This window comes from Bacillus sp. RHFS10 (assembly GCF_016757475.1).
In the GTDB taxonomy this organism is placed as follows: domain Bacteria; phylum Bacillota; class Bacilli; order Bacillales; family Bacillaceae; genus Bacillus; species Bacillus subtilis_G.
The window spans coordinates 1-230686 of sequence record NZ_JAESPO010000001.1 but is presented as its reverse complement, the minus strand read 5'-3'; the positions used below and the strand labels follow the sequence as shown (position 1 = coordinate 230686).

The following is a 230686-nucleotide window of genomic DNA, read 5'->3' as shown; positions in this document are numbered from 1 at the left end:
ACTTTTTTTTCGTTTGTCCGTAATAACGTTCAATATCATCACGTCTGACCTTCATTTCCTGCGCGGTTCTCTCGTGAAGACGGGCTGTTTCTCTAAATAAATAATCATGTTTCTGATCCCGTTCTTCCTCCTGGTCAAATTGAAGCCAAGGCATTAAATAATAGGAATCTCCTGATTGTAAGCCGGCTGAGAAAAACTCTCCGCTATTTGTTCTGTAAACGGGTACAAATGAACGAAAACCTTTTTCCTCTATCGCCACCATGTGATCTGTAAACTGTTTGCCGCAAACCGATTTCAATTTTTTCAGGGCAAATACGCCGTAGTCTGTATACACTTTCCACACAAGAGGACTGACAGGCTCAATAAATTGAGCAGTCAGTCCGTACTCCTGAAGAACCGATTGGGTATCTTCCATTCCATTCACCACATTTTCCGATCGCTTACGGCTTACGCATGGCTGTTGTTATATTGCGGAATATAGAGGATCTGTCCTGCTTTCAATTCATCGTCCAAGGCTAATGAATTCATTCTGATCAGCTGCTGGGAAGTAATTTCATACCGTTCGCATAAACGTTCGATCGTATCTTCCTGCTGAACAATGCATATTTTCATTCTCGAAAACTCATCCTCTTCTCTCGTAAAGAGTTTTGTTAAATAAAGAGAATTATCACTTTCCTTTGTTTGAGGTTCCTTTGTTTTAGCAGCAGGAGCAACTTTAGGAACATCATCCGCTTCCTTCCTTTCTGTCTCAGAGGTCTCAGGCAGCTGGAAGGAATGAAAAGGTGTTTCTTTCTCAGGCTCTTCAGCCGGAGGTGTTTTTCTCACTTCAATTTCAAAGCTTTCTTCCTCTTGTTCTTCCTTTTCCAGCAGTTTTGGCGCTGAATAAAAAGAATCTTCCTCTTCTTGTTCGGACAGGAAGGTACGGTATACTGGTGTAAGCTCTTCTCGAGGTGTCTCCTCCGAGCTGGCTTTTTGATTGAAATGAAGGTGTAAAACGGATTCGTCATTCTCCACATATGCAGCTGACGCTGGTTCCTTTGTTCTGCTTTCTTCTATGGACAGAACGGTCTCAGACACAGCCTCCGGAGCTTTTTCCGTTTCTTGACGAAGTGCAGGTTCAGTGTACTCCGCTTGATCTGCTTTTTCCGTTTCTTGACGAAGTGCGGGCTCAGCATGCTCCGCTTGGTCTGCTTTTTCCGTTTCTTGACGAAGTGCGGGCTCAGCGTGCTCCGCTTGGTCTGCTTCTTCCGGTTCTTGACGAAGTGCAGACTCGTCGTGCTCCGCTTGATCTGCTTTTTCCGTTTCTTGACGAAGTTCAGGTTCAGTGTACTCCGGTTGGTCTGCTTCTTCCGGTTCTTGACGAAGTGCGGGCTCAGCGTACTCCGCTTGATCTGCTTCTTCCGGTTCTTGACGAAGTGCGGGCTCAGCGTACTCCGCTTGATCTGCTTCTTCCGGTTCTTGACGGAGTGCGGGCTCAGCGTGCTCCGGTTGGTCTGCTTCTTCCGGTTCTTGACGGAGTGCGGGCTCAGCGTGCTCCGGTTGGTCTGCTATTTCATTTTGAGCCTCTTGACGCAACGCATATTCAAGAATAGGAGCCACTGGTGTTTCTGCTTTTTCCTCAGCAATCACAGTCTCTTTATGTTGCTCAGCTTGCAAAGCCGGTGATTCTTCCGCTCCAGAATTTTCACGAAGCTGAGCCTCCGCTGGAGAGACCGCTTCTTCACGAACATCTGCTATTGCAGCTGCTGGCTCTGGCGTTTCTTTTTTGGCATTAACACTCTCTTGAACCTCTTTTCCCGATGCATCAGATTCTGGCTCAGCTTCTTCTGTTTCCAATTCCGCACGAGTCGCTGCTTCCGGCACTGCAAGCTCTGGATCGTCTTTCCCTTTCACAACTTCTCGCGCCTCTGGTTCTAAAGCAACTGATTCCGTCGGTGCAGATTCTGCTTTTTCTGTTTCCAGCTCTTCACGGAGCCCCGCTTTCGAGACAAAAAGTTCTGGCGGTTCGGCTAGCGGTTCATCCTTTACAACTGCTTCCCCTGTCGGAGGTGCATCCGTTTCTAATACACTTTGAATCGGCGGTTCAGAAAGCTCTTCCTCCCTGAATGCCGCAGGAGCTTCATATAGAGGAATCTCCGGCTCTTTATCTGCCGTATCATCCAAAAGCCCTTCGATCGCTAAATCAGCCTGAATCGTTAAAATGCGCGAATCCGTTAATTGATAGTCAAATGCGTCAATAAAGACGAAGACATCCTGTAAATGGCTCACTTTATTTTTAGGAATGGTAATATCCACAGGAAAACAGTGAGTCAGTTCCGCGCTCCCATCCTCTCTCTTTCTGACTTCTTCAACAAACCGCTTATCGGTATAAAACTCTTCGGTATGTTTGTTTTGATCTATGTTGTACTCACCTGTAAGTTCAAGCGATCCTCTGATTGATACATAATCATTGACTTCCTGAACCCTAATGTCAGGATCTAATGAAATAGAAAGCAGTTCAGAAACTTCCTGTCCTTTTTGGAAATAGATCGATTCTTCTACAGAAAATTGCAATCGATGATTTTGCGGCAAGTTCATATCCTCCTTTCATCTAATCCTTAAAATTAGATGTCACTAAAGGTGTATGTATGAACTGGGGGAAATATGAGTGGGCGAGCACAGAAAAAAACCGGTACAAGGATGTCCTTGATACCGATTTTCACTCTTATCCGCGGCTGATCTCAGCGAATACTTTCTCAGCTGCCTCGATTGTTTTTTCAATATCTTCACCAGTATGGGCCGTTGAGAGGAAAAGACCTTCAAATTGTGAAGGCGGAAGAAATACACCTGCATTTGCCATCCCTTTATAATAGTTAGCAAACAGCTTCAAATCAGATGATTTGGCTGTTTCATAATTGATAACAGGTTCGTTTGTAAAGAAGAAACCGATCATTGAACCTGCGCGGTTAAAGGTATGCGGAATGCCATGAGCCTCGGCGGCTTTAGAAATGCCTTCTTCCAGCCTGTCGCCTTTTTTGATGAAATTCTTGTAGGATTCAGGTGTCAGCTGCTTCAATGTTTCTAAGCCAGCCGTCATCGCAAGCGGGTTGCCTGACAATGTGCCGGCCTGATAAATCGGACCGCTCGGAGCGATCTGCTCCATGATTTCAGCCTTGCCGCCATAAGCGCCGACAGGAAGCCCGCCCCCGATCACTTTTCCTAAACAAGTCAGATCAGGCGTTACCCCAAAATAACCTTGAGCACAGTTATAATCAACCCGGAAGCCTGTCATCACTTCATCAAAAATCAGCAGGGAACCATATTCCTCAGTGATATCACGCAGACCCTGCAGGAAACCTTCTTGCGGCGGAACAACTCCCATATTTCCGGCAACCGGCTCAACGATAACACCTGCAATGTCTTCACCGAATTGCTGGAAAGCAAGCTTTACACTTTCTAAATCATTGTACGGGACAGTAACGGTGTTTTTCGCAATGCCTTCAGGCACACCAGGGCTGTCAGGCAGACCGAGAGTGGCCACTCCTGAACCCGCTTTAATCAAGAGGGAATCGCCGTGTCCGTGGTAGCAGCCCTCAAATTTCACAATCTTGTTGCGGCCCGTATAGCCTCTTGCCAAACGGAGAGCGCTCATTGTGGCCTCCGTTCCGGAGCTGACCATTCGCACAATTTCTACAGATGGCACACGATCAATAACGAGCTTTGCCAGTTCATTTTCAACTTCAGTCGGAGCACCGAAGCTTGTCCCGTATTCAGCCACTTTTTTGAGGCTCTCTACGACGCGGTCATTTGTATGGCCTAAAATTAAAGGCCCCCATGACAAAACGTAATCAATATATTCATTTCCGTCAATATCGAAGATTTTTGAGCCTTTTCCGCGCTCCATAAAAATCGGGTCCATGTCTACCGATTTAAATGCGCGAACAGGACTGTTCACACCGCCCGGCATGAGTTTTTGCGCTTCTTTAAAAGCCGCTTTAGATTTTTCATAGCTTCTCATCTGCCTCAACTCCTGTCAACTGAATAAAATTACTCCGCAAGCCATTTCGCTGCGTCTTTCGCATGATACGTAATAATCAGATCGGCGCCTGCACGCTTCATGCTTGTTAAAATTTCTAACACAATTTCTTTTTCTTTGATCCAGCCGTGCTGCGCTGCAGCCTTCACCATTGAATACTCTCCGCTTACATTATAAGCGACGAGCGGCAAAGTAAATTCATTTTTCACATCACGCATGATATCCATATATGAAAGCGAAGGTTTGACAATCAAAAAGTCCGCGCCTTCCTCGACATCTGATTGTGCTTCGCGAAGGGCTTCCATACGATTGGCAGGATCCATCTGATATGTTTTGCGGTCTCCAAATTGCGGCGTGCTGTTTGCTGCATCACGGAACGGGCCGTAAAACTCACTTGAATATTTCACGGCGTAAGACATAATCGGAATATTGACAAACCCTTCTTTATCAAGCGCTTCTCTGATAACCGTAACAAATCCGTCCATCATGTTTGACGGCGCAATGATATCCGCACCTGCTTTCGCTTGACTGACAGCTGTCTGCGCCAAAAGTTCCAGCGATTCATCATTGAGGATGACCCCGTCTTTGACAAGTCCGCAATGGCCGTGATCTGTATATTCACATAAGCATGTATCAGCGACAACAACCATCTCAGGGAAGTGTTTTTTAATTTCTGTGATGGCTTCTTGGACGATGCCGTGATCATGGTACGCTTGTGTACCGCAATCATCTTTTTCTTCTGGGATGCCGAACACGATAACAGATTGGATGCCCAGTTTGACCAGCTCTGCCACTTCATCCTTCAATACATCCAATGATACATGGTAAACATCAGGCATTGACGGAACAGCTTTTTCACCTTCGAGCCCTTCAACGACAAAAATCGGATAAATAAAATCGGATGGATGCAAGCGTGTTTCCTTTACCATCTCTCTCATTGCTTTTGAAGACCGCAGGCGGCGGTGCCTGTTAAATGATTGACTCATATTCTCTCTTCCTCTCTTGACATGCTGCACATTAACTCAAGCATGCCATCTATTGTAAATGTATCAGGCGTATGCGATGTGATGCCGTACGTCATCAGGGCGTCCCTTGTTAAAGGTCCGATGCTGATACAGGCCGTCCTGTTCATCTGCCACTTTTTCAATTCTTCTTTTAAGACATGCATAAACGTATGTACGGTTGATGAACTCGTAAAAGTCACATAATCAAATGAGTATTGACTCGCAGCCTCTTTCAGTGCCTTGATGCCTTCTTCATCCGGAATCGTTTCGTAGACAACCCATTCCTTCACTTCAAAACCAAGCGGGATAAGCTCTTTTTTCACCACATCACGTGACAAATTACCTTTAATCACAGTAATCCGTTCCTCGGGTTCAGCGTGCTGCTTAAGGGTCTCTGCCAATTGTTCAGCGATATAATCCTTAGGCATCACATCAACCGATACGTTATGCGTTTCCAACCGGCGGGCCGTTTTTTCACCGACTGCCGCAATTTTTTTATGCGCAGGAAGAATAAGCTGATTTTCCTTTAGGTAAGAAAAAAAGAAGTCCGCTCCGTTCACGCTTGTAAAAACAAGCCAGCCAGGCGCGGCAAGATCCTCTTTCACCTGTTTCGCAACATCGTTTGGCAAAGCGCGGCGAAACGTAATTAAAGAGGTCAAAACCGCTTTTCCGCCAAGTGCCTCCACTTTTTGCTGAAACGATTTTGCCTGCGCCTTATTCCGGGTGACTAGCACTGTTTTTCCCTTCAGCGGAAAATCATTTTTCATCCTCATCAAGCTCCTGTTTTACACGATCAATTAATTCTTTGGCTCCTTTGGCAGCCATAAGAGCGGCACAGCGTTTTCCGACTTCTTCCGGATCGTTTCCTGTAACGGTTTCTTTATAAATGATTTTGCCGTCCGGAGAAGCAACAAGACCTGTCAATTCAATTTCATCCTGCTCGTTTAAGACGGAGTAGCCTGCGATCGGAACCTGGCAGCCGCCCTCCAACGCGTTTAAATAAGCACGTTCCGCCAACACAGTCCGTTTTGTATATTCATCTGTAAACTGTGAAAACAATGCCAATAGTTCGTCATCCGTTTCTCGGCACTCAATCGCCAGTGCCCCCTGGCCCACTGCAGGCAAGCAGCGTCCAGGCTCGAGGAATTCGGTTACAACATCTTGCTTCCAGCCCATTCTGGAAAGTCCGGCAGCGGCTAATATAATCGCATCATAATCCTCAGTTTCCAGCTTTTGAAGTCTCGTATCTATATTACCTCTAATCCATTTAATTGTAATGTCAGGACGCTCAATCAAAAGCTGCGCGCTTCTTCTTAAACTGCTCGTGCCGATGACAGCGCCTTCCTTCATTTCTGAAAGCTTTACGCGATTCTTTGAAATAAGGGCATCACGAGGGTCTTCTCGTTCAGGAATACAGCCGATCACAAGGCCTTCAGGCAAAACAGCAGGCATGTCCTTCATGCTGTGTACCGCCATATCAATCTCTTCGTTTAAAAGCGCTTGTTCAATCTCTTTGACAAACAGCCCTTTTCCGCCCACTTTTGATAGTGTAACATCGACGATTCGGTCGCCCTTTGTCACAATTTCTTTAATTTCAAAAGCAAATGAAGGATTGATTTCCTTCAGTTTTTGAATGACCCATTTGGTTTGAGTCATAGCGAGTTTGCTCCGTCTGGAACCTACTTTAATCGTTCTCATATTTTTCTTTCCTCCCGAATCTGCTTGGGACATCATTTAACTGAACCAATGGAATTGCGACAGGCTTCCAAGCAGGAAATAATTGATCATCAGCACAAGAAAACAAGCCGTATTCCACAGTGCAGCGACCTTTCCTTGCAGCTCTTTAATCAGCCTGATATAAAGATAATAGCTGTACAGCAGCAGGACGACAAACGAACCAAGTACTTTGGCGTCGAACCAATACAGCGTTTCTAGTGAGACATACGCCCAAATGACGCCGAGAATCAAACTCAGCAACAGCATCGGGACCCCGATGACATTCAGAACATACGCCATATAATCAAGCTTAGACAAATCTTCTATTCTCAACAGCCATTTCCCCCATTTTTTCTTTTTCAGCAGACGATATTGAAACAGATATAACACTGAAAAAACGAACGAAAGGGAAAAAGCGCCGTATGAAAGAATCGCCATTGTAATATGAATCACCAATAGCTCGGATACAAGCTGCCCGGAAAAAGCGGCTGACTGCTGCTCTGTCGGTGAAAATGTGTGAATGGCGATCATAGAAAATCCTATTACATTTGTGAAAAACACAATAAAGTCAACTCGTAAAAGCTTTGTCAGTACAAGTGACAGCGTGACAAGAACCCAGGCATAAAAATAAAGCGCCTCCGTCACATTTAATACCGGAAACCGCCCCGTCACCCACATAAAGTAGGCCAAATACACAGTTTGCAGAGTCCAGACAATAGAAAGCAACCAGAAGGCCATTTTTCCAGCCTTCCGGTTGTGTTGAAGAAAATCTATAAAATAAAAGAGTACACTTAATGCGTAAATGACGATTGTCCCCTCATTAAGTCTTGCCATTGCAGTATCAATCATTCAGCTTTCACTCACTTACAAGTGGGGCAAAGCCCGCTTTTGATTCAGCCTTTTTAAAAGAATGGACCTTTTGGCTGCTTTCAACAGTATTCAGCATTTGACGGCCCGCAGCTTCCTCAATGTCAAAAATCTGCATAAACAAGGCCAGCTTTTCTTCAGAATCAGCATCTGCCGCAAGCTCTTTCACCTTTAAGATCGGATCTCGGAGCATTTGGTTAATGATACTTTTGGTATGTTTGTTCAACAGTTTTTTCTCTCTCGTACTCAAGTGAGGCAGCTTCCGCTCGATGCTGTCCATCGTTTCTGACTGGATGGCAAGCGCCTTTTCGCGCAATGCGGAAATAACCGGAACGACACCAAGTGTATTCAGCCATTGTTTAAACTCTACAATGGTTTCTTCAATTAACAGTTCAACTTTTTCAGCGGTTTCTCTGCGCTCTTTCATGTTCGCCTCTACAATGCCTTCCAGATCGTCGATATCATAAAGGAAAACACCTTCTAGATCATTCAGCGCCGGATCAAGATCTCTAGGAACGGCAATGTCCACCATAAACAGCGGACGCCCCTTACGAAACTTATTCGCATTTTCCATCATCTCTTTGGACACGACAAAATCACTTGCACCGGTTGAACTGATTAAAATATCGGCCTCCGCCAGCGCGCTTTCAAGCTGATTTAAGCTTCTCGCCTCACCAGAGAAACGGTCTGCAAGCTCCTTTGCTTTCAAGTACGTTCGGTTAATGACAGTTACCTTGCCAATTCCCTGTCCGTGCAAGTTTTCCGCAGCAAGCTCGCCCATTTTTCCTGCACCAAGAATCAATATGTGCCTGCTTGAAAGGTTTCCGAAGATTTTTTTCGCAAGCTCAACGGCCGCATAGCTAACAGACACTGCATTAGAGCCAATGTCTGTTTCGGCGTGAGTCCGTTTACCCACTGTAACCGCCTGCTTAAACAACTCATTAAAAATCGTGCCGATCGTTTTTTCTTGCTGAGCTGTTTTAAAGCTGTCGCGCACCTGGCCGAGAATTTGCGTTTCACCGATAACCATAGAATCCAATCCGCAGACTACACGGAACAAATGCTCAACAGCCGCATCGCTTTCGTAAAACCTTAAAAACGGTGAAAGGTCTTCTTTGCTTAATTGAAACCAGTCAGCTAAAAACTTCTTTATATAATAACGGCCGGTATGGAGCTGGTCGACGACCGCATAAATTTCAGTGCGGTTGCAGGTTGAGACAATGATGTTTTCAAGAATGCTTTTCTCCGCTTTCAGCTGCACCATCGCTTCTGCCAGCTCTTCCTGCTGAAAGCTTACTTTTTCACGTATCTCAATAGGGGCGGATTTATAATCTACTCCCACAACAAGTATATGCATAGCTTAATTACACCCCCAACACCCAATCTTTATTTATAATCATTCTAACATAGAATTCATTATTTATAATAATTATAACATAGTTTCTTTCGCAAAATGTGAACAGATTTTAAAATTCTTATGCTATATTAGAAAAAGCTTCACGTGCAATAAGCATTCCTATTGACAATACCAAAAACAGCAGAAATTTACTACACATCAGCTCTAAAAATAAGAAGGTGATATGCATGAAACAAAAATCAATTTTATTCCCTTGTCTGCTGCTTGCCGCTTCTGTATATGCATGGCTTGAAAGCGGCCAAGCCGAACTGTTTTCAGGGCAGGATCAATGGCCTGTTCTCCTCATGCTGTTAGGCGCAGCCTTTATATATCAAGGAAAAAAAGAAGCCGTTACACCCCATTTTTTTATCGGTTTGCTTCTTTTGGGGATCGGTTTGCACTTTTTCGCCAAGCCGAAATGGGTATGGTGGCCGGATGATTTTGAAATGCTTCTATTTATGATCGGCTTCTCGCTCTTCGTTTCAGCCGTTCAGAAAAAAGAATATGTATATGAAGCTGTATCAATGATTTGTTTTTCCCTGTTTTTGTACTTTTTCAAACACATTATGGCGTGGCTTGAGTCTGCGCATATTCCGACAGCGCTTCTGAAAGAGTATTGGCCGTTTGTCTTTATTGGAATCAGTTTATTGTTATTATTGATAAAACGAAAAAAATCTATGCGATAAAACAAAAAACCGGCAGAGAAAACTCTCTACCGGTTTATCATTTTTTTGATCGCTCCCCAAGCCTCGTCTTTCCCCTTTTTCGTTTCTGAGGAGTAGAGAATCAGCTCATCTTCGGGATCAATATTTAATGTCTGGCGGACAACTTTTGCGTGTTTGTCCCATTTTCCTTTCGGAATCTTATCCGCCTTTGTAGCGATAATAATAACAGGGATGCCATAATACTTTAAGAATTCATACATCTGCACATCATCATTAGACGGCGCATGCCGCAAATCAACGATCTGCACCACTGCTTTCAATTCCTCGCGTGACGTAATATAAGTTTCAATCATTCTGCCCCAAGCTTCACGCTCAGACTTTGACACTTTGGCAAAACCGTAACCCGGTACATCCACAAAATGCAAAACATCATTGATAATATAAAAATTCAACGTTTGTGTTTTTCCCGGTTTTGATGATGTTCTCGCAAGATTTTTGCGATTGATTAACGAATTGATAAATGACGATTTTCCCACGTTCGATCTTCCGGCCAGTGCAATTTCCGGAAGTCCCCCTCCAGGGTACTGTTCCGGCTTAACCGCACTGATCACGATTTCTGACTTTGTGACTTTCATTTCTTCTCTCCTACTAAGGCATGTTCCAAAACTTCGTCTAAGTGGGACGCCAATATAAATGTCAGGCCCTCTCTGACGCTTTCCGGAATATCCTCTATATCTTTTTCATTCTCTTTAGGCGCAATAATGGTCGTTAATCCCGCTCTATGCGCGCCGAGCGCTTTTTCCTTTAATCCGCCGATTGGAAGCACGCGTCCGCGAAGCGTGATTTCCCCAGTCATGCCGACTTCACGTGAAACTGCCCGTCCAGTTAAAGCAGAAACAAGAGCTGTCGCCATCGTAATCCCGGCTGACGGACCATCTTTAGGCACCGCACCCTCAGGTACATGTATATGAATATCATACTTCTCATGAAAGTCAGGTTCAATGCCAAGTTCTTCTGTTTTTGAACGCACATAGCTGAATGCAGCCTGAGCTGACTCTCTCATGACATCTCCGAGCTTTCCTGTCAGGATCAATTTCCCTTTACCCGGAGAGAGCGATACTTCAATCGACAGCGTATCTCCGCCGACGGTTGTATAAGCAAGCCCTGTAACTACACCTATTTGATCTTCTGTTTCAGCTTGTCCATATCTGAAAATGCGCTTTCCGATAAAGTCCTGAAGGTTCTTCTCAGTAACCGTAATCCGTTTTCGCTCTTCAGCAACAATGGTTCTTGCGGCCTTACGGCAAATCGCGGCAAGCTGGCGTTCAAGGCTTCTCACACCCGCTTCTCTCGTATAGTAGCGGATGATATCGAGAATCGCCTGATCACGTAGCTGCAGGTTGCTTTTCTTAAGCCCGTGTTCCTTGATCTGCTTCGGAAGCAGGTGGTCTTTCACGATTTCGAGTTTTTCTACTTCTGTGTAACCTGCAATATTAATAATTTCCATTCTGTCTCTGAGCGGACCCGGAATCGTCGCCAAATTGTTTGCCGTTGCGATAAACAGCACTTTTGATAAATCAAAGGTTTCTTCAATATAGTGATCACTGAAGGTGCTGTTTTGCTCTGGATCAAGCACTTCAAGCATAGCAGATGACGGGTCGCCTCTGAAATCAGATGACATTTTGTCAATCTCGTCTAATAAGAAGACCGGATTCAGCTTGCCTGCTTTTTTCATTCCTTGAATAATGCGTCCAGGCATTGCTCCGACATAAGTTCGTCTGTGTCCGCGGATCTCTGATTCGTCACGCACTCCGCCGAGTGAAACTCTGACAAATTTCCGCTCCAAGCTTTTTGCAATGGATTTCGCTAAGGACGTTTTCCCGACACCTGGAGGTCCTGCCAAGCAGAGAATCGGGCCTTTTAGGGATTTTGTCAGCTTCTGGACAGCCAAATATTCTAAGATACGCTCTTTCACTTTTTCTAGTCCGTGATGCTCTTCGTCCAAGAGGCGCCCTGCCTCTTTCAGATCAAGCTTATCATCTGTCTCATCCGTCCACGGGAGAGCGATCAGCCAGTCGATATAATTGCGGATCACAGAGCTTTCCGCGGAACTTGACGGAATTTTTTCGTATCTGTTCAATTCCTTTAGCGCGGTTTCCTTCACATGGTCAGGCATGCCAGCTTCTTCGATTTTTTCCGTCAGCGTTTGTACTTCGCCTGTTTTGCCTTCTTTATCGCCAAGCTCTTTTTGGATTGCTTTCATTTGCTCACGCAAGTAGTATTCCTTTTGCGTACGCTCCATCGAACGTTTAACGCGCTGGCCGATTTTTTTCTCGATCTCCAGCACTTCTTTTTCATTATTAATAAAATCAATAACCTTGTTCAGTCTGTCTTTGACGTCAGACGTTTCTAAAATATCCTGCTTATCCTTTAGTTTAAGGGGCAGGTGAGAAGCAACGATGTCTGCCATTCTCCCTGGCTCTTCGATATCTGTAACCGCGGCGTATGTTTCGGCAGAGATTTTTTTAGAAATTTTTATGTACTGATCAAAGTGGTCTAACAAAGTCCGCATCAATGCTTCGTCTTCTGTATCTTTTGATTCATCTTCATGAATCAGCTGAATGTCGACCGACGTGTAATCCTCATACTCATTGTATTTGACGATTTGAGCGCGTTTGAGGCCCTCAACCAACACACGAATCGTACCGTTCGGAAGCTTCAGCATTTGCTTAATTTTTGTATAGGTGCCGACAGTGAAAATCTCGTCTTCACCCGGTTCGTCTATCGAAATATCCTGCTGAGTGGCTAAAAATATCATATGATCATGCATCATTGCCTGTTCAAGGGCTTGAACCGACTTGTCACGTCCTACATCTAAGTGTAAAACCATCGTCGGGTACACTAATAAACCTCTTAAAGGGAGGAGCGGGATGCTGCGTTTTAATTCTTCTGCCATATGACTGACACCTCCGTGACTTTAGTATGAACCATTATAATACAACTTTTTCATCCTTGTACAATAAACGGCATGATTCTATTTTCTATAATACAGTCTCCTCGTAGTATACCCTTTCTTTCCGATATGAAAAAGGAAAAGATGTCCTTCATAGAAAAAACCCTATTTTAAAAATAGGGTCAGACGGATTCTTTATTGATTTGCATATTAAACGGTTTTTGTTCTGTTGGCGGATTCACTAAAATTTCATCAAGCACTTCCTGGAACGTCTTCACTGCAATAATTGTGATTCCGTCAATCTGCTTTAGGATCGTCTGCTGATTTTCATACGGGATGATCACTTTTTTCGCACCGGATTGCTTAGCTGCTTTTATTTTCGGAATCACGCCCCCAATGGGTTTTACAAGACCATTCAGGCTGATTTCGCCCGTCATGGCAACAGTATTGTCAATTGGGATTTTGTGAATCGCCGAGAAAATTCCCGCTGCCATGGCGATGCCTGCCGACGGCCCGTCAATCGGAATCCCTCCTGGGAAATTAACGTGTATATCATAATCAGACGGCTTCATTCCCATTGTCCGGAGGACGGTTAACACGTTTTCAACCGACCCCTTTGCCATGCTTTTTCGCCGGATTGATTTTGATTGGCTGCCGATACTCTCTTCTTCAGCTATTCCTGTGATATTAATGGATCCTTTGTCCTGAGCCGGGCTTACACTCACTTCGATTTCCAGCAGCGATCCGCTATTAGGTCCGTATACTGCAAGCCCATTTACGATGCCGACTTGCGGTTCAGCGCCGATTTTCTGTTCGTGCTTCGGAATAAGCTGGCTGGAATGAATGACCCATTCAATATCCTCAATCGTAATGTCTTTCCGATTCTCCGTTACCGCCATTCCCGCCGCGATTTGAATCATGTTAACGGCTTCCCGCCCGTTTCGCGTAAAGCTGGTCAGCAGATCCAAACCTTCAGCAGAAATGTTTTTTTCAATTTTATCCGCTGCCGTTTTGGCAACTGTTTTCAATTCATCCTTTTCAAGCTCACGGAAAAATACCTCTAAACAGCGGGATCGGATAGCTGGCGGAATTTCGTTCGGCATTCTTGTCGTTGCGCCAATCAGGCGAAAATCAGCCGGCAGCCCATTTTGAAAAATGTCGTGAATATGATTCGGGATTTGTGTGTTTTCCTCGCTGTAATACGCGCTGTCTAAAAAGACTTTTCTGTCCTCAAGCACCTTCAGCATTTTATTCATTTGAATAGGATGCAACTCACCTATTTCATCAATAAACAGCACACCGCCATGGGCATGGGTAACAGCACCCTGCTTCGGCTGCGGAATTCCCGCCTGTCCCATCGCTCCTGCCCCTTGGTATATGGGATCATGGACAGAGCCGATGAGCGGATCGGCAATTCCTCTTTCATCAAAACGAGCTGTTGTCGCATCGAGTTCCACAAATACAGCCTGCTCTTTAAACGGCGATTGTTTATGTTTTTTCGCTTCTTCTAACACAAGCCGTGCAGCAGCTGTTTTTCCGACGCCCGGAGGCCCATAGACAATGACATGCTGAGGATTGGGCCCGCACAAAGCGGCCTTTAATGCTTTAATGCCGTCTTCCTGCCCAACGATATCTTGAAAGCTTTTGGGGCGGACCTTTTCAGATAATGGCTCGGACAAGCTGATGGCACGCATTTTCCGAAGCTGCTCCATTTCCTTCTTCGATTCCTTATCTATCGTGACCTTTTGTGTCCTTTGATTTTTAAGCAAATTCCAAAAATACAAACCGATGATGATCCCAAAAAACAGCTGAATAAATAACGCGATCCCTGTCCAACTCATGATGGTCCCTCCTGAAAAACAATTTATGTATCCAATTCATTCCTCTGAATGCTAGTATCTCCCACAGAAGACGGGAATAAACGTTTTTCCGGAAGAGTTTGCACGACAAAAAACCTCCTGAATGTCACCACTCAGGAGGTTTGTGCTTATCTTTATGCAGATGTTTTATCTTGGCTTACCTCAGTGCCGTCTTTTAATAAGAGGCGGGGAAGCTCTCCGTGTGTCACAGTTGCCCCGGTAATCACACATTTTTCAATGTCATCACGAGAAGGCAGATCAAACATCACATCAAGCATGATGCCCTCAATGATAGAACGGAGTCCGCGCGCTCCAGTCTTACGTTCAATTGCTTTTTTAGCAATTTCAGAAAGCGCTCCTTCTTCAAACTCAAGCTCAACATTGTCAAGCTCAAGCATTTTCTTGAATTGCTTAACAAGAGCATTTTTCGGTTTTGTTAAAATCGCAACCAATGCTTCTTCGTCAAGCTTTTCAAGGCTCGCAATAACCGGAAGACGTCCGATAAATTCAGGAATTAACCCGAAGCGGAGCAAGTCTTCAGGAAGCACTTTTGAAAGAAGATCTTCTTTCTCAAGATCAGCAGCTTTATTGTCCCCACCGAATCCAATCACTTTTTGACCTAAACGGCGTTTGATGATTTGCTCGATACCATCGAAAGCACCGCCGCAAATGAACAAAATGTTTGTTGTGTCAATTTGAATGAATTCTTGATGAGGGTGCTTACGTCCTCCTTGAGGCGGCACGCTTGCCACTGTACCCTCAAGAATTTTAAGCAATGCCTGCTGTACTCCTTCACCTGACACGTCACGTGTAATAGACGGGTTTTCTGATTTTCTTGCCACTTTATCGATTTCATCAATATAAATAATGCCCTTTTCGGCTTTTTCTACATCATAATCAGCAGCTTGGATGAGCTTCAAGAGAATATTCTCTACATCTTCACCCACATATCCAGCTTCAGTCAAAGACGTAGCGTCCGCAATCGCAAACGGCACATTTAAAATGCGGGCCAATGTTTGCGCCAGAAGGGTTTTACCGCTTCCTGTAGGACCGATTAATGAAATATTACTTTTTGAAAGCTCAACATCATCAACTTTACTGTTGGAGTTAATGCGCTTATAGTGGTTATACACAGCAACAGCGAGTGATTTCTTCGCTTGATCCTGTCCGATGACATATTCATTCAGAATTTCGCGAATTTCCTGAGGCTTCGGTACGTCTTTAAATTCTACTTCTTCTTCAGTTCCGAGTTCTTCCTCCACAATTTCAGTGCAGAGTTCGATACATTCGTCACATATATATACACCAGGTCCGGCTACAAGCTTACGAACCTGATCTTGTGTTTTTCCACAAAACGAGCATTTTAATTGTCCTTTTTCCTCGTTAAATTTAAACATTCTTTCACCCCTTAATCTTGTCTCACTTTTTCTTTTACCGGCAGAGCAAAAGAAAATGATTCTTGAAACGAACGAGTATGTATTGCATTTTACCATACTTTCCAAAAAGACGGTAACAATGTGTTTCTGACTTGCACATTCTATATGTATGACAAAAAACAGCCCTGCATTAACTATCTTGCCCCAAGAAAAAGAGATATATCATAATTGTACAAAACAAGGCACGAATGATTCGCGCCCTGTTTTATTATTACTATTATTATGCACCATATTAACGGTTTTCTACAAGAAAATCAATTGCTTTGCGAACTTTTAAATCTTCTTTCATCGCGTCAGTAGAACCGATGGCTTGTTTAATATTTTCAACAGGCATGTTGTATGCTTCAGCCATTTTAGAAAGCTCAGCATCAACTTCCTCATCTGATACTTCAAGGTTTTCCGCTTTCGCAATCCCCTCAAGAGTCAGGTTAGATTTAACGCGTTTTTCAGCATCTTCTTTCATTTGCTCTTTTAACGCAGCTTCATCTTGGCCAGAGAATTGAGTGTAAAGCTCAAGGTTCATGCCTTGCATTTGCAGACGCTGTTCAAATTCCTTCAGCATGCGGTCAAGCTCAGTGTCGACCATTGCTTGCGGTACATCGATTTCAGCATTCTCAGAAGCTTTCAGAACAAGCTCTTCACGCAATTTAGCGTCAGCTTCGTTTTCTTTCGCTTCTTCTAAACGTTTCTTTGTTTTTTCAGTTAATTCAGCAAGTGTTTCCACTTCTTCATCGATATCTTTTGCGAATTCATCGTCAAGCTCAGGAAGCTCTTTCGCTTTGATTTCGTGAATTTTCACTTTGAACACAGCTGGTTTGCCAGCAAGCTCTTCAGCGTGATACTCTTCAGGGAATGTCACTTCAACATCCTTCTCAGCGCCTGCTTCAAGGCCGACTACCTGCTCTTCGAAGCCAGGGATGAATGAACCAGAACCTACTTCAAGAGAGTAGTTTTCTGCTTTTCCACCTTCGAACGCTTCGCCGTCAACGAAACCTTCGAAATCAAGAACAACTGTGTTTCCTTCTTCAACAGCGCCTTCTTCTTTTACAACAAGCTCCGCTTGACGCTCTTGAAGCGCTTTTAGTTCATTTTGAACATCTTCATCAGTTACAGTTGCATCGTCTTTTTCAACGCCTAAGCCTTTGTATTCGCCAAGCTTCACTTCAGGTTTCACTGTTACTTTCGCTGTGAAGATTAAGCTTTCGCCTTTTTCGATTTTTTCAACATCGATTTCAGGACGGTCTACAGGCTCGATTCCAGCTTCTTCAACCGCTTTAGGGTATTCTACAGGAAGAAGAATATCCAAAGCATCTTGGTAAAGAGCTTCTACGCCAAAGCGCTGTTCGAATAATCCGCGAGGAATTTTTCCTTTACGGAATCCAGGAATTGAAACTTGTTTTACTACTTTTTTAAATGCATCATCAAGTGCTGTTTTAAACGTTTCAGCATCAACTTCAACCGTTAAAACGCCTTCGTTGCCTTCTTGTTTTTCCCATTTTACAGACATGTGTTTCCCTCCAAAAATCTATTCAGGTTGTGTCGGTCTTCCATTCTAAAGCAATCATTCGGCTTCGTCCAACAAAAACAAAGCTGCCAAAGATCAGAATCATTATGTATAGATGTTAATAATGAACTCAAAGCCTGTCCAACCGTATTTCTTATAACCCGTTATACACAAATACAACCATTATATTATAACATAACACATACCGCTTTCAACTATATGGCGCGATTTACAAATAAGAAATTTCTTCAATATCTTTTATCATCGTGCACGCTTCATCGAGTTCTCTGTCGGTAAACTCATACATCATATGAAGTTCTTCTCTTTCAATTTCAATCCCATGCATCTCGTAACCGACTTTATGCAGGGCAGCCGCCCAAAGGTCTGCCGAAAGCAATTTCGGCTGGAACGGATATAAAACATATAAATGTCTTCTCCACAGTTCTTCAACTGCCGCATATAAGGTTGGATTTTCATTTCCAAGTGTCTCATCCAGCACCCGAAGAACACGGTGTAAAATCGGTGCGGCATCAGGCGGGACAATCTCAGACGGTTCAATTGTCAGCGACTCGCCAAATTTAGTAATGTGCACGGGTTTGCTATACTCATGCTCAGCCAACAGCATGACGATCATCGTTTTGATATTCGGGTGAGCTGAGGGGTCTTGAAGGATTGTTTTGAGCAGACCTGTATACTTCGCTACATTCCGGTCTTTTAAAGAATGAATTAAATTCATTTGCTCCTCAGGGCTTGCCAGCACTTTCTCCGTGTCAATTGTATCCTCATATTCCTCGGCCCAAGCCTCGTCTTCACGTTCCGGATCGGTCATTTTACGGCTGAAATCAAGCAGCTTATAAAATTGTTCGGCACTTTCCGCAGGCAGCTGGTTTTCTTCCAAAACAGCTTCAATCGTGCTTTTGACTTCTTCGTATTTTTTGAGCTGAATTAAGATGGTCATGTACACCTGTAAAACCGTAAAATAATGGCCGTAACCTTCTTTTAGCATCTTCTCGCATACGCTTTCTGCCTCTTCCAATTCGCCCAGCTCTAAAAAGCAGATGGCCATCCCTAAGTGAAGATCGGATTCAGTATCATCATATTTCATCGCTTCTGAAAACAGATCAAGCGCTTCTTGATACTTTTTTTCCTTCAGTGATGACATCCCTTTTTCCACAAGACGGTCTTTCAGATGAGGAAAAGGAATAATTTTTGCGTTTTTCTTGTCATGCGTCATACCTATATTCCTTTCAGGCATTTATTTTGTTCAAGTGTATCAACACCTGCGAACAAAAACAAGGAATGAAAGGTTTCGCCAGGCTAAAAAAGCCGCCGGACAAATGCCGGCAGCTTTTTCAGGCTTGAAGCCAAGAGCTTCTTTGTGATTCAAACTGCTTGATTTCATCTTCCAGCAAAAGCGTTAATGAAATTTCATCATAGCCGTTGATGAGCATCTCTTTCCAATGCGGATCAACTTCGAATGAAATTTGATTGCCTTCACTATCACGAATAAGCTGATTTTCAAGGTCAACAGTCATTTGCAATGACTGGTTTTCATACTGACCGACAAGCGTTCTCCAATTGTCATATGGCATACGAATCGGCAGCATACCGTTTTTAAAGCAGTTCTGGTGGAAAATATCAGCAAATGACGGCGCGATAATGATTTTAAACCCATAGTCATCAAGCGCCCATGGAGCGTGTTCACGTGATGAACCGCACCCGAAGTTTTCTCCTGCTATTAAAATGGAAGCCCCTTGATAAGCAGGCTGGTTTAATTCAAATTCAGGGTTCGGTTCACCTTTCGCATCATATCTCCAATCAAAGAATGCAAATCGGCCGTAGCCTGTTCTTTCAATTCTCTTCAAAAATTGCTTAGGAATAATCTGGTCTGTGTCAACATTGATTCGATTTAATACGGCCGCTTTCCCCGTATGTGTTTTCAAAGGTTCCATCTCGCGCACTCCTTACACAACTGTTTTTTCCTGATAAAACTTTCTGACATCAACGAAGTGTCCGTGAATGGCAGCCATCGCAGCCATTGCCGGGCTGACGAGATGTGTTCTTGCACCTTTTCCTTGTCTGCCCTCGAAGTTGCGGTTAGAGGTTGACGCACAGCGCTCTCCCTCAGGAACAACGTCATTATTCATGCTTAAACACATACTGCAGCCTGACTCTCTCCATTCAAATCCAGCTTCCAAGAAAATCTGGTCAAGCCCTTCTTTTTCAGCCTGAAGCTTTACGCTTTGAGATCCGGGAACAACGATGGCTCTTACGCTGTCAGCTACCTTCTTCCCTTTGATCATATCAGCAGCCTGGCGAAGGTCAGTCATGCGGGAATTTGTGCAGGAACCGATAAATACGTGATCCACTTTGATGTCTTCAATATTCTGATGGGGGGTCAGCCCCATATATTCATAAGCACGAATCGCTTCTTTTTTGTCATCTTCTGCGGAAAAGCTTTCCGGCGCAGGAACTTCAGAATCGACAGGAAGAACCATTCCCGGGTTGATGCCCCATGTCACCATAGGAGAAATTTCGTTGCCGTCAAAGACGATAGATTTATCGTAAACAGCGCCAGAATCTGTGCGCAGCGCCTTCCATTCCTCTACGGCCTTGTCAAATTCTTCGCCTTTTGGCGTGTATTTGCGGTTTTGGCAATATTCGAATGTCACTTCGTCAGGTGCAATCAACCCTGCTCTTGCCCCTGCTTCAATTGACATGTTACACACGGTCATTCGTTCATCCATCGTCATATTTCTGAATACTTCCCCAGTGTATTCAATGACGTAGCCAGTGCCGAATTTCACCCCGTATTTACCAATGACAGCAAGAATGACATCCTTTGCCGTTACCCCTTTTTGAAGCGTTCCGTCTACGCGCACTTCAAGTGTTTTCGGACGCTGCTGCCAAAGTGTCTGTGTGGAAAGGACATGCTCAACTTCACTTGTCCCGATCCCGAATGCAAGGGCGCCGAATGCGCCATGGGTTGATGTATGGCTGTCGCCGCATACGATCGTTTTCCCCGGAAGCGTTAAGCCCAGTTCAGGACCGACGACATGGACAATCCCTTGATCCACACTGTGAAGATCGGCAAGGCGCACGCCAAATTCTTCACAGTTTCGTTCAAGCGCCGTCACTTGGCGTTTCGCCACTTCATCCTTTATCTCAAAACGATTGACGGTCGGAATGTTGTGGTCCATTGTCGCAAATGTGTTTTCGGGTCTTCTGACCTTTCTTCCCTTTTGTCTCAACCCTTCAAATGCCTGAGGAGACGTCACCTCATGAATAAGATGCAAATCAATATAGAGAAGATCAGGTTTCCCCTCACCATGTTTGACAATATGCTGATCCCAAATCTTTTCGATGATTGTTCGAGGCATCATCTTTTATTTCCTCCCTCTACCTATGAACTAAGACCGCTTAACGTAAGCTGTCACACATTAGAAATTGTATTTTCACTCATAATTAATGTCTTAACTTCCTTTGTAATGGCCTGAGTGCTGCTGAACTCTTCGCCTCGTGCCAAGTCTCTTGTTCTTTTTCCGGAAGCCAAGACTTTATTAACCGCATCTTCTACAGCTTTCGCTTCCTCTTCAAGCCCGAAAGATGTCCTCAAAAGCATTGCCGCTGACAATATGGCCGCGAACGGATTTGCCATCCCTTTACCGGCTATGTCAGGCGCGGAACCATGAACAGGCTCAAACAGATGAAGACCTGAACTTGACAGGCTGGCTGACGGGAGCATTCCGAGTGAGCCTGTAAGCATGGACGCTTCATCGCTTAAAATATCGCCGAACATGTTTTCAGTCACCACGACATCAAATTGATTCGGTGCATAAATCAGCTGCATGGCCGCGTTATCCACAAGCATGTGCTCCAGCTTCACATCAGGAAAGTCTTTTGCAACGTCCTCTGCCACTTCACGCCACAGCCTGCTTGATTCAAGAACGTTCGCTTTATCAACAGAGGTCACTTTGCCTTTTCTGGCCGCCGCCATTTTAAAGCCCTCTCTGATCACGCGCTCAATTTCCGTCCGCTTATAAAACAGTGTGTCTACAGCTTCCTGCTCACCTTCAGTGTTTACATAGCGTTTGCTCGGCTGGCCGAAATACAAGCCGCCTGTCAGCTCACGGACGATAACGAAATCAACGTTATCAATATATTCTTTTTTCAAAGGTGAAGCGTCAGAAAGGCTTTCGAACACCTTCACAGGCCGCAAATTCGCAAACAAATCTAGCTGTTTTCTGATGCTGAGCAGCCCTTTTTCCGGTCTCAGCTCCGAAGGATTTTGATCCCATTTCGGTCCGCCCACAGCGCCAAGCAATATAGCGTCCGCATTTTTACAAGCCGAAACGGTTTCCTCCGGGAGGGGGTTGTTATGTTCATCAATCGCCGCCCCTCCGATCAGGCCATATTCAAATTCAAAATCATGTTTAAAGCGTTCGGCAACACTTTTCAGTACGTCTGTCGCTGATTCTAATACCTCAGGGCCGATCCCGTCTCCGGGCAATAGAGCAATACGTTTCTTCAAGTTAACCGTTCTCCTTTCTTTTATGACCCGACAGCTGTATGGTTTTTAAGTCCGCTCATATTCGACTGGAAAACCAATTGACGGTTGACTGCGTTCAAATAGGCTTTCGCTGAAGCTTCTAATACGTCTTGCGCTATGCCCCGCCCTGCTGATTCTTTTCCGTTCAATAAAACTCTTACATACACCTGGGCAAATGCGTCTTCGCCTTTTCGATTGGACTGAATGCGGTAGTCCAAGAGCTCCACGTCTTTATCGATGCAGCGCTCAAGCGTGTTGTAGATCGCTTCCACGCTTCCTGCTCCAGTTGCCGCTTCCTGAATAAGCTCTGCGTTTTCTTGATTTTTCAAAGAAAGTGTAGCCGTAGGCACCTGGCTTGTTCCGTAATGCACTTGTAAGGAAAGAAATTCATACCCAATCTTGCGGTCTGTTACTTTTTCTTCTAAAATAAGAGAAACAAGATCCTCATCAGTGATTTCTTTTTTCTTCTCAGTCAACTCTTTGAACATCGCAAAGAATTTATTAATCTCTTCACTATCAAATTGGAATCCTAAAGCAGTCAGCCGGTCTTTAAATGCGTGGCGTCCGGAATGTTTACCCAGGACAAGCGCATCAGCTGTTACACCGACAAGCTCCGGTGAAATAATTTCATAAGTCGATTTTTCTTTTAAGAAGCCGTCCTGATGGATGCCTGATTCATGAGCAAATGCATTATCGCCCACAACCGCTTTATTGCGCGGAACAGCCATACCTGTCAGCTTGCTTACTAAATCGCTTGTTCGCTTAATCTCGTTCAATGTAATGCCTGTTTCAACTTGATAGAAATCTTTTCTGACATGGAGGGCAACGGCAATCTCCTCTAATGCCGCGTTTCCGGCTCTTTCACCGATCCCATTCACAGCGCATTCGATTTGATCAGCGCCATTTTCAATCGCAGCAAGAGAGTTTGCGACTGCCATCCCCAAATCATCATGACAGTGGGCTGAAAGCTTTGCTTGATGAATGTTCGAAACGTTTTCCTTCATATATTTAAAGATATTTCCGTATTCCGCTGGAGCCAGGTAGCCAACCGTATCTGGAAGATTGATAACACTGGCGCCTGCGTCAATGACTTTCTCGACGATTTCCGCTAAAAACGGCAGTTCAGTCCGGCAGGCATCTTCAGCTGACCATTGCACAACCGGAAAACGCTCTTTTGCGTATTTCACCATTTCAACCGCTCTTTCGATGACTTGCTCACGAGTCATTTTCAGCTTGTGTTTCAAGTGAATGTCCGATGTGGCGATAAATACGTGAACTCTCGGGTAAGCACCGTCCTTTAACGCTTCCCAAGCAGCATCAATATCACCTTTTACACAACGGGCAAGACCAGTCACTGAACAATTTTTAATGGTTCTTGCAATTTCCTGAACAGCTAAAAAGTCACCTCGGGACGAAGCGGGAAACCCCGCTTCAATGATATCTGCCCCGAGTCTTTCGAGCTGCTTTGCTATGGCAAGTTTCTCCTGTGTATTTAAGTTCACGCCAGGGGACTGTTCACCATCACGAAGCGTCGTGTCGAAAAAATTAATTTTGCGCAACGGAGACCACCGCTTCCTTCTTCTTGCCTTGTTTCACAAACGGCATCATTTCACGAAGCTTTCTTCCCACCACTTCAATTTGATGTTCGTTTTCGCTCGCATTGATCGCGTTGAAACGAGGACGGTTTACTTGGTTTTCGACGATCCACTCTTTTGCGAATGTCCCGTTTTGGATATCTTTTAATACTTCTTTCATAGATTCTTTTACTTTAGCGTCCACAACGCGCGGCCCTGATACGAAATCTCCCCACTGTGCTGTGTCAGAGATTGAATATCTCATGCCTTCAAGTCCTTCTTCGTACATAAGGTCTACGATTAATTTCAACTCGTGCAGACACTCGAAGTACGCAAGTTCAGGCTGGTAACCTGCTTCAGTTAATGTTTCAAATCCAGCTTTTACAAGCGCGCTTAATCCTCCGCAAAGAACTGCTTGCTCACCGAACAAATCTGTTTCTGTTTCTTCTTTAAATGTCGTTTCCAAAACGCCCGCTCTAGCGCCGCCGATTCCTTTTGCATACGCAAGGGCTTTGTCTCTTGCTTCTCCAGTCACATCTTGGTAAATCGCGAACAATGCCGGCACGCCAGCTCCTTGCTCATATGTTCTTCTTACCAAGTGTCCCGGACCTTTAGGCGCTACCAAGAATACATCTACATCCGCAGGAGGAACAATTTGATGGAAATGAACGTTAAATCCGTGAGCGAACACCAATGATTTTCCAGCTGTCAATTCATCTTTGATTTCAGCTTCGTATACTTTTTGCTGCTGTTCATCCGGAAGCAGAACCATGATGATTTCAGCTTGGGCTGCCGCTTCTTTTACTGAAAATACTTTATGTCCGTCTTCTTGAGCTTGCGTGAAAGATTTCCCTTGTCTAACACCGACGATCACGTCAACTCCGCTTTCTTTAAGGTTCAGGGCATGCGCGTGACCCTGCGAACCGTACCCGATAACCGCTACTGTTCTCCCACTCAATACGTTTTCTTTGATATCACCGTTATAATATACTTTTACCATTTCAATCTCTCCCTTGTTATGTTTTATACAATAGATATTGTTTTATTGGATGACGCCTTCTGCTGGGTTCCCCTCGCAAAAGCCGTTGTACCTGTTCTCGCGATTTCTTTAATGCCATAAGGTTTTAACAATTCAATAAGCGCTTCAATTTTGTTAGATTCGCCTGTCACCTGAACAACGATGCTGTCTCTGCTGACATCAACGACAGAGGCTCTGAACGGTTCTATAATTCCATTAATCTCTGATCTCGTTGACGGTGCGGAAACGACCTTGATTAAGGCCAGCTCCCTCTGGACAATCGATTGATTCGTGATGTCTGTGACTTTCAGGACATCAATCTGTTTGTTGAGCTGTTTTGTCAGCTGTTCAACATCATTTTCTCCTTCTACGTGAACGACAAAGGTGATTCTGGAAACGCCGGTTGTTTCTGTGTGGCCAACTGTAATACTTTCAATGTTGTAATGTCTTTTTGTAAATAGACCGGTGATCCGGTTTAATACGCCGGAACGATTCACCACAGTCAAAGTGATAATTCTTTTCAAGGTTTCACCCCCACCATTTCATGCAGCCCTTTCCCCGGAGCCACCATCGGGAATACTTTTTCTTCTCTGGCAACCCGCACGTCAATGACAACCGGCTCTTTTGATCTTAATGCCTCTTCCAGCTTTTCTTTCGCTTCCGCATCCGATGAAATTCTGATGCCTTTAATGCCGTATGCTTCTGACAATTTGACGAAGTCAGGCTGAGAAGCAAATTTAGATTCTGAATAGCGTTCTTCATAGAAAATTTCCTGCCACTGTCTGACCATTCCGAGACAAGCGTTATTTAAAATGATGACTTTGACCGGAAGATTCAATTCGCGAATGACATCGAGTTCTTGGAGCGTCATTTGAAAACCGCCGTCCCCGAGAACCGCCACTACAGTAGCATCTTTATCCGCCAGCTGTGCGCCAATCGCTGCCGGAAGGCCGAATCCCATCGTTCCAAGTCCGCCTGATGTGACCCATTTATCTGCTTTTTGGAACGGATAGAATTGCGCTGACCACATTTGATGCTGGCCGACATCCGTTGCGACTATAGCCTCGCCATTTGTAAATTGATGAATATATTCAATTAATTTCTGTGGTTTAAAGCCTTCTTCTTCATTATCTACATACCAGAGCGGGTACTCTTCTTTCCATTCGGCGAGCTGTTTTTTCCATTCGCCTGAATCGCTTTGTCTGCCGTCTTGTTTGATCAGCTCCTGCAGGACAATTTTGCTGTCTCCGACTACAGGAATCTGTGTTTTCATGATTTTTCCGATTTCAGCCGGATCAATATCGATGTGGGCAATCTTTGCGTTTTTTGCAAAGTGCTTCAGGTTTCCTGTGACGCGGTCATCAAAACGGGCACCGATACTGATTAAAAGATCACAATCATGAAGGGCCATATTGGCTGTATACGTTCCGTGCATTCCCGCCATCCCCAAGAAAAGCGGGTGATCAGCCGGGAAGCCTCCGAGCCCCAAAAGGGTGTGTGCCACTGGGATTTGCTGCTGTTCTGCATAATTTTTTAATTCTTCTGACGCTTTTCCGTGCAGTACGCCCGCCCCCGCCAGGATCACCGGTTTCTTTGCGCCGCTTACGGCTTCCACAAGCTTGCGGACCTGCAAATAATTCGGCTCGATAGTCGGCTGGTATCCCGGGAGATTCATCTCATGATCATAGCTGAATTCTCCTTCAATTGTTGCTACATCTTTCGGAATATCAATCAATACAGGTCCGGGTCTTCCAGTTGTTGCAATATGGAACGCTTCTTTAATGATACGCGGCAGATCTTCCGGCTGGCGAACCTGATAGCTGTGTTTTGTCACCGGCATGGTAATTCCTAAAATGTCCGCTTCCTGAAATGCATCACTCCCGATAACGGATGTGGCTACCTGCCCTGTAAAGACGACTAATGGCAATGAATCAATCATGGCATCCGCCAGGCCTGTAACAAGGTTTGTCGCTCCCGGGCCTGACGTGGCAATGACGACACCCGGTTTTCCGGAGACTCTTGCGTATCCTTCCGCTGCATGGATCGCACCTTGTTCGTGACGGGGAAGGATATGTACCAACCCTGAATTGTAAAGCTTATCGTAGATCGGAAGCACAGCCCCGCCCGGATAACCGAATATCATGTCTACTTTCTCTTTTTTCAATGATTCAATCAGCATTAATGCTCCGCTCATCGTCTGTGTACATTTGGCAGACGCCGAATCCACCTGTACATTAGTCCCCATTTTAGTTCCTCCTTTTGGATTTTCATCCTCTAAAGATCAATCGTTTTATTAGTTTGATAGCTGACTATTCAATAAAAAGAGCCTTTCCACCCACAATCAGCCGCGCAGTGATGCGATAGCTAAAAGGGGCGAAAAGGCTCTTCTTTCCGCGGTACCACCCTTGTTTACGGCCTATTGAATCAGCCGTCTCATGGATATTTCTATCCGCTTTAATAACGAGTGAATCAAGTTCACCCGGCCAAGTCCTACTATGGTTTCAGACTGGCACTCTGAGGCGAGTTCACCTTGTAAAGCTTTGCCGGTTCTCAGCTAACCCGGTTCTCTGTGGAAAGCTTTATCAAGGCTACTTATCCTCATCTGCGCTTTTCATATTCAGTCTCCGAAACAGCTTTTCAGCTGTTCAAGAAGGTCGTTTGTTTTTTCATTTTTCAGCATCACATTGCGATCATTTTCGCTTGTGAAGCTTGCGTTTATCTTTTGTTGAACTCATATTACGCCGCTTTGGACGCAGTGTCAACAGCATTTTTTAAAATTATTAGACAATTTTGATTAATCAATCTATATTGTATACGCTTTCATTATTGGCGCATAAGGAATTGTAACTATTAAAAGTTTTTATAATTTTTTTATTAATCTAATAAGAATACAACAGAATTTTTCAATCTGATAGAAAACTGTCATAAAATATGACGCGCTATCGTTTTTGATGGAATATATGTATGAAAGATCGGATAGGCACTTCCATTATTCCTCCGGCATACATTGGTGGTATCTTGTAAAGAAAAGGTGATACGATGAATAAATCATTAGCTGACATGCAAGGGTTCCCAGCGGGCTTTCCCACCTTTCCGCAGCCATATTATCCGACAGCTCCTTCCTTTTATCAGCAAAACGATCAGCCTTTTGGAGGCTATGGATACGGACAGCCGTACAGTCAGGCGTACAGCCCGATAAGCACCCCCTCTGCCATGTACTCCTCATTCCCATACGCATCCGGATTTTATGGGCAGCCATTTGCAGGCGCAGGCTATAGCGGCCACGGGGTAGGTTTCAGTATCCCGGCGACGCACGCCGGCGGATTCAGCAGAGCACCTGGCGCTCACGGAGGGTTTCGATATTAAAGCCGAATATTGTTTTCGGCCTTTTTTTTGCCTTGAAACGCCTTTCACAAATCAAATCATTCCAAAAATGATTCATACCGGCAGATTTTCTGTCTTTCTATTTGGAAAAAAGACGGAATATGATTATGATGAAATGAAATATGTTCTGATAACCTGCAAGTTTTTGAGGAGGAATAGAATTGCTTATAAAAATAGATAATGTAACTGGACACGAAGTGATCTCATTTGTGAATGAGCATTTACATAGCATGACGCTCATGTCCCCGCCAGAAAGCATCCATGCCTTAGATGCAGAAAGGCTGAGAGGGCCTGAAATGACATTTTGGAGCGCATGGGAGGGCAATGAACTAGCCGGCTGCGGAGCGCTTAAAGAACTGGACAGCCGGCATGGAGAAATCAAATCAATGCGCACGTCTGCATCCCATTTAAGAAAAGGGGTTGCCAAACAAATTCTCCAACACATCCTAGAAAAGGCTAGAGAGCGGGGTTATGAGAGGGTAAGCTTAGAAACAGGTTCAATGGCTTCATTTAAGCCGGCAAGAAAATTGTATGAAAGCTTCGGCTTTCAGTACTGTGAACCGTTTGCCGACTATGTTGAAGATCCGAACAGTGTGTTTATGACGAAGAAGCTGTGAACATTTTTTGGGATAGATAAGTGCAGAGGTAATCCCTGTTATTTCTTTTGCATCAATTCCCTGTTAAAATTCAATAGAGCAGAAAAAAACCAGAACAAAATCGGTTATTGCTTTATCATACAAAAAACCATCCAGCACTGGATGGTTTTTTGTATGAGTTATTTATATTTATTCACTTCATACATCAAAATGTTTTTAAACACAACATAATCCTTTTTACTTTCAAAAGGCCCTTTGTTATTGTCATGCTCATCTATTTCATAAAAGCCTGGTCCCTCTCCCGCATCACGCTGCTTATACCATTTGAGGAATCCGTTTACTTCTTTCATGGACAGCTGATACTCTTTTTGCAAACCATTTACCATGGTGATAACTAGGAGAGCGTCTCCGTCTTCTGTTGCTGAATGATCCTCAGAAGGGGTTGTTGATCCTTTATCTTTATCTCCCGGGGTTTCCTCCGCATCAGAAGGTATGTTTAAATCCTTTAATGAAATTGACATAACTGATTTAAAATTAGAGGATGCATTCCCAGTAAAACTGGATGTTTCCTCTCTTCCACCGATTACGTAAAGAGTATCATCGATAATGGCAGAAGAATGAGCCATTCTATATGGAGCTTTAGGATTAGTTACTCCTATAACCGATTGACTTTTAGGATCATACACCCTAATTCGAGTTACACCTCCTGTCATCAGTATTTTTCCTTTATAAACAAGTGCAGAATAATATCCTGCTCTGAATCCCTTACCATTTTTTGTCCAGCTATCATTTTCTGGATCATAGACATAAACAATTCGACCAATGTATTGCGTTCCGCCAAGGATATATAATTTATTATCGATTACTGCTGTAATACCCGCATAGATTTCATCATTTAACTTTTGTTTTTTCTCCCATTTCTTCGTTTCGAGATCATAACTGTAAGTCGTTGCATATTTTGTATTTTCATAGGCTACAACGTAAATTTTCTTTCCAATAGCTTCTGCATAAATTCTATAAGCTGGAACTTTTTTTTCAAAGGGGAGATCATCCGATTTTTCCCACGTATCTTTTTTTGGATCATATACTTCTACTGTCTTTACAACCCCATCGTTTGACATTCCACCCATGACATAAATTTTACCGTCAACTGTAACAGTCGCAGCTCCTCCTCTCTCTGTTGGCATGTCGGCTTTTTTTGTCCATTCATTCGTTTTAGGATCATAGACAAACGTTTGGTTCCCATAAGTACCTTGTTTTTGCATCCCGCCACCAATCACGTATATCTTTCCATCTACTACGCTGCTGCTTGCGCCCACACGCGCCTCAGGCAAATCTGCTCTTTCTTTCCATTTAACTGTTTCCGCGCTAACTGTTTGAAGCGATTGAAACAGCGTAATAACGAATAAGAAAAAAACAATGAACCATTTTTTCAAAAGAAAACACTCCCTTTATTTAATTGTTTCACATAACAAATATCGGCACAGCTTTGATTTTTTTCATATTATTTCCGGAATATTCATTTTTCAGGAAATTCATATAATAACAGGTTTGTTACTGAAAAACTTCGGATGCTTTCAATTTTGTTTATTTCAAAGATCAGCGGGAATTAAAAACGACATGAACGATAAAATGCAAAATTGATAAAGGAGGAGATTAATATGAAAAGCATAGTTGGTGTATACGAAACGCCGCAGGAAACCATTGCAGCGATTGAAGGCTTAATAACAAAAGGTTTTGATTCTGACGATATTTCGGTTGTGACAAGCCGGCGAGATACAGATTATCTTGAGTCACGGACAGGAACAGAAGTCAATCAAGCCGTCGGTGCACATGAGGATGAATCCGAATCATTTTTTGATAAGCTGAAAGATTATTTTACAATGGATGATACTGCCGCACACAGCAAGACATTATCAGATTTGGATATTACGACTGGCGAAATAGAAAATTATCAAGAGGATCTGGATGAAGGAAAACTCCTTGTGGCTGTTGATACAGATGCAGAAGTCAATCCACCTATTGATAACGGCAATGCTCTTTCAGGCGGCTTTTCAAGCACAAACGACATGGCGGATTATACAACGAAAGAAGAAAAAACAATGCCGCTGAGGGAAGAACAACTGAAAGTCGATAAGGAAGACGTTCAAACTGGAGAAGTAGAGATTGGAAAAGAAGTGAAAACAGAACAAAGAGATATGGACATCCCGGTGAGACGCGATGAAATTTATGTTGAACGCCGCCCAGTGGATGAAAATACAGCGGACGCTTCTCCCGTCAATGATTCGGAAGAGATCAGAGTACCAATCGTTGAGGAGAAACTGGAAGTGACTAAAAAACCGGTTGTCACTGATGAAGTGGTTGTCGGAAAACGGACTGTCGAAGAGAATGAGCATATTTCCGACACCGTGAAAAAAGAAGAGCCTCGTCTCAATAAAGAAGGAAAAGTTGACGGCTTGGATGATGATACGTTAAATCACAAATAAAAGATCATAAACCAACAACAAAAAACCTCAAATCCTTAAAGGATTTGAGGTTTTTCTTTTGGTACGTCCCAGGAGAGATTCGAACTCCCGACCGACGGCTTAGAAGGCCGTTGCTCTATCCAGCTGAGCTACTGGGACACGTTTTGTGTTTTCGTTTTTCGCTTTAACTATCAGCGACAAGATTTATTATATATGGGATGCAACAATAAGTCAACGGTTTTTTAGAATTTTTTTCATGAGGAAGAAAAATTTCTTCCTCATGACATTTTCATAGTGTGACACGGTTTTGCAGATCGTCAATTTCATGACCTGCTTGGTCGTAAAAACGCACTGTTGCGGCGTCATTTTCTAAAGTCAGTATAGCATAGCTTTCTGTCCTGCGCACCCTTGGAAGGCGGATGCTGCCTGGATTAATCATTAGTTTTCCGCGCAGCACTTCGCTTCCCGCGATGTGCGAATGCCCGAAACAGATCATATCCGCTCCGAGCTCCTCTGCACGATAGTATACGTTTAACAAGGTCTGTTTTATACCGTGAAGGTGGCCGTGTGTGACCAGTATTTTTTTTGAACCGGCATTCAGAAGAAGCTCGTTCTTAAAATCGCCTGTAAAATCGCAATTTCCTTTTACAACCTTATAAGGATCCAATGCCGGATGCCCGGTTTCGAGTTCAGAGTCTCCGCAATGAATCATGAGATCAACTTCCGCTTCATGCCGTTTCGCGATGGTTTGGAGTTCTTCTTCAAGCCCATGGCTGTCACTGATAATCAGCACGTTCATGTACAAGCTTCCTCCTTATGCCTCTAAAAGCTTCGACAGCTTTTTAAGCGCGTCAGCCCTGTGGCTGATTTTATTTTTTTCATCACTTGTCAGTTCGGCCATTGTCTGATCTTTATCTTTTACGATAAAGATCGGGTCATAGCCAAAACCGTATTCTCCTCTCGGCTCTTCAGCGATATACCCCTCAACATGGCCTTCGACTGTTTTTGTTTCCTCACCAGGGATGCTCACAGCCAGCGCGCATCGAAAACGGCCGGTACGCTGTTCTTTTTCGATTCCTTTCAGCTCGTTAAGAACTTTATCGATATTTGCCTGATCGTCTTTCTGTTCCCCTGCATAGCGGGCGGAATAAACGCCGGGTCGGCCCCCAAGATTATCGATGGACAGACCCGAGTCGTCCGCAATCACCATTTTGTTCACTGCTTTGGCAACAGCTTCTGCTTTGAGAATAGCATTTTCTTCAAACGTATGGCCTGTTTCTTCGATTTCTTCTGTGTATCCGATTTCAGCTAACGATTTGACATCATAGCCTTTTGGCTCAAGGATTTCTTTAAATTCCTTCACTTTTCCCGGATTATGTGTCGCAATAATTGCTTCTTTCATGATGTTCAAGCCTTTCTGTACTTATTTCAGTTCTGGCAGAGAATCACCCAGCACTTCTTTTTGCTTGTCAATCAGTTCATGAATGCCTTTTTCCGCAAGACCGAGAAGACCGTTCAGATCATCCCGTGAAAAAGTCGCCTCTTCCCCGGTTCCCTGCAGCTCCACAAAGCGGCCGCCGCCTGTCATAATGACATTCATATCAACTTCAGCGGAAGAATCTTCTTCATAATTTAAATCTAACAAAATTCCCTGTTCCTTATCAATTCCGACAGAAATCGCAGCAAGAAAATCAGTAATCGGATTTGCCTTGATCGTTCCCGCTTTGAGCAGCTTGCCAATCGCAATTGCCATGGCTAGAAATGCTCCTGTAATAGAAGCAGTTCTTGTTCCGCCATCAGCCTGAATGACATCGCAGTCAATCCAAATCGTACGTTCACCGAGCCTGTCTAAATCTACGACTGCCCGAAGCGCGCGGCCGATCAGGCGCTGGATCTCCATTGTTCTGCCGGTAACTTTCCCCTTAGAAGACTCTCTGATTGTTCTTTGGTTTGTTGCCCGCGGCAGCATGCTGTATTCAGCTGTAATCCAGCCTTTTCCCCCGCCCCGCAAAAACGGCGGCACGCGATCCTCAACAGACGCGTTGCAGATTACTTTTGTATTTCCCGCTGTTATTAGAACAGAACCTTCCGGATGGCTGATAAAATCCAAATCAAATGTGATTGGACGCAGCTCATCATGTTGTCTTCCGTCATGTCTCATGTTTTACCTCCGATTGTATGTACATAAACCATTTTTGTTCCGGAATTGAATAAAGAAAGAGGCAGCCGGAACGCTAACCTCTTTCTTTCTAGTATATCAAAAATTTCAATTTAAAAACTACCCGTATTCACTTGAGATGGTCTGGAGACCGGTTCAGTGAGCTTTTCGCCTTTTTCATTTACAAGCTCTGATTTCCCGTTTACTTTGACGGAAACGCTTTTTACATTCGGCTGCTCCGTTAACGTCAGCACAATGCTGTTCAGCACTTCTGAAGAAATCATTTTTGTCTTTTCATCAGCGCTGCCGAATATGGATTGATTGAAATCTAACGTCACGCGTCCGTCTTTGATTTTCGGCTTACTGACCAGCTTTACGTCATCACTGAAATCTGTTAACAGCCCGCTCACTTTGCTTGGGCCTTTAGCCAATTCGTTGATCGCTGCAGAAATATCATCTTTTTCAGTATTGTCGATCCGTTTCGTCACAGGCACATAGTACTCACTGTCTTCGTTTTCCGCCAAATAATAAACGGTGAGCGGATATGTTGCGGTAAGATCATTTACGCCCGATGTTTCCATATTAATCCCGTCTTTACGGCTTAAATCATCTGAGATCGGCGTGCCCCCTACAGGCATCTCCTTCAATTCATGGCCGTTTATTCTCAGCTTCACTTTATCTATCGAACTGAATTGCGTAAGCGTCCACGTCACGGATTGAACAATTTTCTGTTCGTCTTCTTTCTTATAATTTTTAAATTCATTAGAGAAGTCGGCGATTGCAGTTCCATCTTTTTTGATGTCAACGTTAACGGTTGTGTCAGCCGGCAATACGGCTCTGAAGCCATTCGGAAGAATTTCTGACACAGGTCCGCCCTGAACGAGGTATTCAAGCGCCTGCTTGGCCGTGCCTTCACTTTTTGGAAGAGGCAGCGTTTGCGCAACGACATACCCGTTTTTATCAATGAGATAAAGCTCCCTCATGATTGTAGATGCGGCTTGATCCGCTTTGGCGGTATCGTTTTTTTCACTTTCTGTTTTTTCGGCTGCTGTTGTATTTGAATCGGCCCCCGCTTCATCGTTCACGTATGTAACGTCTTGAGGCGGATCAATTTCCTCGCCTGCCTTATCAGATTGAAACAAACCGCATCCGGATAAAAGCAGGGCAGAGGTGAGACAAGTGGCACCAATGACTGCAGGTCCTTTTTTCAGCATACTTTTCCCTCCTAAGGCTGTTTGTACTATTATGTATACGAGCCCTTATCAGGAAATAGACCGAAGAATTCCGGCAAAACAGAAAAAACCCGCAACATAACGTTGCGGGGCAAAGCTATTTTCTAATCGGTTCTTGCAGTGAAGTGCATTCCACATGGCCCACCTCATGGCCAAACCAGTCATTTGCGATTTTCGCAAACTGATCACGTGCTCCTGTTGTTAGGAACTGATGATCCCGAACAATCGGAGACTGGTTCAGCAGCCCTTTATATGAGAGAATCGTGCTGACTTCCCTTGCTGTTTCATCGCCGGACGAAATAATGTTTACGTGCTCTCCCATATATCTCTGAATGGATTCTTTTAAAATAGGATAGTGGGTGCAGCCTAAAATCAGTGAATCAATCGATGTGTCTTTTAACGGATACAGGGATGTTTTGACAATCTCGTCTGCTGTCTTGTCAAGAAACTTTCCGCTTTCTACAAAAGGCACAAGCAGCGGGCAGGCAAGGTTCTCAACCTTCAGGTCAGAATTTAATGCCAAAAGCGCCTCTTCGTACGCATTGCTCTTAATTGTATTCTCTGTGCCGATGACTCCGATATGCTGATTTTCCGTCACTTTTATCGCTGCTCTCGCACCCGGCTGGATCACTCCGACCACTGGTATACCGACGCTTCGCTGGATGTCTTCCAATGCGATCGCTGTTGCTGTGTTGCAGGCGATCACGAGCATTTTAATGTGGTGGTTTTCGAGTAAATAATTCGTCAGCTCCCACGTATATTGAAGCACTTCTTCTTCAGGACGCGGCCCGTATGGACACCGTTTCGTATCCCCGACGTAGATAATATTTTCTTTTGGTAGCTGTCTCATGATTTCCTTTGCAACGGTTAAACCGCCAACCCCGGAATCAATGACTCCTATTGGTTGCCCCAACAAAATCGCCTCATTTTCTCTTCATTTCATGCTGCAGTTTCATCAATGATTTTTCGAAGATGGCTATTTCTTCATCTGTAAACGTTTCGAACATATCACGCAGATATTCCTGCCTTTTTGTAATGACCTCTTGAATAATCCGTTCTCCTTCAGGCAGAAGATGTATCCGGACCACACGTCTGTCCGCCGGGTCCTTGACCCGCTCGACAAGCTCATTTTTTTGCATGCGGTCGATTAAATCCGTTGTCGTGCTGCATGCCAGATACATTTTGCCCGATAGTTCGCCGATTGTCATATCTCCTAGTTCATAAAGCCATTGCAGGCCGACAAATTGCGGCGGCGTAATTGCATATTGGTTAAGGATTTCTCGTCCTTTTTGCTTAATGATCGCGGCAATGTGGCGGAGTGACTTTTCAATATCCGCAACATGCTCCAAAGGTTTTGATGTCATTTGTCCATCCCTCACTCAAGGATCTCTTACGCACAAAAGCGTTCCGTGTCTATTTTCCTTCTTTTTTGAAGAAAATGCAAGACTCGCGCGAGAGAATTAGAGGACTTTAGGCAAACAACATCAAATAGAAAAATTTGTTGCTCTATACCTTGCCATCCAAGTTCTGCATAGCATTCCAAATATGGTTTCAAACGTTCCAAACAAACAGCAATAACCGGCTCCTTCCTGAAAAGAAGGAATACCGGCAAGGATTAAAGCTCTAGCTCACCCATTCTAAGAAGCTCAACAACGGCTTGCGAACGCCCTTTCACACCCAATTTCTGCATGGCATTTGAAATATGGTTTCGAACGGTTTTCTCACTGATAAATAGCTCGCTTGCAATCTCCTTTGTTGTCTTATCTTGAACGAGCAATTCGAACACTTCTCTTTCTCTTTTCGTTAGCAGCGGCTTCGATTGAAATTCTTTCTCCTTCAAGTATTGTAACCCTCCTTGCTAAGGTGAGAGCGAATCAGAAACGAATGGGTTTTGATATAGTCAAGATATCTTATGTAAGAAGGGCACAGGAGGTGACGTTTACAAGAGAATTAGTTTATGGTGTATGGAGCAGCGTTTCTTTCTCCTCATCCGTCCAGCTGACAGTCTTGCCGCTTTCCTTTGAAACTTGGACCATCACAACTGCTCCGGTGAAGCAGGGCTCGCCTTCCCGATTTTCTCCGAGATAATGCAAGGTAAGGGATGAGCTGCCGACGGCGCTTGTTTTCACATAGATACGCAGCTCTTCATAAGGCATGACTTGGCGCAGATAATCGCATTGCTGGCTTGCCACGACCGTCATAGTCTGTTTGTTTTGATTCATCATATTCAGCTTTTTAAAATAAGAAATCCGCGCCTCCTCAAAGTATATAAAAGGCGTTACATTATTCATATGTCCAAACATGTCCGTCTCGGAAAATCGCACGGATACTTCATTAAAAAAAGAAAAGGACACCTTCCATTGTTGAAACGGCATATCAATATAAGCGGGAAGCTTCATCTTTACTCATCTCCTTATTAAAAAAACCTCTCCCATGCGGAAGAGGTTTTTTCTTCTTATACTCTGTCGCTTCCGAAGAAATTGCGGAACGCTTGTAAGTTTGTATCTCTATTTAAGGCTGCAATCGAAGTGGTGAGCGGGATGCCTTTCGGGCAAGATTGAACGCAGTTTTGCGAGTTGCCGCAATCTCCAAGGCCGCCTTCATCCATCAGTGCGTCTAACCGCTCAGATTTATTCATGGCGCCTGTCGGATGTGCGTTAAACAGGCGGACTTGAGACATCGGTGCCGGCCCCATGAACTTCGATTTGCTGTTCACATTCGGGCAGGCTTCGAGGCAGACGCCGCACGTCATGCATTTTGATAATTCATATGCCCATTGACGGCGTTTTTCCGGCATTCTCGGCCCCGGTCCCAAATCGTGCGTACCGTCAATCGGTATCCACGCTTTTACTTTTTTCAATGAATCAAACATTCTGCTCCGGTCAACCTGCAAATCACGCACGACCGGGAACGTTTTCATTGGTTTTAAGCGGATCGGCTGTTCAAGCTGGTCGATAAGCGCCGTACAAGACTGGCGTGGCTTTCCGTTTATGACCATTGAACATGCGCCGCACACTTCTTCAAGACAGTTCATGTCCCATGTAACAGGGGTTGTCTTTTCACCTTTAACGTTAACCGGATTCCTGCGTATTTCCATCAGAGCGGAAATGACGTTTAGGTTCGGGCGGTATGGAACCTCAAATTCTTCATCGTAAGGCGTGCTGTCGGTTGTATCTTGCCGTGTGATAATAAATCGTATCGTTTTTTGTTCACTCATGATTATTTCGCCACCTTCTTCTTCGAGTAATCCCGTTTCCGAGGCGTTATCAGTGATACATCGACATCCTGATACTCAAATTCTGGCGCTTCATACGGGCTTACATGTTTAGCCATTGTTGTTTTGAGCCATTCATCATCATTACGTTCAGGATAATCCGGTTTATAATGGGCGCCCCTGCTTTCATTGCGGTTGTAAGCGCCAAGGGTAACCACCCTCGCAAGCTGAAGCATGTTCGAGAACTGGCGTGTGAACATCGCCCCCTGATTGCTCCATTTTGTCGTATCATTGATGTTAATCTTTTTAAACCGCTCCATTAATTCCTGAATTTTGTCATCCGTTTTCAAAAGCTTATCGTTATGGCGGACAACCGTTACGTTTGCCGTCATCCACTCACCGAGTTCTTTGTGAAGGACATAGGCATTTTCGGTTCCGTCCATGCTCATAATGTCAGCCCATTTTTCTTCTTCTTTTTTGACGTGAGCGTCGAATAAAGAGGAAGACATGTCTTCTGCTGAAGATTCTAAGCCGTTTACATATTTCACGGCATTCGGTCCGGCCACCATTCCCCCGTATATCGCGGAGAGCAGGGAGTTCGCTCCCAAGCGGTTGCCGCCGTGCATAGAGTAATCACATTCCCCAGCCGCAAACAGTCCCGGGATGTTTGTCATTTGATTGTAATCCACCCATAAACCGCCCATTGAGTAATGAACCGCCGGGAAGATTTTCATTGGAAGCTTCCGCGGGTCATCTCCCATGAACTTCTCATAAATTTCAATGATGCCGCCGAGCTTAATGTCAAGCTCTTTGGGATCTTTATGGGACAGATCAAGATACACCATGTTTTCACCATTAATGCCGAGCTTCTGGTTGACACACACATCAAATATTTCGCGTGTCGCTATATCACGCGGCACCAAGTTTCCGTAAGCTGGGTATTTTTCTTCCAGGAAATACCACGGTTTCCCGTCTTTATATGTCCACACGCGTCCGCCTTCACCGCGCGCCGATTCACTCATCAGTCTTAGTTTGTCATCGCCCGGTATGGCTGTCGGGTGAATTTGAATGAATTCTCCGTTTGCATAATACGCTCCCTGCTGATAAACGATCGACGCAGCAGATCCTGTATTAATCATGGAGTTGGTCGATTTTCCAAAAATGATCCCCGGTCCGCCCGTCGCCATGATGACAGCGTCTGAACGGAAGGATTCAATTTGCATGTTTGTCAGGTTTTGCGCAACAATTCCGCGGCAGGTTCTGTCATCATCCAATACAGCGCCAAGGAATTCCCAGCCTTCGTATTTTGTAACCAGACCCGCAACTTCGTATCTGCGCACTTGCTCGTCCAGTGCGTAAAGCAGCTGCTGTCCCGTTGTCGCACCCGCATAAGCTGTTCTGTGGTGCTGTGTACCCCCGAATCGGCGGAAATCCAGCAGGCCCTCAGGCGTCCGGTTAAACATGACGCCCATCCGGTCTAATAAGTGGATGATAGAAGGCGCTGCGTCACACATCGCTTTGACCGGCGGCTGGTTCGCAAGAAAATCTCCCCCGTATACAGTGTCATCAAAATGCTCCCACGGAGAGTCGCCTTCCCCTTTTGTGTTGACCGCTCCGTTTATGCCGCCTTGCGCGCAAACCGAATGAGAACGTTTGACAGGAACGATGGAAAAAAGCTTAACCGCCATTCCTGATTCCGCTGCTTTAATTGTCGCCATGAGGCCGGCAAGACCCCCGCCGACTACGATAATGCTTGATTGACTCATGATAGCCCCTCTCCCTCTAGTAATCTAGTACTCTTATACAAATGCGAAAATCGCTTTTAAGCCTACGTATGACAGTGCAACAAAAATAATCAGCGTAACGTATGTCGAAATTCTTTGAGAACGAGGCGTTACCGTAATGCCCCATGTAACAGCGAAAGACCATAAACCGTTCGAGAAGTGGAAAATTGTTGATAAAACACCGACAATGTAGAAGCCAAGCATAGCCGGAGAGCTCAAAATATTCGCCATCATGTCGAAATTGACCTCAGCGCCCATTTGTGCTGCAATACGGGTTTCCCACACATGCCAACTGACGAAAATGAGGGTGATGATACCGGTTACACGCTGCAGGACGAAGAGCCAATTTCTCATATAGCTGTATTGACCTGCGTTATTTTTTGCAGTAAACGCTATGTACACACCATAAACTGCATGATAAATTAATGGTAAGAAGATAATAAAAATTTCCAATGCATACCTGAAAGGCAGACTATCCATAAAATGAGCAGCACTATTGAATGCTTCAGCGCCCCTTGCGGCAAACTGGTTGACGACTAAATGCTGAATGAGAAAGATGCCGACCGGTATGACGCCAAGCAAGGAATGCAATCTTCGAAAATAAAACTCTCTGTTCCCAGACATTACTTTACCCCCTGTTTGATAAGTGCGAAATGTGCTAAATCTCTTCCCCCACTTCTTTCAATTGTAAGCACTTTATTAAGATTTATTGACAATTTCATTTTACTCCTCCCTCAAAAGGGCGTCAAGAAAACGCGTACATAAATTACAATTTTCCGAATTAATTAGTTGATTTAAAAATTTTATTTTATCAATATATATTTCTCCCTTAATTTTTCATAAGAATTACAGGATCATTCTGTAATCCTCCCCCCTCTTTGGGCTATAATATACGAAGGAGAGAGGGGAGACAGCTATGAAGTCTAAATTTGAAGGATCTATTGACAATCTAAAAGAAATTGAAATGAACGCCTATGCCTACGAACTAATACGAGAGATCGTTCTCCCAGATATGCTTGGCCAAGATTACTCTTCCATGATGTATTGGGCAGGGAAACATCTCGCCCGTAAGTTTCCTCTTGAATCATGGGAGGAATTTCCGGCCTTCTTTGAAGAAGCGGGCTGGGGAACCCTCACTAACACAAGCGCTAAAAAACAGGAGCTTGAATTTGAACTTGAAGGGCCGATCATTTCCAACCGCCTTAAACATCAGAAAGAACCATGCTTTCAGCTTGAAGCTGGTTTTATCGCTGAACAAATTCAATTGATGAATGACCAGATTGCCGAATCATATGAACAAGTGAAAAAGAGAGCCGATAAAGTGGTTCTGACTGTGAAATGGGATATGAAAGACCCTGTGTAATCAAAAAGGCGGTGACTGCATAGTCCCGCCTTTTTTGATTACACAGCTGAAGGGTGTTTTGAAAGCTCAAATGCATCGTGCAGCGCTTCGACCGCTTTCACCATGTCATTTTCGCTTACGACTGTTGACACTTTGATTTCAGATGTGCTAACCATCTTGATTAAAATGTTTTTTTCCGCCAGTACAGCAAACATTTCAGCCGCTACACCAGGATTTGATACCATACCTGATCCGACAATGGATACTTTAGCCAGCTTGCTTTCTGTCTCGATTTTCTCAAATTCCAGCGCGCCTTTGTACTCTTCAAGCACCTCAACAGTCTGGTCCGCGTCTTCAGATTTAACAGAGAAGGAAATCCCGGCATCATGGTCTCCCGCCTGCGTTTGGATAATGATATCCACGTTAATATTTCTTTTGGCAAGCGTTGTAAAAATGGTAGACAAAGTGGTTAGGCCGCTTGTCAGCCCGTAGATTGTTACCCTTGTGATTTGATCTTCGAACGCAATGCCTCTGACAATTAAATTCTGCTCCATGGATGATTCCTCCTCAATTAATGTCCCCGCTTCTGTTTCTGTACTTGAACGCACTTCTAACGGCAATTGGTAATTTTTCGCGAATTCAACAGCTCTCGGATGAAGAACGCCGGCGCCTAAATTGGCAAGCTCAAGCATTTCATCGTATGAGATTCCGGCAAGCTTTCTCGCTGATTTCACATACCGCGGATCGGTTGTAAACACGCCGGGCACGTCGGTGTATATGTCACATTTATCCGCTTTTAATGCGGCAGCCAAAGCGACCGCTGTTGTGTCTGAACCGCCCCGGCCCAATGTCGTGATTTCACAATCCTCCGTCATGCCTTGGAATCCCGCGACAATCACAACCTTTCCTTGCTCAAGCTGGCTTGCTAAAACTGTAGTGTCGATATCTGTAATTCTGGCGTTTCCGTGTACGGATTCCGTGCGGATTCCCGCCTGCCAGCCAGTATAGGACACCGCGTCATAGCCTTTTTCCTGCAGCGCCATTGAAAGCAGGGAAATCGTGACCTGTTCGCCTGTCGCCAGCAGCATATCCATTTCGCGTTTGCTCGGCTGATCGGTGATGTCTTTTGCAAGGCTGACCAATGCGTCAGTCGATTTCCCCATAGCTGAAACGACTACGACGACTTGATGGCCTTTCTGTTTTTCCGCGATGACGCGGTTTGCCGCATTATTAATTTTTTCGACTGAGCCGACGGAAGTACCTCCGAATTTTTGTACGATTAGACCCATGAATGACCACCCTTTACATTTTGGTTCGTGCGGGTGAGGAGAAAGAGCGCTTTGTCCACAATAAAAAAAGCAATGAGAGGAATTTGCTCTCATTGCTTATCAATTAATCATCATGAATGATTATGAACAACGAGATAGCCCTCCAAGAAAATGATTTCTTGACAGCCTTACATTTATTCAATGCACGGCCAGCAAATAACACCGATGGGATTTTATTTGCTTCGGCGACCTCCCCTTTCAGCCTTTTTCACGGAATCCATCTTTCTCCAAAGGCTTACTCTTGAAGTTCGCACCTCTATCTTCACCATATAACACGATCTAACTATGAAATTAGTTCACATTTTATCAGATCTTTTTTAAAAGGACAACATTATTTTTGCAATTTGTCGTAAAGGAGCTGAGCCGCCGCTGCGGGAACACCCGCTTTTTTGAGGTCCTCAAGGCTTGCTTCCTTCATTTTTTTAACAGAACCGAAATGCTTTAACAGCATTTTCTTTCTTTTCTCTCCGATACCCGGAATGTCGTCCAATACGGATTGAAACGCGCTTTTACCGCGGATTTGCCTGTGAAAGCTGATCGCGAACCGGTGCACCTCGTCCTGGATGCGCTGCAGAAGATAAAATTCCTGGCTGTTTCGTTCCAGATACACCGCCTCCAGCGGATCCCCGATGAGTAAATTTGAGGTTCTGTGTTTTTCGTCTTTCGCTAAACCGGCAATGGGAATATCCAGACCGAGTTCATTTTCAATGACATCCCTTGCAGCGTTGATCTGCCCTTTTCCTCCGTCAATGATGATCAGATCAGGCAGCGGCAGGTTTTCACGAAGCACTCTTGAATAACGCCTTCTGACGACCTCTCTCATTGAGCCGTAATCATCCGGGCCTGTAACGGTTTTGATTTTATATTTGCGGTATTCCCTTTTGTTCGGTTTGCCGTCGATAAACACGATCATCGCGGAAACCGGGTTTGTCCCCTGTATGTTTGAGTTATCAAACGCTTCGATTCTGTGAGGCGTATAAATATTCAAGGCTTCACCGAGCTTCTGCACAGCCCCGATTGAGCGCTCCTCATCCCGTTCGATTAAGGAGAATTTTTCTTTCAGCGCGATTTTCGCATTTTTATGGGCCAGCATGAGCAGTTCTTTTTTTGGGCCTTTTTTCGGCTGGTGGACGTTTGTTTCCAGCAGCTGCTCAATCATGGATTGATCTACGCTGTCCGGAACTAAAATTTCCTTTGGAAGGAAGTGGTTGTTTTTTGAATAGAACTGCCCGATGAACGTAAGGAACTCTTCATCAGCTTCCTGATAGAGCGGGAACATGCTGACATCGCGTTCAATGAGCTTTCCTTGCCGGATGAAAAAGACCTGTACGCACATCCAGCCCTTATCATATGCGTAAGCGAATACGTCACGGTCGACTAAATCGTTCATCGTCATTTTTTGTTTTTCCATTGTTGAGTCAATATGGGCCATTTGGTCGCGAAGCTCTTTTGCCCTTTCAAACTCAAGATTCTCCGCAGCCTCATGCATTTTCTCTTCAAGCTCTTTTTTGACATCATTATAGCCGCCCTTTAAGAATCGGGTAATGCTTTCAACCAGCTCTCTGTTCGTCTCTTCGGAAATATCCTTTACGCAAGGAGCGAGACATTGGCCCAGATGATAGTAAAGGCACACTCTGTCCGGCAGTTTGGAGCATTTTCTGAGAGGATACAGACGGTCGAGCAGTTTTTTTGTTTCCCTTGCTGCTTGCACATTCGGGTACGGCCCAAAATAGCGCCCTTTGTCTTTTTTGACATTGCGGGTGACAACCAGCCTTGGATGGCGTTCGTGGGTGAGTTTTATAAAAGGGTAGGTTTTATCGTCTTTCAGCATGACATTGTATTTCGGATCATGCTTTTTGATCAAATTCATTTCTAAAATAAGCGCTTCGAGATTAGAGGACGTCACGATATATTCAAAATCCTCGATTTCCGTCACAAGCCTTTGTGTTTTCGCATCGTGAGAACCGGTGAAGTAGGAGCGCACTCTGTTTTTCAGCACTTTCGCTTTTCCTACGTAGATCACAGTCTGCTGTCGGTCCTTCATCAGATAACATCCGGGCTGATCAGGAAGGAGGGCGAGTTTTTCTTTCAGTTGTTTGTTCATATGTTACCCTTCCTTATATTTAGTCCTTTGTTTCCAGTTTAACACGAACGTTTGTTTTTCTCTATGATTCACAATTGACGAATAAAAAAAGCGATCCCTCAATCGGAATCGCTCTGGCATGTAAGCAGCCGTAAATTAAAGATGTTTGTTTACAAGCTCTTGAAGCGCTTCTTTCGGTTTGAAGCCGACAGAAGTTTCAACAACTTCTCCGTCTTTTAACACAAGAAGTGTCGGGATGCTCATAACGCCGTATTTTCCGGCTGTTTCTTGGTTTTCATCCACATCGATTTTTACGATTTTCAGTTTGTCTCCCATTTCTTGATCCAGTTCTTCAAGAACAGGCGCAATCATTTTACAAGGTCCGCACCAAGGAGCCCAGAAGTCAGCCAGTACGACGCCTTCGCTTGTTTCAGCTGGGAAAGATTGATCAGTTGCTTTTACGATAGCCATTATTGAATTCCTCCAATTGTGAATGATGATTTTTAGTATAGCATCTCCCATTCGTTCACGCTATTTTAATGCTTACAAATTATTTTTTCCTGAGCACAATCGGTTTACTCATTTTTATCTGGATTGAATGGGATATGTCACTTTTATTAAAACACGAATCTGATAATTGCCCCGATCACTACAATAGCCCCGATGATCATTAGAATTGTACGAAGCATAAGCTAACATCTCCTCTTCACTGTCATGTACTTTACCATGCCCTCCCGGAGCTGTTTTAAAACCTGAAAAAGAGCGCCGGCATGAAGCTCCGGCGCTCTCGCGCGATTAAGAATCCGCACGCAGCGTGAGTAAGACGACCGACATGGGCGGCAGTTTTACTTTCAGTTTGTTTTTGTTGAGGGTATATCGGCTGAAAGATTCCGGTTTGACGTGATGAGGATCGTCAAACGTGTTATGCGCATTCATTTTTTCTGCCGTGAGAATGAATCCGGAATGGTCCGCAGTCTTGTTAAGACCTCTCAGCTCAATTTCGGCCTCCGCTTTGTTTTGATGGTCGATGTTGCAAATCGTGATATTGATATCACCTTCCGCATGTTTCGTTGCTGAAATACTGATTTGCGGCAGCGTTTCCCCCTTCCATTCATAGGCAGCGGAGGTTGTTTCAGTGTCTAAAAGAGAAGCATTCTGGTGTACCTTAAACATATCAAATACATGGTACGTCGGTGTCAAAAGCATCCGCTCTCCCTCAGTCAAAATCATCGCTTGAAGAACGTTTACCGTTTGGGCGATGTTGGTCATTTGCACCCTGCGGCAATGCTGATGGAAAATGTGGAAATGAGAAGCCGCGACCAGTGCATCACGAATGGTGTTTTGCTGATAAAGGAATCCAGGGTTCGTGCCTGGCTCAGGATCAAACCACGTGCCCCATTCGTCAATAATCAGCCCGACCCGCTGCTCCGGGTCGTACCGGTCCATAATCGTACCGTGTTTTTGAATCAATTCATCGATGTATTTGGCTTTTTTCATCGTAATGAACCATTCATCCTCCGTGAATTCTGTCGCTGATCCTTTGCCCTTCCAGAAATCACCCGGAATCGTGTAATAATGAAGGCTCAATCCGTCCATCAGGCCGGCGGCTTTTTTCATGAGCACGTCCGTCCAATTAAAGTCATCTACATTTGCACCGCCTGCAATTTTATAGATTTCATTGCCGCTGTAATTGCGGACATAGGTTTGAAAACGCCGGTACAGATCAGCATAGTATTCAGGGTGCATGTTTCCGCCGCAACCCCAGTTTTCATTGCCCACACCGAAATATTTCAGCTTCCAGGGCTCCTCTCTTCCATTTTGTATTCTCCAGTCTGACATCGGCGTGCCTGCATCAAACGTCATATACTCGATCCATTCCGCCATTTCCTGAACGGTTCCGCTTCCGACATTTCCGCAAATATAAGGCTCGCATTCAAGCAGCTCGCAAAGCATCATAAATTCATGCGTTCCGAATTCATTTGATTCAACTGTTCCGCCCCAGTGCGTGTTAAGCATCGTCTTTCGGTCACCGACACCGTTTGCCCAATGGTATTCGTCCGCAAAACACCCGCCCGGCCATCTGAGGACGGGAATGTGAAGCTGCTTGAGCGCTTCCAGCACATCCTTTCGTATTCCGTTTATATTGGGAATGCTTGAGTCCGATCCGACCCAAATCCCCTCATAAATCCCTCTTCCTAAATGCTCCGCAAAATGACCGTATATATTTTTGTTAATGGTTCCTTTTACAATATCTGTCTGGATCACTGCTTGATGTTTAGACATGCCTGATCATTCCTTTCATACGAATATGAAAAGCACCACAGTCAAATATGTGATCTGTCTTTTGTCTGAGGAGTCAGCATGAATGTAAGCGCTTTTAAAGTAACCATATTATATATGTTCGTACATGTCAACGATATTTTTCGTTATATATTTATTTGTACGTATGTATTTAAACATATAAAAAACCCCGAACTTCAGCAGTCCGGGGTTTCCTTTACGAGTGAATATTTAATTGTTTGAATTCCTCAGTTAATAATGGAACCACTTCAAATAAATCGCCTATGATGCCATAATCCGCTATTTTAAAAATATCGGCTTCAGGATCTTTATTGATGGCGACAATGACCTTGCTGTTTGACATGCCGGCTAAATGCTGGATGGCGCCGGAAATGCCGCAGGCGATGTACAAATCCGGGGTGACGACTTTCCCGGTCTGCCCGATCTGGAGAGCGTAATCGCAATAGTCAGCGTCGCACGCCCCGCGAGAAGCTCCGACTGCGGCTCCCAGCACCTCGGCAAGCTCCTGCAGCGGCTGAAATCCTTCCTTGCTTTTGACTCCGCGGCCGCCCGCAACGATAATTTTGGCTTCGGAGAGATCAACGCCGTCCGCTGTTTTTTTCACGATCTCTTGGATAACGGTGCGGAGGTCAGTAAGAGAAACATCAACGCTTTCAATACTCCCCGACCTGCCGGCGTCTATTTCTGAAGCTTGAATGTTATTGGGACGAATCGTTGCAAAAATCATGGGATCGGTTGAAATCACACGTTCAAATGCTTTTCCCGAGTAAATCGGCCTTGTGAATACGACATTTTCTCCGGTAACGCTTACATCTGTAGCATCAGAAATTAAGCTTGTTTGCAGCCGGGCCGCAAGTTTTGGTGAGAGATCCTTGCCCATTGCCGTGTGCCCGCATATGACCGAATCGGGCTTTTCTTGGTCAATAATGACCCTCATGACCTGGCTGTATCCGTCTGCCGTATAGGCTTTCAGCTTCGGATCCTCGGCTGTGAGAACTTTATCTGCTCCGTAATGGATAAGCTCCTGTGCAATGTTTTGTACATTTTCTCCGATGAGAACACCGATGACTTCTCCATCGCCTGAAATGGTTCTTCCTGCAGCTAATGCTTCAAAGGTGACATTCCGCAATTCTCCATCGCGAATTTCTCCGAGTACGATCACTTTTTTTCCCATTCTAACATCCCCCTGTTTCTTTGAATGTCCAAGCTTTATATGACTTTAGCTTCGCTGCGGAGCAATGAGACGAGCTCTTTTGCCTGTTCGGCAGGATCACCTTGGAGAAGCTTCCCGGCTTCTTTTTTCGGCGGCAGAAAACGTTCAATGGTTTTCATTTTTGGTTCGGCATCCTCTTCGTCAAGATCAAGATCATCAAGCTCTAGCTCTTCAAGTGGTTTTTTCTTGGCCTTCATAATGCCCGGAAGCGATGGGTAACGCGGTTCGTTTAAACCCTGCTGAGCTGTGACAAGCAATGGAAGTGTGGTTTTGATTTTCTCAACATCCCCTTCGACGTCCCTTTCTGCTTCTGCATCAGTGCCATTGATTTCGAGTTTGGTGATCGTAGTGATGCACGGAATATCCAGCAGCTCGGCAAGCCGAGGCGCGACTTGTCCTGATCCTCCGTCAATGGCAACATTTCCGCCGAGAATTAAATCAAAATCTTGATCCTTCATATAGTGGTATAAAACTTGAGAAATGGAATATTGGTCGGGTTCTTCAAGATCATCTTCTATGTTGATTAAAACGGCTTGGTCACATCCCATGGCAAGCGCCGTACGCAATTCCTTTTCCGCTTCTTCACCGCCGACAGTGACGGCAGTGATCGTGCCGCCGTGCTTTTCCTTCAGCTGGATGGCTTCTTCTATCGCGTACTCGTCGTATGGATTAATGATCCATTCCGCTCCGTCATCCTGAATCTTTCCTGCTTCAATGACGATTTTTTCTTCTGTGTCAAACGTCCGTTTCATCAGTACAAATAGATTCATGATCATATCCCCTTTTATTCGCCTTTGAACTGAGGCTTTCTTTTTTCGAGAAATGCCTGGATGCCTTCTTTGGCGTCCTCTGACTCAAATGCTTCTCCAAACCGCTTTGCTTCAAGCTTTAAGCTGCCATCATAGGAATAAACCTTGTTTGAATAAAGAAGCTCAAGCAGAGATGCCAGCGTTTGCGGGCTTTTTTGCGCAAACTTAGCGGCAAGCGCATTTGCTTTTTCAAGCACTTCTGCTTCATCCTTTGCTCCAATTGAAACAAGTCCGAGATCAAGCGCTTCTTTTCCGGATATCGGTTCTCCTGATCCAATGAGCTCTAATGCTTTGGCTATACCTATATATCTCGGAAGACGCTGTGTTCCCGCAAAACCCGGAATGATACCGAGGTTAAGTTCCGGGAGCCCCAGCTTGGCATCTTCTGCGGCGATTCTGATATGACACGCCATCGCAAGCTCAAGACCGCCGCCAAGTGCAGCACCGTGAATCGCTGCGATAATCGGTTTAGAGAAGCCTTCAATTCTTTCCATCAGCTGCTGGCCGCGCTCAGCCAGCTCTGAGGAATCCTCATTGCCTTTTAGCGATGTAAATTCTTTAATATCAGCGCCCGCTGAGAAAAATCTTCCCTCACCGTGAATGATAATGCTTCGTACGCCTGCATCTGTCTCACATTGATCTAGACAGGAGGAGAGCTCTTCTAAAATTCGGCTGGAAAGCGCATTTGCCGGCGGATTGTGAATCGTCAAAACTGCCACAAATTGATCAACTGCCAGTGATATTGCATTCATAGGACAGAACTCCTTTACTTATTGTGAATTCCGGACACCAACAATTCTAAAACGCTGTCTGATAAGGCAGCTATATCGTACTTTTGGTCATTCATAACCCAAGTTGTCACGGTTTCGTCAATCGTTCCAAAAATCATCTGCCGGGCGAGGCGGACATCGAGGCCGTCTTTTAATTCGCCTGATTGTATGCCTTCCGTCAAAATGCCCTCTAAAATAGTTAAGTAGCCCTTTAATATTTCATTGATCTTCTGGCGCAGCTCCAAGTTGGACTGGCGGAGCTCAAGCTGAGTGACAATCGCGAGATTATGGTCATCCGCCAAAAGGGAAAAATGCTTTGAAATCACAAGCGCTAATTTCTCTTTGGCTGTCTCCTTGTCTTTTATGTCCTCTTCCATCCGCTCAATAAATTGGCCCATTTTTTCTTTAAAAAGAGAAATTAAAATGTCTTCTTTGTTTTTGAAATAGAGATAGATGGTGCCGTCCGCTACTCCGGCTTGTTTGGCGATTTTGGATACCTGTGACTGGTGGTAGCCGTTTTCCGCAATGACTTCTACTGCTGCATCAATAATCTGCATATACTTTGGCCGTTTTTGCTTCAAAGTTCATCGTTCCTTCCTATTGAAATGAATGACTATTCATTCATAATTTCATGATAAGGAGGATTTTCGACTTTGTCAAGTTTATTCATAGGTGTTCTCTTTTTCTTATGTCATGAGTTATTGATATGATGATTTTCGGCATCTTCTTCAAGTAAACGCCTTCTTAAAATTTTTCCTACCGCCGTTTTTGGCAGCTCTTTTCTGAATTCATAGGCTTTCGGCACCTTGTAGGGAGCGAGGCGGGATCTGGCAAAAGCGTCCAGTTCTTCTGCATCGGCTTTTGCGTCTTTCTTCAACACGACAAATGCTTTTACTGTTTCCCCTCTGTAGGAATCCGGCACACCTGCAACGACAATTTCCCGGATGGCTTCATGTTCATAAAGCGCTTCTTCTACTTCACGCGGGTAAATATTATAGCCGCCGGCGATGATGATGTCCTTCTTCCTGTCGGCAATATAGAAAAAGCCCTCTTCATCCATATAGCCCATGTCTCCGGTGAACAGCCAGCCATCTCTCAGTACAGCGGCGGTTTCCTCCGGTTTGTTCCAATATCCTTTCATCACTTGCGGCCCTTTAACAATGATTTCTCCATGCTCATACGGAGCGGCAAACCCATCCGTCTCTTCAGAATAGATCGCGGCGTCCGTACTCGGCCAAGGACAGCCGATACTGCCGGGCTTGTTCTTCCCCCAGATAAAATTGGCGTGCGTCACAGGGGATGCCTCAGACAAACCATAGCCTTCCACAAGCTTTCCGTCAGTCACCTTTTCAAATTTCTGCTTTACCTCAACAGGGAGTGCGGCTGATCCGCTAAGACAGCTTTTAATGGATGACAGATCATATTGCTGTAATTCGGGGTGATGCAAAAGGCCAATGTAAATCGTCGGTGCGCCTGGAAAGAGCGTCGGTTTTTGTTTGTCGATGGTTTTAAGCGTTTCGAGCGGGTCGAACTTAGGAAGAAGAATCATTTCGAAGCCTTGCTTCATCGAATAATTCATCACTGCCGTCAGTCCGTAAACGTGAAAAAACGGTACGATGGCAAGCACTTTTTCAGCACCTTCCTTTACATCGTACATCCAAGCCGCGCACATTTCGGTATTGGCCAAGATATTCCGGTGCGTGAGCATGACCCCTTTTGGAGCCCCCGTTGTTCCTCCGGTATACTGGAGAACAGCAATATCATGCTCAGGCTCGATCTTTGGGATTGTCAGGAGCTCCATTTTTTCCTGTTTCACGCTGGAGGCGAACGTGTGAATGTGATCTTTTTTGTCAAAATCAATTTGTACTTTTTGTTTTTGCGTCAGTGGATAAAGAATATTTTTCGGAAAAGGCAAATAGTCTTTTATGCTGGTTACTAAAATCTGATCCACTATTGATAACGTTTTCATTTTTATCGCCTTCGGAAAAAGCAAATCTAAGGTGATGATCACGCTTGCCTCAGCATCTCTCAGCTGGTATTCAAGCTCGCGCTCGGTATAGAGCGGGTTCGTCTGGACCACGATACCGCCGGCAAACAAGACGCCATAATAAGAAATGACTGATTGCGGGCAATTGGGCAGCATGACAGCCACTCTGTCTCCTTTTTGCAGGCCATTGGACTGTAAAAAAGCTGCGAGTTTAAGCGCATCCGTCAGAATGTCATGAAAGGTGAGTTTTTTTCCATAAAAAGATACGGCGGTTTTGTCAGGGAATCGTGCGGCGGAGTCTGTCAGGATGGATTGCAGGGTTTGGTTCGGCAACGGAAGCTCATGCGGGATATTGTCAGGATACTCGGCAAGCCACGGCTTTTGAGACTGCATAAAACCTCCCCTTTCGGTTTTAGAGTTCCACCCTATCATTATAGCAGATGGACGGCAAAAAAAAGAAAAAGAAAGGTAAATCTTTCTTTTTCTCATGATACGAACAGGTATATAAGACCGATTAACAAAAAGATTCCCGCCGCGGCGAGCAGTACCTTTGCAAGCTTTTCCATCGATTCTCCGTCCCCTTATATTCCGGCTGCCACCACAAATGAAAGCCCGACAGAAATGACAAATGAAATAAAACCGACAGCCCGGTTATCATTTTCAATTTCTTTATCAATTTTAAACCGCGGAGTCAAAAACTCAAAAATAAAGTAGCTGAGCAGAAGCATAACAAACCCGTACACGCCCCAGCCGATCATTTGCAGCAGAGAATTGTGCTGGGAGATGGAATGCTGAAATACGTTTGCGATCCCCAAAATTTTCCCGCCGGTCGCCATTGCCACCGCAAGATTTCCTTTTTGAATCTCTTCCCAGTTTTTATAAGCCGTCACCAGTTCAAACACAGTCAAAAAGAGGACGAGGCAGAGAACCGCGACACTGTAATACGCCGCGATTTCCACAAGCTCGTTTTCCCAAAAATCACTCATGGCCATACTCCCTTTTATTTTAGTTCAACAACCGTAACGCCTGATCCTCCCTCACCTGCTTCACCGAAACGGGAGCTTTTGACGCTGCGGTGGTTTTTCAGAAGATCCTGCACGCCTTTTCTCAAAGCGCCGGTTCCTTTTCCGTGGATAATTGACACTCTTGGATATCCGGCTAACACTGCATCATCCAAGTATTTTTCAACACGGCTAAGGGCATTTTCATAGCGTTCACCCCGAAGATCAAGTTCAAGCGATACGTGGTAATCCTTCCCCTTGACCGCCGTAATGATTTTTTCTTTTTTTGGTTCCGGAGCTGATTTGATAAACTCCAAATCTTTTTCTTTTACTTTCATTTTTAATATGCCGATTTGAACATTCCATTCATTGCCGCCGGTTTTTTCGAGCAGTGTTCCTTTTTGCCCGAAGGTGAGGACTTTCACCTCATCACCAGGCTTGAAATCACGTTTTTGCGGTTTCGGTTTTTCTGGTTTTTTGGACTTTTCAAAAGTAGGAACTGCGTCTTCTAACCTTTTCTTCGCGTTGATCAGCTCGTGATCCTTGAAGGATTTGTGTTCTTCTTTGATTGAGCGCAATTCATGAATAATGTCTTCGGCTTCTTCCGTTGCAGCTTTTACTTTTTCAGCCGCTTGCTGTTCAGCCTCCTCGAGCATTTTGTCTTTTTTGCTGTTGAGCTCGATGATTTGCTGCTGGAGCTCTTTGTGCAGCTTTTCTGCTTCTTTTCTGATTGATTCTGTCTCAGATAGCTCTTCTTCCGCGCGTTTTTTGCTATGTTCGAGCGACGCAATCATCGTATCGACTTCGTTATGCTCGGCTGTCATTTCTGACTTCGCCTGCCCGATAATATGAGCTGGAAGTCCAAGGCGTTTTGAAATTTCGAAGGCGTTGCTTCGTCCCGGCACACCAATTAAAAGTTTATAAGTCGGTGATAGCGTTTCGATGTCAAATTCGACGCTGGCGTTCATGACGCCTTCTCTGTTATAGCCGTATGCCTTCAATTCCGGATAATGCGTCGTGGCTAACACTCTAGCATTGGTGCGATGCACGTCATCCAGTATGCTCATGGCGAGGGCCGCCCCTTCTTGAGGGTCTGTCCCTGCGCCCAGTTCATCGAAGAGCACCAGGCTGTTTTCATTGACCTGCTCTAAAATGCCGACAATGTTCACCATATGGGATGAGAACGTACTTAAGCTTTGCTCAATCGATTGTTCATCGCCGATATCAGCGAACACATGCTCAAATACCGCGGCTTCTGACCCCTCATCTGCCGGAATATGAAGACCGGATTGCGCCATCAAGGTTAATAGCCCTAACGTTTTGAGGGTTACTGTCTTACCCCCGGTGTTTGGCCCTGTAATGACAATAGTTGAAAAATCACCGCCAAGCTCGATGTCATTGGCAACAACCTGATCAGGCGGAAGCAATGGGTGGCGGGCTTTTTTCAAACGGACAAAGCCGCTGTCGTTCATGATCGGTTTTGTCGCTTTGACCGCTTTTGAGTATCTTGCTTTTGCAAAGATAAAATCAAGCGTCTGCAGCACTTGCAAATCTTGAAAGAGTTCTTCTGTATGCTCTGCCGTTTGCTCTGTCAGCACGCGTAAGATCCGTTCAATTTCTTGCTTTTCTTTCACTTTCGCCTGCTGAAGCGAGTTGTTCATATCTACAATCGCCTGCGGTTCAATGAACAACGTCGCGCCTGAGGAAGAGGTGTCGTGCACGATTCCTCCGTAGCTCGATCTGTACTCTTGTTTGACCGGAATAACAAAACGGTCATTCCGGATCGTAACGATCGTATCGGACAGCATTTTTGAAGCGGAAGAGGAGCGCAGCATTGACTCTAATCGGTCTCTGATTCTCGATTCGAGTGTTCTGAGCTGTGTCCGGATTCCTCTTAATGTTTCTGACGCATGATCAAGCACTTCTCCGTGATCATCGATGCAGGAATTAATGTCCCGCTCTAAATCCGACAGCGTAATAAGCTGTTCAGCATGCTGATGAATCAGCGGGATGTCGACGCCATCTTCAGCCATTTGGCTGATAAAATGTTTCATTTGTTTAACTGCGTAAAGCAAGCCTGAGATTTCAGTGAATTCTGAGGGACTGAGTACGCTGCCGATTTCCGCCCGTCTTAACGCTCCTCTGATATCAACAAGGCCGCCAAATGGCGCCCGGCCTCTCAGCCGGATAATGGCAGAAGCTTCATCTACTTCATCCAGCTGTTTTTTGATTTCGTCTATAGAAGCAGAAGGCTTAAGCTGGAGAAGCATTTCTTTTCCGAGCGATGATGCGGCGTGCTCAATAACCTGTTCTTTCACTTTATGAAATTCAAGTGATGATAATACTTTTTGCTGCACGATTGTGTGAGCCTCCTTACTTAATCGTTGCGCTTCAGGAATGCCTCTACGTCTTCAAGCGACCGGGTATTCAGAACGTTTTTCGTTTCCGTCCATCCTTTGCGCGCGGCAGTAACGCCGGTTTTCATATCGTCTAACATCTCACTATTATGGGCATCGGTATTAATCACCAATGTAACCCCTTGTTCGTTTGCTTTGATTAAATGCTCTGTGCGCAGATCGAGGCGCGCAGGGTTGGCGTTAAGCTCAAGCGCCGTATTTGTTTTCTTCGCTAGCTCAATCAGCTTGTCAATATCGATTTCGTAACCGGCCCGTCTGCCGATCAGGCGTCCGGTCGGATGTGCGATAATGTCAACATGCTTGTTGGCAAGTGCCGTCTCAAGGCGTTTCATAATGACGTGTTCCGGCTGATTAAAGCTGGAATGAATCGATGCAATGACAATATCCATTTCCGCCAGTACGTCGTCATCATAATCGAGTGTACCGTCAGGCAGGATATCCATCTCGACACCCTTCAAGATCCGGAAGTTCTCGAATTCCGCATTCAGCGCGTCAATTTCTTTTGCCTGCTGCTTGAGCCTTTCTGCAGTCAGTCCGTTGGCGACCTTTAAATATTGCGAGTGATCGGTGATCGCCATGTATTGATAGCCTTTTTTCATGCATGCTTCAGCCATCTCTCTGATCGAAAACGCGCCATCGCTCCACGTTGAGTGCATGTGGAGATCTCCTTTGATTTGCTCGGGCTCTATCAGTTCAATGCTGTCGCTGTAGGTTTCCACTTCTTGCCCGCTTTCACGGAGCTCCGGCGGAATCAGCGGCAGGCCAAAATGCGCATAAAATTCACGTTCACTAGGAAATGTTTTAATGGCTCCGGTTTCAACTGTCTCGACGCCGTATTCACTGATCCGCTCGCCTCGTTCTTTCGCGATCTGGCGCATCTTAATATTGTGATCCTTTGATCCCGTAAAATGATGGAGTGTTGTCGGAAACTGCTCTTCCGTCACAAGGCGGAAATCGACGCTTGTCTCATATTCAAAAGAAAGGATGACAGATACCTTCGTATCTCCGCTCGCAATGACGCTTTTGATGTTTGGCAGTGCAAGAAGCTGCTCCCTTATTTCAGCCGGATGATCTGTGGCAATAATATAATCCAGATCCTTCACCGTTTCCCGGGCTCTGCGGAGACTTCCGGCACGAGAAAACTTGATGATATCTGTAAATTGACCAAGATGCTCTTCAATATCCCGGGCAATCCGAAGGGCGTAGCCGATCGGGAACCGTTCTGGCTGTTTTCCGGCTTCACCGAGCGCCTGTAATATTTTTTCTTCTGATTTTTTGCCAAAGCCCGCAAGGCCTTGTACTTTTTGCTGTTCACAGGCTTCCTTCAGAGATTCTGCATCATGTACGCCGAGCTCCTTATACAGCTTTGCGATTTTTTTGCCGCCGAGCCCCGGCAGTTTCAATAAAGGCACGAGCCCTTCCGGCACTTCTTTCTGCAGCGATTCGAGCGTGCTTGACTTTCCTTCATCTATATACTCTTTAATGACGCTGTACGTACCTTTTCCGATGCCGGACAGCGACATCATATCGTCCATTTCTGATAAACTGCGGTCGTCCTGTTCCAGGGCTGCCGCAGCTTTTCGGAAGGCAGATATTTTAAACGGATTGTCCCCTTTGAGTTCCATGTAGACTGCAATGGTTTCAAGCAGCCTGATAATATCTTTTTTATGCATAAAATAACCCCCAGACGTTCACATATGTTTCCATCATACTCGAAAAAAACTTCTCCGGACAAGAGAAGTTTTTTATGCCCCGTACTGTGTCCACAGCTCTTGCAGGAGCCCTGACAAATACGGTGTATGGTTAATGATCACATTTGCGAGAGACGATTGCCCCATCATTTGCTGTAAAGCATCTACCGGAAGCACGGATGCGACATACAGCAGCACAAATGTAAATAAATAGACTTCTAGAAAACCGAGAACGGCGCCCAGCACCTGGTTAATTTGTTTGATCACCGGAATGCCGGCGACAATACTCAGAAATGACCCGAGGGTTCTCAGTAAGATTTTAGCGATGATAAATAAAACAATAAACGCAATCGCATTATAGTAGGCCGCTTCTAAATTTCCCGTAAAAAAAGAAAGTGCCGGCTGTCCCGCTGAGAAGTCGGGTGCAGGAATCCACTTTAAATGCGGCGCCACATTTTTATAGAATAAAGCCGCAAAGGCGATCGATAAAATAAAGCTCGTCAGGCGGATAAACTGAAGAATAAAACCGCGTTTTAACCCCAGTAAAGTCCCCATCAGGAGCAAGATTAAGATGATGATATCCAGCATAGTTGTTCAATCCTTTTCTTTAAGCTGACGCTCCAGTTCCTCATATTTCTCTTGTAATTTGACATAATCGTGCACCACATTTACCGCTGTCAGCACTGCAAGTTTATTTATATCAAGGTATGGATTTTGTTTATTGATTTCTCTCATTTTATCATCAACAATTCCGGCGACATACCTCATATGGGCTTTGCTTTCTTCACCGATCATCGTGAAGTGCTGGCCGTAAATGTCAACGGTTGTTTTTGTTTTTTTGCCGTCAGACAACGTTTCTCCTCCATTCCGTGAGAATCCTAGTACTTATCATAACACGTTTATTAAATGAATGGAAAGACGAGCCTCCCGCTGTTATGATACACTGGTAGATACAGCGAAAAGTGTAAAAAAAGGAGATTATTACGTGTCCCATTCTGTGATAAAAGTATCGTTGTCTGCGATTAATCAAATGAAAATGACGTACAGCGGTTCGCTTACTGCCTCTGTTCCGCAGGGAGCCGTTTTTCAGGCGAAACCGCCAGGCTGTACCATTACAGCATATCAATCCGGCAAGGTCTTGTTTCAAGGCAAAAACGCAGCGGCAGAATCCGCGCGCTGGGGAACAGCGGAGCCGCAGGAAAAGAAGAAAACGGCCAAAAAGCCGCCCGATCCCCGTTATGCCCCTCCGGCAAATATCGCCGGGATGTCTGTTATCGGCTCTGACGAGGTGGGAACCGGAGATTACTTTGGCCCGATGACGGTTGTTTGCGCGTACATTGACAAAACAATGCTCCCTTTAATGAAGGAACTCGGTGTTAAGGATTCAAAAGACTTAAAGGATCCGCAAATCATTGAGATCGCCCGAAATCTAATCAAAACCATTCCGTACAGCCTGCTGGTGTTAAAGAATGAAAAGTACAACAGCATGCAGGAAAAAGGTATGAGCCAAGGGAAAATGAAAGCTTTGCTGCACAATCAAGCCATCACCCATTTGTTAAGAAAAATGGACGGGGTAAAGCCTGAAGCCATTTTGATTGACCAATTTGCTGAGCCCGGTGTCTACTTCAATCATTTAAAGGGCAGAGACATTGTGAAGGAGCGGACCTATTTCAGCACGAAAGCTGAAGGCATTCACTTGTCAGTTGCAGCCGCTTCCATCATTGCGAGATATTCGTTTTTAATGGAAATGGATAAACTGTCACGCGAGGCAGGAATGACACTTCCAAAAGGGGCCGGTCCGCATGTCGATGAAGCGGCTGCCAAGCTGATCCTTAAAAAAGGGGGCTCCGCTCTCAGAACCTTTACAAAATTCCATTTTGCCAATACACAGAAAGCGCAGCGCCTTGCTGATAAAAAACGTTCATAGAAAAAAGCTTGCAGAGAAATCTGCAAGCTTTTTATTAGCCTCTCAAAACAGCCTGATACGTGTCTTCCAACGCTTTCAGCACTTTGCTGTGCGCTTTTGTCACTTCTTCTTCTGTCAGCGTTTGTTCAGGATTTACATACTGGAGTGAGAAAGCGACTGACTTTTTCCCTTCCTCCATATGCTCGCCTTCGTATACATCAAAGACGGATACGTCTTTCAGAAGCTTGCCGCCAGCCTCTTTAATGACGCTCTCGAGCTGGCCGCTTGTGACGGATTTTTCTGTGACAAGCGCGATATCACGTGTCACAGACGGATATTTTGGAATCGCTGTGTAGATAAGCGGCGCTGTTTCCGCTGTAAGCAGCGCATGTAGATCAAGCTCAAAGACGTATGTCTCTTTGATATCCAGTTCTTTTTCCAATGAAGGATGGACTTGGCCGATGAAGCCGATAAGAGAACCATTCAATAGAATGTTCGCTGTTCTGCCGGGGTGCAGCTGTTTGCGTTCAGATTGAACAAATTCAATGCAGTCAAGGACCTTCAGTTTGTCTAACAGTCCTTCCACAATTCCTTTGACGACGAAGAAATCAACCGGTTTTTTCTCGCCTTGCCACAGATGCTTGCGCCATAATCCGGTAACAGCTCCCGCTACGCGTTCTGTTTCAACAGGTTTTGTGTCCTCTTCTTTTGTCAGGAAAACGGAGCCGACTTCGTACAGCGCTACTGAGTCAGTCTGTCTCGCCAAGTTATAAGAAACAGAGTCAAGCAGATTCGGAACAAGGCTGTGTCTGAGAATGCTTCTTTCTTCGCTCATCGGAAGCGCAAGCACAGTGTTCAATGATTTTTCAATCGCAAACGCTGCCGCTTTCTTCTCATTTGTCAGTGAGTAAGTGATGGCTTGTGATAAGCCCGCGCCTTCAAGGAAACGTCTGACTTTACGGCGTTTTACTTGATATGGCGTTAACCCGCCTGTTGTTCCCTCTGTCTCAGGAAGCGCAGAAGGAATGTTATCGTAGCCGTACAGTCTTGCCGCTTCTTCTATTAAATCCTCTTCGATTTTAATGTCGCCGCGACGTGATGGAACTGTCACAACGAGAAGTTCATTCGCTTCACCGACAGTAAAGCCCAGACGGTTGTAAATGCTGATCAGTTCTTCTTTGCTGATTGTCATGCCGAGAACGCTGCTCACTTTGTCGGCTGATATGTGAATGTTATTTGCTTCGATTGTCAGATGATCTTCCTCAACCGTTCCAGCAAGCACTTCACCGCCGGCATATAAATGGATCAGCTGTGCAGCCCGTTCTGCCGCAAGACGTACGCGCGCCGGATCAATGCCTTTTTCAAACCTTACGCTTGATTCACTTCTCAATCCAAGGTCTTTGGAAGCCTTGCGAACCGTCTGCCCGTTGAAGTACGCAGCCTCAAGCAAAATCGTTTTTGTATCTTCCTGAACCTCTGACTTTGCTCCTCCCATCACACCGGCAACGGCCTGCGCTTTCGTTCCGTTTGTAATGACAAGTTGATCAGCAGACATCTTACGTTCTTGATCATCAAGGGTTACGATTGTTTCATTTTCAGCTGCTTTTCTTACTACGACTTCTTTGGACCCGAATTTGTCATAATCAAACGCGTGAAGCGGCTGGCCGTATTCAAGCAGGACAAAGTTTGTGATGTCAACGACGTTGTTGTGCGGGCGAATGCCTGCGTTCATCAGCTTCGTCTGCATCCAAAGCGGTGACGGAGCAATCGTGACGTTTTTAATGATTTTTGCAGTGTACAGCGGGTTCACTTCTTGATCTTCGACTTTGACAGCGATGTAATCAGACGCTTGTTCTGAAGCAGCCGGATAATCCGTTTGCGGAAGTTTTACCTCTGTGTCTAAAATTGCCGCAACCTCGTAAGCAACACCAAGCATGTTCATTGCATCCGCGCGGTTTGGCGTTAAACCAAGCTCAAGAATCGCATCATCAAGCTGTAACGCCGCTAAGGCATCGCTTCCTGTTTGTGCGTCATTCGGGAATACGAAAATGCCTTCCGCATACTCCTGTGCCACAAGTTTGCTTTCAATACCAAGCTCCTGCAAAGAACAGATCATGCCGTTAGATTCTTCACCGCGAAGCTTTGCTTTTTTGATTTTGAAATTGCCCGGCAGCATCGCTCCGACTGTTGCAACTGCGACTTTTTGTCCTTTATCCACATTCGGCGCGCCGCAAATGATCTGTACAGGTGCTTCCGCTCCGATATCCACAAGGCACTTATTCAGCTTATCAGCATTCGGATGCTGCTCGCGCTCCAGCACATGGCCGATGACAACGCCTTTGACGCCTTCTCCTTTGTATTCAATTCCTTCAACCTCAATACCTGCTCTTGTAATTTTCTCAGCAAGAACAGCCGGGTCCATACCTTTTATATCAACATAATCCTCTAACCATTTATAAGAAACAAACATCCTAGCATCCTCCTCTTACGCCTGTTTAAACTGCGAAATAAATCTGACATCGTTTGTATAGAAGTGGCGGATATCATCAATGCCGTATTTCAGCATCGCGATGCGCTCAACCCCCATTCCGAATGCGAAGCCCTGATATTCCTTCGGATCAAAGCCAGCCATGCTCAGCACGTTCGGGTGAACCATGCCGGCGCCGAGGATTTCGATCCAGCCTGTTCCTTTACAGACTGAGCAGCCGTTTCCTCCGCATTTAAAGCATGTCACGTCCACTTCTACTGAAGGCTCAGTAAATGGGAAGAAGCTTGGGCGAAGTCTGATTTCGCGGTCTTGCCCGAACATTTTTTTCGCAACGAGTTCAAGCGTTCCTTTTAAATCACTCATGCTGATGTTTTTGTCAACGACAAGCCCTTCAATTTGCATAAATTGGTGGGAGTGTGTCGCATCATCATTATCACGGCGGTAAACTTTACCCGGGCAAATGATTTTAACGGGCCCTTTGCCTTCATGCTTTTCCATCGTCCGTGTTTGAACGGGAGACGTTTGCGTTCTCATCAGCATTTCCTCTGTGATGTAAAAACTGTCCTGCATATCGCGCGCAGGGTGTTCTTTCGGCAGGTTGAGCGATTCGAAGTTGTAATAATCTGTTTCAACTTCAGGTCCTTCCTCGACTGTGTAGCCCATACCGATAAATAAATCTTCAATTTCTTCAATGACAATAGTGAGCGGATGGCGGCCGCCGACTGCGACAGGGTTGCCCGGCAGCGTGACGTCGATTGTCTGTCCTGCGAGCTTCTGCTTCATTTCCTCTTCTTCAAGCTTCTCGTTTTTGACAGCAATCGCATTGGCGATACGCTCTCTTACTTCGTTCGCGAGCGCGCCCATTTTCGGACGTTCCTCAGCAGAAAGTTTGCCCATTCCGCGCAGCACTTCTGTGATCGGCCCTTTTTTTCCGAGATATTGCACCCGAATATCATTGACAACCTTTAATGAGCTTGTCGCTTCTACTTGTTCTAAAGCTTCTTGTTCCAGCTGTTTCAGCTTTTCTTCCATTTTGCATCCTCCTTTTATGTAAACAAACCGTCATATGTCTTTGGAAAACAAAAAAACCCGCCCCTTATACAAGGGACGAGTTGTGGCCGCGGTACCACCCTTATTTCAGACAGACTGATGCTGTCGTCAGCTTCATTGACATAACGGAATCAGATTCCGGTTCACCTTTACGCGCAGTGTACGCGGTCCCGGCGACAACTCAAGAGGTGAAGCCCATTTCCGGCTGCGTTTAAAAATGCTCTCAGTCAGCGGCATTTTCTCCCTGGAAAGCAGTTGATCAGAAATTGAGGTCCTCTGTCACGGTTTTTCAAATATTATGTTCTATTATAGATAAATCCATCGCTTGGCGCAACACTATCCTCGCAAGTGGTACACAAGGATGGCAGCCGCAATCGCAACGTTCAGTGATTCAGCTTGTCCATAAAGCGGCACGTACAGGTTCAAATCCGTTTTTTCCAGCAGGGCGGCATCGACCCCTGCTCCTTCATTTCCTACAAGAAGCGCGAAGGATTCAGACTGATGTATTTCCCGGTAAGGCGCCCCGTTTTGCAGCGCCGTGCCGTACACTTTTACGCCCTTTACCTTCAACTCATCCACGTATGTATGCAGATTTCTTCTTATAACAGGAATATGAAAATGAGACCCTTGCGCGGATCGAAGCGTTTTTCCGTTAAATGCGTCAGCCGTGCCGTCACCAAGCACAACCGCATCTAAACCGGCCGCATCAGCCGTCCGAATCATTGTTCCGAGGTTTCCCGGATCTTGAACAGCATCAATCAGCAGCACACGCTGAGGCAACGCCAGTTTTTCTTCAGGCATATGGCACACAGCGGCAATCTGCTGCGGCGTTTCTGTTTCAGTAACAGCTGCAAACGCATCTTCACTCAGCACATAACACTGGATGCTCATATCAAGAGCTGACGGAATTTTCGTTTCATCCTTTACAAGAATTTCTTTCACCGTGCCCTCGCTCTTCAGCGCCTCTTCAACAAGATGTTCTCCCTCTATGAGGAATGTATTCGTTTTTGTTCGTTCTTTTTTCGTGTGAAGCTTTTTCCAATCCTTCACTTTTTGGTTTTTTGCCGATTCTATTTGTTTCACTGTCTGTGTGGCTCTCCTTTTTTTAACATGATGTTATTATATCGCAAGAACAGCACATAATAAACCAGGTGCAGGGTTAGAATATGCGTATTACATTTTAGGAAAAGGAGCGTTTCACATGGATCTTAATTTGCGTCATGCCGTCATTGCCAATGTTACCGGCAATAATCAGGATCAGCTTGAGCATACAATTGTGGATGCGATTCAAAGCGGTGAAGAAAAAATGCTTCCGGGGCTCGGCGTTTTATTCGAAGTCATTTGGCAGCATGCATCCGAAAGTGAGAAAAACGAAATGCTAAAAACGCTTGAAGGCGGATTAAAACCCGCCGAATAAGAGATGAAACCGGGTGACAGCGCCCGGTTTTTTTCTTATATAATAAAAACATGATGAGGGGGATCGCCATGTTTTTACAGCCGTTATTAGCGAAAAAAATTATTGCCGAAGTCAAGAAAATGTATGAACGTGAAGTCATTATTGTGAATACAGACGGACTCATTATGGCTAGCACAAATGATGAGCGTGTGGGACGATTTCATGAAGGAGCGCTCATCTGCGCAAAAGAGAAACGGAATGTCATTATTACAGTAGAAGATGAAAAAAAATTAAAAGGAGTAAAGGCAGGCCTGAATCTTCCTGTATTTTCCGACCGGGATGTAATCGCCGTCTTCGGGCTTACAGGTGAGCCTGCTGAGATTCAGCCTTACGGGGAGCTGCTTCGAAAAATGACAGAGCTGTTCATTAAGGAATCGCGGCATTTAGAGCAATCCCAGTGGCGGGAGAGAATGCTGGAGTCCTTTACGGTCGATTGGCTGCAATTAAAAGAGTGGTCTCCCGGTTTTCTTGAGAAAGCCCAGCTTCTCGGTGTTGATCTTTCCTCCCGGCGCCAAATGATTCTCATTCAAGGATATGAGTGGTCATCTTATGACATTGAGCAAATGGCACATATCTGGAAATCCGCGTACTCTTCTGACTTGTTCATCAGGTGGGGAAATGAACGGATTCTGATTAATCACGAAGTGCAAAAGCATGAACAAAGGGATCAGCTTTTGCGGCAGCTCCTTCACATTTGTTCATTTGTTCATACTGCAAACAGCTGTGTTGCAGCTGGCGCCGGAAGGGCTGTCGCAAGCTCCAGCCTGACAGACTCCTACGCGCAGGCTGAAAAAGCGCTGGCTGTCAGCCTTAAGCGAAAAACGCCCATCTTCGAAGAGGATCTGAAGCTTGATATGTGCCTGACTGAGATCAGCCCGGGCACCCGAAATGAATTTCCGCAAAGAGTATTCCGGGAGGCGCTTCAGCATCACGAGCTTATGAATACGATACGGACTTTCTTTCATCACGATTTGTCTTTGAAACAAACCGCTGAAGACATGCATATTCACATCAATACATTGCGTTATCGCCTGTCTAAGGCTGAACAGCTGACGGGTTTGCGTTTTGACTGCACAGAGGATATCGTCACGATATATGTTGCACTCTATTTTTTAGATCAAGATATAAAATAGAGAGTGTTTCAGTTTCATTTTTTGTATGTTTCTCCATAGAAAACGTTGCTTTTTTTCTTTTACAATAGATTGAAAGCGTTTTGACAGGGGGATGGGTGAAATGATCACCAAAGATGTAAAAGAACAGCTGGTCCAAATCGTCGGCAAGGAAAACTATGATGACTCGAATGCCGGCCGTCTCGTCTATTCGTATGATGCGACGCCGCAGTTTCAGTCTATGCCTGATGCCGTGATTGCTCCGAGGAGCACAAATGAAGTATCACGAATTTTAATGATTTGCAACGATCATCGAGTGCCGATCGTTCCAAGAGGATCAGGAACAAACCTATGCGGCGGCACGTGCCCGACTGAAGGCGGACTTGTTCTTCTCTTTAAGCATATGAACCGGATTCTTGAGATTGATGAAGAAAATTTGACCGCCACAGTCCAGCCGGGCGTCATTACATTAGATATGACCCGCGCGGTTGAAAGCAAAGGTTTGTTTTATCCGCCTGATCCGAGTTCTATGAAAATATCAACAATGGGCGGAAACATCAATGAAAATTCCGGCGGGCTCCGCGGATTAAAATACGGCGTCACCCGCGACTATGTCATTGGACTGGAGGCGGTGCTCGCAAACGGAGACATCATCCGCACCGGCGGAAAGCTCGCAAAGGATGTGGCCGGATACGATCTCACACGTCTTTTTGTCGGTTCAGAAGGAACACTTGGCATTGTGACAGAGGCAATCGTCAAACTCGTTCCAAAGCCGGAAACGAAGAAGACGCTGCTTGCCCTTTATGAAAATATCGATGCCGCTGCTCAAACGGTATCAGATATCATTGCCGCAAAAATCATACCCGCCACGCTTGAATTTCTTGACCAGCCCACACTTTTAGTCATTGAGGATTATGCTAAAATCGGACTTCCGACAAATGCAAAGGCGGTTCTGTTAATTGAGCAAGACGGACCGCTTGAAACCGTTGCACGGGATATGGAAAAGATTGAGGCGATCTGCAAAAAAGGCGACGCTGTTTCCGTTCAGACCGCCCAAACCGAGGAGGAAGCATTTGCCCTGACTGAAGCCCGGCGTTCTGCACTTTCTGCCCTTGCCCGCCTCAAGCCGACGACGATTTTAGAGGACGCGACCGTTCCTCGCTCAGAAATCGCCAATATGGTAAAAGCCATTAATGATATTGCCGCTAAATATGGGCTTTCTATTTGCACCTTCGGCCACGCGGGAGATGGAAACCTTCACCCGACATGTACGACTGACATAAGAAATGAGGATGAGATGGAGCGTGTCGAACAGGCTTTTGCCGAGATTTTTGAGAAAGCGATTGAACTTGGCGGCACGATAACCGGAGAGCACGGGGTCGGGGCCATGAAAGCGCCTTACTTGGAGATGAAGCTGAAAAAAGAGGGCATTGCCGCGATGAAAGCGATGAAAGCGGCATTTGATCCCCGGAACATATTAAATCCGGGCAAAGTGTTCGCGAAAGACTGCAGAAAACGTGTGGTGACGAAAAGATGACAACAGAAAAAGAAATGAACCAGATCCAAGATGAATTCAAAGAGCGCATGGATGAAGGCGAGCTTTTGAATTGTATGCGCTGCGGCTTCTGTCTTCCTTCTTGCCCGACCTATATCGAATCGGGATTTCAGGAAACTCACTCTCCGCGCGGGCGCATCGCCTTAATGAAAGCCGTAGCCGACGGTATGATTGAACCCGATGAAGATGTCGAGCGTTCGCTGTCACTTTGCCTAGGCTGTCGCGCCTGTGAACCTGTATGCCCGTCAGGCGTGAAATACGGACAGCTGCTTGAGGAAGCCAGAGATATTATCCACCAAAATAAAAAACACTCGCTCGGCGCTCGTGTCTTGCGAAAAGCCGCTTTTCAGGAGCTGTTTCCGCATCAAAACCGCATGCGCTCAGCTGTCAGCCTTATCGGTTTGTATCAGCGGTCTGGACTGCAAACCGCTGTTCGCAAAACCGGTATGCTTCGCGTCCTGCCTGAGCATTTGCGGACGATGGAAGCCGTTCTTCCTGATATTCCTAAAAACAAAGAAATGAAGCATCGGCCGCGTTTGCTGCCGTCAATTGGCCCCATGAAAAAACGGGTCGCCTTTTTTTCGGGCTGCTTAATGGATACCATGTTTTTACCGACCAACAATGCCACACTGAAGCTGCTGCAGCTGGCGGGCTGCGACATTGTCATCCCGCCTGACCAGGCTTGCTGCGGCGCGCTGCATGGGCACAGCGGGGAAAAAAACGCGGGGAAAGAGCTCGCGAAACAAAATATCGCTGCCTTCGAAGCGTTAGACGTCGAAGCTGTCATTACAAACGCAGGGGGATGCGGAGCCTTTCTCACTGAATATGATCATTTGCTGAAGGATGACCCCGAGTGGTCGGAGCGATCCGCTGCATTTGTTCAGAAACTAAAAGATTTTTCGTCCGTTTTGGTTGAACTCGATTTTCATCAAATGGACTTAGCGCTCGAGATGCCGCAGGTCATTACCTATCAAGATTCATGCCATCTAAGAAATGTGATGCATACGTCGCTTGAGCCACGCCAACTTCTTCAAAGCATCAAGGGGACCGAATTCAGAGAAATGGATAAAGCGGATAGCTGCTGCGGATCAGCGGGAATTTATAACATCGTGGAAGCTGAGATGTCTATGAAAATACTGGACAGTAAAATGGCTGCCGTCAAAGCGAGCGAAGCAATCGTCATTGTGACAGCAAATCCCGGCTGCCTGCTGCAGATGAAGCTGGGCATTGAACGTGAAGGACTAAACGGTAAAGTCAAAGCCGTTCACCTGGCTGATTTGCTGCTGGAAGCGACTGGACACCAAACATCATAAGAAAGCCCAAAACAGAAATTGTTTTGGGCTTTTGTGCATTATTCTATCGGACTGCAAATTTCAATATAATGTCCATCCGGGTCGGAGATATAGGCAACCGTCTGCCCCCATGGCTTCACTTTCGGCTCCCCAATAATTGTGACCCCCTGTTCTCTTACCCTTTTGATAACCGCTTCTACGTTTTCAGTGACAAAACCAATTTCAAATGTGTTCGAAGCAGATGTATCTGGAATGTCTAGCGGCGTGATTTCTCTGGCGCTTTCTCGCGTATTAAGCGCCAATATCGCAGAGCCTGTTTCAAATTCGATATACGTGCCGTGTTCAGCACGAATCGGCAGTCCTAAAATATCCTGATAAAAATGAATAGCCCGCTTGCTGTCCGATACGTATAGAATAAGATATTTCATTGATAATTTCATTGCCAATCCTCCTCAACATTTCATTAGTCCTTCTATCCCGGTATAGATGCTTCCATCCTTAAGCTTGGATCTCTCCACATCTGCGCCCATTTTTTCACAGCCGCCACGATAATGATGAAGCCTAACAGCAGCATGATGATCGATAGTACGCCATTCAATACACTGTATCCTGCTGCTTCAGGATTGAGATACACATTGCGCACCATCCAATAGCCCGCATAATTGACAGTGACATATAAATAGGCAAGCGGGATAAGGCAGGTCAGAATGTAACGGCGTTTATCGGCGATTTTCAGCACGATGGTCCCTCCAATAATCAGCCCCACTGAAGCCATCAGCTGATTGGACACGCCAAACAGCGCCCAAATGGAACCGATATCCCCTGAATACAGCAGATAGCCCCACATCAGGCAGGCGAGCGCGCTGGCAAATACAGATCCCGGAATCCAGTCTGTTTTCTTCAGCGGTTTATACACCTCTCCGAAGAAATCCTGAATCAGATAACGGGCAACACGTGTGCCGGCGTCAATCGCTGTTAAAATAAATACGGCTTCAAACATAATGACAAATTGGAAAAAGTATGAGGCCAAATGGCTGAAAAACGGCATTCCGGTAAAAATATAAGTCATTCCCACCGCAAGCGTAACGGCTCCCCCTGTTCTTCCTTCTAAGTCCAAACCGATTTCCCTGCTCAATTCAGGCAAATGGACGACATTCATGCCGAGCGTACGGAAAACCTCAGGCGTGCTGTTAATCGCAAAGTAATCAGCAGGCTGCAAGGCGGTCGCTGCAATCAGCGCCATAATGCCGACAAGACACTCGACAAGCATTGCGCCAAACGCAACCGGCTTCATATCACTCCATTTATTCAGCATTTTCGGGGTCGTACCTGAACCGACAAAGGCGTGAAATCCCGAGATCGCACCGCAGGCGATAGTAATTGAAATGAACGGCCAGACGGGTCCTGCCAGCACCGGCCCGCCCCCTTTTACGAATTCTGTAAACGCAGGAAACGGGATGGACGGATTGACGACAAATACCCCGGCAATCAAAGCGATAAACACACCGATTTTCATAAAGCTGCTTAAATAATCACGCGGTGCGAGAAGGAGCCAAACGGGAAGCGCCGCTGCAAAAAACGCATAAATAGGAAGTGCAATTGCAAGCGTTTTCGTTTCTAGCGATAAAAAGTCACCGAGCGCAGTAGTCTGCACCCATGGGCCGATAAAGACTCCCGCCATTAAAAAGAGAAAACCGATCGTTGACGCAAGCTTTAAATTTCCCGTTTTCTTATAAAATAAGCCCACGCCCATCGCAATCGGAATTGTAATTCCTACCGCAAATGTGCCCCACGGATTGCGTTCAAGCGCGTGCAGCACAACCATCGACAGCCCCGCCATCGTAATCGTGATAATAAAAAGCATAGACAGTCCCGTGCAAAATCCGGCAACAGGGCCAAGCTCATCCTTCGCCACTTCTGACAGCGACTTTCCATTTTTGCGCATTGATGCAAACAGCACAACAAGATCATGGACGGCTCCCCCTATTACCGCCCCGATTAACAGCCATAATAACCCCGGCAAATAGCCGAACTGCGCCGCCAAAATCGGTCCGACCAGCGGCCCGGCCGCTGCGATCGCTGCAAAATGGTGGCCAAAAGAGACCCATTTATTTGTAGGCACATAATCTTTTCCATCCTCAAGCGCGTGAGCAGGCGTCGGCTTGTCATCATTCACTTTGAGAACCTTCACCATCATAAATGTTCCGTATAAACGATAGGCAATAGCCAAAATGCACATTGACGCTATCACAATTGTAACCGCATTCATTTTCTCTCATCCCCTTTGCTGTTTTTCATAAATATATCATAATTTCATGGTGATAAGCGGTCATTTTTTCCTATACAGAAAAGCCGGCTGGAATTGGCCGGCTCGTCGCAGTTAGTTTAGTTCAATGTCTCCAGAGGTTGTGCGAATGTTTAAATGATTAGAGGTTTCGTTATCACCTATATATCCTGTAATGCGCTTCTCTGATTTTTCTTGATACATAATTTGATCTAGGTTGACTGACGTCTCACCTGAGTCAGTCTGACAATCCATTGCTAAGGTTGCAGGTTCTTTCTGATATTCTACGGACACACTTCCGCTCGTTGTGACGATGTCAACTTCTTTGTTCTGACTCTCCTGTAGAAGGTCAATATCTCCGGAGGTTGTCTTATAATTCACCTTTCCAGCTGTTGTGCGGCTGCTTTCTATTAATCCACTTGTTGTCTTTACCACACCTTGGCCGAATGAATTTTGGTTTTCTTGAATATCTCCGCTCGTTGTTTTTAGCGTCAACTCGTTTTCGATGCGTGCATGCTTCAGCTCAATATTTCCTGATGTAGAGTCAACAGCAGTTTGATCCGCGTGCACATTTTCAATGAGAATATCCCCAGAGGTTGTCGTTACCGTTAACTCACCATACTTCTTTTCAGGAATAATAATTGTGATTTTCATATCCTTTTCGCTGTCCCACGCTATAAAAGAGATGATATTCTCGCGTGCTATTTGATTGATTTTTAATGACTTGCCATCTTGGCTCACATCGAACAGCTTTTTGCTTTTATCACTGACTTTCCCTTCAGCCGCTACCTGAATATCATCCGTTTGCCCAATTTTGACCTCTGCATTCATCGAGCTCGTTGTTACCTCAATTTTTTTAATATCTGTGGCAGAATATGTTTCAGCAGCTGTCACCTCGTCTCTTGTAAAATCAGAAGCAGCTGCAGTGATGACAGCTCCGATGACCCCGACTGCAAATACTGCGATTAATCCTATTATGATTTTTTTCATGTCCGCGCCCCCGTCACCAGCTTTAGATTATATTTGATATATCGTAAACCCATGCCATACAGCAGCTTTCCTAAATGCGACAGCCCTATACAAGATAGCAGCCCCAGACTGCCAAACACGAGTGATAAAAAGAACTCCAGCATCATGTGCGTATTCGTTTGAAACATCAACATGCCGATAAAAATGATCGGTGACACAGAAAGTGCAAGCGCCGCCCCGCATAACCCCACGTACACTCCTAAAATGCCAATAGCCGGTCCCAGAACGAAAATCATATTTAAGAAGCTTATCGCTGCTGCTGAACATGCCATGTGAAAAAGATTCTTTTTAGGGCGTTGCTCTGCTGGAGCAGTTTCCGTGACATCTTGCATCAATTCCTTTGCAATTTGTTTTGGAGAACCGAGTTCCCTGATGATGTCCGCTTCCAGCCGCCTTCTTTCATCCCTTCGGTCATATGTTCTTCAAAATCAAATAAGATCTCATTCCGCTCTTCTTCTGAAAGCGGCATTAACGCTTTACTTAACTCCTGCAAAAACAGTTCTTGATTCATTGTTCTCCTCCCCTTGCCACGTCGATGATTTGATTGACAGATGCTGTGAACTGATCCCATTCTGCCAGCAGCAGTTTCATTCGCATGGAACCAAGCTTTGACATCGTATAGTATTTTCTGGCAGGACCTTCGGAAGACGGCGCCATATATGTTTCTAAATACTCTTCTTTCGTCAGTCTTCTTAGAAGAGGATATAAGGTGCCTTCAGCAATCGCCATGTGCCTGGAAATGTTTTGAGAAAGCTCATATCCGTATTGGTCTTTTTCAGATATGAATACAAGCACACATAGCTCTAATGCTCCCTTTTTGAATTGAGCATTCATCATAAAATCCTCCCCGAAGCTCGTTAATTTTGTTTATATTTTCCACCATTTATGCATATAGTAACATTCACTACTGAACATTACAAGGTACTGAATCATATCTACCTCCAAAAAAAAGAAAAACCGGAGAGCGATCTCCGGCTAATGTTTCACTTTATGACTGTTTTTTCAAGCGGATCACATTCCAGGAAAGCGGCGTGAAATGCGCGGTTAAGCCGTTTTCGCTGACAGATGATGTTCCGTTGGAATGCGGGACGACATTTTTTCTGTTTTGCTGGTTTGTCGCTTTGATATCCTGATGCTCGAGTACAATGTGCTCTGCGATTTGGAAGGATTCAAAGCCTCTGAGCGAAATCTCCGTCTCCATCTGATCTTCAGCTTTGTTTACCGCAAAAATCGTGAGTGTTTCTTCCTCTTCGGCATACACAACAGCGGCATCAACATATGGCACATCAGTAAAATCTGAGCAGTCGTACTTCGGAGAAGAAATAAGCGGCTTCAGTGATACGCCTCTTCCGTAAACAGAAGCATGCATGTATGGATAGAAGATTGGCTGTCTCCATGCTTCCCCGCCTTTTTCCGTCATAATCGGCGCGATGACATTTACAAGCTGTGCAAGGCACGCGATTTTCACACGGTCTGCGTGCTGCAGCATCGTAATAAGCAGAGAGCCGACCAATAAAGCATCTTCAAAATTATAAATATCCTCTAAAATCGGACGCGCAGTAATCCAAGGCTCGACTTTTTTATCCGCCTCATTTGAGTGATACCAGACGTTCCATTCATCCAGAGAGAGATTGATTGTTTTCTTGCTGCGGGTTTTTGCTTTTACATAGTCACAGGTTGCAGCGACAGATTTAATAAAATGATCAAGATCCATGGAACGGGCCAAGTAGTTTGGCAGATTGTTATCCCGGTTTCCGTAATACGTATGGAGAGAGATATAGTCGACATGCTCGTACGTATGCTCCAGCACCTTCGCTTCCCAATCGATAAAGGTCGGCATGCCGCTGTTTGAACTGCCGCAGGCAACAAGTTCAATTGTTGGATCAACCCACTTCATGACCTTTGCAGTCTCTGCGGCAAGCCGTCCGTATTCGTCAGCTGTTTTATGGCCGATCTGCCACGGGCCATCCATTTCGTTTCCTAAGCACCATGTCTTGATGCCGTACGGCTGTTCATAGCCATGCGATCTTCTTAAATCACTCCAGTAAGAGCCTTTCGGGTGGTTACAGTATTCAACGAGATTGCGGGCGGCATCTATGCCTCTTGTGCCAAGGTTGACGGCCATGTTGACCTCAGTGTTCATCTTTTTTGCCCAAGATAAAAATTCATTTGTTCCCACTTCATTCGTTTCTGTCGTTTGCCATGCCAAGTCAAGCCGTCTCGGGCGGTTTTCGACAGGTCCGACACCGTCCTCCCAGTTATATCCGGATAAAAAGTTTCCGCCCGGATAGCGGATAAGCGGAACCTGCAATTCTTTGATCAGCGACTGGACATCCTTTCTAAACCCGTCTTTATCTGCTTCAGGGTGGTCAGGCTCATATATGCCTTCATATACCGCTCGCCCCATATGTTCGATAAACGAGCCGTAAATCCGCTTGTCTACTTCACCGATTTTATATTCTTTGTCTACAATCATTCGCGCTTTTTTCATCACACGTTTCCTCCTCTATTAACCTTTGACTCCTCCTACCGTCAGGCCGGAGATAAAGTATTTTTGGAAAAATAAGAAAATGATAATAACTGGCAAAATTGCAAATACTGAGCCGGATATGAGCATGTCATAGTTGTTTCCGTAAGGGCTCAGCAAGCTGGACAGCCCAATTGGAAGCGTAAACATTTCTTTCGAACGAAGCACAATCAACGGCCATAAGAAGTTGTTCCAGCTGTTTAAGGACTGGAGGATAATCATCGCGCCGAAAGCCGGTTTCATCAGCGGCGCCATAATCCGGAAAAAGATCCCGAATTCCGTACAGCCGTCCATCCTTGCAGAGTCCAGCAGATCTTTTGGAAGACCGAGGGCATACTGCCTGAAAAAGAAAACAGCTACCGGCGAAACGATGAATGGCAGGATGACACCCGTATACGAATCGATCAAGTGCAATCCGACGGTCAGCTTAAACAACGGAAGCATCATTACTTCAAGCGGAACCATCATAATAATCAGCACAAGAACAAAGATGATATTCCTGCCCTTAAACTCGTAAACCGCAAGTCCGTACCCAATCATCGATGAAAAAAACAGAGTGAGCACGGTCGTGAAAACCCCAAGCACAAGACTGTTAAAAAACCATTTAAAATAAATGCTGCCGCCATTAAACAGAAATGTGTAGTTATCTAAACTCATCACTTTTGGATCAATATCAACATTCAGCCCTACACGCAAAAGCTCAGATGACGGCTTTAATGATCCTAAAAGCAAACAGAAAATCGGAAAAATATACAATAGGCTCAGCATGATAAAAAACAGGGTAAGCGCGATTTTGTAAACGCTGTACTGAGGACTGTGCCGCAACATTTATCCCTCCCCCTTAAACGAGCCTGACAGCTTTAACGAAATCAGGCTGACAACAAGTATCACAATCAAAAGCACAATGCCGATGGCCGCTCCGTATCCCATTTCGTTGTAGGCAAGCCCTTGCTGGTACAAATATCCGACAAGCGTCAAGCCGATATTACCCGGGGAATTATTTTGCCAAAGGACGTAGCTTTCCTCAAACATCCTGAATCCGCCGATGATACTGATGGTTAGCACATAAACCGTTACAGGCTTGAGAAACGGCAGCGTAATGTGCCGGAATTTTTTCATCGTATTCGCGCCGTCAATATCGGCGGCTTCGTACAGCTCTTTCGGCACATTTTGCAAACCGGCCAAAAAGTAAAGGATGTTGATTCCCATCCATCTCCACGAAGCAAGCAGCACCATTAAAAACATGCCGGTATGTTCATTGTTCATCCAGTTCTGAGGTGAAAAGCCGAGTTTGAGTAAGATGGAATTGGCCAGCGACGTTTCCATTTCCCCGAAGATCAGCCGAAAAATGATCCCCGCCACAATGGTGGAAGTCAATGCCGGAATGAATAGTGCTGATTTGAATATATTTCTGAATTTGACCAGCTTTGAATTCAGGAATATGGCCAGCAGCAATGGGACTGGAATCAGCACAATCAGTGTCCAAAAGGTGTATTCCAGTGTATTCCAAAGGGCAGTATAGAACGTCGGATTGTTTAGTGCAGTGTAATTCGACAATCCGACAAACGTCACCTCTCCCGGCAATATTCTTTGAAAGCTCATGATGAAGACGCTAATGATGGGGTATAAAAAAAATACGAGAAAGGATAAAACGAATGGCGCTGTAAACAGATAGGGCGCCGCTTTTTTCGAATAAAATAGATCTCGCCAGCCTGATTGTTTCGCAGCTGAGGGAACGGGATGAACCGTTCCCGTTTTCACAGGTTTCATGAGAACCTCCCCGCTTTCACTTTTTGAATGGGATTCTATTTCTGTTTCAGTTCACCTGCCGCTCTGTCCAAGGCTTGCTTAGGCGTTTTTTGCTGAGATTTAAGTGCGTCGAACAATACGCTTCTGTTGACAAGGTCTGAAGCCTTGGCAAAATCCTCGTGTAAATAAATCGGATTGATTTCGTCCTTGATATCGAGCAGCATAGAAAAAATGCCTGTTCCATTTTGGAAGTAATCCGTGTATTTGTTTTTCTCCTTCAATTCCTGAGAGCTCCAGACATCCCAGCGAAGCGGGTCAAACCCGAGTACGCTCCAAAGCTTTTTGTTTCCTTCTTTAGAGCCCTTCGCAAAGGCCAAAAACTCTTTTGCTAACTCAACATGCTTAGATTGCTTCGGCACAACAGTTGCCGTACCGCCCAAACCTGCCGAACGGTCGCCCCCCTCTTTCCACGCCGGAAGCGGCCGGATGGCAATCTTCCCTTTCAGATCAGGCATATAATCTATGAATCTTCCCATATACCAAATCGGCATCAGAACCGACGCTGCTCCGCCTTGGTTCATAAAGCCGTAATATTCTTCACTGTGATGCCCGCCGCCCGGTGCGGCAATCATCGTTTTATCATTAATCATGTCCTTTAAAAATTGAATTGTTTTTACATTGGTGTCATTATTAAGGATCAGCTTGCCGTTTTTATCAAAATAACCTGATTTTTGCTGTGAAATCATGGATAAGAACGTTGCGGAATCATTGGTTTCCACCGTCCCCATCGGCCTTCCGGTTACTTTGCGCACTTTCTGCCCGGCTTTATGGTAATCATCCCATGTTTTGATATCATCAGGATTGACGCCGGCTTTTTTCATCACATCCATGTTATAAAACATCACTGTCGTTCCTACATGCGTATCCAGCCCGTAAAGCTTGCCGTTTTTGCTGTACAAGGTAAGCCGCGCCTCAACGAATTTATCGCGGTCCTTTTCAATCAGCGGAGTCAGGTCGGCAAGCGGTATATCAGAGCCCTTTAAAAAGTTTGAAAAACGGGCCAATTCGACATCGGCAATATCAGGGACGCCTTCTCCCGCAATTAAGGAGATAGACAAATTATCGTGCATTTGCCCATATGGATAAACGACCGTATTCAGTTTAATTTTGCGGTCAGGATATTTTTTGTTCCATTCCTTCACCATTTCCACATAAAACTGCTCATGAAGTCCATTAAATGTCCAAAAGGTCAGTTCGGTTTCACCCGATTTCCCGGATGATCTTTCTGCTGAACACCCAGCAATGAATAATGTCAGCAGCATCATGAGCACAAGAAAACAGGCAGTCATTTTTTTCATTTGCGTTACCCCTTCCATTCGAGGTGCGGGCTATTCATATAGACCATGATTGATCAGCGTTTTGTTTTCATTGATGATTCTTAATCCGGTGCAGCGGTCTCTTAATGTGTGCGCGTGTCTGAAGGCATTCTTGACGGAATCCTGCCCGACACCGATTTCGTCAAAAAACGCAGGGCCTCCTGCTGATCTCAGCCAATCGGCCAGCACTTCTCCTTCCGGGAGCGTTTCATAAGCCGATTGAATGGCTTGCCGCCGGCGCGGAGAAAATTCGTTCAGTCCGTCATCCTGGGCGAGCTTTCTGTATGTGTCAGTTAATAACACAGCGGCACAACCCACCTTTGCCCCATGGAGAATTTGAGGCCGGTTTTTCTTCATTAATTCCATCTCAATCCAATGGGAAATATGATGCTCTCCGCCTGATGCCGGACGGGAATGATCTAAAGCCAGCATGACAAGACCTGATACAATTAAAGATTCCATTAAAACCAGTATGCCTGTTTCCGTTTTCATCGCAATGTCTTCTGTGTGTGCGATACAGGCTTCCAGCGCCTCCTGAACGATCTTAGCCCCCGTTGGAGAATAAGGCTCGCCGGCAAGGTGGCGGGATATTTCCCAATCAGCTAAAGACGTGATTTTCCCGAGCATGTCGCCAAATCCAGCCGCAACCATTGACTGGGGTGCCGCTTTTAATAGATCCAGATCAGCGAACAGCGCGGATGGAGCCTTCGTTTGGATGGTTGTTTTCGTTCCGTATAAAATAAGCGGCGCCCCGGCTGACGTAAATCCGTCTACAGATGAAGCAGTCGGATAGGAAATAAACGACAAATCCCTCTGAAACGCTGCGAAGCGCACGATATCATGAATCGTGCCCGAACCGACCGCGATCATAACATCCGTTGTTTTTTCCGTATGGATCAGCGCATGAATGAGCGATCGTTCATCAGCCGTCACATCTCCGGCTTCATTTCCCGGAATGATCAGGCACTCAGCCTGAAACCCTTCTTGATGCAGGCGGTTTTCCAAATCAATTCCCGCAATGCGATGTGTATTCGAGTCGCAGACAAGGACAATCTGTTTGTTGTTTTTTCTTTTTACATAATCCAATAGCGAATCAGCTGCTTGTTTGCCGATAACAATTTCTTCAACTTCTATAGGAAAAACCTTTTCTCCGGCGAGTTCAAAAGCTTGCTCAACGTCAGCTGCGATACGATTCATAACAGAATCCCCTCCTCAGCCAATTTGGTTATATCCTTAATGGATTCCAGCACATAATCCGGCGTGTACAAACGCTGCTCACCCGGTTTCGCAGAACCAGTAAGCACTAAGGCGCTTTTCATGCCATAAAGCTTTCCCATCGCAATGTCAGATTCAATACTGTCTCCGATAATCAGGCATTCATGTGCGGACAGCCCCATTGCTGTACAGGCAGCCTCCGCCATCAGCCATGACGGCTTTCCGACAACAAGCTCTGTTTTTGCTTGAGCGGAAGCCTCTATCGCTCCGATCATACCGGCCACATCGATCGCATTGCCGTCTTCATTCGGAAAGGAGCGGTCTTTGTTCGTAGCCATGATACGAGCGCCGCCGGCGGCAGCTTGAAAGGCCAGATTTAAATCTTCGTACGTGAGTGTTTCATGAAGGGAGATCACCAGCCAATCCGCTTCCTTCGGTTCGTTCGCGTGCTCTACACCGGCCAGTCTCAGCTCGTCTGCCAAGCCTTGTTCTCCAAGCACCCACACTTTTGAAAAACGATAATGTTTCTTCAGAAAATCTGCTGTGACGCTTGACGACAGAACAATGTCGTTTACATCAGCTTCAATCCCCGCGCCGAGAAGTTTTTTTCTGCACATGGCACGGGAGATATTCCCCCGATTGCTCAAAAAGACGATTTTCTTCCCCATTCCCCGAAGCGTACTGATCGCTTCCCTTGCCCCTTCAATCAATTCATTTCCTCTGAATACAGTACCGTCCAAGTCAATCAGAATGCCGGCCGGTGACACAGCGGAATCATGACTGGCCATAATACGCGTTTGCTCCGTGTTTTCGATAAAAATGCTTTTCGTGAAGGACTGTATTGATTGGGTTTACATCCTTGTTCAGCATAACGGAGTGATAGGCCATTTCCGCAACTGTTTCTAATACAACTGCGTTATGGATGGCATTTAAAGCGTCCGTGCCCCAGCAGAACGGTCCGTGGTTATTCACGAGTACACCCGGCACCTGTTCGTAGTTATGGTGCTGAAAGGTTTCAGCTATGACTTTTCCTGTATTCAGTTCGTAGTCATGAATGATTTCTTCATCGTACATTTCTCTTGTACATGGAATCGCACTGTCAAAATAATCAGCATGTGTCGTGCCTAAAGGCGGTATGTCTCTGCCCGATTGCGCCCAGCTTGTCGCCCATTGAGAATGGGTATGGACAATTCCCCCGATGTTCGGAAAGGCTTTGTACAAATAAACATGAGTAGGTGTATCTGAAGAAGGCTTGAGCGAGCCTTCGACGACCTCTCCTTCAAGGTTCAAAACAACCAAGTCATCAGCTGTCAGGTCGCTGTATTCGACTCCGCTAGGTTTGATGACAATTCTTTCTTTCTCACGGTCAATGCCGCTGACATTTCCCCACGTAAAGGTTACCAGCTGATGCTCTTGAAGCTTCAGGTTGGCTGCCAGCACTTCTTTTTTTAATGTTTCAAGCATGCTCCATCACCCTTTATGAATTCTTTTTGGCGGCAGATGAAAATTGAAGATTTTTGATTGTTTTCAGACGCTTCATCACATGATTTTCTTTTCCGAAGTAGTGAACCAGTTCTTTATATTCAGCGTACAATTTTTCATACACCGCGGCGTTTTCGGCGTTTGGCGTATAAGATATATCTTTCAGTTTCCCCATGTGCGCCGCTGCCTCTTTGATGTCATTGTATCCGCCGTTTTCTTTACCTGCGGCAAGCGCGCCGAAAATGGCAGATCCTAGGGCTGGCGCTTGCGGGGAACCAGAGATTTTAATGTCCATATTTGTCACATCCGCATAAACCTGCATGACAAACGGGTTTTTCTCAGCAATTCCGCCGGCTGCGTACAGCTCCTCAATCGGAACCCCGCTTTCTTTGAACGTTTCGATAATCATCCGGGTTCCGTAAGCTGTCGCTTCAACTAAAGCTCTATACATCTCTTCAGGCTTTGTCAGCAGCGTCATGCCAAGCAGCATTCCTGTTAAATCAGCATCAACAAGGGTTGAACGGTTTCCATTCCACCAATCCAAAGCAAGCAATCCGCTTTCACCCGGCGCTTGAAGGTTTGCTTTTTCACTCAGCAGCTCATGAATGCCAATGTTTTTTTCCTCTGCTTCCTTTTGATACGCTTGCGGGACACATGTCTTCACAAACCAGTCAAAATGATCGCCGACACAGGACTGCCCGGCTTCATAGCCCGCGTAGCCCGGAAGAATTCCGTTGTCCACAACACCGCACATACCGGGCACGATATGTACGTCTTCGCCTAGAAGTACATGGCACGTCGAGGTTCCCATAATCATCAGCATTTTCCCTGGCTCTGTGATGCCGACCGCTGGTACGGAAACATGAGCGTCCACATTGGCAACCGCGACAGCTGTCCCTGGAAGAAGGCCTGTCAGCTGTGCCATTTTTTCAGTCAGTCCACCGGCTCTTTCCCCTACTGAGTGAATAGAACCTGCTAATTTGTCCTTTGTAATCGTTTTCATTAAAGGGTTTAATTTGTTAAAGAAATCATCCGACGGATAGCCCGCTTTTTCACTCCAAATCGCTTTATATCCTGCTGTACAATTACTTCGCTTGAGCGAGCCGCACAGCTGGTACACGATCCAGTCTGCAGCCTCGATGATCCGGTCAGCCGCTTCATAAATGTGAGGCGCTTCTTCAGCAATCTGCATGACCTTCGGAATCATCCATTCTGATGAAATTTTTCCTCCGTACCGCTGTAAAAAAGCTTCTCCTTCTTCTTCCGCGATTTGATTGAGCCGATCAGCATGTTTTTGAGCCGCATGATGCTTCCAGAGCTTCACATAGCTGTGCGGCTCCTCTTCATATTCCGGCAGCATGCATAACGGCTGTCCTGTACTGTCAACAGGCAGGATCGTACATGCCGTAAAATCAATGCCGATCCCGATAATGTCTTTCGGCTCAACACCCGTCTGTTCGAGTAAAGACGGAATGGTTGTTTCCAAGACTTCGAGGTAATCAGCCGGATCCTGCAGCGCCCAATCCCGCGGCAGCTTATGACCCGTTTTTGGAAGGACAGTATCGATGACAGCATGTCTGTATTCTTTTACAGCAGCCGCCAGTTCCTCCCCTGTTTCGACATGAACGAGCACCGCTCTTCCTGATAAAGTTCCAAAATCAACTCCTATAGTGTAAGCCAAGTGGCATCCCCCTTCCTACTTTTGAAGCCGGTAAAGCGCCTCGTTCCATTTTAATTCGTGTTTCAGCTTGTGAATTGTCGTATCACGGGAAATGAGAACACTTTCGATTCCCGCCATTTCTGCCCAATCGAGCATTTGCTCCACTGTCAGTTCATAAGACAAGCAGGTATGGTGTGCGCCGCCGGCTAAAATCCATGCCTCCGCCGCTGTTTTCAATGATGGCTCCGGCTTCCAGAGAACACGGGCCACTGGCAGATGCGGCATATCTTTTTCAATTTCTTGTCCGTTAACTTCATTCAAAACAAGGCGGAAACGCCCGCCGATATCAACAAGGCTTGCTTGAATAGCTGAACCGCTGATGCCGTTAAATACAAAACGTGCAGGGTCCTCTTTTCCCCCGATAGAAAGCGGATGAACCTCAATTTTCGGTTGATCCAAAGCGACAGTCGGACACACTTCAAGCATATGCGAACCTAGAATCATTTCATTTCCCGGTTCAAAATGGTACGTATAATCTTCCATGAAGGACGTTCTTTTTCCTTCAGCCATGATTTTCATCATTCGTACAAGGGCCGCCGTCTTCCAATCTCCCTCACCGGCGAATCCGTAGCCCTTCTCCATCAGGCGCTGTACGGCAAGCCCCGGCAGCTGTTTCATTCCGTGCAGCACTTCAAACGATGTCGTAAACGCCGTGTATCCGCCTTGTTCAAGAAAAGCGGTTAATCCAAGTTCAATTTTCGCCTGTTCTTTAATGGACGCTACCTTTGCTTCGTCACGTTTTGTTTCCTCGCTGATCACATAGAGCCTGTCATACTCCGCATAGAGCGTGTCAACCTCGTCGTCGGTGATGCGGTTCATCACCTCTACAAGGTCTCCGATGCCATACCCGTCAACCTGCCAGCCAAATTGAATATGCGCCCCCACCTTGTCTCCGTCCGTTACCGCGACGTGACGCATGTTATCTCCGAATCTGGCAACCTTAATATGTCTGCTTTCATTTAATGCAGCCGCTGTATCCATCCACTGGGAAATCTCTTTCTTCACTTCTTCATCATCCCAGTACCCTGCAACGACTTTCCGGCTCAGACCCATTCGCGAGTTGATGTAACCGTACTCACGATCGCCATGTGCGGATTGGTTGCTGTTCATAAAATCCATGTCAATCGTACCCCAAGGGATATCGCGATTATATTGAGTATGCAAATGCATAAGCGGTTTTTGATAAGTAGAAAGACCTTCTATCCACATTTTTGCGGGAGAAAATGTATGCATCCATGTAATGATGCCGGCGCATGTCTCACTGTACTCCGCTTCTCTTAACAGCTGTCTGATGGTTTCCGATGAAGTGACGACAGGCTTGTGAGTGATTTTATATCTGGAAGAAACCCCGCTGAGCCCCTCGCAAATGCTTTTCGCATGCTGATCCACCAGTTCCAGTGTCTCTTCCCCGTATAGATGCTGGCTTCCTGTTACAAACCAGAATTCATAATCCTTTGTCTGAAGCATGTAATCTGCCCCTTTCTTCCTATAGTAAAACGCTTTCAATTACCCAAACAGATACGGACTAATAACAAAAAATAAACTATTAACAATTAATTTGTACGAACAACTTCATTATATTAGTAGGTTTATTTACTGTCAATCATTTTTGTATTCTTTTACAAAAAGAAATGATTGGTTACTAGGTTTTTAGGTGAAAAAATACGTTCTTAAAACTATGATTTTTCTGTCAATTCACCTTCCGATTCCGCTTTCCATTAGAAAAAGCCCTGATGTATCAGGGCTAAACAAAGAGAATAAGATGTGAACGATTGGCTTTATCTTAATAAGACGGCCAGCCTGAGCTCCAATTCAAATCATTGATTAACATCTTTGGTATGCCGTTGTCTTTTGCATCATAAGCATGACGCACAAGTATGTTTCCGTTTACGATATCCTGTCCGCCCGGCCCTTTCCACTGTTCATTGCCGGAATCAAGAATCGTACCTCCTCCGTCCATCATGCTTTTACCGTTTCTGTCTACATAAGGACCTGTAATATTTTTCGATCTGCCGTAAGCAATTTTGTACGTACTATTTATCCCTTGACAGCATTTATCGAATGACACCATTAAATAGTAGTAGCCATTATGGTATGTTAATGTAGGGGCTTCCAGAGCGCCGCCGTTATTTGGTCTGGCCGCTATTGAATATAATGAACCGGTTGGTTTCATCGTATCTTTGTTTAATTTCGTTAATTTAATTCCGCCCCAAAATGATCCGAATGCAAGCCAAGGGTTTCCATCTTTGTCAATCGTTAATTCAGGATCAATGGCATTATAATTATTTGCAGTTGTTGTCCGAGTAACTAGCCCTTCATCCTTCCAGCTGCCCGAACTGAGATTAGTTGCTGAAGCAAGCCCAATTAAAGAGGTATTGCTTCCAAACGAAGAAACCGAATAGTAAAGCCAGTACTTTCCGTTGTAGTATGTCACATCCGGAGCCCATTGGTTTCGTTCGAAATTAGGCACATATTGGCGCCACCACGATAAAGGACTGGTGAAAATTGATTTTTGAACTCTCCATACCCCGTTGCTGTCCGCTTTCAGTACACGAAGTCCGTTTTCCTCTGCAAGCCCTGTCCCGAAGGCATACCAAGTATTTCCTTCCTTTGCCATCGTCGGATCATGCAGAAGCTCGTTCGATGCTCCCCAAAAAGCGGCTGATGCTGGCAAAGCGGACAACATCACAGCACCAGCTGTTAAAGCTGCGCAAGAAAAACGCAATAAATTTGAAAACGCTTTCTTTTTCATATTCATTAAATCCTCCTTTTTTTGAGATATAGAAAACTTGCTTATCAACCAGACTAGCACATATTTTCTATATATATCCTTATTGTAGAGTTACTTATTGAATTTGTACAGACAAATAAATAGAATCCGCCTTTTATAGCGGATTCAAATCATTTTTATTCATATGTGATTTGGTCAACTGTCTTTCGGTCTAATTTCTTAATCACTTCTGTAATTAATTTGACCGCATTTTCATAATCGTCACGATGCAGCATAGCCGCGTGTGTATGAATGTAGCGGGTTGCAATGGTAATGGACAGCGCGGGAACACCATTTGCCGTCAAATGGATGGCTCCCGAATCAGTTCCGCCGCCGGCAATGGCATCAAATTGGTACGGAATGCCCGCTTCCTCCGCCGTAGCGACAACGACATCTCGCAAACCTTTGTGAGAAACCATGGATGCATCGTACACGATAATCTGGGGTCCTTCACCCATTTTACTTTGCGCTTCTTTCTCAGAAATCCCAGGCGTGTCTCCTGCTATCCCTACATCAACACCAAACGCAATATCAGGCTGAATGGTGTATGCTGCTGTTTTCGCTCCTCTTAGGCCGACTTCCTCCTGCACAGTTCCCACGCCATACACAATGTTTGGATGATCTGTGTTTTGTAAATTTCTTAACACATCAATGGCAATCGCACAGCCGATGCGGTTGTCCCACGCCTTCGCCAAGAGGAATTTTTCATTGTTCATGACTGTAAATTCAAAATGAGGAACGATCATATCTCCCGGAAGCACACCCCATTCCAAGGCTTCTTCTCGGCTTGAAGCTCCAATATCAATAAACATCTCTTTTATTTCCACTGATTTTTTTCTCGCTTCAGGAGATAAAATATGAGGCGGCTTTGAGCCAATAACCCCTGTGATTTCCCCTTTTTTCGTCACGATGGTTACACGCTGGGCCAGCATCACCTGAGCCCACCAGCCGCCAACGGTTTGAAAACGGATAAAGCCTTTATCAGTGATTTGCGTCACCATAAAACCGACTTCGTCCAAATGCCCGGCAATCATAATTTTCGGGCCGTTTTCCGCACCTGTTTTTTTGGCGATTAAACTGCCCAGACGATCTGTTGTCACTTCATCAGCAAATGGTTCTATGTATGATTTCATCACTTGCCTTACTTCTCTTTCATTGCCCGGTATGCCTTTTGCATCTGTTAAATCTTTCAGCATGGTCAATGTTTCATCTAATTTTGCCATGTTCCATAACCTCCTTCATCAGTCCTGCATTCTTATTATACAAAACCTGACGCTAACCATACGACTATTTCACTTGAAAATCGGGTATATGTTTTTAGAACTTTTCTTTAAAAAAAGTGAAACCTTTTTCTGTGCTCTTCGTATTACATCAGATCATCACAATAAGGGAGGTGCCTTCACACAATGTTTGTCATGGTTCTAAGGATTATATTACTTGCACTTTTTGCTTATTGTATTTATGCCGCGGTCAAATATGTCGCCAGTCCAAAGAGAAGGCTCAAACTGGCCCAATCAAAAGAACATTTTTATATTATTGATGAACAGAACAATGCCCGTAAGAACTTTCAACTGACGTATAAAGGCGTGCTTTTTGAAGGAGAAAAGCATATTCCTTCCAAAGATCATCCGCTGTTTATCCATACCATTTTTGTCTGGACAGAATCTCCTCAGAAGCTGAAGCATTTGTCTGCAAAAGATTTTGAGAACATTGAAGAAAAAGTGCTGGAACGCTATCCGAATTGTAAGATTGACTGGGACCAGCCCATTAAACTCGCCAAAAAAGCAGAAGAGCGCTAAAACGCTTTTCTGCTTTTTATAAATCAAACGGACTGTAATAAATGCCGATCAAGACCGCTTCAATCAACAAAAGGAGCGGCACTCCATACTTAAAAGAGGCGTGCTTCGTTTTATGTCTGAAGGTTTGCATGCCAAGCCAGACACCGAGCGCTCCAAACACGATCGCTATCAGCCACAGCCGGTCTTCAGAAATTCTCCATTTGTGCTGCTGCGCTTTTCGTTTGTCAGCCCCCATCACCCAAAAACCGCACAGATTCATCAGCACCAAATAAACAGCAATAACCATGTTGCCCCCATCCTTTATATAAAAAAGCCGCTCTGCTGGAGAGCGGCTCTATATGATTACTTGTTTAATTGAGATTTAGCAGTATCAGCAAGCTGATTGAATGCAGTAAGATCGTTTACAGCAAGATCAGCAAGCATTTTACGGTTTACTTCGATACCAGAAAGCTTAAGACCGTGCATTAAACGGCTGTAAGAAAGACCGTTCATGCGGGCAGCTGCGTTAATACGAGTGATCCAAAGTTTACGGAAATCACGTTTTTTCTGACGACGGTCACGGAAAGCATAGTTTCCAGATTTCATGACCTGCTGGTTAGCTACTTTGTATAATGTATGTTTTGAACCGAAATAACCTTTTGCTAATTTAAGAACCTTTTTACGACGCTTACGTGTAACAGTTCCGCCTTTTACTCTTGGCATTAAATTTCCCTCCTAATTGTTCCTTGTCCGATTACTTGATGTTAGCAAGCATTTGTTTGATGCGTTTGAAGTCTCCTGCACTTACAACAGCACTCTTGCGAAGCTTACGCTTTTGCTTTTGAGATTTGTTGGCGAATAAGTGACTTGTGTACGCGTGAGAACGTTTCAACTTCCCAGAACCTGTCTTTTTAAAACGTTTAGCAGATCCGCGGTGAGTTTTCATTTTTGGCATGGGATTTCCTCCTTATTGCTTTTCGTTTTTCGGCGCGAGCATTAAGAACATGCTGCGGCCGTCCATTTTTGGTTTTGTTTCGACAGTCGCAACCTCAGCACATGCTTCAGAAAAACGGTCTAATACACGCTGGCCGATTTCTTTATGAGTGATTGCGCGTCCTTTAAATCGGATAGAAGCTTTCACTTTATCGCCTTTTTCAAGGAATTTAATCGCATTGCGCAATTTCGTGTTAAAGTCATGCTCATCGATTGTCGGACTTAACCGAACTTCTTTTAAGTTAATGATTTTTTGATTTTTGCGTGCTTCTTTTTCCTTTTTCTGCTGCTCAAATCGGAACTTACCGTAGTCCATGATTCGGCAGACAGGCGGTTTTGCATTCGCTGCAACTAACACAAGGTCAAGATTTGCGCGGCCGGCGATTTCAAGTGCTTCCTGACGGGACTTGATTCCAAGCTGGTCGCCATTTTGTCCGATTAGACGGACCTCACGTGCACGGATACCCTCATTAACCAATTGATCTTTGCTAATAATGAGCCACCTCCATAGTTTCTTCGAATTGATTCACAACTCATTTTGACTGCATTCTGCAGGCAAACAAAAAGTGCGGGCATTATAAAACACCCACACTACGAACATCTGTATCAATAAAAATGTACGGTCAACCTGCCAACTACATGCATGTGTCAATCAGGTGAGAAGCGGGTGCTTCTGCTTGTGATTTATATTCAATTCAATAACTATTCTACACAATGCCGGATCTTTAGTCAAGGATGACTTCTCCGGAACAACTTTCTCATTGTAACATGGGTTTTCTATGAGTGCAAGAAAGAAAAAGAAAATCTTTGCATTCTCATCCAGAATGTAAAGTGTCCGAACAGTCAGCTACACATCAAGTGTTTTGCTGAATAACATCGATTCAGCCAGCGAATACTCCATGGCCGATCCCCCGAAATGCTGAAAATAGCTGATTTGCTGTACCGCATCCAGCCGCTGACACCCCCGCCATGAATAAAGACCTTGAGCCGAGGGTGGTGCACACCTGATTCTGTTAGATGAAGAACCAATAGTCTCCCCCATCCTTCTCCTTATTTCGCAATTTACCACGCAACCACTGACAGGAAAAAATGTAAAACAAAGTTAATCCCTAACCGATATAAGAAGCAGAAGGGAGTCTGACGTATGAACAAACTGATACAGCTTGCTTTATTTTTCACATTGATATTGACCGGTTGCTCGAATAGCAAAAGCACACCTTCCGAACCAAAAGCTGAAACTGTTAAAACAGCCGCAACATTTCATCAAAAGGAACTGGAGAAAGAGCTGAAAAAACTAAAACCCGTTTCAACGAAAATAAAGTTTGAAAATCCGCTCGCTGCTGAATTAGGAAAGCTGAAAGCAAAAGAAGAAGCAGAGAAACAAAGACAAATCGCCGCCGCAAAACAACGAGAAAAAGAGCGAGAGGCGAAACGAAAGAAACAGCAGGAGGAAGAAGCGGAGAGACAGCGATTGGCAGAAGCTGAAAGACAAGCTGAACTTGAAAGACAGCGGCAGGCAGCAATCCAAAAAGAGCAGGAAGCAAATGCTGAAAAAAAGCGGCACTCGCAGGCACAACGACAGCAGACCGAGGCACCCTCATCTAATAGACAACATTCACCGTCATCCTCGAACCAGACAGATGGTACCGTTCAACAGCCGGCTTCAGAGCTTCCTGATGACGACGGCTATGGTTATGAAGAACGAAAAAAGTGGCATGATGACCAAGTCGAATGGGGCATTAAACAAGGATATATCGATCCCGAAGACGCACCATAAAATAGACAAAGCCAAGGCTATCAGCCTTGGCTTATCCTCCGATCAGCTGCACGAACACAGGGATGACCAGAACCGTTACAACTCCTACTACGACAACAGCAATACTTGCCATCGCCGCTTCGACCTCTCCCATCTCGATCCCGACAGCTACACCGAGTGCATGCCCGGACGTTCCGAGAGCCAACCCTTTAGAGATGGGATTCTTTACTTTAAACACCTTCAAGAACAACGCTCCGAGCGCATATACAATGACAGCGTTAAAGATAACCGCAAAAGCTGTGATGTTGCTAATGCCTCCGATGTCTTTTGATAAAGGAAGCGCAATTGCCGTTGTAGCCGCCTGCGGAAGCATGCTTTTCATCACTGACGCATCGAGGTGAATGCCTTTTGCGAGCAAATAAACAATCGTGACAGAGCAAATAGAGCCAACGATAATAGAGGACATGATTTGCCACCAGTATTTTTTCAGCTTATCTCTTTGTTTGTACAAAGGAATGGCAAAAGCGATCGTCGCCGGTTCAAGAAAAAACTTAATGATTTCTCCCCCGTTATTATAGTCCGCGTAGGAAAAACCGCCGATTTTTAAAAATGCGATCCCAAGCACCATGGCAACAAACAAAGGAGTGAAAAGGAAGAAGCCTTTCGTTTTCTTAAATAAAAAAGTGCCGATGCCGAATGCAGCCAGTGATACGACAATGCCGAAATAAGGACTCATTGTGCTTTCCATCTGTTGAACCTCCTGTTTCCTTAATGGTGAACGAGTTCGTTATTGTTCTGCGGGCTTTGCACTGTTTTTGTTTTCATGTCCGCTGCGGATTTGCGTTTTCCGCTTAGCGAAAGAATCAGCTGTGAAAACAATCCTGTAGCCCCCAGCAATATAATCGTTGCGAGCAGAATGACAAGAACAATTTGCAGGCCGTATTGCTGCATCACACCAAGCGAATTCATAACAGATATACCTGACGGGACAAATAAAAATCCGATCAGAGAGGTTAAAGACGTTCCGAGCGTTTCTACTTGTTCCAGTTTAATCACTTTTAAACATAATAGGAGAAATAATAAGACCAATCCTACAACCGATGCCGGGATAGGAATTGGGACAATAGCGGCAATCATATTTGAAACCAGCATAATGACGGCAAAAATAAATGCTTGTGTTAAAAACCCGTACACTTTTTTAGCACTCATTTTCTTCACCTCTTTCTCTTTGGTACTCCCATTATAAATAAGAATCCTCTGTTATGAAGCGCTTACAAGATAACATGCCGAATAGCGGGACTGAGTTGCAGAATGAAATGGCTGAAATGCAAAAAGCCGCCCATCAAATATGGAGCAGCTTTTTCAATTCCTTCGCATATGTCCGGCTGACCGGTATTTTCGAACCGTCTTTCATGATCAGATTATATGTAGAATTAAACCATGGCTGAATTTCTTTAATATATTCGGTATTGACGACAAAGCTCCGATGGACGCGGATAAAATCAGCATCAGGCAGCTTTTTCTCAATGACAACGAGCGTATCGCTGACTGTATGAGTATTTTCGAAGGTTTTTACATTGACGTGGCCATCTTCCGTTCCGGCATAGACAATATCCTTCGTATCTACGATCACAATTGATTCTCCGACAGATAGCGCCAGTTTGTGCTGGCCGGCATGGCTGCTCTGATCTGTTTCAACAATATCCCGATTGACTTTTTTATATTTTTTTAACGTTTGCTGAATTCTTTCCTCATCGAAAGGCTTGGTTAAATAATCTAAAGCGTCCACCTCAAACGCTTTGAGCGCATATTGGTCATACGCCGTCGCAAACACAACAGCAGGAGGATGCTTCATTTTCTTCAATCGCTTAGCGATATCAAAACCGTTTTCTCCCGATAAATCAACGTCTAAAAACAGCAAGTCAGGTTTTTGATCCATCATTTGGTCAAAAGCAGATTCGATATTTTCCGCTTCATTGATTTCCATTTCCTCATTGGTCCGCTTGAGCAAGTAAGCCAATTCATCCCTCGCCAGCATCTCATCATCAACTATTAACACCCTGAGCATGTTTTTCTCCCTCTTTCATTGTTGCGTTGGGACTTGAAAGGACACCTCTGTCCCTTTTTGAACCTCACTCCTGATATTCAGCGCGGCCTGCTGTCCGAATAAACCGATCAGCCGCTGATTCAGGTTATAAAGCGCTGTACCCGTACCCTCCTTAGACGGAAACGGTTTCTTTCCGAGTTCCGGCAGGACGTCCGGCGGAATTCCCCGTCCGTTATCCGTCACCTTCATATAGACGGAAGTATCATCAGATAAGACACAAACCGTAACTTTGCACATGTCTTGTTTTTTCGGAAATGCGTGCCGAAGCGCATTCTCCACAAGCACCTGTAAAACAAACGGAGGGATTTCAATCTGCTCCAGTTTGCTGTCGATATTGAGCTCAATCTTATATTTCCCGGGAAAACGCGCCTGTTCTAATGACAAATAGGCGTGAAGGTGGTTCAGCTCCTTTGAGAGCGGAATCAGCAGCTGTCTCGCTCCTTGAAGGTTTGAACGAAAATAAACACTGAGCTGCAATAAGAGCTTACGGGTTTTTTCAACATCCGTGCGGGATAACGCAGAAATCGTGTTGATCGCGTTAAATAAAAAATGCGGATTCACCTGCGCCTGAAGCGCTTTGATTTCAGCATCTTTGAGAAGCTTGCTTTGCAGCTCTGCTTCCCCAAGCTCCAGCTGTGTCGAAAACAGCATGGCCAGCCCCTCAGCAAGCTCTTCCTCTACCTGACTCAGGCCTGCCGGGCTTTTAAAGTACATTTTTAAGGTGCCGATTGTATTGCCGTTTGATGTCAGCGGCAGGACAATCGCCGCGTGCAAGGGACATTCAGCATGCGTGCATTCAATCTCTTCCTGAGTAACCGCCTTCATGATTTCTCCTGTTTTGATCACCTTTTTGGACAGGCCGGTGATCAAGCTTTTTGATGGAATGTGATGATCTATTCCCGCGCCGACATGCGCAAGGATCTTCTCATTATCAGTGAGAGAAACAGCATCTGTTCCGGTCAGCTTATGGATAATAGCCGCCACACTTTTACAGGAGCTTTCATTTAATCCTTGGCGAAAAAACGGAAGCGTCTGGTCAGCAATCGTCAGCACTCTGTGCGTTTCAAGCGCCCTTGCCTGCTCTTCTTTGCGAATGATCACTTGGATAATGGACAGGAAAATAAAACTGCCTGTTCCATTGATGAGTATCATCGGAATCCCGATTATGCTGACAAGTTCCCAAGCGTCACTGAACGGCTTCGCCATCAGCAAAATAATCACCATCTGCAGTGACTCCATACCGATTCCCACAAGAGCGGCGATTCGAGGTGTCGGCATTCGGTAGCGCTTCGTAAAATACCGTCCGATCAAACCTGCTAGAACACCTGCTAAAACCGATGATACCGCACAGCTTATGGCCGTGCTGCCGCCGAGCGAAAAACGGTGAAGGCCCGCCAGTACACCGATTCCCGCCCCTACAAGCGGACCTCCGAGAAGGCCTCCGATTTCCACGCCCAAAATACGGGTATTCGCGATAGAGCCCGACGGATCTATCGCAAACACCCAGTCATTGTTTACAATCATATTTTTTTGAATTTCGATGCCTGTATAATTGCTGATGATGCTGAAGAGAGAAAAAATAGAGATTAAAACCGCTTTTCCTTTATAGCCGTCCTGATTTTGCAAAGCTTGTCTGAAAAGCTTCGTATGGGCGAGAATAAACCCCAAAATCACAATAATCCCTACCCTTTCAAGCATCATAATCATTAAATGAATCATGCGTGTCACCTATTCTTTCCGTTTTCATTCTAGCATGTTTTCAGTCAATGAGCTTCACGGCTGACTGTTTTTTTAAAATCATCTGAAAACATATTTCACAAGGCTTTTATCTATTGTAAAATAAAACATGAGCCTTTTGGCTGAAAGATTTGAATCTGAAGCAGAGGAGAAGATCATGAAAGCCGTATTTTTTGATTTAGACGATACACTACTTTGGGATGAAAAAAGTGTCAGAACAACATTTGCAGAAACTTGTTTACAGGCGGAAAAAAAATATGGCCTTGACCCGCAGGCATTTGAAGAAGCTGTTCGCGAAGCGGCGAGAGAATTGTACATGTCATATGAGACGTATCCATATACAGTGATGATCGGCATTAATCCGTTTGAAGGACTGTGGTCCAATTTCTCAGAACCGATCAGTGAAGGCTTTCAGAAGCTGAACAAGATTGTGCCGGAGTACAGAAGAAACGCTTGGACAAACGGACTGAAAGCGCTTGGCATTGATGATCCCGCATATGGCGAATACTTGGGAGAGTTTTTCGCAGCAGAGCGCAGAAAACGCCCATTTGTATATGATGAAACATTTGAAGTGCTCGATCAATTAAAAGGCAAGTATGAACTGCTGCTTTTGACAAACGGCGATCCGAGCCTGCAAAAAGAGAAGCTCGCCGGCGTTCCAGAACTCGCCCCTTATTTCAATGAAATCGTCATCTCGGGCGCTTTTGGCAAAGGGAAACCGGATGTTTCCATTTTTGAACATTGCCTTGAGCTGATGAATATTGAAAAAGACGATGCGATCATGGTCGGCGATAATTTGAACACTGATATTTTAGGCGCCTCAAGAGCCGGAATCAAAACCGTTTGGATCAACCGGACGGATAAGAAAAACGAAACGGGCGTGGCACCTGATTACATCATCAGCAGCCTTCATGATTTGTTTCCTATAATAGAGAAATAAAAAAAAGCATGATCTCTTCAACGAGATCATGCTTTTTTAGCTTATTTTTTCGCTTCAGCTACTGCTTTTTTCACAAAATCATCAAGCGAAATGGTTTCAGAGTTCTGCTCTCCGTACTTACGGACGTTTACCGCTCCGTTTTCTGCTTCTTGATCACCGACCACAAGCATGTACGGGATTTTTTGCATTTGCGCTTCACGGATTTTGTAGCCGATTTTTTCATCACGGCTGTCGACTTCTACACGCAGGCCTTCACGCTGCAGGCGTTCCTGCACTTTTTTCGCGTAGTCTAAATGCACAGCAGGAGAAACCGGGATGACTTGGAATTGAACCGGTGCAAGCCATGTTGGCAGCGCGCCTTTGTGTTCTTCAATTAAGAAGGCAACAAAGCGTTCCATTGTTGAGACGACACCTCTGTGAATCACAACCGGACGGTGCTGCTTGCCGTCTTCACCGATATAAGTCAGATCGAAACGTTCAGGTAATAAGAAATCAAGCTGAACCGTAGACAATGTTTCTTCTTTGCCGATCGCTGTTTTTACCTGAACATCAAGTTTAGGGCCATAGAATGCCGCTTCACCTTCTGCTTCGTAATAGTCATGGCCGATTTCATCCATTGCCTCTTTCAGCATGGATTGCGCCTTGTTCCACATTTCATCGTCATCAAAATATTTCTCCGTGTCTTCAGGATCACGGTAAGACAGACGGAATGTGTAATCACTTAAGCCAAAGTCTTCATATACGTCCTGAATTAAACGGACTGTACGGATAAACTCGTCCTTAATTTGATCCGGGCGCACAAAGATATGTGCATCGTTTAATGTCATGCCGCGCACGCGCTGAAGGCCTGACAGGGCACCTGACATTTCATAACGGTGCATCGTTCCCAGCTCCGCAATCCGAATCGGAAGTTCACGGTAGCTGTGAATGTCTTGTTTGTAAATCATCATATGGTGCGGACAGTTCATTGGACGTAGCACAAGTGTTTCGTTGTCCATTTCCATCGGCGGGAACATGCCTTCCTGATAATGCTCCCAGTGCCCTGATGTTTCATACAGTTCTTTGCTTCCAAGCACTGGTGTGTATACGTGCTCATAGCCGAGACTGATTTCTTTATCGACAATGTAGCGCTCGATGACGCGGCGGATTGTCGCCCCTTTTGGCAGCCAAAGCGGCAGGCCTTGTCCGACTTTTTGAGAATTCGCAAACAGCTTTAACTCTTTGCCGAGCTTTCTGTGGTCACGCTCTTTCGCTTCTTCAAGCATGCGAAGATGCTCTTCCAGATCAGCTTTTTTGAAGAAAGCTGTGCCGTATACGCGCTGAAGCATTTGGTTATTGCTGTCACCGCGCCAGTATGCGCCTGCAAGGCTTAACAGTTTAAACTCTTTGATTTTTCCTGTTGAAGGAACGTGTACGCCGCGGCACAGGTCAAAGAATTCACCTTGCTCATAGATCGAAACGGTTTCTCCTTCCGGAATCGCATCTAATAGTTCAAGCTTCAGGTCATCGCCGATTTCAGCAAAACGTGCTTTCGCTTCTTCGCGGCTGACCTCTTTTCGAACGATCGGGAGGTTCGCATTAACGATTTTTTTCATTTCTTTTTCAATTTTCGGCAGATCCTCCGGCGTAATCGCTTCTTCCATTTCTACATCGTAGTAAAAACCGTTTTCGATGACCGGACCGACACCGAATTTGACATCTTTGTAAATGCGTTTAATCGCTTGAGCCAGCAAGTGAGCCGTACTGTGGCGCATTATTTGAAGGCCTTCTTCGGAACCTTCTGTAATGATTTCCACTTTACCGTCTTCATTGATCGGCATTTTCAAATCAATTTCTTCTCCGTTCAGTTTTCCGGCTAATGATTTCTTCTTTAATCCCGGACTGATGGATGCCGCGATATCCTCTGTTGTTGTTCCTTTCGCAAACTCCTTGACTGCTCCATCAGGAAATGTGATTTTTACCATATCTGACATCTATGTCACTCCTTTTTTTGCATATAAAAACCCCGCCCCCTATGAAAGGGACGAGGTTGAATAAACGGAATCGTGGTTCCACCCTTTTTTCCGCAAAGCCAATATTCCGGCACTTGCGGCTCTAATCTCTGTAACGGGAGTTCCCGTCAGCCATTACTGCTCCTTATCAAGGAGGGGTTCACAGCTGAAGTTCAAAGGCGGTAAAGCGAATGGTCCTTAGCTAGGAAGCTTGCAGCCGGGGCTTCCCTCTCTTTGAGCCGGTATCATTCCTTCATGTCCTTATCAATACGTGTGTCTTTCTTAATCTCCTATGTATTATAAATTGTTCATTCCAAAAAATCAACACGATCGCATTTCCTTTTTTCCAAACCGACAGCCCTATATATACAGGCTGCCGGCCCTTATCCTTCTGAGTGCTCTACCGGTATTTCTGCGTCTGAAAAAGCATGCAGCGGAAGCATTTCCAGTCGCTCTTGAAATACGTTTTGAATGGTCCTTGCCATCATATGCTCGGGCTGGTCGGTATAAAGCACCACTTCATCAGGCGCGATGGAGATCAGCGGCGCGAGCAAATGAGAATCAATGTACATAGGATGATCCCGGACAAATCGCCTGTCTATGTATTTCATTTTTTCCCGTTCCTGCACATAACGCAGCTCCCAAATTGTAAATGAACCGTCATGGACAATATGCACCTTTTTGATTCGCGGCTGTTTGGCCATTACATATTCTCTGAGTGTTTGAATAAAGTTTTGATATTCCTGTTCCATTTTATATTCATCTATCGCCGCTTCCGTAATGTCTCTCAGCTGCTTGTAGTATTGTCCGAGCCGGAAGGTCTGAAAGGAACGAATGGAAAATAAGCCTTCCTCTAAACGAATCGTTTGGAGTTCATCCAAAATTGATTGTTTCCGCGAAAGCTTTAGCGGCTCAAACGGAAGATCGTCCGCTTCTCCTTCAATAATACTATGGGCAAGCTGAAGGATTTGCTGCTGTTCATCCTGGTCCGTGAAGCAGTATGTTTCCTCAATCAATGACAGCATATGTTCGTCTTCTTTGCACTCTAAAAAAAACTTGACCAGAATCGGCTCCATAAAACGCTGAATAGAGATAGCCGGCTTAGCTTTTTCAATCCCGATTTTTCGTATGCCTTCCCGGACAATGATATAGTTCCGATCGTCCGAATGCTGAATGAGATGTAAAAAAGCGGCTGCATCATGGTCATCTTCAAAGATTATTTCAAGCATGTTTGTCCCCCCTTACGGCATCTGTTACAAGTATATGGGGGATGTTTTTAAAATAGACGTAAAGGTCATTGGCAAATGTTAATTTGATTCTTGGAACAAGTTTTGCATTTTCTTTCTGAAGATAAACGGCAGCGAAATAAACACGCTATACAAAGCGATCACCATAAAGAAAGCGGGCAGATTTCCAGTTGAAAAGCTCGCTCCCAGCACATTCAGCGCGATGGTCCCGGGAATGATTCCCGCGGCCGTTGCCGCAAAATACGGCAGCGCTTTGACATTGGAAAGGCCTGCCGCATAGCTGATGAAATCAAAATTGATCGGCATGATTCTTAAAAGAAAGATATAAAAAAATCCGTTATCCTCCATCTGCTTCTGAATGGCTTCAAGCTTTTCGTAATGGCCGTTCTTTTTCGCCGCAAACAAACCTGCGGCAAAAAACGAAACAGCTGAAGCGCACATTGAACCGAATAACGTGTAAAGCGTGCCGAGAAGCGGGCCAAATGCGAGTCCTCCCGCTAGAGAAACAACAGATACGGGAAATAAAATAAGAGGCCTGACGATGGATATCCCGATAAACATCACCGGTGCAAAGGCCCCGAACGACAATACCCATATCCTGATCTCTTTCGGCGATAAATTCAAATACGTTTTATTTCCCCAAAAGATTATTCCTGCACCTGCAAGCACTGCCAGCCATTTAACAGCTGTTTTTCGTTTCATACCCTCAGTTCCTTCCCCTTTGAACCGCAGCAGTTACGGATGTCGGCGGTTTTCTCCGTCCAGGCGGATTGGAGCAGCCAAATATAAAATTCGCTCCATAAGTCTTGCCGCTTTTACTTCTTCCTTTTCTCCCCTTTGCGAATACGTAAAATGATGCTTCAGCTCGTCAGGTGAGAAATTAGACGAAAAGAAAGTCGGCAGCTGCTGGGACATTCTGTGCTGGAGCACTGTTCCGATGACTTCATCCCTAACCCAGCTCGTCATTGATTCCGCTCCGATGTCATCAAGCATCAATACGGGTGTTGATTTGACCATATTGAGCTTCTCTTCCAATGACTTGTCTTGCAGCGAATTCTTAAGCTCTCTCACAAATTCGGGCACATAGACGATCATCGAGGAATACTCTTTTTCCGCCAGCTCATTGGCAATCGCAGCGAGCATAAACGTTTTTCCTACCCCGAATTTCCCGTGTAAATACAGCCCTTTCCCTTTTCCCGTCTCATTATAGCTTTTCAGAAAATCCGTCACATGCTGGAACATCGCGAGCCTGCTCGGGTCACTGATATCAACTTGCTGGAAAGTCGCTCCCAAAAGATCCTGCTGGATATACATGCTTTTCATAAGGGACTTCTGTTTTTTCTGCTTATCGAGTTTCCGTTTAACCGGACATTCATAATACTCAATATCAATAGATTGGCCATTGACAACAAGCTTCGGATGGTAGCCCTCCAATAAATTGTTGCAATCTTTATCTTCCGAACAATAGGAGCATTTCTTGCTTTGGCCGATATATTCATAAAGCTTGTTTAAGCTCTTTTCGATCATTTTTTGATCAATCACTTCTTCGTTTTCCTTCAAAAATGCCTGAACATCTTGATCCTTCATGACTTTTTCCTTCATTTGTTCAAGACGTTTTTGGAAATCCGGCCTGCCGGTTACGCCCTGCAGGGAACGGCCGATTGGTTCCATCTATTCCTTCACCCCGCATCTCTGTCTTTAATAGGCAGAGTATTTTTTCAGTTTTTTCATTTCTTCCATCATCTTTTTCTTCTGTTCTTCCAAGTCCTGCGGATGCAGCTTCCCCTGCCCGGATTCTGACTCGGAGGCTGTCTCTTTTTCTCCCATCCAGTCAGGAAGTTTTTCTTCGCGAATCACTTTTTGGTTTCGTTTCGAAGGCTGATTTGCTTTCCCTTCAGCCCATTCAAGGTATTGGCGGTTTTCTTCTATCGCGAGCTTCATCGCTTCTCTGACCGTTTTTACCTTTTTGCGCGCCCAATGCGAGGCGATCTTTTGGATATAATTTTTCGACAGCTTCATGTCGGTTTTCAGCATGACATAATAAATTAACACATTTGTAACGCCTGGCTCGAGCTTCTGTTCAAACATAATTTCTTCTATGATTTTCAGATCAGCTTTTGACGGCTCTGTTCCGTCGGCAATGTCCTGCAGAAGCTTCTTCGGAGAAATCGTCTCCAGCAATGCGATCAGCTTTCCGTCCAGCGAATCCTCTTTCGCCGGTTTTTCGCCTTCTCGCAGATGCACCGGCTGTGTTTTTTCCACGACGTCTGGCAGCTGTCCGTTTCTTTCGATTTGATACCAGTCGCTGGCCGCTTTTCTTAAAGCCTCCGACGTAATAACGTCACGCTCATCAATTGCACTCATCACGACATTTTGCATCTGCAAAGGGTCTATACCGTACAGATAAGAAAGCTTTTTGATTGTGTCCCGCACCTGCTGGGTCATCGCTTTTCTCGGAATCATCGTCTCAGAAAGTCCCGCTAATAACAAATCAAAATCAAACACATCCTCTGTTATGGTGTAGGACGGAGCCTGTCCGACAGAAGTATATTCTGTGCCCTCCGCAAGTCTCACCGTTTCCTCCATATCAGATGTAAGCTTCCATTCACTCGGCTGCAGCGATTCAAACGCATGATTAAACGGCCGCGTAATGTCCTTCGCATCCTCTGAAATGGCCGGATGCGTGAAAAATTGTTTTAATTGCTGGTATTTTGTTTTTCCGACTCTATTGTACAGAAAAACATTCAGCATCCCGTCTTCAAAAAACTGATTTGGCCTGAGCGGCGGAAGGAGTTCATATATAAAGAGGCGCTCCTGCCGCTCGGATTCTTTCATATATACTTTTAGCAATCCGATGCCCTCGAGCTTCCCTTGTTCCTGATGGATCGTTTTTAAATTAGACTGTGTCATCCCCATCAGCTGTCTATGTGTGGACTCGCCGCCCCACAGACGGTTTTGTTCCAGCTCTCCCCACAATGTCATATAAAGTGAGAATGCAACAGGGCCGATTAAGGGCTGGTACAGTTGTGTGATTATTTGTCTGTCTATATCCTGAAGCATCGATCTGCTTTTGACCGCATACGGATCTACAGGCAGTACATCTTTCCAATAGTCAGCCATACATTCTCAAACCTTCCGAATTTGTTTCTACCTTTCATTTTACACCGTTTCTAATATCTATCAAATGCCAATTTTGCACATGAGAAAAGAGCTAGAAGAATCCTCTTAGCTCTTTTAACGCTCTTTCTTTATTAAGTCTTTTAATTCGTCGATAAAGACGTTTATATCTTTAAACTGCCGATAGACAGACGCGAACCGCACATATGCGACTTCATCAATCTTAGCCAGCCGATCCATGACCATTTCTCCGACGAATTCGCTTTTCACCTCAGAGCAGCCTTGATTGCGAAGTTCTTTTTCAATATCAAAGCACATGTCTTCAAGCGTTTTGAGTGGAACGGGTCTTTTTTCGCATGCTTTTATGAGGCCGCGCAGCATTTTTTCTCTGCTGAATTCCTCCCGCACGCCTTCTTTTTTCACGACGATGAGCGGGGTTTCCTCCACTTTTTCAAAGGTGGTAAACCGGTAATGGCAGCATTCGCACTCGCGTCTTCGGCGAATGGATTTCCCATCATCCACAGGCCGTGAATCAAGGACCCGCGTTCCGTTATGCTGGCATGAAGGACATTTCAATAAAATCAGCTCCCAACTATTTCGTTCCCTGGAATGTATTTTCGGCAGCCTCCGCCTTTTAAAAATAAATGTGACAGCCATCTGTCAGGAGAGCCGTTGTGAGTAAAGCTGTATCTACAGCATCAGGTGGTTTGTGAAAATCTCTTTCTATTTTACAAAAAAAATGAAAAAAGAAAAAGCTGACCGCCCTTGTTTGTTTATAAAAATAAAAGGAGCATAAGCTAAAAAGCGCATAACGGCTTTCTAGCTTCAGCTCCCTTTGTGTTCGTGTTTACTTTATAGTACTTTCGCTTGCGCCTGTTTAATTTGCACAGGCCCCATTCCTCTCGGTATTTCAATGTTTTCTCTTGTATCAGCATGTAATGCCTCTGCGATATAGTCAGCAGCGACATTAGGATCTAAGTCTCCACAAGTATAAACATCAATGCTCGCATATCCGTGCTCAGGAAAACTGTGAATAGTTAAGTGTGATTCAGAAATAATCACAACTCCGCTTACGCCTTGCGGTGCAAATTTGTGAAATGCAACCTCGCGCACCTCAGCACCTGATTTTAGAGCAGCATTTACAAACGTTTTTTCAATAAAATCCATGTCATTCAGCTTATCAAAATCGCATCCCCATAGCTCGGAGATAACGTGACGCCCCATTGTTTCCATAGTCATGGACCCCCCTTAACAAGAATTAAAAAGTGAAATTCCAACAACTGGGTCGGCCATTTACCACGGGGGAAAGTTAGTCCGGAGAGGTCCTAACCCTTTAAGTAATTCCGAAACAGTCTCAAGCAAGAAGTTCACGAAAAATAGTATACTGTGTTTAAGTCTAATTTGCAAGGTGCGTTTTTTTAGAAATATGCTGTTAAGGGTTTTTTCTTCAAAATATGTCCACGACCTTATTTTATACAGCAGACGGATGTTTCATTCGTGCCGCTACATGGCGGATCAGATCAACGACTCTGCACGAGTAGCCCCATTCGTTGTCATACCATGCGAGCACCTTTACTTTACTGCCTTCCATTACCATTGTTGTCAGCCCGTCAATGACCGCAGAATGCGGATTCGTATTATAATCAGTCGAGACGAGCGGTTCATCTGAATAATCAAGCACGCCGTACATCGAAGTTTTGGCAGCCCGTTTAAATGCCTCGTTTACCTCTTCAGCCGTCACATCCATTTTCAGATCGACAACGAGATCAACCAATGAGACATTCGGAACCGGGACACGCAAGGCGAGGCCGTGAAGCTTTCCTTTCAGATGCGGCAGCACAAGCGAAAGCGCCTTTGCCGCTCCTGTTGTCGTCGGAATGATGGATTCACCGCATGCCCGCGCCCGTCGCAAATCTTTGTGCGGATTATCAATATTTTTCTGGTCATTCGTATACGCGTGAACTGTAGTCATCAGCCCGCTCTCAATGCCAAACTCTTCATCCAGCACTTTTACAACAGGCGCAAGGCAGTTTGTCGTGCATGACGCATTTGAAATAATGACATGGCGGTCAGCGTCGAATTGGTCCTCATTTACTCCCATCACAATGGTAACGTCTTCATTTTTTCCCGGAGCAGTCAAAATGACTTTTTTTGCGCCCGCTTCTATATGGCCCATCGCTTTATCTTTTGAATTAAACTTCCCTGTTGCTTCGACGACTATGTCAATATCATATTCCCGCCAAGGCAGCTGTTTTGGATCACGGCTGTTTAACAAAAGCACTTTCTTTCCATTTACAATCAGGCTGTCTTCACCGGCCACAACCTCTTTGTCGTACCTGCCGTGATTTGTGTCATACTTTATTAAATGAGCCAGCGTTTCTGCGGAATAGCTGGCGTTTATGGCCACTACTTGAATTTGATCGTCTAACATCGCTTTTCTAAAAACCATTCTTCCGATTCTTCCAAACCCGTTTATCGCTACTTTTACCTTCATGTTGGACACCCCTTATCAATTATGCCATCCTAATTTGTTGTTATCTGAAATTAGTATAACACATTAAAACGAATTCGCCAGTACATCTTGATAAAAATCAACGATTATAACGCTAATTTATGATGCATGATATCTTTTCTTGCACACAATTTCAGTCCTAAGAATCAAAAAGCAGCCAGCGCTCCGCACTGACTGCCATTATTTTTTATGATTCCTGTTTTAACTTATCATTGAGCACACTTTCTTCTAACACTGAAAATGTATCCCCCGTACACTTTGTTAATATGATTCGCTCCCCAAGCACACAGCATGTCTAAAATCCCTTCTAAGCTGCGGCGGTATTCGCCGAGCTCACACTCCACTTTGGGAGGAACCTGATTGTACACGATCCGGTTAATGACACCGTCCGCTTCCAGCTCACGCAGCTGCTGCGCCAGATGGCATAAAATGACGCATTTCTATTTCCCGCCGATTACTTCAAGAGTCGCTTCAACAGAAATGTTATATTTTTTCTTCTCCTTACAGGCACCAAAAAGTGACTATAGCACTTTAAAGTACTTACTTTTCTTTCTTGGTGATATCTTTCATAATCACATTTGCCGGCTGATTTGAATCTGCTCTTTTTTATTTATACGGCACATCACACAAAGGAGGAATATGAGATGAATGCTTGGTCACATTTAATGCAGGGACATCTGCTTGACCACTCTGTACTGGCAGGCATCGCTCAAACATCCATTTTGCGCTGGGATCTGCAGCATGGCATCATTACGATTCCTAAATCAACGAAAGAACATCGTATGAAAGAAAATGCCAGCGTATTTGACTTTGAATTAACACAGGATGACATGAATCGCATCGATGCGCTGAATGAAAACCTGCGCGTCGGTCCTGATCCGGACAACTTTGATTTTTAATCACAAAAAACACCGTTCATATTGAACGGTGTTTTGCATTATGCCCAGCTGCTGATGGTGTCATCAAGCTGCTGCTTAGTCTCTTCGAGCGTGCCGCTGTTATCGATGACTTGATCTGCTCTTGCTGTTTTTTCCTCTAATGGCATTTGAGCGCGGATTCGGCTGACCGCTTCTTCCTTCGTCAGCTGGTTGCGATTCATCAGACGCTCAAGCTGAAGCTCTTTTGTGACACTAACCACAATAATTTTATCAACTAAAGATTCCAATTTGCTTTCGAACAATAACGGGATATCTAAGACAACAAACGCTTCCTGATTTGCAATGGCTTCATCACGGCGCTTAAGCATTTCCTGCCTGACTGCGGGATGAACAATCGCATTTAAAGCAAGGCGCTTTTGTTCATTTGTAAATACCAGTGCCCCAAGCTTTTTTCTATCTATATCACCGTTTGGGAGCAGAATGTCTTCACCGAATTCGTCAATGATTTGCCGGTGGGCGGGCGTCCCTTTTTCTACCGCTTGTTTGGCGATGATATCTGCATCTATAACTGTTATTCCTTTTTCAATCAGCATATTGGCAACCGTGCTTTTGCCGCTGGCTATTCCTCCCGTTAAACCAATGACTAAGGTCAAGAGATCCACTCCTTTTTACAATTTCCAGAGCCCAATCGTGATCAGCAGAAGCCCCGGCAAAAACGCCATTTTATCAATCCATTTCCACTTAGACAGAAAATGGCCGGCGTTAATTCCGATTGATACAAACAGCGAGCTCATGATTGCCACGGCGATGCTCATCATAATCGGTGAAAAACCGAGAATGGCTGCGCCTATACCTGCTCCGAAGGCATCAATCGATAAGGCAAATCCCAATAAGACCGCCTCGATTCCATTAATCACACCCGATTTGTCGATATCCGCACTCATAGGTTTTCTCAAAATATGAATCACAATCCCTAATGACCGAACCTCTAAATTAAGCAGCGTTTTTTCATGCAATAAGTATTCTTTGTCTTTTGCCGGTTTGAAAAATTGATACAGAACCCATACACCAATTCCGACCAATATCAAACCGCCAAGCTTCTCCGTCACATATACAGGAAAAAACTTTGTAAGAAAGCTCCCGATCAGCATGGATATAAACATGACAGCACCGGAACAGCAGGCGATAACCAAAATCGCTTTAAACGGTATTTTCATTTTTCTCAATCCGTACGTAAATCCGACTGAAAAACTGTCCAAGCTGACAGCCAACGCCAGCAGCAGTATAGAAACCATTTGCATATCCGTTTCTTCCTTTCTGTTGGTGCTCTTGTATCAGATGTGAAATGCCCGGGATTCATCACAATCATGTATATGGTAAAGTGAAAAATCCGTGTTTCGAAAATGGCATCCTCTATTACAGAGTTACTGATATATGCACCGACAGCTTGGACGATGAAGCATTATGCTACTATTTTTTCTGGCACTCCGCGCAAAAATGCGTGCCCCTGCCTCCGACAACAATTTTTGAAATCATCGTTCCGCAATTTTTGCACGGCTCGTCTTTTTTTCCATACACAAAATGCTGCAGCTGGAACATTCCGATTTCCCCTTGGGAGTTGATATACGAACGGACTGTGCTGCCGCCCGCGTCAATCGCCTCTTGCAGGGTGTTTATGATTTCAGCGTGAAGTGTTTTGATTGTTTTGTCTGACAATTCATTTGCTTTTGTCTCAGGATGGACACCCGCTCTGAAAAGAGCCTCGTCTACATAAATGTTCCCGAGTCCGACAACCGTTTTCTGATCCAACAGGGCGGTTTTGACAGCACGGTTTGTTTTGGCAAGCCGTTCTTTCAAATACACACTCGTAAATTCTTCTGCATCCGGCTCCGGCCCTAACTGAGAAAGCGGGAGCTCGCCCGCTTCCTCTCCCGGTTTAAATAAATGCATGGTCCCAAACTTCCGCACATCCCGGTAACGAAGCTGGGTTCCATCTGTCATCGTGAATATGACATGCACGTGTTTATCGTCCGGCTCCTCCGCTTGATGAAGCCCGTATTTCCCTTCCATTCGCAGGTGGGAAACCATAACATAATGATTTAAATGAAACAGTAAAAACTTTCCCCGTCTACCGATAGACTGTATCGTTTCTCCTGCTAGATTTCGCGCAAATTCCTCCGGTTCGGCAGGACGTTTGATGATATTCGGCCACCTGATCTCTACCGATTTGATTGTTTTTCCCTTTACAAGCCCGGTCAGAGTGCGCCGGACCGTTTCAACCTCTGGTAATTCCGGCACATCCATCACTTCCTATCTCTGTTTATTTCGCATCATACCAAGATGGTCCTGATGAAAAGTCCACCTTTAACGGGACATCTAATGCAAGCGCATGCTCCATCACTTCAGGAACAAGCTTTTCAAGGATTTCAATTTCTTCCTGCGGCGCTTCAAAAATCAATTCATCGTGCACTTGAAGCAGCAGTCTTGCTTTCAGCTGTTTTTCTTTCAGCTTGGCAGCCATATCAATCATGGCTTTTTTGATTATATCAGCGGCGCTACCTTGAATCGGCGTATTCATAGCCGTCCGCTCCGCAAAACTGCGGATATTAAAGTTTCGGCTCGTCAGCTCAGGAATGTAACGGCGGCGATGCATAAGCGTTGTCACGTAGCCTTTTTGCTTAGCATCCTGAACCGAGTCCTCCATGTACGCCTTTACGCCTTGGAAGCTTTCCAAATAACGGTCGATGAATGCTCCGGCTTCCTTTCGGGTAATGCCAAGGTTCTGTGACAGCCCGTAATCGCTGATGCCGTATACGATGCCAAAGTTGACCGCTTTCGCCTGGCGTCTCATCGCGGATGTCACTTCATCCTTCGCGACATGAAACACATCCATTGCCGTTTTTGTATGAATATCCATATCATTTGTGAAAGCTTCGATAAGATTTTCATCCTTTGAGATATGGGCTAGCACCCGCAGCTCGATTTGAGAATAATCAGCTGCAAAAATGAGCCAGTCTTTTTCAGACGGAACAAAAGCTTGGCGGATTTTGCGCCCTTCTTCAAGTCTGATCGGAATGTTTTGCAGATTCGGATCAGTAGAGCTGAGGCGGCCTGTTTGCGTTAAAGCCTGGTTAAACCGTGTGTGCACCTTGTGTGAATCCGGTCTCGTCACCTTTAGAAGCCCTTCAATATATGTCGATTGAAGCTTGCCAATTTGTCTGTACTGCAAAATGTAGTCGACAATATCATGCTTGTCAGCCAGCTTTTCAAGCACGTCGGCAGACGTTGAATAGCCTGTTTTCGTTTTTTTCACGACAGGCAGGCCGATCTTTTCAAACAAGATGACACCAAGCTGTTTAGGAGAATTGATATTAAACGGTTCTCCCGCAATCTCATGGATTTTTTCTTCATATTCTTTCAGCTTCGCGCCCAGTTCTTCACCCATCCGTTTTAAACGGTCAACATCAACCTTGACGCCAGTTGATTCCATTACGCCCAGAATAAGCGCAAGAGGCATTTCAAGCTCTTCAAACAGTTCAAGCTGATCGTTGTTCTCCAGCTCCTGAACGAGTTTCTCCCGAAGGCTTTGAATGGCTAACGCTTTTCTGACAAGGTGCTCAGACAGTTCGTTTTCTGACGGCACTGCCCGTTTTGCTCCTTTGCCGTAAACTGATTCATCGCTTTGAACGATATGCAAGCCGTAATCCTTAGCCACGCTTGCGACGTCGTCATATGAATTGCCGGGGTTGATGATATAAGCCGCAAGAAGCGTATCAAACTCCGCCCCTTTCAGTTCAATGCCCTGCCAGCGCAAAGCGACAACAGCCCGCTTACTGTCGAAAACCCATTTCTTCTGCTCGTCATTTTCCACCCATTCTTTAAACACCTTAGACTCCACGGCAATGTCTTTCGGAATAAAATAAGATCCCGTTTCATTTGCGATCGAAAATCCGAGAATCGGCTCTTCGTGATAATTGTCGCCAATCTGTTCAACGACAAATGCCGATGGAGAAACCAATATACCGCTTGTTACGTCTGTGACGGTTTCGACATTAATTTCTTCTAATCCCTGATCCTGCTCCGCTTCTTCACTGTCTTCCCCAAGACGTTCAAGAAGCGTGCTGAATCCAAGATCTTTAAAGATGGAAATGACCTGTTCGCGATTAAAGCCTTGATATTCCAGGCCGGAAACGGATACCTCAATCGGCGCATCCGTCATGATCGTCGCCAGCTCCTTGCTCATCAATGCCTGATCCTTAAATTCCTCAAGCTTTTCCTTCAATTTCTTTCCGCTCACCTCGTCAATGGACTCCAGCAGCTTTTCAACGGAGGCGAACTGTTTTAATAGCTTAATCGCTGTCTTTTCTCCTACGCCGGGCACACCCGGAATATTATCTGAGGAATCGCCCATCAGACCCTTCATGTCAATGATTTGTTCAGGCTTAAGCCCGTATTTCTCTTTGACGTGCTCCGGTGTGTAAAATTCAACATCGGTAATTCCTTTTCTCGTAATGGCAACTGTCGTTTTGTCTGTTGCCAGCTGAGTTAAATCCTTATCTCCTGAGAAAACCTTTACTTCAAATCCGTCTTTTTCAGCCGATTTGGCCAATGTGCCGATAATATCATCGGCTTCGTATTGTTCCAGTTCGTAGCGGCTGATCTGATACGCATCCAGCAGCTCACGGATAAACGGCATTTGTTCGGAAAGCTCAGGCGGGGTTTTCTGTCTGCCGCCTTTATATTCTTTAAATGTGCCGTGACGAAATGTTGTTTTCCCGGCATCAAATGCAACCAGCATGTGCGTCGGTTTTTCATCCTCAAGCATCTTCATCAAAATCATCGCAAAGCCGTATACGGCATTCGTATGAACACCTTTATCATTGCTTAACAGCGGCAAGGCAAAAAACGCTCGGTAAGCCAAACTGTTTCCGTCTACAAGCACTAATTTTTTTCGTTCCGTCATTCAATATCCTCCTAAGAAGCCTCAGGCTTCCGTTCATCTCTTACATAGTCATTCGCTCCTCTTATTTTAACAAAGTTCAATTTGAAAGGAAAATGACGTGAACTAAAAGAGAAGACACAAAAAAGGACGGGAACACAAAAAGGTTCCCGCCGTCAAAATTGGCTCCTTGGATGAAGGGGTTCTACTACATCCTACCAGCATAGGTTTAACAGTGCATGAAGATATTGTTAAACCTTTGTAAACATTAGGCGGATTTTTCAGCAGCTCGTTTCAGCGTCACGGTAAAGACGGTTCCCCGTCTAGGCTCACTTGTGACATCGATTTTCCCTTCATGAGCCTCTATTAAATGCTTGACGATCGCAAGGCCTAGGCCTGTTCCGCCAGAATTCCTGCTTCTGTCTTTATCTACACGGTAAAAACGTTCGAAGATACGCGGAATTTCTTCTTTCTGAATTCCGATTCCGGAATCGGCAACTTCAATTTGAATGTTTTTTTCTCCGGGCTTTACATTGATAGCTACAGAGCCCCCCTCAGGCGTGTAGGTTAACGCATTGTTTACGAGATTAAGAAATACCTGTTTCAGCCTGTGCGGGTCACCCGATACATAGAGCGGATCTTTCGGGACATTCAGTTGTAAGGAGATGCCTTTCTCATCGGCCTTATGCTTTAGAAGCGTTTCAATTTCACTAAGCATTTTGGTCGACTCAAACTTTTCGATGCTGAGTGTGAAATTTTGCTGCTCTATTTTTGAGAGATCGAGCAGATCCTGAACCAAAGACTGAAGCCTTTCGCTTTCCTTTAGAATAATAGAGAGAAACTCAGAAAGCGCCTCTTTGTCCTCCATCGCCCCGTCCAATAACGTCTCTGTAAACCCTTTAATAGACGTAATCGGCGTTTTCAGCTCATGAGATACATTGGCCACAAAATCCTTTCTCATCTGCTCTAATTTCTTGGTCTCCGTCATGTCATGGAAAACGAGCACAATTCCTTTCCATTCATCGTCCGGTCCCATAATCGGAACGCCGTCAACCTCAAAATAACGCCGTTCAATCTTGATCGTAAGCCTTAACAGCTTGCATTTCTTTGTCTCCGTCATAAAAATGTCTTCGACAAGCTGGATCACTTCTTCATGTTCAAATGCATCATGATAAAGACGGCGCAGCATCTGATTCGGATTGATATGGAACTGCTTGGCGTAAGACCTGTTCACGAGATTGATAAAACCTCTTCCATCAATCATAATCAGCCCGGAGCCAATATTTTCAATGACTGTTAACAGCCGGTCTCGCTGCATTTCTTGCGTTCTCGTCATTTCCATCAGATCAACGGCAAGGCTGTTCATCGCACGGCCGAGCTTATCAGAGCGCCTGATATAGCCGCCGTACGTTCTGGCATCGTAGTTTCCCTTGGACAATTCTGTTGCTACATTTGTCGCTGCTTCAATTGATCTTTTGTAACGTGAGGTCATGCTGGAATAAAAATAAATAATGACGATAAATGCGGTACAAAGACTGGCCGTCAGCATCCCCCACATTTCGCCTTTCAAGCCGTAGCTTTTTTCAGAGGCAGAAAGCAGCACATATCCTGTTTTTTCACCTTCGCTTCTAAGCGAAAGTCCGTAATAAAGCTTGTTATTTGCTTTTGAAAGAACACCCTCATGGCCAGAAACAAGGGCCTGCACCTTTTGAGAATCTGCCGCTACCCCGTTTGACCCGTACAGCACCTTGCCGTCTGTATCGATAACGGATGCGCTCACATCGAGCGCGCCGCCTGCATCTTTAATGATTTTCTTATTTTCTTGATCATTCAGATTGCCGGCATCAAGAAGCGAAGCCATGTATTTGGCTTCTTTTTCAATGTGTTCCTCTGCTTTCCTTTGACCAGTTGTTTCAAAGAGCTGCTGCAAAAACAGCCCGAGGACACTAAACACCAGAATCATACAGACTACAAGTACAGAAAAAAGGCGCACACGGTATTTATTCATTCATTTTTGGCTCCTCCAGTTTATAGCCCAATCCCCTAATCGTTTTGATATAGATCGGTTTTTTTGTATTGCTTTCAATTTTGTCGCGGAGATGGCTGATATGCACATCAACAATTCTCGTATCTCCGGCAAAATCATAATTCCAGACAGCGCTCAGCAGCAAATCTCTCGTCAGCACTCTGCCTTTATGTCTGCCCAAATACAGCAGCAGTTCGAACTCTTTCGGTGTCAGCTCAAGCTGATTGTCTTTAAAGTACGCTTCATAATGATCAGGCAGAATTTTCAGTTCGCCAATGACGATCTGGCCTTCCATTTCATCATTCTTCATTTCACTAGAGGGCGCAGCCATTTCGGAACGCCTTAAAATCGCTTTGACTCTTGCATTCACTTCCCTTGGACTGAACGGCTTGGTCATATAATCATCAGCACCGAGCTCGAGTCCTAATACTTTGTCGAATTCCTCATCCTTCGCTGTCAGCATTAGAATCGGAAACATCAGTTTTTGCTGTCTCAGCTGCTTGCACACTTCGATTCCGTCCAGTTTTGGAAGCATCACATCCAGCACAATCAAATCAGGCTTCTCTGTTTCCGCTTTTTTGAGTGCTTCTTCCCCGTCCGAGGCGGTAATGACATCATAGCCTGACCGTTCCAAATTGTACTGCAAAAGAGTAACAATAGATTCTTCATCATCCACAACTAAAATTTTCTTGTTCATGCTGTGCCTCCAGTATTAAATTCCCCGACATCCTATTTCTCTATTTTATGTCATCTTAACATGTTTCATGATTTTATTTTAGCGAAAGCAGGATATTCCGGCAATTCGCCTTTTATATCATTTTTAAACGAAATAAAGAATCATTTGATAACGCTTACATTTATAACAAAAAGAGAAAGGCTCTATCAAGCAAGCCTTTCTCTCTTTTTACTAAGATAATACTTTCATGACATTTTTGACAGATTCAACTGATTGATTCAGCTGTGCTCTTTCATAGTCTGTCAGTTCAAGTTCAATAATTTGCTCAAGACCGTTGCCGCCTACAATTGTAGGAACACCAAGGTAGATGCCTTCATAGCCGTATTCTCCTTCAAGATAAGCAATTGTAGGAAGGACGCGGCGCTGATCTTTCAAGATCGCTTCGACCATTTCTGCCAGAGAAGCCGCAGGCGCATAGTACGCGCTTCCGTTTCCAAGAAGATTCACGATTTCGCCTCCGCCTTTTCTTGTGCGCTCCACAATGGCGTCAATCCGTTCTTTCGGGATAAGAGTTTCAAGCGGGATACCGCCGGCATAAGAATAACGCACAAGCGGCACCATATCGTCACCGTGTCCGCCAAGAACGAAACCTGTCACGTCTTTGACTGATAGGTTTAATTCTTCTGCCACAAATGTTCTGAATCTTGCCGTATCAAGCACACCGGACTGGCCGATGACGCGCTCTTTAGGGAAACCTGATTCTTTGTACACCGCGTATGTCATTGCATCAACAGGATTTGTCAGCACCACAATGATAGACTCAGGAGAATATTTCACGATTTCTCGTGTAACGCTTCTCATAATTTTTTCGTTTGTAGAGACTAGATCATCTCTGCTCATACCAGGTTTTCTAGCGATACCTGCTGTAATGACAACAATGTCAGAACCCGCTGTATCCTCATAATTGGATGTTCCAGTAACTTTCGCGTCAAAGCCTTGAACAGGGCTTGCTTCAAGCATATCAAGCGCTTTTCCCTTTGTCGGGTTCTCCAATTGCGGAATATCAACAAGCACAACGTCTGCCAATTCTTTTTGAGCGATTAAAAATGCGGTTGTCGCTCCGGTAAAACCTGCTCCGATAACAGAAACTTTTTTACGAGTATTTCCCATGTCTCTCTTCTCCTTTATGGCTAATTTTAGGCTGTTTCCTTGCTTAGTCCATGTTTTTAATCAGTTCTTCACCGAACTCTGAACATTTCACTTCAGTCGCACCGTCCATTAATCTGGCAAAATCGTAAGTTACGACTTTAGAAGCGATTGTGTTTTCCATAGATTTGATAACCAAATCAGCCGCTTCATTCCATCCTAAATGCTCAAGAAGCAGAACGCCTGAAAGAATAACTGAAGATGGGTTTACTTTATCAAGGCCCGCATATTTAGGAGCCGTTCCGTGCGTCGCCTCAAAAATCGCATGTCCTGTTTCATAGTTAATGTTTGCTCCAGGTGCAATACCGATTCCGCCGACTTGTGCAGCAAGAGCGTCAGAAATATAGTCTCCGTTAAGGTTCATTGTCGCAACAACATCAAATTCGCTTGGACGTGTTAGGATCTGCTGAAGGAAAATATCAGCGATGCTGTCTTTGATAATGATTTTGCCTGCTGCTTCTGCTTCGCTTTGCGCTTTATTAGCGGCATCTTTTCCGTCTTTTTCAGCAATGCGGTCATATTCAGCCCATGTGAAGACTTTATCGCCATACTCTCTCTCTGCAAGTTCATAGCCCCAGTTTTTGAAGGCGCCTTCTGTGAACTTCATGATGTTTCCTTTGTGAACAAGCGTTACAGACTTGCGGCCGCGCTCGATCGCATAATCAATTGCTGCTCTGACCAACCGGCTTGTTCCTTCTTCAGAAACAGGCTTAATGCCGATACCTGATGTCTCAGGGAAACGGATTTTGTTGACGTTTAACTCATTTTGCAAGAAGCTGATGAGCTTTTGCACTTCTTCAGAACCTTTTGCGTACTCGATGCCTGCGTAAATATCTTCTGTATTTTCACGGAAGATGACCATATCAGTATCTTCAGGGCGTTTTACCGGTGACGGCACCCCGTTAAAGTATCTTACAGGTCTTAAGCAGACGAATAGGTCAAGCTCTTGTCTGAGCGCTACGTTCAAAGAGCGGATACCGCCGCCGACAGGTGTCGTTAACGGCCCTTTAATCGCGATGAAATATTCACGGATAACATCTAATGTTTCAGCTGGCAGCCACTCACCTGTTTTATTATAAGCCTTTTCTCCGGCATAAACTTCTTTCCACGTGATTTTCTTTTCGCCTTTGTATGCTTTTTCAACTGCTGCTTCCAAAACCTTTGAAGCAGCGTTCCAAATATCAGGACCGATTCCGTCTCCTTCGATAAACGGGATAATCGGATTGTTTGGTACGTTTAATACTCCGTTAGAGACTGTAATTTTTTCACCTTGTGCCACAATAAAAACCTCCCAGTATGTAATTCATATTTAGAAAACATTTTATTTTTCTTCTATAAAAAACAAAATGATTTTTCCCAATATTCAATTTAAATTGTAAACCACTTTTGCTGTTCTGAACAAGAGGCTAACTTCATTAACGCAAGCCAGCCTCCAATGGTTCTTTAGGCTCTTTCTTCAACCGGAACGAAAGTTTGTTTGTCAGGGCCTGTGTAATCTGCGCGCGGGCGGATCAGACGGTTGTTGTCATACTGCTCAAGAATATGAGCGATCCAGCCGGACATTCTGCTTACAGCAAAAATGGGTGTAAACAAATCATGGTCAATGCCGAGGCTGTGGTAAACAGAAGCCGAATAGAAATCAACGTTAGGCGGCAGCTTTTTCTCTGATGTGACGATCTCTTCTATACGAATCGACATCTCATACCATTTGCTTTCGCCTGTCAGGTTGGTCAGTCGCTTGCTCATTTCTTTTAAATGTTTGGCGCGCGGATCGCCATGCTTATAAACGCGATGGCCGAACCCCATTATTTTTTCTTTCTTTTCCATCTTGGTGCGAACGTAAGGTTCTGCATTCTCCACTTCGCCGATCTCTGTCAGCATTTTCATGACAGCTTCGTTTGCACCGCCATGAAGCGGCCCCTTAAGTGCGCCGATCGCTGCAGTAATTCCTGAATAGATATCCGAAAGTGTTGCAACGCAGACCCTCGCTGTAAACGTTGACGCGTTCAGCTCGTGATCGGCATGTAAAATCAGTGCTTTGTTGAAGGCTTCGATCTCAATCGGCGAAGGCTCTTCTCCATTTAATGTGTAGAGAAAATTCTCGGCAATGCCGTAGTCTTCTCTTGGCTCAACGGGTTCAAGACCCTTGCGGATTCTGGAAAACGCTGCGACCAAACCAGGCACCTTTGCCTGAAGGCGGATCGCCTTTCTGTAGTTGGCTTCCGGGTTCATGGTATCAGCCTCGCTGTCAAACAGGCCTAGTAAAGAAATCGCTGTCCGAAGAGCAGCCATGGGATGAACATTTTCGAGGGAATAAGATTTGAAGTGCTCAATAATTTCTTGCGGAACGGCAGCTTCTTTTGCTAACTGCTGTTTTAACTCATCAAGCTCTTTTTTGTTTGGCAGCCTTAAGTGCCAAAGTAAGTAAATGATTTCTTCAAAGCTTGCATTCTCTGTCAAATCATCGATATCATACCCCACATATGTAAGGGTATCATCAATAATAGAACTCACAGATGATGTTGTTGCTACAACCCCTTCAAGACCGCGTGTCGCTGTCATATATAACATCCCCTTTTCAATAAATTTCCCCTTTAAGAGTGTTGTAAAAACATGAGGCTAACTTAAAAAGCATGGTGTAAGTATTTCTCCCCCCAAAAAAGAAAATGCTTACATTTTAATGCCTGCTGGTACTGAAACCGCTTGCTTATGAAAGACCATAACAAATTCTTATAAGCTTATTTAAGTTTATGCCTATTCTCATTATAAACAATAATCAGACATTTGTTAAATGTTTACCTATAATTTTTTTTTTTCATTCTGTGATTTCCCCGAAAAAACGCCTTTATTTGCGGGTTTTTGCATATAAAAAAAAGCGGCTTTCGGGCCGCTTTTTTCATGAAGAGAACAGTTTTACAATCTGCATGGCAATATAAGCAATCCCCGCTCCGATCAGCGGTCCCACCGCCACACCGCCAAAAAGCGCGACTGCGAGAATGGTCCCGATCACGAGAGCAGTTGTAATATGCGGGTCATTTTCCAGCAGAGTCAGACCGTTTTTGGCAATCAGCGCCACTGCGATTCCCGCTCCCAAGGCGATCCATGCATATGAAGACCGCATTGCTTCTCCAAGCTGCTTGAACCCGATTTCACCCGTCGCAATCGGAACAAGAACGGCGATGGTAATAACGGTCACACCCCAGTTAATGCCTTTTGACTGGATGGTTGGTAATAATTTCTGATCAAGTCCAACGATTTTGATAATCAAAAGGACGGATACAGCAAAAAGCAATGATTGATTTTTTGCGATAAGTGCGATAGCCAAGAGTAAAATTAAAAATAAATTCGCTTGTGTAAACACATGCCATCCCTCCTTTAAGATGTATGTATTCATATTCAGCCGGAGCGTGAATATATATATAAATAGGACATGCTGACGGGAGGAGGACCGTTTTCGTGAACCAATCTTATATCACTATTTTCTTCAGAACCCTCTTTGTCATATCAATTACCGCAGGATCGATAGCTGCGGCCTATTATTCGTTTCCGTTAACTTATCCGTTCCTGATCGCCCTTATTCTTTCATCAGCGATTCATCCTGTTGTCGATTATTTGGACAAAGTGACAGGATTCCCGCGAACGATAAATGTTCTGGGCGTGCTTGCTTTTTTTCTGCTCGCAGCCTTTGGTGTACTCACCATTCTGGTAGCCGAAATCGTCACGGGAACAGCCTATCTTGCAAAAACGCTGCCTCCGCATATCAGCACGTTTATCTCATATTGCGAAAAATTGTTTACGACTCATATCCAGCCGCTCTATAACGAACTGACCCTTTTGTTTCAAGAATTGGAGACCAATCAGCAGGCTTCCATCGTCACTCATATTCAGACACTCGGTGATTCCGCGGCTAAAAATGCCGGACTGCTGCTGTCCCACATATTAGAAATGATTCCGAGATTTTTCGGACTTCTTCCAAATACAGCGGCTGTTCTCGTTTTTTCTCTTTTGGCAACTTTTTTTATGACAAAGGATTGGCACAAGCTGAAAACCATGTTCGTTTCGATTCTGCCGGATCGGGTTACAGCCAACAGCAGAGCGATCAGCAATGAATTAAAAAAAGCAATGACCGGTTTTATCAAAGCGCAGGCCGTTCTCGTTTTCATTACGATGATCATTGTATTTATCGGCCTTGCTCTCTTAAAAGTTGAACATGGCGCAACAATTGCTTTTTTAATAGGACTTGTTGATCTTCTCCCTTATTTGGGGGCGGGCTCCGTATTTGTGCCGTGGATTTTGTATTTATCGATTACAGGCCAGCTGCCTCAGGCAATCGGAATCGGCATACTGTACCTTGTTGTTCTTATTCAGCGGCAGCTGACAGAACCTAAAATACTTAGTAAATCAATCGGGATCGATCCGCTGGCAACGCTCATCGCCCTGTTTGCCGGTTTTAAATTATTCGGGTTTTTAGGACTCATTGCCGGGCCGGCTCTTCTCGTCATGATCCAGGCTTTCATCACAACAGGCACATTAAAGGAAATATGGTCCTATATCACCGTTCAGCAAAAATAAAACAGCAGCCCATATTTATGGCTGCCGTTTTTTATTTGATGATGATCCGTTTGTTCTTCGACATTCCTCTCAGCCACTTGAACAGAATCGGCTTACACCAGCTGCGGGTAAGCGGGATAAGCAAACAGGCGCCGGCCAAATCTGATAAAAAGCCCGGAAGCATCAGCAAAAGACCGCCAATGAAAATGCACAGGCCGTCAGCAATCGCTTCCCCCGGCATCTGGCCATATTGAAGATCACGCTGAACCTTGTAATACACTTCGGTTCCTTGTTTTTTTGCAGCTGCTGCGCCGATAATGCCTGTCAGAATCATTAAAAAGACCGTCGGCAAAATGCCGATCAGCTTGCCTGAAAATAGGAATATCCCGATTTCTAATGCCGGAAACACAATAAAAAGCAAAAATAAAAATCTCATATCCGGGCCCCCCACACGTGTAACACACCTCTGTTCAACATAAGGCAAGATAAAGAGAAAAGGAAGGGATTCCCCTTCCGTGTTCATCTGTGACTAAAGAACGCTCGCACGGCCTTGGTAGACTGCGCCTCTGGATGCGTCAACTGTAATATCCTGGCCGTCTGTTAAAGTAGATGTCGCATTTTCCAGCCCAACGATAACCGGAATGCCGAGGCTTAATCCGACTACCGCAGCATGGCTTGTCAAGCCGCCTTCTTCTGTAATAAGAGCAGACGCTTTTTCAAGAGATGCAATCATATCACGGTCAGTGCTTTTTGTAACAAGTACCGCACCGTCAGTCATTTTTTGCTCAGCTTCTTTTGCATTTTGTGCAATGACAACCGGACCGAAAGCTGATTTGCGTCCGATGCCTTGGCCTTTAGCGATGATATCGCCGACAGTGTATACTTTCATTAAGTTCGTCGTGCCAGACTCACCGACAGTGCCTGCTGTAATGACGATCAGATCGCCATTTTTTACAAGTCCGCTGTTCAATGATTTTTGGACAGCATCCTCAAGCATCTCATCTGTTGAGTTCGCATTTTGGCCGCTTTCCGCGAATACGCCAGATACGAGCGCAAGTTTTCTGGAAACAGAATCATTTACAGTAACCGCAATAACCGGCGCCTGCGGACGGTATTTCGCGATCATGCGCGCAGTATGGCCGCTTTCAGTCGGCGTGACAATCGCAGCTGCCTCCAGATTGATCGCCGTGTGCGCGACAGATTGTCCAATTGCGTCTGTTATCGTCATGCCTACTTGATCTCTGCGTTTTGAAAGAATTTCTTTATAATTTAAAGCTTCTTCAGAACGAGACGCGATGTTGTGCATGGTTTGAACCGCCTCAACCGGATAGCTTCCGGCAGCTGTTTCACCAGAAAGCATGATCGCATCTGAGCCGTCGAAGATCGCGTTTGCAACGTCACTTGCTTCCGCACGGGTCGGACGCGGGTTGCGCTGCATGCTGTCAAGCATTTGTGTCGCTGTAATAACAGGCTTTCCAAGCGCGTTGCACTTTTTAATCAGGTCTTTTTGCACAAGCGGCACTTCTTCAGCTGGGATTTCCACACCTAAGTCTCCGCGTGCAACCATTAAGCCGTCAGACACTTCAAGAATAGAATCAATGTTGTCAACGCCCTCTTGGTTTTCGATTTTAGGGATGATTTGAATATCCTGAGCATTGTGCTCTTCTAGAAGCTCACGGATTTCAAGCACGTCCGTAGAACGGCGTACGAAAGACGCTGCGATAAAGTCTACTCCTTGCTCAATACCGAAAACGATGTCTCGTGCATCTTTTTCAGTGATACCAGGAAGGTTGACACTTACGCCCGGCACGTTAACACCTTTTTTATTTTTGAGTGTTCCGTTGTTTAATACTTTTGTTTTGATTTCGCGTTTAGCGGCATCAACATCAAGTACTTCAAGGCCGATAAGTCCGTCATCTAACAGAATCGTTGAACCTTGTCCAACGTCATCGACTAAACCTTCATATGACACTGAAATTTTGTCTGTTGTCCCTACAACCTCGTCCATTGAAACGATAAGCTCTTTGCCTGTTTCAAGCTCAATGCCGCCGTTTTCCATCGTATGTGTGCGGATTTCCGGACCTTTTGTATCAAGCAGGATACCAACGTTTTTGCCAAGTTTTTTGCTTGCTTCACGGATATTTTTAATTCTTGCTCCGTGCTCCTCAAAATCTCCGTGAGAAAAGTTCAAACGAGCCACGTTCATTCCTGACTCCATTAATTTCGTAAGCATTTCAATACTTTCACTTGCCGGACCGATGGTACAAACAATTTTAGTTTTTCTCATTTGGTTCACTTCCTTCTGAAATCTTCAGCCTTCAGCTGCACATTAAATAGACAGTTCTTTTGAAAGCTGATACATGTTTTGCTCTACTGTGTGTTTTGTATTCAGTATTTCTATAATATCATGGTCTACAAGCTTATTGTTTTGTATACCCACACAGCGTCCGCCTTTTCCTTCAAGCAGCAGTTCAACTGCATATGCGCCAAGACGGCTTGCCAGCACGCGGTCAGCAGCGCTCGGAGAACCTCCGCGCTGAATATGGCCCAATACAGATACCCTAGTTTCAAGATTTGTTTCTTCTTCAATGCGTTTTCCGAATTCAACACCGCTGCCTACACCTTCGGCAACAATAATAATACTGTGCTTCTTGCCGCGTTCGTGGCCGCGTTTTAAGCGGCCAATGATTTCGTGCATGTCGTAGTCTGCCTCAGGGATCAGGATTGATTCCGCGCCCCCTGCAAGGCCGGCCCACAATGCAATATCACCGGCATGGCGGCCCATTACTTCAATCACATATGTACGTTCATGAGAAGTCGCTGTATCGCGGATCTTATCAATTGCGTCAATTACTGTATTTAAAGCTGTATCGAAACCGATTGTAAAATCAGTACCCGGAATGTCATTATCAATTGTACCCGGTACACCTACACATGGAAACCCATGTTCCGTCAATTTTTTTGCACCCATATAGGAACCGTCTCCGCCGATGACAACAAGACCTTCAATACCAAGCTTCTTCAAGTTCTCTATCCCTTTTTCACGGCCTTCAACCGTTTTGAATTCAGGACATCTTGCCGTATAAAGCTTTGTTCCTCCGCGATGTATAATATCGCCTACAGATCCGAGTTCAAGCTTTTCAATCTTTCCGCCGATCAATCCTGCGTATCCGTTGTAAATGCCGTAAACTTCAACGTCATGATAAATCGCTTTTCTGACTACTGCGCGAACTGCTGCGTTCATTCCCGGGGAATCCCCGCCGCTCGTTAATACCCCTATACGTTTCATTCTCCATTCACCTCAGCAACATATATGATTAAACATAACATGATCATTGCCCTAAAAACAATGAAAAGGGATCTCCATCCTCCCTATGAAACCTTACCTATTATACAATTAAATAAATTGTTTTTAAATAAAATTTAAAGAATGTCACAAAAAATAAACGTGAGCCAAAGGCTTCACGTTTATTTAGTTTACCCCGATATATTGGTCTTCATTCGAGACTTTGCCAATTGCTTTATATTTTTCATAGCGTTGCTGAACTAATTCTTCTTCATCCAGCTTCAGCAACGTTTTTAGCGATTGCTTAAGGGTTTCGTCCATATAGCTTGCCTGCAGCTTAACATCGTGGTGCGCTCCGCCTTTTACTTCTTTTATCATATGATCTATAATACCTAATTCTTTTAAATCCGGCGCAGTGATTTTCATTGTTTCTGCTGCTTTTTTAGCAAGACTGGAGTCCTTCCATAAAAGTGCCGCGGCACCTTCCGGAGAAATAACAGAATAAGTAGAGTTTTCCAGCATATGCAAGTGGTTGCCAACACCGAGACCAAGGGCTCCGCCGCTTCCGCCTTCACCGATGACGATGCAGATAACAGGCACTCGAAGGCCGGCCATCTCAAAGAGATTTTTGGCAATGGCTTCGCTTTGTCCTCTTTCTTCCGCTGCTCGTCCAGGGTATGCTCCCTTCGTATCAATAAAACAAATAATCGGTCTGTTGAATTTGTCAGCCTGCTTCATGAGACGAAGCGCTTTTCGGTAGCCTTCAGGATGCGGCATCCCAAAATTACGGACAAGGTTTTCCTTCGTGTCTTTACCGCGCTGATGCCCGATTACCGTTACAGGAAGGCCATGGAACTTCGCAATGCCGCCGACAATGGCTTCATCGTCTCCGTAAGCTCTGTCTCCGTGACATTCAAAAAAGCCGGTAAACAGGTGTTCAATATAATCAAGCGTTGTCGGACGGTCCGGCAGACGCGCGATTTGAACACGGTCCCAAGGCTTCAGATTTTTGTAGATTTCATCCTGAAGATTAGCGAGACGGTCTTCGAGCCGTTCAATTTCCGCACTCAGATCCATATCTGAATCCTGGGTGAATTTTTTCAATTCAGCGATTTTCGTTTGCAGTTCAATCACCGGTTTTTCAAATTCTAATCTTACAGCCACTCAAAGTCACCTCCCGCTTGATGCATATCCAGCAGATTTTCTAACGTTTGTTTCATGTCTTGGCGGTGAATAACCGCATCAAGCTGTCCATGTTTTAATAAAAACTCTGCCGTTTGGAAGTCCTCAGGCAATTTTTCACCTATTGTCTGTTCAATAATCCGTCTTCCTGCAAAACCGATCAGCGCGCCAGGCTCAGCAAAATTATAATCGCCGAGTGAAGCAAAGCTAGCCGATACGCCTCCGGTAGTCGGATGGGTCATAATTGAAATAATGAGGCCCTGTTCTTCACTGAACAGTTTTAAGGCAGAGCTTGTCTTAGCCATTTGCATCAAACTTAATACGCCTTCCTGCATTCTCGCACCGCCTGAAGCCGTAAAAATAATAAACGGAACTTTATCAGCTTTTGCTTTTTCAATCGCAAGCGTGATTTTTTCACCGACGACTGAACCCATGCTGCCCATTCTGAATGAAGAATCCATGACGGCGACAACAGCCGGGTATCCGCCAATGGCGCCCTTGCCCGTCACAACAGCCTCGTTTAAGGATGTTTTCTCGCGGTCTTTTTCAAGCTTTTCCAGATATCCCGGGAAACCTAGCGGGTTTTCTGATAACATTCCCTGGTTAAATTCCTCAAAGGATTGTTCATCCATCAAGCTTTCGACACGCTGTTTTGCGTTCATCGGGAAATGATAATCGCAGTTCATGCATACCCGCATATTTTTATCCAACTCTTTAGTGAGCATGATTTTTTTACACTTAGGACATTTTGTCATAATGCCTTCCGGAACGTCGTGCTTCGCTTGCTCAGACGGTACGGAAGCATACTTTTTCTTTTTCGTGAATATATCCTTTAACACATGATTACCTCCCTTTTGTGAAGGGTTCTCTTCACCGCATGTCATCAAACAGATAGACTTGCTAATAACTTTACCGAAACTATTGTACTTTTTTTGTCAAACGCTGTCATCCTCAATTCGACAACTTTTTATTCAATGACGCAGTCGGGACGACTCGTATGAGATCAGATAAGACGTTGAACTGACAAGGTTGGTAACGCATTCAAAAATAATGTTAAACCCGGATGAAATTTTTTTAAGTCCAGCCCCTAAAAAAATTTCAGCCGCCAGTTTAACTTGAGAACAGCGCGCCGGTCTCGTCCAACGCGCTGCCATTTTTGGAATGAATTAAAATGATTAACCAATAATCGTAAGTTTTCTCGTTTTTTCAGCAACTTCCTCAGGGTCAACAGTGATTCTTGCGACACCTGTTTCCATCGCCGCTTTAGCGACAGCCTTCGCAACAGCAGGTGCAACCCGTTTATCAAACGGGGCAGGGATAACGTAGTCTGCGCTAAGCTCATCTTCTGAAACCAATGAAGCAATAGCTTCAACAGCTGCGATTTTCATTTGTTCGTTAATGTGAGTGGCGCGAACGTCAAGCGCTCCGCGGAAAATACCAGGGAATGCAAGAACATTGTTTACTTGGTTCGGGAAGTCAGAACGGCCCGTTCCAATAACGCTTGCGCCAGCTTCACGCGCATCTTCCGGCATAATTTCCGGATTGGGATTTGCCATCGCAAAGATAATCGGATCTTTTGCCATGCTTTGCACCATTTCTTTTGTTAACGCTCCTGCTACAGATACGCCGATAAATACGTCAGCATCAGCGATGACATCTTTCAGAGAACCGTCTTTGCGGTCTTGGTTTGTGAATTTCGCCACTTCGTTTTTGACATCGTTCATGCCTTCCGGACGCCCTTCATAAATCGCTCCTTTTGAATCGCACATCACGATGTCACGTACGCCGTAATGGTGAAGGAGCTTGATAATCGCAATACCAGCCGCACCGGCGCCATTTGCGACAACTTTAATGGATGACATTGATTTTCCAGACAGTTTCAGCGCGTTTACAAGACCTGCTACCGTTACAATGGCAGTACCGTGCTGATCATCATGGAAAACCGGGATGTTTGTTTCCTTTTTAAGGCGCTCTTCAATGATAAAGCAGTTTGGCGCTGCGATATCTTCAAGGTTGACACCGCCAAATGTCGGTTCAAGCAATTTAACAGTTTCAACGATCTTATCAACATCGTTTGTGTTTAAAGCAATCGGGAACGCGTCTACGCCTGCAAAGCTTTTGAATAGGACAGCTTTCCCTTCCATAACAGGAAGCGCGGCTTCAGGGCCGATATTTCCAAGGCCAAGAACAGCTGTACCGTCAGTCACAACTGCTACCATGTTCCCCTTCATTGTATAATCATATACTTTGTTAATGTCTTCATGAATATCCTTACACGGTTCTGCAACACCCGGGGAATACGCAAGGCTTAAATCTTTCGCGTTTCTGACTTCTACTTTCGATTTAGACTCCAGTTTCCCCTGATTGGCTTTATGCAGGTGTAATGCTTCTTCTCTTAATGACATTCTCCTAAACACTCCTTATGGATATTTTTGATTCGTATACTGGTGCGTTGATTGCTGCATTCTGCGGAGTTAATCTATCTAAATATTTAAACAGGATGACATAATTGCTCCAATTGTATAACAAAAAATGCATCGTTACCACTGTTTTAAAACGACGTTTTTTTGACCCAACAGCTCTTTTAAGCGATATAACACCTGGTAATCCGCATTGATATGAAACGACTCAGGAAGCTTAATCGTCTGTTTTTGCTTTTCATAATAAAGATAAACACCTGTTTCCCCTTTATGCTCCAGCAAAATGCGTTTAATTTTTGCCAGAATCTCCTGGCTGTGCTGACTGCTTTCTATTTTTATATACACCGATGGCGCATTTTCCGCATCCATATTTTCTAATAATTCTGCCCGGGACATGATGAACTGGACCTTATCCTGCCTTACTTCACATTTGCCCGCTGTGAATAAAAGAGCGCCTTCTCTTAAAACGGGAGAAAGCTGCCTGAATTGTTCAGGGAAAACAACGGCTTCTATTTCACCGGTTTCATCACTTAGCGTTAAAAACGCCATGTTTTGACCTGTTTTCGTCCGAATCGTTTTGATCTTTGACAGCAGGACCCCGAGAGAAAGCGGCCTTTTGACCGTCTGCTGGGCCTGCAGAATGGTCGCTGCTCCGTGTACAGCCAGCTGTTTTCGGAAGGCAGAGAGCGGATGATTTGAAAAATAAATGCCGAGCGTTTCTTTTTCGAACGCAAGTAAATCCACAAGCGGAAGCTCCTCTGTCTCCACATACTTCGGCTTAATCGAAAACGATTCATCTAAAAACAATCCCATTTGGTCATCGCCCGCGGCGAATAGCTCTGCATGTTCCAAAGCAACGTCAATGGATGCGAGCAACGTCGCCCGGTTTTGGCCGAATTCGTCCATCGCACCAGAAAAAATAAGTGCTTCAAGCATTTTGCGATTTACGTTTTTTGACGGCACACGAAAACAGAAATCGAAAAGATCTTCAAATGGTTTCTCTTTTCTCGCTTTATATATATCTTTGACTGCTGAGACGCCTACACTTTTTATCGCGCGGAGGCTGTATCTGACAGATCCGTCTTCAACTCTAAACGGAAAACTGCTTTTGTTCACTGACGGAGGAAGGATACGAATCCCGCTCCCCTTTGCTTCGTAAAGATATTGAGCTATTTTGTCCTCATTGCCAATGACGCTTGTCAGTAATCCGCACATAAAATATAACGGATAATGAGCTTTCAAATACGCAAGCTGGCAGCCGATCATGCTGTATGCCACCGCGTGGCTTCGGTTAAAGCCATAGTTTGCGAATTTCACGATTAAATCGTAGACTTCAGTTGCAGTGTCTACAGAATACTCCTTTTTTAAGCACCCTTCAACAAAATGGCTTCGCTCTCTATCCAGGATTTCTTTTTTCTTTTTGCTGACCGCCCGTCTCAGCAGGTCCGCTTCTCCTAAAGAAAACCCTGCCATACGGGAAGCTATCATCATAATTTGTTCCTGATACACAATGACGCCATATGTATCTTCCAAGATGCTCCTTAAATCTTCATGGGGATAGTGAACAGGAGCCTGGCCGTGTTTACGGTCGATAAATAACGGAATATTTTCCATTGGACCAGGCCGGTACAGCGCATTGACCGCCACAATATCCTCCAGGCCTGAAGGCTTAAGCCGCTTCAGGACGCTTCTCATCCCTGTAGATTCAAGCTGAAAAATCCCTGTCGTATCCCCTTTCGACAGCAAGGAGAACGTTTTGTCATCCCTGTAGGAAATATTCGAAAGATCTATTTTGATGTTTTCTTCTTTTTCGATCATTGAAGTGATGGACTCAATGAGCGTCAGGTTGCGTAAGCCTAAGAAATCCATTTTTAAAAGACCCAAGTCTTCAAGATGATCCATCGCGTATTGCGTCAAATATATCCCTTCATGCCCTTCCTGAAGCGGAACAATATCTGTTAACGATTCTTCACTCAGGACAACGCCGGCTGCATGGGTCGAGGTATGCCTTGGCAGCCCTTCTATTTTTCGGGCAATTGTAAATACTTGCTGAAGCAGACTTGACTCCCGAAGCCGCTTATTCAGCTCCGGCGATTGCTGTCTCGCTTCATCCAGCGTCAAGCCCGGCCTTGAAGGAATGAGTTTTGCAACCTGATCTGCTTCCTTCGGGCTGACACCGAATACTCTGCCGACATCCCGAAGCGCCGCTTTTGCCGCAAGTGTTCCAAAGGTGATAATCTGCGCGACGTGCATCGCACCGTATTTCTGCTGAACGTATTGAATAACTTCATCCCTTCTTGTATCCGGAAAGTCAATATCAATATCCGGCATACTGATACGTTCTGGGTTTAAAAAACGTTCAAACAGCAGGTGATGTTTAATCGGGTCAACATCTGTGATATACAGGACATAAGCCACAAGAGATCCTGCCGCAGAACCTCTTCCCGGTCCTGTAACGATCCCTTTTTCATGGGCGTGCTTCATAAAATCCCATACGATCAGAAAGTAATCGCTGAACTTCATCCGTTTGATGACATCAAGCTCATATTGAAGACGGCGGAGGTATCGTTCATCAGGCGTGCCAAAGCGGCTGCGAAGACCTGCCATACAGATGTCCGTTAAATAATCGTCAGCGGACGTTCCGTCTGGAGTTGGGAAGGACGGGAGACGGGTCTGCCCGAGGCTGACGTCAACCCGGCATTGTTCCGCGATCTCAACAGATGCTTGCAGTGCTTCGGGATGCTCTTGATAAATGTTTTGCATTTCTTCGATGGGTTTCAAATCGAGATCAGGCAGATTTTCGGCGGGGGCATCCGTCAGTTTTTCACCTGCCTTAATCGCTTTCAGACAACGGTAGGCAGCCTTATCTTCTTTCCTTATGTAATGCACATCACCTGTCGCCGTAATAGGGATACCTGTTTCTTCAGACAGCAGCAGAATCTGCTCAGATAAGACTTGATTCTCTTTAAAAGGCTGATAGGAAAAATAAAAGGCCCCCTCTCCGAATATAGACTGAAATTCAAGTGCTGCTTGAGCGGCCTGTTCAAACAGCCCTCCTTCAAGCAGCGTTTCAATATATCCTTTGTCGCCGGGCGTTATCGCGATAATGCCTTCCCAATAACTGTGAAGCCATTTCGGCTTTAGCCCGCCTTTTGATTTCGATTGCAGGACGCTGCTGATTTTCAGCAGGTTTTGATAGCCTGTATTTGATTTGGCCAGCAGGACGAGCGGGTAGGCTTCAAGCTCGTTATCATCTGTAAAAACAGAAGCCGTCAAACCGATTATTGGGTTGATCCCTCTCGCCTTGCATGCTTTATAAAATTGAATAGCTCCGTACATGACATGATCATCTGTCAGCGCCAAAGACGCATATCCGAGCCTGTCAGCTTCCTTGACGAGCTCTTCCACAGCCGCGGCGCTGTTTAGCAGGCTGTACCCGCTATGCACTTGCAGGTGAACAAAAGACATGCTATCACCTCTTTCTCCATTACGATCCGTTTCTTTCTACATTATAAGTCGGGTTTTCAAAAGAAACAAATGTTCTTTTTCGAGTCGTCATCATACTTGTCCTGAAAGCTCAATATGATATAAAAGGTGAGGTGATCAAGATGGATCAGGAAGCTGGTTTTATGGTAAATTTCATCAACAGTTATTTTATCGCATTAGGGGTGCTGATCGGAGGCGCACTCATCGGAGGCCTCGGAGCATATTTGGCAGGCGAAGCCCCGCTTACGGTCATTACAAAGCTTGCCAACAGATTAAAAATATGGGCGCTGGTCGCCGCTATCGGCGGTACATTCGATGCGGTATACAGCTTTGAACGAGGCATTCTTGAAGGCAATACGAGAGATTTATTCAAGCAGATTCTTCTCATTATCTCGGCCATGGGCGGGGCGCAAAGCGGCTGGCTTATTATTTCATGGCTGACCCAGGAGCATATTTCTTCATGAGGGTGCCACAGCATTACAAAAAACCGGGGTGGCAGCGTTTTTTTGCGGGAATGATGTGCGGAGCCGTGATCAGCTGGTTCTTTTTCCTGTTTACTTACGGTACATTCCAAGAGGAGCAGGTCAGCCTCATTGAAAAACAAAAAGAGCATGTCAAAGACTTAAACAATCAAATTTCAATCTATCAGGAAGACCTCCATAAACTGAACGAAGATAATAAAAGAAAACTGCTGATCCAAAGCGTCAGCGTTAAATTACAGAATGGGGATAAATATAAAATATCACAGCCGGATAAAACGAAATTCGAGGAGCATGTAAAGGATAATATTTCAGAGGTGATTACAAAAGACATAGAGAGCGTCTATCAAACAAAGGATCTTTTAAAACGGACAATCGAAAATAAAGTCTATATGATCAATGAAAAAAAATACGAGGCAACCGTCAAAGAATTAATTATTTATACGAGACTGACAGTAGAACTTGAAATATCATTTGCGGCGTAATTATGGATTTTTTTTAAATTCTCTAAACTTCTGTCGCTTTTTCCCATTCTTTTTTATAAACTATATGTGAGAGGCTTAATGGCAAAAGGAAGGAGGAAGGGAAATGGAGGTTTACAGTGACCGTCAGTTAGCAAAAGATCAAGCAGCCCGGCTCAGACAAGGTTTTTCTGCATATGCCGAAACAAACTCACTCGCTTCCCTCATAAAAAAAGAACTTCAATTTCACAATCTCCAAGTCTACGAGGACCTTACTGATTTCGGCTGCTGGTTCATCCCCGTCACAGATGAACACTAAGAGAGAGGGTCTCCCCTCTACTTGTGTTCTTTACATAGTGTTTCCAGATCAGCTAAAATCCGATCAGCTTCATCCCAGCTGTAAATAGAGGCGCCTGAAGCAAGCGGATGGCCTCCGCCGTTATATTTCCGGGCAAGTCCGTTAATGACAGGACCCTTCGAACGGAATCTGACTCTGATTTGATCATCTTCTTCTACGAAAAACACCCAAGCGCGAATACCTGAGATATTGCCGAGCGTCCCGACAAGCTGTGACGCTTCAGAAGCCGTGGTGCCGAACTTTTCAAGCGTATCCTTTTTGATGAAAACAGAAGCGGCGCCGTTTTCGGACAATGACACATTTTGAAAGATAAAGCCGTTAAGCTTCACCACATTCAGTTTTGTTTCATACAATTGATTAAACAACTCTGAGGAAGAGAATGGATACTGAATGAGCTCGCCTGCATATTTTAATGTTTTTTCCGTTGTATTCGGAAATAAGAAGCGTCCGGTATCTCCGACTATGCCGGCATAGATCAGCTCTGCCGCTTTCGTATTCAGCTTCCAGCCGTGCTCTTTTCCTTCTAAATACAGCTCGTAAATCATTTCACTTACTGAGCTGGCGCTTGTATCGACCCAGAGAAGGTCACCGTATGGATCTTCGTTCGGATGATGGTCGATTTTCATCAGTTTGGCGCCTGAAGGATAACGCTGATCGTCGACTCTTTCCTGATTTGCCGTATCGCAGACAATGACCAGTGCGCCTTCATATGTTTCATTGTCCACCTCATCAAGGGAATATAGGAAAGAGAGGGACGGTTCAGGCGTGCCGACCGCAAAAATATTTTTTTCTGGATACGTTTCACGCAGGATTTCCGTAAGCCCGCACTGAGATCCATAAGCATCCGGATCAGGGCGCACATGTCTATGTAAGATAATCGTGTCATATAATGATATGGTTCTGATTAATTCTGTTTTCATTTGATACTCCTTTATTGTTTTTATTCATTAAATCACATTCTCTGCCGACGGAAAAGAAAAATAACGTCAAAACCAAGCCCGTTTTTGTATAGAATGGGTTTGTAAACTTTTACGATGGAGGATTTCATTTATGCTGGTTCTTGTTTTTTTGATTGGGCTTTCAGCCTGCTTTTATGTGTACTATAAAGTAAAAGGCGTACGGACAAAGCAAGCTTTGGAAAAAGAAATCTGTTCGGCAAAATCAAGCATGGCCTTAGGGTCACTGGTCCTGTTCTACGGGCTCAACCAAATGATATTATTCCATTCGGTATTAACATTAGTAATCGGCGGTATCTTTATCGTCATAGGAGCAGGAAGCGCTTGGGCAGGTTATAAAGCCTACAGGCATTACAATCCCCTTCACGCCAAAGAAGCTGAAAGAGATCACGCGTAAGGGGCGCCTGAACGTCCCTTAGCTTCTTTCCATCAGCTGAACCATCAGCATCGCTTTAGACGCGATATGGCCTTGGCTGTGCACTTCAACTTCCATTTTTCCAAACTTTCTGCCGGCCTCCAAAATGCGCGGTTTGACTTCGATGACCGATTCCATCTGCACAGGCTTCAAAAAGAAAATGGTGATGCTTTCTATTACGAGTTCACCGCGTTTTTTCGAGCGCAAAAACCGGTTTGCCGCTTGCGTCAAAATGGTCGTAAACACACCATAAGAAATTGTTCCGAGCTGGTTTGTCATCTGCGGCGTGACTTCATACTCGTAAACCGTTTGACCCTCTTTATCATCATCCTCATCTTTAAATCCCTTTGAAACGATATCATCAAGCTTTTCCCCGACCTGCGGCTGCTTTTGAATCATTTGAAGGGCTTTTAACACGTCTTGGCGGCTGATCATGCCGATCAGTTTTTGGTGGCCGTCAGTAACGGGAAGCACTTCAATCCCTTCCCATACCATCATTTGCGCCGCCGAGGCGACAGATGTTTTCCCAATAACCGTGACGGGATTTTTGGTCATGACCTTTTCGATGGATGCGTTTCGCTCATGGCCGGCAATATCTTTCGATGTCAAGATGCCGTGGATTTTCATCTGATCGTCAACAACTGGGAACCGGCCGTGTCCCGTTTCAAAGTTTTTCTCATACCATTTTTCAAGTTTATCCTTAGGCGAAAGATATACCGTACGGTCAGCTGGCGTTAGAATGTCCTCCACCAGAACGATTTCTTTTTTGATCAGCTGGTCATAAATCGCCCGGTTAATCATTGCGGCTACTGTAAAGGTGTCATAGCTCGTGGATAAAATCGGCAGCTCAAGCTCATCTGCCAGCTGTACAATACTGTCATCCGTGTTGAAGCCCCCGGTCACCAATACAGCCGCGCCCGCTTCAAGCGCCTGTCTGTGCGCGTTGATTCTGTTTCCGACAATCAGAAGATTCCCCGCTGCGGTGTATCGCATCATCGCGTCCAGCTCCATCGCGCCGATGACAAATTTATTTAATGTCTTATGGAGTCCGGCCCGGCCCCCGAGCACCTGTCCGTCTATGACATTTACAACCTCTGCATAGGTAAGCTTTTCAATATTCTCTTTTTTCTTTTGCTCAATCCGGATTGTGCCCACACGTTCAATCGTGCTGACAAACCCTTTATTCTCTGCTTCCTTGATCGCTCTGTATGCGGTCCCTTCGCTTACTTTCATTTCCTTTGCAATTCTTCGCACAGAAATTTTTTCACCGACAGGGAGTGAATCAATATACGTTAAAATTTGTTCATGCTTCGTTGCCAAGCCTTTCACCTCTAAGGACAGTCTTCTGCTTTTATTATAAGGGCTCGGAGGATTTGTACGCAATGAGCGGGAAAAATAAAAAACATCTCCTGATGAATCAGGAGATGTTTTCAGCCGGTTAAAGCTCGATCGTCTCACCGACCGCCATGACTTTACCGACTCCGCCCGGCAGGCTGTCAGCGAATGCCTCAGGGTCTTGTTCGATAACCGGGAATGTATTGTAATGAACCGGCACGACCTGTTTTGCCCGCAGCCATTCAGCGGCAAGCTTGGCGTCTTCAGGCCCCATCGTAAAGTTATCGCCAATCGGCAGGAAGGCAAGGTCAATATGATTCAATTCGCCAATCAGCTTCATATCAGAGAAAAGAGCCGTATCGCCCGCGTGGAAAATCGTTCTATCTTCCACAGTCAGCAAAATACCGGCTGGCATGCCTGTGTAAGTGATCGTTTTGTTTTCTTCATCTGTGATGGCTGATCCGTGAAAAGCCTGTGTGAGCTTCACTTTTCCAAAATCGAACTGGCGGGAGCCGCCGATGTGCATTGGATGAACATTCAAGCCTTTCCAGCCTAAGTACACGGCGAGCTCGTTCGGAGCAACAACCAACGCGTTGTTTTGCTTGGCAATTTGTTCTGTATCGCCGACATGATCATTGTGTCCGTGCGTCAATAAGATGACGTCTGCTTTTACATCCTCCGGCTTTAGATCCGTTAACGAATTCCCTGTCAAAAACGGGTCAAATATCATATGATGATCCTTCGTTTCCACTGTGATAACAGAATGTCCGTGATATGTCACTTTCATTTCTTTCACCTCGTCACATTATGTTGATTTTATATTTTCCCTTTTCAAGAAACTGAAAAACTTATGTCGATTGATTCTTATTAATGACATTGAGGCCTCCGGTGGCTTCAATGACAGTCCCTGTCACAAGGTCTGAGTTCTCTTCACACAAGAAAGCGATAATCCGGGCGATATCCTCGCCTGTGCCCGATCTTCCTATCGGCGTTTTTTCTTTGCCAATTCGCTTTCTGGCTTCCTCTATTGATGCTTCCTTCATACCGCCCACAATATCTCCCGGGCAAACCATGTTGGCGGTTATGCCGAATTCGGCTTCTTCAATGGCAATGGTCTTCGTCAAAGAAGCCAAACCCACTTTCGCAGCGCCAAATGCCGATCGGTGAAGCCAGCCTGGCGCGTGCGCCGCACCTTGAAATCCGTACGTGATGATGCGTCCGAACTGCTGTTGTCTCATGGTCGGAATAACCGCTTTGAATAAATGAAAGACGGCGCTTAAATTCCCTTCCAACATACCGTACCATTCATTATCAGTATAATCGGCTAACTTTTTACGTTCAAATATGTATGGTCCCGCGTTGTTAATCAAAAAGTCGATCCTTCCGAAGCGGTTTAAGGCAGCCTCTGCAATACGGAGCAGATCTTCTTTTTTGGTGACATCACCTTTTACAAATTGCAGCCGGTCAAGACAATCAGGACAGGCTTCCTTCAGGCGGCTGACAGCCTCCTCATCCCGCCTGTAATTGACTGTTACTGAATACCCCTTTGCAAGCAACATCTCAGTCACTTTTCGGCCTAAACCCTTCGAACCGGCAGTAATTAAAGCATGTCGCACATGAATACCTCCCAAAGCAACGTCGCCGCTTTCAATAAAGTGTTTCTTCTTCTACTTTACTATAAAAGGCCTTCAATATCACTTTTTACACTTTGACATACAAAAAAAGCTGCCTGTACAGACAGCTTATTCCTCAGAAGATGAAGGCTCTTGATCAAACATATCCACATAACCGCTTTGATATGCTTCTGAAATAAGCCTTGTTGTCTCCTGACTTTCTTGATCATCATAAATATAGCGTTCCGGTTCTTTTTTCATCATCCTGCCTCCCATCATTATAGAAATAGGTTGGCTATAATGACGGGATTTTATGAAGGAAATTTTAACAAACGCCTGCTGCCACGCAAGCTTTCGCTTTTCCAAGCGCCTGCTCTACCTGTTTGAACCCGGTGCCTCCGGCGCTCATTCTTTTTTCTACTGCGTGGTAGGGGTCTAACACAGTGTAAATATCTTCTTCAAAGAGCGGGCTCGCCTGCTGAAAATCGCCAAACGGCATATTGCTTAAATAGATCCCTTTTTCGATGCATGTGTACACAAGTTTCCCGACCACTTCATGCGCCTCTCTGAACGGCATTCCTTTTTTCGCTAAATAATCGGCCAGTTCTGTCGCATTTGAAAAGTCTTGTTTTGTCGCTTGCTTCATATTCTCTTTGTTTACAGTCATTGTTTCGATCATGCCTGTGAAGATTTGCAGGCTCCCCTCGACCGTTTTCACCGTGTCAAACATGCCTTCTTTGTCTTCCTGTAGGTCTTTGTTGTAAGCGAGCGGAAGGCCTTTCATGATCGTAAACAGCCCCATCATATCGCCGTATACGCGTCCCGTTTTGCCGCGGATCAGCTCTGCCATATCAGGGTTTTTCTTTTGCGGCATCATGCTGCTTCCCGTTGCGTACGTATCGTCAAGCTCGATGAATTTAAACTCCTGAGAGCACCAGAGAATGATCTCTTCAGAGAAACGGGATAGGTGCATCATCAGCGTACTGCTGTTGCTTAAAAACTCCAAAATGAAATCTCTGTCGCTGACGCCGTCCAGGCTGTTTTCATAGATGGAATCAAAACCGAGCAGTTCTGCTGAATAGTCACGGTCGATCGGGAAGGTTGTTCCCGCGAGCGCTCCGCAGCCAAGCGGAGATTTGTTAATCCGCTTCATTGAATCCTGAAAGCGCTCCTTGTCGCGCTCCAGCATCCAGAAATACGCAAGCAAATGGTGAGCGAATGAAATCGGCTGGGCGCGCTGCAAATGTGTGTAGCCCGGCAGAATCGTTTCGACATTCGCTTCCGCCTTTTCGATCAGCGCGTTTTGGAACGCCTCAATCAGCTCAATGATGTGATCGACATGATTTTTCAAATATAAATGCATATCAGTCGCCACCTGATCATTCCGGCTTCTTCCGGTATGCAGCTTGCCTCCGAGAGGGCCGATTTCGTCAATAAGCATTTTCTCAATGTTCAAATGAATGTCCTCATAATCGACTGAGAATTGCAATGCCCCCTCCTCTGCTTTTTGCAGAAGGGTATTTAGTCCCTCACGGATTTTCAGCTCTTCTTCCGCTGTAAGGATTCCGCATTTTTTCAGCATGGCAGCATGTGCGAGAGACCCTGTAATGTCTTCAGTCACTAAATTTTGGTCAAATGATATGGACGCGCCGAACTCGTCGACCCATTTTTCCGGTGTTTTTTGGAATCGGCCTCCCCAAAGCTTCTTCATGCTTTCATCTGCTCCTTCTTTTTCACGATGCTGTTCACTTTTGTCGGAAGTCCCCAAAGCTCGATAAACCCGATTGCCGCATGGTGATCAAACGCATCGTCTTTTGTATATGTTGCAAGTTTTTCATCATATAGAGAGTATTCTGATTTGCGTCCTTCTACAATCGCATGGCCTTTAAACAGCTTGATGCGAACAATGCCTGTGACATGCTGTTGCGTTTCTTTTAAGAAAGCGTGCAGCGCGTCTTTTAACGGAGAAAACCATAAGCCGTTGTAAATGATTTCTGACATTTTTTGCTCGATGATCGGTTTAAAGTGGGCTACCTCTTTTACAAGCGTCAAATCTTCCAATTCTTTATGCGCTTTGATCAGTGTCATTGCACCTGGGCATTCGTATACTTCACGGGATTTAATGCCGACAAGGCGGTTTTCCACGTGGTCGATACGTCCGACACCGTGAGCGCCTGCCATTTCATTCAGCTTCAAAATCAGTTCAGAAAGCGAGTAGGCTACGCCGTCAATGGATACAGGCACGCCTTGCTCAAACGCAATTTCAATCACTTCCGGCGTGTCCGGCGTTTTTTCCAGCGGAGCTGTTAGATCGTATGCACCTTCAGGCGGAGCCGCCCATGGATCTTCTAAAATGCCGCACTCGTTTGCGCGTCCCCATAGGTTTTGGTCGATAGAATACGGGCTGTCAAGATTGATCGGAATCGGAATGCCGCGGCTTGCCGCATATTCAATTTCTTCTTCACGTGACCATTGCCATTCCCGAACCGGCGCGATGACTTCAAGATCAGGATTTAATGATTTAATAGAGACCTCGAAACGAACCTGGTCATTCCCTTTCCCTGTACATCCGTGCGCAATCGCCTGTGCATCTTCTTTTTCAGCGATTTCAACCAGTTTTTTCGCAATCAGCGGTCGAGATAATGCGGAAACGAGCGGATATTTTCCTTCATACATCGTATGAGCCTGCAAAGAGATAAGCGCGTAGTCCTGTGCGAATTCTTCTTTTGCATCGATCACGTAGGAGTTTGTCGCGCCTACTTCCAGCGCTTTCTGCTGAACAAATGCCAAATCCTTGCCTTCACCGACGTCCAGGCAGCAGGCGATCACATTATACCCTTGCTCCTGAAGCCATTTTATTGCAACGGAGGTATCAAGGCCTCCTGAGTATGCTAATACAACTTTTTTCTGTTCTGACATGATAAAAATCTCCTCTCAGCCATGTTTCTTTTTTGTATAAAAATAAATTATATTTAATAAAAATACATTTTGTATGTATACACTTTAACAAGTACTTTTCGTTTTTTCAAGCCTTTTATTAAAAAAACTTCACCTGAATTTCCAGGTGAAGTTTCTTAGTATTTATTCATTTACTTGTCTTTTCTGATTTCTCTGACGACATGTGCAAGTTCGGGAATAATCAGCTTCTTCATTGCCAGCTTTACCGCGCCGCTTGAGCCTGGCGTTGAGAAAACAGCTGTATGCTGGATAACGCCGGCAGTCGCTCTCGACATGATTGCGGCCGAGCCGATATCCTCTGTATAACTCAGCATTCTGAATATTTCTCCAAAGCCGGGCAGTTCTTTTGAAAACAGCGGCGAAATGGCTTCAATGGTGACGTCCCGATCTGCTATGCCCGTCCCTCCGTTTAAGAGTACCGCGTCTGTCTGTTCATCCATGCAACCGGCAAGGACAGCCCGCTGCAAAGCATCCTTTTCATCTTTTACAATTTCATAGGCGGCAATGTGATGACCGGCTTCTTCTAAAAATGAGATCATCAGCTTGCCGCTTTTATCCGTTTCTTCCGTCCTCGTGTCACTGACTGTGATCACTTTGCACCGAACGATATCGGGCGCTTCTTGTTTATGCTCTTGAACGCTCATCAGCTCACCTCTTTTATTTTTTCTGTCATTATCATGCATGAACAAAAAAGCACATTCAAGTGAATGTGCTCTTTAAAAACGATTTATTTTGCTAAACGGGTAACGTCGCGCGCAATCATGACTTCTTCATCAGTCGGAATGATCATGACTTTTACTGGAGAATGCGGATAGCTGATGAAAGCTTCCTCGCCGCGTACGTTATTAAGCGCAGTATCCCAGTAAACGCCCATGAATTCTAAGCCGCGAAGAACGCGCTCTCTGACTTCCACACTGTTTTCACCGATACCGGCAGTAAAGATGATCGCATCGACACCGCTCATTCTTGCAGCGTAAGAACCGATGTATTTGTGGATTCTGCTCGCGAAGACTTCAAGGGCCGTTTCCGCACGCTCATTTCCTTCTTTCGTTGCTTCAACGATGTCACGAAGATCGCTTGAGAAACCGGAGATGCCGAGCAGTCCGCTTTTTTTGTTTAATGTATTCAGTACTTCGTCAGCTGTCTGGCCTGTTTTCTCCATGATGTATGGGATCAGGGCAGGGTCGATGTTTCCAGAGCGTGTACCCATTGCCACACCGGCAAGCGGCGTAAAGCCCATAGATGTATCAATTGATTTTCCGCCTTCAACAGCAGCAATACTAGCGCCGTTTCCAAGGTGGCAGGAAATCAGGCGTAAGTCTTTTAACGGACGGCCAAGAAGCTCTGCTGCACGCTCAGTCACATATTTATGTGAAGTGCCGTGGAAGCCGTATTTACGGATGCCGAATTTTTCATAGTATTCATAAGGCAGGCTGTACAGGTAAGACTGTTCAGGCATAGTTTGGTGGAATGCCGTATCAAAAACAGCAACCGCAGGAACATTTGGAAGCACTTCTTTGAACGCTTTAATTCCAACGATATTCGCCGGGTTGTGAAGCGGTGCCAATTCAGAAATATCTTCAATTTCCTGAATGGTTTCATCACTTAATAAGACAGAATCGCTGAATTTTTCTCCGCCGTGCACGACACGGTGGCCGATTCCGTCAATTTCATTCAAATCTTTAATAATGCCGAATTCCGTTAGCTTATTCAGCAGCATTTTAACCGCTACCGCATGATCCGGAATATCAGTTACTTCTGTATTTTTCTCGCCGTTTACAGATATCGTAAATACGCTGTCGGCGATACCAATTCGTTCAACTAAACCCTTCGTTAAAACCGTTTCTGAAGGCATTTCGAAAAGCTGAAATTTCAAAGACGAGCTTCCTGCGTTAATTGCAATAATTTTGGACATGATTGACGCTCCTTTATACTCTGTATCAACAACTTCTTTTTCGTACTTTTTTCCCGGTGAATATCATCTTCTTCTCCGAAAAATATCTGACTTTTCCATTTAAACATTGTCATGTCGGCATTTCAAGTCAACTTGTATATTGATAACGCTTACAGTGAGAAGTCGTTATTTTCAGACATATCACCTATAGGTTTTGAATTGACAAACGCTTACATATTGCGGTTTTCCCTTTTATATTTTGTGTTTCAAAACTTGATTCAATTCGCCTGTCCGGTCATCAAGTGCCACAATAAAAACAGCTTAGGCATCCATCGTATGACGGCCGCCTAAGCTGCTATTCGACATCTATTTTTCTTTTCCAACCCACGCATCTATTTGAGCCATCATATCAAGCATCGCCTTCTGATTGGTGAAAGACGGAAGATTCGCAAGCAGAATTTGCCCCGGCGTTTTCGTCCCCTCTCCTTTTTTCTGGAGCACAAGGATGCTTTTGGCATGAGCCTCTTCTTTAAAAATAGACTTTGGCAGCTGCAAAAGGGCGTTGATATGAACCTTTTCTTTAAAAAACTGTTTCAGCTTGTCGCTTTGGGAGCTCTCAAACAAATGATTCGGGATCATAAAAAATAAATAGCCGCCCGGTTTGGTATGTTTGAGGCTCTGTTCTATAAACAGATGATGTGCGAAGGAATGACCTTCGTCCGCTTTGAGCTCAAACGCTTCTGCTCCTTCGTCATTCGGATAATAGCCGACCGGCAGATCGCATATGACCGTGTCAACAGGATCGATAAACAGCGGCTCAAGGCTGTCCTGATGGAACAGCTCAAGCTCTTTTTTCAAAAGGTTCGCTTGGGCATACGCGATCTTCAGCAGTACGTCATCAATTTCAATGCCAAAGCTATTCGCCGTTTTTTCAGACAGCTGGTTCAGCACGGTGAACAGAAGGTTTCCCGTTCCGACAGCCGGATCAAGGACCGTAAGTTCCTTTTGGCCCGCCATAAACTTATTCACCAAATAACTGATGAAAAGCCCAATTGTGTCCGGCGTCATCTGTCTGTTCGGATGAGAGATATCTTTCAGGCCTTTCAGGACAGACAGCTGAAAAGCTTTGCGCACCCACTCGTGCTCATATGTGCCGAATTCCGCTTTTTCAAGCAGAGCCTGAAGCTGTTCGGTTTTCTCATCAGACAGTTTCAGCTGATTCGTTTTTTCAAGAAAATACATTTCTCCCGCTTCAGCCAGCGCCTCTATATATGAAATTTGCAATTCATTCTTTATGATGATCGCGGCTTCGTCTAACAGCTCGTACACCGCGCCCACATGGTCTTTTTGCATATGTGTTCCTCCTTGCCATAAAAAAAGCTCCGGCGGCAGCCTGGAGCTTCTTCCCTGCTTACTTCACTAATGCCTTAGCAGCCTCGATTGGCTCTTCATAGTTCGGGTGGTTTGTTGCTTCACTTACATATTCTGCGTAAACGACTTTTCCATTCTCATCAAGGACAAATACGGAACGCGCAAGCAGACGAAGTTCTTTAATATACACACCGAACGCTTCGCCAAATGACATGTCTCTGTGGTCAGACAGCGTTTCTACTTTGTCAATTCCGTTAGCGCCGCACCAGCGAGCTTGTGCAAATGGAAGGTCTGCACTGATTGTGTAGACGTTGACATCTCCAAGCTTTGCTGCTTCTTCGTTAAAACGGCGTGTTTGCGCATCACAAACACCTGTGTCAATTGAAGGGATAACAGAAATAATCGTTACCTTTCCTTTCATATCAGCTAACGATTTTTCTTCAAGGCTGTTAGTCAGCACTGTGAAATCAGGAGCTTGATCCCCTACTTTCACTTCTTGTCCGACAAGTGTAACCGGACCGCCTTTAAATGTAATTTCAGCCATTATAATTCCTCCCTTTTGTATGTATGTCTCTATCATAGTAAAGTTTCCTGCAAACTGCAAAGTTTATGCCAAAAAAAAGTTAACTGCGGCGGCCGCAGTTAACCCTTATTTAATAATTCATATTGTTCATATTATTCATTTGATTTTGGTTTTGGTTTTGGCCTTGACCTTGGTTCTTGTTGTTTTTCTTAAACATTTGCTGGATGCGCTCTAGTGTTTGAGGAGCTGCGTCTAAAATTTTCTCGATCAAATGAGTGTTTTCATCTAAATGAAGCATTCTGATGCCGGTCGATCCGACAATTAAAAACGCGATCGGTGTAATGGACACACCGCCTCCGCTTCCGCCTCCGAAAGGGAGTTTTTGTTCTCTTGTCTCATCGTCTCCGGATTTCTTTTCTGCCGGCTTACCGCCAAACTCACTTCCGCCTGCAGCGAATCCGAATCCAACTTTAGAGACCGTTAAAATCACGCTTCCATCCGGCGTCTCCACCGGGTCTCCGATGATGGTGTTAACATCAATCATTTCCTTCAAGTTTTCCATTGCGGTTTTCATTAAACCTTGAATGGGATGGTCTGCCATATACGCTTCCTCCTTAAACTGATGAATCATTCTTTGAAGTCATTCGAGACGACGGATTCTTCTTTAATGCGGATAACTCCCGTCCGTATTTGACGAATTTGAAAGCTGCAAGCATAGCATGTCCAAAGCGAAAAAAGAATATACACTGAAAATGAGTCTTGGAGACAGGGACTTGAAACGACGGAATCACTTCATAGACGGGTTTCTCCACAAAATCCAGATGCTCATACAGCATCGCAGCGATACCGCCTTTCACACCCCATACAGCACCTGTTAACACGCCTGTTACTGCTGCGTCATGAATTCCCACGATTGTAACCCATTCGAGTTTTGTGATATGTAAATGCGCCAGAAAAGTCGCGTTGATTTTCCGTAAATTTTTGACCTGGTGCAGAAGCATTTCGATTTTATGGATACTTTGCTGCACATCATCAAATGTGATTTTTTGCTTGCCGCTGCTTTCTTTCACTTTGGATTTTGATTTTTGTTTGATGTCAACTGTTCCGTCAGCTTTGTTCACCTTAATGGCCGGGATTGATTTTTTGACCCGGATCAGGCCAAACAGCGTCGTAATCTTCAAGGTCAGTTTGTCGTTATCCTCGGCATGAAGATACTCGACCGCAACATGTACTTTCATTCTGAGAAGCAGCACGATACCTATAAGAATAAGAATGGCTGTCAGCACATATATCATATTCTTCACTTCCTCTAGGAGCATTATCGCCAATCCAGAAAAAAATAAACCCGGACGAGGTCCGGGTTTATCGGTTATTTGCGATATAGTTTTTCATGCACCACAGTCGTGTCCGCGATGTAGTCATGAATCCCCTGTTTTGTAGGTGAAAAAGCAACGACGATATATAAAATCCAAATCTTATCAATATACCTTCCGACTACTTCACGAAAAATCACTGTACTCCATGTCAGCTTATGGTCCGGTTTCACAGAAACCACTTTGAGGCCGAACACCATTTTTCCAAGCGTCTGCCTGAAGAACTTTGTCAGCAGGGCAAAATAGGCAAGAAACACTACAAGCGTAGTCACACTGTAAGCCGAGAAGGTAAACATGCCGGATGTTTTCGGCAGATCCAATACGGTAAAGAGGGGAGAAACAAGTAAATGGTTTAATCCCCATACAACGAGCCAATCAAGCAGGAAAGCCCAGAAACGAACCCAAAAGCCCGCATAAGCATGTGTCAGCTGCTCCGCTTCTTGCGGGCCTTTGATGTCATTGCGCTCAAACTCTTCATATGTCACATCCATTATTGATCCCTCCTACTTCGCATAGAGATACATCATTCTCGGCGAACCGGATTGTGAAAGAATTTCTCTCATATTAAGAAAATCGATTTCACTCTTAAACATTTTGTTGGCGCCCATGGAAAACAGCGAGCCTAATCCTAAGCTTTCCTCGTAAGAAATGACAGAGGCGTTTTTTAAATCCTTATGATCCTTTTTCATCGCTGAAATGGTATCGTCATAAAAACCAAGTTCATCAACGAGCTTCAGTTTTTTCGCCTGCCGTCCGTCATACACACGTCCGTCCGCAATTTTCTTTACCTCCGCTTTCGACATGCCGCGGCCTTCAGAAATGACATCAACAAATCCTTCATATGAATTATCAACCATAGATTGCATAATGTTCTTTTCTTCTTTCGTCATCTCACGGGAAGGAGACATAATATCCTTATGGGCCCCGCTCTTAATCGTTTCAAAAGAAATTCCGAGCTTATCAGCAAGCTTTGAATAATTAACACTTTCCATAATGACGCCGAGTGACCCAGTTAAGGTTTCCGGGGTCGCAAAAATCTTATCAGCCGCCGTCGAGATGTAATAGCCGCCAGATGCTGCCATCGATCCCATTGACACGTAAATCGGTTTTTTTGTTTCTTTCTTGATCTCTTCCAGCTTCTTATGTATTTCAGCACTTTCATATACTCCGCCGCCCGGAGAATTCACTTTCAGAACGATGCCTTTAACTGTCTTGTCATCTTTTGCACGCTCAAGGTTTTTTAAGAACGTTCTGTGGTTATATCCGCCTGATCCCAGCAGACTGCTTGAATCCCCATTATCCTGAATGGTGCCGCTGACCTCCAATACGGCAATTTTACTTGAGAGACTGCCGTTTTCCAGCGTCTTTTCCTGCGATTCATCCGTCAGTGATGAGAGATCCGTTTGAGCGCTTTTGACGCTTTCAAAGAAACTCATTGAGATACTGACGATGATGGAAACGCCGAAAATCCCCAGGGCAATCACTAATGCGATCCATCTTTTTGCATTCATTTTTTTCTCCTCCTTTTTCCCAAACTCTCTCATAATACGATTCAATATCAAAAATGTTTCAATTAATGAGAAAGCTCTGGCTTAACGGGCTGCCGCCAAACGTGGTACACTTATGGCCAAAGGTATTTTATCACAAATACTAAATGACAGAAAAACTTAAATATGACAGCTAAAGGGGAAATGGGATATGACCGATCAACGCCGTAATGTTTATTTTTTTCACAAACAGGACCAGAAAACAAACGAACAAGCCAGCACGTTAACACAATTGGCTGAAGAACATGGATTTACGGTTGTGAATCAGCCCTCAGACGCCAATATTATCGCAAGCATTGGCGGAGACGGCACATTTTTGCAAGCAGTCAGAAAAACGAATTTCCGTGACGATTGCTTGTACGTCGGCATTACCAAAAAGGGGAAAGCTCATTTATATTGCGACTTTCATAGTGATGATCAAGGGAAAATGGTCGATGCAATGACGTTTGAACAAATAGAAGTCAGAAAATATCCGCTGATTGAAGTGACAGTGGATAACGCCAGCCCTTTTCACTGCTTAAACGAGGTTTCCATCCGTTCAAGCATTATTAAAACCTTTGTGATGGACGTGCTGATTGATGATCTGCACTTTGAAACGTTTAGAGGAGACGGAATGATCATCTCAACCCCGACAGGCAGCACCGCATATAACAAGTCTGTCGCAGGAGCAGTTGTTGACCCGCTGCTTCCATGCATACAGGTATCTGAGCTTGCATCCCTTAACAATAACACCTATCGAACACTCGGCTCGCCATTTGTCCTCAGCTCTGACCGAAAGCTGACCCTTCGTGTAATGCAAGACGGCAATGAGCACCCGATCATCGGTTTGGACAATGAAGCACTCAGTACAAGAAACGTGAAAACAATCGAAATCAAACTGTCTGACAAAAAAATCAAAACAGTCAAACTAAAGGACAATTCATTTTGGGAGAAAGTGAAGCGTACTTTTTTATAGAAAATGAAAAGGACAGGCTGCCCGCCTGTCCTTTTATGACTTCTCATATACAATCTGGCCGTTGATCACGGTTTTTTTAATGTCCAAAAGATGAAGCTGTGCAGGGTCAATTGCAAATGGATCATCGCTGAGAACCGTAAAATCCGCGTCATAGCCCTCGGCAATTTTTCCGCGTGAATTGTCTTTATAAATGATCCCGGCGCTTCCTTCTGTATAGAGCTCAATCGCTTCATACACCGTCAAACATTCGTTTTCATTATAGCTTGGCCCGTTCTGTTCATGGGTGCTTTTTCGGAGCACCGCGGACTGGATGCCAAGAAGCGGGTCAGCAGGCTCAATCGGGGCGTCTGAGCCGCCCGCGCATAAAATGCCTTTGGACATCAGCGTTTTCCATGCAAAGGCAGTTTTCACCCTGCCTTTTCCGAGACGGTCAATGACCCAAGGAAAATCACTGGTGACGAAATGAGGCTGAATATCAATTGCGATCGGCATGCGTGCCGCTTTTTCAATTAATTCGTCATTGAGCACTTGAGCATGAATCAGCCGATCATGCCGGCCGCTTCGGGGCGGATGCTTTTCAATTGCGTTCAGCACTTTTTCAAACGCAAGATCGCCGATCGCATGAACGGCAACCTCCATGCCTTTTTCTCTCGCTTTTCGAATAAGCCGGCCAAGGGTTTCATCATCATGAACCTGAACACCATTAGTGGATGGATCGTCGTGATATGGTTCTTTCAATAAAGCCGTTCTCCCGCCAAGCGCCCCGTCAGCAAATATTTTCATGGCACCGAATTCCACATACGGGCCCGACGGCTTCTCCAGCTGCTCCCATCGATCGACCGCTTCATGATGAACGAGCAAATGACAGCGAAACGGATACTTTCCGCTAGCGGCAGTTTTCTCATAAGCTTTCATCGGCACCGAAACATCACCATAATAGGACAAGTCTTCCGAATGTCCGCCCGTCAGGCCTTTTGTCCAGCAATCCTCTATCGCAGCTGTGAGCGCCTCATCAACATAGTGCTGGGAGACTGGCGGGACAGCCTTCAGAATCAGATTCTGCGCCTTATCAAACAGAAGCCCGGTCGGCTCTCCATTTTCATCTTTTACAATGACTCCGCCGTCAGGGTCAGGGGTGTTTCTTGAAATCCCTGCCGCTTGAAGAGCCGCAGAATTAACAGTTATCGCATGCCGGCATACCCGCTTAAGCAAGACGGGCCTGTCCGGAAATAAACGATCAAGATCATGCTTGGTCAAATAGTCCGGTGTCTCAAATTGATTTTCATTCCAGCCTTCTCCAACGAGCCAATCGCCTTCAGGATACTGACGCTCTCTTTCCTTGACAGCCTGTAAAACAGCTTCTTTCGACGTCAGCGCAGACAGATCGAGCTGAAGCTGTTTCTCGCCGTGGCCGATCAAGTGTAAATGGCTGTCGACAAATCCGGGAAACATCACTGCCCCGTTCAGGCTGATTTCTTCTGTGTCCGGGGACCCGTATTTTTTCTTCAGGCGCTCATAGCTGCCGGTGCCTTTTATGACACCATCCTCAACATAAACCGCCTCTGTCCGATCGCCTTCTTCGAGCATCGTATAAATGAAACCGCCGTGCCATATCGCCTTCACTTCACGTCCACTCTCTTTCTTTACGCCTTTTTATTAGCTTTGAGCTGTTCTTCACGTTTTCTTAATTCCACTCGTCTGATTTTTGCAGAAGCCGTTTTCGGCAGGCTTTCCACAAATTCAATTTCTCTAGGATATTTGTACGGAGCGGTAATGGTCTTCACATGATTTTGCAGGACTTTGACAAGCTCATCACTGCGTTTTTCGTGATTCTGCAGGACAACATATGCCTTAACGATGGAACCTCTGATTTCATCAGGGCTTGCGACAACAGCACATTCTTTTACTTCGGGGTGCTTAACGAGCGCGTCTTCCACTTCAAAGGGCCCGATCGTGTAGCCGGAGCTGATAATGATATCGTCGTTTCGGCTTTCAAACCAGAAATAACCTTCCTCATCTTTTTTGGCTCTGTCTCCTGTTAGGAAATAATCGCCGCGTATTTGTGTTTTCATTCTTTCCGGATCTTTGTAATATTCTTTAAAGAGCGCCGGTGTGCTGAGGTGAACAGCGATATCGCCAACCTCACCAGATTTGCAGATTTCACCGTCTTCATTAATGATTTCTACTTGATTTCCCGGTGTCGGTTTTCCCATGCTTCCCGGTTTAATATCCATACCTTTCAAGACACCGACTAAAAGCGTGCTTTCTGTTTGGCCATATCCATCCCGCACCTTAATGCCGAAGTGCTTTTGGAAAACATCAATGACTTCACGATTGAGCGGTTCGCCTGCGGAAACGGCGCTGTGCAGGGCAGAAAGATCATAGCGGTCCAAGCCTTCAACCTTCGCCATTAAGCGGTATTCCGTCGGCGTACAGCAGAAGACATTGATTTTGTAGCGGCTTAAAAGTTCTAGATATGTTTCTGCTTTGAATCTGCCGTGGTACACAAAACCCGTTGCTCCGCTTCCAAGCACCGCTAAAAACGGGCTCCACACCCACTTTTGCCAGCCAGGGGCAGCAGTCGCCCAGACGATATCCTTTTCAGAAATATCAAGCCAAGCGCCGGCAGATGTTTTTAAATGAGCAAATGCCCAACCGTGTGTATGTACAACACCTTTAGGCTGACCTGTTGTTCCGGATGTGTAAGATAAGAAAGCCATATCTTCTCTTGTTGTGTCAGCTGTTTGGAATTGGCTTCCGTCCGCTTCAATCGATAAGAGATTTTTCCAGCCGGCATCGTTTTCGCCAATAGACAGCTTAATCAATTTGTCAGCGGTACTGACATCACGGAAAGCGCCGATAAATGCAGAATAGACGATGGCGCCTTTAACTTCTGCATGTTCAATCCGGTATTCAAGATCCTTCGCACGAAGCATTTCTGAGCATGGAATGACAACCATTCCTGATTTCAGGATAGCCAAATAAACAGCATAGGCTTCAAGCACCCGCGGAACCATTACAATCAGCTTGTCTCCCTTGTTAAATCCAAGGTCAGCCAAAGCCGCTCCGATTTTATTTGTTTCTTCCATCAGCTTTTCATAAGACCAAGATTCTTGCTTGCCCGACTCATCCTCCCACAAAAGGGCGGTTTTTTGTCCAGCGGCACTGAACTTTTCCATTTCATTCACTAAATTATATTGCATAGGGGCAATTAAATCTTCTCGTTTTAACACGAACAACTCCTCACTTTCTCCACCCATTATACATAAATACAAGCTCTTCCCGTAAGGATTTGCCTAAAAACCAGCTCGATAAACATATGTTTTTATAGGTCGCTGGTCCTTTTATATATATAAAAACGAAAAAGAGTGGGGTTTTCCCCCACTCCTAAGCCATTATGTGAAATTGTAAATTAGAATTGTCCTCCGCCCATGTTTTGTTGAGCAAAAGAAACAAGACGTTTTGTGATCTCTCCTCCAACAGAACCGTTAGCGCGAGAAGTTGTGTCTGCTCCAAGGTTTACACCGAATTCAGAAGCGATTTCTAATTTCATTTGGTCGATGGCTTGAGCAGCTCCTGGTACTAGGAGTTGGTTACTGCTGTTACCGTTTTGACTGTTTTGTGCCATGTGTCTCACCTCCTTGTGAGTATAGAATGTGTTAAAACACATGGCTTCATACAGAAAAACTTTGGTAATTACAGACAGGAGCTGCAGCTGGTTAAAAGAGTTCCGCGAATTTATCGTTTGCTTCTTGTTCGCTATACAGCGTCATTGTCTCAATGTTTTCAACCGCTTCTTGGATATACGGCTCAAAATCAACAAAGCTTTCATAGTGTTCAATTTTTTCTTTTTTAGGACGTGTTTTCGGGCTTGGCGGCGTAAAGATCGTGCAGCAGTCTTCAAACGGCTGAATGCTTGTCTCATATGTGCCGATTTCCCGTGATTTTTCGATGATGTCTGTTTTATCCATGCCGATCAACGGACGCAAAATCGGTGTTGATGTCACCGCGTTTATCGCATACATGCTTTCAAGCGTTTGGCTCGCTACCTGACCGAGGCTTTCTCCTGTAATGATGGCAAGTCCGTTTCTCTTTTCTCGGATTCTGTCGGCAATTTGAAGCATGAGGCGGCGGGTTGCCGTCATTGTGTAGTTCTCAGGAATTTGTTTTTGGATGAGCTCTTGCGTTTTTGTAAACGGAACGATATGAAGCGTCATGCTTCCTCCAAAGCGGGACAGGCATTTTGCCAGATCCATTACCTTTTGTTTTGCGCGCTCGCTTGTGTATGGCGGGCTGAAGAAATGAACAGCTTCTACCGACAGTCCCCGTTTCATCGCATAAAAACCCGCCACAGGACTGTCAAAACCGCCGGAAAGCATCAGCATTGCTTTGCCTGCTGAACCGACTGGCAGGCCGCCTGCACCTTTTTCATCGCGAATCGTCAAAAAGGTCGCTTCCTCTCTGATCTCGATTCTGAGCGGGATGTCAGGGTTGCGGACATCGACCGTCAATCCTTCTGTATTTCTCAAAATGTGGCCGCCGATTTCAGCGTTCATTTGGTTTGTATCTAACTCAAATTGTTTATACGCTCTCTTCGTCGCGACTTTAAACGTATCACCAGGCTGATACTGATCCTTAATAGCATGGAGAGCAGTTGCCTTAATATCATCAAGGCGGCTGTCACACTTAATCGCCAGGCTGAAGCTTTGAATGCCAAACACCTGCTTTAAAAGAGGAAAAAGAGCCTCCGGATCTTCTCCATTTAATGTAATCGTCATGCGGTCACGATTGGAAAAGTATTTTAAGTTCGGATAGTCTTTCAAAACGAGTCTGACGTTTTGCTTTAAGCGCTCAATAAAGCTTTTTCTGTTTTTGCCTTTGGTTGATATTTCCCCAAAACGAATTAATATATGATCGTAATTCATGTTCTACCTCATCATTTTCTTTAATTTTTTGATGCCGGGACGAAGCGCGTTCATAAACGGTTCTGCCACATCGCTTGTCTGGCTGTAGTTTAAGCTGATTCTGATGCTGCTTCCGGCAATTTGCTCTCCCTTGCCCATCTGTAAGAGAACTTTGCTGGGCTTATGTTCTTTTGCTGAGCAGGCCGATGTTGTTGAGACGAATATATCCTGTTCCTCGAGCATGTGTAAAAGCACCTCTGCTTTAATCCCAGGAACCGAGAAATTAATAATGTGCGGCGCACTATCTATTTGCGGCGTGTTGACAACGACGCCTTCAGTTTCACTCAGCTTTTTCATCAACCATTCTTTTGCGGCAGCCATCGTGTCAAGCCGCGTTTCAAAATCGGCAGCCGCAAGATTAATGGCTTTGGCAAGCGAAACCGCACCCGCAATATGTTCCGTCCCGGCCCGAATGCCTTTTTGCTGAGAGCCACCCGTTATCAACGGAATAAGGCGTGTCCCTTCTTTTACGATAAGCGCGCCTGTCCCCTTCAGGCCGTGAAATTTATGCCCGGAAATCGAACAAAGATCAATGCCGGCCTTTTCAATAGCCAAAGGCACTTTATAGATGCCCTGCACATAATCGACGTGGAACAAAATGTTCGGGTGCTCTTTCAGCACTTCCCCCGCCTTTTCAATCGGCTGCACGGAACCGACTTCATTGTTCACATGCATCATGCTGACAAGCACGGTATCCGGGCGGATGGCTTGTTTCAGTTCTTCAATTGAAACAAATCCGTCTTCATTCACCGAAAGATAAGTGACGTCAAACCCGAATAACTCTGTCAGCTGTTCTAACGATTCCCCCACAGACGGATGCTCGATAGAAGTGGCAATGATATGTTTGCCTGCTTTTATTTTTGACAAAGCGGCTCCTTTTAAAGCCAAATTATTAGCTTCTGTAGCGCCTGACGCAAATACAATATCATAATTCTTTAGACCTAAGGCCCTTTTTATCTGATGTTTAGCTGCCTGAAGCAGCTGTTCCGTTTCAGCTCCATACCGGTGCAAAGATGAAGGATTTCCAAAATATCGTCTGCTTGTTTGTTCATATGTATTCAAGACTTCATCGTAAGGTTTAGTCGTTGAACTATTGTCTAAATATAACATCTTTTTACTCCTTTAATATGAAAGCGATACAAAACTAATTTTATATGTTACCATAACAAATTAGTGCTGAAAAAGTAAATAAAATTACTATTGACTTCTTCATACATTCACCTATAATTAAATTTGTTACTTTCGTCATATTATCTGACAATTAATTGACAGAATATTCTACCATAGTGAAATTAGGAGGATTTATACGTTATGAAATCAACACTATCAGCCAAGGAAACGATCGCCATCGGGCTTATGCTCTTCGCTTTGTTCTTTGGCGCAGGAAATATGATATTTCCGCCGGAACTTGGACAAGCGGCCGGCGAAAATGTTTGGAAAGCGATGGCAGGATTTCTCGTGACGGGTGTCGGCCTGCCGCTTTTAGGTGTTGTCGCTGTTGCATTAACAGGTACGGATGCCAAAGGCCTTGCTGATAAAGCACATCCGGTCTTTGGAACTATTTTTACAGTTGTTCTTTATTTAACAATTGGACCGCTTTTTGCGATTCCGCGAACAGGCACTGTTTCTTATGAAATTGCGGCTGTGCCTTTTGTAGACGGCATGCCGTCATGGCTCACACTTCTTCTGTTTACGCTCATTTTCTTTGCTATTACGTACTACCTAGCTTTAAACCCTACAAAGCTTGTTGACCGGATCGGAAAGGTATTAACACCTATTTTACTTGCTGTTATCGCTATTTTAGTCATCAAAAGCATCGTGACGCCGATGGGGGACATTCAGTCACCGCATGAAGCGTATGTTTCCGGATCATTGTTTAAAGGATTTTTAGAAGGCTATAAAACAATGGATGCACTTGCTTCTATCGTGTTCGGAATTGTCGTTGTTAATGCCGTTAAGGACAGAGGCATCACCAATCGTAAATCAGTTGCTTCCGTATGTATTAAAGCGGGACTTGTTGCAGCAGCAGGACTCGGTCTTGTTTACGTTTCACTCGCATATTTAGGGGCAACAAGCACAGAATCTATCGGTCTGCTTGGTGCGGGAAGCAAAATTTTATCAGCATCATCGCAGCACCTGTTCGGGTCTTTGGGAAATATCATTTTAGGTGTCGCTATCCTATTCGCGTGCTTGACAACAAGCATCGGCCTTGTCTCTTCATGCGGAAATTATTTCTCAAAGCTGATTCCTTCTTTATCTTATAAAACAGTTGTATCAATTGTCACTGTGTTCAGCTTTATTATTTCTAACTTTGGGCTGTCAAATATCATTTTATTCTCAGTTCCTATTTTATCAGCTATTTATCCATTAGCAATTGTTATCATTTTGCTTTCGTTTATTGAAAAATTATTTAAAGGCAGACGTGAAGTATATACTCTTTGTTTAATCGCCACTGGTATTTTCAGTATTATCGACGGCCTGAATGCCGCAAGCATTCCGCTTGGTTCTTTAAATAAAGTTCTCAGCAATACGCTGCCGCTTTACAGCTTAGGATTCGGCTGGGTCATCCCTGCTATCATTGGAGGCATTGCCGGTTATCTCATTTCTCTTATCAGTTCGAATAAAAAACCAGCTGATATCAACTAGTGAAAACGAAAAGCCTTTTTGGATCTAAATCCAAAAAGGCTTTTTTATATTCTCAATACAAAAGGCCAAGCACTTATGCTTCGGCCTTTTGTATACACTTTATTGATATTGATGCTCTTTAATCTTTTGTGATTCTATTTTTTGAACAGCACCCGGAGCCGCTTTTTCAACCGCGGATGCTGCAATTTCATACGCTTCACTGTAATCAAATTCATAAAAACGTCTTTCCGCTTCTTTCAGCTGTTCAGATAAAATATGATTCTGGCTTCTGAACCGGTTTCCAAACTGAATGATTTTTTCAATGAGGATGACCTGCTCGACAAGTTCCTCTGATTCCCGGCTTGCCCTGTTGACGATCTCTTCTGCTTGCTTCAAATGGGCTCCGGCTTCTTCCATATTTAATGGAAGATCGTTTAGTTGGTTGACTGTTTCTTGAATGTGATGATGCGCGTTTTCCAGCATTTCTTGAATATGACTCGGAATGCCTGGAATATTGCTTGTCTTCAGCAGTCTTGCTGTCTCAGAAATTGTTTTTTTCAAATTGCTGAGCGTCTCTCTCGCTTGAAGCTCTTCTTTTCTCAGCGCTTGCAGCTTTTCACGGTATTCAGCATGCTCTTTTTTCACTTCTTCAATCTGCTTCTCTATTGAAGCAACTTCTTCTACTAAGAGTGAGTAGGCGACATGCTCTGCATCGAGCTTATCTTTAACCGAGGAGAGCAGCTTGCCAATTTCATCAAGGCGCTTTTCAAAAGCCTGCTGTTTGCCGAGCTCGCCGGCTGTCAGTCTGTAGCTTTCCTTCACCAGCTCAGTTTCCGCCTTTGTATGCTCTTCATCCTCTTTCAGCTTGTCATAAGCAATGATCAATTCAGGCATTTTGCTTAGCACAGATTGGCCGGCATCGACTTCACCTTCCAGCTGCTGGTACACAGATTGAATATTTTCGTCTATGAGCTGCAGGATCGCGGACGCTTCATCGATATCCAGCTCAGTCATCAAGACATGCTCCGCCCGTTTCAACTGATTTGACAGATTTTCTAATTCCTTATCAAGCTGGATATGCTCAAGCTTATACCCTTTCTCTTTCATTTCGCGATAGCCGTCCTTGAGCTTTGCAATCTGGCCGGGCACCGTCTGCTTGCAGTCAGCCAGCAGCTTCGGCACGTCATCTATATATGACTGAAGCCGTTCAAGATTGCGGTCCTGCTCAAGCAGCACTTTTCGTGCGGTAATATAGTTTCCGCCTTCTGTTTCTTCTTCATATTGTTTGATTCCGCTCCAAATTTCGTCAAGATCCTTTTCAAGACTGTCATAAAGCTCCCCGTAAAGGTGGCTGTAAGCCAACAGGTTTTTTCGCGATTTTGAATAGCGCTCTCTCACCTGTTCAATCTCTTCGCGGCTCTTTTCCTCACTTGTGACAAGGTCGCTGATTTCCCGCAGAATCTTTTCAATATTTGATTCCGCCGCGGTCAGCAGGTCGTCGATATGAACGAGCACTTGATTGGCCTTTTTAAATCGGTATTTGTCTGCATTTTCCTCAGCATCATAAAGGAGCTCTTCAACTTTCGGCATGTGAGCTGTGACAATCTCATCCCATTCTTCACGCCACTTTTCAAAGAACTCTTCTGTCTGACCCGTCATTTTTAAATGTTTAATTTTGGACATTTCTTCCACAATCGACCGGTTCAGAATTTCAATCTTCCACGATTCCAGCCGGTCAATATCAGCGTAGATTTTTTTCCTGAAAAAGTAGCCTGCCGCAAACAGGGCAAGCAGTACAATTAATAATCCAATGACAAACTCCATAATGAGCCCCCTTGCTGTTAACCTTAATCTGTCAGGGTGTTTTATTTATTCAGAAAGATTTCAGGATATGTATTGAGAAAAACTGTCGTTTTCATTGTTATTATGATACCATGTAACCAACATTTTTTGACCAGAATTCAAAAACTTTTTGTGCAAAATCGGCAGGATTTTACTATTTTTTCACGGGGTGACGCCAATGCAAAAGCGAGACGGGCATATTCACACACCATTTTGCCCTCACGGCTCAAACAACACACTCAGACAATATGCAGAAGAAGCCTTAAAAAAAGGCTTTGAATCGATTACTTTTACCGAACACGCCCCATTGCCGCCCTCTTTTACTGATCCGACGCCGCAGAAAGACAGCGCGATGGCGCAAGCCTCTTTGGAACGCTACATCGATGACATTTCCGGATTAAAAAAAGAATATCGCGGGCAGCTTGCCATACATACGGGGCTTGAGGTCGATTATATTGCTGAATTTGAAGATGAAATTAAATTATTACTGGACACATACGGGCCATATTTAGATGACAGCATCATATCCGTTCATTTTTTGCGCGCAGGTTCTTCCTATCTGTGCCTTGATTATGATGAGCATACCTTTAAAGAGCTGATTTCAGCCTGCGGAAGCATCGAAGCAGTATACGAGCGGTATTACCGCAGCATCTATTCTTCCATTGTATCATCTCTTGGCAGCTATAAGCCAAAAAGAGTCGGTCACATCACACTCGTCCAAAAATTCATCAAGCTGTTTCCGTACAGCATGTCTGAACATATTCGCGGAATCGTTTTTCAGTGTCTGGATGCCATTGCAGAAAACGGAATGGAGCTCGACTTCAATACTTCCGGCTTAAGAAAAACGTACGCAGGAGGCATTTATCTCGAGGATTGGATGATGAATGAAGCGAAGCAAAAGAAGATCCCGCTTGTGTTCGGGTCTGATGCCCATCAAGCGGGAGATGTCGGATACGCATATGAGGCGTTTGCGGAGCAGGCTAATTGATAAGCGCCACGTCCCCTGTCCGGAAGACGCTTCTGATCCAAATCTTGATTTCTTCAAAATACATTTTATAAAAGTACGGCTCGTGCGGCTGCATGTAGAGCACTTCTGAAATATATTGAGGCTGGAGATAGGGCATCATCAAGAGAGATTTTAATTGGAGAATAAAATGGGGCAGCGGCAGCGTTAAATGTTCACGCTGTTTTTCTCCTTCCTCAATGATCAGCTGGAAGATATACTTTTCCTTCATTAGATATGTCGACATAATTTCTCTGATTAACGTGGAGTCAATCGTGACTTCCCGGTAGACAAAACGAGTTAATTGACGATGATTATGCTGATAGGATAAAATATCGAAAACCAATTGAAGAAGCTGTTCTTGCGTGCTTTGAGAAGAGATATTGCCTGCCGCTGTTTCAAGCGTTTTACTGTAGCCTTCGTAAAACTCTGAAACTAAGTGTTCCATCAAACCTCCCTTGCCTTTAAAATAGTAGGAGATGTGCGCAACATTTACATCAGCTGACTTTGCGATTTCACGGACAGACGTGCCAGAAAATCCTTTTTGGTTAAAGAGCATGACAGCAGATTCAATAATTTTGTCTTTGGTGCTTACTTTCATTCGGCTCACTCCTTCCTCTTGATACAATTCAAGCAGAAGGCCGCTGTTCCTGTAAGAACTTATCGACAAATGCCGGCAGAAAAGCCGGAACTTTGTTTTATATTATAGAAAAAGTGAGGGTTTTCCATGTTCCATGTCGAAAAACAATCTGGAGATAAAGAAAAAGACTATCAGCTTCTGCTAAAACAGCTCGAAGCCATGACCGAAGACGAAACAGATCAAATCGCAAACTATGCGAATGCCTCAGCGCTTCTGTATCATTCGCTGCCTGAAGTCAACTGGGCGGGTTTCTATTTTGCCAAAGAAGAGGATGGACAGCTTGTGTTAGGACCGTTCCAAGGTCTGCCGGCATGTGTTCGGATTCCTTTCGGCAGAGGCGTTTGCGGCACAGCCTATGCAAACGGAAAAGTGGAGCGTATAGAGGATGTAAACGCGTTTCCGGGACATATCGCCTGCGATGCGGCGTCTCAATCAGAAATTGTGCTTCCGATTCATGTAGGCGGAAAAGTTGTCGGCGTCTTGGACATCGACAGCCCAGTGAAAAACCGTTTCGACGAAATCGACGAAAAGTATTTATCACAGTTTGCCGAAAAGCTTGAAAAAGCGTTAGCACAGTAATATAAAAGCCCAAAACTCATAGTGTTTTGGGCTTTTGTTATTTTATTGATTCGTGTATCATCAAGCGGTTTTTTCCGTTTCGTTTCGCGCTGTAGAGCGCTTCATCAGCCTGATGCACAAGCTCTTTCAGTGACTTTCTTGTTTTTGCCGTCCAGCAGGAGATACCGCATGAAATGGTCACCTCGGGTTTCGTATTTTTTCTGACTGCATAAACCAGTCTCTCAGTAATCCGTTTCCCCGCCGCAACCGTCACATTCGGCAAATAAATCGCCAGCTCCTCGCCTCCCCAGCGGGCGCCGACATCATGCTTTCTGATGTTGCTTTTAATAACCGAAGCGACTTGAATTAAAATCTCGTCCCCAGTCTGATGACCGTACGTATCATTTACATTCTTGAAATTATCAATATCAACAAGTATAAAAACACCCTTTTGGTGGATCTTCATACTGTATTGAATTTTTTCATCTAAATAAACCCTCGAATACAGCTCAGTCAGCTGATCTGTTTTGACGAGATGCTCAAGGCGGTCGCGGAGCATTGAGTTGGTTACAGCCAGAGTTGCGTGACGAATCAGCGCCTGAAACAGCTTGTACATTTCAAATGTAAAAGCGTACATTTCCTCTTTCAATAAAACCGCGAAACCTAGAAGCCTGTCATTCTCAATCATCGGAACAGCCATCAGCGAGCCGTAGCCGGCCTTTCCGAAAACAGACTGACCATTTCCGATGAAAACTCCTATTTCCCCTTCATACAGCTTTTCTTTCATTTCATTAAAAAATTCAGACGGCTTCGCTTCCTTAAAAAACGCTGTGCTGCCGGGGAGCAATGTCAGGTTTTCAAAATGGTCTATATGAAAGAAACCCACTTCTTCCGCCTGAAACGATTCTGCCATTCTCACAGCCAGGTCATTCATCGTATCGGCCAGTGTCAGCCGCTGATTCAGGCGGCGTGACGTTTCATTAATCAATTCCAAATTTGCGATGCTTGCTTTGGATTGCTCATAGAGCTGAGCGTTTTCAAACGCTTTTCCCGCCGCGTTTGCTATCAGCGACATTTCATCAAGATAGGCGTCATTAAGAAAACTGCCGCCCGTTCCTTCAGCCTTCAACACCCCGTACGTTCCCTGCTGTCCTTTGATCGGAATATAAGCGGCAGATTCATTTTTCCGCAAAATATCCCCGGATAAATACACTTTGAGAGCAAAGGAATCGGATTTTTCCCCTTCCATATAAAGCTCTTTTGCAGGAACACCTAAACATTGATCTTGATCGTGCGATATATAGAGAGAAAACTCAAACATAGAAAACGTGCCGGTTAAGCTTTCTAAAAGCTGCTTCAGCACTTCTGTCTGATCAAGCAGTGAATGGAACAGCTCTGTCATTTTGTATATCTTTTTTTGATAGATCGTTTTGATATAGAGTTTTTCCTGTTTCATTGACTGGTTTAAAAATGATGAAACCAAGTCGGGAAGCCCTTCAGGTATCTCTACATCCTGCCTGCATGTCAGATGATAGCGCCTGCCGCCGATGTCCTCAATCAGGTAAGATGAGGCGTTTATTTTCGAAGCGGAAAATCGAACTTCGTCATCCGCCTGTTTTGAAGCAGAACCAACGGATGGTGTCGGTGTAAGCGAAACACATAGGGATGAAAAATAAGTTTGAATAGCCGAAGTCAGCCATATGAAAGAGTCGGTGAAAGTGACTTTTTCAGATTTGGTTAATAAAAAATCGAGCATATGATAATGAAAGGCGGATAATTGTTCTTTTGTTTGTTCTACCATGTTTTTATCACCTGAAAGTTTACTACTAATTTTTGTTTATTATATCATAAACGGCGAAGCAATAATGAAGGAATGGTTGACTTCAAATCAAATAAATTATATAATGACCTTTGTGTGAAATATTGCAGCCTTTTTGTTCAGCTTCTATGTTTTCATTTTGTTCCTTATTCATAAGGTGTATCGTGTAACTCTCTGCTGCTGGAGCGAGGATACATGAAAACAAAATGTACATGGTCGAATAGAGCAGACGGTTTTTATTTTCCACAAAAATAAAACCAAAGGAGGAGTCACATTATGGCTCGCTATACAGGTCCATCTTGGAAACTGTCCCGCCGTCTAGGAATCTCTCTTAGCGGTACAGGAAAAGAATTAGAAAAACGCCCTTACGCTCCAGGTCCACACGGTCCAGGACAACGTAAAAAATTATCAGAATACGGTTTGCAATTGCAAGAAAAGCAAAAGCTTCGTCACATGTACGGCGTAAACGAACGCCAATTCCGCACTTTATTTGACAAAGCTGCTAAACTAACTGGTAAACACGGCGAAAACTTCATGATTCTTTTAGATTCTCGTCTTGATAACGTTGTGTACAAGCTAGGTTTAGCACGTACTCGCCGTCAAGCTCGCCAATTGGTTAACCATGGTCATATTCTTGTTGACGGAAGCCGCGTTGATATCCCGTCTTACCAAGTAAAACCTGGTCAAACAATCGGTGTTCGCGAAAAATCAAGTAACCTTTCTATCATCAAAGAATCTGTAGAAGTGAACAACTTCGTTCCTGAATACCTTACTTTCGACGCTGAAAAGCTTGAAGGTACATTCACTCGTCTTCCTGAGCGTTCTGAACTTGCTCCGGAAATTAACGAAGCGCTTATCGTTGAGTTCTACTCTCGTTAATCGTTTTAAAAACCCCTGCCGCTATGCGGTCGGGGTTTTTTTATCGTCTGTTTCGTCTGGCGCCTCTTGCTGGCCAACACTATCTCGCGTCTGGTGCTCCCAATAATCCCGCTGGAGCCTTTCTTTTGCAATCGTGCACATGAGATTCATGGTCAGCGCTCCTTTCTTAAAAGGTGGTGCTTGGAGGTGCTTGGGAGGTGATTGGTCGTGTTTGCCCTATCTAATATACTCTTTTCCTGTCATTCCTATGCGATAAACCAAAAAAAGATCCTTTGCCCATATCGGCAAAGGATCTTTTTTTATTTATACGTCACAAGAAAGTATTTTTTCTTCCCGCGGCGAAGGACAGTAAATTGGCCTTCGATACGGTCTTCAGCAGATAAGAGATAATTGATTTCCGTCTGGCGTTCGCCGTTAATGTAAACAGCTCCGTTTTGAATGTCTTCACGGGCTTGGCGTTTTGAAGGAGATAATGTAGATTGCACCAATACATCTACAAGTGAAAGCTCTTGGCTGCTGTCAGCTTCCATGGAAGGGACATCCTTAAAGCCCACTTTTACGTCCTGGGCAGAAAGCTCTTTAATATTGCCGCTAAACAACGCTTGGGATATGTTGATGGCTTGCTCCAGCGCCTCACGTCCATGAACGAGCGCTGTCACTTCTTCTGCGAGGCGTTTTTGCGCTTCACGCTTTTCTGGCGCTGTTTCTGTTTTCTCAGCGTATGCTTCAATTTCTTCTTTTGATAGGAATGTAAAGTATTTTAAGTATTTGACAACGTCACGGTCATCTGTGTTGATCCAGAATTGATAAAATTCATACGGCGATGTCTTTTCCTTATCAAGCCAGATCGCGCCGCCTTCCGTTTTTCCGAACTTCGTGCCGTCTGCTTTTGTGACAAGCGGAATGGTAAGGCCGAACGCTTTTGCCCCTTCTTCTTCTGATTTTCTGATCAGTTCAAGGCCCGCTGTAATGTTGCCCCACTGATCGCTTCCGCCAATTTGCAGCTTACAGTTTTTCTCTCTGTACAGATTTAAGAAATCATAAGATTGAAGAATCATGTAGCTGAATTCCGTGTATGAGATGCCGGATTCAATTCTTGAGCTGACCGTGTCTTTTGCCAGCATGTAATTGATACCGAAGTTTTTACCGACATCACGAAGGAAGTCGATCACATTCATTTTGCCGATCCAGTCAAAGTTGTTCGCGATGACAGCAGGGTTTTCTGCTGCATCAAAATCCAGAAATCTGGACAGCTGGTTTTTGATTCTTTGGGACCATTCGGATACGATGTCAGCAGTGTTTAATGTACGCTCCGCTTTTTTTCCGCTCGGATCGCCGATGAGGCCCGTCGCCCCGCCCACAAGCGCAATCGGATGATGGCCCTCAAGCTGAAAACGGCGAAGTGTTAAAATAGGCAGCAAGTGTCCGATATGCAAGCTGTCCGCTGTCGGATCAAAGCCTGAGTACAGGCGGATTTTTTCTTCATTCAGCTGTTTATTTAATCCTTCTTCATCCGTCATTTGCTGAATCAATCCGCGGAAGGATAAGTCTTCAAGTAAGTTTGTCATAAGATAAAGCTCCTTTTTGATTAAAATAAAAAACGCCCCTTCGTTTACACGAAGGGACGATTGATTATCGCGGTACCACCCTACTAATAAGAGAACGCAAAACATTCGTCTTATCACTTTGCCTGATAACGGATCAGGTCCGTTCTTTCACTACTGAAAGCCTGGCCGGCTTTGTTTGCAAAAGCGGTTCATGAGTGTATTCGATATATCCGTCTGTGCTGATTTTCACCGGCCATCAGCTCTCTGGAACGTAAGGATAGTCTACTTGTCTCAATCTTTACCTTTTCATATGAAGCTATATCATTTTTAACATAAATAAAATCCCGTGTCAATGTCGCCTTTTAATCCTCCATCGTTGACAGATCTCCTGCCGGCAGATTAAGCTCCCATGCCTTCAGCACCCGTCTCATGATCTTTCCGCTTCGGGTTTTCGGAAGCTTATCTTTAAATTCAATTTCACGCGGAGCCGCATGGGCTGCAAGACCCTGCTTTACAAATAGGCGAATCTCTTCTTTCAGTTTATCGGACGGCTCATATCCTTCTCTGAGTGCGATAAAGGCTTTAATGATTTCTCCCCGCACTGGATCAGGTTTACCGATCACGCCTGCTTCTGCAATGGCCTGATGTTCGACAAGCTTGCTTTCCACTTCAAATGGGCCGACGCGCTCACCAGAGGTCATAATGACGTCATCGACTCTTCCTTGAAACCAGAAATATCCCTCATCATCCATGTAAGCAGAATCCCCGGACACATACCAGCCGCCCGGCATGAAATACGATTCGTACTTTTCAGGGTTATTCCAAATGGTATGCATCATGGAAGGCCAGCCCTTTTTAATGGCGAGATTGCCCATTCGGTACGGCGGAAGTTCATTGCCCTGGTTGTCAACGATTGCCGCCTCCACACCGGGAATCGGCTTACCCATTGAACCCGGTTTGATCTCCATGCAAGGATAGTTGCAGATGAGCTGGCTGCCCGTTTCTGTCATCCACCATGTATCATGGATTCGTTTGTTAAAAACCTTATGCCCCCATCTGATGACTTCCGGGTTTAACGGCTCACCGACACTGAGCACATGCCGGAGTGAGGTTAGATCATATTTCGCAGCCATCTCATCTCCCGCTCCCATCAGCATTCGAAAAGCTGTCGGCGCGCTGTACCAGACGTTGACGCCAAGCTGTTCAATTGTTCCATACCAGCTTTCAGGGCTGAAACGTCCGCCGACAATGACATTTGTCGCTCCGTTCAGCCATGGTGCAAAAATGCCGTATACCGTACCTGTCACCCAGCCCGGATCTGCTGTGCACCAGTAAATGTCTTCCTCCTTTAAATCAAGGACCCACTTTCCTGTCTGATATTGCTGAATCATCGCTTCATGGACATGCAGCACACCCTTTGGCGTTCCAGTAGAACCCGATGTATAGTGAAGCAGATAGCCATCTTTTTTGTCCATCCATTCGATATCCAGTCTTGTGCCCTCCTGTTTTGCTGCTTCATCGTAATTGATGATGTTTGCGCCGCTTTCAGCCTTTCCGCCGACTACGAATATATGCTGCAAGTGAGGCAGTGTATCAGCCGGTATTCTCTCCAGCAGCTCAGGCGTCGTGACAACTACCTTCGCCTCGCTGTTTTCAAGCCGGTCTTTCACCGCTCCCTCCATAAATGCTTCGAACAGCGGCCCGGCGATGGCGCCAATTTTGATAGCGCCAAGCATTATAAAATATAGCTCGGGTGATCTTGGCATAAAAATAAAAACGCGGTCCCCTTTTTCCACATTTCCATGCCGTTTCAGCACATTCCCTGCCCTGTTTGTTTCTTCCTTCATTTCTTTAAATGTGTATTTTTCATCCCGGTTTGCGTCTTTATAATAAAGCGCTACTTTGTTTTTTCGAAACGATTCGGCATGGCGGTCAATCGCTTCATACGCCGCATTCAGTTTCCCTGTCTCATGCCAGGAGAAATGTTTCTCTGCCTCGGCCCAATCAAAATGCCGGTACGTTTCTTCATAATTTTTTAAATGAAAATCCCCTTCTACTGCTGGTAACGCTTTCAAATTCATGCCCAAACATCCCCCTTTGCTGAAGTTGTCACAATTATTATATTATATATTCATATTCTTCTCAATTTTTAAAATATAAACCATATTGAAAACGCTTTAAAATTTGTTATTCTTAAAGAAGCATGTATTTTTATAAGAATTGATGGGACGGTGGATCAGTGGAACATCATAAAACATACCATTCAGCAAACATCAAAACAGCAACCGGCTCCTTACTGATAGAAGGGCCTGTCTCTCCAGAGGATCTGGCAGGTTACGAGTTTCATACAGATTTAACCGCATTTCGCCCGCCCCGCGAGCAGCATGAAGCGCTAGTCGACATTGCCGGCCTTCCCGAAGGGCGTATTATCATTGCTAGAGACGGCAGAACCATTATCGGCTATGTGACGTATTTATATCCTGACCCGCTCGAAAGATGGTCTGAAGGAAATATGGAGGATTTGCTTGAGCTCGGGGCCATCGAGGTGGCGCCGGCCTATCGGGGATGTTCTGTCGGAAAGACGCTTTTGACCGTCAGCATGATGGATGAACAAATGGAAAACTACATCGTGATGACGACGGAATATTACTGGCATTGGGATTTAAAAGGGATGAAAAAAGATGTGTGGGAATACAGAAAGCTCATGGAGAAGATGATGAATGCAGGCGGATTGGCTTGGTTTGCGACAGATGAGCCAGAGATCAGCTCCCACCCTGCAAATTGTCTAATGGCACGCATCGGAAAAAACGTCAGCCAAGAATCAATTGAACAATTTGACAGACTCCGTTTTTATCATCGCTTTATGTATTAACTGACACTGACAAAGGGGAAAAAATAATGATTGTTGAGCAGATCATGAAAAGGGATATCATTACATTAACGAAGACGGATACGCTTGAAACAGCAATATGCAAACTGAAGGAATTCCATATCAGGCATCTGCCTGTTGTAAATGAAGACCGCCATGTGATCGGCATGATTACAGACAGAGACATGAAACAGGCCAGCCCGAGTATTTTTGAAGAAAGCAAACGAAGCCGATTTCTTACACGAAGCGTAGATTCAATTATGAAAAAAGATGTCGTGTGCGCCCACCCGCTTGATTTTGTTGAAGAAATTTCTGCGGTGTTCTACGAGCATGGCATCGGCTGTCTGCCCGTGGTGCAGCACCAAAAATTAATAGGCATTTTGACAAAAACCGATTTGTTGCGGACATTTGTCAAATTGACAGGCGCTGACCAGCCGGGGTCACAATTTGAAATAAAAGTAAACGACATCACCAAAAGTCTTGCGGAAATCAGCAGCCTTTGTCAAGACCTCCAAGTGAAAATATTGAGTGTGCTCGTCTATCCGCATGAAGATTCCGGTGTGAAAGTGCTTGTCTTCCGTGTAAAAATGATGAATCCGCTGCCGTTTTTGCAGGCATTACAAAGAAATGGACACCACGTCGTTTGGCCGTCAGAGCAAAGGGATTTGCTATGAGAGACAGTGTATTTATCTATTCTCCATCCTATCAAACCTATATGTTTCATCAGGAACATCCATTTAATCAGCAGCGAGTTCTGTTAACATATGATTTGCTCAAGACGATCAATGCCTTTGATGATGGAGACATTATCAGCCCGAGACTCGCGGCAGAAGAGGAGCTAGCCCTTGTCCACACGGACGATTACATTCAGGCGGTAAAGCTTGCGGGTGCCGGTAAACTTCCCGCTGAAGAAGGAGAAAGCTATGGGCTCGGCACTGAAGATACACCTGTCTTTGCCGGCATGCACGAAGCGGCATCACTCTTAGTCGGCGGCACCTTAACGGCCGCAGACTGGGTGATGTCAGGACAAGCCCTGCATGCCGCCAACCTTGGAGGAGGCCTTCATCACGGATTTCGGGGAAGAGCTTCAGGATTTTGCATTTACAACGACAGTGCTGTGGCGATTCAATATATCCAGAAAAAATACAGAGCCAGAGTGCTTTATATTGATACCGACGCCCACCACGGGGACGGTGTGCAGTTTACGTTTTACGATACCCCCGGCGTATGCACACTGTCTATCCATGAAACAGGAAGGTATTTATTCCCCGGAACAGGCCAGATTCAGGAAAAAGGAAGCGGAAAGGGATATGGCTATTCCTTTAATATCCCGCTTGACGCTTTCACAGAGGATGATTCTTTTCTCGAAGCTTATCGGACAGCAGCTTCCGAAGTCGCCGCTTATTTTCAACCGGATGTGATTATCAGCCAAAACGGTGCCGATGCCCATTACTATGACCCGCTAACGCATTTATCTGCAACGATCAACATCTACGAAGAAATTCCGCGACTTGCACACACTTTAGCGCATCAATATTGCGGAGGGAAATGGATTGCCGTCGGAGGCGGAGGATATGATATATGGCGTGTAGTGCCCCGCGCCTGGGCCAGAATATGGCTCGAAATGAAGGGCATTGATCCGGGACACGATATTCCTCCTGAATGGATCGTTAAATGGCAAAAACACTGCCCTGTCACCCTTCCGTCCAGCTGGAGCGATCCGGCCGATTTATATCCTCCGATTCCCCGCAAGCCTGAAATCACAGAAAAAAATGCCCAAACCGTAAGCAAAGCATTATATGCAATACGATCCGAGCAACAGCAAAGAACGAAGTAAAAAACGACCTTCACGAAGAGGTCGTTTTTGATTTTTTGATAACAATTTCCACACGCCGGTTTTCCTTCATGTGTTCGTTTGTCTTGTTATCCTTTACAGGTTTTGTATCCGCATAACCTACAGCGATAAAGCGCGTTGAGGGAAGTTTCTCTTTTGATGTGAAGTATTGAATGACTCCGCTTGCGCGTGCTGCTGACAGCTCCCAGTTAGACGGATATCGGTATGTTGCAATATTTCGGCTGTCTGTATGGCCCTCCACCTGAATGTCATTTGGAATGGTTTTCAGAAGAACGGCAATTTGTTGAAGAAGTGTTTCAGCATTTTTCAGCACCTTGGCCTCCCCTGAATCAAACAGCACAGACTCCTGCAGAACGAGTACGACACCGCGTTCATCCCGTTTGGCTGTCATTTGGGCCTTCAGGTGATGGTCTTTTATATATGTATTTACTTTCTTGAGAAGCTGATCCTGCTGATCCTTTTGCTTCTTCGCATTGGCTGGCGATGTGTTCTTTTTTTCTATGGACGTTTGGTCAGGCTGGATCCCGCCGCCTTCCTTTTGGATCGATTCGACTGCCGCTTTAAATTTTTGCAGATCAATTTGGGACATCGAAAAAAGTAAAATAAAGAACACAAGGATCAAAGTGATCAGATCTGAAAAGGTGACCAACCAGCTGGATGAAGATCGTCTATTTTTCCCGCTTCCTTTCCTTCTTTCAAACCGTTCTCTTCTAAGCTTCATGTATAGATCCCTTTTTTGTTTTTACTTGATTTGGCTGCTTCCGCCATTCTTCCCGGGAGCTGAAAACGACGAGCTGGCTTTCGAGGTTACGAGGGTTTTTTCCGGATTGGATTCCGATAATGCCTTCCACCATTACTTGCTTGATGAAGATTTCACTTTCTGTTTTTTCTTCGAGTTTGGCGGCAATCGGGTTGAACACCATGTTTGCCAGCAATGAACCGTATAAGGTTGTTAAAAGCGCAACGGCCATATTTGGCCCAAGCATGTGCGGATCATTTAAGTTTTTAAGCATCAGCACGAGCCCGACGAGTGTTCCGATCATTCCCCATGCCGGAGCGAATTCCCCCGCTTTCTCAAAAACACGCCGTCCTTTGCGGTGCCGTTCCTCCATTGCCGCGATCTCTGAATCCATGACGAGCCGAATCGTTTCTTCATCCCAGCCATCAATTGCTAAAAGCAGCCCTTTTTTCAAGAATGGATCTTTGATTTCCCGGGCCTGATCATCCAATGATAAAAGCCCTTGTTTTCGCGCGTGATCCGAAAGAGAGACAAAGGTTTTCACGAGATCTTTCACATTGTCTTCCTGGCGGATAAATGCCTGCTTTAGCACAGAGGGCGCTTTTCGCAGCTCTCTCGGCGGAAAACTGATAAAAACAGCGGCGCATAGCCCCCCTGTAACGATGAAGAAAGAGGTCAGATCTAGAAAAGAGCGGAAACCGCTTATTCCTGATCCCGAAATTATTCCGATCACAATCATAATCGTTCCTAACACAAAACCAACAGGTGTAAGATAATCAAAACGTTTCATCATTTCTCCTCATGAAAAAAGCAAGAATTCACCTTAGAGGTGAAGCTTGCTTTCTAGTTTTTCTTATGACTTGGTTGACTGCCTTAGCTCTATACGGTGCGGCAGTTCGACAATATGCTCTTCAACCGGCTCTTTATTCATGAGCTTCGTCAGCAGCCTCATCGCAACGGCGCCAATATCGTATGTCGGCTGAACCACTGTTGAAAGCTGCGGACGAACCATAAGGCTTAATCTCGTATTATCAAAGCCGATAATGTCGAGATCCTCAGGAATGGATAAGCCTTGATCCTGAGCCGCATGGATAATGCCGAGTGCCATTTCATCAGTTGCAGAAAGAATGGCTGTCGGTTTTTTGTCCAGGCTCATCAAATGTTGCAGCGCTTCAAGTCCGGAATCGTATGTGTAATCCCCTTCAGCAACAAATTGTTCATTAAACGGAAGATTCGCTTCTTGAAGCGCGCGTTTATAGCCTTGAAGTTTTTTCGAGCGGTTGATCGGTTCTGTCATTGGTCCGGAAACGAATGCGATGTCTGTATGTCCTTTATCAACCAAAAGCTTCACTGCATCATAAATCGCCTCTTCGTAATCGATCGCGACTGACGGTGTTTCCTCCTGCTCTTCTACAGAAGCGGCAAGTACGATCGGCACTGGGGAACGCTTAAATTCCGCAACATGCTCGTCCGTAATGTTTCCGCCCATAAACACGATGCCGTCCACTTGTTTGCCGAGCATTGTGTTTAACAGGTGCAGCTCTTTCTCCATGTTTTGGTCCGAGTTACTCAAAATGATGTTGTATTTATACATTGTCGCGATATCTTCAATCCCGCGCGCAAGCTCTGAATAGAAAATGCTTGAGATATCGGGAATGATGACTCCTACTGTTGTTGTTTTTTTGCTTGCCAGTCCTCTTGCCACCGCGTTTGGACGGTAACCGAGACGGTCAATGGCTTCCAAAACTTTTTTCCGCGTTGTCGGTTTTACATTCGGGTTGCCGTTCACAACACGGGAAACAGTTGCCATGCTTACATTAGCTTCTCTCGCTACGTCGTAGATCGTAATATTGCTCATCCTAAAACCACTCCTTTTACTGGATACACTTATCCTTATCTATAGCATAAACACTTTATGTAGAGAAATGTCATAATGTCCAAATTTATGTCGTTTATGATTTGTAAGCGTAAGTCAGTAGTTTACATTATTTTTCATTATTCATCAAATTTAAATACTTCTCATGAAATTATACACGTTTTTATAGATGATGAAAACGTATACTTGGATTTTATAACTAAATAAACGAGAAAACACAAAAAAAGGCCGCAGACGCGGCCTTTTTATTGTTTACTAAGCATTGACTTTCACCATTGGTTTCAGTTCATTCAGCCATTTTTCGAATTCAGGAATCGCCATTTGCTGAGCAGAGTCAGAAAGTGCGACTGACGGATCAGGGTGAACCTCAGCCATTACGCCGTCTGCGCCGATCGCTAAAGCAGCTTTAGCTGTCGGAAGCAGGAGGTCGCGGCGGCCAGTTGAATGCGTCACATCAACAAAGACAGGCAAATGCGTTTCTTGTTTCAAAATCGGTACAGCAGAAATATCCAGCGTGTTTCTCGTTGCTGTTTCATATGTTCTGATACCGCGTTCACAAAGAATGATTTGATCGTTTCCTTGTGACATGATGTATTCAGCGGCATTGATGAATTCAGAGATCGTTGCAGCAAGTCCGCGCTTCAGAAGCACTGGCTTTTTCACTGAGCCGGCCGCTTTCAGCAATTCAAAGTTTTGCATGTTGCGCGCTCCGATTTGAATCACATCAATGTAGTCCAGCGCTTCTTCGATATGAGCCGGAGTTACGATTTCACTGATCACTGCCAGATCAAATTCGTCCGCTACACGTTTTAAAATTTGAAGGCCTTCAACACCGAGGCCTTGGAAATCGTATGGGCTCGTACGAGGCTTAAAGGCTCCTCCGCGCAAAATTTTAATTCCTTGTTTTTTCGCAGCTGCAGCCACTTCAGCCACCTGCTCGTAGCTCTCTACCGCACATGGCCCGACAATAAATCTTTGCTGGCCGTCTCCGATTTTTTCACCTTTAATATCTACAATTGTATCTTCAGGTTTTTTCTTGCGCGAGACAAGCAGCGCTTTGCTGTGATCTTCTTCCTGAAGCTCTAAACCGGCTTTGAATATCTCTTTAAAAATGTGCTGGATGGTGGAGTTTTCGAAAGGACCATCATTGTTTTCAATGATATTGTTTAACATTGTGCGTTCTCTGACAGGGTCAAATCGATTGACACCCTGTGCTTCTTTCGCTTTACCGATCTCTTTTACAACATTTCCGCGTTCGTTGATTAATTTTAAAATTTGTAGGTTTAATTCGTCTGCTTTCTGCCTTAAAAGCTCTAACTCTGTGTTGCTCATTTTTTTCATCCTTTCCCTGCACATTCATTTTTTATTTTGTAGTTATCATGCATCTTACTATAAGTAATTCCAAATGGAAATACTGAAATAAAAAAAATTTTATAAAAACTCCTCTTTATTACCCAAACGCTTTTAAGTGATAAAGTGATCTATGAAGCTATCCTACATCATGTGAGGGCAATGTTCAAGGGTTTTTTCAAAAAAAAAAAGCGCCAGATTGAATCTGGACGCTTTTTTCTATGACAAATGCTGCTTGATGCCCGCTTCTGTAATTTGTGAATGTGAGGTATGCCATTTCACTTCACCGTTTTGGATGACGAAAACCTGAGGGCTTTCGTGCTTTACGCCGTATGTTTCTGCGATGAAATTTGACAGCGGCCGGGCTTCTTGTACTTGCAGATAGTAAGCCGGCACATCCTCATGCTGATTTGCAAAGGCAACAAACTCATGAAATGCTGCCTGGCTGATCGGGCATGTGGTACTGTGTTTAAAGAAGACGAAAGTGCCTTCCTGTTCTGCAATCCGTTTAAATTCTTCCTCAGATTGAATAAGCTGTTTTGCCATGGCTCAAGATCTTCCTTCCCGGCTCAGCGATTGATATGCTCAGCCTGTTTTTGCGCATCTTTCAGTTCGTCTTTTACATCTTCTTTCGTTTGAAGGACCTGATCTTTTGTTTCGCCGGCCGCCTGCATCGCTTCTTCTCTCATTTCTTGCATATCAGTTGATGAATCCGTTTTTGCAGATTTAGACCGGTCTCTTAAATCCTTCACCTTGTTCATGATCTGCCCTGACTGATCCGCTACAAGCTGTGTGATGTTCGATGTTTTGTCTTTTGCGATGCTGACATATTGCGTGCCTTTTTCCTTCGCATCTGCCGTCATTTTGTCAGTTTTGTCCCGCAAAGCAACAGCTTGGCTGCCAAGATCGTCACGAAGTTCTTTGCCTGATTTCGGCGCTAGAAAAAGAGCGGTAGTGGCACCGATGATTCCCCCGATTAAAGTTCCGATTAAAAAATCTTTACTATTAATTCCATCTTTGCTCATCATTATTCCTCCTCATAGTTTTTTTTCTCTTACAGAGCCGACTTTTTCTTTTGCTTCCATTTCTCCCAAATTTCCATTGCTGCTTGGCTCCATGTGACAACTTGATTGATCTTGTCTTGATTTTCTCTTACTGATGCCGATACAGACCCCGCCGCCTGTTTCATGGATGTATTGAACTGCTGTACAGAAGTGCCCACTCCTTGAACAGCATGGACGACCGTGTTCAACTTTTCTGATTTTTCCTGAATATCTTCAGCCAGGCGGTTGGTCTTATGTAAAAGCTCGGCTGTTTCAGTTGTGATGCCCTTCATTTGTCCCTCCAGCCCTTCGAGAGTGGATGCGACATGTTTTAGGGTCAGCTGCAGTGACTTCAATGTCTTAGACAAGTAGATCACTAATACGAGAAATGCGACTGCGATGAGTGCAACGCTTAAATAAAGAATAATAATCATCTTAAACCTCCTTGCTGCAGGATATACTGCTGTTTACCCGTTTTCATAAATCATAAACATGTATACTGGGCTGTATACATAGTATTCTCCATTATGTAAGAAAATCCTTTAACAAGCTTTCCATCAGATAAATAAAAAGCAGTGAGAACACTGCTTTTTTATTATGCCATGACGTTTTCGTAGGCTCTCATATATTTTTGAATATCTCCTGCTCCCATAAAGATGAGAACGGCTTTTTCATGAGCTTTTAAAACAGATGTATCATGTTCTTCAATGAGCTTTGCATTATGAATTTTTCCCTGCAGGTCGCCGATCGTCAGCTTTCCTGCATTCTCCCGGGCTGAGCCGAAAATATCGCATAAATACACACAATCAGCCCCGCTCAGGCTTTCTGCGAATTGGTCAAGGAATTGGTGCGTCCGCGTAAATGTGTGAGGCTGGAATACCGCGACGATTTCACGATCAGGATATTTCTGTCTTGCCGCCTCAATTGTCACTTTTATTTCTGTCGGGTGATGAGCGTAATCATCAATCAGCACTTGATCCCCGAGCTGCTTCTCATTGAATCTGCGTTTGACGCCGCCGAATGATTTGAGGGCATGCTTAATGATGTTGGAATCAATTTCTTCATAATGGCATAACGCAATGACCGCCAATGAGTTTAATACATTGTGGTGGCCGTACGCAGGAATATAAAACGTATCATAGAATGTATTGCGGACAAATACATCGAAAGTTGTCCCTTCCGTGCTTTTTACGATGTTTCTGGCTTGAAAATCATTTTCTTCCCCAGTGCCGTAATACACAACCGGGACGTTCGCATGAATTTTCGGCAGATGCTCATCATCTCCGCAGGCAATAATGCCTTTGTTGACTTGAAGAGCCATCTCTTGGAAAGCGTCAAACACATCGTCAATGCTTGAGAAGTAATCAGGGTGATCAAAATCAATATTCGTCATGATCGCGTAGTCAGGCTGATAGCTTAAGAAATGGCGGCGGTATTCGCACGCTTCAAATACAAAGTATTCGCTGTTTTCATTTCCCTGGCCCGTTCCGTCCCCGATTAAGAAAGAGGTCGGTTTTGCGTTTTGGATCACGTGAGCCAGCAGGCCCGTAGTCGACGTTTTTCCGTGTGCGCCCGTAACGGCAACACTGGTGAATTTTTTCATATAGTCGCCTAAAAACTTATGATAACGTATCACCGGAATTCCTTCAGACATGGCTTTTTCAATCTCTGGATGCGTGTCTGGGAATGCGTTTCCGGCAATGACTGTCATGTCGGGTTTGATATTATCCGCTCTAAAAGGAAGAACCGTAATATTTCTTTTTTCAAGCGCTGTTTGCGTAAAAATAAACTTTTCGATATCCGATCCTTGGACAGTATATCCATTATCATGAAGTATTTGGGCAAGCGGACTCATACCCGTCCCTTTTATTCCAACAAAATGATAAACAGTCATAATTGTACCTCCAACAAACGTCTATCTGTTCCCCAGTATATGACGCTCATTTCAATTTGCGACCGCGGCGGCGAAAAGCCGCCCTTAGCGGCGTATTTTTATATGTTTTGTTATGTTCAGTATCCGGTTATTTCTTTCCGATTAAACCTAGATATCAAGATTTGTCTATGCGCATCTGCTGTAAAGCGGCATAGCTGTTAAATGCTCTAAACACTATCATACCATGTTTGGTGTGAAAATGAACCCATATTATTCGTTTATTAAATCACTTGCTGTGATCAGCACCTCACGAGGTTTGCTTCCTTTTGCCTCAGAGATCATGCCTTCCGCTTCCATCATATCAATCAGCCTTGCCGCGCGATTGTATCCGATTCTGAATCTTCTTTGCAGGCTTGAAGTGCTCGCGCTGTTTTGCTCAACCACATACTCACACGCTTCGTCAAACAGTTCATCCTCTTCTTTCAGGGCTGAGCCTTGTCTTACCAGCTCTTCTTGTTCAAATAAATAGGTTGGCGGCATTTGATTTCTGACGTGGGAAACGACGCGGTCGATTTCGCGGTCCGATACAAAGTTGCCTTGCAGGCGGACCGGTTTTCCCGAGCCGTTTTCCAAAAAGAGCATATCGCCTTTTCCGAGAAGCTTTTCCGCACCGGCTATGTCAATAATTGTTCGGGAATCAACCTGGCTTGAGACAGAAAATGCGATTCTCGTCGGGATATTCGCCTTAATCAGACCGGTAATGACATCGACTGACGGCCGCTGAGTTGCGACGAGCAGATGGATTCCGCACGCCCTGGCTTTTTGGGCAATCCGCGCAATGCTCTCTTCGACATCATTTGGAGCCACCATCATCAAATCAGCAAGCTCATCAATAACCACAACTAAATAAGGCAGCTTTTCGCCCGTGTGGTGATCTGCAGTTAATTGATTAAACCGGTCAATGTCGCGGACACCCGAATGGGCAAACAGCTCATAGCGCCGCTCCATTTCCTCAACGACCCATTTTAAAGCAGCCGTAGCCGCTTTGGCGTCAGTGATGACCGGGCTGACGAGATGAGGAATTTTATTGTAGGGAGCCAGCTCTACCATTTTCGGATCAATCAGCAGCACCTTTACTTCACTCGGATCAGCTTTATACAGCAGGCTGACTAATATTGTATTGATGCATACGCTTTTCCCCGAGCCCGTAGCACCGGCAATCAAGCCATGCGGCATTTTCTTCAAGTCGATGACGACAGGGTTTCCTGAGATATCCAATCCCAGTGCTGCTGTAAGCGGTGACTTGCTTGTCCTGAAAGCTGGGCTGCGAATCATCTGGCGTAAATCAACCACCTTGCTCGTGCGGTTCGGAACTTCAATTCCGATCGTGTTTTTCCCCGGAATCGGCGCTTCGATCCGAATATCTTTTGCGGACAGGCTGAGTTTAATATCATCAGACAAGTTGGTGATTTTATTCACTTTTACGCCTGGCTCAGGATGCACTTCGAATCTTGTGACAGACGGCCCCTGGGTCACATGGACGACATTGGCGCGGACATTGAAATTTTTCAGGGTCAAATCAAGAAGCTGGCGCTGTTCTTCGATCCACGCAGTATCATCTTGAACTTGCGCTGGCGGGACGTCAAGCAGTGCAACATTCGGAAACACATAGCTGCCGCGGCGCTCCTCTGCTTTTTGCTGTTTGTGCGTATCTCTTTTCAGCATCATGACATTAAAAGGAACGGACGGCCCTTTTTGAGGAGATGCGCTTTGTTCAGTATGTTTCTCCTGCATGACAGGCCTTTTTTGCGATTCATCTGCAGCTGCATGTGTCTCTTCTTCACGGATCTCCCTCCGGTTTTCACGGGCTTCAGAAAACGGTCTGGAACCCAGTTCCATGTTGTCATCGTGCTCCGATTCTATATGATTGTCTGGCTGAACATCTATCTTCGTGTCCTCAGTTTCTATTATGCTGCCTGATGGCTCTTCTGATTCTTTGGCTTCTGTTTCTGCTTGAGTCAGAGCCTCAGATGCTGAACGCCCATAGCCAGCATGCGAGAAAGGCTCTTCCTGTTGAATTTCTATTTGCTCTTCTCGAACAGCAGGGGTCTCAGCAGTTTCTGGCGCGCTTGCGCGGTCATTATTTACTGCGCTGTCTGACGGCTCTTCCGATAATTCAGCCTCAGATACTGCCTCTGTCAGAGACTCAGGTGCTTTTTGTTCCTCATCATGTTCAGCTTGGAAGACAAGTTCTTCTAATTTCTCAGGCTGTTTTACTGCTAGTTCTTCTTGATTCTCAGCCGTTTCAGTGTCTTCAAGGTTTACACTGCTGTCTGACGATTCTTCTTGTCTCTCGGTCACGGTATTTGTCAGTGTCTTAGGCTTTTCATCAGGTTCAGCAGCGAAGAAAGACGCCTCTTTTTCTGGCTGCTGAATGCCGGATGCAGCTGGCCCTTTGTTATCTGACGGCTCGGCTGGGTTCTTCGCCAGCGCTTCATCACGCTCTGCAGACTTTCCGTTTAAGACACCAGAAGGCTGTTCTTCAAATTGGGGATCCCGGAGGAAAGACCCTTCTTTTACGTGCTGTTCCGCTCTGTCAGCAGCTGGATCTGTATAGAAGCGTTCACGTTCAATTTCTTCTGACAGCAGTGTTACCTTCTCTTTTTCAACAGATTTGTCCGGTGCCTTCAATGCGTCAGAAGGCTGTTTCGGCACATCCTTATTGACGGATGGTTTTTGATTGAATCCATATATAGGCGAAGGGATATTTGTCGGTTTAAACGGTTTCTTCGCCGGCTCTGATGTTTGATATGTATGCTGCTCTTTTTCATTTTTCGGGCGGTCCTTGTGCGGTGCGGCGCTTGGTCGGGGCGCGGATTGCGGCTTGTCCGAAGGTGCGCGGCGCCTTCTCAGCTCATGATTGTTGTATCCATCAGGCACGACTGGAAAACGGAACTTGCCGTTTGGATATTCATAATATATTTTAGGATCTTCCAATCTTTTTAATTGTCCTTCGGAATGATGTACTTCTTGTTGCTGCGGAATTTGAGCGGGTTTTGTTTCCCGTTCAGCATCCTCTTTGCTCTCGCCTAAAAACAAATCAAAAAATTTATGAAGCCAACTCATAATTTATCTCTAACTCCCTTATAGTTTTATGGGACGTTTTTTAGTATACCATTGCTGGTCTGCCCAGAAAAGATTAAGCTTTCAGCAAAACAAAGCCGCTAAACAAGGGCTTAGCGGCTTTTCACATGATTCGTTTTTTTGGGCGGATTTATGGGAGTCTAAAACTGAAATGCGTCTCCCGCCTCATGGTCTCCTTCTAACACAAGGATTCCTTTTTCAGCCGGAGCATCCGGCAAAGCGAGCTCTTTTGCTGAACAGATCATTCCGCTTGACGGAACGCCGCGAAGCTCAGCATCCTTAATGACAAGTCCGCTCGGCATCACAGCTCCGACTTTGGCAACGACCACTTTTTGTCCTTGGTCAACATTAGGCGCGCCACAGACGATCTGAAGCGTTTCTTCTCCTACATTGACTTTACATACGCTTAATTTATCCGCGTTCGGATGTTTTTCTTTTGATTCCACATATCCAACAACAAACTTCGGAGATAAATCAACGACTACTGTTTCTTCAACGCCGTTTCGGTTTAGAATCTCATTTACATCTTGCACGAACGTTTCTGAGAGCGTAACAGGGCCGTTTTCATCAATGGTCAAGTAAGAAGACGCGTTGAAAATGTTGAAGCCCGTTGTTTCCTTTGTTTCGTTATTAAAAATTTTAACGACATCGCCGTGTTTTTCATAGCCTATTTGTTCGCGTGTCACATCTTGAAGAGAGATCAGAAGCGTGTCTCCCACACCTTCATTATTATAAAATGCGTTCATAAGTAAAAATCCTTTCTAATCCTTTTTCGGACGGCTTTTCGCCAGGATAAACACCGGTTCCAGCTTTCCTTCATTGTACAAAAATGAAAGGGCTGTAATCGGAACGGTGCCGCCAGCAAAGAAGCTCATCGACATTTGCCCTAGAATATCATACCCCGATTCATTCCGGATGTCAGCAAGAATCAGAACGTCCTGATGCGGAACAGAGATCGCCAGCTCACCTTCTGCACGTTCCTTGTACTCATTTAAAATCGCTTCGTTCAGAATCCGGCTGGCGTCGTAACCGTCGTTTGCTCTGAAGAAATAAAAGTGATTGCCCGCAACTGTATCCTCTTTGACAACCGCCGGCAGGGAACGGAGATTAAATGCAGCCGTCTCTCTGATCCGCTCTTTTGTCCAGTTTTCTTTCTCAAGCATGCGCTGATCGATTAAACGGTAAGTTTTCCCGAGGTCAAGCGCGTAATAAATTCTTGTCTCTGCGGTATGATCATCATAAATAAGCGGAATATCTTCGCTGGACTTGTCCGGGAAAGAAGTCGAGCGGATCACCGGGTAAATACGGCTTTCTTTTCCGGACATTTCCTGAGCCTTCCCTTCCATTGCCGTCATTGCTTCTGAGACGTAATACACAATTTCATCAATGGCTTCGTCTTTTTTCAGCTCCCATTTTGCAATAATCGGCGGCAGGTCGAGCGTAATTCCTTTTTTGGTCGTTTGATCCTCAACACGGAGGGTGTCTTTTTCTCTGTCAAACAGAAAGGAGCGATTCACGTGCTGCAGGCGCTGTTTCAGAATATCTGACAGCTTCCTTGAGGTCATTTTCAAACCGATGTCCTCCTTTACGCTTTAGCGAGAGAGTCTGTTAAAAATTGTTCAATTTCTTCTTTTGTTTTGCGGTCTTTGCTCACAAAACGATTCACTTCTTTTCCTTCATTAAATACCACAAAGCTTGGGATTCCGTAAATTTCCCACTCTGCACATGTATCAATGAATTTGTCGCGGTCTACGTAGTAGTAAGTGAATTCAGGGAAGTTCGCTTCCAGTTCAGGCAGAAAAGGCTCTACAAAACGGCAATCAGGGCACCAGTCAGCTGAAAACATAAATACCGCCCAATCATCCTTTACCGCTTTTTCCAGCTCTTGAGTTGATTCAATTTTTTTCATTTCTTATCCCTCCAGTTGTTATTCTTACATGTTGGTTTATCGATACTCGTCCATTTGGATCATACCAAACTGCTTGCGGCAAAACCACCTATATGCAACGAATGAATATGTAAGATTGGCTTTCTCATTATCATTATCATATTTTATTTGCATTATCAAGCTCGTTTCGTTTAACATCGTGTTCATGAGGGTCAAATTTACAGATGGACATACATAAGGAGGGATTCAGTATGAAGTTTATCGTCTATTTAGCTGGAGAAATCCACAGCAATTGGCGGGAAGAAATCAAAGAGAAAACAAAATCACTGAAGCTGCCGATTACGTTTGTCGGCCCGATGGAAAATCATGACCGCTCAGACAATATCGGAGAAGAAATTGTGGGCGTTCAGCCAAATGCCGTTTTGAAGGATGACAAAGCCTCAGACATGAACAACTTCAGAACCGCTGTCCTGATGAATAAAGCAGACTTTGTGATCGCTCTGTTTGGCGAAAAATACAAACAGTGGAACACGGCAATGGATGCCTCATATGCGATTGCAAAAGGAAAACCCCTGATTATCATCCGGCCGGAATCGCTCCATCATCCTTTAAAAGAGCTTTCCAACAAAGCAAATATAACGGTTGAAACCGTGAATCAAGCCATTAAAGCCCTCTCCTATCTATTTGAAACAGAATAAGAAAAAAGCTTGTCGAGCCGGGCTTACTGCCCCGTTCAACAAGCTTTCATAAAATCTTACATATTTTCTTTAATCGCAGCCACCGTCTGCTTATCGCAGGCTGTCACAAGTTTGATGAGCATTTCTTTAGCAGCAGCATAATCATCAATATGAATGATCGAAGCGTTCGTATGAATGTAGCGTGAACAAATGCCGATAACCGCTGACGGAACACCGCTGTTCGAAATATGAACTCTGCCCGCATCCGTTCCCCCGCCGGATACAAAATATTGATACGGAATGTCATGCGTTTCCGCCATATCAAGAACAAATTCTCTCATTCCGCGGTGCATGACTGTCGTTCTGTCAAGAATGCGGAGCAAAAAGCCTTTTCCAAGCTGGCCAAATTCATTTTTGTCTCCGCTCATATCGTTTGCCGGGCTGGCATCGAGGGCGAAAAACAAATCCGGTTTAATCATATGAGAAGCCGTCTGCGCGCCTCTCAGCCCTACTTCTTCCTGAACCGTTGCCCCCGCATAGAGCGTATTCGGAAGTTCTTTTCCGTGCAATTCCTTCAGAAGTTCAATGCTCAAGCCGCAGCCATACCGGTTATCCCATGCTTTTGATAAAATTTTCTTTTCATTCGCCATCGTCGTAAAAGGGCAGACAGGCACAATCTGCTGTCCCGTTTTTATGCCGATTTTAATAGCGTCTTCCTTATCATCCGCTCCAATATCGATCATCATGTTTTTGACATCCATCGGGCGGTTTCGCTGAGCATCTGTCAGCAGGTGAGGCGGTATGCTTGAAATCACACCCGGAACCGGCCCGTTATCTGTTTGAATTTCAACTCGCTGTGCCAGCAGCACCTGGCTCCACCAGCCCCCAAGCGTCTGAAATCTGAGCAGCCCGTTGTCTGTAATGGATGTGACCATGAAGCCGACTTCGTCCATATGCCCGGCAACCATGATTCTCGGTGCGCCCTCTTCACCCTTTCTGACTCCGAAAACACTTCCCAGTCTGTCCTGAACGATGTCATCGGCATATTTAGCCAGCTCCTGCTTCATAAAAGCACGAACCTGATGCTCATTGCCCGGCGCGCCGGGAAGCTGCGTCAGTGTTTGGAAAAGCGCTTTCGTTTCTTGATTCATGTTTTCCCCTCATTTCTATGTAGTCCCTTTATTTTATTCGAAAAAATCTAGTTTTCCAAGCACCGTGACCGAATCTGCTCCATCAGCCGCGTATTGCTTAACAGGATTTGGCGGTTTCTGTATAATGAAAAGTACGATCAACCAGGAGGTGCTTTATTATGAAATTGCGTCATCTTCTTTTAGGAGCAGGACTTGGCATTTGTACGGCCGTCGTTGTGAAACAGTATGTGATGAAGCCTTATATTTCTTCAGAAAAAGCGCTTCGTATCGTAAAATCCGCTTTTAAGCAGCGGGGGCCGATTGACGGATCATGGATTTACACCCAGCCGGAGCCTTATAATGTGAATGGAGAAACGGTACAGGTATACAAAACCGGCATTACACGATCCGCTTTCGGAGAATTAGAGCAGTATGAAGTCATGGTGGACGCGAAAACGGGGGACATTGTAGATGTCATTGATACAATCGCCTCCTAACGCCGGACAGGCATAAAATAGAAGCCGCTGCTCAAGCAGCGGCCCTTTTTTATGATATCGCGCGGATCGGTTTGTATACCGGATACCACATCGCATCCTGCACAGCCTGTATGATGTCTTCAGGCTCTTCCGTCGCAACGCCTTCCTTAATCGCGGTTTTAGCCACTTCCACCGCAACAGTTGCCGATACAGTCCGCAAATCCTCTATCTTCGGCAGCATCGGCGCGCCCGGCACTCCGACATTGACCATACTTGCGATCGCCCGGGCACATGCTTCAAACATGCCATCGGTTATTAATTTTGATTTGGTGACAATCGTTCCAAGCCCAAGGCCCGGGAAGACAAGCGCGTTGTTTGCCTGGCCGATATGGTACGTCACGCCGTTATATTCCACTGGCGGGAACGGGCTTCCTGTCGTGACAAGCGCGCGGCCTTCTGTCCATTCGATCAAATCCTGAGGTTTCGCTTCAGAAAGAGTTGTCGGATTCGACATTGGCAAAATGGCCGGCCGTTTCACATGTGAAGCCATTTCTTTTACAATTTCTTCAGTAAACGCGCCTGAAACAGTTGATGTCCCGATCAGAATCGTCGGTTTCGCCTGCCGGACCACTTCAAGGAGATCAATACCTCCGCCTTCTCCCTTTCGCTGATAATCCTTGACCTCATCAGCCGAACGTGCGTATGGCTTTTGGAAATCAAAAAGCTGTTCCATATCATCTGTTAACAATCCGTTTCGGTCTATGCACCAGAAGCGTTTGAAAGATTCTTCCTCACTCAATCCTTCTCGCACCAAAGCCTCGCGCAGCTGTTCAGCAATCCCGATACCTGCCGTGCCCGCTCCGAAGATGACGACTCTGTGATCTCTCAGCGGCACTTTAGACGCTTTTGCACAGGATAAAACGGCCGCCAGTGAAACAGCGCCTGTACCTTGGATATCATCATTAAACGTACAAATCTTATCTTTATACCGTTTCAAAATGCTGCGCGCGTTTTTCGCCCCGAAATCTTCCCAGTGCAGCAATGCATTCGGGAATGTTTCTCTCGCCAGCGCAACATAATCGTCAATAAATTGGTCATAGCGTTCCCCGCGCACTCTGGAATGCTGGTTGCCGACATAAAGCGGGTCGTTCAAGAGGCTCTCCTGATTTGTCCCCGCATCTAAAACAACAGCCAGCACTCTGCTCGGATCTATGCCGGCAGCCGCCGTATAAACCGCTAGCTTGCCGATAGAAATCGCAATCCCGCCGACACCCCAGTCTCCGATTCCTAAAATACCTTCCGCATCAGTTGCTACAATTAAATCGATCGTATCGCGTTGATCTTTATACTGTTTAAATGCTTCTCTCATACCGTCTGGGTCATCGATTGACAAATAAAGCCCTCTTGGCTTTCTGTATTCATGGCTGTATCTCTGGATCGCCGTTCCCACTGTCGGAGTATAGACAATGGGGAGCATTTCCCCTAAATGGTCATTTAAGAGTCGGTAAAACAGCGTTTCGTTCCGATCATGCAGCGAGGTTAAATAGACATTTTTGCTCAAATCATCAGGCTGTGCGGAATATTGTTCGTACGCTCTTTTCGCTTGATCTTCAATCGTTAATACCTTTGGCGGTAGAAAGCCTTTTAAACCTAGTTCTTTTCTTTCTTCCTCAGTAAAAGCAACACCTTTGTTCAAAAAAGGAACAGAGAGTACTTCAAGGCCTCTTAACGTTGTTTGAATGTCTCCTTCGTTTGTTACTTTGAATTGTTTCACCCTGCCTCTTCCTTTCTGAGCATAATTAGTACTAGGTTTGCATTATTAGCCGGAAAACATGCAGGGCAAACATTAAAATATGCTATGGCTTCTTGCGCTTGACTGCATCTTTGATGCTTCCATCCTCATCCCATTTCAGCGCGTGATACTGGGCGTCATGGTAAAAAATAAACCAAGCGTCTTTTTCCGCCGCAAATGCCTGCCATTTCTGCTTTTGCGGTATAGAGGTCATTGGATAATCATCATAAGCCAGCACCCATAGCGGATTGCGGTGGGCGTGTGTCGGCATTAAATCTGCCATATGTACGGCGGTTTCACCCGCATCCTCGCATATTAGCACACTGTGTCCGTCGCTATGGCCCCCGGTATGATGCATCGTAATCCCCTCTGTGATCGTTAAGGTGTCTTCAAAGGTTTTCACTTGGCTGGCAATAGCCTCCCAGTTTTCTTTCCAATACGTATTTTTTGATCTGATATTCGGATGACGCATTTCATTCCATTCAACAGCCGATGCATAAATCACTGCATTCGGAAAGACAGAGACGAGCTGTTCTCCTTCATATTCTGTTAAACCGCATGCGTGGTCGAAATGAAGATGTGTCATAGCAATCACGTCTATATCATCAACCGTTAATCCGAGTGCCGCTAATGATGGTTTCACATTCGACTCTTGTGTCACGCCATAGTTTCGTTTTTGTTTTTCAGACATCTTTCCGGACCCGATTCCTGCGTCGACGATGATATTGAGCCCGTCCTTTTGAATGAAAATAGGGTCTGTCCTTAGTTCAATCTGGTTATTTTCATTGACTGGATATTTTTTAGACCATAACGGCTTAGGAACGACGCCGAACATGGCGCCTCCGTCCATATGTGTCACGCCTCCGTCAAGCCAGGTCAACGTGATATTTCCGATTTTCATTGTTTTCATTTTCATCCCCCCTGTCATCATGGTAGCAAACGGCCCATAAAAAAAACAGACTCCTGTATCAGAGTCTGTTTTACGTTCTCCATTCAACCTCAGCCCGATAGATCGGCTGGCCAAGCGCTGAAAATTTTTCTTCATATTCTGTCATAATATTGCCTTCCAGATTGCTGTTATGCAAATCGAGACTGACATATGTCAGCAGCAGGCCGTATTCAGAGAAGCTCTTCAAAGAGTACTCAAACAAGCCGCGGTTGTCCGTTTTAAAATGAATCGCTCCGCCTTTTCCCATCACTTCTTCATATTTTTTGAGGAAGTGGGAATACGTCAGACGGCGTTTTTCATGACGGTTTTTCGGCCAAGGATCAGAAAAGTTCAAGTAGACCCGATTGACTTCACCCGGCTCAAATACATCCGTCAGCGTGTCCGCATCTATATTCAGAAGCTTTACATTCGTTGCTTCGCTATCTTTTACTTTTTGGACGGCTGTCACGATGACGCTTTTAAATAACTCAATCCCAATATAATTGATGTCTGGATTTTGTTTGCCCATTCCAGAAATAAATTGCCCTTTTCCTGTCCCAACCTCGATATGAATCGGATTGTCGTTGCCAAACACTGTGTTCCATTTCCCTTTATAATCAGCAGGGTTGCTGATGGCAATATGTGCGTTTTCAGCCAAAAAGTCATCAGCCCAAGGCTTGTGGCGCATTCTCATATGATTGACACCTCTATCTATTATTTCGACTAACAACATACCATGAATTAAAAAGACCCGCAAGCTCGTTTTTTAAAGCGTGCCCGCTAAAGCTGAGTATATAAAAAAAAGAGGTTTCCGTCTGCCGGAACACTCCTTTCACATGTATAAAAACGCTCTGTTTTGAACAATTTAACCCGTATGATACTGAAGGGATGTGTACCGCTATGGGTTTACATTATGAGCATCAAGTTCATTTATTAAAGGATATATTGACTGACCATCAATTGGACTGCTGCGGAACCGTCGCAGAGTACGAACAGCTTGAGCGTGTGATTAAATCGCTGATGGCAAACACCGAGCTTGATTCAAACTTCAAAAACGTGCTGGAAGATGTTTACCGCTATAGCCAATCAGGAATATCGTCGAAATCCATCGACTCACACATACAAGAGCATCAGAACAGCCTGTCTCAATGGGTAGAGCAAATGAATTCGTATTCCTGATTATTCAACGATGCGTTTCATGAGAATATGCAGTTCTTCCATTGCATCATGAAATTCTTTATCATTGCCTTTTGCTTTATGCCAGGCAATGAAAGTGATTGTTTCAGATAACACATACCAAGCCATTCGTAAGCGCAGGCTCTCTGTTAACTCAATGCCGTACATGCTCAGCCAGCTCTCCCAAGCTGGCTTTTCGACGTAGTGGTACAGCAAAGGCCCTAGATCCATCGCCGGATCAGCGATCATGGCGCCGTCCCAGTCAATTAAATACAGCTGGTTGTCTTCAGACAATAGCCAGTTATTATGATTGACATCACAATGGCAAACGACTTTCTCACCGAAATGCACTTCATGCAGATGTTCTTCTAAATACTTGATGCCTTCTTGAATCAGCGGTGAAGATTGCTGCACAGCAAATACAGCCTGCTTGAGCTGAGACAGAAGAGCCCCCGGGTTCAGCGGTTCTTTTCCAAGTCTCTTCAACATGTCCAGCAAGGCTTTTGATGTGTGTATTTTACGAAGCAATTCAGCAACGGGCCGTCCGCTCATATCTTTAGGCTTCAGCTCTCTGCCGGTCATCCAGTGCTGGGCCGTAATCACGTCCCCATTTTCCATCCGTTTTGTCCAAACCAGCTTCGGAACAATGCCTTCGGCGGATAAAACAGCTAAAAAAGGTGAGCTATTACGTTTTAAAAAAAGCTGCTGCCCGTTATGTTTCGCATAATATGCATCTCCTGTAGCTCCTCCGGCGGGGAAGATCTCCCAATCGCTACCTAGTAATTGTCCCAACCAGTTCATATCAATGTTCAACCCATCATTTCTTAAAATATTTTAGAATAAAGGCTAATCGTCTCTAGTCTATCCAGCGAGTGCCTTTTTCGTACGAATCGTATGAAAATAAAAAAGACAGCTATTGAGAGTCTCATATGCTAATCAATAGCCGTCCTTTAAATTTTAGCGCTATAGCACAAACTTCGTCAAGCAAAACTCTTAAGATCTGATGCTAAATATAAGATAACTGTTCCGATGCCGTTTACCGCAACCGCTTTCTTGATTTCTTTCGGATCATGCCGAAAACCTGATGTATCACTTAAAAGCAGGTACGTCTTGTCGTTTGGCAGCTTCCATTCAACAGTTTCCGGACTCGCGTGGTGGATAACGATGATGTCTTCCCATTCATCAACCTCGCCGAGATCAGAAAGCCTGAATGCAATGAGGTGTTCTTTTAGCGTCAAACATTCAAGATGGCGCTGGATATCTGCAGCCGACCTGAGACGGAACGCCGGATGCGTTTTTCTCAGCGATATCAGCCTGCTGATATAGTCAACATCTTTTTTGAATGTATCACGGCGATCCCAATCCAGCTGGTTAATGCTGTCACTGGATTGATAACTGTTTTCCACCCCCTGCTTCGTCCTGAAAAATTCCTGGCCGCTGTGTATGAACGGCACTCCTTGGGCAAGCAAGATAACCGCGGCTGCAAGCCTTTGCCTGCTCCTCTTACGGCTTTCAGTTTCTTGAGGAAGCGCAAGGTCCATTTTATCCCAAAAAGTGTGATTGTCGTGTGACTCAACATAATTGATGGACTGGCTGGGTTCAGGAACAATTGGTGCAAATGCCTTCCATCCCGAAGACCCGGCAATTCCGTGCATAACGGCTTCCGCTGCTTCACAGCCGCCGAGCGCAAAGCCCGCTGCCGTAAGGTGAAAGGTATTCCCTTTCACAGCATCACGAAACGTATCATTGAAAAAGCCGATGCCCGGCATTTTTGAAGCGTTCGCCAAGGTCGCTTTCTGTTCATGCGGCAGCGGTGTCGCCAAATCCCATCCTTCCCCAAAAAGCAGGATTCCGGGCTTTACCGCAGTTGCTTGTTCTTTGATGTAAAGCACGGTGTCAATATCTAAAATACCGAGCAGATCAAAGCGGAAGCCGTCGGCATCGTATTCCTCAATCCAGTAGATGACGCAATCCGCGATGAATTTTCTAGCCATCCGCCTTTCTGAGGCGATGTCATTTCCAACACCGGTGCCGTTTGACGGCATCCCAAATTCGTCATGCCGAAAAAAATAACCGGGCACTGTCTTTTCAAACGATGACTTCTCCCGTTCATACACGTGGTTAAAGACGACATCCAGAATGACTCGCAGGCCGTGCTGGTGAAGGGTGTTGACCATATGTTTTAGCTCTGTTTTTCTTGTTTGAGGATCATGAGGGTTTGAGGCATAGCTTCCCTCTGGGGCAAAGAAATGGAGCGGGTTATACCCCCAATTGTAAGCATCAAGCGGCTTCTCTTCATCAACTCCGGCAAAATCATTTACCGGCAGCAGCTCTACATGTGTAACGCCGAGCTCTTTTACATACGCCAGTCCGGAAGAGCAGCCATTTGCGGTTTGCGTTTCTGTTTCCGTCAGCGCTAAGTATCTCCCCTTGTTTTTCATACCGCTGCTTATATGGATGGAAAAGTCGCGGATGTGCATCTCATAGATCACGGCATCCACAGGGTTTGAGAATGGTGCGGCCGAATCAACCCATTTTATCTCATCCGGGCGCAGGACGACGCCCTTCTCTCCATTTACCGTCACGGCCTTTGCATACGGGTCAACGGTTTCCGTCCATTCTGAATTGTTGCAGATGCAGAACACATACTCATATCCGTGGAGATCGCCGGTGACTGTAACGGTATAAACGCCTTTTTCCATCCGAATCATTTGGAAGGTGCGCCCGTTTTTTTCAGAATGGGAAAGTTTTACAGCAACTGAGGCTGCGGCAGGCGCCCATACTTTAAATTCAGTATAATCCGCAGTATAAACAGCCCCCAGCTCTCCGTCATAATAAAATACATCATCAAACGCGTCCGTCCGGATGACCGCGCCTATTTGGAGATCCGTTTTGTCGCCGCTGGACGCTCTCACAGCATGTGTTGTTCCGAGAGTCACTGGACGGTCGGATGCGCAGACGTACTTGTATTTTCCTTCAAGCAGATATTCCTCTCTGACAGCCAAAGGAATATCTGTTGTTTCTGTCTCAAGCCGAAAAGGCGGTTTCATGATGCCTTTTTGTTCAGCAGGAATTAGAACGGTAATGATATTCATGTCATCGACATACGCTTCGAAGCTGCGGCGGATGCTGACCATCGGAAACTCTCTCCTCCAAACACATTTTAAGTTTTGATCCTTAGGGGTGAAGGACTCGATGCCAAACGAAACGGGGTGGTGCCCATGATTTCTCCGTCAGCATGAAACGGAATTTTGTCCTTCGTGTAAAACGTAATGTCCTTTGCTTTAAACATCGTAACGCCGTCCATTTTGATATGCTTACCAAATGCCATCAAACATAATAGCCAATATTTTTTCAAAAACGGCTGATTTTCAACGATCACGATATCAAACGCTTTTTCGCGCGGATTTGCAAGAGGTGCCGCCTTCATGCCGCCCCTGTAGAATGGGTGGTTGGATACGACCGCAAACCAGACATCATGAAATTCTTGTGTTTCTCCTTCAACTGTACAGGCTAACGAAAACGGCTTAAAGGTGGCGGAGGCGCGCAAATGGGAAAGCGGATAAACAAGAAATCGAAGGCGCAAAAAAAGAAAAACCCGTCTTAACGGAAATTCCAGCGCCTTTTTATTGACATATGCGTCAAACCCGATCCCGATATGATTCATAAAATAAAGAACCTGCGATTTATCCTGAAAGAAATTGACGCTCCCTAAATGAAAGGATCGGGTTAACGGACGCTTCTGCTTCCTGATTTCGTGCATCAGATCCACTTTTTTGATAGAGAATCCCCGCGAAAAATCATTATACGCGCCCGCCGGCACAAAGCTCAGTTCAATATCGTCAACATCTTTCAGCCCGTTGACAACTTCATGCATAGTTCCGTCTCCGCCAATGACAATCAGCCGCTTCAGCTTATATTCCTGTATCGTTGAAATCTGCCTGGCGAGCACCTCGGCGTGCCCCGGATGTTCAGTTAAAAATGAACGATGCTCAACCTTACGTTTGATCAGTTCCTTTTGAATGGACTTCCAAACACGCAGGCCGTTTCGGCGGCCTGCTGTCGGATTAATAATAAAAAACCAATGGCTCATCTTTCTCACCTGCTTATGTTATGAGAAAACCGCTCATATCGTTCTCTTTCACTCCAGCCACTCTTGTCTGCGATAGGAGTCAGACATGCAGTAAGACAGCAGAGCCTTTGCAGCCTTTACCTGATGATGTTTAATCGGGGCAGTGTTTTTCTTCTGCCGCTCAATCCATTCTTCCGCGCCCCGCTTATCCGCTATTTCTAAGCCGTATGGCGGCTCCGGATAATCGATGTACGACGTTCTGCTCAGAAGCAATTTTCGAACCGGAATATCAGCCTGTTTTTCCTTTATGATCTTTGAGACAACGGATTCCGTACGAAACAGGCTCAGCCCCGGATTTAACACTGATGCAGTCTGAGAAGCTGTTTTCTTCTCCCAAAAACGATTTTTAGACCCTATGTACACACTGTCTTCCTCCGCCTCTAAGAAAGAAACGCAATAAATCTCAAGGGGAGAAATAATCACAATGCTTAATTCAACCGCCGCCTGCTGAATTTTCAGCACAGGCTTATACATAACGAAATAAGAATCAGGCAGCTGCTGGGTCAGATAACGCAAAATGCGGTCCTGCTTCACCTGGTTTGAGAGATGGGATATTTCTGCAAGAGTAGAGCTAGCCCATTTGAGCTGAAATTCATATAAATGTCTTTTATAAAAGGAAGCAAGCGCCATCCTGCTCTTCGGCAGCCTTACATGTAAATTGTCTTCTTCCTCAAACCATTGGTGTCTCTCTTCTTGTATATCGGCTTTTATCTCTTCTTTTCTTCTTTTCAAAGAAAATTTTTTTCGTTTCTGCACCGGTTCCGGCTCTTCGGCACTGGCTTGTTTTTCTTCATGCTGGCGCTCCGCTGCCTCTAATAGTGAAAGCCAGCGCTCTTTTTTCAGCCGTACAAACTGGTTTATATAATGGTACGGATCAAGCTCATATCTTGATATATAATCATGAATTTTGATGATTTGTGCCATGTTTGTTTCTCCACTCCGCAATAAATTAAGTTAAATGAAATTTGAATAGTTCCTCATACTTTGGTGATTGATTCAAATGTATTTGAAAGAGCGAGAATCGTTCAGCCATCATCGAAACCTCTCCGCTTTCAAACGGGACATGTGCCGGAAATCCTTCTTCGCCTGTCCATTTTCTGGCCAGCGTCATATGAGGGTGGTACGGTCTCTTTTCCACTTGAAAGCCGGCTTGAAGAACAGCCTGTTTTGTATGTTCCCGCAGCATTTCAAGTGTTTTGTTTTTCTTTGGCTCGAGGTGTAAAACACGCGGCCTTCTGCGGTCGCCGAATACATCAATTTTGCCAAACTCAATCGGAAACGGATCGGTTTCTGAAGCAATCGCAGCTAGCGAGCCTTCAAGCTGCTGGATTTGTGTCTCATCCGCCGCTCCGAGAAAAATCAACGTGATATGATAGTCAAGCGGGTGCACCCATTTTTGAAACGTTAAAACCGGCTCGTTTTTCGCAGCCTGGTCAATCGGATTCGCAATTCCTTCAGGAATGGGAACGCCGATGAAATAATGAGGCCGTATATCTGGCATCCGTCTGACACTCCCTTCTGTAACAGCTATTATTTTATCAATAAAGAGGCTGTGCGGATAGAGGAACAGTGTATGAAAACACTCTCGCACAAACGTTTATTATGTTAGGATATTATACGACACTTGTTTTATTCAGAAAGGAATGACAATGTTGAAAATCGTTGAAAATACAGCTGATCTGATTGGAAATACACCGCTTGTGAGATTGAATCGGCTTCAGCCGGAAAACGCGGCACAAGTCTATTTAAAGCTTGAATTTTTCAATCCGAGCGGCAGTGTGAAAGACAGAGCTGCTTATCATATGATGATAGAAGCGGAACAAAATGGTTTGCTCAAACCGGGATCAGTGATTATCGAGCCGACAAGCGGAAATACCGGAATCGGACTCGCCATGAATGCGGCCGCGCGCGGCTATAAAGCGATCTTAGTTATGCCTGATACGATGACGAAGGAACGGATCAACCTTCTTAAAGCTTACGGTGCAGAGGTTGTATTAACACCCGGAGCGGAAAGAATGCCGGGCAGCATCAAAAAAGCGAAGGAGCTTGCTGAACAAATTCCGAACAGCTATATCCCAATGCAGTTCGATAACACCGCAAATCCTGACGCGCACCGAAAAACAACGGCGCCTGAAATTGCCCGGGCAATAGAGGAAATCGGAAAGCCGCTCGGCGCTTTTGTCGCCTCTTCCGGAACGGGAGGAACCATTACCGGAACAGGTGAAGCGCTCAAAGAGCTTTTCCCGGATATCACGGTTCATGTTGTCGAGCCCGCGGGTTCGCCTGTATTATCCGGAGGAAAACCCGGCGCACATAAGCTTGTAGGGACGAGCCCAGGCTTTATTCCTCCGATTTTAAATCAAGACGTCTATGACGAAATTATCAAAATCTCTGATGAAGACGCCTACACGACGACAAGACGCCTTGCTGCAGAAGAAGGAATTCTTGTCGGGCCCTCTTCAGGTGCTGCCTGTTTCGCGGCAATCGAAACAGCGAAACGCCTCTCTCCTGACCAAGTCGTGGTCTGTATGACAGCCGATACGGGAGAACGGTATTTATCAACTGATTTATGGTCATTTGTTTAAAAAAGGACGGGCTTCAGAAAAAGCCCGTCCTTTTATTTTGCAAGTTCGTAGATCGCCTGCGCATATAAAGCTGTCGATCTCAGCAAATCATCGATTTCAATATATTCATCCTTTTGGTGTGCGCTGTCAGGACGTCCGGGGAAGAGCGGGCCGAACGCGACACCTGCTTTTAAAGATCTGGCATAAGTCCCCCCGCCGATTGAGATTAAATCAGCTTTTTTGCCCAGCTGGCCTTCATAAACCTTTTGCAGGGTTTTGACTAACGGATGGTCTGCTGACACATGATGCGGCTTGCTGTCTTTGAATTCTCCCAGCTTAAATTCAGATGCGCTTTCGAATGCATCGCGGATCACTTTGCTTTCCGCGGTCACAGGATAGCGGATATTGATCCCGAGTTCGCCTCCTTGCCCTTCCGTATAGCGGAGTGTTCCCACATTTAATGTCAGCTCGCCGCTAATGTCATCTTCACAATCAATATTCAGTTTCTTTCCTCTCGTATCGCCTGAAAACTTGTCTGTGACGACTTGCACAAATCGCTGTCCTGCTTCGTCAAGCTCAGCCTGCTGCAGAAATTCACACAACAAAATGCCGGCATTGATTCCATTGTTCGGTTCCATCGCATGGCAGGAAAGCCCGTACATACGCAAAATGAGCTGACCGTTCTCTATGCCAGCTTCTCCTTTTTGATCCGTCGTGCGAAGCATATCTTTAAATGAAGCAAGAATCTCTTCTTTTTTCAGCCCTTCAATGACAGCTTCAGCAGCATCGGGCACCATGTTCAAGCGAAGACCCGACTGAAATGAGACAAGCATTGCCTCAGAATCGGTTTGGTTTGAGTGGGGCGGGATAAGTAAAGACGCATCAATGATCCCTTTTTCCGCGTTAATAATCGGAAAATCGGCGTCAGGGGCAAATCCCAGTGTCGGCATTTCTTCATGCTTGAAATAATGCTCTACACATCTCCAATCGCTTTCTTCATCTGTTCCAATAATGATTCTGACGCGCTTGGACAGCGGCAGATTCATGTCTTTCACGATTTTCAGCGCATAGAATGCCGCCATTGTCGGACCTTTGTCATCAATGGCCCCCCTTGCATAAATCCGTCCGTTACGGATAGCAGCTGAAAACGGATCACTCGTCCAGCCGTCTCCGGGCGGCACGACGTCAACATGGCATAGTACGCCGACAATGTCATCGCCCTCGCCCCATTCAATATGACCTGCGAAGCCGTCAAGATTTTTTGTTGTAAAGCCTTCTTTTTCTCCAAGCTCCAGCAAGGAAGTCAGGCTGGCGTTTACTCCTTCTCCAAACGGTTTGCCGGTCCCTGCGGTTGTTTCATCCATTACACTGTTGATTCTCAAAAATTCCTGGGTATCACGAATTAAATCCTCTTTTCTTCTGATCACTTCAACTTCCCAGTTCATAACGTTCCCCTTTCCGCAAGAAATCACTTGCAAAAACCAAATAAAACGAATAATATTAATGGTGTTTTGTTAAAACGTTCGTAATTGGAGGATACTATGTTTCATCTAAAAGAGCAGAAAACATCCATAAAGCAAGAAATCATAGCAGGGCTGACGACCTTTTTCACAATGGTCTATATCGTCGTGGTCAATCCGGTCATTCTGGCTAACGCCGGGGTTCCTTTCGACCAGGTTTTCACCGCAACGATTATTGCCTCCATTGTCGGAACGCTGTGGATGGCCCTGGCAGCAAATTATCCGATTGCTATTGCGCCCGGCATGGGCTTGAACGCTTATTTAGCCTTTCATGTCGTAAGCGCCAGCGATGGCGGCATCACATACGCAACAGCTTTCAGCGCCGTATTTACAGCAGGGGTTCTCTTCATTATTCTATCGTTAACGCCTTTAAGAAAACAACTTATTGAGGCGATTCCAAACAATTTAAAATACGGAATCACAACAGGCATCGGGCTGTTTATCGCTTTTATCGGTTTGCGGCAGGCGGGAATTGTGGCAGCTGATGAGTCAAACTTGGTTACTCTCGGCGATTTGCATTCACCTGGTGTTATTTTAACGCTGATCGGGCTTTTGATCAGTGTGGTCTTGATGGTCCTCAACGTCAGCGGTGCCTTATTTATCGGAATGGCAGCGACCGCTTTGATCGCCTTTTTTACCGGCCAGCTGCATTTACCGAAGGGGTTAATGTCGCTTCCTCATTTGCCAGACGGCCTGATCATTTCAAATCCGTTTTCCGCTTTTGGCGATGTTGTACATCACGGCCTGTACGCTGTTGTCTTTTCTTTTCTTCTGGTCACGATATTTGATACAACAGGCACGATGATCGGTGTTGCTGAGCAAGCCGGGCTGATGAAAAATAACAAGCTGCCGAACGTGCGAAAAGCGCTGCTGGCTGATTCAACGGCGACAACAGTAGGAGCGGTTTTCGGCACAAGTCCAACGACGGCATTTATCGAGTCATCCGCTGGTGTCGCAGCCGGGGGAAGAACGGGGCTTACAGCTTTGACTGTTGCGGTGCTGTTTGCGGTTTCAATGTTTTTCAGTCCGCTTGTCAGTGCCTTATCCGGCATAGCCGCCATCACCTCTCCTGCTTTAATTATCGTCGGCAGCCTGATGATGCGCTCGGTGTCCAATATGAACTGGAAAGAGATGGACGAGGCATTCCCTGCGTTTCTCGTCATTCTGTCGATGCCTTTGACATCCAGCATTTCTACAGGAATCGCGCTTGGCTTTATTTCGTATCCGATTGTAAAAGCAGCGCGGGGAAAATGGAGAGAGATTCATCCGCTCGTTATCGTTTTCGCTATTCTGTTTTTCATCCAGCTGTTTATTTTATAGCACATACAGAAAACCCAAACGTCAGCCGTTTGGGTTTTTTATGTAAACAATAAAGAGACAGCAGCCGCTAATAAACAGCATGCGGCAAACGCATAGTGCAGGATGTTGGTACAGCTTTTTCTGGCCCGGTAATACTCATCACTTTCCTTATCGGCGCCAATTAACATAGGCGCATCCATCACTTTGTCAAAGATAAGCGTAAGGATATAACGGCAAACACCTATATATACCAAGAGCGCAATCAGCTTCAGCCAGATCGGGGAGACAAAGATTAGAACGGCGAAAGCTGACAACAGCATACACATCCGTCTTATATACTCGCCATTCCTCAGCAAAACTTTGAAAAACAATTCCTTATAGCCTGTGTAGATTGTTCTTTTTTTAAATATCCTTCTTGAATTCCGGAATAATAATGGTTTTCTTCTCATCCTGTCTTTCACTTTTGGCATTCCCGCCTCCTGGCTCATCATCATCACAAGCCCGGCAAGCGCCAGCCTGCTTTTTTTCTCTTCAGTCACCTCTGCTCCAAAAGCCGAGAACGAAGCTGTCTTTTTCAAACTGCGGACGAATGCGAAAATGAAAAACAAAATGCCAATGAGCGCAAGCAACCCCCACTCAGTGAAAATGATTAGGCCAGCAGAACCAGCAAAAAGAACGGCTCTGACAAGAATTTCGGCAACCCGCCTCGAAATGGAACGCGGCTTTCTGATCCTGTCTTGCTTTAAGGATAAGAAGAACATATGAAGGCTAAACAGATAACATAATAAAGCCGCGCTTTCTGCCAAGGTGATGTGAACAGAATGACTGATAAAGGGAAGAACAATAAAAAAGAGCAGCAGCCATTTGCCGAGCGTGACCAAAAAAGAATACACCAGCGCGTACCGTTTTAGCTGGTAGATCAGCTCTTTCTTTTGCAGCAAAAACACGTTGTCCGCTTCCATTAAAAACGTATGGATCGAGCCTGTGCACACGATCAGCACACACACGGCGTACAGCCATCTCCATTCCATCACCTCAGACCACTCATAAAAAAGGCCTCTTCCGTTCATCAAATCGATATACTGATAGATGACAAAAGCAAGCGCCGGTAAAACAATGTAGAGAGCGACTGTCCAGTCAATGACCGCATGCAATACCTTAAACTGATACCTGTAATAGTCAAACAGCCTGCGAAAAAAGAGCGATCGCCCGTTCATGGCCGGTCACCTTGGACCGCCTTATAAAAACAGTCAAGCAATGACTGCCCCTCTGATCCGGTCTGTTCCTGAATATCTTGTAACGTGCCCTGGAGAAACAAAGAACCTTTCTCAATCATGTAAAACCGGTCGCAGATTTTTTCTGCGGTATCGAGTACATGTGTGCACATGAGAATGCCGGCTCCCCTTTGTTTTTCATCCTTAAGCATGTCCACAAAACGTTTCGTTGATATCGGATCAAGGCCAATAAATGGTTCATCAATCACATACATATCCGGCTTAGAGAGAAAAGCTTGGATAAGCATCAGTTTTTGCTGCATGCCTTTCGAAAAGGTGATTGGCAGCTCATGCATAACGTGATCAAGCGAAAATGTCTGCAGCAGGCTTTCTGCCCGAGGCGCAAATTCACGCTCATCAATACCGTGCAACGTGCTGACCAGATCCAAATGCTCCCACAGCGTCAGTTCTTCGTAAAAGGACGGGTGCTCCGGAATGTAGGCAAATGAAGAGTCATTCCAAGCAATATGGCCTTTAAAGTCTTCTGAGAGGCCGAGTATCGCCTTGATTGCGGTGCTTTTCCCGGCGCCGTTTGCTCCGATCAGCCCGACTATCTCCCCTTTTCCGACTTCCAGAAAAACATCGGTGAGCACTTTTTTTCGGCTCGTATACCCCGCCTGTTCTATTGAAGCCTCAAGCATTTTTGCCAAATCTCACTCCTCCTCCAAAATTTACTACGAAACAGAATAAAAAAAGTTTCTTTAACCATAATAATATTGTGCCGAAATACATAGTAATCCAACAAGGATGGCTGCACAGCTCAAATTGGAAAAAATTAATAGGAGTTATCCCTAGATTCATTACTGCGATATCGTGTATAATGAGGGCGAATTATCTAAAAACTATAATATAAAATGTCTGCCTTTGTTGCTATTTCGTACGCAGTTGATAGTCGTGAGTTGTGGTTAGTCAAGTCCATCCGATCTTATGATAGGGAGTGGTTTTTTGAAACCTTCAACAAACCGTATGCTAACTCGAATTAAATCAGTTTACATGTTTATCCAAGAAAAAGGCCTTGTGACAACACAGGAACTGGTTGACGAATTCGGCATTACACCTAGAACAATTCAAAGAGACTTAAATGTGTTGGCATATAATGATCTTGTTCATAGTCCAAGCCGTGGCAAGTGGGAGACAACGAGAAAGAAAGTAAAGATTACATCATAAACATTGAAAATTACATAGGGCCGCCTGAGAGCGGCCTGATAGATACAGGGCGAAGAACTTTCTGAGCCTTGTTTTTGTGTGCTTACTTATATATAAAAAAATCCCGCATTAAAATGCGGGATTTCATTTTGTCATCTTTTCAGCGTGATTGAAAACCCTTGAAGTCTAGAAAAGGCGAGCATTGGAGCAGAGCGAATGTTTTAATTCGTGAGCACCAACGCGCAGACTTGACAACGAATGCGAGGGTTTGTCGACACGCTGAAATCCCGCATTAAATGCGGGATTTCTTCATGCCTGCGGTTCATTCAGCCAATGAAGTTCTTCTGCTGTAAGCTCACGGTATTCTCCCGGTGACAAGGCAGGATCCAAGGAAACACGCCCCATTGATAAGCGCTTCAGATAAATCACTTCATTGCCGACCGCCTTTGCCATCTGCTTGACCTGATGGTATTTTCCTTCCGTAATCGTCAGGTATATCACGGTATCGCCGTTGTCGTTTGTCTTGATTTCCGCTTTTGCCGGCTTTGTTTGATAGCCGCCTTCTATGTAGACACCCGCTTCTAAATCCGAGATGTCTTCCGGTGAAATCTGTGATTGTAAATGGACTTCATACGTTTTTGGAACATGCTTTTTAGGCGATAGGAGCCGATGTGCCAGCTGGCCGTCATTGGTGAGCAGTAAAAAGCCTTCTGTATCCTTATCAAGCCTGCCGGCGGGAAAGGGTTCAAATCTCATCTCTTCCGGCGTCAGCAGATCGACCACTGTTTGCTGACGGCTGTCCTCAGTCGCCGACAGCACTCCCTGCGGCTTATTCATCATGAGATAAATGAACTCGCGGTAATCAACCGGTTCTCCGTATACGGTAACCTCTTGCGTATCAGGATCAACGTGCGCCTTTACATCTTTGGCCGGTTTGCCGTCGACCATGACGGCCCCCGCCTTCACAACGGCTTTGACTTCTTTTCTGGAACCATATCCGCTGTTGGCAAGCAGCTTATCAAGTCTCATTCCCGATCTCTCCTTTATAAAAGAAAGCCCGCAGCATGCGAGCCCTCTGTTTCTTGATTATCTAGTTCATCAGCCGGCATGTCTGCCTTTCTTTAAGAACCCGGGCAAACGGCGGCCTAATATTTTCTGCAAAAATCCTATTCGGTATCCGCAATACAGGTAGACAGCTCCGCCAATAGCGGCCGCAATGACTACAACGATCGCAGCTTGCACTTGACCATCCTGGTAGGAAATAAAGAAGCTTAGTACCCACTGTACGATTTTCACAGCTATCCCCATAATGGCTGACAAGACCAGCATCAAAACAGTCCGTTTGACTAATATCTTATACGAATAGCCCGCGTGGCGTTTGATCATGATAAATCCGTATAAAAGCGACGCGCTATATCCAAGCGCCGTCGCTAAAATCGCGCCGTCAGCCTGCATCAGCTTGATCAGCGGAACATTCAGCACAAGTTTGATCACGACGCCGATCACAAGGCTGACAACCGCAAATTTTTGTTTATTGATGCCCTGCAGAATGGCTGCGTTGACCGTAAATAAAGAGAACAAAATCGCGACTGGCGAATACCAAAGCAGAATATTCGCCCCCAAATCAGGAAGAAGGCTCTCTGATCCGTAAAAGAACGTATATGTCGGTCCCGCCAATACTGAAATCCCGACAACTGCCGGAATAATTAAAAACAGGATCGTCTGCATCGTTTGATTAATCTGCTGATTCAACAGCTTATAGTTTCCGCTAGTAAACGATTCAGTAATCGTTGGAATTAATGTCAATCCAAAAGCTGTTGCAAGGGAGACCGGAATCATCACGAGCTTCTGCACATACAAGGTAAGAATCGCCATCATGTCCTGGCTGATGGCTTGATGGCCGGCTTCGATCATCGCTTTGTTAAACGTATTTGTATCAATATAGTTATACAAAGGGATGGCTAGTCCGACAAAAACGTACGGAGCGGCATAGCTGAACAGCTCGAGAAACATTTTCTTGTAGCTTAAGTTTGCTGTCGGCCCCGTATTCGGCATCATCGCCAGTAGGCTGCCCTTCCGTTTATTCCAATAAATATACAGTACGATCAGTCCTCCGAAGGCGCCGATCAGCGCTGCGAAGGTCGCATAACCTACAGCGATCACAAGGCCGCCGTTCAAAACCTTCAAGATCAAGAATGTCGCACTCAATAAAAAGATGATGCGGACAATCTGTTCAACAACTTGGGAAACAGCCGTCGGCCCCATCATTTGGTGCCCTTGAAAGAATCCGCGGACAAGGCTCATAATCGGCACGACCAAAAGCGCTAAGCTGACCATGCGGATGACATAAACGACATGATCAATTGTCAGGCCGTTATTATCCTTGCCTCCCAGCGATATTTCCGCAAAAAACGGAGCTGATAAATACAGAATGAAAAAGGCAATCATACCGGTGACAAGCATAATCGACATACCCGCCTTAAGCATTTTTCTGCTTGTTTCATAGTCCCCTTTGGAATTATATTTGGAAACAAATTTAGAAACGGCGGCTGGAAAGCCCATCGTGGCAATATTCAAAAATAATGTGTATTGGTTGTATCCATATTGAAACAATGCACCGCCTGTCGCCCCGACCATAATGCTGAAAGGAATTAAATAGACCATTCCAAGAATCCGCGATATATATGTACCGAGCGTTAACACAAACGTGCCTCTTAACAGTTTGCTTGACATGTTTCTTCATCACCATTTTCTACGAAGATTCAACTTTTCTATTTTACCACAACTGGGCATTTAGACGGTAATAAATACAAAAGCAATCTTGTGAACGATTCAGGTTCGCGGCAAAAGACGTTTAAGGAGAGGCTTTCTTTCGCTATAATAGTACTGCGGGCGGGGTGTCCGCAGACGAAACAGAAAAAGAAAGTTGATGATAAAGATGAAACAGTATGACGTTATCGTAATCGGCGGAGGCCCTTCAGGTTTGATGGCCGCAATTGCAGCAGGAGAACAGGGCGCTGATGTTTTGCTGATAGATAAAGGAAATAAGCTAGGCCGGAAACTCGCGATTTCCGGGGGCGGCCGCTGCAATGTGACGAACCGCCTTCCTGTGGAAGAAATTATTAAGCACATTCCAGGCAACGGCCGTTTTTTATACAGCGCGTTTTCTGAATTTAATAATGAAGACATTATCAAGTTTTTTGAAAATCTCGGCATTCAATTGAAGGAAGAGGATCACGGCCGGATGTTTCCTGTGACAGACAAAGCGCAAAGTGTCGTCGACGCGCTGCTAAACAGGCTGAAACAGCTGCGCGTAACCATCCGAACGAACGAGAAAATTAAATCTGTCATCTATGAAGATGGACAGACAGCAGGGATTGTGACGAATAACGGCGAAATGATCCATAGCCAGGCAGTCATTATCGCTGTCGGCGGTAAAAGTGTGCCTCATACCGGAAGCACGGGAGACGGCTATGAATGGGCTGAAGCTGCAGGCCATACGATTACAGAGCTGTTCCCGACAGAGGTTCCCGTCACATCTTCCGAACCGTTCATTAAGCAAAAAACACTTCAGGGATTATCACTTAGAGATGTTGCCGTCAGTGTGTTAAATAAAAAAGGCAAACCGGTCATCACACATAAAATGGACATGCTGTTTACCCATTTCGGCCTCTCAGGACCGGCCATTCTCAGATGCAGCCAATTTGTCGTGAAAGAGCTGAAAAAACAGCCGCAAGTGCCGATCAAAATTGATCTGTATCCTGATATCAATGAAGAAACGTTATTCCAAAAGATGTATAAAGAACTGAAGGAAGCACCGAAAAAAACCGTTAAAAACGTGCTGAAGCCTTGGATGCAGGAGCGCTATCTTCTATTCTTGCTCGAAAAAAACGGCATCTCTCCGAACGTATCGTTTTCCGAGCTGCCAAAGGAGCCTTTCAGACAATTTGTAAAGGACTGCAAGCAGTTTACCGTACTTGCAAACGGCACACTGTCTCTTGATAAGGCATTCGTCACAGGCGGCGGGGTATCTGTAAAAGAAATTGACCCGAAAAAGATGGCTTCTAAAAAAATGGAGGGGCTGTATTTGTGCGGTGAAATTCTGGACATCCACGGCTACACAGGGGGATACAATATTACCTCCGCCCTTATCACAGGAAGGCTTGCGGGGCTCAATGCCGGTCGCTTCGCCCGCTCTTGACCAGACCTTTCATTTTTTTACAAAACGCTGAACATTTGAAAATTCTCCGCATTCATGGTACGGTGAGACTTGTTTTGTTTCACCTGATTGCGGGGTAATTTTAAGAGAGGAATGATTTGCCATCGTACGACCATACTAAGCCTGCGAGCAAGATATAGGCGTACACAAAAAATTTAGAGGGTGAGAATATTTGAAAAATATATCTAGTGTATTTTGGATTGTGATTGTGATCACAGCTGCTGCTGTATTGTGGGGCGTTGTGTCTCCTGACAGCCTGCAAAACGTAACCCAATCCGCGCAAGCTTTTATCACCAATTCGTTTGGCTGGTATTATCTTTTAGTTGTGTCATTATTTGTCGGGTTCTGTCTGTTTTTGATTTTCAGCCCGATCGGAAAAATTAAACTCGGTAAGCCCGATGAAAAACCGGAATTCGGGTTATTATCATGGTTTGCCATGCTGTTCAGCGCAGGCATGGGAATCGGCTTAGTATTCTACGGTGCGGCTGAACCGATCAGCCATTACGCAATTAGCTCTCCATCAGGTGAAACAGAAACCCCCCAAGCCTTCAGAGATGCGCTCCGTTATACGTTTTTCCACTGGGGTCTGCACGCTTGGGCCATCTATGCCGTTGTGGCATTATGCATTGCATATTTCCAATTCCGAAAAGGCGCTCCTGGATTAATCAGCAGCACGCTGTCACCGATTCTCGGTGATAAAGTAAACGGCCCGATCGGAAAACTGATTGACTGTATCGCTGTTTTTGCCACAGTCGCCGGGGTAGCGACAAGCCTTGGTATCGGGGCAACTCAAATCAACGGCGGATTGAATTACTTATTTGGTATACCAAATAACTTTCTCGTTCAATTTATTTTGATCGCTGTTGTTACGATCCTTTTCTTGGTTTCTTCGTGGTCCGGACTCGGAAAAGGCATTAAGTATTTGAGCAACACCAACATGGTATTAGCTGGACTGTTAATGCTGTTTGTGCTGTTTGCCGGGCCTACCGTATTGATTATGAACTCTTTTACAGATTCTATCGGACAGTATATACAAAACATCGTGCAAATGAGCTTTAGACTGACGCCGTACGATCCTGAGAAACGTGAATGGATTAACGGCTGGACGATTTTCTATTGGGCATGGTGGATTTCCTGGTCTCCATTTGTGGGCATTTTCATCGCCCGGGTATCCAGAGGACGGACGATCCGTGAATTTTTAATTGGTGTCTTGGTAACACCATGTATTCTCGCGTTCCTATGGTTCTCTATCTTTGGCGTATCGGCTATGGATATTCAGCAAAAAGGCATCTTCAATGTAGCGAAACTGTCAAGTGAAACGATGCTGTTTGGAACACTCGACCACTATCCGCTGACGATGCTGACATCTATTATGTCATTGATCCTGATCGCCGTGTTCTTTATCACGTCTGCCGACTCCGCAACATTTGTGCTCGGTATGCAGACGACATACGGTTCATTGAACCCGGCCAATTCAGTAAAATTCAGCTGGGGCATCATTCAATCTGCCATGGCTGCTGTCCTCCTTTATTCCGGCGGACTTTCCGCTTTGCAAAACACAGCTATACTCGCGGCGCTGCCGTTTTCTATCGTCATTCTGCTGATGATTGTCGCTCTTTATAAATCATTGGCAAAAGAAAGAAAAGAGATCAGAAAAGCAGAGAAGCTTCAGAAACCGAGAAGCCCGAGAGTGAAAAAAGCTTAATCACAAAAAAGATCTTTCCGCTTGTGCGGGAAGATCTTTTTTATTTGCGATATAGAATAAGGGCGGAAAAACAGTAAAGCTGCTCGCCGTCTGGGTCGCACGCCGCCGAAACCGTATATTTGATATCAATCAGCTGTTCCTCCGCTATCCCTTTTAAAAACGAATTAATTTCCGTCTGTAAGTCTTTTTCATGCTCTTCATCAAATACCGCCACCTTCAGCATCTTATCCGCTCTCCTTTCTCTATCAATCTATTCCGCTTGGGACAGCGTTATGATAGAGAAATCTTGATTATCTCGTCTCCGGATAAAAAGCCCGTCTATGGCGTTTCTTCTGCGGCTCATCTTCTTGCCGCTCCACTTTGAGGAGCACGGCATAAACAATTCGCATATGACAGTAGCTGATCAGGCTGACGCTGAAAAAAGGGACAATGCCGGGCAGGTACGCAAGCAAGAAAAAGAGAGCGACAGTCAGCGCCAGCATGACGAGCGTATATTGCAAATACGCCACACTGAGCAAGAGCGAAAACTTCACATACAGACGTTTTTTCCATTCAAAATGGACAAGCAGCGGAAACACATAAAAAAGCATGGATACGAACAAAAATCCAAATATCATAATGGCAAAGCGGAGGACATGCAGAAGGAAATGGCTCGGATAAATAAAAGCCAAATCGATATAGATGATCAAACCGATGATCACCAATACTGCGCCGATCAGATTTGAACGGAGAAATTCAGCCTTGTATTCTCGCCAAAACGTTTTTAAAACAGGGACGTTGTCCTGCCCCTGAACCCATTTCCGCATGACAGCGAATAAAGCCGCGGTCGCGGGCATGATGCCGAACAGCCCGAGACCGATCAGCGTAAAAAACAGCCAAAGCAAGTTTGTATACGCAAATCTCATGATCCACTCACAAAAGCGCAGCACCCGCCCCATTGAACCATCATGCTCCACGGCGGTCCCTCCTTTTCGCATTATACATTTTGCATCTGAAACAGCCTCTTAATGTTGATCGGCTTCTTTTCGGCAACCGAGCGCCACATCCCCTCACCAACCGCGATGGAGTAGGCTCCTGCTTCAGCTCCGGCTAAAATGTCATAACGGCGCAGCGGGTCTTTTCCTAAAAAAAGATCCTCAAGCAATAACGGATCACCCCCGCCGTGCCCGCCCTCGTTTTTGACCACTTGTATCGTCTGCTTTGATTCAAAAAGCGGATAGTATTCAATTGTCTGCTCAGGAAAAGCAAACGGAATTCTGGAAGGCTCGTGAAATTCATTTGATTCGATACGCCCTTTTGTGCCATTGATCGTCAGCCGGTAGCCTTCATACGGGGCGGAAAATATGATCGAGTAGCTTAAGAGCGCACCGCCGTCATATTTGACAGCCGCCACGTACGTATCCTCAATGTCAATCTCCTCGTCAAAAATGCACGCGTCAGGCCTGTACGCTGTATACAAGCTGGACTGGTCTCCCGCTTGAAGATGATCATCCTTTACAGAGGCTATAGAAGAACGGAAATGCCATCTTGAATAGTAATGACATTTTTCTTTGACACGGCACGTCCCGCAAAAACGCCCGTCTTCTTCCGGCAGCGGGTTCCACTCACTGTCCGCCCCATAGTAATTCAAGGCGCCATAAGCAAATACCTCAACCGGTTTTTGCCCGAGCCACCAATTGACGAGATCAAAGTGATGTGTTGATTTATGGACAGAAAGACCGCCGGAAAATAGCCTCGACCGGTTCCAGCGTTTAAAATAACTGGCGCCGTGATACGTATCAATATACCAATTCAAATCAACAGAGGTGATCCTGCCTATTTTTCCATCCAGAATCATTTCTTTCATTTTCCGATGAAACGGGCTGTAGCGATAGTTAAACGCGACGGTGACTTTCCCTTTGCTTTTCGCCTCCGCCTCAAGCACCCGATTCGCATCCCGCACCGTCGTCACCATGGGTTTTTCTGTCATCACATCCGTATCCCACTGAAGGCTTCTTAAGATATATGTGACATGTGTGTCATCCCTGCCTGCCACAATGACAATATCAGGCTTTGAAACGCGCATCATCTCATCAAAAGTGTCTTCGTTGTACTCCGGTACGTGGGCAAGCTCGGGAAACCTCTTCTTGCAAACGGCAAAACGTTTTGGATCGGCATCCAGCAATCCCGTAATCTCATATTGTGTTGAAAACCGCTCCATCAGCGGTTTGATAAACATACTGAGCGCTCTGCTGCTCACTCCGCAAATGACGATGTTCTTCAATGTCCTCACCTCTATCGGGCTTCAGTTAGTTGGGAAATCAGCTGCAGCGCTTCCTCTGTTTTTTTAGCGTACACAGGGATAAACGCCGCCATATTGCGATTCAATCGAAAAGAATAGCCGTTCAGCTGTTTTTTCCCTTTTTTGATCTGAACGGCATAGACCGTTTTTTCTCCTGTTTTTTGATCAACAGTTGTATAGGGAGATGTTTTTTCAGGCGGCAATCCATCTAACGGCTGAAAATTTTCCGGATCATCATACGCTTGAAACATGTCTTCAGGCACGATGAAAACATCTCCCTCACGAGCGGTGATTTCAGTCAGCAGTTTTTCCGGAAAGGCTGGAAAGATATCCACCTTCCCGGCCTTCTGCCCAGCGGCCTCTTTTATGTTTTCCTGTACGCCAGCCTGCATATCAGAAAAGAGGATGACATGCAGTCCGTCCTTCTTGCTTGAGCATGATGCCAAAAAGAGCATTGAGACGATCACACACAAAGCCGTACGTGTACTTGGTGTCATTTCCCCGCTGACCTAAAAAGAGTCTCCAGCTCTGTCATGGCCAAAATAAACGCGCCTGCTCCGTGCAGGTCGTTTGTGCTTCTTTCGCGGCTGACATAATAGTCATAGAAACCGGCCGACGTTCCGACACATATATCTTTGACAAGAAACGCACCGTCTTCTGCCATCTCGGTTTTCTGCTGAATCAAACCTTGATACGCTTTGAACAGTGTTGTTTCGTAAGCTCTGTCAAGATATCCTTTATTGATTCCTTTCGCGATTGCGTACATGTACAGACAGGAACCTGAGCTTTCCAGCCAGTTATCGGCTCTGTCGCCTTTGTCAACGATCTGGTACCATAATCCTGACTCCTTGTCTTGATAGCGGCAGATGCTGTCGATCATGTCCTGCAGCGTTTTTTTCCACACGTGACGGTTTGGATGCTTCTTCGGCAGCTCTTCAATCATGTCAGCAAGAGACATCACATACCAGCCGATGGAACGCGCCCAGAATTCCGGAGAACAGCCTGTCTCTTCATTGGCCCAAGGCATTTTTTTCGCTTCATCCCAAGCGTGATAAAAGAGCCCGGTTTTTGAATCCTTTGTATGCTTTCTCATCAGCGACTCCTGGAGCACGACCTGATCAAACAGCTCCGGCTCCTGCTTCAGATTGGCATATTTCAGCGCGAACGGCCCGCCCATGTATAAGCCGTCAAGCCACATTTGATAAGGATAGCCGTCCTTGTGCCAAAAACCATCCTCAGACGTCCGGTTCAGTGTCCCATACAAGCCGCGCAGTCTTTTTGCCGCGTTTACATACCGCTCATCCTTCGTCGTTTCGTATAATGGAAAAAGAAGAAGACCCGCTTGAATGGCGTCGAGCTCATCTCTTCTAAATAATAGATTGCCATAATCATCAATTAAGAGATCTGCATAGGCCTTCACATACTCAAAATACCGCTTTTGCCCGGTTGCTTCCCACAACCGCAATACCCCGCATAAGAAAACACCCTGATGGTAGTGCCAGCGGTTTGCAGGCGGCAGCTCCTCCACTGTGTACGTGTCCATAATGGTGTTTGCCAATGCCTCCGCGTACGTAAGAGGCGATTTTACAGCGATTGATTGATCCATTGATCCCATCCCTTTCTTAATAGATTCCTTCCTCGCCAAATTTCTTCGCCAAACGATTCGCAAGCATAACCAAGATCAGCCCGACCGCCGCTTTAAAGACGCCGACTGCTGTACTGTAGCTGAATTGGCCCTGTTTCAGCCCCGCAGTATAAACGTACGTATCAAAAATTTCCGCCACTTCCCTGTTTGTCGCATTTAACAGTAAATACACATGCTCGAAGCCAAGCTCCAGCGTGTCCCCGATTTTTAAAATCAGCAAAACGACGATGACACTTTTGATGGCGGGCAGCGTAATATGCCACATTTGCCGCAGCCGTCCCGCTCCGTCCATTTTCGCCGCTTCATACAGCTGAGGGTCAACCGCTGTAATGGCCGCAAGGTAAATGATCGTCGACCAGCCCGCTTCCCTCCAGATGACCTGCAGAATATACAAGGGCCGGAACCATTCTTCATTCAGCAGAAAATTGATTTTTTCACCGCCAAAAAACACAATCAGCTCATTAATCAAGCCTCCGTCTACTGTTAAAAGCACAAACGAAAGCGATACAACGATGACCCAAGACATAAAATGCGGAATATAAATCAGCGTTTGAACAAATTTTTTAAAGAGAGCGATCCGCACTTCGTTTAATAGAAGCGCCAGCAAAATCGGCACCGGGAAAAATATAACCAGGTTCAAAGCAAATAACACGAGCGTGTTTTTTAACAGGAGAAAAAATGTAGGCTCTGTAAACAGCCTAATAAAATGCTTCAGCCCGACCCATTCGCTGCCCAAAATGCCGAGAAACGGCTGATAATCCTGAAACGCAATCACAATTCCCCACATCGGGACATACTTGAATAGCAAAAAATAAATACAACCCGGCAAAATCATCAAATACAAATATTTCTGCTGGACCAGTTTGTTTAGTAAGCGCTTTCTTTTTTCTTTTTTTAAAATGACTGCATCAACAGCCGGCACTTGCGCTTCTGCTGTTTTCATCTTTTCCAAGCCTCCTTTCACGGGTTCTTGCATTCACTGTAGCGCAGCAGGCAAAAGTCCGTCTACAATCATATGATCACATCCTGTCTTATCCCTTTATGATCAAGGATTCAGCCGTTCCATCTGAAAAAAAGACACCAATATTAGAAAATGATTATTGACAATATCTATCAATCTTTGGATTAATTGTATTAAGGTGAAAGCCGATGTTATGAAATGGGGGGTTTTATGAAAAGAAGCCAATACAAGTTTTATTACAAACTGATCACGTTTTTCTGTCTGCTCAGCACCATTCCGGTCATTCTGGTCGGATTGTTTTCGTACGAGCACTCGCAGAAAACGGCTATCTCCAACGTTTCGGAGGAAAAACTCGACACACTCCAGCAGACCCAGCAAAGCATCGAGCATATATTAAAAACCGTCGATCACTCTTTAACCCACTATGTGAGTTCGCCGCCTCTCCTTCGCACACTGTCCGAGCCTATGCACTCTGATCAATTTCAAATCTATAACCAAGTGAACCAAGAGCTCAACTACCTGCAAAGCTTCGATACCGACCTGTCGAACATGACGCTAGTCAGCTATATGAAACAATGGTACATGAACAATTCCGGCTTGTACCGTTTGAATACAGACTCTCTTCATGAAGCAGCCGCAGCATACACAACACACAAAGCGAGCCGCTCGTATTGGACGCTTGAAGAAAACAATCATTTAATTTCGACAAAGGAAGGGACCTCAGAAAACTGCCGCTACAATATCAATTTAATTAAACAGCTTCCTCTGAACAGCACAAATACAAAGGGATTGGCCGCCGCAAGCATCCCGAGCTGTTCGCTTGTCAAAAACATGCCCGACTATTCAAATGCCAATAACCTGTTTATCATTAATGAAAAAGGCCGCATCATCCTGCATAACAACATGTCTGACATCGGTGAATCTCTTCAGAACGACGACTTTGTCCAAAAAATGCTGGCGCAGACCGCCAAAAGCGGGCAGTTTGAAACCGTTATTGACCGGATTCATTATAAAGTCACCTATCAAAGATCCGACTATAACACATGGACTTATTTCTCTCTCGTTTCCTTGCCTGAACTAAAAAAAGAAGCCAAGTCAATCGGCTGGATCACTTTTACGGTATGCTTCATTTTGTTAACGCTTTCATTATTGTTCTCTTGGCTCGGCTCCCGCCATTTTTATAAGCCGATCAGGGTGCTTTACGAATCATTCGTTAGGCATGGTGCCATACCAGAAAAACAGCCGCCTCAAAATGAATTTGAATTAATTGAACGGAGCTTTAAGCAGCTGAAGGACAGAAATGACGACCTTGAAGAAACGATGAAACAGCAGGCCACTCATCTGCAGCAATATTTTATGGTCAGGCTCATGCTTGGAAAACTGACGGATGAGGAGGTCAATAACCGTTTTGAAAGCCTTGGTTTAGAGCAAAATTGGCGGAATCTTGCCCTGCTCGTGCTTCAAATTGATTCGCTGAATCATACGCCTTATGAGAAAAAAGATATGGATCTGCTTTTGTTTGCCGTCAACAGCATGATTGAGCGAAACATCCCGTCGGACAAACATCTCGCACCCGCTGTCGTTGACAAACAGCAGGCAACGATTTTGATCAATCAGAACGGGACAAAGGAAGCATTCATGGCTGAGCTGAATGAGACTGCAAGGATGATACAGGATAAGGCGGAAGCGGAGCTGCAACTGTCTGTCAGCATCGGCATCAGCCAGCCGTTTGATGCGCTGATAAACGCGAAAACAGCCTATGCAGAAGGATCAGAAGCGTTGAAATACCGGCTCAAAGCGGAAAACAAATCAATTATCTTTTACGAAGACCTTGACCAGAAAAAAACCTTCAACACCCATTTTCCAAAACAGCTTCAGCATGAGCTGTTTGATGCCATAAAAGAGGGGGACAAGGAGAAAGCGGACATATGCCTGCACGCAATTTTGCAATCGATCTTCACCCAAAACACCAATCCGTACCAATTCCAAATCGCAATCGCCCGCTTTTTGAACCATGTGATTGAACTAATGCATGTACTCGGGATCGAATTGTTTGAGTTTGAAGAAAATAAAATGCTGTACGATCAAATTTTCGAGCTGAAAACGTTCGAGGATACCGAAAACTGGCTCAAGAATGAGTTCATTGATCCGATGACAGACAAAGTGAACGCCCGCACGGATGCCCAGTACAAAAACATTTCCGACAATATCATTCATATCATCCACCATGAGTTTGAATCCGATTTGACATTGGATGAAATCGCCCGCAGGCTGCATTACAACCCAAACTATTTAAGCAGCATATTCAAAAAAGAAATGGGTATTTCATTCAGCGATTATGTCTCCGGCTACCGCCACCATATGGCGAAAAGCTGGCTTGCCGAAACCGACATGGCGGTAAAAGACATTGCCGAAAAACTAAAATACAAAAACTCGCAAAATTTTATCAGGTCATTTAAAAAGCTGGAGGGGATTACACCGGGAAACTACCGCCAGCAAAAAAGAAGCATGTAAAAAACCCAAAACCGTGTTTTGGGTTTTCACATGTTATTTTGCCTATTTAAACGCTTCTTCGTATTCCTGAATAATCTGCTTCCCGCCGCTTGATTCCCATTTTTCCACTTCTTTATCAAACTGGCTTTCTGTGATATCTCCTATTATATATTTATAGGTCGCGTCATCAATAATTTTCTTCAGTTCATCTCCCCGTTCCGACTCCGCGGCGGAATACAAGCTTTCAGCAGGGTTTGAGACGATGATCTTTTCATTATCTTTTGTCAGCTCCTCGTACGCCGTCCGAAGCGGATCCCCAGTGTTTTTTAAGTAGGCTTTATCAATAGCGATTAAGGCGGACAGCGGCTGAATATCAGTCTGCCAGTCTTTCACTTGGCTTTCCTTGCGTGTGAACGTTTTGCCCTCTCCTTTGTTGTAATGAACGCCGTCAATACCGTAAGTCATCAGGCTATAGACGTCTTCTTCAGCGGCTCGGTCGAAAAACGCCAAAATCCTTTTAAGCTCCGCTTCTGTTTTCACACTCGTTTTCGGGAAAGCAAACACGCCGTTATGGCCCCCTGACGCCCACACCCGCTCTTTCCCATCCGGGCCTTTTATGCGGTTGATGATCTCAAGGGCCATAGACTTATCAGAGGCATGGTCGCGAAGATTGACCGCATCTACCATATTGCCAATGTAGATGCCGGCTTTTCCTTGAGAAAACAGCTCCTGCTGCTGGGTTTTGCTTGTGACGGGAAAATCCTTATTCATATAGCCGTTATCACGCAGTTTTTTCATGTAGTTCATTGTGTCTTTGTATTCCTGCGTCATGAAATCAGGCGTGAACTTGCCGCCTGATTCCTTCCAGTCTGTCGGCATGCCTTCATACGAGCCAAGTGTTTTAAACGCGCCGTAAATGAAGTCATTGCGGTCTGTCAGTCCGAATGTATCGTCTTTCCCATCCTTATCCGGATCATCCTCCGTAAACGCTTTGGCCACTTCATAAAGCTCATCAAGCGTTCCCGGCGTTTTCAAATTCAAATTGTCCAGCCAGTCCTTCCGAATGACGATCCCTTGTCTGGAGAGCGGACGTTCTCTGTATACCCCGTAGAGCTTGCCGTCGATCGTCACGTTTTTATTAATAAGTTTATTCATTTTGCTTAAGTTGGGGTAATCTTTGATATAATCGCTAATTTCCCAAAACATTCCTGATCTGAAGGCATTCATGACTGACGAATTTTTAATATCCTGGATGGTCACGATTTGCGGAAGATTGCCGGCTGCAAGCGCCGCATTCAGCCTGTCTTCTTTCACTGCGTCAGGAACCCAAGTGATGTCCAGTTCTGTATTTGTCAGCTTTTCAATTTCTTTAATCGCCCTGTCTTTCGGCGGCTGCTGGTGATACAAAATCGCCATCCAAGACAGCTTTACCTTTGAATCCGAGTCAGCTTTACCCTCAGCCGAAGACTGATCAGCCCCTTTACAGCCCGCCATCACTCCGCCGAGTGCAAATACAAGCACAATCAAAAGCACCCTCCATTTGTTTCCCATCGTACCCCTCCGTTTCATATTCTTTATCCTTTGACAGATCCCAGCAAAGCTCCTTTTGCAAAATGCTTTTGTATAAAAGGATAGACAAGCAGAACCGGGATGGTCGCCACCACTATGACCGCCATTTTGATAGTTTGCTCGGGCGGCGGGCTGCCCGACCCCATTTCTGACATATCCCCCTGCATCCCGCTTGATACAATTACGATTTGGCGCAGAAGCACCTGAATCGGCCATTTTGTTGAATCATTTAAGTACAAAATCGCTGTCATATACGTGTTCCAATACGTGACCGCATAAAATAGTGATATCGTTGCGATCGCAGGAAGAGACAGCGGCAGCACAAGTTTAAAGAAAATGCCCAGGTCATTGCACCCGTCAATTTTCGCGGACTCTTCCAGGCTTGACGGGATATTTTGAAAGAAGTTTTTCAGAATGATCAGGTTAAAGGCATTAATGGCTGTCGGCAAAATGAGCGCCCAGTAAGAATCGAGCAATCCTAGCGATTTGACCACAAGGAAAGTCGGAATCATGCCGCCGCTGAAGAGCATCGTAAATACGACGAGAAACATGAGCGGCTGCCGGCCGATTAACTCGCGGCGGGATAACCCGTAAGCCATCAGGGAAGAAAGAAACATGCTGGCCGCAGTGCCTATCACTGTCACAAACACAGAAACAAGCAAACTCTTATAAATAATATCTGTTGAAAAAATGTAACGATAAGCATCTAGCGAAAAAGTAGACGGTATTAAAATGAATTTTTTCGACACAACTTCTTCTACTGTGGCGAAGGATGCCGCGATGACATGAATAAACGGAAGTACGCATATTAAAGCGAACATCAGCAAAAACCCGTAAATCAAAATATCAAACAGGCGACTTTTCAGTGAATGTGCGATAGCTCCCACCTCTCTTTTGTAAGCGTTACCATTCTTTTTCAAACGAGCTGCAGCACGTGACGATATCGTGTCTAAAATGTAGCAAATCTGTCATTGCCATGTCTATAATCATTTGAACAGAGTCCCCGGTCTGGCGGGGACTCTCGTGAAGGAAAAGCCGATGATAAAAGAAAAAGAGCATAATCTTAGAAAATGATTATGCTCCGTTCTCTTCCTCTTCCAGAAGTTCGGATGTATTGATTTGGGGCGAAAAACCGAGTTCGTTAACAGCGGATGCAATAGACCACGGCCGGCCTTGGTTGTCAGAGACGGCGTAATACGTGCCGTACCGGATATTGGTTTCAATGGCGGCTTTGAAAATCGACAGCAGATCAGGATGAGAAAGCAGTGTCTTTTTCGTCCGTTCTTTTTCATGCAGCGTATCCATTTCATCTGTGACGACTGTTCCGATTCGAAGGTTGATTACTGAAAGCTTATTTTCCAAATAAAATAAATGGCCGATCTGTTCAGAGGTCAGCTTTAATACACCGTACAAGTTTTTTGACAGCGGATAATCGCTTGTTGTGATCTCACGTCCTAAGAGCGAACGCCCGTCTTTTTCATACACATCTGTCACATGATTGCTGCTGGCGAACACGAGCTTTTGAATGCCGAGCTCCGCTGCGGCGCGGCACAAGTAATAGCTTGCCCTATAGAAAACATCCGTCATTTTCTCAAATTCATTGATGTCCATGACATCGTATTTGATTTTAACAGCCAATAAATTCAAGATCACATCTGTATCTTTCGGAATTTTCTTCAACAGCTCCCCATAATTTGCCGCGTCAGCCTGAATGGAAGAAGCTTTGCCATCGAAATGATCTTTATCAAGCACTGTCACTTCATAATCTGCTGTAAGCCCTTCAGCCAGCAGTCTCCCAATCACACCATTTCCGCCGGCGATCAGCACTTTTTTCACTGTGTTCACTCCCCTTTTTTATAGATTGCCCATTTTCGGCGGGGCTGACACTTTTTTTGGCACTCACAGGCTGGTTTAGTCAAAAGTCACTGGCAGCTCTTCAAGCGCCCGAAAGCCAAAAAGCGGCCGGTATCGGCATTCAGAAACAGCGAGCTTAAGACCGGTCATTCGCTGCATCAGGGTATGAATCGCAATTTGTGCTTCTAATCGTGCCAGCGAGGATCCTATGCAAACATGATGGCCATGTCCGAATGAGAGGTGCGGATTAGGGCTTCTGGTTATATCGAAGACATCTGCCTGCGTGAATATGTTTGGATCTCGATTGGCAGCCCCTAATAGAAGATAGATTTGTTCCCCTTGACGGATCGTCACCCCGCTGATGTCAATATCTTCTGAGGCAACTCTGGCTGTCATTTGCGTGGGGCTCTCATAGCGTAAACATTCCTCAATTGCGGTACCGATCAGATCAGGGTTTTCTTTTAGCTTCAAAAGCTGTTCTGGATGCCGCAGCAGACTAAGGATTGAATTGCTGATAAGATTGACCGTTGTCTCATGTCCGGCAATCGCCAGGAGTATGCACGTAGATGCCGCTTCCTCTTCCGTCAGCTTATTCTTTTCTGTCCCATTCAAAAGCATGCTGATCATATCCTGTTTAGGATGGCGTTTCCGCTTTTGAATCAGCTCTCTAAAATATGCCATAGCCTGTACAGCGATATGATTGCCCTCTGTTAAAGCCTTTCTTGACCGGGTAAAATCAATTGTTTGAACGAGACTTGAAGCCCATTCTTTTAATTGCTCCCTATCTTCGGCCGGTACACCTATCATGTTAGCAATGACGTAGCTTGCCAAAGGAAAAGCAAAGTCCGAAATGACCTCCATCTTTTTTTTACCTTGCACTTGATCAAGCAAGTAGTGGACAGTTTCATCGATATACGGACGATAGCACGCTGACATTCTCGGGGTAAACGCTCCGCTGGCCATCGTCCGCAATCGCCTATGATCAGGCTGATTCTGAAACAGCATCATTTGATTTTGTACATGTTTAAGATCTTGATATTTGATTGACGTTTCCGGCAGCGGAGCACGAACTTTGAATCTCGCATCTTTTAAAATAGCTGCCGTTTCTTCATATCCTGTGACATACCAGCCCGGATATTTCAAGAAACTCCCTTTATATATAGGATGGACAGCGCGCATTGTTTCGTAAAAAGGATATGGATTTTTCAAAAACTCAGATGATGCAGCTGAAAATGCAATTGTCATTTGATCTTCTCCTTTCTGTCAAAAATAAAAGCAATCGACATCACACCGATCGCTTTTATTGATTCTTTCAGCTTTTCGCGCTTAAACTGGCCTTCATTTCTTCGACTGATTCGACTTCAAAGCCTAAATCACTCAGCATTTTATGGTCCTCCGTCTCCTCCTGTCCGGCAGTTGTTAAGTAATCTCCGACAAAAATGGAGTTAGCGGCGTAAAGACCCAATGGCTGCAATGAGCGTAGATTGACCTCTCTTCCTCCGGAAATGCGGATTTCTTTTGACGGGTTGATAAAACGGAACAGCGCCAGCACTTTTAAACAATACAGCGGATTTAATTCGTTAACGCCTTCTAATGGCGTGCCGTCAATCGCATGTAAAAAATTCACCGGAATGGAATCCGCGTCAAGGACCTTCAAGCTTTTTGCAATGTCGATGACGTCCTGTTTCGTCTCCTTCATTCCGATAATGGCGCCTGAACACGGAGACAGCCCTGATTCTTTTGCCACTTCAACCGTATTGACCCTGTCATCGTATGTATGTGAAGTCGTGATGTTGGAATGGTTTCTCTGTGATGTATTCAAATTATGGTTATAGCGGTCTACTCCGGCTTCTTTCAGCCGCTTCGCCTGCTCCGGCTTTAACAGCCCGAGGCACGCACAAACCTTCAGTCCATACGTCTCTTTAATTTCCTGCACCGCGTCTACGACCTGATCCACTTCTCTGTTGGACGGCCCCCTGCCGCTTGCCACGATACAATATGTGCCGATATTCAGATCATGCGCCCGCTTTGCGCCTTCGAGAAGCGTATCCTTATTCACCATCCGGTAAGCCTGAATCGGCGCTTTCGAAATCGAAGACTGTGAACAATAGCCGCAGTTTTCCGGACAGAGTCCCGATTTGGCATTCATAATCATATTGAGCTTTACTTTTTTGCCGTAAAAGTGTTTTCTGATTTGAAAAGCTCCATGCATCAAAAGCAAGATGTCTTCATCTGGACAGTTTAATATCGAAAGCGCTTCTTCGTTGGTCACTTCTGTTCCAGCCAGCACCCGGTCTGCGAGTTCCATCCATTGATTCATTCTCATACCCCCATTTGATTCATCAGTAATGATAGATTGATATGGTCTTTTACCATATGTAGAACGGTTTCTTTCGTCACATTGGCAAGCTGTGGCGTAACTCCTAAAATCGGCACACCGCATAAGCGCTCAATCATTTCAGGATTGGTTTTTTCATCATCAGCAGGAGAAGCACTGATTCCATTGATGACAATTCCGGCGATTGGCAGACCCATGCTTTTTGCATATTGGACAGTTAAAAAGGTATGATTAACCGTCCCAAGATGAGGACGTGCCACAATGATCATGGGAAGCTGCAGCGCTTTTATGACATGGCTGACTAAAAAATCCTCTCCCAACGGCACAGAAATACCACCCGCACCTTCTACGATGAAGCATTCATGTTTTTCTCTTATCCGCTCCCAATGGCTTAAGACCTCTTCCATGGTGACAGCCTTTCCCTCCAGCTTCCCTGCAACGTATGGTGCAAGCGGCGCTTTGAAGGCAAAAGGTGTAATGTCTTCCTGAGAAAGACTCGTCTGCGACATGGACTTCAGCAGACTTGTATCGCTATCCGGATGATGGCGAGATATGCCGCTTAAAAATGGTTTAAACACCCCGACATCTCTGTTATGTTCTCGTAATAAAGCGGCAAGACCGCTAGATATAACCGTTTTCCCCACTTCTGTATCTGTTCCTGTCACAAAAAAACCCCTCAAATGATGTGCATCTCCTTTCCAATTGAATGAAATGATGTCAGCAAATGATCAATATCACTCATTCTGTGGTCAGCGGTGATTGTTAATCTGATCCGGCTTTCACCTGGCGCAACGGTCGGCGGCCGAATGGCCGGGGCATAAATTCCCTTGTCCTGCAGCTTTTCAGCAAATGTGACCGTTTTTCGGGCATCGCCGATGACCACAGGAATAATCGGCGTGTGATCCCCTTTTACCAAATACCCCATGTCCTTCAGACTAGTTCTGATCATGTTGATATCAGAAAATAAAAGCTGCCGTTTTTCCCTGCTGTCTTCAATGATGTTGAAAGCTTCATAAGCAGCCGCACAGCTGGCTGGCGGAATGGCGGTTTGAAAGATAAATGTTCTGGCATGGTTGAGCAAGAAGTCGATGGCGACCGCTGAACCTGCGGCGAAACCTCCCTCTGCGCCAACCGCTTTGCTTAAGGTGCCGATCACAATATCAGGACAAACGCCAAAGTATTCACTCGTTCCCCCTCCCGAATCACCCAAAACACCTGTGGCGTGGGCATCATCAACGATCACGAAGGCATGATAGCGTTTCGCAAGCGAGATGATCTGATCAAGAGGGGCAATCGTGCCATCCATGCTGAAGACCCCGTCTGTTACGATAAAACGGTGCTGATAACGTTGTGTTTCGTTCAGCTTGTTTTCAAGATCATCCATATTAATATGCCGATAAACAACTGTATCAGCCTTAGACAGCCGGCAGCCATCAATAATACTCGCATGATTTAATTGATCACTTAAAATGACATCTTCCTTTTCCGGCAATGATGAAAGGACACCGGCATTGGCCAAATAACCGCTCGAAAACAGCAAAGCCGCTTCCGTCCGTTTAAAGCCGGCAATCTTTTTTTCAAGCTTTTCATGCCAAACCGAATTGCCTGTCGTTAAACGTGATCCGCTGCTTCCCGCCCCATATTGCTGCAGTGCTTCTTGGGCCGCAGAGATCAAGCGGCTATGGCTTGCGAGTCCTAAATAATTGTTTGAGGACCAGACCGTTTGATTCTTGCCGTTCATTTTCCTCTCTGGAAACGGAGCCCCATTCATTGCCCGCAAATTACGGTATACGCCGGCTGCCTTCACTCTGTCTAACCGCTCGTTTAACCAGGCGTCAAGCTTCAAGGCTTGTAACCTCTTCGATCGCTTGTTTCATAATGTCAATCATTTCAGCGAGCTCTTCAGTTGTGCTGGCGAGAGGAGGCAGAAATGCAATCACGTCCCCAAGCGGCCTTGTCAGCATGCCAAGCTCTCGCATTTTTAAGGAAACTTTGTATCCGACCCGCCGATCAGCAGGATAAGGCTTTTTGCTTTCCTTTGATTGAACAAGCTCGGCGCCGCACATAAAGCCCAGCTGCCGAATATCCCCCACATGAGGGAGAGCGTACAGATCTTGAAGAAGGAAATGGAGTTTTTCACTTTTTTGCGCTACTTGTTCAACAATGTTTTCAGATTCAAATAATGCCAGATTTTCAAGCGCTACCGCACAGCCAAGCTGATTTCCCGTATAGGAATGGCCATGGAAAAAAGTTTTTTGGTTTTCATAATCATCATAGAATGCCTTATAGATGTCTTCAGTGGCAAACGTAACGGCGATTGGCAAATAGCCTCCCGTAATGCCTTTTCCGGCAGCCATCAGATCAGGCTGGACATGCTCGTGCTCACACGCAAACATTTTTCCGGTACGGCCAAAACCTGTAGCGACTTCATCAACGATCATTAACACATCGTATGTTGTACATAGCTCGCGCACACCCGCCAAATATCCTTCCGGCATCACAATCATACCGGACGCTCCTTGAACCATTGATTCAATGGAAAGCGCGGCAATTTCCCCGTGATGTTCCTCGAGCAGCTGTTCAAGCTCTCGCAGGCATTCATCACGGCACTCGTCAGGATCGCCGCTTTCAGAGCGGTACACATAAGGAATCGGAGCTTTGTAGCTATCAAACATTAACGGGCCGTATACGTGGTGGAACAGCTCAATTGAACCGACACTGACGGCGCCAATCGTATCACCGTGATAGCCATTTTTCATGGCAATAAATGTTTGTTTCTCAGGCCTTCCGATGTTCTTCCAATATTGAAACGCCATTTTCAAGGCGATTTCCATCGCTTCTGCACCGCTGTCTGAATAAAAGACCCGCGTAAGGTTTTTCGGGCTGATGTTGATTAATGTTTCGGCAAGCTGGGTTGCAGGAACATTAGTCATGCCCAATAACGTGGAGTGCGCGATTTTTCCGAGCTGTTTTTTTATGGCGTCATCTAATTCCTTTTTGCGGTGCCCATGGACATTAAGCCAAACAGAAGAAAAACCGTCATAGTATTCCTTGCCGTTTATGTCTTTGACTTTGATTCCATTGCCGCTTTCGATGATTAATGGGTTTTCATCATAATCTTTCATTTGGGTAAATGGCAGCCAGAGGTGCTTTTTACTGTTTTCTATCAAATCATGAGTCATGGTCTTCCTCCCACTCTATCAAAATAGGCTGTTTCTCCAGTTCATGTATGTACGTGTTGACATCTTCAGAGCCATCAATAAAAAAGATGCGGCAGCCCTCTTCAATCCCGTATTCTTTCATTGCTGTAATACGCTGATAGCCCATTTTTTCACCCGCAACGTAGCCTGTTATGTAATCAGGGTCATCTGACCAGCATAATTCCGCAATGGTTATCGGGTGCCGGCTAACCTTTGAAGCAAGTGCAAGAGCTTCTTTTATTCTTGGATGTGCCGGCACGTGAAAGCGAATCGCCCATTTTTCAAAATTGGCGTCCGTCCAATCTATTCTGGACACCCGCGTTTGATCAACCCGCTTCCCTGAGTGAATATCAAACACAACCGCTCCTCTGACACCCGACCATTCAGGGATTTGTTCATATGCTTTTTCAATCATTTCCCGTGAAACGCCTTCTCTTTCCAGTAACAATCGGGCAAGCACTTGTCCCTCTTCCGGGGAGCTCACTTCGTGTGTATGAACTGGCAATGGCTGAATAGTTTTAATCGGTTCATGAACCTCTTCGAATTGTATTTGCATAAAATCCGGTTTTCCTCTTGAATGGGATAATCCTTTTTCTAATAAGGCATTGACTGTGCGCTTCATCTCATGAAATGGAATAAGCCGTTCTCCGCCGGATATATGCTTTCCGCCATCCTCATGAGATCCATTCATAGAAGCCCTCATTCTGACACTATAAAATGTTTCTTCTTGCATCCCATCTCGCCCTTTCACTGCTAACTGAAGAACGTATATCCTATCCTATTCTAATTGTTAACCTATTATAAATAAAAGTTAACAATTAGAATATTATTATTCACATATGATTCTGTCAATATAAGAAATCTTCATTTTGGTTTGAGACTGATTGTTGAAACGAGCAAAAAGACCGTTTTACAGTAAAACGGTCCTAGCCTTAAATGTCTATTCCTCTTCGTTTTTTTCGATTTCGATACTTAATGAACAAGCCGATCCCATTTACCATCACCAGCCCAAAAATCGTATTGCCTAACGGCGCCCAGCCATTCTCGCCTGTGAAAAATAAGGAGAGGGCCACCTTCCCAGCGAGTGTCACATTCAATAGGATTAAACCAAATACAAGCGACCGCTTCCAGAAAGCAGCCAAAATAAAACCGAGAAAAACCATCATGAAAGAAATTGTTAAAACAGCCGAGACCGGACTGCTTAAAAGCATTTGCTCGAATTCGAGCACTTTTTGCATTTGCAAGTGAATCTTCTTAGGTTCTGGAAACCAGACCATACTGCTCATCATCAATACAAAAGTGATGATGATGCCTTTCCAGCTGCGCTTATACGCAGCATAAACCAGTACTAGTAAAAAGAGGGGGCGAATATACCAGCTTAATGGATTAAGATGCCGCCGGAAAGCCCAATCCAAAATATCTTGTACTTCCATTGGTTCCACATCCCTCGCTCAAGTCTGCGTCTTTCTGCCAGTTTCCCGTAACCGTCACAGCCGCTTTTGCAAAAACCGGACAGCTTCATGCCTCATGACGGCCGTTTCGAAATGCCCTGAAGCGGAACGGGCCACCCGATAACAATCAGTAGCTCCCTGTTCAGCATATACAGCTGACAATTCTTTTTCGATTTTGTTCACACCCTCAGCCGGCGTTAACCGGTCGTGTGCACCCACAAGGCTAAGGTGCGGGCGCGGCGCGATCAGGCTTTGGATTTCAGATGCGGAAAAATATTTTGCAAGCGACGGGACATAATAATAAAAGCCGTGCCGGTCAAGATTTTGTGTTTTCATCAGCACATGATGATCTACCTGGCTGCACAAATCCACACACACCTTGATCCGGTCATCAAGCGCCGTAGTCCACCACGCCATCAATCCTCCCATAGACATGCCGATGGTTCCGATTCTGTCAGCCTGAACATCAGGGCGAGACTGCATATAATCTAGCGCTCTTAAACTGTCATAAATCATCATGCCCCACATCACTCTTCCGGTAAGAAGCATTTCTTTAAAAATCTCGCTTTCCGCTTTTCCCCGCCGATCCCCAAACCCCCAATGATCAATCGCAAGCACGCTATACCCGAGAGAAGTCAGCTCACTGGAAAAAGAAGGCGCTTTCAAGTAGTCTGCTCCTTCAATCAGTTCACTTTTTCCCTTGTCATACCGCCCCCCATGCGAATGCTGAAACAATACGGACGGACACGGTCCATCTGCGGACTCCGGCTTCACAAAATAAGCAGGCACCTTTTCATGTCCGTTTAAGTCGAGCAGGAGCGTTTCAATGATATTTCCTTCTCTTTCTTCAATACGCAAGGTCTCCGCCCTAATTTGCCTCCGATCAGGCAAATCTCCAAGCAATCGAAACAGCTGCTTTCTTCTTTCCTCTCTCATTCCATCATCCTTCCTTATTCGCTTACTTCACATTTACGAGACAGAACTGGTTTCCCCTTTATTTTTTCAAACTAAATCGCATTATTTACTAAATGTTTAGTAAATATAACGAAATATTCCGAAAATAATTATTGTAACCGCTTACTTTCACATGATAATATCAATTTATCAAAAACAGACGAGTTCATATTTTACTAAATAGATGAGAGGGATTACCATGGTTCGGATTAAAGATATCGCCTTAAAAGCTAATGTTTCCAGTGCGACTGTTTCCAGGATTTTAAATGAAGATGAGTCGCTTTCTGTTGCGGGCGAAACGAGACAAAGAGTCATCAATATCGCTGAAGAGCTCGGCTATCAAACGGTTGCTAAACGCCGGAAAGCCCGCGGGCAAAAACAGCGGACCCAACCGCTGATCGGCGTACTGAGCTGTCTGTCCCCTGATCAGGAACGGCAGGACCCTTATTTTTCTTCGATTCGCAAAGGCATTGAAAAAGAATGCTTTGAACAGGAAATTTTCATTACAAATTCGATTCATCTCGGTTCCTTTCAGGAGCATATCTTTCGGGAACTGGATGGTGTCATTGTCATCGGCCGTGTTCATGATGAAGCAGTTAAGCATATCAGCGGAAGGCTGGAGCATGCCGTATTTATCAATCATTCTCCTGATCCGCAAACATACGATTCGATTGGCATTGATTTTGAATCCGCTTCACGCCAAGCGATTGATCACCTTTTCGGCCTTGGTTACAAACGGCTAGGTTACATTGGCGGACAGGAAAAAGAGCATACGCTGAAGGACGGCCAAAGCATCCGCAGAACAATTGAAGACAAACGGCTGACCGCCTTTTTGGAGTCCGCCGTCCCCCAGCCTGAGCATGTGCTGGTCGGAGAATACAGCATGCGTGAGGGTTATCGCCTGATGAAGAAAGCAATCGCTCAAGGCAATCTGCCGGAAGCATTCTTTATCGCCAGCGATTCCATGGCGATCGGCGCATTAAAAGCGCTCCAGGAAGCCGGACTGCAAGTGCCGCGGGATACAGCGATCGTCAGCTTTAATGGCATTGAAGAAGCTGAATTTGCCAGCACGCCATTAACAACGGTGAAGGTGTACACAGAGGAAATGGGCCGTACAGGCGTAAAACTGCTGCTTGACCGCCTCAATGGCCGAACGCTTCCTCACCATGTCACCATGCCCACAACATTAATCGTGAGACAAAGCTGCGGCTGTACAACTAAGGAGGTGACATAAGAAAACAATCATCACGATCATAAGGAGGAAAAGATGAAACACACTTTTGTTTTATTTCTCTCTCTTATTCTAGTTATTCTGCCCGGCTGCTCAGCAGAGAAAAGCTCAGCAGATACCGAAAAAAAGACGTTAACCATTTATTCTACAATGTCAACGGACAGTGAAAGAGCTACGTTCAGAAAACTGACGGCAGCGTTTGAAAAGGAACACAGTGACATTCGTGTCAGCCTTCATTTCCCAGGCAATGACTATGAAAATATGATGCGTGTCAGAATGGCAGCCAATGACTTGCCTGATCTTTTCGATACACATGGCTGGGGGAAAATCAGGTACGGAGAATATACAGCGGATCTCCGGGATATGGAATGGACTCAAGGTCTCGATCCCAATTTAAACAGCATCCTTAAAAATAAAAGCGGAAAGGTCTATGCCTATCCGATCAATCAGGCAAAAGACGGTCTGGCATATAACCGCAATATGTTAGAGCGTTACAGCATTGCCCCGCCGGAAACGATGGATGATTTTTTGAAAGCACTGAGAACGATTAAAGAAAAGAGCAAAGGAAGCATCGTTCCCTTCTGGTTTGCCGGATATGACAAAAGCTCATTTGCCCAATATTACGATCAATTCGCTACGCCTCTTCTCATCACAGATCCTGCCCATAATGAAAAAAAACAGCTCATCAACGGCACCTTTAATTGGAGCAAATTCACTTATTTATCAGACATCCTTAAACAAATGCAGAAAGAAAAACTGATTAATATTGACGCTGTAACCGCAAAAAAATCACAACTCATTGAATTAATGGCTCAAAACAAAATCGCCTTTACAATGCAAGGCGGCACACTCGGCCAAGACGTTGCCCAGATCAATCCGAACGTCAAGGTTGGCATTATCCCGACACCTGCCATACATGCCGGAGATGATCCGATATGGATCGGCGGTGAACGCTACACGCTTGCAGCTTGGAAAGACTCGCCTCATGTAAAAGAAGCGAAAGAATTCATCGCATTTATGGCCCGTCCCGCCAATGCCAAACAAATGGCTGAAGCCACATCGCTTCCATCAGGGCTGACCAATGTAAAAGCTGATATTTTCTACGCAAATGACTATGAGCATTATCAAGATGTCAAAGTCGAGCCTTACTTCGACCGTTTATACCTGCCAAACGGAATGTGGGACGTTCTGGGCACGGCCGGGCAGGAACTTGCTGCTGACATTTTGACGCCTCAAGAGATTTCAAAGAAGCTGGGAAGAGAATACAAACGACTACGGGAGCAATCGGAAACACAGGGAGCTGAAAACAATGAGTGATATCGCAAGAGACGTTCATGTGAAACAGGTTAAGCCGAAAAAGCAGTCCTCACTTTGGTGTATGTACATTCCTGCTTTGCTCTCCGTTCTAGTCTTTATGATTTATCCATTTGTGAAAGGCGCATTGATCACCTTTACAAACTGGAACGGCTTTTCACAAATCTACCAATGGGTGGGATTCGCGCAATATGAAAGGCTGTTTTCTGATCCCGATACTTGGCACATCTTAAAAAACACGCTGCTTTACGGGCTCGGCAGTACCTTTTTTCAAAATGTGGTCGGACTCCTGTACGCCCTGCTCTTGAATCAAAGCATCAAAATGAAAGCGATAACAAGAACAATTGTCTATTTGCCGGTCATGATCAGCCCGCTCATCATGGGCTATATTTGGTACTTTTTCTTCTCCTACGACGGAGGCGCGCTCAACGATTTGCTCGGTGTATTTGGCATCGGCCCGATCAATGCACTCGCCAGTCCGTCGCTCAATCCGTGGCTCATTGTCATGATAAACACGTATCAATATGTCGGGATTGCTATGGTTGTCTACTTAGCCGGCCTGCAAAGCATTCCGAAAGACTACTATGAAGCTGCGCAAATGGATGGCGCGAAACAAGGCCAGCAGTTTTTCACGATCACGCTGCCGCTGTTAATGCCCTCGATCACGATTAATATGGTCATCAACATTATCGGAGGCTTAAAGCTGTTTGATATCATTATCGCGCTCACCGCGGGCGGTCCCGGAAATGCGTCACAATCCATGTCTACGTTTATGTATGATTTGTATTTCAAACGGCAGGATGCCGGCTATGCCGCAACGCAAGGCATATTTATGGCATTTGTCATTTTGATCATCAGCTTTTGCGCGCTTGCGTACTTTAAAAGAAAGGAGACGGAAATGTCATGAAAGCCGCCCGTTCAAAAAAACTGCGGATCGTTACGCTTTTTGCCACTATTGTAGCCTGTGCGCATTTTATTCCATTTTACATCCTGCTGACCACTTCATTGAAAGCAAAAGGAGACTACAGTTCGAAATGGCAGTTTCCAGCCGACATCTCCTTTCACAATTTTTCAGAAGCATGGGAGCGTGCTTCATTAGGAAATTCATTTATAAACACCATCATCATCACAGGTTTTTCTGCCTTGTTATTGATCATATTCGGCTCTCTTGCCGCGTACCCTCTTGCCCGGCGGGAAACGAAGCTGAATAAAGCCGTTTTTGCCTTGCTGATTTCCATTATGATCATCCCTCCGTTAACATCCATGGTCCCCTTGTACAGAATGGTTGTGGACGCCGGCATGGTTAATACACACGCCATCGCCATTTTGATCAATACAGCGGCTTATATGCCGTTAACCGTATTCTTGTATTCAGGCTTTATCCGTTCGACCATTCCAAAAGAGCTTGAAGAAGCCGCACGAATAGACGGTGCAGGCATGCTAAAAATCTTTTTTACGATCGTGTTTCCTCTGCTGAAACCGATCACTGCGACCATCTGTATTATTTCTTGTGTCTTCATATGGAACGACTATCAATTTGCGATTTTCTTTTTACAAGATCAAAAGGTTCAGACATTAACAGTGGCCATGGCAGGGTTTTTCGGAGAAAACGCCAACAATCTGCATTTAGTTGCCGCAGCCGCGCTTATGGCAATGCTGCCGATGGTTATTCTGTTTTTGGCGCTGCAAAAATACTTTATTGCCGGCCTGTCATCCGGAGCGGTAAAGGGATAACATTAAAGGAGGAAGCCATATGAAAAAGATTACATTTATCGGTGCAGGTAGCACCATTTTCGCCAAAAATGTTTTGGGAGACTGCTTGTTAACAGAAGCGCTGAATGGATTTGAATTCGCCCTTTACGACATTGATCCGAAACGCCTGCAGGAATCCCAGCTGATGCTTGAAAATCTGAGAGACCGTTATAACCCGAGTGTGGCCATCAATAGCTATGATGATAGAAAACTCGCCTTACAGAACGCAAGCTATGTCATCAATGCCATTCAGGTTGGAGGATATAAACCGAGCACAGTCATAGATTTCGAGATTCCTAAACGGTACGGGTTGCGCCAGACGATTGCCGACACAGTCGGCATCGGCGGGATCTTCAGATCACTCAGAACCATCCCGGTCTTATTTGATATCGCAAAAGATATGGAGGACATGTGCCCGGATGCGTGGTTTTTAAATTATACAAATCCGATGGCCTCTCTTACAGGCACCATGCTTCGCTATACTAGTATCAAAACAATCGGGCTCTGCCACAGTGTCCAAGTGTGCACGAAGGATTTATTCAAATCTCTTGGAATGGAGCATGGCGGAATCGAGGAGCGCATCGCGGGCATCAACCATATGGCTTGGCTTTTGGAAGTCAAAAAAGACGGCGTAGATCTATATCCAGAAATCAAAAGGAGAGCAAAAGAAAAACAAAAAACAAAACATCATGATATGGTGCGGTTTGAATTGATGGATAAGTTCGGCTATTATGTCACGGAATCGTCCGAACACAACGCAGAATACCATCCATACTTTATTAAACGGAACTATCCCGAGCTGATCAGCGAGCTGCAAATCCCGCTCGATGAATATCCAAGAAGATGCGTCAAACAGATTCAAAATTGGGAGAAAATGCGGGATGAAATCGTCAATAATAAAAACCTTACGCACGAACGCTCAAAGGAATATGGTTCAAGAATTATAGAAGCAATGGAAACAAACGAGCCGTTCACCTTCGGGGGAAACGTCTTGAATACAGGGCTGATCACCAATCTTCCTTCAAAAGCGGTTGTGGAAGTGACATGCGTCGCCGACAGAAAAAAAATTACCCCGTGCTTCGCCGGAGAACTGCCTGAGCAGCTTGCGGCCTTAAACCGGACGAATATTAATACACAGCTGATGACAATTGAAGCCGCTGTCACATTGAAAAAAGAAGCGGTTTACCAAGCCGCAATGCTTGATCCGCATACAAGCGCGGAACTTTCCATGACTGACATCATCTCCATGTGTGACGATTTATTCACAGCACACGGCGATTGGCTGCCGGAATACAAATAAAAAACTAGGGGACCGCTCTCCCCTAGTTTTTTGGTTTTGTTTCGCCTTCCCAGGCCATCATGCCGCCTTCAACGTTGACGGTTTTAAAGCCCTGCTCATCCAAGTACCTGCAGACATTCATGCTGCGCATTCCTGAGCGGCAGATAAACACGTACTCTTTGTCTTTATCAAGGGTATCCATTTTTTCAGGAATATCCCCCATGCGAATATGAACGGCTTGCGGGATCATGCCTTCCGCCACCTCTTCATCTTCTCTGACATCAATCAAATATAACTCTTCCTCCGCCTCAATTTTTTCTTTTAAAGCGGCTGTGCTGATTTCTTTTATCTCCAAAGAAAACACTCCTATTCACAATGATCATGTTCAGTATAGCAAAGTCAGCCGGGCGATTGCTATTCAGAGACTGATGAAAAAAATCCCCTTTTGATAAAGGGGATTTCAGATTGTAGACAAAGTCCTAAAACGGTTTTTGTTTTAGGATTTTGTCATCTTGTCAGCGTGATTGAAAACCCTTGAAGTCTAGGAAGGACGAGCATTGGAGCAGACTTCCGCAGGATGCGGTGACAGCGGCGTTTGAGCAGGACGCTCAGCTTTTAGCCGCTGATCTTTTCTCAAGTGAGCACCAACGCGCAGGACTGACAACGAATGCGAGGGTTTGTCGACACGCTGAAATCCCCTTTTGATAAAGGGGATTTTTCCTTAGGCTTAGTTTGCCACAATATTGACAAGCTTGCCAGGCACCGCGATGATTTTTCGAATCGTTTTGCCTTCAAGCTGCTCTTGGACCTTTTCATCTGATTGAGCAAGCTGTTCCAGCTGTTCTTTCGTCGCATCGGCAGGAACCTGTAATTTCGCTTTTACTTTTCCGTTCAGCTGAACAACGATTTCAACTTCATCATCCACAAGTTTTGTTTCATCATATACAGGCCAAGCTTCGTATGCAATCGTGCCGGAATGGCCAAGCTTCTCCCATAGCTCTTCCGCTAAGTGAGGCGCGATTGGAGAAAGAAGCTTTACGAAGCCTTCCATATATTCTTTTGGCAGATCTGACGCTTTATAAGCTTCATTAATAAAGACCATCAGCTGGGAAATACCCGTGTTGAAACGAAGGCCTTCGTAATGATCTGTGACTTTCATGACCGTTTCATGATATACGCGCTCCAATGTTTCACCAGCGCCTTCAACGATTTTGCCATTAAGCTCACCGCTTTCTTCAACAAACAGACGCCATACACGGTCAAGGAAGCGGCGCGCGCCGTCTAAGCCTGATTCAGACCAGGCGATTGAAGCATCAAGCGGTCCCATGAACATTTCGTACAATCTTAGCGTATCAGCGCCGTGAGAGGCAACGATTTCGTCAGGGTTGACAACGTTCCCTTTAGATTTACTCATTTTTTCGTTGTTTTCGCCGAGAATCATTCCTTGGTTGTACAGCTTTTGGAACGGTTCTTTCGTCGGCACTACACCGATATCATAAAGGAACTTATGCCAGAAGCGGGCATACAGAAGGTGAAGCACGGCATGTTCTGCGCCGCCGATATACATATCAACCGGAAGCCATTTTTCCAATTTCTCTGGTGATGCCAGCTGATCCGGGTTACGCGGATCAATATAGCGCAAGAAATACCAGCAGCTTCCCGCCCATTGCGGCATTGTATTCGTTTCTCTTCTTCCTTTTTTCCCTGTCTCAGGGTCTGTGACTTCCACCCACTCTTTGATGTTCGCAAGCGGTGATTCACCTGTTCCGCTCGGTTTGATTTCATCCGTTTTCGGCAAAATCAGCGGCAGCTCCTCTTCCGGCACAGCCGTTGATGTTCCGTCTTCCCAATGAATGACCGGAATCGGCTCGCCCCAATAACGCTGGCGGCTGAAGAGCCAGTCGCGCAGACGGTATGTCACTTTCTTCTCGCCGTTTTTCGTTTCTTCCAGCCAAGCGATCACTTTCGCAATTGCTTCCTGCTTGTTAAGGCCGTTTAGAAAATCAGAGTTCACGTGTTCGCCGTCGCCAGTGTACGCTGCTTCCTCAACGTTTCCGCCTTTCACAACTTCCTTCATCGGAAGGCCGAATGTTTTGGCGAATTCAAAATCACGCTCATCGTGACCAGGAACCGCCATGACAGCACCTGTTCCGTATGATGCAAGAACGTAATCCGCAATCCAGATCGGCAATGTTTCTCCGTTTACAGGATTGATCGCATAGGCTCCTGTGAAAACGCCTGTCTTTGTTTTCGCAAGATCTGTACGCTCAAGGTCACTCTTTGATTGAATTTCTTTGATATATGCTTCTACAGCTTCTTTTTGCTCTGTCGTTGTGATGTGTTCCACCAATGCGTGTTCCGGAGCAAGTACAGTGTATGTAGCGCCAAACAGCGTATCTGGTCTTGTCGTAAATACCGTAAAGGATTCATCATGTCCATCTACAGCAAAATGAACGTGCGCACCTTCAGAACGGCCGATCCAGTTGCGCTGCATATCTTTAATGCTTTCCGGCCAGTCAAGCTCTTCCAAGTCTTCGAGAAGCCTGTCCGCATAGGCGGTGATTTTCAGCATCCACTGCCTCATCGGGCGTCTCTCTACCGGATGGCCGCCGCGTTCGCTCTTGCCGTCAATGACTTCTTCATTGGCAAGAACCGTACCTAAAGCAGGGCACCAGTTTACAGGCACTTCGTCAACGTAAGCAAGGCCTTTTTCGTATAGCTTTAAGAAAATCCACTGCGTCCATTTATAGTATTCAGGGTCAGTCGTATTGATTTCACGATCCCAGTCATACGAGAAGCCAAGCGACTGAATTTGGCGGCGGAAATTATCGATATTCTGCTTCGTAAACACAGCGGGATCGTTCCCTGTGTCAAGTGCGTATTGTTCAGCCGGCAAGCCGAATGCGTCCCAGCCCATTGGATGAAGGACATCGTGGCCCTGCATACGCTTCATACGAGACAGGATATCCGTGGCTGTATACCCTTCAGGATGGCCGACGTGCAAGCCCGCTCCTGACGGATAAGGGAACATGTCCAGCGCGTAAAATTTTTGTTTTTCATTATGGTCAAGAGTGGCAAATGTTTTGTTTTCAAGCCAGTATGTTTGCCATTTCTTTTCTATCTCTTTGTGCTGAAAACTCAAAGTGAAAACCTCCTTCTGATTGAATACGGCGTGTATGGTTCAAGTATTGACGGGAAGGAGAGAATTATATTCAGAATATTCCCAAACTAAAAAAAACTCCCTCATCCCAAAAAGGGACGAGAGACTTTCGTTTTCCCGCGGTACCACCCTCGTTAGCGCGGCGTGCGCCGCACTCACTTGATACTTTTAACGCAGTTATGCGTCAGCGGCTTTTCACCGCTGCAACTCTGAGGTGAGTTCGGAAACAAACTTGATTGACTTTCACCAGCCGTCAACTCTCTGCAACAATATCTGCTTCCTACTGCTCCTCTTCATTGTTCTTATCGCAACCGTAATCTTAACTGTATTTTATAGAATTCTGTTCATAAGTGCAAGCAGGTTTGTATACAATGGGAATGTACCCTGAACGGGCGGAGATTGAGGACAATTATTCGGGTGGAGTTTTGGTTTGACGTTTGGACTCGGCCGGTTCGCCGCCGCTGTTCATTTCTCTCACAAAGTCAAAACTTCTGAGAACAGCTTCACCGCCGTAGCCTGAGATAATGGATAAGATGACAAGTTGAATTCCTGAATCGGGGTCAGCGGATAATACAAGTAAAATGGAAGCTGTCATTCCGATAAACCAATCTTCCAAAAATCCAAGGTAGATAAACCGCTTCGTCATTCTGGGTTTCTCCAGTCTGCCTCTCTTTTTCACATGACCGAGAATCCCCATGATTCCTCCAATTACACAAGCAATGAGTACCTGATGCAGCATCTTCATCATCACCTTCCTAAAGCCCTTATTTCGTAAAGCGACTTCAGGCCATCCAGCCCCCTTAAACGATTCCGATGATTTTCGATATCTACATACTGGCAAATCTGAAAAAAGCTTGTTTCTTCCATTATATGTGAACACATGATCGGTAAGCTTGATGCATTGGATTCATTTTTCACCCAGTGACATTTACCTAGTCACTCATTAAGCTTCTATACACTTTCCGTTCATATGTTCAATTTCTGTTCTTATTTTTAGTGTATACGAGGACAAGCCTTGATGACAAACAACAAACTACGCGCTTGCTTGAATCAGAACATGTGTTGTGCTACGGTTACTGTATAATTCATTGTAAAAAGGGGAATACAAGGCTTTCGCACAGCAAGCTGGCGGCCTAAGGGGGATTTATATGGCTAGTTTTCAATCATTTGGAATACAAGGACAGCTGGAAGTCATCAAAAAAGCGCTTGATCATGCGCGAGTCGGTGTGGTCATTACAGACCCCTCACTTGAAGATAATCCTATTGTCTACGTAAACCAAGGCTTTGTTCAAATGACCGGCTATGAAGCCGGAGAGATTTTAGGAAAGAACTGCCGCTTCTTACAGGGGAAACACACAGACCCCGCTGAAGTAGAAAACATTAGAACCGCTATACAACATAAAGAGCCGGTTACCGTTCAGATCCAAAACTACAAAAAAGACGGAACGTTATTCTGGAATGAATTGAATATTGACCCGCTCGAGATTGAAGGCAAGACCTATTTTGTCGGCATTCAAAAAGATATCACCCGGCAAAAAGAGTATGAGAAGCTTCTCGAGGATTCCCTCACAGAAATCACTGCACTTTCAACGCCTATTGTCCCGATTCGCAACGGCGTTTCGGCTCTTCCGCTAGTCGGCAACCTGACAGAGGAGCGATTTAATTCCATCGTCTGCACATTGACGAATATCTTATCAACATCCAAAGATGATTATTTGATCATTGATTTATCAGGGCTGGCACAAGTGAATGAACAAACCGCCGATCAAATTTTCAAGCTGAGCCATTTGCTGAAATTAACCGGAACCGAATTAATCATTACCGGCATTAAACCTGAATTGGCCATGAAAATGAATAAACTGGACGCCAATTTTTCATCGCTGCAAACATATTCAAATGTAAAGGATGCCGTTAACGTGCTTCCGATCATGTAAAAAGATCCCGCTCATCCGGCGGGATCTTTTATTATGAAGAGATTGATGCTTGTTTATTTGTTTCTTTAGCCGGTTTTATCCGTTTGTCATATAAAAGCGTTGTGGCGATACTGATCATCAGCAAAACCAAAAGAGACAACACAAGAGCCTGAATGCCGAAATGATCGACAAGCAAACCGCCGAACAACGGACCAATCATTCTGCCGCCTGTCGCCGCGCTGTTGACAAAACCTTGATAAAATCCTTCCTTCCCTTTAGGGGCAAGCTGGTTGGCTATTGTCGGCACCGCAGGCCAGACAAGCATTTCCCCGATGGTCAGGATCACCATGGCAGCCAGAAACATCAGGAAGTGCTTTGCCGTCAGCAGCATACTGAAGGATACAATAAAAATGATAAATCCGATGACCATTTGCGCCTTCAGAGACTCCGCCCATTTTTTCACCACAAAGCTGACAAGCGGCTGGCCAAACACAATTAAAATTCCGTTGACCGTCCACAGCACACTGTATAAGGAAAGGGATATTCCAATGCTTTGCGTGTACGAAGCAATCGTGGTAGACCATTGAGAATAAGCCAGCCATCCGAGTACATAGCCGCTGCTTAATATGATGAGCGCGGCAAATTTCGCTTTGCTGTTTACAGCATCATAATCAAGCACAGACGTTTGGGACGCGTCCTTCGTCTGAATATTTCGAAATCCGAAATATACGATAAAGAAAAAGGCCATATACAATACAGCATTCGCCAAAAATACATATGAAAACGAGAAAGAAGCCACGGCACCGCCAAGTGCTGAGCCGACGGCCACACCCGCGTTTTGTGCGACATAGATCGCATTAAATGCCTTTCTTCCCCCTTCAGGCCAGACCGATCCAGCCATTGCATAGCTTGCCGGAAAAACAATACCGGAACCAAATCCCACAATGGTCAGCAGCACAATGTAGGCCGGCCAATCATGAAAAAAGACAAGGCCCAGCAGGCTTGCCAACGTAATCGCAATCCCGAGCATAATTGATTTAAAGCCGCCGATTTTATCAAACAAAAAACCGCCGCTTAAATTCCCGACCACACTGGCGCCTGAATTCAGCATCAAAACAAGCCCGGCTACTGTTAACGACTTCCCTAAATGATTATGGATATAAATCGTATTCAGCGGCCATAAAAAAGAAGCACCCGTCACATTAATAAACATTCCAATAACTAAAATTTTAAGAGCACGCGGCATACTCATCCCCCTTTCTCGCCTAAAAAAGCTCATGAAAAAAACGAAACCTAAAACGGCTTCGTACGAATCGAATGATCATAGCACATTCATTCTATCTGTCTATTTCACATTTTTCAACTGATGAGCTTGAAAAAATCTAACAAATATTGTTTGAAAAATGTAAAATAAATAGAAAAAGGGATAATGTTATGGAAATGGTATTATTATTCTTAGGATTTCTTGCATGTCTCATTTCGCTTGGCTATGGATTATATCATCTTGTCAGATATGTGCTGAAAAAGGAAAAATGTTTCTCTAAGAGACTCTTTTGGCCGCTTTTGATAGGAGGCCTGGTGCTGCTCGTCACCGGAGCAGCATTGACAGACCCAGACGCTGCAGCAGCAAATGCCGAGAAAAAATATTCAGCGCTAAACGCCGAATATAAAAGCCTTACAAAAGAGCATGAAGCACTAGAGAAAGAATATGAAGCAGCCAGTTCTAAAGCAAAGAAGTTGAAGGACAACACAAAAGACCAAGACAAACTACAGCAGCTTGAAAAAGAAAATAGTGATCTAAAAAAGACTCAGAAATCATTAAAAGCAGAAATGAAAGAGCTTCAAGAAAGTCAAAAACAGCTCAAAGAAGATACAAAAACAGTAAAGGCTGAAAATGAAGCACTGCAGCAAGATAAAACACAGCTTGAAAAGCAATTAAAAGAGACGAAAAGCCAAACTGCAAGTTCACAAGAAAACGCTGGAAGTTCTTCTAGCAATACGAATAAAAGTAATGAAACCAAAACAGCTGCCACAGCAGAAAGCTGTAATATAAAAGGCAGCAAAAGCGGCATCTATCACACACCGGGCAGTACATACTATGACCGGACAACCGATCCGGCTGAAATGTTTTGCTCAGTTGAAGAAGCTGAAGCCGCCGGTTACCGGCCGCCAAAACGATAAACAAAAAGCTCCAGAACCTCTGGAGCTTTCAGATTGTTGACAAAATCCTAAAACGGTTTAGTTTTAGGATTTTGTCATCTTTTCAGCGTGGTTGAAAACCCTTGAAGTCTAGGAAAGGCGAGCATTGGAGCGGAGCGAATGTCCTAATTCGTG

General features: G+C 45.1%; 215 protein-coding genes, 1 tRNA gene, 6 pseudogenes, 1 riboswitch and 4 other annotated features (1 of these 227 cut by a window edge). Of the genes and pseudogenes, 44 read left to right on the top strand and 178 right to left on the bottom strand.

From position 1 onward, the window contains the following. From cotN to hemA, 8 genes are all read right to left on the bottom strand, one after another. On the bottom strand, window positions 1–415 hold the 5' end (the start) of the coding sequence (cotN, locus tag JMN17_RS01090) for a spore coat protein CotN (protein ID WP_202327032.1). Its footprint begins 611 nt before the window's first position; 415 of the gene's 1026 nt are visible here — the first part of the coding sequence; its start codon is at window positions 413–415; its stop codon lies off the left edge, out of view. Window positions 416–447: 32 nt separating this feature from the next. Beyond that, window positions 448–2571, bottom strand: a complete 2124-nt coding sequence (locus tag JMN17_RS22045; protein ID WP_202327027.1) for a LysM peptidoglycan-binding domain-containing protein — start codon at window positions 2569–2571, stop codon at window positions 448–450. Window positions 2572–2704: 133 nt separating this feature from the next. After that, on the bottom strand, window positions 2705–3997 hold the full coding sequence (hemL, locus tag JMN17_RS01080; protein ID WP_087992326.1) for a glutamate-1-semialdehyde 2,1-aminomutase: 1293 nt from the start codon (window positions 3995–3997) through the stop codon (window positions 2705–2707). Window positions 3998–4026: 29 nt separating this feature from the next. Beyond that, a complete protein-coding gene (gene hemB, locus JMN17_RS01075) occupies window positions 4027–5001 on the bottom strand; it encodes a porphobilinogen synthase (RefSeq protein WP_202327026.1) in 975 nt (324 codons plus the stop codon). Beyond that, the gene (gene hemD / locus JMN17_RS01070; RefSeq protein WP_202327019.1) at window positions 4998–5786 is read right to left on the bottom strand and encodes a uroporphyrinogen-III synthase; all 789 of its coding nucleotides are present in this window, start codon (window positions 5784–5786) and stop codon (window positions 4998–5000) included. Before hemD ends, hemB begins: the two co-directional genes overlap by 4 nt. Further along, the gene (gene hemC / locus JMN17_RS01065; RefSeq protein WP_087992329.1) at window positions 5776–6717 is read right to left on the bottom strand and encodes a hydroxymethylbilane synthase; all 942 of its coding nucleotides are present in this window, start codon (window positions 6715–6717) and stop codon (window positions 5776–5778) included. The genes hemD and hemC overlap by 11 nt, the downstream gene beginning before the upstream one ends. Window positions 6718–6753: 36 nt before the next feature. After that, on the bottom strand, window positions 6754–7584 hold the full coding sequence (locus JMN17_RS01060) for a cytochrome c biogenesis protein (protein WP_087992330.1): 831 nt from the start codon (window positions 7582–7584) through the stop codon (window positions 6754–6756). A gap of 7 nt (window positions 7585–7591) precedes the next feature. After that, a complete protein-coding gene (gene hemA, locus JMN17_RS01055; protein WP_087992331.1) occupies window positions 7592–8959 on the bottom strand; it encodes a glutamyl-tRNA reductase in 1368 nt (455 codons plus the stop codon). Window positions 8960–9186: 227 nt separating this feature from the next. On the opposite strand from hemA, the gene JMN17_RS01050 reads away from it, so the two are divergent. Next, entirely contained in the window at window positions 9187–9684 is a 498-nt protein-coding gene (locus tag JMN17_RS01050; RefSeq protein WP_087992332.1) for a hypothetical protein, read from the top strand. Between the two features lie 26 nt (window positions 9685–9710). On the opposite strand, the gene yihA is transcribed toward JMN17_RS01050, so the two are convergent. The 13 genes from yihA to ilvB form a co-directional block, all read right to left on the bottom strand. Continuing rightward, a complete protein-coding gene (yihA, locus tag JMN17_RS01045; RefSeq protein WP_087992333.1) occupies window positions 9711–10298 on the bottom strand; it encodes a ribosome biogenesis GTP-binding protein YihA/YsxC in 588 nt (195 codons plus the stop codon). Next, entirely contained in the window at window positions 10295–12619 is a 2325-nt protein-coding gene (gene lon / locus JMN17_RS01040; protein WP_087992334.1) for an endopeptidase La, read from the bottom strand. The genes yihA and lon overlap by 4 nt, the downstream gene beginning before the upstream one ends. A gap of 179 nt (window positions 12620–12798) precedes the next feature. Further along, window positions 12799–14457 carry an ATP-dependent protease LonB gene (gene lonB, locus JMN17_RS01035; RefSeq protein WP_087992335.1) on the bottom strand — a complete coding sequence of 553 codons (1659 nt, stop codon included), beginning with the start codon at window positions 14455–14457 and terminating at the stop codon, window positions 12799–12801. Window positions 14458–14609: 152 nt separating this feature from the next. Then, window positions 14610–15872 (bottom strand): ATP-dependent protease ATP-binding subunit ClpX, encoded by a 1263-nt coding sequence (gene clpX, locus JMN17_RS01030; RefSeq protein ID WP_087992336.1) that lies wholly within the window; start codon window positions 15870–15872, stop codon window positions 14610–14612. A gap of 271 nt (window positions 15873–16143) precedes the next feature. Next, window positions 16144–17418 carry a trigger factor gene (gene tig / locus JMN17_RS01025; protein WP_087992337.1) on the bottom strand — a complete coding sequence of 425 codons (1275 nt, stop codon included), beginning with the start codon at window positions 17416–17418 and terminating at the stop codon, window positions 16144–16146. 226 nt (window positions 17419–17644) lie between these two features. Next, window positions 17645–18649 carry a DNA damage checkpoint antagonist DdcA gene (gene ddcA, locus JMN17_RS01020; RefSeq protein ID WP_148962253.1) on the bottom strand — a complete coding sequence of 335 codons (1005 nt, stop codon included), beginning with the start codon at window positions 18647–18649 and terminating at the stop codon, window positions 17645–17647. A 118-nt stretch (window positions 18650–18767) separates the two neighbouring features. Further along, entirely contained in the window at window positions 18768–19367 is a 600-nt protein-coding gene (gene leuD / locus JMN17_RS01015; protein WP_087992339.1) for a 3-isopropylmalate dehydratase small subunit, read from the bottom strand. 12 nt (window positions 19368–19379) lie between these two features. Further along, on the bottom strand, window positions 19380–20798 hold the full coding sequence (gene leuC / locus JMN17_RS01010; protein WP_202327017.1) for a 3-isopropylmalate dehydratase large subunit: 1419 nt from the start codon (window positions 20796–20798) through the stop codon (window positions 19380–19382). A 50-nt stretch (window positions 20799–20848) separates the two neighbouring features. Next, window positions 20849–21946, bottom strand: coding sequence for a 3-isopropylmalate dehydrogenase (gene leuB, locus JMN17_RS01005; RefSeq protein WP_087992341.1), 1098 nt, complete (start codon window positions 21944–21946; stop codon window positions 20849–20851). A 20-nt stretch (window positions 21947–21966) separates the two neighbouring features. Next, on the bottom strand, window positions 21967–23523 hold the full coding sequence (locus JMN17_RS01000) for a 2-isopropylmalate synthase (protein WP_087992342.1): 1557 nt from the start codon (window positions 23521–23523) through the stop codon (window positions 21967–21969). Next, window positions 23510–24538 carry a ketol-acid reductoisomerase gene (ilvC, locus tag JMN17_RS00995; protein WP_087992343.1) on the bottom strand — a complete coding sequence of 343 codons (1029 nt, stop codon included), beginning with the start codon at window positions 24536–24538 and terminating at the stop codon, window positions 23510–23512. Before ilvC ends, JMN17_RS01000 begins: the two co-directional genes overlap by 14 nt. A gap of 23 nt (window positions 24539–24561) precedes the next feature. Then, complete coding sequence (ilvN, locus tag JMN17_RS00990) at window positions 24562–25080, bottom strand: acetolactate synthase small subunit (protein WP_003222543.1); 519 nt, start codon at window positions 25078–25080, stop codon at window positions 24562–24564. Continuing rightward, complete coding sequence (gene ilvB, locus JMN17_RS00985) at window positions 25077–26801, bottom strand: acetolactate synthase large subunit (protein ID WP_202327016.1); 1725 nt, start codon at window positions 26799–26801, stop codon at window positions 25077–25079. Before ilvB ends, ilvN begins: the two co-directional genes overlap by 4 nt. Window positions 26802–26922: 121 nt before the next feature. Next, window positions 26923–27170 (bottom strand) — a binding site (T-box leader). Between the two features lie 425 nt (window positions 27171–27595). On the opposite strand from ilvB, the gene JMN17_RS00980 reads away from it, so the two are divergent. Together JMN17_RS00980 and JMN17_RS00975 are read left to right on the top strand one after the other, a co-directional pair. Further along, on the top strand, window positions 27596–27922 hold the full coding sequence (locus JMN17_RS00980) for a hypothetical protein (RefSeq protein WP_087992345.1): 327 nt from the start codon (window positions 27596–27598) through the stop codon (window positions 27920–27922). Window positions 27923–28101: 179 nt separating this feature from the next. Next, the gene (locus tag JMN17_RS00975) at window positions 28102–28557 is read left to right on the top strand and encodes a GNAT family N-acetyltransferase (protein ID WP_202327014.1); all 456 of its coding nucleotides are present in this window, start codon (window positions 28102–28104) and stop codon (window positions 28555–28557) included. 158 nt (window positions 28558–28715) lie between these two features. Here the strand turns inward: JMN17_RS00975 and JMN17_RS00970 are convergent, their stop codons facing one another. Continuing rightward, the gene (locus JMN17_RS00970) at window positions 28716–29972 is read right to left on the bottom strand and encodes a Kelch repeat-containing protein (RefSeq protein WP_202327013.1); all 1257 of its coding nucleotides are present in this window, start codon (window positions 29970–29972) and stop codon (window positions 28716–28718) included. A 225-nt stretch (window positions 29973–30197) separates the two neighbouring features. Between JMN17_RS00970 and JMN17_RS00965 the strand changes: the two genes are divergently transcribed. Beyond that, the gene (locus JMN17_RS00965) at window positions 30198–31022 is read left to right on the top strand and encodes a YsnF/AvaK domain-containing protein (RefSeq protein WP_087992350.1); all 825 of its coding nucleotides are present in this window, start codon (window positions 30198–30200) and stop codon (window positions 31020–31022) included. 64 nt (window positions 31023–31086) lie between these two features. On the opposite strand, the gene JMN17_RS00960 is transcribed toward JMN17_RS00965, so the two are convergent. The 12 genes from JMN17_RS00960 to sdhC form a co-directional block, all read right to left on the bottom strand. Then, a tRNA-Arg gene (locus JMN17_RS00960) sits at window positions 31087–31160 on the bottom strand. Window positions 31161–31290: 130 nt separating this feature from the next. Further along, window positions 31291–31800: a YfcE family phosphodiesterase gene (locus JMN17_RS00955; protein ID WP_202327011.1), complete on the bottom strand. Its 510-nt coding sequence runs from the start codon at window positions 31798–31800 to the stop codon at window positions 31291–31293. A 15-nt stretch (window positions 31801–31815) separates the two neighbouring features. Then, on the bottom strand, window positions 31816–32412 hold the full coding sequence (locus JMN17_RS00950) for an XTP/dITP diphosphatase (RefSeq protein WP_202327009.1): 597 nt from the start codon (window positions 32410–32412) through the stop codon (window positions 31816–31818). A gap of 12 nt (window positions 32413–32424) precedes the next feature. Next, complete coding sequence (gene rph, locus JMN17_RS00945) at window positions 32425–33162, bottom strand: ribonuclease PH (protein ID WP_202327007.1); 738 nt, start codon at window positions 33160–33162, stop codon at window positions 32425–32427. Window positions 33163–33272: 110 nt separating this feature from the next. After that, entirely contained in the window at window positions 33273–34373 is a 1101-nt protein-coding gene (gene gerM / locus JMN17_RS00940; protein ID WP_202327005.1) for a spore germination protein GerM, read from the bottom strand. A gap of 115 nt (window positions 34374–34488) precedes the next feature. Then, window positions 34489–35307, bottom strand: coding sequence for a glutamate racemase (gene racE / locus JMN17_RS00935; RefSeq protein WP_202327003.1), 819 nt, complete (start codon window positions 35305–35307; stop codon window positions 34489–34491). Between the two features lie 7 nt (window positions 35308–35314). Next, window positions 35315–35755, bottom strand: coding sequence for a MarR family winged helix-turn-helix transcriptional regulator (locus JMN17_RS00930; RefSeq protein ID WP_003222521.1), 441 nt, complete (start codon window positions 35753–35755; stop codon window positions 35315–35317). Between the two features lie 251 nt (window positions 35756–36006). Continuing rightward, window positions 36007–36231, bottom strand: a complete 225-nt coding sequence (gene gerE / locus JMN17_RS00925) for a spore germination transcription factor GerE (protein WP_003184172.1) — start codon at window positions 36229–36231, stop codon at window positions 36007–36009. A 115-nt stretch (window positions 36232–36346) separates the two neighbouring features. Continuing rightward, on the bottom strand, window positions 36347–36790 hold the full coding sequence (locus JMN17_RS00920; protein ID WP_202327001.1) for an acyl-CoA thioesterase: 444 nt from the start codon (window positions 36788–36790) through the stop codon (window positions 36347–36349). Window positions 36791–36846: 56 nt separating this feature from the next. Then, a complete protein-coding gene (sdhB, locus tag JMN17_RS00915; RefSeq protein WP_087992358.1) occupies window positions 36847–37608 on the bottom strand; it encodes a succinate dehydrogenase iron-sulfur subunit in 762 nt (253 codons plus the stop codon). Window positions 37609–37610: 2 nt separating this feature from the next. After that, entirely contained in the window at window positions 37611–39371 is a 1761-nt protein-coding gene (gene sdhA / locus JMN17_RS00910; RefSeq protein ID WP_087992359.1) for a succinate dehydrogenase flavoprotein subunit, read from the bottom strand. Window positions 39372–39404: 33 nt separating this feature from the next. After that, window positions 39405–40013 (bottom strand): succinate dehydrogenase cytochrome B558, encoded by a 609-nt coding sequence (gene sdhC, locus JMN17_RS00905; protein ID WP_003222512.1) that lies wholly within the window; start codon window positions 40011–40013, stop codon window positions 39405–39407. A gap of 292 nt (window positions 40014–40305) precedes the next feature. Here sdhC and JMN17_RS00900 point away from each other — a divergent pair, with 292 nt between their 5' ends. After that, a complete protein-coding gene (locus JMN17_RS00900) occupies window positions 40306–40752 on the top strand; it encodes a YslB family protein (protein WP_087992360.1) in 447 nt (148 codons plus the stop codon). Window positions 40753–40790: 38 nt separating this feature from the next. Here JMN17_RS00900 and JMN17_RS00895 read toward each other — a convergent pair whose 3' ends face one another. The 14 genes from JMN17_RS00895 to zapA form a co-directional block, all read right to left on the bottom strand. Beyond that, a complete protein-coding gene (locus JMN17_RS00895) occupies window positions 40791–42020 on the bottom strand; it encodes an aspartate kinase (RefSeq protein WP_202326999.1) in 1230 nt (409 codons plus the stop codon). A gap of 127 nt (window positions 42021–42147) precedes the next feature. Further along, window positions 42148–42326, bottom strand: a riboswitch (Lysine riboswitch). Window positions 42327–42390: 64 nt separating this feature from the next. Then, on the bottom strand, window positions 42391–44163 hold the full coding sequence (uvrC, locus tag JMN17_RS00890; protein ID WP_202326997.1) for an excinuclease ABC subunit UvrC: 1773 nt from the start codon (window positions 44161–44163) through the stop codon (window positions 42391–42393). Between the two features lie 135 nt (window positions 44164–44298). Next, window positions 44299–44613, bottom strand: a complete 315-nt coding sequence (gene trxA, locus JMN17_RS00885; protein ID WP_087992363.1) for a thioredoxin — start codon at window positions 44611–44613, stop codon at window positions 44299–44301. A 324-nt stretch (window positions 44614–44937) separates the two neighbouring features. Continuing rightward, on the bottom strand, window positions 44938–46425 hold the full coding sequence (abfB, locus tag JMN17_RS00880) for an alpha-L-arabinofuranosidase AbfB (RefSeq protein ID WP_202326995.1): 1488 nt from the start codon (window positions 46423–46425) through the stop codon (window positions 44938–44940). Between the two features lie 214 nt (window positions 46426–46639). After that, window positions 46640–47617, bottom strand: a complete 978-nt coding sequence (etfA, locus tag JMN17_RS00875) for an electron transfer flavoprotein subunit alpha (protein ID WP_087992365.1) — start codon at window positions 47615–47617, stop codon at window positions 46640–46642. A gap of 35 nt (window positions 47618–47652) precedes the next feature. Further along, window positions 47653–48426 (bottom strand): electron transfer flavoprotein subunit beta, encoded by a 774-nt coding sequence (gene etfB, locus JMN17_RS00870; protein ID WP_087992366.1) that lies wholly within the window; start codon window positions 48424–48426, stop codon window positions 47653–47655. A gap of 14 nt (window positions 48427–48440) precedes the next feature. Beyond that, window positions 48441–49217, bottom strand: a complete 777-nt coding sequence (locus tag JMN17_RS00865) for an enoyl-CoA hydratase (protein ID WP_087992367.1) — start codon at window positions 49215–49217, stop codon at window positions 48441–48443. 14 nt (window positions 49218–49231) lie between these two features. Then, window positions 49232–49816, bottom strand: coding sequence for a fatty acid metabolism transcriptional regulator FadR (gene fadR / locus JMN17_RS00860; RefSeq protein WP_202326993.1), 585 nt, complete (start codon window positions 49814–49816; stop codon window positions 49232–49234). A 110-nt stretch (window positions 49817–49926) separates the two neighbouring features. Next, the gene (locus JMN17_RS00855; protein ID WP_202326985.1) at window positions 49927–51615 is read right to left on the bottom strand and encodes an AMP-binding protein; all 1689 of its coding nucleotides are present in this window, start codon (window positions 51613–51615) and stop codon (window positions 49927–49929) included. A gap of 188 nt (window positions 51616–51803) precedes the next feature. Continuing rightward, the gene (locus JMN17_RS00850) at window positions 51804–52208 is read right to left on the bottom strand and encodes a DUF350 domain-containing protein (protein WP_003222485.1); all 405 of its coding nucleotides are present in this window, start codon (window positions 52206–52208) and stop codon (window positions 51804–51806) included. Window positions 52209–52222: 14 nt separating this feature from the next. Then, window positions 52223–54580: an endonuclease MutS2 gene (locus JMN17_RS00845; protein ID WP_202326983.1), complete on the bottom strand. Its 2358-nt coding sequence runs from the start codon at window positions 54578–54580 to the stop codon at window positions 52223–52225. A gap of 20 nt (window positions 54581–54600) precedes the next feature. Beyond that, window positions 54601–56313, bottom strand: coding sequence for a DNA polymerase/3'-5' exonuclease PolX (gene polX, locus JMN17_RS00840; protein WP_087992372.1), 1713 nt, complete (start codon window positions 56311–56313; stop codon window positions 54601–54603). 72 nt (window positions 56314–56385) lie between these two features. After that, the gene (locus JMN17_RS00835) at window positions 56386–56919 is read right to left on the bottom strand and encodes a CvpA family protein (RefSeq protein WP_087992373.1); all 534 of its coding nucleotides are present in this window, start codon (window positions 56917–56919) and stop codon (window positions 56386–56388) included. A 6-nt stretch (window positions 56920–56925) separates the two neighbouring features. Further along, window positions 56926–57183, bottom strand: coding sequence for a cell division protein ZapA (zapA, locus tag JMN17_RS00830; RefSeq protein ID WP_087992374.1), 258 nt, complete (start codon window positions 57181–57183; stop codon window positions 56926–56928). A gap of 133 nt (window positions 57184–57316) precedes the next feature. On the opposite strand from zapA, the gene rnhC reads away from it, so the two are divergent. Next, a complete protein-coding gene (gene rnhC, locus JMN17_RS00825) occupies window positions 57317–58258 on the top strand; it encodes a ribonuclease HIII (protein WP_202326981.1) in 942 nt (313 codons plus the stop codon). Window positions 58259–58292: 34 nt separating this feature from the next. On the opposite strand, the gene pheT is transcribed toward rnhC, so the two are convergent. After that, window positions 58293–60707 carry a phenylalanine--tRNA ligase subunit beta gene (pheT, locus tag JMN17_RS00820; RefSeq protein ID WP_202326979.1) on the bottom strand — a complete coding sequence of 805 codons (2415 nt, stop codon included), beginning with the start codon at window positions 60705–60707 and terminating at the stop codon, window positions 58293–58295. Between the two features lie 15 nt (window positions 60708–60722). Beyond that, a complete protein-coding gene (gene pheS / locus JMN17_RS00815) occupies window positions 60723–61757 on the bottom strand; it encodes a phenylalanine--tRNA ligase subunit alpha (RefSeq protein WP_087992377.1) in 1035 nt (344 codons plus the stop codon). An 80-nt stretch (window positions 61758–61837) separates the two neighbouring features. Here pheS and JMN17_RS00810 point away from each other — a divergent pair. Then, window positions 61838–62045, top strand: a pseudogene (locus JMN17_RS00810) (hypothetical protein). Between the two features lie 66 nt (window positions 62046–62111). Here the strand turns inward: JMN17_RS00810 and JMN17_RS00805 are convergent. After that, window positions 62112–62858: a TrmH family RNA methyltransferase gene (locus tag JMN17_RS00805; RefSeq protein ID WP_087992378.1), complete on the bottom strand. Its 747-nt coding sequence runs from the start codon at window positions 62856–62858 to the stop codon at window positions 62112–62114. A 118-nt stretch (window positions 62859–62976) separates the two neighbouring features. Here JMN17_RS00805 and sspI point away from each other — a divergent pair, with 118 nt between their 5' ends. From sspI to JMN17_RS00785, 4 genes are all read left to right on the top strand, one after another. Further along, window positions 62977–63192, top strand: a complete 216-nt coding sequence (gene sspI / locus JMN17_RS00800; protein ID WP_087992379.1) for a small acid-soluble spore protein SspI — start codon at window positions 62977–62979, stop codon at window positions 63190–63192. Window positions 63193–63260: 68 nt separating this feature from the next. Continuing rightward, window positions 63261–64364, top strand: a complete 1104-nt coding sequence (locus tag JMN17_RS00795; RefSeq protein ID WP_202326978.1) for a CdaR family transcriptional regulator — start codon at window positions 63261–63263, stop codon at window positions 64362–64364. A 100-nt stretch (window positions 64365–64464) separates the two neighbouring features. After that, on the top strand, window positions 64465–65877 hold the full coding sequence (glcD, locus tag JMN17_RS00790; protein WP_202326976.1) for a glycolate oxidase subunit GlcD: 1413 nt from the start codon (window positions 64465–64467) through the stop codon (window positions 65875–65877). Then, entirely contained in the window at window positions 65874–67208 is a 1335-nt protein-coding gene (locus JMN17_RS00785) for a (Fe-S)-binding protein (RefSeq protein WP_087992382.1), read from the top strand. The genes glcD and JMN17_RS00785 overlap by 4 nt, the downstream gene beginning before the upstream one ends. Before the next feature lie 38 nt (window positions 67209–67246). Here the strand turns inward: JMN17_RS00785 and JMN17_RS00780 are convergent, their stop codons facing one another. The 18 genes and pseudogenes from JMN17_RS00780 to JMN17_RS00705 all read right to left on the bottom strand — a co-directional run bounded on the left by JMN17_RS00780 (window position 67247) and on the right by JMN17_RS00705 (window position 84562). Beyond that, window positions 67247–67615, bottom strand: a complete 369-nt coding sequence (locus tag JMN17_RS00780; RefSeq protein WP_242519859.1) for a VOC family protein — start codon at window positions 67613–67615, stop codon at window positions 67247–67249. Continuing rightward, window positions 67530–67717 (bottom strand): annotated as a pseudogene (locus JMN17_RS21585) (hypothetical protein). Before JMN17_RS21585 ends, JMN17_RS00780 begins: the two are co-directional and overlap by 86 nt. Next, window positions 67660–69456, bottom strand: a complete 1797-nt coding sequence (cstA, locus tag JMN17_RS00775) for a carbon starvation protein CstA (RefSeq protein ID WP_202326974.1) — start codon at window positions 69454–69456, stop codon at window positions 67660–67662. Before cstA ends, JMN17_RS21585 begins: the two are co-directional and overlap by 58 nt. A gap of 111 nt (window positions 69457–69567) precedes the next feature. Beyond that, window positions 69568–70461, bottom strand: coding sequence for a DUF4097 family beta strand repeat-containing protein (locus JMN17_RS00770; RefSeq protein ID WP_087992385.1), 894 nt, complete (start codon window positions 70459–70461; stop codon window positions 69568–69570). Next, window positions 70458–70772: a hypothetical protein gene (locus JMN17_RS22040; RefSeq protein ID WP_437124934.1), complete on the bottom strand. Its 315-nt coding sequence runs from the start codon at window positions 70770–70772 to the stop codon at window positions 70458–70460. The genes JMN17_RS00770 and JMN17_RS22040 overlap by 4 nt, the downstream gene beginning before the upstream one ends. A gap of 59 nt (window positions 70773–70831) precedes the next feature. After that, the gene (locus JMN17_RS22035; RefSeq protein WP_437124935.1) at window positions 70832–71011 is read right to left on the bottom strand and encodes an HAAS signaling domain-containing protein; all 180 of its coding nucleotides are present in this window, start codon (window positions 71009–71011) and stop codon (window positions 70832–70834) included. Further along, the gene (locus tag JMN17_RS00760) at window positions 71008–71334 is read right to left on the bottom strand and encodes a PadR family transcriptional regulator (protein WP_176365293.1); all 327 of its coding nucleotides are present in this window, start codon (window positions 71332–71334) and stop codon (window positions 71008–71010) included. Before JMN17_RS00760 ends, JMN17_RS22035 begins: the two co-directional genes overlap by 4 nt. A gap of 154 nt (window positions 71335–71488) precedes the next feature. Continuing rightward, a complete protein-coding gene (gene abfA / locus JMN17_RS00755; protein WP_202326972.1) occupies window positions 71489–72991 on the bottom strand; it encodes an alpha-L-arabinofuranosidase AbfA in 1503 nt (500 codons plus the stop codon). An 18-nt stretch (window positions 72992–73009) separates the two neighbouring features. Continuing rightward, the gene (gene araQ / locus JMN17_RS00750) at window positions 73010–73855 is read right to left on the bottom strand and encodes an arabinose ABC transporter permease AraQ (protein WP_202326970.1); all 846 of its coding nucleotides are present in this window, start codon (window positions 73853–73855) and stop codon (window positions 73010–73012) included. Continuing rightward, window positions 73856–74797, bottom strand: a complete 942-nt coding sequence (locus tag JMN17_RS00745; RefSeq protein WP_087992389.1) for a carbohydrate ABC transporter permease — start codon at window positions 74795–74797, stop codon at window positions 73856–73858. A 35-nt stretch (window positions 74798–74832) separates the two neighbouring features. Then, entirely contained in the window at window positions 74833–76134 is a 1302-nt protein-coding gene (locus JMN17_RS00740; protein ID WP_202326968.1) for an ABC transporter substrate-binding protein, read from the bottom strand. 30 nt (window positions 76135–76164) lie between these two features. Further along, window positions 76165–77349: a sn-glycerol-1-phosphate dehydrogenase gene (egsA, locus tag JMN17_RS00735; RefSeq protein WP_202326966.1), complete on the bottom strand. Its 1185-nt coding sequence runs from the start codon at window positions 77347–77349 to the stop codon at window positions 76165–76167. Continuing rightward, complete coding sequence (locus JMN17_RS00730; protein WP_087992392.1) at window positions 77346–78155, bottom strand: HAD-IIA family hydrolase; 810 nt, start codon at window positions 78153–78155, stop codon at window positions 77346–77348. Before JMN17_RS00730 ends, egsA begins: the two co-directional genes overlap by 4 nt. Further along, window positions 78142–78831: an L-ribulose-5-phosphate 4-epimerase gene (gene araD / locus JMN17_RS00725; RefSeq protein WP_010329719.1), complete on the bottom strand. Its 690-nt coding sequence runs from the start codon at window positions 78829–78831 to the stop codon at window positions 78142–78144. Before araD ends, JMN17_RS00730 begins: the two co-directional genes overlap by 14 nt. 13 nt (window positions 78832–78844) lie before the next feature. Beyond that, window positions 78845–80530: a ribulokinase gene (gene araB / locus JMN17_RS00720; RefSeq protein ID WP_087992394.1), complete on the bottom strand. Its 1686-nt coding sequence runs from the start codon at window positions 80528–80530 to the stop codon at window positions 78845–78847. A gap of 15 nt (window positions 80531–80545) precedes the next feature. Continuing rightward, window positions 80546–82036, bottom strand: a complete 1491-nt coding sequence (gene araA / locus JMN17_RS00715; protein ID WP_087992395.1) for an L-arabinose isomerase — start codon at window positions 82034–82036, stop codon at window positions 80546–80548. Between the two features lie 316 nt (window positions 82037–82352). Continuing rightward, window positions 82353–83321 (bottom strand): glycoside hydrolase family 43 protein, encoded by a 969-nt coding sequence (locus JMN17_RS00710; RefSeq protein ID WP_087992463.1) that lies wholly within the window; start codon window positions 83319–83321, stop codon window positions 82353–82355. A 155-nt stretch (window positions 83322–83476) separates the two neighbouring features. After that, the gene (locus tag JMN17_RS00705; RefSeq protein ID WP_087992396.1) at window positions 83477–84562 is read right to left on the bottom strand and encodes a M42 family metallopeptidase; all 1086 of its coding nucleotides are present in this window, start codon (window positions 84560–84562) and stop codon (window positions 83477–83479) included. A 183-nt stretch (window positions 84563–84745) separates the two neighbouring features. Between JMN17_RS00705 and ysdB the strand changes: the two genes are divergently transcribed. Next, window positions 84746–85138 (top strand): sigma W pathway protein YsdB, encoded by a 393-nt coding sequence (ysdB, locus tag JMN17_RS00700; protein ID WP_087992397.1) that lies wholly within the window; start codon window positions 84746–84748, stop codon window positions 85136–85138. 16 nt (window positions 85139–85154) lie between these two features. On the opposite strand, the gene JMN17_RS00695 is transcribed toward ysdB, so the two are convergent. The 5 genes from JMN17_RS00695 to JMN17_RS00675 all read right to left on the bottom strand — a co-directional run bounded on the left by JMN17_RS00695 (window position 85155) and on the right by JMN17_RS00675 (window position 87139). Further along, the gene (locus tag JMN17_RS00695; RefSeq protein ID WP_087992398.1) at window positions 85155–85424 is read right to left on the bottom strand and encodes a DUF1294 domain-containing protein; all 270 of its coding nucleotides are present in this window, start codon (window positions 85422–85424) and stop codon (window positions 85155–85157) included. 56 nt (window positions 85425–85480) lie between these two features. Next, window positions 85481–85840 carry a 50S ribosomal protein L20 gene (gene rplT / locus JMN17_RS00690; RefSeq protein WP_087992399.1) on the bottom strand — a complete coding sequence of 120 codons (360 nt, stop codon included), beginning with the start codon at window positions 85838–85840 and terminating at the stop codon, window positions 85481–85483. A 31-nt stretch (window positions 85841–85871) separates the two neighbouring features. Next, window positions 85872–86072 (bottom strand): 50S ribosomal protein L35, encoded by a 201-nt coding sequence (rpmI, locus tag JMN17_RS00685; RefSeq protein ID WP_003222418.1) that lies wholly within the window; start codon window positions 86070–86072, stop codon window positions 85872–85874. Window positions 86073–86084: 12 nt separating this feature from the next. Continuing rightward, window positions 86085–86606 carry a translation initiation factor IF-3 gene (gene infC, locus JMN17_RS00680; protein ID WP_010886591.1) on the bottom strand — a complete coding sequence of 174 codons (522 nt, stop codon included), beginning with the start codon at window positions 86604–86606 and terminating at the stop codon, window positions 86085–86087. Between the two features lie 58 nt (window positions 86607–86664). Next, window positions 86665–86795: a sequence feature (ribosomal protein L20 leader region), on the bottom strand. Window positions 86796–86953: 158 nt separating this feature from the next. Further along, window positions 86954–87139 (bottom strand): hypothetical protein, encoded by a 186-nt coding sequence (locus JMN17_RS00675; RefSeq protein ID WP_242519847.1) that lies wholly within the window; start codon window positions 87137–87139, stop codon window positions 86954–86956. A gap of 115 nt (window positions 87140–87254) precedes the next feature. On the opposite strand from JMN17_RS00675, the gene JMN17_RS00670 reads away from it, so the two are divergent. Next, window positions 87255–87887 (top strand): hypothetical protein, encoded by a 633-nt coding sequence (locus JMN17_RS00670; RefSeq protein WP_202326964.1) that lies wholly within the window; start codon window positions 87255–87257, stop codon window positions 87885–87887. A 31-nt stretch (window positions 87888–87918) separates the two neighbouring features. Here JMN17_RS00670 and lrgB read toward each other — a convergent pair whose 3' ends face one another. The 4 genes and pseudogenes from lrgB to lytS form a co-directional block, all read right to left on the bottom strand. Beyond that, on the bottom strand, window positions 87919–88614 hold the full coding sequence (lrgB, locus tag JMN17_RS00665; protein WP_202326962.1) for an antiholin-like protein LrgB: 696 nt from the start codon (window positions 88612–88614) through the stop codon (window positions 87919–87921). Between the two features lie 20 nt (window positions 88615–88634). Next, the gene (gene lrgA, locus JMN17_RS00660; protein ID WP_087992402.1) at window positions 88635–89075 is read right to left on the bottom strand and encodes an antiholin-like murein hydrolase modulator LrgA; all 441 of its coding nucleotides are present in this window, start codon (window positions 89073–89075) and stop codon (window positions 88635–88637) included. A 133-nt stretch (window positions 89076–89208) separates the two neighbouring features. Further along, window positions 89209–89934, bottom strand: coding sequence for a two-component system response regulator LytT (lytT, locus tag JMN17_RS00655; RefSeq protein ID WP_087992403.1), 726 nt, complete (start codon window positions 89932–89934; stop codon window positions 89209–89211). Next, a pseudogene (gene lytS, locus JMN17_RS00650) lies at window positions 89912–91692 on the bottom strand (two-component system sensor histidine kinase LytS). The gene lytT and the pseudogene lytS overlap by 23 nt, the downstream one beginning before the upstream one ends. Window positions 91693–91867: 175 nt before the next feature. Here lytS and JMN17_RS00645 point away from each other — a divergent pair. Further along, window positions 91868–92650, top strand: coding sequence for an HAD family hydrolase (locus tag JMN17_RS00645; protein ID WP_202326960.1), 783 nt, complete (start codon window positions 91868–91870; stop codon window positions 92648–92650). A 41-nt stretch (window positions 92651–92691) separates the two neighbouring features. Here the strand turns inward: JMN17_RS00645 and thrS are convergent, their stop codons facing one another. From thrS to JMN17_RS00600, 9 genes and pseudogenes are all read right to left on the bottom strand, one after another. After that, window positions 92692–94623: a threonine--tRNA ligase gene (gene thrS / locus JMN17_RS00640; RefSeq protein ID WP_087992405.1), complete on the bottom strand. Its 1932-nt coding sequence runs from the start codon at window positions 94621–94623 to the stop codon at window positions 92692–92694. Window positions 94624–95024: 401 nt separating this feature from the next. After that, window positions 95025–95870, bottom strand: a complete 846-nt coding sequence (ytxC, locus tag JMN17_RS00635; protein ID WP_202326958.1) for a putative sporulation protein YtxC — start codon at window positions 95868–95870, stop codon at window positions 95025–95027. Between the two features lie 78 nt (window positions 95871–95948). After that, window positions 95949–96590, bottom strand: coding sequence for a TVP38/TMEM64 family protein (locus JMN17_RS00630; protein ID WP_202326956.1), 642 nt, complete (start codon window positions 96588–96590; stop codon window positions 95949–95951). Between the two features lie 33 nt (window positions 96591–96623). Further along, window positions 96624–97559: a primosomal protein DnaI gene (dnaI, locus tag JMN17_RS00625; RefSeq protein ID WP_087992408.1), complete on the bottom strand. Its 936-nt coding sequence runs from the start codon at window positions 97557–97559 to the stop codon at window positions 96624–96626. Window positions 97560–97586: 27 nt separating this feature from the next. Beyond that, the gene (dnaB, locus tag JMN17_RS00620; protein WP_202326954.1) at window positions 97587–99008 is read right to left on the bottom strand and encodes a replication initiation membrane attachment protein DnaB; all 1422 of its coding nucleotides are present in this window, start codon (window positions 99006–99008) and stop codon (window positions 97587–97589) included. Window positions 99009–99122: 114 nt separating this feature from the next. After that, the gene (gene nrdR / locus JMN17_RS00615; RefSeq protein WP_087992410.1) at window positions 99123–99581 is read right to left on the bottom strand and encodes a transcriptional regulator NrdR; all 459 of its coding nucleotides are present in this window, start codon (window positions 99579–99581) and stop codon (window positions 99123–99125) included. Window positions 99582–99857: 276 nt separating this feature from the next. Then, a complete protein-coding gene (gene speD / locus JMN17_RS00610; protein WP_003223584.1) occupies window positions 99858–100238 on the bottom strand; it encodes an adenosylmethionine decarboxylase in 381 nt (126 codons plus the stop codon). 238 nt (window positions 100239–100476) lie between these two features. Further along, complete coding sequence (locus JMN17_RS00605; RefSeq protein WP_087992411.1) at window positions 100477–101499, bottom strand: glyceraldehyde-3-phosphate dehydrogenase; 1023 nt, start codon at window positions 101497–101499, stop codon at window positions 100477–100479. Window positions 101500–101704: 205 nt separating this feature from the next. After that, window positions 101705–101999 (bottom strand): annotated as a pseudogene (locus JMN17_RS00600) (winged helix-turn-helix transcriptional regulator). A gap of 159 nt (window positions 102000–102158) precedes the next feature. Between JMN17_RS00600 and JMN17_RS00595 the strand changes: the two are divergent. After that, window positions 102159–102416 (top strand): annotated as a pseudogene (locus JMN17_RS00595) (aldo/keto reductase); the annotation flags it as partial. 38 nt (window positions 102417–102454) lie between these two features. Here JMN17_RS00595 and coaE read toward each other — a convergent pair. The 10 genes and pseudogenes from coaE to JMN17_RS00545 all read right to left on the bottom strand — a co-directional run bounded on the left by coaE (window position 102455) and on the right by JMN17_RS00545 (window position 114603). Continuing rightward, the gene (gene coaE, locus JMN17_RS00590; RefSeq protein ID WP_087992412.1) at window positions 102455–103048 is read right to left on the bottom strand and encodes a dephospho-CoA kinase; all 594 of its coding nucleotides are present in this window, start codon (window positions 103046–103048) and stop codon (window positions 102455–102457) included. Window positions 103049–103063: 15 nt separating this feature from the next. Next, window positions 103064–103714 (bottom strand): annotated as a pseudogene (ytaF, locus tag JMN17_RS00585) (sporulation membrane protein YtaF); the annotation flags it as partial. 151 nt (window positions 103715–103865) lie between these two features. Next, entirely contained in the window at window positions 103866–104693 is an 828-nt protein-coding gene (mutM, locus tag JMN17_RS00580) for a DNA-formamidopyrimidine glycosylase (protein ID WP_087992414.1), read from the bottom strand. 22 nt (window positions 104694–104715) lie between these two features. Further along, window positions 104716–107358 (bottom strand): DNA polymerase I, encoded by a 2643-nt coding sequence (gene polA / locus JMN17_RS00575; protein ID WP_202326946.1) that lies wholly within the window; start codon window positions 107356–107358, stop codon window positions 104716–104718. A 244-nt stretch (window positions 107359–107602) separates the two neighbouring features. Then, the gene (gene phoR / locus JMN17_RS00570; RefSeq protein ID WP_202326944.1) at window positions 107603–109342 is read right to left on the bottom strand and encodes a sensory box histidine kinase PhoR; all 1740 of its coding nucleotides are present in this window, start codon (window positions 109340–109342) and stop codon (window positions 107603–107605) included. After that, window positions 109335–110057 carry a two-component system response regulator PhoP gene (phoP, locus tag JMN17_RS00565; protein ID WP_087992417.1) on the bottom strand — a complete coding sequence of 241 codons (723 nt, stop codon included), beginning with the start codon at window positions 110055–110057 and terminating at the stop codon, window positions 109335–109337. Before phoP ends, phoR begins: the two co-directional genes overlap by 8 nt. 210 nt (window positions 110058–110267) lie before the next feature. After that, a complete protein-coding gene (gene mdh / locus JMN17_RS00560) occupies window positions 110268–111206 on the bottom strand; it encodes a malate dehydrogenase (RefSeq protein WP_087992418.1) in 939 nt (312 codons plus the stop codon). 43 nt (window positions 111207–111249) lie between these two features. After that, a complete protein-coding gene (icd, locus tag JMN17_RS00555) occupies window positions 111250–112521 on the bottom strand; it encodes an NADP-dependent isocitrate dehydrogenase (protein WP_087992419.1) in 1272 nt (423 codons plus the stop codon). A 164-nt stretch (window positions 112522–112685) separates the two neighbouring features. Continuing rightward, complete coding sequence (gene citZ / locus JMN17_RS00550) at window positions 112686–113804, bottom strand: citrate synthase (RefSeq protein WP_087992420.1); 1119 nt, start codon at window positions 113802–113804, stop codon at window positions 112686–112688. 334 nt (window positions 113805–114138) lie between these two features. Next, window positions 114139–114603: a DUF441 domain-containing protein gene (locus JMN17_RS00545; protein WP_087992421.1), complete on the bottom strand. Its 465-nt coding sequence runs from the start codon at window positions 114601–114603 to the stop codon at window positions 114139–114141. A gap of 95 nt (window positions 114604–114698) precedes the next feature. Here JMN17_RS00545 and ytvI point away from each other — a divergent pair, with 95 nt between their 5' ends. Continuing rightward, the gene (gene ytvI / locus JMN17_RS00540; RefSeq protein ID WP_087992422.1) at window positions 114699–115814 is read left to right on the top strand and encodes a sporulation integral membrane protein YtvI; all 1116 of its coding nucleotides are present in this window, start codon (window positions 114699–114701) and stop codon (window positions 115812–115814) included. Window positions 115815–115845: 31 nt separating this feature from the next. Here ytvI and JMN17_RS00535 read toward each other — a convergent pair whose 3' ends face one another. From JMN17_RS00535 to dnaE, 7 genes are all read right to left on the bottom strand, one after another. Further along, window positions 115846–116229, bottom strand: coding sequence for an FxsA family protein (locus tag JMN17_RS00535; protein ID WP_087992423.1), 384 nt, complete (start codon window positions 116227–116229; stop codon window positions 115846–115848). Window positions 116230–116322: 93 nt separating this feature from the next. Further along, window positions 116323–118080 carry a pyruvate kinase gene (gene pyk / locus JMN17_RS00530; RefSeq protein ID WP_202326936.1) on the bottom strand — a complete coding sequence of 586 codons (1758 nt, stop codon included), beginning with the start codon at window positions 118078–118080 and terminating at the stop codon, window positions 116323–116325. 42 nt (window positions 118081–118122) lie between these two features. After that, window positions 118123–119082 carry a 6-phosphofructokinase gene (pfkA, locus tag JMN17_RS00525; protein ID WP_202326935.1) on the bottom strand — a complete coding sequence of 320 codons (960 nt, stop codon included), beginning with the start codon at window positions 119080–119082 and terminating at the stop codon, window positions 118123–118125. 183 nt (window positions 119083–119265) lie between these two features. Continuing rightward, complete coding sequence (gene accA, locus JMN17_RS00520) at window positions 119266–120243, bottom strand: acetyl-CoA carboxylase carboxyl transferase subunit alpha (protein WP_202326934.1); 978 nt, start codon at window positions 120241–120243, stop codon at window positions 119266–119268. Next, the gene (gene accD, locus JMN17_RS00515; protein WP_087992427.1) at window positions 120234–121100 is read right to left on the bottom strand and encodes an acetyl-CoA carboxylase, carboxyltransferase subunit beta; all 867 of its coding nucleotides are present in this window, start codon (window positions 121098–121100) and stop codon (window positions 120234–120236) included. Before accD ends, accA begins: the two co-directional genes overlap by 10 nt. 336 nt (window positions 121101–121436) lie before the next feature. After that, a complete protein-coding gene (gene maeB / locus JMN17_RS00510) occupies window positions 121437–122666 on the bottom strand; it encodes an NADP-dependent malic enzyme (RefSeq protein ID WP_087992428.1) in 1230 nt (409 codons plus the stop codon). A gap of 135 nt (window positions 122667–122801) precedes the next feature. Then, window positions 122802–126149, bottom strand: coding sequence for a DNA polymerase III subunit alpha (dnaE, locus tag JMN17_RS00505; RefSeq protein WP_202326932.1), 3348 nt, complete (start codon window positions 126147–126149; stop codon window positions 122802–122804). Between the two features lie 140 nt (window positions 126150–126289). Between dnaE and ytrH the strand changes: the two genes are divergently transcribed. The 3 genes from ytrH to JMN17_RS00490 all read left to right on the top strand — a co-directional run bounded on the left by ytrH (window position 126290) and on the right by JMN17_RS00490 (window position 127426). After that, the gene (gene ytrH / locus JMN17_RS00500) at window positions 126290–126631 is read left to right on the top strand and encodes a sporulation membrane protein YtrH (protein WP_024122464.1); all 342 of its coding nucleotides are present in this window, start codon (window positions 126290–126292) and stop codon (window positions 126629–126631) included. Next, window positions 126628–127131: a sporulation membrane protein YtrI gene (gene ytrI, locus JMN17_RS00495; protein WP_141113413.1), complete on the top strand. Its 504-nt coding sequence runs from the start codon at window positions 126628–126630 to the stop codon at window positions 127129–127131. The genes ytrH and ytrI overlap by 4 nt, the downstream gene beginning before the upstream one ends. 103 nt (window positions 127132–127234) lie before the next feature. After that, window positions 127235–127426 carry a hypothetical protein gene (locus tag JMN17_RS00490; RefSeq protein WP_087992431.1) on the top strand — a complete coding sequence of 64 codons (192 nt, stop codon included), beginning with the start codon at window positions 127235–127237 and terminating at the stop codon, window positions 127424–127426. A 17-nt stretch (window positions 127427–127443) separates the two neighbouring features. Here the strand turns inward: JMN17_RS00490 and nrnA are convergent, their stop codons facing one another. Further along, complete coding sequence (gene nrnA / locus JMN17_RS00485) at window positions 127444–128385, bottom strand: bifunctional oligoribonuclease/PAP phosphatase NrnA (protein ID WP_087992432.1); 942 nt, start codon at window positions 128383–128385, stop codon at window positions 127444–127446. 130 nt (window positions 128386–128515) lie between these two features. Here nrnA and JMN17_RS00480 point away from each other — a divergent pair, with 130 nt between their 5' ends. Then, a complete protein-coding gene (locus JMN17_RS00480; protein WP_087992433.1) occupies window positions 128516–128818 on the top strand; it encodes a YtpI family protein in 303 nt (100 codons plus the stop codon). Window positions 128819–128836: 18 nt separating this feature from the next. Here the strand turns inward: JMN17_RS00480 and JMN17_RS00475 are convergent, their stop codons facing one another. The 14 genes from JMN17_RS00475 to sppA form a co-directional block, all read right to left on the bottom strand. Further along, window positions 128837–130156, bottom strand: coding sequence for a CBS domain-containing protein (locus JMN17_RS00475; RefSeq protein WP_087992464.1), 1320 nt, complete (start codon window positions 130154–130156; stop codon window positions 128837–128839). Window positions 130157–130274: 118 nt separating this feature from the next. Further along, window positions 130275–130958, bottom strand: coding sequence for a metal-dependent hydrolase (locus JMN17_RS00470; protein WP_202326931.1), 684 nt, complete (start codon window positions 130956–130958; stop codon window positions 130275–130277). Between the two features lie 61 nt (window positions 130959–131019). Next, window positions 131020–131787 carry an SDR family oxidoreductase gene (locus JMN17_RS00465; protein ID WP_087992435.1) on the bottom strand — a complete coding sequence of 256 codons (768 nt, stop codon included), beginning with the start codon at window positions 131785–131787 and terminating at the stop codon, window positions 131020–131022. 126 nt (window positions 131788–131913) lie between these two features. Next, window positions 131914–132045, bottom strand: a complete 132-nt coding sequence (locus JMN17_RS21875) for a hypothetical protein (protein WP_277986962.1) — start codon at window positions 132043–132045, stop codon at window positions 131914–131916. Between the two features lie 64 nt (window positions 132046–132109). Then, a complete protein-coding gene (argH, locus tag JMN17_RS00460; protein ID WP_087992437.1) occupies window positions 132110–133495 on the bottom strand; it encodes an argininosuccinate lyase in 1386 nt (461 codons plus the stop codon). Beyond that, on the bottom strand, window positions 133492–134703 hold the full coding sequence (locus tag JMN17_RS00455) for an argininosuccinate synthase (RefSeq protein ID WP_087992438.1): 1212 nt from the start codon (window positions 134701–134703) through the stop codon (window positions 133492–133494). The genes argH and JMN17_RS00455 overlap by 4 nt, the downstream gene beginning before the upstream one ends. Before the next feature lie 170 nt (window positions 134704–134873). Further along, window positions 134874–135386 carry a MogA/MoaB family molybdenum cofactor biosynthesis protein gene (locus tag JMN17_RS00450; RefSeq protein WP_087992439.1) on the bottom strand — a complete coding sequence of 171 codons (513 nt, stop codon included), beginning with the start codon at window positions 135384–135386 and terminating at the stop codon, window positions 134874–134876. Window positions 135387–135469: 83 nt separating this feature from the next. Continuing rightward, window positions 135470–136657 carry an acetate kinase gene (locus JMN17_RS00445; RefSeq protein WP_087992440.1) on the bottom strand — a complete coding sequence of 396 codons (1188 nt, stop codon included), beginning with the start codon at window positions 136655–136657 and terminating at the stop codon, window positions 135470–135472. Between the two features lie 345 nt (window positions 136658–137002). After that, on the bottom strand, window positions 137003–137989 hold the full coding sequence (locus JMN17_RS00440) for a class I SAM-dependent methyltransferase (protein WP_087992441.1): 987 nt from the start codon (window positions 137987–137989) through the stop codon (window positions 137003–137005). Window positions 137990–138047: 58 nt separating this feature from the next. Beyond that, a complete protein-coding gene (gene tpx, locus JMN17_RS00435) occupies window positions 138048–138551 on the bottom strand; it encodes a thiol peroxidase (RefSeq protein WP_087992442.1) in 504 nt (167 codons plus the stop codon). Between the two features lie 109 nt (window positions 138552–138660). After that, entirely contained in the window at window positions 138661–139131 is a 471-nt protein-coding gene (gene ytfJ / locus JMN17_RS00430; protein WP_202326930.1) for a GerW family sporulation protein, read from the bottom strand. 13 nt (window positions 139132–139144) lie between these two features. Next, a complete protein-coding gene (locus JMN17_RS00425; RefSeq protein WP_087992444.1) occupies window positions 139145–139825 on the bottom strand; it encodes a DUF2953 domain-containing protein in 681 nt (226 codons plus the stop codon). A gap of 74 nt (window positions 139826–139899) precedes the next feature. After that, complete coding sequence (locus JMN17_RS00420; RefSeq protein ID WP_087992445.1) at window positions 139900–140394, bottom strand: RDD family protein; 495 nt, start codon at window positions 140392–140394, stop codon at window positions 139900–139902. Between the two features lie 12 nt (window positions 140395–140406). Further along, window positions 140407–141414 (bottom strand): signal peptide peptidase SppA, encoded by a 1008-nt coding sequence (gene sppA, locus JMN17_RS00415; protein ID WP_087992446.1) that lies wholly within the window; start codon window positions 141412–141414, stop codon window positions 140407–140409. 187 nt (window positions 141415–141601) lie between these two features. Here sppA and JMN17_RS00410 point away from each other — a divergent pair, with 187 nt between their 5' ends. After that, window positions 141602–142405, top strand: coding sequence for an NAD kinase (locus tag JMN17_RS00410; protein ID WP_087992447.1), 804 nt, complete (start codon window positions 141602–141604; stop codon window positions 142403–142405). Between the two features lie 33 nt (window positions 142406–142438). On the opposite strand, the gene JMN17_RS00405 is transcribed toward JMN17_RS00410, so the two are convergent. The 5 genes from JMN17_RS00405 to JMN17_RS00385 form a co-directional block, all read right to left on the bottom strand. Further along, the gene (locus JMN17_RS00405; RefSeq protein ID WP_202326919.1) at window positions 142439–144028 is read right to left on the bottom strand and encodes an amidohydrolase; all 1590 of its coding nucleotides are present in this window, start codon (window positions 144026–144028) and stop codon (window positions 142439–142441) included. 20 nt (window positions 144029–144048) lie between these two features. Continuing rightward, window positions 144049–145638: an acyl-CoA synthetase MbcS gene (gene mbcS / locus JMN17_RS00400; protein WP_202326918.1), complete on the bottom strand. Its 1590-nt coding sequence runs from the start codon at window positions 145636–145638 to the stop codon at window positions 144049–144051. Window positions 145639–145817: 179 nt separating this feature from the next. Further along, on the bottom strand, window positions 145818–146033 hold the full coding sequence (locus JMN17_RS00395; RefSeq protein WP_010329658.1) for an alpha/beta-type small acid-soluble spore protein: 216 nt from the start codon (window positions 146031–146033) through the stop codon (window positions 145818–145820). Between the two features lie 91 nt (window positions 146034–146124). Further along, the gene (thiI, locus tag JMN17_RS00390; protein ID WP_202326916.1) at window positions 146125–147330 is read right to left on the bottom strand and encodes a tRNA uracil 4-sulfurtransferase ThiI; all 1206 of its coding nucleotides are present in this window, start codon (window positions 147328–147330) and stop codon (window positions 146125–146127) included. A gap of 3 nt (window positions 147331–147333) precedes the next feature. Further along, on the bottom strand, window positions 147334–148479 hold the full coding sequence (locus JMN17_RS00385; RefSeq protein WP_202326914.1) for a cysteine desulfurase family protein: 1146 nt from the start codon (window positions 148477–148479) through the stop codon (window positions 147334–147336). Between the two features lie 201 nt (window positions 148480–148680). On the opposite strand from JMN17_RS00385, the gene brnQ reads away from it, so the two are divergent. Continuing rightward, the gene (brnQ, locus tag JMN17_RS00380) at window positions 148681–150015 is read left to right on the top strand and encodes a branched-chain amino acid transport system II carrier protein (protein ID WP_087992452.1); all 1335 of its coding nucleotides are present in this window, start codon (window positions 148681–148683) and stop codon (window positions 150013–150015) included. A 99-nt stretch (window positions 150016–150114) separates the two neighbouring features. On the opposite strand, the gene ezrA is transcribed toward brnQ, so the two are convergent. Continuing rightward, window positions 150115–151818, bottom strand: coding sequence for a septation ring formation regulator EzrA (gene ezrA, locus JMN17_RS00375; protein WP_087992453.1), 1704 nt, complete (start codon window positions 151816–151818; stop codon window positions 150115–150117). Between the two features lie 196 nt (window positions 151819–152014). On the opposite strand from ezrA, the gene hisJ reads away from it, so the two are divergent. Then, window positions 152015–152824, top strand: coding sequence for a histidinol-phosphatase HisJ (gene hisJ, locus JMN17_RS00370; protein WP_202326912.1), 810 nt, complete (start codon window positions 152015–152017; stop codon window positions 152822–152824). On the opposite strand, the gene refZ is transcribed toward hisJ, so the two are convergent. Then, a complete protein-coding gene (gene refZ, locus JMN17_RS00365; RefSeq protein ID WP_003223478.1) occupies window positions 152817–153440 on the bottom strand; it encodes a transcriptional regulator RefZ in 624 nt (207 codons plus the stop codon). The genes hisJ and refZ overlap by 8 nt on opposite strands. A 126-nt stretch (window positions 153441–153566) precedes the next feature. Here refZ and JMN17_RS00360 point away from each other — a divergent pair, with 126 nt between their 5' ends. After that, window positions 153567–154058, top strand: a complete 492-nt coding sequence (locus JMN17_RS00360; protein WP_087992455.1) for a GAF domain-containing protein — start codon at window positions 153567–153569, stop codon at window positions 154056–154058. A gap of 37 nt (window positions 154059–154095) precedes the next feature. On the opposite strand, the gene JMN17_RS00355 is transcribed toward JMN17_RS00360, so the two are convergent. Then, window positions 154096–155838 carry a diguanylate cyclase domain-containing protein gene (locus tag JMN17_RS00355; protein ID WP_087992456.1) on the bottom strand — a complete coding sequence of 581 codons (1743 nt, stop codon included), beginning with the start codon at window positions 155836–155838 and terminating at the stop codon, window positions 154096–154098. Between the two features lie 294 nt (window positions 155839–156132). Between JMN17_RS00355 and rpsD the strand changes: the two genes are divergently transcribed. Beyond that, window positions 156133–156735: a 30S ribosomal protein S4 gene (rpsD, locus tag JMN17_RS00350; protein ID WP_087992458.1), complete on the top strand. Its 603-nt coding sequence runs from the start codon at window positions 156133–156135 to the stop codon at window positions 156733–156735. Window positions 156736–156756: 21 nt separating this feature from the next. On the opposite strand, the gene sr7p is transcribed toward rpsD, so the two are convergent. From sr7p to acsA, 3 genes are all read right to left on the bottom strand, one after another. Beyond that, a complete protein-coding gene (gene sr7p, locus JMN17_RS21870; RefSeq protein ID WP_277986961.1) occupies window positions 156757–156885 on the bottom strand; it encodes a small protein SR7P in 129 nt (42 codons plus the stop codon). A 149-nt stretch (window positions 156886–157034) separates the two neighbouring features. Next, window positions 157035–158303, bottom strand: a complete 1269-nt coding sequence (gene tyrS, locus JMN17_RS00345; protein WP_087992822.1) for a tyrosine--tRNA ligase — start codon at window positions 158301–158303, stop codon at window positions 157035–157037. 49 nt (window positions 158304–158352) lie between these two features. After that, window positions 158353–158590 (bottom strand) — a binding site (T-box leader). 54 nt (window positions 158591–158644) lie between these two features. Continuing rightward, entirely contained in the window at window positions 158645–160363 is a 1719-nt protein-coding gene (gene acsA / locus JMN17_RS00340) for an acetate--CoA ligase (RefSeq protein WP_087992824.1), read from the bottom strand. Window positions 160364–160521: 158 nt separating this feature from the next. Between acsA and acuA the strand changes: the two genes are divergently transcribed. From acuA to JMN17_RS00325, 3 genes are read left to right on the top strand one after another with little or no spacing between them, the layout of a single operon-like run. Next, the gene (acuA, locus tag JMN17_RS00335; protein ID WP_087992825.1) at window positions 160522–161154 is read left to right on the top strand and encodes an acetoin utilization protein acetyltransferase AcuA; all 633 of its coding nucleotides are present in this window, start codon (window positions 160522–160524) and stop codon (window positions 161152–161154) included. Between the two features lie 26 nt (window positions 161155–161180). Then, the gene (locus JMN17_RS00330) at window positions 161181–161825 is read left to right on the top strand and encodes an acetoin utilization AcuB family protein (RefSeq protein ID WP_087992826.1); all 645 of its coding nucleotides are present in this window, start codon (window positions 161181–161183) and stop codon (window positions 161823–161825) included. Beyond that, on the top strand, window positions 161822–162988 hold the full coding sequence (locus tag JMN17_RS00325) for an acetoin utilization protein AcuC (RefSeq protein WP_087992827.1): 1167 nt from the start codon (window positions 161822–161824) through the stop codon (window positions 162986–162988). Before JMN17_RS00330 ends, JMN17_RS00325 begins: the two co-directional genes overlap by 4 nt. Before the next feature lie 10 nt (window positions 162989–162998). On the opposite strand, the gene motS is transcribed toward JMN17_RS00325, so the two are convergent. The 13 genes from motS to JMN17_RS00260 form a co-directional block, all read right to left on the bottom strand. Then, on the bottom strand, window positions 162999–163727 hold the full coding sequence (gene motS, locus JMN17_RS00320) for a flagellar motor protein MotS (RefSeq protein ID WP_087992828.1): 729 nt from the start codon (window positions 163725–163727) through the stop codon (window positions 162999–163001). Next, window positions 163717–164535 carry a flagellar motor protein MotP gene (gene motP / locus JMN17_RS00315; RefSeq protein ID WP_087992829.1) on the bottom strand — a complete coding sequence of 273 codons (819 nt, stop codon included), beginning with the start codon at window positions 164533–164535 and terminating at the stop codon, window positions 163717–163719. The genes motS and motP overlap by 11 nt, the downstream gene beginning before the upstream one ends. A 63-nt stretch (window positions 164536–164598) precedes the next feature. Beyond that, the gene (gene ccpA, locus JMN17_RS00310) at window positions 164599–165603 is read right to left on the bottom strand and encodes a catabolite control protein A (RefSeq protein WP_087992830.1); all 1005 of its coding nucleotides are present in this window, start codon (window positions 165601–165603) and stop codon (window positions 164599–164601) included. A gap of 273 nt (window positions 165604–165876) precedes the next feature. Continuing rightward, the gene (locus JMN17_RS00305; protein WP_202326910.1) at window positions 165877–166953 is read right to left on the bottom strand and encodes a bifunctional 3-deoxy-7-phosphoheptulonate synthase/chorismate mutase; all 1077 of its coding nucleotides are present in this window, start codon (window positions 166951–166953) and stop codon (window positions 165877–165879) included. A gap of 237 nt (window positions 166954–167190) precedes the next feature. After that, complete coding sequence (ytxJ, locus tag JMN17_RS00300; protein WP_087992831.1) at window positions 167191–167517, bottom strand: bacillithiol system redox-active protein YtxJ; 327 nt, start codon at window positions 167515–167517, stop codon at window positions 167191–167193. Between the two features lie 23 nt (window positions 167518–167540). After that, the gene (locus tag JMN17_RS00295) at window positions 167541–167996 is read right to left on the bottom strand and encodes a YtxH domain-containing protein (protein ID WP_087992832.1); all 456 of its coding nucleotides are present in this window, start codon (window positions 167994–167996) and stop codon (window positions 167541–167543) included. 29 nt (window positions 167997–168025) lie between these two features. Next, window positions 168026–168448, bottom strand: coding sequence for a DUF948 domain-containing protein (locus JMN17_RS00290; protein ID WP_148962358.1), 423 nt, complete (start codon window positions 168446–168448; stop codon window positions 168026–168028). Between the two features lie 161 nt (window positions 168449–168609). Next, entirely contained in the window at window positions 168610–169908 is a 1299-nt protein-coding gene (murC, locus tag JMN17_RS00285; RefSeq protein ID WP_202326904.1) for a UDP-N-acetylmuramate--L-alanine ligase, read from the bottom strand. 249 nt (window positions 169909–170157) lie between these two features. Further along, window positions 170158–173013 carry a DNA translocase FtsK gene (locus JMN17_RS00280; RefSeq protein ID WP_202326903.1) on the bottom strand — a complete coding sequence of 952 codons (2856 nt, stop codon included), beginning with the start codon at window positions 173011–173013 and terminating at the stop codon, window positions 170158–170160. Between the two features lie 158 nt (window positions 173014–173171). Beyond that, window positions 173172–173777: a YtpR family tRNA-binding protein gene (gene ytpR, locus JMN17_RS00275; RefSeq protein ID WP_087992836.1), complete on the bottom strand. Its 606-nt coding sequence runs from the start codon at window positions 173775–173777 to the stop codon at window positions 173172–173174. Window positions 173778–173792: 15 nt separating this feature from the next. Next, window positions 173793–174602 (bottom strand): DUF1444 domain-containing protein, encoded by an 810-nt coding sequence (locus JMN17_RS00270; protein ID WP_148962362.1) that lies wholly within the window; start codon window positions 174600–174602, stop codon window positions 173793–173795. 14 nt (window positions 174603–174616) lie between these two features. Beyond that, window positions 174617–174940 (bottom strand): thioredoxin family protein, encoded by a 324-nt coding sequence (locus JMN17_RS00265; RefSeq protein ID WP_003237915.1) that lies wholly within the window; start codon window positions 174938–174940, stop codon window positions 174617–174619. 36 nt (window positions 174941–174976) lie between these two features. After that, on the bottom strand, window positions 174977–175093 hold the full coding sequence (locus JMN17_RS00260) for a hypothetical protein (protein WP_141113422.1): 117 nt from the start codon (window positions 175091–175093) through the stop codon (window positions 174977–174979). A 77-nt stretch (window positions 175094–175170) separates the two neighbouring features. Here JMN17_RS00260 and JMN17_RS00255 point away from each other — a divergent pair, with 77 nt between their 5' ends. Then, the gene (locus JMN17_RS00255; RefSeq protein WP_087992838.1) at window positions 175171–175617 is read left to right on the top strand and encodes a YtoQ family protein; all 447 of its coding nucleotides are present in this window, start codon (window positions 175171–175173) and stop codon (window positions 175615–175617) included. A 56-nt stretch (window positions 175618–175673) separates the two neighbouring features. Here JMN17_RS00255 and JMN17_RS00250 read toward each other — a convergent pair whose 3' ends face one another. Next, window positions 175674–176747 (bottom strand): M42 family metallopeptidase, encoded by a 1074-nt coding sequence (locus JMN17_RS00250; protein WP_202326901.1) that lies wholly within the window; start codon window positions 176745–176747, stop codon window positions 175674–175676. A gap of 158 nt (window positions 176748–176905) precedes the next feature. Here JMN17_RS00250 and JMN17_RS00245 point away from each other — a divergent pair, with 158 nt between their 5' ends. Next, window positions 176906–177223: a PepSY domain-containing protein gene (locus tag JMN17_RS00245; protein WP_087992840.1), complete on the top strand. Its 318-nt coding sequence runs from the start codon at window positions 176906–176908 to the stop codon at window positions 177221–177223. Between the two features lie 49 nt (window positions 177224–177272). Here JMN17_RS00245 and JMN17_RS00240 read toward each other — a convergent pair whose 3' ends face one another. From JMN17_RS00240 to trmB, 3 genes are all read right to left on the bottom strand, one after another. Further along, the gene (locus JMN17_RS00240) at window positions 177273–178976 is read right to left on the bottom strand and encodes an NAD-dependent malic enzyme (RefSeq protein WP_202326899.1); all 1704 of its coding nucleotides are present in this window, start codon (window positions 178974–178976) and stop codon (window positions 177273–177275) included. A gap of 82 nt (window positions 178977–179058) precedes the next feature. Continuing rightward, complete coding sequence (locus JMN17_RS00235; protein ID WP_176365299.1) at window positions 179059–179904, bottom strand: YtnP family quorum-quenching lactonase; 846 nt, start codon at window positions 179902–179904, stop codon at window positions 179059–179061. Window positions 179905–179974: 70 nt separating this feature from the next. Further along, window positions 179975–180616, bottom strand: a complete 642-nt coding sequence (trmB, locus tag JMN17_RS00230; RefSeq protein WP_087992842.1) for a tRNA (guanosine(46)-N7)-methyltransferase TrmB — start codon at window positions 180614–180616, stop codon at window positions 179975–179977. Between the two features lie 206 nt (window positions 180617–180822). On the opposite strand from trmB, the gene JMN17_RS00225 reads away from it, so the two are divergent. Then, window positions 180823–181101 carry a YtzH-like family protein gene (locus JMN17_RS00225; RefSeq protein ID WP_087992843.1) on the top strand — a complete coding sequence of 93 codons (279 nt, stop codon included), beginning with the start codon at window positions 180823–180825 and terminating at the stop codon, window positions 181099–181101. Here the strand turns inward: JMN17_RS00225 and JMN17_RS00220 are convergent, their stop codons facing one another. The 5 genes from JMN17_RS00220 to thpR form a co-directional block, all read right to left on the bottom strand. Then, on the bottom strand, window positions 181102–181899 hold the full coding sequence (locus JMN17_RS00220; protein WP_003223423.1) for a phosphotransferase family protein: 798 nt from the start codon (window positions 181897–181899) through the stop codon (window positions 181102–181104). A 179-nt stretch (window positions 181900–182078) separates the two neighbouring features. Then, window positions 182079–184235, bottom strand: coding sequence for a type I pullulanase (gene pulA, locus JMN17_RS00215; protein WP_202326898.1), 2157 nt, complete (start codon window positions 184233–184235; stop codon window positions 182079–182081). Between the two features lie 26 nt (window positions 184236–184261). Then, the gene (locus JMN17_RS00210; RefSeq protein ID WP_202326896.1) at window positions 184262–185191 is read right to left on the bottom strand and encodes a YegS/Rv2252/BmrU family lipid kinase; all 930 of its coding nucleotides are present in this window, start codon (window positions 185189–185191) and stop codon (window positions 184262–184264) included. A 48-nt stretch (window positions 185192–185239) separates the two neighbouring features. After that, the gene (locus tag JMN17_RS00205; RefSeq protein WP_087992845.1) at window positions 185240–186154 is read right to left on the bottom strand and encodes a hypothetical protein; all 915 of its coding nucleotides are present in this window, start codon (window positions 186152–186154) and stop codon (window positions 185240–185242) included. Window positions 186155–186179: 25 nt separating this feature from the next. Beyond that, entirely contained in the window at window positions 186180–186731 is a 552-nt protein-coding gene (thpR, locus tag JMN17_RS00200) for an RNA 2',3'-cyclic phosphodiesterase (protein WP_087992846.1), read from the bottom strand. Window positions 186732–186879: 148 nt separating this feature from the next. Between thpR and cysK the strand changes: the two genes are divergently transcribed. Continuing rightward, a complete protein-coding gene (gene cysK / locus JMN17_RS00195) occupies window positions 186880–187815 on the top strand; it encodes a cysteine synthase A (protein WP_087992847.1) in 936 nt (311 codons plus the stop codon). 32 nt (window positions 187816–187847) lie between these two features. On the opposite strand, the gene pepV is transcribed toward cysK, so the two are convergent. Further along, on the bottom strand, window positions 187848–189239 hold the full coding sequence (gene pepV, locus JMN17_RS00190) for a dipeptidase PepV (protein ID WP_087992848.1): 1392 nt from the start codon (window positions 189237–189239) through the stop codon (window positions 187848–187850). Between the two features lie 96 nt (window positions 189240–189335). Between pepV and pbuO the strand changes: the two genes are divergently transcribed. Next, window positions 189336–190634: a hypoxanthine/guanine permease PbuO gene (gene pbuO / locus JMN17_RS00185; RefSeq protein WP_087992849.1), complete on the top strand. Its 1299-nt coding sequence runs from the start codon at window positions 189336–189338 to the stop codon at window positions 190632–190634. 38 nt (window positions 190635–190672) lie between these two features. Here pbuO and JMN17_RS00180 read toward each other — a convergent pair whose 3' ends face one another. Together JMN17_RS00180 and JMN17_RS00175 are read right to left on the bottom strand one after the other, a co-directional pair. Continuing rightward, the gene (locus tag JMN17_RS00180) at window positions 190673–191830 is read right to left on the bottom strand and encodes an ABC transporter permease (protein ID WP_202326888.1); all 1158 of its coding nucleotides are present in this window, start codon (window positions 191828–191830) and stop codon (window positions 190673–190675) included. Beyond that, window positions 191827–192537 carry an ABC transporter ATP-binding protein gene (locus JMN17_RS00175; RefSeq protein WP_087992851.1) on the bottom strand — a complete coding sequence of 237 codons (711 nt, stop codon included), beginning with the start codon at window positions 192535–192537 and terminating at the stop codon, window positions 191827–191829. The genes JMN17_RS00180 and JMN17_RS00175 overlap by 4 nt, the downstream gene beginning before the upstream one ends. 295 nt (window positions 192538–192832) lie before the next feature. On the opposite strand from JMN17_RS00175, the gene JMN17_RS00170 reads away from it, so the two are divergent. Continuing rightward, window positions 192833–193054 (top strand): DeoR family transcriptional regulator, encoded by a 222-nt coding sequence (locus tag JMN17_RS00170; RefSeq protein WP_003152337.1) that lies wholly within the window; start codon window positions 192833–192835, stop codon window positions 193052–193054. A 288-nt stretch (window positions 193055–193342) separates the two neighbouring features. Here JMN17_RS00170 and JMN17_RS00165 read toward each other — a convergent pair whose 3' ends face one another. After that, window positions 193343–194062 carry a pseudouridine synthase gene (locus JMN17_RS00165; RefSeq protein ID WP_087992852.1) on the bottom strand — a complete coding sequence of 240 codons (720 nt, stop codon included), beginning with the start codon at window positions 194060–194062 and terminating at the stop codon, window positions 193343–193345. Between the two features lie 69 nt (window positions 194063–194131). After that, a complete protein-coding gene (gene murJ, locus JMN17_RS00160; RefSeq protein ID WP_202326886.1) occupies window positions 194132–195766 on the bottom strand; it encodes a lipid II flippase MurJ in 1635 nt (544 codons plus the stop codon). A 205-nt stretch (window positions 195767–195971) separates the two neighbouring features. Between murJ and JMN17_RS00155 the strand changes: the two genes are divergently transcribed. After that, a complete protein-coding gene (locus JMN17_RS00155) occupies window positions 195972–197234 on the top strand; it encodes an NAD(P)/FAD-dependent oxidoreductase (RefSeq protein WP_202327715.1) in 1263 nt (420 codons plus the stop codon). A gap of 190 nt (window positions 197235–197424) precedes the next feature. Then, window positions 197425–198957: a glycine betaine transporter OpuD gene (opuD, locus tag JMN17_RS00150; RefSeq protein ID WP_087992854.1), complete on the top strand. Its 1533-nt coding sequence runs from the start codon at window positions 197425–197427 to the stop codon at window positions 198955–198957. Window positions 198958–198997: 40 nt separating this feature from the next. Here the strand turns inward: opuD and JMN17_RS00145 are convergent, their stop codons facing one another. The 6 genes from JMN17_RS00145 to rmgP all read right to left on the bottom strand — a co-directional run bounded on the left by JMN17_RS00145 (window position 198998) and on the right by rmgP (window position 203826). Then, window positions 198998–199180: a sporulation protein Cse60 gene (locus JMN17_RS00145; RefSeq protein WP_087992855.1), complete on the bottom strand. Its 183-nt coding sequence runs from the start codon at window positions 199178–199180 to the stop codon at window positions 198998–199000. Window positions 199181–199247: 67 nt separating this feature from the next. After that, window positions 199248–199913, bottom strand: coding sequence for a YesL family protein (locus tag JMN17_RS00140; RefSeq protein WP_087992856.1), 666 nt, complete (start codon window positions 199911–199913; stop codon window positions 199248–199250). Between the two features lie 20 nt (window positions 199914–199933). Then, window positions 199934–201220 carry a Gfo/Idh/MocA family protein gene (locus tag JMN17_RS00135; RefSeq protein ID WP_202326878.1) on the bottom strand — a complete coding sequence of 429 codons (1287 nt, stop codon included), beginning with the start codon at window positions 201218–201220 and terminating at the stop codon, window positions 199934–199936. 11 nt (window positions 201221–201231) lie between these two features. Beyond that, window positions 201232–201735 carry a lipoprotein YteS gene (locus JMN17_RS00130; RefSeq protein ID WP_087992858.1) on the bottom strand — a complete coding sequence of 168 codons (504 nt, stop codon included), beginning with the start codon at window positions 201733–201735 and terminating at the stop codon, window positions 201232–201234. Then, entirely contained in the window at window positions 201732–202853 is a 1122-nt protein-coding gene (gene rmgQ, locus JMN17_RS00125; RefSeq protein WP_141113423.1) for an unsaturated rhamnogalacturonyl hydrolase, read from the bottom strand. Before rmgQ ends, JMN17_RS00130 begins: the two co-directional genes overlap by 4 nt. A 7-nt stretch (window positions 202854–202860) precedes the next feature. After that, window positions 202861–203826 carry a polygalacturonan/rhamnogalacturonan ABC transporter permease gene (gene rmgP / locus JMN17_RS00120; RefSeq protein WP_087992860.1) on the bottom strand — a complete coding sequence of 322 codons (966 nt, stop codon included), beginning with the start codon at window positions 203824–203826 and terminating at the stop codon, window positions 202861–202863. A gap of 216 nt (window positions 203827–204042) precedes the next feature. Between rmgP and JMN17_RS00115 the strand changes: the two genes are divergently transcribed. After that, complete coding sequence (locus tag JMN17_RS00115) at window positions 204043–206358, top strand: helix-turn-helix domain-containing protein (protein ID WP_087992861.1); 2316 nt, start codon at window positions 204043–204045, stop codon at window positions 206356–206358. 42 nt (window positions 206359–206400) lie between these two features. On the opposite strand, the gene JMN17_RS00110 is transcribed toward JMN17_RS00115, so the two are convergent. The 11 genes from JMN17_RS00110 to JMN17_RS00060 form a co-directional block, all read right to left on the bottom strand. Next, window positions 206401–207888, bottom strand: a complete 1488-nt coding sequence (locus JMN17_RS00110) for an extracellular solute-binding protein (protein ID WP_202326877.1) — start codon at window positions 207886–207888, stop codon at window positions 206401–206403. Between the two features lie 23 nt (window positions 207889–207911). Beyond that, window positions 207912–208772, bottom strand: coding sequence for a carbohydrate ABC transporter permease (locus JMN17_RS00105; RefSeq protein WP_087992940.1), 861 nt, complete (start codon window positions 208770–208772; stop codon window positions 207912–207914). A 208-nt stretch (window positions 208773–208980) separates the two neighbouring features. After that, window positions 208981–209742: an NAD-dependent epimerase/dehydratase family protein gene (locus JMN17_RS00100; protein ID WP_087992863.1), complete on the bottom strand. Its 762-nt coding sequence runs from the start codon at window positions 209740–209742 to the stop codon at window positions 208981–208983. 75 nt (window positions 209743–209817) lie between these two features. Next, window positions 209818–211005, bottom strand: a complete 1188-nt coding sequence (locus JMN17_RS00095) for a cytochrome P450 (protein WP_202326875.1) — start codon at window positions 211003–211005, stop codon at window positions 209818–209820. Window positions 211006–211072: 67 nt separating this feature from the next. After that, the gene (bioB, locus tag JMN17_RS00090) at window positions 211073–212080 is read right to left on the bottom strand and encodes a biotin synthase BioB (protein ID WP_087992865.1); all 1008 of its coding nucleotides are present in this window, start codon (window positions 212078–212080) and stop codon (window positions 211073–211075) included. A gap of 2 nt (window positions 212081–212082) precedes the next feature. Beyond that, on the bottom strand, window positions 212083–212778 hold the full coding sequence (bioD, locus tag JMN17_RS00085; protein ID WP_202326873.1) for a dethiobiotin synthase: 696 nt from the start codon (window positions 212776–212778) through the stop codon (window positions 212083–212085). Further along, complete coding sequence (bioF, locus tag JMN17_RS00080; RefSeq protein ID WP_202326872.1) at window positions 212775–213944, bottom strand: 8-amino-7-oxononanoate synthase; 1170 nt, start codon at window positions 213942–213944, stop codon at window positions 212775–212777. The genes bioD and bioF overlap by 4 nt, the downstream gene beginning before the upstream one ends. Continuing rightward, the gene (gene bioA / locus JMN17_RS00075) at window positions 213934–215280 is read right to left on the bottom strand and encodes an adenosylmethionine--8-amino-7-oxononanoate transaminase (protein ID WP_087992868.1); all 1347 of its coding nucleotides are present in this window, start codon (window positions 215278–215280) and stop codon (window positions 213934–213936) included. The genes bioF and bioA overlap by 11 nt, the downstream gene beginning before the upstream one ends. Then, the gene (gene bioW / locus JMN17_RS00070) at window positions 215270–216031 is read right to left on the bottom strand and encodes a 6-carboxyhexanoate--CoA ligase (protein WP_087992869.1); all 762 of its coding nucleotides are present in this window, start codon (window positions 216029–216031) and stop codon (window positions 215270–215272) included. The genes bioA and bioW overlap by 11 nt, the downstream gene beginning before the upstream one ends. Window positions 216032–216230: 199 nt before the next feature. After that, window positions 216231–216731: a hypothetical protein gene (locus tag JMN17_RS00065; protein ID WP_087992870.1), complete on the bottom strand. Its 501-nt coding sequence runs from the start codon at window positions 216729–216731 to the stop codon at window positions 216231–216233. 54 nt (window positions 216732–216785) lie between these two features. Continuing rightward, a complete protein-coding gene (locus JMN17_RS00060; RefSeq protein ID WP_087992871.1) occupies window positions 216786–217685 on the bottom strand; it encodes a dienelactone hydrolase family protein in 900 nt (299 codons plus the stop codon). A 217-nt stretch (window positions 217686–217902) separates the two neighbouring features. On the opposite strand from JMN17_RS00060, the gene JMN17_RS00055 reads away from it, so the two are divergent. From JMN17_RS00055 to melA, 5 genes are read left to right on the top strand one after another with little or no spacing between them, the layout of a single operon-like run. Then, a complete protein-coding gene (locus JMN17_RS00055; protein ID WP_087992872.1) occupies window positions 217903–218937 on the top strand; it encodes a LacI family DNA-binding transcriptional regulator in 1035 nt (344 codons plus the stop codon). A gap of 33 nt (window positions 218938–218970) precedes the next feature. After that, window positions 218971–220251 carry an ABC transporter substrate-binding protein gene (locus JMN17_RS00050; protein ID WP_087992873.1) on the top strand — a complete coding sequence of 427 codons (1281 nt, stop codon included), beginning with the start codon at window positions 218971–218973 and terminating at the stop codon, window positions 220249–220251. Next, a complete protein-coding gene (locus JMN17_RS00045) occupies window positions 220244–221155 on the top strand; it encodes a carbohydrate ABC transporter permease (RefSeq protein WP_202326870.1) in 912 nt (303 codons plus the stop codon). The genes JMN17_RS00050 and JMN17_RS00045 overlap by 8 nt, the downstream gene beginning before the upstream one ends. Beyond that, window positions 221152–221982, top strand: coding sequence for a carbohydrate ABC transporter permease (locus JMN17_RS00040; RefSeq protein ID WP_087992875.1), 831 nt, complete (start codon window positions 221152–221154; stop codon window positions 221980–221982). The genes JMN17_RS00045 and JMN17_RS00040 overlap by 4 nt, the downstream gene beginning before the upstream one ends. A gap of 19 nt (window positions 221983–222001) precedes the next feature. After that, window positions 222002–223300, top strand: coding sequence for an alpha-galactosidase MelA (gene melA / locus JMN17_RS00035; RefSeq protein ID WP_202326868.1), 1299 nt, complete (start codon window positions 222002–222004; stop codon window positions 223298–223300). 22 nt (window positions 223301–223322) lie between these two features. Here the strand turns inward: melA and JMN17_RS00030 are convergent, their stop codons facing one another. The 3 genes from JMN17_RS00030 to JMN17_RS00020 all read right to left on the bottom strand — a co-directional run bounded on the left by JMN17_RS00030 (window position 223323) and on the right by JMN17_RS00020 (window position 227184). Beyond that, a complete protein-coding gene (locus JMN17_RS00030; protein WP_087992877.1) occupies window positions 223323–223634 on the bottom strand; it encodes a rhodanese-like domain-containing protein in 312 nt (103 codons plus the stop codon). Between the two features lie 372 nt (window positions 223635–224006). Continuing rightward, a complete protein-coding gene (leuS, locus tag JMN17_RS00025; RefSeq protein WP_202326866.1) occupies window positions 224007–226421 on the bottom strand; it encodes a leucine--tRNA ligase in 2415 nt (804 codons plus the stop codon). Window positions 226422–226530: 109 nt separating this feature from the next. Continuing rightward, window positions 226531–226745, bottom strand: a binding site (T-box leader). Between the two features lie 103 nt (window positions 226746–226848). Then, the gene (locus tag JMN17_RS00020; RefSeq protein ID WP_003223352.1) at window positions 226849–227184 is read right to left on the bottom strand and encodes a DUF4257 domain-containing protein; all 336 of its coding nucleotides are present in this window, start codon (window positions 227182–227184) and stop codon (window positions 226849–226851) included. A 403-nt stretch (window positions 227185–227587) separates the two neighbouring features. Here JMN17_RS00020 and JMN17_RS00015 point away from each other — a divergent pair, with 403 nt between their 5' ends. Next, complete coding sequence (locus JMN17_RS00015) at window positions 227588–228373, top strand: blue-light photoreceptor (protein ID WP_087992879.1); 786 nt, start codon at window positions 227588–227590, stop codon at window positions 228371–228373. A gap of 31 nt (window positions 228374–228404) precedes the next feature. Here the strand turns inward: JMN17_RS00015 and JMN17_RS00010 are convergent, their stop codons facing one another. Further along, window positions 228405–229598, bottom strand: a complete 1194-nt coding sequence (locus JMN17_RS00010; protein ID WP_087992880.1) for an MDR family MFS transporter — start codon at window positions 229596–229598, stop codon at window positions 228405–228407. 188 nt (window positions 229599–229786) lie between these two features. On the opposite strand from JMN17_RS00010, the gene JMN17_RS00005 reads away from it, so the two are divergent. Further along, a complete protein-coding gene (locus JMN17_RS00005; RefSeq protein ID WP_202326864.1) occupies window positions 229787–230533 on the top strand; it encodes an LMBR1 domain-containing protein in 747 nt (248 codons plus the stop codon). The last annotated feature ends 153 nt before the right edge of the window (window positions 230534–230686 follow it).

Excerpts from the sequence above, each read along its gene's own strand:
- hemL (WP_087992326.1), bottom strand. The coding sequence starts at position 3,997 with ATGAGAAGCTATGAAAAATCTAAAGCGGCTTTTAAAGAAGCGCAAAAA.
- hemB (WP_202327026.1), bottom strand. The coding sequence starts at position 5,001 with ATGAGTCAATCATTTAACAGGCACCGCCGCCTGCGGTCTTCAAAAGCA.
- hemD (WP_202327019.1), bottom strand. The coding sequence starts at position 5,786 with ATGAAAAATGATTTTCCGCTGAAGGGAAAAACAGTGCTAGTCACCCGG.
- hemC (WP_087992329.1), bottom strand. The coding sequence starts at position 6,717 with ATGAGAACGATTAAAGTAGGTTCCAGACGGAGCAAACTCGCTATGACT.
- JMN17_RS01060 (WP_087992330.1), bottom strand. The coding sequence starts at position 7,584 with ATGATTGATACTGCAATGGCAAGACTTAATGAGGGGACAATCGTCATT.
- hemA (WP_087992331.1), bottom strand. The coding sequence starts at position 8,959 with ATGCATATACTTGTTGTGGGAGTAGATTATAAATCCGCCCCTATTGAG.
- JMN17_RS01050 (WP_087992332.1), top strand. The coding sequence starts at position 9,187 with ATGAAACAAAAATCAATTTTATTCCCTTGTCTGCTGCTTGCCGCTTCT.
- yihA (WP_087992333.1), bottom strand. The coding sequence starts at position 10,298 with ATGAAAGTCACAAAGTCAGAAATCGTGATCAGTGCGGTTAAGCCGGAA.
- lon (WP_087992334.1), bottom strand. The coding sequence starts at position 12,619 with ATGGCAGAAGAATTAAAACGCAGCATCCCGCTCCTCCCTTTAAGAGGT.
- lonB (WP_087992335.1), bottom strand. The coding sequence starts at position 14,457 with ATGAGTTGGACAGGGATCGCGTTATTTATTCAGCTGTTTTTTGGGATC.
- clpX (WP_087992336.1), bottom strand. The coding sequence starts at position 15,872 with ATGTTTAAATTTAACGAGGAAAAAGGACAATTAAAATGCTCGTTTTGT.
- tig (WP_087992337.1), bottom strand. The coding sequence starts at position 17,418 with ATGTCTGTAAAATGGGAAAAACAAGAAGGCAACGAAGGCGTTTTAACG.
- ddcA (WP_148962253.1), bottom strand. The coding sequence starts at position 18,649 with ATGACGCATGACAAGAAAAACGCAAAAATTATTCCTTTTCCTCATCTG.
- leuD (WP_087992339.1), bottom strand. The coding sequence starts at position 19,367 with ATGGAACCTTTGAAAACACATACGGGGAAAGCGGCCGTATTAAATCGA.
- leuC (WP_202327017.1), bottom strand. The coding sequence starts at position 20,798 with ATGATGCCTCGAACAATCATCGAAAAGATTTGGGATCAGCATATTGTC.
- ilvC (WP_087992343.1), bottom strand. The coding sequence starts at position 24,538 with ATGGTAAAAGTATATTATAACGGTGATATCAAAGAAAACGTATTGAGT.
- ilvB (WP_202327016.1), bottom strand. The coding sequence starts at position 26,801 with ATGGGGACTAATGTACAGGTGGATTCGGCGTCTGCCAAATGTACACAG.
- JMN17_RS00980 (WP_087992345.1), top strand. The coding sequence starts at position 27,596 with ATGAATAAATCATTAGCTGACATGCAAGGGTTCCCAGCGGGCTTTCCC.
- JMN17_RS00965 (WP_087992350.1), top strand. The coding sequence starts at position 30,198 with ATGAAAAGCATAGTTGGTGTATACGAAACGCCGCAGGAAACCATTGCA.
- JMN17_RS00955 (WP_202327011.1), bottom strand. The coding sequence starts at position 31,800 with ATGAACGTGCTGATTATCAGTGACAGCCATGGGCTTGAAGAAGAACTC.
- rph (WP_202327007.1), bottom strand. The coding sequence starts at position 33,162 with ATGAGACATGACGGAAGACAACATGATGAGCTGCGTCCAATCACATTT.
- gerM (WP_202327005.1), bottom strand. The coding sequence starts at position 34,373 with ATGCTGAAAAAAGGACCTGCAGTCATTGGTGCCACTTGTCTCACCTCT.
- JMN17_RS00930 (WP_003222521.1), bottom strand. The coding sequence starts at position 35,755 with ATGACATCAAAACCTTTGGAGCATGTTGCGGATATTGAAAAGTCACTC.
- JMN17_RS00920 (WP_202327001.1), bottom strand. The coding sequence starts at position 36,790 with ATGAAGCTTCCCGCTTATATTGATATGCCGTTTCAACAATGGAAGGTG.
- sdhB (WP_087992358.1), bottom strand. The coding sequence starts at position 37,608 with ATGAGTGAACAAAAAACGATACGATTTATTATCACACGGCAAGATACA.
- sdhA (WP_087992359.1), bottom strand. The coding sequence starts at position 39,371 with ATGAGTCAATCAAGCATTATCGTAGTCGGCGGGGGTCTTGCCGGCCTC.
- sdhC (WP_003222512.1), bottom strand. The coding sequence starts at position 40,013 with ATGTCTGGGAACAGAGAGTTTTATTTTCGAAGATTGCATTCCTTGCTT.
- JMN17_RS00900 (WP_087992360.1), top strand. The coding sequence starts at position 40,306 with ATGAAGTCTAAATTTGAAGGATCTATTGACAATCTAAAAGAAATTGAA.
- JMN17_RS00895 (WP_202326999.1), bottom strand. The coding sequence starts at position 42,020 with ATGGGTCTAATCGTACAAAAATTCGGAGGTACTTCCGTCGGCTCAGTC.
- uvrC (WP_202326997.1), bottom strand. The coding sequence starts at position 44,163 with ATGAACAAACAACTGAAAGAAAAACTCGCCCTCCTTCCTGATCAGCCC.
- trxA (WP_087992363.1), bottom strand. The coding sequence starts at position 44,613 with ATGGCTATCGTAAAAGCAACTGATCAATCTTTCCCAGCTGAAACAAGC.
- abfB (WP_202326995.1), bottom strand. The coding sequence starts at position 46,425 with ATGTCTAAACATCAAGCAGTGATCCAGACAGATATTGTAAAAGGAACC.
- etfA (WP_087992365.1), bottom strand. The coding sequence starts at position 47,617 with ATGGGAAAAAAAGTGATCGTACTCGGAGAAATTCGCGATGGAGAATTG.
- etfB (WP_087992366.1), bottom strand. The coding sequence starts at position 48,426 with ATGAATCTATTTGTACTGATGAAACGGACGTTTGACACAGAAGAAAAA.
- JMN17_RS00865 (WP_087992367.1), bottom strand. The coding sequence starts at position 49,217 with ATGAATGCAATATCACTGGCAGTTGATCAATTTGTGGCAGTTTTGACG.
- JMN17_RS00855 (WP_202326985.1), bottom strand. The coding sequence starts at position 51,615 with ATGCAGTCTCAAAAGCCGTGGCTTGCCGAGTATCCTGACAATATCCCG.
- JMN17_RS00850 (WP_003222485.1), bottom strand. The coding sequence starts at position 52,208 with ATGAGTGATTTTTGGGAAAACGAGCTTGTGGAAATCGCGGCGTATTAC.
- polX (WP_087992372.1), bottom strand. The coding sequence starts at position 56,313 with ATGCATAAAAAAGATATTATCAGGCTGCTTGAAACCATTGCAGTCTAC.
- JMN17_RS00835 (WP_087992373.1), bottom strand. The coding sequence starts at position 56,919 with ATGCTGGATATCATCATCTTAATCTTGCTCCTGATGGGGACTTTACTG.
- pheT (WP_202326979.1), bottom strand. The coding sequence starts at position 60,707 with ATGTTTGTTTCTTATAAATGGTTAGAGGATTATGTTGATATAAAAGGT.
- pheS (WP_087992377.1), bottom strand. The coding sequence starts at position 61,757 with ATGGAAGAAAAGCTGAAACAGCTGGAACAAGAAGCTTTAGAACAAGTA.
- sspI (WP_087992379.1), top strand. The coding sequence starts at position 62,977 with ATGGATCTTAATTTGCGTCATGCCGTCATTGCCAATGTTACCGGCAAT.
- JMN17_RS00795 (WP_202326978.1), top strand. The coding sequence starts at position 63,261 with ATGTTTTTACAGCCGTTATTAGCGAAAAAAATTATTGCCGAAGTCAAG.
- glcD (WP_202326976.1), top strand. The coding sequence starts at position 64,465 with ATGATCACCAAAGATGTAAAAGAACAGCTGGTCCAAATCGTCGGCAAG.
- JMN17_RS00785 (WP_087992382.1), top strand. The coding sequence starts at position 65,874 with ATGACAACAGAAAAAGAAATGAACCAGATCCAAGATGAATTCAAAGAG.
- JMN17_RS00780 (WP_242519859.1), bottom strand. The coding sequence starts at position 67,615 with ATGAAATATCTTATTCTATACGTATCGGACAGCAAGCGGGCTATTCAT.
- cstA (WP_202326974.1), bottom strand. The coding sequence starts at position 69,456 with ATGAATGCGGTTACAATTGTGATAGCGTCAATGTGCATTTTGGCTATT.
- JMN17_RS00770 (WP_087992385.1), bottom strand. The coding sequence starts at position 70,461 with ATGAAAAAAATCATAATAGGATTAATCGCAGTATTTGCAGTCGGGGTC.
- JMN17_RS22040 (WP_437124934.1), bottom strand. The coding sequence starts at position 70,772 with ATGGCATGTTCAGCAGCAGCGATAAGCTTCTTAAATATGATTTTCGTT.
- JMN17_RS22035 (WP_437124935.1), bottom strand. The coding sequence starts at position 71,011 with ATGAATCAAGAACTGTTTTTGCAGGAGTTAAGTAAAGCGTTAATGCCG.
- JMN17_RS00760 (WP_176365293.1), bottom strand. The coding sequence starts at position 71,334 with ATGAATGCTCAATTCAAAAAGGGAGCATTAGAGCTATGTGTGCTTGTA.
- abfA (WP_202326972.1), bottom strand. The coding sequence starts at position 72,991 with ATGAAAAAAGCGCGAATGATTGTAGACAAAGAATATAAAATCGGTGAA.
- araQ (WP_202326970.1), bottom strand. The coding sequence starts at position 73,855 with ATGTTGCGGCACAGTCCTCAGTACAGCGTTTACAAAATCGCGCTTACC.
- JMN17_RS00745 (WP_087992389.1), bottom strand. The coding sequence starts at position 74,797 with ATGAAACCTGTGAAAACGGGAACGGTTCATCCCGTTCCCTCAGCTGCG.
- JMN17_RS00740 (WP_202326968.1), bottom strand. The coding sequence starts at position 76,134 with ATGAAAAAAATGACTGCCTGTTTTCTTGTGCTCATGATGCTGCTGACA.
- egsA (WP_202326966.1), bottom strand. The coding sequence starts at position 77,349 with ATGAATCGTATCGCAGCTGACGTTGAGCAAGCTTTTGAACTCGCCGGA.
- JMN17_RS00730 (WP_087992392.1), bottom strand. The coding sequence starts at position 78,155 with ATGGCCAGTCATGATTCCGCTGTGTCACCGGCCGGCATTCTGATTGAC.
- araD (WP_010329719.1), bottom strand. The coding sequence starts at position 78,831 with ATGCTTGAAACATTAAAAAAAGAAGTGCTGGCAGCCAACCTGAAGCTT.
- araA (WP_087992395.1), bottom strand. The coding sequence starts at position 82,036 with ATGCTTCAGACAAAGGATTATGAATTCTGGTTTGTAACAGGAAGCCAG.
- JMN17_RS00710 (WP_087992463.1), bottom strand. The coding sequence starts at position 83,321 with ATGAAAAAGAAAGCGTTTTCAAATTTATTGCGTTTTTCTTGCGCAGCT.
- JMN17_RS00705 (WP_087992396.1), bottom strand. The coding sequence starts at position 84,562 with ATGGCAAAATTAGATGAAACATTGACCATGCTGAAAGATTTAACAGAT.
- ysdB (WP_087992397.1), top strand. The coding sequence starts at position 84,746 with ATGTTTGTCATGGTTCTAAGGATTATATTACTTGCACTTTTTGCTTAT.
- JMN17_RS00695 (WP_087992398.1), bottom strand. The coding sequence starts at position 85,424 with ATGGTTATTGCTGTTTATTTGGTGCTGATGAATCTGTGCGGTTTTTGG.
- rplT (WP_087992399.1), bottom strand. The coding sequence starts at position 85,840 with ATGCCAAGAGTAAAAGGCGGAACTGTTACACGTAAGCGTCGTAAAAAG.
- rpmI (WP_003222418.1), bottom strand. The coding sequence starts at position 86,072 with ATGCCAAAAATGAAAACTCACCGCGGATCTGCTAAACGTTTTAAAAAG.
- JMN17_RS00670 (WP_202326964.1), top strand. The coding sequence starts at position 87,255 with ATGAACAAACTGATACAGCTTGCTTTATTTTTCACATTGATATTGACC.
- lrgB (WP_202326962.1), bottom strand. The coding sequence starts at position 88,614 with ATGGAAAGCACAATGAGTCCTTATTTCGGCATTGTCGTATCACTGGCT.
- lrgA (WP_087992402.1), bottom strand. The coding sequence starts at position 89,075 with ATGAGTGCTAAAAAAGTGTACGGGTTTTTAACACAAGCATTTATTTTT.
- lytT (WP_087992403.1), bottom strand. The coding sequence starts at position 89,934 with ATGCTCAGGGTGTTAATAGTTGATGATGAGATGCTGGCGAGGGATGAA.
- JMN17_RS00645 (WP_202326960.1), top strand. The coding sequence starts at position 91,868 with ATGAAAGCCGTATTTTTTGATTTAGACGATACACTACTTTGGGATGAA.
- thrS (WP_087992405.1), bottom strand. The coding sequence starts at position 94,623 with ATGTCAGATATGGTAAAAATCACATTTCCTGATGGAGCAGTCAAGGAG.
- ytxC (WP_202326958.1), bottom strand. The coding sequence starts at position 95,870 with ATGCTTGAAATAATCTTTGAAGATGACCATGATGCAGCCGCTTTTTTA.
- JMN17_RS00630 (WP_202326956.1), bottom strand. The coding sequence starts at position 96,590 with ATGAAACGAAAAACAGCTGTTAAATGGCTGGCAGTGCTTGCAGGTGCA.
- dnaI (WP_087992408.1), bottom strand. The coding sequence starts at position 97,559 with ATGGAACCAATCGGCCGTTCCCTGCAGGGCGTAACCGGCAGGCCGGAT.
- dnaB (WP_202326954.1), bottom strand. The coding sequence starts at position 99,008 with ATGGCTGACTATTGGAAAGATGTACTGCCTGTAGATCCGTATGCGGTC.
- speD (WP_003223584.1), bottom strand. The coding sequence starts at position 100,238 with ATGGAAACAATGGGGCGTCACGTTATCTCCGAGCTATGGGGATGCGAT.
- JMN17_RS00605 (WP_087992411.1), bottom strand. The coding sequence starts at position 101,499 with ATGAAGGTAAAAGTAGCGATAAACGGGTTTGGAAGAATCGGAAGAATG.
- polA (WP_202326946.1), bottom strand. The coding sequence starts at position 107,358 with ATGACGGAACGAAAAAAATTAGTGCTTGTAGACGGAAACAGTTTGGCT.
- phoR (WP_202326944.1), bottom strand. The coding sequence starts at position 109,342 with ATGAATAAATACCGTGTGCGCCTTTTTTCTGTACTTGTAGTCTGTATG.
- phoP (WP_087992417.1), bottom strand. The coding sequence starts at position 110,057 with ATGAACAAGAAAATTTTAGTTGTGGATGATGAAGAATCTATTGTTACT.
- mdh (WP_087992418.1), bottom strand. The coding sequence starts at position 111,206 with ATGGGAAATACTCGTAAAAAAGTTTCTGTTATCGGAGCAGGTTTTACC.
- citZ (WP_087992420.1), bottom strand. The coding sequence starts at position 113,804 with ATGACAGCGACACGCGGTCTTGAAGGGGTTGTAGCAACAACATCATCT.
- JMN17_RS00535 (WP_087992423.1), bottom strand. The coding sequence starts at position 116,229 with ATGAGATTTTTATTTTTGCTTTTTATTGTGTTTCCGGCATTAGAAATC.
- pyk (WP_202326936.1), bottom strand. The coding sequence starts at position 118,080 with ATGAGAAAAACTAAAATTGTTTGTACCATCGGTCCGGCAAGTGAAAGT.
- pfkA (WP_202326935.1), bottom strand. The coding sequence starts at position 119,082 with ATGAAACGTATAGGGGTATTAACGAGCGGCGGGGATTCCCCGGGAATG.
- maeB (WP_087992428.1), bottom strand. The coding sequence starts at position 122,666 with ATGTCATTAAGAGAAGAAGCATTACACCTGCATAAAGCCAATCAGGGG.
- dnaE (WP_202326932.1), bottom strand. The coding sequence starts at position 126,149 with ATGTCTTTTGTTCACCTGCAAGTGCATAGCGGGTACAGCCTGCTAAAC.
- ytrH (WP_024122464.1), top strand. The coding sequence starts at position 126,290 with ATGGATCAGGAAGCTGGTTTTATGGTAAATTTCATCAACAGTTATTTT.
- ytrI (WP_141113413.1), top strand. The coding sequence starts at position 126,628 with ATGAGGGTGCCACAGCATTACAAAAAACCGGGGTGGCAGCGTTTTTTT.
- JMN17_RS00490 (WP_087992431.1), top strand. The coding sequence starts at position 127,235 with ATGGAGGTTTACAGTGACCGTCAGTTAGCAAAAGATCAAGCAGCCCGG.
- nrnA (WP_087992432.1), bottom strand. The coding sequence starts at position 128,385 with ATGAAAACAGAATTAATCAGAACCATATCATTATATGACACGATTATC.
- JMN17_RS00480 (WP_087992433.1), top strand. The coding sequence starts at position 128,516 with ATGCTGGTTCTTGTTTTTTTGATTGGGCTTTCAGCCTGCTTTTATGTG.
- JMN17_RS00470 (WP_202326931.1), bottom strand. The coding sequence starts at position 130,958 with ATGAAAGTGACATATCACGGACATTCTGTTATCACAGTGGAAACGAAG.
- JMN17_RS21875 (WP_277986962.1), bottom strand. The coding sequence starts at position 132,045 with ATGAAAAAAGAACCGGAACGCTATATTTATGATGATCAAGAAAGTCAG.
- argH (WP_087992437.1), bottom strand. The coding sequence starts at position 133,495 with ATGAAGAAGCTTTGGGGAGGCCGATTCCAAAAAACACCGGAAAAATGG.
- JMN17_RS00455 (WP_087992438.1), bottom strand. The coding sequence starts at position 134,703 with ATGTCAGAACAGAAAAAAGTTGTATTAGCATACTCAGGAGGCCTTGAT.
- JMN17_RS00450 (WP_087992439.1), bottom strand. The coding sequence starts at position 135,386 with ATGAGCGTTCAAGAGCATAAACAAGAAGCGCCCGATATCGTTCGGTGC.
- JMN17_RS00445 (WP_087992440.1), bottom strand. The coding sequence starts at position 136,657 with ATGTCCAAAATTATTGCAATTAACGCAGGAAGCTCGTCTTTGAAATTT.
- JMN17_RS00440 (WP_087992441.1), bottom strand. The coding sequence starts at position 137,989 with ATGCAAAAAGACCATGTGGGCGCGGTGTACGAGCTGTTAGACGAAGCC.
- tpx (WP_087992442.1), bottom strand. The coding sequence starts at position 138,551 with ATGGCTGAAATTACATTTAAAGGCGGTCCGGTTACACTTGTCGGACAA.
- ytfJ (WP_202326930.1), bottom strand. The coding sequence starts at position 139,131 with ATGGCAGACCATCCCATTCAAGGTTTAATGAAAACCGCAATGGAAAAC.
- JMN17_RS00425 (WP_087992444.1), bottom strand. The coding sequence starts at position 139,825 with ATGATATATGTGCTGACAGCCATTCTTATTCTTATAGGTATCGTGCTG.
- JMN17_RS00420 (WP_087992445.1), bottom strand. The coding sequence starts at position 140,394 with ATGGATGTGACATATGAAGAGTTTGAGCGCAATGACATCAAAGGCCCG.
- sppA (WP_087992446.1), bottom strand. The coding sequence starts at position 141,414 with ATGAATGCAAAAAGATGGATCGCATTAGTGATTGCCCTGGGGATTTTC.
- JMN17_RS00410 (WP_087992447.1), top strand. The coding sequence starts at position 141,602 with ATGACCGATCAACGCCGTAATGTTTATTTTTTTCACAAACAGGACCAG.
- JMN17_RS00395 (WP_010329658.1), bottom strand. The coding sequence starts at position 146,033 with ATGGCACAAAACAGTCAAAACGGTAACAGCAGTAACCAACTCCTAGTA.
- thiI (WP_202326916.1), bottom strand. The coding sequence starts at position 147,330 with ATGAATTACGATCATATATTAATTCGTTTTGGGGAAATATCAACCAAA.
- JMN17_RS00385 (WP_202326914.1), bottom strand. The coding sequence starts at position 148,479 with ATGTTATATTTAGACAATAGTTCAACGACTAAACCTTACGATGAAGTC.
- brnQ (WP_087992452.1), top strand. The coding sequence starts at position 148,681 with ATGAAATCAACACTATCAGCCAAGGAAACGATCGCCATCGGGCTTATG.
- ezrA (WP_087992453.1), bottom strand. The coding sequence starts at position 151,818 with ATGGAGTTTGTCATTGGATTATTAATTGTACTGCTTGCCCTGTTTGCG.
- hisJ (WP_202326912.1), top strand. The coding sequence starts at position 152,015 with ATGCAAAAGCGAGACGGGCATATTCACACACCATTTTGCCCTCACGGC.
- refZ (WP_003223478.1), bottom strand. The coding sequence starts at position 153,440 with ATGAAAGTAAGCACCAAAGACAAAATTATTGAATCTGCTGTCATGCTC.
- JMN17_RS00360 (WP_087992455.1), top strand. The coding sequence starts at position 153,567 with ATGTTCCATGTCGAAAAACAATCTGGAGATAAAGAAAAAGACTATCAG.
- JMN17_RS00355 (WP_087992456.1), bottom strand. The coding sequence starts at position 155,838 with ATGGTAGAACAAACAAAAGAACAATTATCCGCCTTTCATTATCATATG.
- rpsD (WP_087992458.1), top strand. The coding sequence starts at position 156,133 with ATGGCTCGCTATACAGGTCCATCTTGGAAACTGTCCCGCCGTCTAGGA.
- sr7p (WP_277986961.1), bottom strand. The coding sequence starts at position 156,885 with ATGAATCTCATGTGCACGATTGCAAAAGAAAGGCTCCAGCGGGATTAT.
- tyrS (WP_087992822.1), bottom strand. The coding sequence starts at position 158,303 with ATGACAAACTTACTTGAAGACTTATCCTTCCGCGGATTGATTCAGCAA.
- acsA (WP_087992824.1), bottom strand. The coding sequence starts at position 160,363 with ATGAATTTGAAAGCGTTACCAGCAGTAGAAGGGGATTTTCATTTAAAA.
- JMN17_RS00330 (WP_087992826.1), top strand. The coding sequence starts at position 161,181 with ATGATTGTTGAGCAGATCATGAAAAGGGATATCATTACATTAACGAAG.
- JMN17_RS00325 (WP_087992827.1), top strand. The coding sequence starts at position 161,822 with ATGAGAGACAGTGTATTTATCTATTCTCCATCCTATCAAACCTATATG.
- motS (WP_087992828.1), bottom strand. The coding sequence starts at position 163,727 with ATGAAGCTTAGAAGAGAACGGTTTGAAAGAAGGAAAGGAAGCGGGAAA.
- motP (WP_087992829.1), bottom strand. The coding sequence starts at position 164,535 with ATGAAACGTTTTGATTATCTTACACCTGTTGGTTTTGTGTTAGGAACG.
- ccpA (WP_087992830.1), bottom strand. The coding sequence starts at position 165,603 with ATGAGCAATATTACGATCTACGACGTAGCGAGAGAAGCTAATGTAAGC.
- JMN17_RS00305 (WP_202326910.1), bottom strand. The coding sequence starts at position 166,953 with ATGAGCAACACAGAGTTAGAGCTTTTAAGGCAGAAAGCAGACGAATTA.
- ytxJ (WP_087992831.1), bottom strand. The coding sequence starts at position 167,517 with ATGGCAAAACAGCTTATTCAATCTGAGGAAGAATTTAAACGGATTGCA.
- JMN17_RS00295 (WP_087992832.1), bottom strand. The coding sequence starts at position 167,996 with ATGAGCAAAGATGGAATTAATAGTAAAGATTTTTTAATCGGAACTTTA.
- JMN17_RS00290 (WP_148962358.1), bottom strand. The coding sequence starts at position 168,448 with ATGATTATTATTCTTTATTTAAGCGTTGCACTCATCGCAGTCGCATTT.
- murC (WP_202326904.1), bottom strand. The coding sequence starts at position 169,908 with ATGACTGTTTATCATTTTGTTGGAATAAAAGGGACGGGTATGAGTCCG.
- JMN17_RS00280 (WP_202326903.1), bottom strand. The coding sequence starts at position 173,013 with ATGAGTTGGCTTCATAAATTTTTTGATTTGTTTTTAGGCGAGAGCAAA.
- ytpR (WP_087992836.1), bottom strand. The coding sequence starts at position 173,777 with ATGAACGCATTTTATAATAATGAAGGTGTGGGAGACACGCTTCTGATC.
- JMN17_RS00265 (WP_003237915.1), bottom strand. The coding sequence starts at position 174,940 with ATGAAAAAAATTGAATCAACTCAAGAGCTGGAAAAAGCGGTAAAGGAT.
- JMN17_RS00260 (WP_141113422.1), bottom strand. The coding sequence starts at position 175,093 with ATGCAAATAAAATATGATAATGATAATGAGAAAGCCAATCTTACATAT.
- JMN17_RS00255 (WP_087992838.1), top strand. The coding sequence starts at position 175,171 with ATGAAGTTTATCGTCTATTTAGCTGGAGAAATCCACAGCAATTGGCGG.
- JMN17_RS00250 (WP_202326901.1), bottom strand. The coding sequence starts at position 176,747 with ATGAATCAAGAAACGAAAGCGCTTTTCCAAACACTGACGCAGCTTCCC.
- JMN17_RS00245 (WP_087992840.1), top strand. The coding sequence starts at position 176,906 with ATGAAATTGCGTCATCTTCTTTTAGGAGCAGGACTTGGCATTTGTACG.
- JMN17_RS00235 (WP_176365299.1), bottom strand. The coding sequence starts at position 179,904 with ATGAAAACAATGAAAATCGGAAATATCACGTTGACCTGGCTTGACGGA.
- trmB (WP_087992842.1), bottom strand. The coding sequence starts at position 180,616 with ATGAGAATGCGCCACAAGCCTTGGGCTGATGACTTTTTGGCTGAAAAC.
- JMN17_RS00225 (WP_087992843.1), top strand. The coding sequence starts at position 180,823 with ATGGGTTTACATTATGAGCATCAAGTTCATTTATTAAAGGATATATTG.
- JMN17_RS00220 (WP_003223423.1), bottom strand. The coding sequence starts at position 181,899 with ATGAACTGGTTGGGACAATTACTAGGTAGCGATTGGGAGATCTTCCCC.
- pulA (WP_202326898.1), bottom strand. The coding sequence starts at position 184,235 with ATGGTCAGCATCCGCCGCAGCTTCGAAGCGTATGTCGATGACATGAAT.
- JMN17_RS00210 (WP_202326896.1), bottom strand. The coding sequence starts at position 185,191 with ATGAGCCATTGGTTTTTTATTATTAATCCGACAGCAGGCCGCCGAAAC.
- JMN17_RS00205 (WP_087992845.1), bottom strand. The coding sequence starts at position 186,154 with ATGGCACAAATCATCAAAATTCATGATTATATATCAAGATATGAGCTT.
- thpR (WP_087992846.1), bottom strand. The coding sequence starts at position 186,731 with ATGCCAGATATACGGCCTCATTATTTCATCGGCGTTCCCATTCCTGAA.
- cysK (WP_087992847.1), top strand. The coding sequence starts at position 186,880 with ATGTTGAAAATCGTTGAAAATACAGCTGATCTGATTGGAAATACACCG.
- pepV (WP_087992848.1), bottom strand. The coding sequence starts at position 189,239 with ATGAACTGGGAAGTTGAAGTGATCAGAAGAAAAGAGGATTTAATTCGT.
- pbuO (WP_087992849.1), top strand. The coding sequence starts at position 189,336 with ATGTTTCATCTAAAAGAGCAGAAAACATCCATAAAGCAAGAAATCATA.
- JMN17_RS00180 (WP_202326888.1), bottom strand. The coding sequence starts at position 191,830 with ATGAACGGGCGATCGCTCTTTTTTCGCAGGCTGTTTGACTATTACAGG.
- JMN17_RS00165 (WP_087992852.1), bottom strand. The coding sequence starts at position 194,062 with ATGAGACTTGATAAGCTGCTTGCCAACAGCGGATATGGTTCCAGAAAA.
- murJ (WP_202326886.1), bottom strand. The coding sequence starts at position 195,766 with ATGTCAAGCAAACTGTTAAGAGGCACGTTTGTGTTAACGCTCGGTACA.
- JMN17_RS00155 (WP_202327715.1), top strand. The coding sequence starts at position 195,972 with ATGAAACAGTATGACGTTATCGTAATCGGCGGAGGCCCTTCAGGTTTG.
- JMN17_RS00145 (WP_087992855.1), bottom strand. The coding sequence starts at position 199,180 with ATGCTGAAGGTGGCGGTATTTGATGAAGAGCATGAAAAAGACTTACAG.
- JMN17_RS00130 (WP_087992858.1), bottom strand. The coding sequence starts at position 201,735 with ATGACACCAAGTACACGTACGGCTTTGTGTGTGATCGTCTCAATGCTC.
- rmgQ (WP_141113423.1), bottom strand. The coding sequence starts at position 202,853 with ATGGGATCAATGGATCAATCAATCGCTGTAAAATCGCCTCTTACGTAC.
- rmgP (WP_087992860.1), bottom strand. The coding sequence starts at position 203,826 with ATGAAAACAGCAGAAGCGCAAGTGCCGGCTGTTGATGCAGTCATTTTA.
- JMN17_RS00115 (WP_087992861.1), top strand. The coding sequence starts at position 204,043 with ATGGGGGGTTTTATGAAAAGAAGCCAATACAAGTTTTATTACAAACTG.
- JMN17_RS00110 (WP_202326877.1), bottom strand. The coding sequence starts at position 207,888 with ATGGGAAACAAATGGAGGGTGCTTTTGATTGTGCTTGTATTTGCACTC.
- JMN17_RS00095 (WP_202326875.1), bottom strand. The coding sequence starts at position 211,005 with ATGACAATTGCATTTTCAGCTGCATCATCTGAGTTTTTGAAAAATCCA.
- bioB (WP_087992865.1), bottom strand. The coding sequence starts at position 212,080 with ATGAATCAATGGATGGAACTCGCAGACCGGGTGCTGGCTGGAACAGAA.
- bioA (WP_087992868.1), bottom strand. The coding sequence starts at position 215,280 with ATGACTCATGATTTGATAGAAAACAGTAAAAAGCACCTCTGGCTGCCA.
- bioW (WP_087992869.1), bottom strand. The coding sequence starts at position 216,031 with ATGCAAGAAGAAACATTTTATAGTGTCAGAATGAGGGCTTCTATGAAT.
- JMN17_RS00065 (WP_087992870.1), bottom strand. The coding sequence starts at position 216,731 with ATGGAAGTACAAGATATTTTGGATTGGGCTTTCCGGCGGCATCTTAAT.
- JMN17_RS00060 (WP_087992871.1), bottom strand. The coding sequence starts at position 217,685 with ATGAGAGAGGAAAGAAGAAAGCAGCTGTTTCGATTGCTTGGAGATTTG.
- JMN17_RS00055 (WP_087992872.1), top strand. The coding sequence starts at position 217,903 with ATGGTTCGGATTAAAGATATCGCCTTAAAAGCTAATGTTTCCAGTGCG.
- JMN17_RS00050 (WP_087992873.1), top strand. The coding sequence starts at position 218,971 with ATGAAACACACTTTTGTTTTATTTCTCTCTCTTATTCTAGTTATTCTG.
- JMN17_RS00045 (WP_202326870.1), top strand. The coding sequence starts at position 220,244 with ATGAGTGATATCGCAAGAGACGTTCATGTGAAACAGGTTAAGCCGAAA.
- JMN17_RS00040 (WP_087992875.1), top strand. The coding sequence starts at position 221,152 with ATGAAAGCCGCCCGTTCAAAAAAACTGCGGATCGTTACGCTTTTTGCC.
- melA (WP_202326868.1), top strand. The coding sequence starts at position 222,002 with ATGAAAAAGATTACATTTATCGGTGCAGGTAGCACCATTTTCGCCAAA.
- JMN17_RS00020 (WP_003223352.1), bottom strand. The coding sequence starts at position 227,184 with ATGAAGATGCTGCATCAGGTACTCATTGCTTGTGTAATTGGAGGAATC.
- JMN17_RS00015 (WP_087992879.1), top strand. The coding sequence starts at position 227,588 with ATGGCTAGTTTTCAATCATTTGGAATACAAGGACAGCTGGAAGTCATC.
- JMN17_RS00010 (WP_087992880.1), bottom strand. The coding sequence starts at position 229,598 with ATGCCGCGTGCTCTTAAAATTTTAGTTATTGGAATGTTTATTAATGTG.
- JMN17_RS00005 (WP_202326864.1), top strand. The coding sequence starts at position 229,787 with ATGGAAATGGTATTATTATTCTTAGGATTTCTTGCATGTCTCATTTCG.